At 66.0% G+C, this 224,369-nt stretch carries 215 protein-coding genes, 2 tRNA genes, 3 pseudogenes and 1 riboswitch (2 of these 221 only partly in view); of the genes and pseudogenes, 88 read left to right on the top strand and 132 right to left on the bottom strand.

Going from position 1 to position 224,369, the window contains the following annotated elements; translation table 11 throughout:
• Positions 1-1,452 carry the 5' portion of an ABC transporter ATP-binding protein gene (locus AC3A6I_RS07760; protein ID WP_487543109.1) on the bottom strand. Its footprint begins 357 nt before the window's first position, so only the first 1,452 of its 1,809 coding nucleotides appear in the window; the start codon lies at positions 1,450-1,452; its stop codon lies beyond the left edge, outside the window.
• A gap of 247 nt (positions 1,453-1,699) precedes the next feature.
• On the opposite strand from AC3A6I_RS07760, the gene AC3A6I_RS07755 reads away from it, so the two are divergent.
• Together AC3A6I_RS07755 and AC3A6I_RS07750 are read left to right on the top strand one after the other, a co-directional pair.
• Positions 1,700-2,767: a four-carbon acid sugar kinase family protein gene (locus AC3A6I_RS07755; protein ID WP_487543108.1), complete on the top strand. Its 1,068-nt coding sequence runs from the start codon at positions 1,700-1,702 to the stop codon at positions 2,765-2,767.
• Complete coding sequence (locus tag AC3A6I_RS07750; RefSeq protein ID WP_487543107.1) at positions 2,764-3,510, top strand: FadR/GntR family transcriptional regulator; 747 nt, start codon at positions 2,764-2,766, stop codon at positions 3,508-3,510. The genes AC3A6I_RS07755 and AC3A6I_RS07750 overlap by 4 nt, the downstream gene beginning before the upstream one ends.
• Positions 3,511-3,547: 37 nt before the next feature.
• Here AC3A6I_RS07750 and AC3A6I_RS07745 read toward each other — a convergent pair whose 3' ends face one another.
• From AC3A6I_RS07745 to AC3A6I_RS07730, 4 genes are all read right to left on the bottom strand, one after another.
• Entirely contained in the window at positions 3,548-4,690 is a 1,143-nt protein-coding gene (locus AC3A6I_RS07745) for an iron-containing alcohol dehydrogenase (protein ID WP_487543106.1), read from the bottom strand.
• Positions 4,690-5,640: an ABC transporter permease gene (locus AC3A6I_RS07740; RefSeq protein WP_487543105.1), complete on the bottom strand. Its 951-nt coding sequence runs from the start codon at positions 5,638-5,640 to the stop codon at positions 4,690-4,692. The genes AC3A6I_RS07745 and AC3A6I_RS07740 overlap by 1 nt, the downstream gene beginning before the upstream one ends.
• A 3-nt stretch (positions 5,641-5,643) precedes the next feature.
• The gene (locus tag AC3A6I_RS07735; RefSeq protein WP_487543104.1) at positions 5,644-6,591 is read right to left on the bottom strand and encodes an ABC transporter permease; all 948 of its coding nucleotides are present in this window, start codon (positions 6,589-6,591) and stop codon (positions 5,644-5,646) included.
• Between the two features lie 66 nt (positions 6,592-6,657).
• Positions 6,658-8,280: an ABC transporter substrate-binding protein gene (locus AC3A6I_RS07730; protein WP_487543103.1), complete on the bottom strand. Its 1,623-nt coding sequence runs from the start codon at positions 8,278-8,280 to the stop codon at positions 6,658-6,660.
• A gap of 229 nt (positions 8,281-8,509) precedes the next feature.
• Here AC3A6I_RS07730 and AC3A6I_RS07725 point away from each other — a divergent pair, with 229 nt between their 5' ends.
• The 12 genes and pseudogenes from AC3A6I_RS07725 (at position 8,510) to AC3A6I_RS07670 (ending at position 23,448) form a co-directional block, all read left to right on the top strand.
• Complete coding sequence (locus tag AC3A6I_RS07725) at positions 8,510-9,625, top strand: sialidase family protein (protein WP_487543102.1); 1,116 nt, start codon at positions 8,510-8,512, stop codon at positions 9,623-9,625.
• Positions 9,626-9,635: 10 nt separating this feature from the next.
• A complete protein-coding gene (pdxA, locus tag AC3A6I_RS07720; RefSeq protein WP_487543101.1) occupies positions 9,636-10,622 on the top strand; it encodes a 4-hydroxythreonine-4-phosphate dehydrogenase PdxA in 987 nt (328 codons plus the stop codon).
• 16 nt (positions 10,623-10,638) lie between these two features.
• Entirely contained in the window at positions 10,639-11,553 is a 915-nt protein-coding gene (locus AC3A6I_RS07715) for a dihydrodipicolinate synthase family protein (protein ID WP_487543100.1), read from the top strand.
• Positions 11,550-13,586: an MGH1-like glycoside hydrolase domain-containing protein gene (locus tag AC3A6I_RS07710; RefSeq protein ID WP_487543099.1), complete on the top strand. Its 2,037-nt coding sequence runs from the start codon at positions 11,550-11,552 to the stop codon at positions 13,584-13,586. Before AC3A6I_RS07715 ends, AC3A6I_RS07710 begins: the two co-directional genes overlap by 4 nt.
• 108 nt (positions 13,587-13,694) lie before the next feature.
• On the top strand, positions 13,695-14,651 hold the full coding sequence (locus tag AC3A6I_RS07705) for a sugar-binding transcriptional regulator (RefSeq protein WP_487543098.1): 957 nt from the start codon (positions 13,695-13,697) through the stop codon (positions 14,649-14,651).
• 176 nt (positions 14,652-14,827) lie between these two features.
• Positions 14,828-16,135 carry an ABC transporter substrate-binding protein gene (locus AC3A6I_RS07700; RefSeq protein ID WP_487543097.1) on the top strand — a complete coding sequence of 436 codons (1,308 nt, stop codon included), beginning with the start codon at positions 14,828-14,830 and terminating at the stop codon, positions 16,133-16,135.
• A 295-nt stretch (positions 16,136-16,430) separates the two neighbouring features.
• The gene (locus AC3A6I_RS07695) at positions 16,431-17,303 is read left to right on the top strand and encodes a carbohydrate ABC transporter permease (protein ID WP_487543096.1); all 873 of its coding nucleotides are present in this window, start codon (positions 16,431-16,433) and stop codon (positions 17,301-17,303) included.
• 341 nt (positions 17,304-17,644) lie between these two features.
• On the top strand, positions 17,645-18,469 hold the full coding sequence (locus AC3A6I_RS07690; RefSeq protein ID WP_487543095.1) for a carbohydrate ABC transporter permease: 825 nt from the start codon (positions 17,645-17,647) through the stop codon (positions 18,467-18,469).
• Between the two features lie 13 nt (positions 18,470-18,482).
• The gene (locus tag AC3A6I_RS07685) at positions 18,483-19,484 is read left to right on the top strand and encodes an ABC transporter ATP-binding protein (protein ID WP_487543094.1); all 1,002 of its coding nucleotides are present in this window, start codon (positions 18,483-18,485) and stop codon (positions 19,482-19,484) included.
• 161 nt (positions 19,485-19,645) lie between these two features.
• The gene (locus tag AC3A6I_RS07680) at positions 19,646-21,124 is read left to right on the top strand and encodes a mannitol dehydrogenase family protein (RefSeq protein ID WP_487543093.1); all 1,479 of its coding nucleotides are present in this window, start codon (positions 19,646-19,648) and stop codon (positions 21,122-21,124) included.
• A gap of 53 nt (positions 21,125-21,177) precedes the next feature.
• Positions 21,178-21,801 (top strand): annotated as a pseudogene (locus AC3A6I_RS07675) (HAD family hydrolase); the annotation flags it as partial.
• 66 nt (positions 21,802-21,867) lie between these two features.
• Positions 21,868-23,448 (top strand): FGGY-family carbohydrate kinase, encoded by a 1,581-nt coding sequence (locus AC3A6I_RS07670; RefSeq protein ID WP_487545001.1) that lies wholly within the window; start codon positions 21,868-21,870, stop codon positions 23,446-23,448.
• Between the two features lie 39 nt (positions 23,449-23,487).
• Here AC3A6I_RS07670 and AC3A6I_RS07665 read toward each other — a convergent pair whose 3' ends face one another.
• The 7 genes from AC3A6I_RS07665 to AC3A6I_RS07635 all read right to left on the bottom strand — a co-directional run bounded on the left by AC3A6I_RS07665 (position 23,488) and on the right by AC3A6I_RS07635 (position 31,952).
• Positions 23,488-24,450, bottom strand: coding sequence for a hypothetical protein (locus AC3A6I_RS07665; protein WP_487543092.1), 963 nt, complete (start codon positions 24,448-24,450; stop codon positions 23,488-23,490).
• 88 nt (positions 24,451-24,538) lie between these two features.
• Positions 24,539-25,576 carry an ABC transporter ATP-binding protein gene (locus AC3A6I_RS07660; RefSeq protein ID WP_487543091.1) on the bottom strand — a complete coding sequence of 346 codons (1,038 nt, stop codon included), beginning with the start codon at positions 25,574-25,576 and terminating at the stop codon, positions 24,539-24,541.
• A gap of 8 nt (positions 25,577-25,584) precedes the next feature.
• Positions 25,585-26,619: an ABC transporter ATP-binding protein gene (locus AC3A6I_RS07655; RefSeq protein WP_487543090.1), complete on the bottom strand. Its 1,035-nt coding sequence runs from the start codon at positions 26,617-26,619 to the stop codon at positions 25,585-25,587.
• An 8-nt stretch (positions 26,620-26,627) separates the two neighbouring features.
• The gene (locus AC3A6I_RS07650) at positions 26,628-27,836 is read right to left on the bottom strand and encodes an ABC transporter permease (RefSeq protein WP_487543089.1); all 1,209 of its coding nucleotides are present in this window, start codon (positions 27,834-27,836) and stop codon (positions 26,628-26,630) included.
• Between the two features lie 4 nt (positions 27,837-27,840).
• The gene (locus AC3A6I_RS07645) at positions 27,841-28,824 is read right to left on the bottom strand and encodes an ABC transporter permease (protein WP_487543088.1); all 984 of its coding nucleotides are present in this window, start codon (positions 28,822-28,824) and stop codon (positions 27,841-27,843) included.
• 34 nt (positions 28,825-28,858) lie between these two features.
• Positions 28,859-29,959 (bottom strand): mandelate racemase/muconate lactonizing enzyme family protein, encoded by a 1,101-nt coding sequence (locus AC3A6I_RS07640; RefSeq protein ID WP_487543087.1) that lies wholly within the window; start codon positions 29,957-29,959, stop codon positions 28,859-28,861.
• A gap of 94 nt (positions 29,960-30,053) precedes the next feature.
• Positions 30,054-31,952, bottom strand: a complete 1,899-nt coding sequence (locus AC3A6I_RS07635; protein WP_487543086.1) for an ABC transporter substrate-binding protein — start codon at positions 31,950-31,952, stop codon at positions 30,054-30,056.
• Between the two features lie 155 nt (positions 31,953-32,107).
• Here AC3A6I_RS07635 and AC3A6I_RS07630 point away from each other — a divergent pair, with 155 nt between their 5' ends.
• The 4 genes from AC3A6I_RS07630 (at position 32,108) to AC3A6I_RS07615 (ending at position 35,466) form a co-directional block, all read left to right on the top strand.
• A complete protein-coding gene (locus AC3A6I_RS07630) occupies positions 32,108-33,043 on the top strand; it encodes a LysR family transcriptional regulator (protein WP_487543085.1) in 936 nt (311 codons plus the stop codon).
• 327 nt (positions 33,044-33,370) lie between these two features.
• A complete protein-coding gene (locus tag AC3A6I_RS07625) occupies positions 33,371-33,778 on the top strand; it encodes a low affinity iron permease family protein (RefSeq protein ID WP_487543084.1) in 408 nt (135 codons plus the stop codon).
• A 322-nt stretch (positions 33,779-34,100) separates the two neighbouring features.
• Positions 34,101-35,003, top strand: coding sequence for a hypothetical protein (locus AC3A6I_RS07620; protein WP_487543083.1), 903 nt, complete (start codon positions 34,101-34,103; stop codon positions 35,001-35,003).
• Between the two features lie 154 nt (positions 35,004-35,157).
• On the top strand, positions 35,158-35,466 hold the full coding sequence (locus tag AC3A6I_RS07615) for a hypothetical protein (protein ID WP_487543082.1): 309 nt from the start codon (positions 35,158-35,160) through the stop codon (positions 35,464-35,466).
• Here the strand turns inward: AC3A6I_RS07615 and AC3A6I_RS07610 are convergent.
• Complete coding sequence (locus AC3A6I_RS07610) at positions 35,463-35,828, bottom strand: hypothetical protein (protein WP_487543081.1); 366 nt, start codon at positions 35,826-35,828, stop codon at positions 35,463-35,465. The genes AC3A6I_RS07615 and AC3A6I_RS07610 overlap by 4 nt on opposite strands.
• A 363-nt stretch (positions 35,829-36,191) precedes the next feature.
• Between AC3A6I_RS07610 and AC3A6I_RS07605 the strand changes: the two genes are divergently transcribed.
• Positions 36,192-36,917 (top strand): SDR family NAD(P)-dependent oxidoreductase, encoded by a 726-nt coding sequence (locus AC3A6I_RS07605; RefSeq protein ID WP_487543080.1) that lies wholly within the window; start codon positions 36,192-36,194, stop codon positions 36,915-36,917.
• A 34-nt stretch (positions 36,918-36,951) separates the two neighbouring features.
• Here AC3A6I_RS07605 and AC3A6I_RS07600 read toward each other — a convergent pair whose 3' ends face one another.
• The 11 genes from AC3A6I_RS07600 to coaD form a co-directional block, all read right to left on the bottom strand.
• A complete protein-coding gene (locus AC3A6I_RS07600) occupies positions 36,952-37,398 on the bottom strand; it encodes a hypothetical protein (protein ID WP_487543079.1) in 447 nt (148 codons plus the stop codon).
• A 120-nt stretch (positions 37,399-37,518) separates the two neighbouring features.
• A complete protein-coding gene (map, locus tag AC3A6I_RS07595; protein ID WP_487543078.1) occupies positions 37,519-38,271 on the bottom strand; it encodes a type I methionyl aminopeptidase in 753 nt (250 codons plus the stop codon).
• Entirely contained in the window at positions 38,268-39,260 is a 993-nt protein-coding gene (locus tag AC3A6I_RS07590) for a phosphotransferase family protein (protein WP_487543077.1), read from the bottom strand. Before AC3A6I_RS07590 ends, map begins: the two co-directional genes overlap by 4 nt.
• Before the next feature lie 102 nt (positions 39,261-39,362).
• Positions 39,363-41,000: a glucose-6-phosphate isomerase gene (gene pgi / locus AC3A6I_RS07585; protein ID WP_487543076.1), complete on the bottom strand. Its 1,638-nt coding sequence runs from the start codon at positions 40,998-41,000 to the stop codon at positions 39,363-39,365.
• Between the two features lie 29 nt (positions 41,001-41,029).
• A complete protein-coding gene (gene tgt, locus AC3A6I_RS07580; protein ID WP_487543075.1) occupies positions 41,030-42,163 on the bottom strand; it encodes a tRNA guanosine(34) transglycosylase Tgt in 1,134 nt (377 codons plus the stop codon).
• 114 nt (positions 42,164-42,277) lie between these two features.
• Positions 42,278-42,832 (bottom strand): dihydrofolate reductase family protein, encoded by a 555-nt coding sequence (locus tag AC3A6I_RS07575; RefSeq protein WP_487543074.1) that lies wholly within the window; start codon positions 42,830-42,832, stop codon positions 42,278-42,280.
• Positions 42,833-43,055: 223 nt separating this feature from the next.
• Complete coding sequence (gene queA / locus AC3A6I_RS07570) at positions 43,056-44,108, bottom strand: tRNA preQ1(34) S-adenosylmethionine ribosyltransferase-isomerase QueA (RefSeq protein WP_487543073.1); 1,053 nt, start codon at positions 44,106-44,108, stop codon at positions 43,056-43,058.
• Positions 44,108-44,506, bottom strand: coding sequence for a hypothetical protein (locus AC3A6I_RS07565; protein ID WP_487543072.1), 399 nt, complete (start codon positions 44,504-44,506; stop codon positions 44,108-44,110). Before AC3A6I_RS07565 ends, queA begins: the two co-directional genes overlap by 1 nt.
• Positions 44,503-44,979 (bottom strand): peptidylprolyl isomerase, encoded by a 477-nt coding sequence (locus tag AC3A6I_RS07560; protein WP_487543071.1) that lies wholly within the window; start codon positions 44,977-44,979, stop codon positions 44,503-44,505. The genes AC3A6I_RS07565 and AC3A6I_RS07560 overlap by 4 nt, the downstream gene beginning before the upstream one ends.
• A gap of 14 nt (positions 44,980-44,993) precedes the next feature.
• Positions 44,994-45,560, bottom strand: coding sequence for a peptidylprolyl isomerase (locus AC3A6I_RS07555; RefSeq protein WP_487543070.1), 567 nt, complete (start codon positions 45,558-45,560; stop codon positions 44,994-44,996).
• A complete protein-coding gene (coaD, locus tag AC3A6I_RS07550; RefSeq protein WP_487543069.1) occupies positions 45,553-46,047 on the bottom strand; it encodes a pantetheine-phosphate adenylyltransferase in 495 nt (164 codons plus the stop codon). Before coaD ends, AC3A6I_RS07555 begins: the two co-directional genes overlap by 8 nt.
• Before the next feature lie 452 nt (positions 46,048-46,499).
• On the opposite strand from coaD, the gene AC3A6I_RS07545 reads away from it, so the two are divergent.
• From AC3A6I_RS07545 to AC3A6I_RS07520, 6 genes are all read left to right on the top strand, one after another.
• Complete coding sequence (locus tag AC3A6I_RS07545) at positions 46,500-48,008, top strand: carboxypeptidase M32 (RefSeq protein WP_487543068.1); 1,509 nt, start codon at positions 46,500-46,502, stop codon at positions 48,006-48,008.
• 145 nt (positions 48,009-48,153) lie between these two features.
• A complete protein-coding gene (locus AC3A6I_RS07540) occupies positions 48,154-49,785 on the top strand; it encodes an MFS transporter (RefSeq protein WP_487543067.1) in 1,632 nt (543 codons plus the stop codon).
• 271 nt (positions 49,786-50,056) lie between these two features.
• On the top strand, positions 50,057-51,640 hold the full coding sequence (locus AC3A6I_RS07535; protein ID WP_487543066.1) for an ABC-F family ATP-binding cassette domain-containing protein: 1,584 nt from the start codon (positions 50,057-50,059) through the stop codon (positions 51,638-51,640).
• Between the two features lie 96 nt (positions 51,641-51,736).
• Positions 51,737-52,714, top strand: coding sequence for an ABC transporter substrate-binding protein (locus tag AC3A6I_RS07530; RefSeq protein ID WP_487543065.1), 978 nt, complete (start codon positions 51,737-51,739; stop codon positions 52,712-52,714).
• Positions 52,715-52,893: 179 nt separating this feature from the next.
• Positions 52,894-54,024 (top strand): ABC transporter permease, encoded by a 1,131-nt coding sequence (locus AC3A6I_RS07525; RefSeq protein WP_487543064.1) that lies wholly within the window; start codon positions 52,894-52,896, stop codon positions 54,022-54,024.
• Entirely contained in the window at positions 54,021-54,788 is a 768-nt protein-coding gene (locus tag AC3A6I_RS07520) for an ATP-binding cassette domain-containing protein (protein ID WP_487543063.1), read from the top strand. Before AC3A6I_RS07525 ends, AC3A6I_RS07520 begins: the two co-directional genes overlap by 4 nt.
• Positions 54,789-54,879: 91 nt before the next feature.
• Here AC3A6I_RS07520 and dksA read toward each other — a convergent pair whose 3' ends face one another.
• Both dksA and AC3A6I_RS07510 read right to left on the bottom strand, forming a co-directional pair.
• Positions 54,880-55,293: an RNA polymerase-binding protein DksA gene (dksA, locus tag AC3A6I_RS07515; protein WP_487543062.1), complete on the bottom strand. Its 414-nt coding sequence runs from the start codon at positions 55,291-55,293 to the stop codon at positions 54,880-54,882.
• Positions 55,294-55,408: 115 nt separating this feature from the next.
• A complete protein-coding gene (locus AC3A6I_RS07510; protein WP_487543061.1) occupies positions 55,409-55,867 on the bottom strand; it encodes a flagellar assembly protein FliX in 459 nt (152 codons plus the stop codon).
• 238 nt (positions 55,868-56,105) lie between these two features.
• Between AC3A6I_RS07510 and AC3A6I_RS07505 the strand changes: the two genes are divergently transcribed.
• From AC3A6I_RS07505 to flaF, 8 genes are all read left to right on the top strand, one after another.
• Complete coding sequence (locus AC3A6I_RS07505; RefSeq protein ID WP_487545000.1) at positions 56,106-57,179, top strand: flagellar basal body P-ring protein FlgI; 1,074 nt, start codon at positions 56,106-56,108, stop codon at positions 57,177-57,179.
• Positions 57,179-57,505, top strand: coding sequence for a rod-binding protein (locus tag AC3A6I_RS07500; RefSeq protein WP_487543060.1), 327 nt, complete (start codon positions 57,179-57,181; stop codon positions 57,503-57,505). Before AC3A6I_RS07505 ends, AC3A6I_RS07500 begins: the two co-directional genes overlap by 1 nt.
• A gap of 1 nt (position 57,506) precedes the next feature.
• Positions 57,507-57,977 carry a hypothetical protein gene (locus tag AC3A6I_RS07495; RefSeq protein WP_487543059.1) on the top strand — a complete coding sequence of 157 codons (471 nt, stop codon included), beginning with the start codon at positions 57,507-57,509 and terminating at the stop codon, positions 57,975-57,977.
• Between the two features lie 226 nt (positions 57,978-58,203).
• The gene (locus AC3A6I_RS07490; RefSeq protein WP_487543058.1) at positions 58,204-58,386 is read left to right on the top strand and encodes a hypothetical protein; all 183 of its coding nucleotides are present in this window, start codon (positions 58,204-58,206) and stop codon (positions 58,384-58,386) included.
• Positions 58,387-58,628: 242 nt separating this feature from the next.
• Complete coding sequence (locus AC3A6I_RS07485; RefSeq protein ID WP_487543057.1) at positions 58,629-60,056, top strand: flagellin N-terminal helical domain-containing protein; 1,428 nt, start codon at positions 58,629-58,631, stop codon at positions 60,054-60,056.
• 222 nt (positions 60,057-60,278) lie between these two features.
• Positions 60,279-61,703, top strand: a complete 1,425-nt coding sequence (locus AC3A6I_RS07480; RefSeq protein WP_487543056.1) for a flagellin N-terminal helical domain-containing protein — start codon at positions 60,279-60,281, stop codon at positions 61,701-61,703.
• A 139-nt stretch (positions 61,704-61,842) separates the two neighbouring features.
• Complete coding sequence (flbT, locus tag AC3A6I_RS07475; protein WP_487543055.1) at positions 61,843-62,229, top strand: flagellar biosynthesis repressor FlbT; 387 nt, start codon at positions 61,843-61,845, stop codon at positions 62,227-62,229.
• Positions 62,219-62,587, top strand: a complete 369-nt coding sequence (gene flaF, locus AC3A6I_RS07470; RefSeq protein ID WP_487543054.1) for a flagellar biosynthesis regulator FlaF — start codon at positions 62,219-62,221, stop codon at positions 62,585-62,587. Before flbT ends, flaF begins: the two co-directional genes overlap by 11 nt.
• A gap of 81 nt (positions 62,588-62,668) precedes the next feature.
• On the opposite strand, the gene AC3A6I_RS07465 is transcribed toward flaF, so the two are convergent.
• The 3 genes from AC3A6I_RS07465 to AC3A6I_RS07455 all read right to left on the bottom strand — a co-directional run bounded on the left by AC3A6I_RS07465 (position 62,669) and on the right by AC3A6I_RS07455 (position 67,863).
• Complete coding sequence (locus AC3A6I_RS07465; protein WP_487543053.1) at positions 62,669-64,168, bottom strand: hypothetical protein; 1,500 nt, start codon at positions 64,166-64,168, stop codon at positions 62,669-62,671.
• Positions 64,169-64,180: 12 nt separating this feature from the next.
• Complete coding sequence (flgK, locus tag AC3A6I_RS07460; protein ID WP_487543052.1) at positions 64,181-66,031, bottom strand: flagellar hook-associated protein FlgK; 1,851 nt, start codon at positions 66,029-66,031, stop codon at positions 64,181-64,183.
• Positions 66,032-66,108: 77 nt separating this feature from the next.
• Positions 66,109-67,863, bottom strand: coding sequence for a flagellar hook protein FlgE (locus AC3A6I_RS07455; RefSeq protein WP_487543051.1), 1,755 nt, complete (start codon positions 67,861-67,863; stop codon positions 66,109-66,111).
• Positions 67,864-68,463: 600 nt separating this feature from the next.
• On the opposite strand from AC3A6I_RS07455, the gene AC3A6I_RS07450 reads away from it, so the two are divergent.
• The gene (locus AC3A6I_RS07450) at positions 68,464-69,330 is read left to right on the top strand and encodes an ATPase (protein WP_487543050.1); all 867 of its coding nucleotides are present in this window, start codon (positions 68,464-68,466) and stop codon (positions 69,328-69,330) included.
• Positions 69,331-69,391: 61 nt separating this feature from the next.
• Positions 69,392-70,303, top strand: a complete 912-nt coding sequence (locus AC3A6I_RS07445; protein ID WP_487543049.1) for a homoserine O-succinyltransferase — start codon at positions 69,392-69,394, stop codon at positions 70,301-70,303.
• 82 nt (positions 70,304-70,385) lie between these two features.
• Here the strand turns inward: AC3A6I_RS07445 and AC3A6I_RS07440 are convergent, their stop codons facing one another.
• Positions 70,386-72,365 carry a PhoX family protein gene (locus tag AC3A6I_RS07440; protein WP_487543048.1) on the bottom strand — a complete coding sequence of 660 codons (1,980 nt, stop codon included), beginning with the start codon at positions 72,363-72,365 and terminating at the stop codon, positions 70,386-70,388.
• Positions 72,366-72,545: 180 nt separating this feature from the next.
• Here AC3A6I_RS07440 and AC3A6I_RS07435 point away from each other — a divergent pair, with 180 nt between their 5' ends.
• Positions 72,546-73,997: a YcjX family GTP-binding protein gene (locus tag AC3A6I_RS07435; protein WP_487543047.1), complete on the top strand. Its 1,452-nt coding sequence runs from the start codon at positions 72,546-72,548 to the stop codon at positions 73,995-73,997.
• Positions 73,994-75,013: a YcjF family protein gene (locus AC3A6I_RS07430; RefSeq protein ID WP_487543046.1), complete on the top strand. Its 1,020-nt coding sequence runs from the start codon at positions 73,994-73,996 to the stop codon at positions 75,011-75,013. Before AC3A6I_RS07435 ends, AC3A6I_RS07430 begins: the two co-directional genes overlap by 4 nt.
• Positions 75,014-75,219: 206 nt before the next feature.
• On the opposite strand, the gene AC3A6I_RS07425 is transcribed toward AC3A6I_RS07430, so the two are convergent.
• The gene (locus AC3A6I_RS07425; protein ID WP_487543045.1) at positions 75,220-75,576 is read right to left on the bottom strand and encodes an endonuclease domain-containing protein; all 357 of its coding nucleotides are present in this window, start codon (positions 75,574-75,576) and stop codon (positions 75,220-75,222) included.
• 206 nt (positions 75,577-75,782) lie between these two features.
• On the opposite strand from AC3A6I_RS07425, the gene AC3A6I_RS07420 reads away from it, so the two are divergent.
• On the top strand, positions 75,783-76,373 hold the full coding sequence (locus AC3A6I_RS07420; RefSeq protein ID WP_487543044.1) for an NADPH-dependent FMN reductase: 591 nt from the start codon (positions 75,783-75,785) through the stop codon (positions 76,371-76,373).
• 170 nt (positions 76,374-76,543) lie between these two features.
• Here AC3A6I_RS07420 and AC3A6I_RS07415 read toward each other — a convergent pair whose 3' ends face one another.
• A complete protein-coding gene (locus AC3A6I_RS07415) occupies positions 76,544-77,338 on the bottom strand; it encodes a class I SAM-dependent methyltransferase (RefSeq protein ID WP_487543043.1) in 795 nt (264 codons plus the stop codon).
• Between the two features lie 377 nt (positions 77,339-77,715).
• A complete protein-coding gene (locus AC3A6I_RS07410) occupies positions 77,716-78,186 on the bottom strand; it encodes a winged helix-turn-helix transcriptional regulator (RefSeq protein ID WP_487543042.1) in 471 nt (156 codons plus the stop codon).
• 131 nt (positions 78,187-78,317) lie between these two features.
• Between AC3A6I_RS07410 and AC3A6I_RS07405 the strand changes: the two genes are divergently transcribed.
• Together AC3A6I_RS07405 and AC3A6I_RS07400 are read left to right on the top strand one after the other, a co-directional pair.
• Positions 78,318-78,914, top strand: coding sequence for an NADPH-dependent FMN reductase (locus AC3A6I_RS07405; RefSeq protein ID WP_487543041.1), 597 nt, complete (start codon positions 78,318-78,320; stop codon positions 78,912-78,914).
• Positions 78,915-79,100: 186 nt separating this feature from the next.
• Positions 79,101-79,619, top strand: a complete 519-nt coding sequence (locus AC3A6I_RS07400; protein WP_487543040.1) for an SH3 domain-containing protein — start codon at positions 79,101-79,103, stop codon at positions 79,617-79,619.
• 210 nt (positions 79,620-79,829) lie between these two features.
• On the opposite strand, the gene AC3A6I_RS07395 is transcribed toward AC3A6I_RS07400, so the two are convergent.
• The 10 genes from AC3A6I_RS07395 to AC3A6I_RS07350 form a co-directional block, all read right to left on the bottom strand.
• Positions 79,830-80,150, bottom strand: coding sequence for a 2Fe-2S iron-sulfur cluster-binding protein (locus AC3A6I_RS07395; RefSeq protein ID WP_487543039.1), 321 nt, complete (start codon positions 80,148-80,150; stop codon positions 79,830-79,832).
• Positions 80,151-80,322: 172 nt separating this feature from the next.
• On the bottom strand, positions 80,323-81,348 hold the full coding sequence (locus tag AC3A6I_RS07390; protein WP_487543038.1) for an NAD(P)/FAD-dependent oxidoreductase: 1,026 nt from the start codon (positions 81,346-81,348) through the stop codon (positions 80,323-80,325).
• A gap of 118 nt (positions 81,349-81,466) precedes the next feature.
• Entirely contained in the window at positions 81,467-82,747 is a 1,281-nt protein-coding gene (locus tag AC3A6I_RS07385) for a phosphoadenylyl-sulfate reductase (protein WP_487543037.1), read from the bottom strand.
• 155 nt (positions 82,748-82,902) lie between these two features.
• Positions 82,903-84,561, bottom strand: coding sequence for a nitrite/sulfite reductase (locus AC3A6I_RS07380; protein WP_487543036.1), 1,659 nt, complete (start codon positions 84,559-84,561; stop codon positions 82,903-82,905).
• Positions 84,548-84,853, bottom strand: a complete 306-nt coding sequence (locus tag AC3A6I_RS07375; protein WP_487543035.1) for a DUF2849 domain-containing protein — start codon at positions 84,851-84,853, stop codon at positions 84,548-84,550. Before AC3A6I_RS07375 ends, AC3A6I_RS07380 begins: the two co-directional genes overlap by 14 nt.
• A gap of 3 nt (positions 84,854-84,856) precedes the next feature.
• Positions 84,857-86,248 (bottom strand): siroheme synthase CysG, encoded by a 1,392-nt coding sequence (cysG, locus tag AC3A6I_RS07370; RefSeq protein ID WP_487543034.1) that lies wholly within the window; start codon positions 86,246-86,248, stop codon positions 84,857-84,859.
• Between the two features lie 186 nt (positions 86,249-86,434).
• Positions 86,435-86,815, bottom strand: coding sequence for a type II toxin-antitoxin system VapC family toxin (locus AC3A6I_RS07365; RefSeq protein ID WP_487543033.1), 381 nt, complete (start codon positions 86,813-86,815; stop codon positions 86,435-86,437).
• Positions 86,812-87,054 carry a type II toxin-antitoxin system Phd/YefM family antitoxin gene (locus AC3A6I_RS07360; protein WP_487543032.1) on the bottom strand — a complete coding sequence of 81 codons (243 nt, stop codon included), beginning with the start codon at positions 87,052-87,054 and terminating at the stop codon, positions 86,812-86,814. Before AC3A6I_RS07360 ends, AC3A6I_RS07365 begins: the two co-directional genes overlap by 4 nt.
• 58 nt (positions 87,055-87,112) lie before the next feature.
• Positions 87,113-87,433, bottom strand: coding sequence for a 2Fe-2S iron-sulfur cluster-binding protein (locus AC3A6I_RS07355; protein ID WP_487543031.1), 321 nt, complete (start codon positions 87,431-87,433; stop codon positions 87,113-87,115).
• A gap of 78 nt (positions 87,434-87,511) precedes the next feature.
• A complete protein-coding gene (locus AC3A6I_RS07350) occupies positions 87,512-87,898 on the bottom strand; it encodes an Hpt domain-containing protein (protein WP_487543030.1) in 387 nt (128 codons plus the stop codon).
• Between the two features lie 340 nt (positions 87,899-88,238).
• Here AC3A6I_RS07350 and AC3A6I_RS07345 point away from each other — a divergent pair, with 340 nt between their 5' ends.
• Complete coding sequence (locus tag AC3A6I_RS07345) at positions 88,239-93,539, top strand: apolipoprotein A-IV repeat region-like domain-containing protein (protein ID WP_487543029.1); 5,301 nt, start codon at positions 88,239-88,241, stop codon at positions 93,537-93,539.
• Positions 93,540-93,817: 278 nt separating this feature from the next.
• On the opposite strand, the gene AC3A6I_RS07340 is transcribed toward AC3A6I_RS07345, so the two are convergent.
• From AC3A6I_RS07340 to AC3A6I_RS07330, 3 genes are all read right to left on the bottom strand, one after another.
• The gene (locus AC3A6I_RS07340) at positions 93,818-95,023 is read right to left on the bottom strand and encodes an MFS transporter (RefSeq protein ID WP_487543028.1); all 1,206 of its coding nucleotides are present in this window, start codon (positions 95,021-95,023) and stop codon (positions 93,818-93,820) included.
• Positions 95,024-95,031: 8 nt separating this feature from the next.
• Positions 95,032-96,255, bottom strand: coding sequence for an MFS transporter (locus AC3A6I_RS07335; protein WP_487543026.1), 1,224 nt, complete (start codon positions 96,253-96,255; stop codon positions 95,032-95,034).
• A gap of 305 nt (positions 96,256-96,560) precedes the next feature.
• The gene (locus AC3A6I_RS07330; protein ID WP_487543024.1) at positions 96,561-97,601 is read right to left on the bottom strand and encodes a glycosyltransferase family 4 protein; all 1,041 of its coding nucleotides are present in this window, start codon (positions 97,599-97,601) and stop codon (positions 96,561-96,563) included.
• Positions 97,602-97,852: 251 nt separating this feature from the next.
• Here AC3A6I_RS07330 and AC3A6I_RS07325 point away from each other — a divergent pair, with 251 nt between their 5' ends.
• A complete protein-coding gene (locus AC3A6I_RS07325; RefSeq protein ID WP_487543022.1) occupies positions 97,853-98,041 on the top strand; it encodes a hypothetical protein in 189 nt (62 codons plus the stop codon).
• Between the two features lie 29 nt (positions 98,042-98,070).
• On the top strand, positions 98,071-99,069 hold the full coding sequence (locus tag AC3A6I_RS07320; protein WP_487544999.1) for a LuxR family transcriptional regulator: 999 nt from the start codon (positions 98,071-98,073) through the stop codon (positions 99,067-99,069).
• A 9-nt stretch (positions 99,070-99,078) separates the two neighbouring features.
• On the opposite strand, the gene AC3A6I_RS07315 is transcribed toward AC3A6I_RS07320, so the two are convergent.
• A complete protein-coding gene (locus tag AC3A6I_RS07315; protein WP_487543020.1) occupies positions 99,079-99,675 on the bottom strand; it encodes a TetR/AcrR family transcriptional regulator in 597 nt (198 codons plus the stop codon).
• Between the two features lie 77 nt (positions 99,676-99,752).
• Between AC3A6I_RS07315 and AC3A6I_RS07310 the strand changes: the two genes are divergently transcribed.
• On the top strand, positions 99,753-100,688 hold the full coding sequence (locus AC3A6I_RS07310) for an SDR family oxidoreductase (protein ID WP_487543018.1): 936 nt from the start codon (positions 99,753-99,755) through the stop codon (positions 100,686-100,688).
• A gap of 10 nt (positions 100,689-100,698) precedes the next feature.
• Here the strand turns inward: AC3A6I_RS07310 and AC3A6I_RS07305 are convergent, their stop codons facing one another.
• From AC3A6I_RS07305 to acs, 3 genes are all read right to left on the bottom strand, one after another.
• Positions 100,699-101,514, bottom strand: coding sequence for a UDP-2,3-diacylglucosamine diphosphatase (locus AC3A6I_RS07305; RefSeq protein ID WP_487543016.1), 816 nt, complete (start codon positions 101,512-101,514; stop codon positions 100,699-100,701).
• A gap of 446 nt (positions 101,515-101,960) precedes the next feature.
• Positions 101,961-103,040 (bottom strand): glycoside hydrolase family 3 N-terminal domain-containing protein, encoded by a 1,080-nt coding sequence (locus AC3A6I_RS07300; protein WP_487543014.1) that lies wholly within the window; start codon positions 103,038-103,040, stop codon positions 101,961-101,963.
• Between the two features lie 228 nt (positions 103,041-103,268).
• On the bottom strand, positions 103,269-105,212 hold the full coding sequence (acs, locus tag AC3A6I_RS07295; protein WP_487543012.1) for an acetate--CoA ligase: 1,944 nt from the start codon (positions 105,210-105,212) through the stop codon (positions 103,269-103,271).
• A gap of 155 nt (positions 105,213-105,367) precedes the next feature.
• On the opposite strand from acs, the gene AC3A6I_RS07290 reads away from it, so the two are divergent.
• Entirely contained in the window at positions 105,368-105,934 is a 567-nt protein-coding gene (locus AC3A6I_RS07290; RefSeq protein WP_487543010.1) for a hypothetical protein, read from the top strand.
• Between the two features lie 445 nt (positions 105,935-106,379).
• Here AC3A6I_RS07290 and AC3A6I_RS07285 read toward each other — a convergent pair whose 3' ends face one another.
• The 3 genes from AC3A6I_RS07285 to AC3A6I_RS07275 all read right to left on the bottom strand — a co-directional run bounded on the left by AC3A6I_RS07285 (position 106,380) and on the right by AC3A6I_RS07275 (position 108,175).
• A complete protein-coding gene (locus AC3A6I_RS07285; RefSeq protein WP_487543008.1) occupies positions 106,380-107,081 on the bottom strand; it encodes a YjbE family putative metal transport protein in 702 nt (233 codons plus the stop codon).
• A gap of 179 nt (positions 107,082-107,260) precedes the next feature.
• The gene (locus AC3A6I_RS07280; protein ID WP_487543006.1) at positions 107,261-107,908 is read right to left on the bottom strand and encodes a PEP-CTERM sorting domain-containing protein; all 648 of its coding nucleotides are present in this window, start codon (positions 107,906-107,908) and stop codon (positions 107,261-107,263) included.
• 191 nt (positions 107,909-108,099) lie between these two features.
• Positions 108,100-108,175, bottom strand: a tRNA-Lys gene (locus AC3A6I_RS07275).
• 124 nt (positions 108,176-108,299) lie between these two features.
• Here AC3A6I_RS07275 and AC3A6I_RS07270 point away from each other — a divergent pair.
• A complete protein-coding gene (locus AC3A6I_RS07270; RefSeq protein ID WP_487543004.1) occupies positions 108,300-109,169 on the top strand; it encodes a mechanosensitive ion channel family protein in 870 nt (289 codons plus the stop codon).
• A 58-nt stretch (positions 109,170-109,227) separates the two neighbouring features.
• The gene (locus AC3A6I_RS07265) at positions 109,228-110,049 is read left to right on the top strand and encodes a mechanosensitive ion channel family protein (RefSeq protein WP_487543002.1); all 822 of its coding nucleotides are present in this window, start codon (positions 109,228-109,230) and stop codon (positions 110,047-110,049) included.
• 133 nt (positions 110,050-110,182) lie between these two features.
• Here AC3A6I_RS07265 and msrA read toward each other — a convergent pair whose 3' ends face one another.
• Positions 110,183-110,827, bottom strand: coding sequence for a peptide-methionine (S)-S-oxide reductase MsrA (gene msrA / locus AC3A6I_RS07260; protein ID WP_487543000.1), 645 nt, complete (start codon positions 110,825-110,827; stop codon positions 110,183-110,185).
• Positions 110,828-110,980: 153 nt separating this feature from the next.
• Here msrA and AC3A6I_RS07255 point away from each other — a divergent pair.
• Positions 110,981-112,082, top strand: a pseudogene (locus AC3A6I_RS07255) (pyridoxal phosphate-dependent aminotransferase).
• 139 nt (positions 112,083-112,221) lie between these two features.
• Here the strand turns inward: AC3A6I_RS07255 and AC3A6I_RS07250 are convergent.
• The gene (locus tag AC3A6I_RS07250) at positions 112,222-112,671 is read right to left on the bottom strand and encodes an Lrp/AsnC family transcriptional regulator (RefSeq protein ID WP_487542998.1); all 450 of its coding nucleotides are present in this window, start codon (positions 112,669-112,671) and stop codon (positions 112,222-112,224) included.
• Between the two features lie 107 nt (positions 112,672-112,778).
• On the opposite strand from AC3A6I_RS07250, the gene rocF reads away from it, so the two are divergent.
• Positions 112,779-113,729: an arginase gene (gene rocF, locus AC3A6I_RS07245; protein ID WP_487542996.1), complete on the top strand. Its 951-nt coding sequence runs from the start codon at positions 112,779-112,781 to the stop codon at positions 113,727-113,729.
• Positions 113,730-113,774: 45 nt separating this feature from the next.
• Positions 113,775-114,824: an ornithine cyclodeaminase gene (locus AC3A6I_RS07240; protein ID WP_487542994.1), complete on the top strand. Its 1,050-nt coding sequence runs from the start codon at positions 113,775-113,777 to the stop codon at positions 114,822-114,824.
• On the opposite strand, the gene AC3A6I_RS07235 is transcribed toward AC3A6I_RS07240, so the two are convergent.
• From AC3A6I_RS07235 to AC3A6I_RS07200, 8 genes are all read right to left on the bottom strand, one after another.
• Positions 114,821-115,765, bottom strand: a complete 945-nt coding sequence (locus AC3A6I_RS07235) for an endonuclease/exonuclease/phosphatase family protein (protein WP_487542992.1) — start codon at positions 115,763-115,765, stop codon at positions 114,821-114,823. The two genes, AC3A6I_RS07240 and AC3A6I_RS07235, sit on opposite strands and share 4 nt — an antisense overlap.
• Positions 115,766-115,821: 56 nt before the next feature.
• A complete protein-coding gene (locus AC3A6I_RS07230) occupies positions 115,822-116,271 on the bottom strand; it encodes a GNAT family N-acetyltransferase (RefSeq protein ID WP_487542990.1) in 450 nt (149 codons plus the stop codon).
• 68 nt (positions 116,272-116,339) lie between these two features.
• Positions 116,340-117,905 (bottom strand): 2-isopropylmalate synthase, encoded by a 1,566-nt coding sequence (locus tag AC3A6I_RS07225; RefSeq protein WP_487542988.1) that lies wholly within the window; start codon positions 117,903-117,905, stop codon positions 116,340-116,342.
• A gap of 111 nt (positions 117,906-118,016) precedes the next feature.
• Positions 118,017-118,142 carry a hypothetical protein gene (locus tag AC3A6I_RS07220; RefSeq protein ID WP_487542986.1) on the bottom strand — a complete coding sequence of 42 codons (126 nt, stop codon included), beginning with the start codon at positions 118,140-118,142 and terminating at the stop codon, positions 118,017-118,019.
• Positions 118,143-118,487: 345 nt separating this feature from the next.
• Positions 118,488-118,847: a VOC family protein gene (locus AC3A6I_RS07215; RefSeq protein WP_487542984.1), complete on the bottom strand. Its 360-nt coding sequence runs from the start codon at positions 118,845-118,847 to the stop codon at positions 118,488-118,490.
• Positions 118,847-119,278 (bottom strand): CopD family protein, encoded by a 432-nt coding sequence (locus tag AC3A6I_RS07210; RefSeq protein WP_487542982.1) that lies wholly within the window; start codon positions 119,276-119,278, stop codon positions 118,847-118,849. Before AC3A6I_RS07210 ends, AC3A6I_RS07215 begins: the two co-directional genes overlap by 1 nt.
• An 82-nt stretch (positions 119,279-119,360) precedes the next feature.
• Positions 119,361-120,248, bottom strand: a complete 888-nt coding sequence (locus tag AC3A6I_RS07205; protein WP_487542980.1) for a PhzF family phenazine biosynthesis protein — start codon at positions 120,246-120,248, stop codon at positions 119,361-119,363.
• Positions 120,249-120,341: 93 nt separating this feature from the next.
• A complete protein-coding gene (locus tag AC3A6I_RS07200; RefSeq protein WP_487542978.1) occupies positions 120,342-120,839 on the bottom strand; it encodes a heme-degrading domain-containing protein in 498 nt (165 codons plus the stop codon).
• 318 nt (positions 120,840-121,157) lie between these two features.
• Here AC3A6I_RS07200 and AC3A6I_RS07195 point away from each other — a divergent pair, with 318 nt between their 5' ends.
• The gene (locus AC3A6I_RS07195) at positions 121,158-121,322 is read left to right on the top strand and encodes a YjiS-like domain-containing protein (RefSeq protein WP_487542976.1); all 165 of its coding nucleotides are present in this window, start codon (positions 121,158-121,160) and stop codon (positions 121,320-121,322) included.
• A 167-nt stretch (positions 121,323-121,489) separates the two neighbouring features.
• Entirely contained in the window at positions 121,490-122,461 is a 972-nt protein-coding gene (locus AC3A6I_RS07190) for a phosphotransferase family protein (RefSeq protein WP_487542974.1), read from the top strand.
• Positions 122,462-122,612: 151 nt separating this feature from the next.
• Here the strand turns inward: AC3A6I_RS07190 and ilvC are convergent, their stop codons facing one another.
• From ilvC to AC3A6I_RS07175, 3 genes are all read right to left on the bottom strand, one after another.
• Complete coding sequence (gene ilvC / locus AC3A6I_RS07185) at positions 122,613-123,632, bottom strand: ketol-acid reductoisomerase (protein WP_487542972.1); 1,020 nt, start codon at positions 123,630-123,632, stop codon at positions 122,613-122,615.
• A 60-nt stretch (positions 123,633-123,692) separates the two neighbouring features.
• Positions 123,693-124,319: a TetR/AcrR family transcriptional regulator C-terminal domain-containing protein gene (locus AC3A6I_RS07180; RefSeq protein ID WP_487542970.1), complete on the bottom strand. Its 627-nt coding sequence runs from the start codon at positions 124,317-124,319 to the stop codon at positions 123,693-123,695.
• A 385-nt stretch (positions 124,320-124,704) separates the two neighbouring features.
• Positions 124,705-125,043, bottom strand: a complete 339-nt coding sequence (locus AC3A6I_RS07175) for a hypothetical protein (RefSeq protein WP_487542969.1) — start codon at positions 125,041-125,043, stop codon at positions 124,705-124,707.
• A gap of 239 nt (positions 125,044-125,282) precedes the next feature.
• Here AC3A6I_RS07175 and AC3A6I_RS07170 point away from each other — a divergent pair, with 239 nt between their 5' ends.
• Positions 125,283-125,747 (top strand): NUDIX hydrolase, encoded by a 465-nt coding sequence (locus AC3A6I_RS07170; RefSeq protein WP_487542967.1) that lies wholly within the window; start codon positions 125,283-125,285, stop codon positions 125,745-125,747.
• A gap of 1 nt (position 125,748) precedes the next feature.
• Here the strand turns inward: AC3A6I_RS07170 and AC3A6I_RS07165 are convergent, their stop codons facing one another.
• The 5 genes from AC3A6I_RS07165 to AC3A6I_RS07145 are packed head-to-tail and all read right to left on the bottom strand — an operon-like array spanning position 125,749 to position 130,615.
• The gene (locus tag AC3A6I_RS07165; RefSeq protein ID WP_487542965.1) at positions 125,749-126,681 is read right to left on the bottom strand and encodes a dihydrodipicolinate synthase family protein; all 933 of its coding nucleotides are present in this window, start codon (positions 126,679-126,681) and stop codon (positions 125,749-125,751) included.
• 59 nt (positions 126,682-126,740) lie between these two features.
• Entirely contained in the window at positions 126,741-127,565 is an 825-nt protein-coding gene (locus AC3A6I_RS07160; RefSeq protein WP_487542963.1) for an ABC transporter ATP-binding protein, read from the bottom strand.
• Between the two features lie 14 nt (positions 127,566-127,579).
• Entirely contained in the window at positions 127,580-128,635 is a 1,056-nt protein-coding gene (locus AC3A6I_RS07155; protein ID WP_487542961.1) for a FecCD family ABC transporter permease, read from the bottom strand.
• On the bottom strand, positions 128,632-129,660 hold the full coding sequence (locus AC3A6I_RS07150; RefSeq protein ID WP_487542959.1) for a FecCD family ABC transporter permease: 1,029 nt from the start codon (positions 129,658-129,660) through the stop codon (positions 128,632-128,634). Before AC3A6I_RS07150 ends, AC3A6I_RS07155 begins: the two co-directional genes overlap by 4 nt.
• A 1-nt stretch (position 129,661) precedes the next feature.
• Positions 129,662-130,615, bottom strand: a complete 954-nt coding sequence (locus tag AC3A6I_RS07145) for an ABC transporter substrate-binding protein (RefSeq protein WP_487542957.1) — start codon at positions 130,613-130,615, stop codon at positions 129,662-129,664.
• A 134-nt stretch (positions 130,616-130,749) separates the two neighbouring features.
• Between AC3A6I_RS07145 and AC3A6I_RS07140 the strand changes: the two genes are divergently transcribed.
• Positions 130,750-131,139 carry a hypothetical protein gene (locus AC3A6I_RS07140; protein ID WP_487542955.1) on the top strand — a complete coding sequence of 130 codons (390 nt, stop codon included), beginning with the start codon at positions 130,750-130,752 and terminating at the stop codon, positions 131,137-131,139.
• 155 nt (positions 131,140-131,294) lie between these two features.
• Here the strand turns inward: AC3A6I_RS07140 and AC3A6I_RS07135 are convergent, their stop codons facing one another.
• From AC3A6I_RS07135 to recJ, 3 genes are all read right to left on the bottom strand, one after another.
• Positions 131,295-131,573 (bottom strand): hypothetical protein, encoded by a 279-nt coding sequence (locus tag AC3A6I_RS07135; RefSeq protein WP_487542954.1) that lies wholly within the window; start codon positions 131,571-131,573, stop codon positions 131,295-131,297.
• Positions 131,574-131,743: 170 nt separating this feature from the next.
• Positions 131,744-132,979 carry a class I SAM-dependent methyltransferase gene (locus AC3A6I_RS07130; RefSeq protein WP_487542952.1) on the bottom strand — a complete coding sequence of 412 codons (1,236 nt, stop codon included), beginning with the start codon at positions 132,977-132,979 and terminating at the stop codon, positions 131,744-131,746.
• 129 nt (positions 132,980-133,108) lie between these two features.
• On the bottom strand, positions 133,109-134,899 hold the full coding sequence (recJ, locus tag AC3A6I_RS07125) for a single-stranded-DNA-specific exonuclease RecJ (protein WP_487542950.1): 1,791 nt from the start codon (positions 134,897-134,899) through the stop codon (positions 133,109-133,111).
• A gap of 270 nt (positions 134,900-135,169) precedes the next feature.
• On the opposite strand from recJ, the gene AC3A6I_RS07120 reads away from it, so the two are divergent.
• Entirely contained in the window at positions 135,170-136,117 is a 948-nt protein-coding gene (locus tag AC3A6I_RS07120) for a TIM44-like domain-containing protein (protein WP_487542948.1), read from the top strand.
• 175 nt (positions 136,118-136,292) lie between these two features.
• On the opposite strand, the gene glpX is transcribed toward AC3A6I_RS07120, so the two are convergent.
• The 3 genes from glpX to AC3A6I_RS07105 all read right to left on the bottom strand — a co-directional run bounded on the left by glpX (position 136,293) and on the right by AC3A6I_RS07105 (position 139,864).
• Positions 136,293-137,273: a class II fructose-bisphosphatase gene (glpX, locus tag AC3A6I_RS07115; protein ID WP_487542947.1), complete on the bottom strand. Its 981-nt coding sequence runs from the start codon at positions 137,271-137,273 to the stop codon at positions 136,293-136,295.
• Positions 137,274-137,311: 38 nt separating this feature from the next.
• A complete protein-coding gene (locus tag AC3A6I_RS07110; protein WP_487544998.1) occupies positions 137,312-138,652 on the bottom strand; it encodes a homoserine dehydrogenase in 1,341 nt (446 codons plus the stop codon).
• A 246-nt stretch (positions 138,653-138,898) separates the two neighbouring features.
• Positions 138,899-139,864 (bottom strand): iron-siderophore ABC transporter substrate-binding protein, encoded by a 966-nt coding sequence (locus AC3A6I_RS07105; RefSeq protein ID WP_487542945.1) that lies wholly within the window; start codon positions 139,862-139,864, stop codon positions 138,899-138,901.
• 149 nt (positions 139,865-140,013) lie between these two features.
• Here AC3A6I_RS07105 and AC3A6I_RS07100 point away from each other — a divergent pair, with 149 nt between their 5' ends.
• The gene (locus AC3A6I_RS07100) at positions 140,014-140,268 is read left to right on the top strand and encodes a type II toxin-antitoxin system ParD family antitoxin (RefSeq protein ID WP_487542943.1); all 255 of its coding nucleotides are present in this window, start codon (positions 140,014-140,016) and stop codon (positions 140,266-140,268) included.
• Positions 140,265-140,570, top strand: coding sequence for a type II toxin-antitoxin system RelE/ParE family toxin (locus tag AC3A6I_RS07095; protein WP_487542941.1), 306 nt, complete (start codon positions 140,265-140,267; stop codon positions 140,568-140,570). The genes AC3A6I_RS07100 and AC3A6I_RS07095 overlap by 4 nt, the downstream gene beginning before the upstream one ends.
• On the opposite strand, the gene AC3A6I_RS07090 is transcribed toward AC3A6I_RS07095, so the two are convergent.
• The 5 genes from AC3A6I_RS07090 to AC3A6I_RS07070 all read right to left on the bottom strand — a co-directional run bounded on the left by AC3A6I_RS07090 (position 140,571) and on the right by AC3A6I_RS07070 (position 145,731).
• Positions 140,571-141,785: an LL-diaminopimelate aminotransferase gene (locus tag AC3A6I_RS07090; RefSeq protein ID WP_487542939.1), complete on the bottom strand. Its 1,215-nt coding sequence runs from the start codon at positions 141,783-141,785 to the stop codon at positions 140,571-140,573.
• 308 nt (positions 141,786-142,093) lie between these two features.
• A complete protein-coding gene (locus AC3A6I_RS07085; RefSeq protein WP_487542937.1) occupies positions 142,094-143,116 on the bottom strand; it encodes a glycosyltransferase family 4 protein in 1,023 nt (340 codons plus the stop codon).
• A 309-nt stretch (positions 143,117-143,425) separates the two neighbouring features.
• The gene (rpsI, locus tag AC3A6I_RS07080; protein ID WP_487542935.1) at positions 143,426-143,911 is read right to left on the bottom strand and encodes a 30S ribosomal protein S9; all 486 of its coding nucleotides are present in this window, start codon (positions 143,909-143,911) and stop codon (positions 143,426-143,428) included.
• Positions 143,911-144,375, bottom strand: coding sequence for a 50S ribosomal protein L13 (rplM, locus tag AC3A6I_RS07075; protein ID WP_487542933.1), 465 nt, complete (start codon positions 144,373-144,375; stop codon positions 143,911-143,913). The genes rpsI and rplM overlap by 1 nt, the downstream gene beginning before the upstream one ends.
• 306 nt (positions 144,376-144,681) lie before the next feature.
• Entirely contained in the window at positions 144,682-145,731 is a 1,050-nt protein-coding gene (locus AC3A6I_RS07070) for a COX15/CtaA family protein (RefSeq protein WP_487542932.1), read from the bottom strand.
• Between the two features lie 91 nt (positions 145,732-145,822).
• Here AC3A6I_RS07070 and AC3A6I_RS07065 point away from each other — a divergent pair, with 91 nt between their 5' ends.
• Positions 145,823-146,029 (top strand): DUF2842 domain-containing protein, encoded by a 207-nt coding sequence (locus AC3A6I_RS07065; protein WP_487542930.1) that lies wholly within the window; start codon positions 145,823-145,825, stop codon positions 146,027-146,029.
• Positions 146,030-146,186: 157 nt separating this feature from the next.
• Here AC3A6I_RS07065 and AC3A6I_RS07060 read toward each other — a convergent pair whose 3' ends face one another.
• Genes AC3A6I_RS07060 through AC3A6I_RS07050 form a run of 3 tightly spaced genes read right to left on the bottom strand, consistent with a single transcriptional unit; the run spans position 146,187 to position 150,681 of the window.
• Positions 146,187-147,473 (bottom strand): UDP-N-acetylglucosamine 1-carboxyvinyltransferase, encoded by a 1,287-nt coding sequence (locus AC3A6I_RS07060; RefSeq protein WP_487542928.1) that lies wholly within the window; start codon positions 147,471-147,473, stop codon positions 146,187-146,189.
• Positions 147,474-147,508: 35 nt separating this feature from the next.
• Positions 147,509-148,543: a polysaccharide deacetylase family protein gene (locus AC3A6I_RS07055; RefSeq protein ID WP_487542926.1), complete on the bottom strand. Its 1,035-nt coding sequence runs from the start codon at positions 148,541-148,543 to the stop codon at positions 147,509-147,511.
• A 5-nt stretch (positions 148,544-148,548) separates the two neighbouring features.
• Positions 148,549-150,681, bottom strand: a complete 2,133-nt coding sequence (locus AC3A6I_RS07050; RefSeq protein ID WP_487542924.1) for a GumC family protein — start codon at positions 150,679-150,681, stop codon at positions 148,549-148,551.
• A 160-nt stretch (positions 150,682-150,841) separates the two neighbouring features.
• Here AC3A6I_RS07050 and AC3A6I_RS07045 point away from each other — a divergent pair, with 160 nt between their 5' ends.
• Positions 150,842-151,402: a polysaccharide biosynthesis/export family protein gene (locus tag AC3A6I_RS07045; RefSeq protein ID WP_487542922.1), complete on the top strand. Its 561-nt coding sequence runs from the start codon at positions 150,842-150,844 to the stop codon at positions 151,400-151,402.
• Between the two features lie 85 nt (positions 151,403-151,487).
• Positions 151,488-151,994, top strand: coding sequence for a Crp/Fnr family transcriptional regulator (locus AC3A6I_RS07040; RefSeq protein WP_487542921.1), 507 nt, complete (start codon positions 151,488-151,490; stop codon positions 151,992-151,994).
• Positions 151,995-152,013: 19 nt separating this feature from the next.
• Here AC3A6I_RS07040 and AC3A6I_RS07035 read toward each other — a convergent pair whose 3' ends face one another.
• The 6 genes from AC3A6I_RS07035 to AC3A6I_RS07010 form a co-directional block, all read right to left on the bottom strand.
• Positions 152,014-152,787, bottom strand: coding sequence for a metallophosphoesterase family protein (locus AC3A6I_RS07035; RefSeq protein ID WP_487542919.1), 774 nt, complete (start codon positions 152,785-152,787; stop codon positions 152,014-152,016).
• Between the two features lie 19 nt (positions 152,788-152,806).
• Positions 152,807-153,784, bottom strand: a complete 978-nt coding sequence (locus AC3A6I_RS07030) for a phosphotransferase enzyme family protein (RefSeq protein ID WP_487542917.1) — start codon at positions 153,782-153,784, stop codon at positions 152,807-152,809.
• Positions 153,785-153,813: 29 nt separating this feature from the next.
• Positions 153,814-153,890 (bottom strand) — tRNA-Pro (locus AC3A6I_RS07025).
• Between the two features lie 119 nt (positions 153,891-154,009).
• Positions 154,010-154,483 (bottom strand): Cys-tRNA(Pro) deacylase, encoded by a 474-nt coding sequence (gene ybaK / locus AC3A6I_RS07020; protein ID WP_487542915.1) that lies wholly within the window; start codon positions 154,481-154,483, stop codon positions 154,010-154,012.
• 50 nt (positions 154,484-154,533) lie between these two features.
• Complete coding sequence (locus tag AC3A6I_RS07015; protein ID WP_487542913.1) at positions 154,534-155,076, bottom strand: MerR family transcriptional regulator; 543 nt, start codon at positions 155,074-155,076, stop codon at positions 154,534-154,536.
• A gap of 26 nt (positions 155,077-155,102) precedes the next feature.
• Positions 155,103-155,414, bottom strand: coding sequence for an integration host factor subunit alpha (locus AC3A6I_RS07010; protein ID WP_487542911.1), 312 nt, complete (start codon positions 155,412-155,414; stop codon positions 155,103-155,105).
• Between the two features lie 197 nt (positions 155,415-155,611).
• Here AC3A6I_RS07010 and AC3A6I_RS07005 point away from each other — a divergent pair, with 197 nt between their 5' ends.
• The gene (locus AC3A6I_RS07005; RefSeq protein ID WP_487544997.1) at positions 155,612-155,857 is read left to right on the top strand and encodes a BrnT family toxin; all 246 of its coding nucleotides are present in this window, start codon (positions 155,612-155,614) and stop codon (positions 155,855-155,857) included.
• Positions 155,854-156,156, top strand: a complete 303-nt coding sequence (locus AC3A6I_RS07000; protein WP_487542909.1) for a BrnA antitoxin family protein — start codon at positions 155,854-155,856, stop codon at positions 156,154-156,156. Before AC3A6I_RS07005 ends, AC3A6I_RS07000 begins: the two co-directional genes overlap by 4 nt.
• A gap of 9 nt (positions 156,157-156,165) precedes the next feature.
• Here AC3A6I_RS07000 and AC3A6I_RS06995 read toward each other — a convergent pair whose 3' ends face one another.
• The 4 genes from AC3A6I_RS06995 to AC3A6I_RS06980 form a co-directional block, all read right to left on the bottom strand.
• Positions 156,166-157,134: a beta-ketoacyl-ACP synthase III gene (locus tag AC3A6I_RS06995; protein WP_487542907.1), complete on the bottom strand. Its 969-nt coding sequence runs from the start codon at positions 157,132-157,134 to the stop codon at positions 156,166-156,168.
• Positions 157,131-158,219 (bottom strand): phosphate acyltransferase PlsX, encoded by a 1,089-nt coding sequence (plsX, locus tag AC3A6I_RS06990; protein ID WP_487542905.1) that lies wholly within the window; start codon positions 158,217-158,219, stop codon positions 157,131-157,133. Before plsX ends, AC3A6I_RS06995 begins: the two co-directional genes overlap by 4 nt.
• Before the next feature lie 86 nt (positions 158,220-158,305).
• The gene (locus AC3A6I_RS06985) at positions 158,306-158,851 is read right to left on the bottom strand and encodes a YceD family protein (protein WP_487542903.1); all 546 of its coding nucleotides are present in this window, start codon (positions 158,849-158,851) and stop codon (positions 158,306-158,308) included.
• Positions 158,848-159,375 carry a ubiquinol-cytochrome C chaperone family protein gene (locus tag AC3A6I_RS06980; protein ID WP_487542901.1) on the bottom strand — a complete coding sequence of 176 codons (528 nt, stop codon included), beginning with the start codon at positions 159,373-159,375 and terminating at the stop codon, positions 158,848-158,850. Before AC3A6I_RS06980 ends, AC3A6I_RS06985 begins: the two co-directional genes overlap by 4 nt.
• Before the next feature lie 161 nt (positions 159,376-159,536).
• Between AC3A6I_RS06980 and AC3A6I_RS06975 the strand changes: the two genes are divergently transcribed.
• The gene (locus AC3A6I_RS06975) at positions 159,537-159,986 is read left to right on the top strand and encodes an outer membrane protein assembly factor BamE (RefSeq protein WP_487542899.1); all 450 of its coding nucleotides are present in this window, start codon (positions 159,537-159,539) and stop codon (positions 159,984-159,986) included.
• A gap of 169 nt (positions 159,987-160,155) precedes the next feature.
• Here AC3A6I_RS06975 and AC3A6I_RS06970 read toward each other — a convergent pair whose 3' ends face one another.
• The 4 genes from AC3A6I_RS06970 to glyA all read right to left on the bottom strand — a co-directional run bounded on the left by AC3A6I_RS06970 (position 160,156) and on the right by glyA (position 163,893).
• Positions 160,156-161,370, bottom strand: a complete 1,215-nt coding sequence (locus AC3A6I_RS06970) for an MFS transporter (RefSeq protein WP_487542897.1) — start codon at positions 161,368-161,370, stop codon at positions 160,156-160,158.
• A 6-nt stretch (positions 161,371-161,376) separates the two neighbouring features.
• The gene (gene nusB, locus AC3A6I_RS06965; RefSeq protein WP_487542895.1) at positions 161,377-161,877 is read right to left on the bottom strand and encodes a transcription antitermination factor NusB; all 501 of its coding nucleotides are present in this window, start codon (positions 161,875-161,877) and stop codon (positions 161,377-161,379) included.
• A gap of 74 nt (positions 161,878-161,951) precedes the next feature.
• Positions 161,952-162,431: a transcriptional regulator NrdR gene (gene nrdR, locus AC3A6I_RS06960; RefSeq protein ID WP_487542893.1), complete on the bottom strand. Its 480-nt coding sequence runs from the start codon at positions 162,429-162,431 to the stop codon at positions 161,952-161,954.
• A gap of 160 nt (positions 162,432-162,591) precedes the next feature.
• Positions 162,592-163,893 carry a serine hydroxymethyltransferase gene (gene glyA, locus AC3A6I_RS06955; protein ID WP_487542891.1) on the bottom strand — a complete coding sequence of 434 codons (1,302 nt, stop codon included), beginning with the start codon at positions 163,891-163,893 and terminating at the stop codon, positions 162,592-162,594.
• 139 nt (positions 163,894-164,032) lie between these two features.
• Positions 164,033-164,115: riboswitch (ZMP/ZTP riboswitch) on the bottom strand.
• 165 nt (positions 164,116-164,280) lie between these two features.
• On the opposite strand from glyA, the gene AC3A6I_RS06950 reads away from it, so the two are divergent.
• Positions 164,281-164,694 (top strand): BA14K family protein, encoded by a 414-nt coding sequence (locus tag AC3A6I_RS06950; protein ID WP_487542889.1) that lies wholly within the window; start codon positions 164,281-164,283, stop codon positions 164,692-164,694.
• A 27-nt stretch (positions 164,695-164,721) separates the two neighbouring features.
• Here AC3A6I_RS06950 and AC3A6I_RS06945 read toward each other — a convergent pair whose 3' ends face one another.
• Entirely contained in the window at positions 164,722-165,204 is a 483-nt protein-coding gene (locus AC3A6I_RS06945; RefSeq protein WP_487542887.1) for a SixA phosphatase family protein, read from the bottom strand.
• A gap of 429 nt (positions 165,205-165,633) precedes the next feature.
• Between AC3A6I_RS06945 and parC the strand changes: the two genes are divergently transcribed.
• Complete coding sequence (gene parC / locus AC3A6I_RS06940) at positions 165,634-167,901, top strand: DNA topoisomerase IV subunit A (RefSeq protein ID WP_487542885.1); 2,268 nt, start codon at positions 165,634-165,636, stop codon at positions 167,899-167,901.
• Positions 167,894-168,802: a hypothetical protein gene (locus AC3A6I_RS06935; protein WP_487542883.1), complete on the top strand. Its 909-nt coding sequence runs from the start codon at positions 167,894-167,896 to the stop codon at positions 168,800-168,802. The genes parC and AC3A6I_RS06935 overlap by 8 nt, the downstream gene beginning before the upstream one ends.
• Positions 168,803-168,845: 43 nt before the next feature.
• Here AC3A6I_RS06935 and AC3A6I_RS06930 read toward each other — a convergent pair whose 3' ends face one another.
• Both AC3A6I_RS06930 and AC3A6I_RS06925 read right to left on the bottom strand, forming a co-directional pair.
• Positions 168,846-169,574 (bottom strand): arginyltransferase, encoded by a 729-nt coding sequence (locus AC3A6I_RS06930; RefSeq protein ID WP_487542881.1) that lies wholly within the window; start codon positions 169,572-169,574, stop codon positions 168,846-168,848.
• 79 nt (positions 169,575-169,653) lie between these two features.
• Positions 169,654-170,142 carry an RDD family protein gene (locus AC3A6I_RS06925; RefSeq protein ID WP_487542880.1) on the bottom strand — a complete coding sequence of 163 codons (489 nt, stop codon included), beginning with the start codon at positions 170,140-170,142 and terminating at the stop codon, positions 169,654-169,656.
• Positions 170,143-170,296: 154 nt separating this feature from the next.
• Between AC3A6I_RS06925 and AC3A6I_RS06920 the strand changes: the two genes are divergently transcribed.
• Entirely contained in the window at positions 170,297-170,974 is a 678-nt protein-coding gene (locus AC3A6I_RS06920) for an isochorismatase family protein (protein ID WP_487542878.1), read from the top strand.
• A 325-nt stretch (positions 170,975-171,299) separates the two neighbouring features.
• Here the strand turns inward: AC3A6I_RS06920 and hemB are convergent, their stop codons facing one another.
• Positions 171,300-172,310 (bottom strand): porphobilinogen synthase, encoded by a 1,011-nt coding sequence (gene hemB, locus AC3A6I_RS06915; RefSeq protein ID WP_487542876.1) that lies wholly within the window; start codon positions 172,308-172,310, stop codon positions 171,300-171,302.
• A 300-nt stretch (positions 172,311-172,610) separates the two neighbouring features.
• Here hemB and AC3A6I_RS06910 point away from each other — a divergent pair, with 300 nt between their 5' ends.
• The 4 genes from AC3A6I_RS06910 to AC3A6I_RS06895 all read left to right on the top strand — a co-directional run bounded on the left by AC3A6I_RS06910 (position 172,611) and on the right by AC3A6I_RS06895 (position 175,710).
• Complete coding sequence (locus AC3A6I_RS06910; protein WP_487542874.1) at positions 172,611-172,994, top strand: DUF6163 family protein; 384 nt, start codon at positions 172,611-172,613, stop codon at positions 172,992-172,994.
• 386 nt (positions 172,995-173,380) lie between these two features.
• A complete protein-coding gene (gene ldtR, locus AC3A6I_RS06905) occupies positions 173,381-173,890 on the top strand; it encodes a transcriptional regulator LdtR (RefSeq protein WP_487542872.1) in 510 nt (169 codons plus the stop codon).
• A 352-nt stretch (positions 173,891-174,242) separates the two neighbouring features.
• Complete coding sequence (locus AC3A6I_RS06900) at positions 174,243-175,469, top strand: L,D-transpeptidase family protein (RefSeq protein ID WP_487542870.1); 1,227 nt, start codon at positions 174,243-174,245, stop codon at positions 175,467-175,469.
• A gap of 4 nt (positions 175,470-175,473) precedes the next feature.
• Positions 175,474-175,710, top strand: a complete 237-nt coding sequence (locus AC3A6I_RS06895) for a DUF6898 family protein (RefSeq protein WP_487542868.1) — start codon at positions 175,474-175,476, stop codon at positions 175,708-175,710.
• A gap of 194 nt (positions 175,711-175,904) precedes the next feature.
• Here the strand turns inward: AC3A6I_RS06895 and recO are convergent, their stop codons facing one another.
• From recO to rpoZ, 9 genes and pseudogenes are all read right to left on the bottom strand, one after another.
• Positions 175,905-176,615 carry a DNA repair protein RecO gene (recO, locus tag AC3A6I_RS06890; RefSeq protein ID WP_487542866.1) on the bottom strand — a complete coding sequence of 237 codons (711 nt, stop codon included), beginning with the start codon at positions 176,613-176,615 and terminating at the stop codon, positions 175,905-175,907.
• Positions 176,616-176,622: 7 nt separating this feature from the next.
• A complete protein-coding gene (locus tag AC3A6I_RS06885; RefSeq protein ID WP_487542865.1) occupies positions 176,623-177,249 on the bottom strand; it encodes a Pr6Pr family membrane protein in 627 nt (208 codons plus the stop codon).
• The gene (era, locus tag AC3A6I_RS06880; RefSeq protein ID WP_487542863.1) at positions 177,246-178,190 is read right to left on the bottom strand and encodes a GTPase Era; all 945 of its coding nucleotides are present in this window, start codon (positions 178,188-178,190) and stop codon (positions 177,246-177,248) included. The genes AC3A6I_RS06885 and era overlap by 4 nt, the downstream gene beginning before the upstream one ends.
• Entirely contained in the window at positions 178,187-178,891 is a 705-nt protein-coding gene (rnc, locus tag AC3A6I_RS06875) for a ribonuclease III (RefSeq protein WP_487542861.1), read from the bottom strand. The genes era and rnc overlap by 4 nt, the downstream gene beginning before the upstream one ends.
• A complete protein-coding gene (gene lepB / locus AC3A6I_RS06870; protein WP_487542859.1) occupies positions 178,891-179,655 on the bottom strand; it encodes a signal peptidase I in 765 nt (254 codons plus the stop codon). Before lepB ends, rnc begins: the two co-directional genes overlap by 1 nt.
• Before the next feature lie 30 nt (positions 179,656-179,685).
• Positions 179,686-180,105, bottom strand: coding sequence for a holo-ACP synthase (acpS, locus tag AC3A6I_RS06865; RefSeq protein ID WP_487542857.1), 420 nt, complete (start codon positions 180,103-180,105; stop codon positions 179,686-179,688).
• Between the two features lie 148 nt (positions 180,106-180,253).
• Positions 180,254-180,376: pseudogene (locus AC3A6I_RS06860) on the bottom strand (orotate phosphoribosyltransferase); the annotation flags it as partial.
• On the bottom strand, positions 180,373-182,646 hold the full coding sequence (locus AC3A6I_RS06855) for a RelA/SpoT family protein (protein ID WP_487542855.1): 2,274 nt from the start codon (positions 182,644-182,646) through the stop codon (positions 180,373-180,375). The pseudogene AC3A6I_RS06860 and the gene AC3A6I_RS06855, both read right to left, overlap by 4 nt.
• 236 nt (positions 182,647-182,882) lie before the next feature.
• Positions 182,883-183,251: a DNA-directed RNA polymerase subunit omega gene (gene rpoZ, locus AC3A6I_RS06850; protein WP_487542853.1), complete on the bottom strand. Its 369-nt coding sequence runs from the start codon at positions 183,249-183,251 to the stop codon at positions 182,883-182,885.
• Between the two features lie 351 nt (positions 183,252-183,602).
• Between rpoZ and AC3A6I_RS06845 the strand changes: the two genes are divergently transcribed.
• Positions 183,603-184,208, top strand: a complete 606-nt coding sequence (locus AC3A6I_RS06845; RefSeq protein WP_487542851.1) for a LabA-like NYN domain-containing protein — start codon at positions 183,603-183,605, stop codon at positions 184,206-184,208.
• Between the two features lie 73 nt (positions 184,209-184,281).
• Positions 184,282-184,917, top strand: a complete 636-nt coding sequence (locus AC3A6I_RS06840) for a uracil-DNA glycosylase (RefSeq protein WP_487542849.1) — start codon at positions 184,282-184,284, stop codon at positions 184,915-184,917.
• A gap of 6 nt (positions 184,918-184,923) precedes the next feature.
• Here AC3A6I_RS06840 and AC3A6I_RS06835 read toward each other — a convergent pair whose 3' ends face one another.
• Genes AC3A6I_RS06835 through dapA form a run of 3 tightly spaced genes read right to left on the bottom strand, consistent with a single transcriptional unit; the run spans position 184,924 to position 186,549 of the window.
• Complete coding sequence (locus tag AC3A6I_RS06835; RefSeq protein WP_487542847.1) at positions 184,924-185,133, bottom strand: hypothetical protein; 210 nt, start codon at positions 185,131-185,133, stop codon at positions 184,924-184,926.
• Positions 185,134-185,141: 8 nt separating this feature from the next.
• Positions 185,142-185,624 (bottom strand): SsrA-binding protein SmpB, encoded by a 483-nt coding sequence (gene smpB, locus AC3A6I_RS06830; protein WP_487542845.1) that lies wholly within the window; start codon positions 185,622-185,624, stop codon positions 185,142-185,144.
• 46 nt (positions 185,625-185,670) lie between these two features.
• Positions 185,671-186,549 (bottom strand): 4-hydroxy-tetrahydrodipicolinate synthase, encoded by an 879-nt coding sequence (dapA, locus tag AC3A6I_RS06825; protein ID WP_487542843.1) that lies wholly within the window; start codon positions 186,547-186,549, stop codon positions 185,671-185,673.
• Between the two features lie 348 nt (positions 186,550-186,897).
• Here dapA and AC3A6I_RS06820 point away from each other — a divergent pair, with 348 nt between their 5' ends.
• Both AC3A6I_RS06820 and AC3A6I_RS06815 read left to right on the top strand, forming a co-directional pair.
• Positions 186,898-189,084, top strand: a complete 2,187-nt coding sequence (locus AC3A6I_RS06820; protein WP_487542841.1) for a lytic transglycosylase domain-containing protein — start codon at positions 186,898-186,900, stop codon at positions 189,082-189,084.
• A gap of 38 nt (positions 189,085-189,122) precedes the next feature.
• A complete protein-coding gene (locus tag AC3A6I_RS06815; protein ID WP_487544996.1) occupies positions 189,123-190,064 on the top strand; it encodes an alpha/beta fold hydrolase in 942 nt (313 codons plus the stop codon).
• On the opposite strand, the gene AC3A6I_RS06810 is transcribed toward AC3A6I_RS06815, so the two are convergent.
• The 3 genes from AC3A6I_RS06810 to AC3A6I_RS06800 all read right to left on the bottom strand — a co-directional run bounded on the left by AC3A6I_RS06810 (position 190,065) and on the right by AC3A6I_RS06800 (position 196,105).
• The gene (locus AC3A6I_RS06810; protein ID WP_487542839.1) at positions 190,065-191,144 is read right to left on the bottom strand and encodes a hypothetical protein; all 1,080 of its coding nucleotides are present in this window, start codon (positions 191,142-191,144) and stop codon (positions 190,065-190,067) included. It lies immediately after the preceding gene.
• Between the two features lie 115 nt (positions 191,145-191,259).
• A complete protein-coding gene (locus AC3A6I_RS06805; RefSeq protein ID WP_487542837.1) occupies positions 191,260-194,529 on the bottom strand; it encodes an OmpA family protein in 3,270 nt (1,089 codons plus the stop codon).
• A 232-nt stretch (positions 194,530-194,761) separates the two neighbouring features.
• The gene (locus AC3A6I_RS06800; protein ID WP_487542835.1) at positions 194,762-196,105 is read right to left on the bottom strand and encodes a hypothetical protein; all 1,344 of its coding nucleotides are present in this window, start codon (positions 196,103-196,105) and stop codon (positions 194,762-194,764) included.
• A gap of 396 nt (positions 196,106-196,501) precedes the next feature.
• Between AC3A6I_RS06800 and AC3A6I_RS06795 the strand changes: the two genes are divergently transcribed.
• Positions 196,502-197,245 (top strand): SDR family oxidoreductase, encoded by a 744-nt coding sequence (locus tag AC3A6I_RS06795; protein WP_487542833.1) that lies wholly within the window; start codon positions 196,502-196,504, stop codon positions 197,243-197,245.
• Between the two features lie 222 nt (positions 197,246-197,467).
• On the opposite strand, the gene nagA is transcribed toward AC3A6I_RS06795, so the two are convergent.
• From nagA to AC3A6I_RS06775, 4 genes are all read right to left on the bottom strand, one after another.
• Entirely contained in the window at positions 197,468-198,616 is a 1,149-nt protein-coding gene (nagA, locus tag AC3A6I_RS06790; protein WP_487542831.1) for an N-acetylglucosamine-6-phosphate deacetylase, read from the bottom strand.
• Positions 198,617-198,719: 103 nt separating this feature from the next.
• A complete protein-coding gene (locus tag AC3A6I_RS06785; RefSeq protein WP_487542829.1) occupies positions 198,720-199,754 on the bottom strand; it encodes an SIS domain-containing protein in 1,035 nt (344 codons plus the stop codon).
• Complete coding sequence (locus AC3A6I_RS06780; protein WP_487542827.1) at positions 199,751-200,524, bottom strand: GntR family transcriptional regulator; 774 nt, start codon at positions 200,522-200,524, stop codon at positions 199,751-199,753. The genes AC3A6I_RS06785 and AC3A6I_RS06780 overlap by 4 nt, the downstream gene beginning before the upstream one ends.
• A 15-nt stretch (positions 200,525-200,539) precedes the next feature.
• Positions 200,540-200,788: a hypothetical protein gene (locus AC3A6I_RS06775; protein ID WP_487542825.1), complete on the bottom strand. Its 249-nt coding sequence runs from the start codon at positions 200,786-200,788 to the stop codon at positions 200,540-200,542.
• Between the two features lie 90 nt (positions 200,789-200,878).
• On the opposite strand from AC3A6I_RS06775, the gene AC3A6I_RS06770 reads away from it, so the two are divergent.
• The 5 genes from AC3A6I_RS06770 to AC3A6I_RS06750 all read left to right on the top strand — a co-directional run bounded on the left by AC3A6I_RS06770 (position 200,879) and on the right by AC3A6I_RS06750 (position 205,277).
• Positions 200,879-201,778: an N-acetylmuramic acid 6-phosphate etherase gene (locus AC3A6I_RS06770; protein WP_487542823.1), complete on the top strand. Its 900-nt coding sequence runs from the start codon at positions 200,879-200,881 to the stop codon at positions 201,776-201,778.
• 58 nt (positions 201,779-201,836) lie between these two features.
• Entirely contained in the window at positions 201,837-202,658 is an 822-nt protein-coding gene (locus AC3A6I_RS06765; protein ID WP_487542821.1) for an amidohydrolase family protein, read from the top strand.
• 375 nt (positions 202,659-203,033) lie between these two features.
• Positions 203,034-204,575: a tryptophan halogenase family protein gene (locus AC3A6I_RS06760; protein WP_487542819.1), complete on the top strand. Its 1,542-nt coding sequence runs from the start codon at positions 203,034-203,036 to the stop codon at positions 204,573-204,575.
• 46 nt (positions 204,576-204,621) lie between these two features.
• Positions 204,622-204,873 (top strand): AbrB/MazE/SpoVT family DNA-binding domain-containing protein, encoded by a 252-nt coding sequence (locus AC3A6I_RS06755; protein WP_487542817.1) that lies wholly within the window; start codon positions 204,622-204,624, stop codon positions 204,871-204,873.
• Complete coding sequence (locus tag AC3A6I_RS06750; protein WP_487542816.1) at positions 204,870-205,277, top strand: type II toxin-antitoxin system VapC family toxin; 408 nt, start codon at positions 204,870-204,872, stop codon at positions 205,275-205,277. Before AC3A6I_RS06755 ends, AC3A6I_RS06750 begins: the two co-directional genes overlap by 4 nt.
• Positions 205,278-205,282: 5 nt before the next feature.
• Here the strand turns inward: AC3A6I_RS06750 and AC3A6I_RS06745 are convergent, their stop codons facing one another.
• The 7 genes from AC3A6I_RS06745 to AC3A6I_RS06715 form a co-directional block, all read right to left on the bottom strand.
• Positions 205,283-205,711 carry a CBS domain-containing protein gene (locus tag AC3A6I_RS06745; RefSeq protein WP_487542814.1) on the bottom strand — a complete coding sequence of 143 codons (429 nt, stop codon included), beginning with the start codon at positions 205,709-205,711 and terminating at the stop codon, positions 205,283-205,285.
• Positions 205,712-205,816: 105 nt separating this feature from the next.
• Complete coding sequence (locus tag AC3A6I_RS06740; protein ID WP_487542812.1) at positions 205,817-206,653, bottom strand: aminoglycoside phosphotransferase family protein; 837 nt, start codon at positions 206,651-206,653, stop codon at positions 205,817-205,819.
• Positions 206,654-206,817: 164 nt separating this feature from the next.
• Complete coding sequence (gene melA / locus AC3A6I_RS06735) at positions 206,818-208,185, bottom strand: alpha-galactosidase (RefSeq protein WP_487542810.1); 1,368 nt, start codon at positions 208,183-208,185, stop codon at positions 206,818-206,820.
• Between the two features lie 33 nt (positions 208,186-208,218).
• Positions 208,219-209,877, bottom strand: coding sequence for an ABC transporter ATP-binding protein (locus AC3A6I_RS06730; protein WP_487542808.1), 1,659 nt, complete (start codon positions 209,875-209,877; stop codon positions 208,219-208,221).
• Positions 209,878-209,884: 7 nt separating this feature from the next.
• The gene (locus AC3A6I_RS06725) at positions 209,885-211,072 is read right to left on the bottom strand and encodes an ABC transporter permease (RefSeq protein WP_487542806.1); all 1,188 of its coding nucleotides are present in this window, start codon (positions 211,070-211,072) and stop codon (positions 209,885-209,887) included.
• Positions 211,069-212,076: an ABC transporter permease gene (locus AC3A6I_RS06720; protein ID WP_487542805.1), complete on the bottom strand. Its 1,008-nt coding sequence runs from the start codon at positions 212,074-212,076 to the stop codon at positions 211,069-211,071. The genes AC3A6I_RS06725 and AC3A6I_RS06720 overlap by 4 nt, the downstream gene beginning before the upstream one ends.
• 74 nt (positions 212,077-212,150) lie before the next feature.
• Complete coding sequence (locus AC3A6I_RS06715) at positions 212,151-214,187, bottom strand: ABC transporter substrate-binding protein (RefSeq protein WP_487544995.1); 2,037 nt, start codon at positions 214,185-214,187, stop codon at positions 212,151-212,153.
• 200 nt (positions 214,188-214,387) lie between these two features.
• On the opposite strand from AC3A6I_RS06715, the gene AC3A6I_RS06710 reads away from it, so the two are divergent.
• The 7 genes from AC3A6I_RS06710 to AC3A6I_RS06680 all read left to right on the top strand — a co-directional run bounded on the left by AC3A6I_RS06710 (position 214,388) and on the right by AC3A6I_RS06680 (position 221,202).
• On the top strand, positions 214,388-215,314 hold the full coding sequence (locus AC3A6I_RS06710; RefSeq protein ID WP_487542803.1) for a helix-turn-helix domain-containing protein: 927 nt from the start codon (positions 214,388-214,390) through the stop codon (positions 215,312-215,314).
• Between the two features lie 202 nt (positions 215,315-215,516).
• Complete coding sequence (locus tag AC3A6I_RS06705; RefSeq protein WP_487542801.1) at positions 215,517-216,089, top strand: LysE family translocator; 573 nt, start codon at positions 215,517-215,519, stop codon at positions 216,087-216,089.
• Between the two features lie 238 nt (positions 216,090-216,327).
• Complete coding sequence (locus AC3A6I_RS06700; protein ID WP_487542799.1) at positions 216,328-217,482, top strand: extracellular solute-binding protein; 1,155 nt, start codon at positions 216,328-216,330, stop codon at positions 217,480-217,482.
• Positions 217,479-218,354 carry an ABC transporter permease gene (locus AC3A6I_RS06695; protein ID WP_487542797.1) on the top strand — a complete coding sequence of 292 codons (876 nt, stop codon included), beginning with the start codon at positions 217,479-217,481 and terminating at the stop codon, positions 218,352-218,354. The genes AC3A6I_RS06700 and AC3A6I_RS06695 overlap by 4 nt, the downstream gene beginning before the upstream one ends.
• A 1-nt stretch (position 218,355) precedes the next feature.
• On the top strand, positions 218,356-219,177 hold the full coding sequence (locus tag AC3A6I_RS06690; protein ID WP_487542795.1) for an ABC transporter permease: 822 nt from the start codon (positions 218,356-218,358) through the stop codon (positions 219,175-219,177).
• A gap of 145 nt (positions 219,178-219,322) precedes the next feature.
• Entirely contained in the window at positions 219,323-220,357 is a 1,035-nt protein-coding gene (locus AC3A6I_RS06685; protein WP_487542793.1) for an ABC transporter ATP-binding protein, read from the top strand.
• Positions 220,358-220,368: 11 nt separating this feature from the next.
• Entirely contained in the window at positions 220,369-221,202 is an 834-nt protein-coding gene (locus AC3A6I_RS06680) for a glycerophosphodiester phosphodiesterase (protein WP_487542791.1), read from the top strand.
• Between the two features lie 250 nt (positions 221,203-221,452).
• Here AC3A6I_RS06680 and AC3A6I_RS06675 read toward each other — a convergent pair whose 3' ends face one another.
• The 3 genes in view from AC3A6I_RS06675 to AC3A6I_RS06665 are tightly spaced (at most 60 nt apart) and all read right to left on the bottom strand, a layout consistent with a single transcriptional unit that may run on beyond the window.
• On the bottom strand, positions 221,453-222,265 hold the full coding sequence (locus tag AC3A6I_RS06675; protein WP_487542789.1) for an inositol monophosphatase family protein: 813 nt from the start codon (positions 222,263-222,265) through the stop codon (positions 221,453-221,455).
• Positions 222,266-222,325: 60 nt separating this feature from the next.
• The gene (gene galU / locus AC3A6I_RS06670; RefSeq protein WP_487542787.1) at positions 222,326-223,228 is read right to left on the bottom strand and encodes a UTP--glucose-1-phosphate uridylyltransferase GalU; all 903 of its coding nucleotides are present in this window, start codon (positions 223,226-223,228) and stop codon (positions 222,326-222,328) included.
• A gap of 39 nt (positions 223,229-223,267) precedes the next feature.
• Positions 223,268-224,369, bottom strand: partial view of a UDP-glucose dehydrogenase family protein gene (locus AC3A6I_RS06665; RefSeq protein ID WP_487542785.1) — the 3' portion only. Its footprint extends 290 nt past the window's final position; the window shows 1,102 of its 1,392 coding nt (coding positions 291-1,392); its start codon lies off the right edge, out of view; it ends in the stop codon at positions 223,268-223,270.

Raw genomic sequence — 224,369 nt, 5'->3', positions numbered from 1 at the left:
GACGTCGAGGGCCGAAACGCTTTCGTCGGCGACGATGACGCTGGGCTTCACCGCGAGCGCACGGGCGATACAAACGCGCTGGCGCTGGCCGCCCGAGAGCTGGTGTGGGTAGCGGTTGGCCATCGCCGGCGATAGGCCGACGCGCTCGAGCAGTTCGGCGACGCGCTGGGGCGCTTCCTTGGGATCGGCCATGCGGTGCAGAAGAATCGGTTCGGCAATGGCGCCGCCGACCGTCATGCGCGGATTGAGGCTAGCAAACGGATCCTGGAAGATCATCTGCATGCGCTTGCGTCGCGAGCGCAGCTGGTCTTCCGACAGGCCGACGATCTCCTCGCCATCGAGCTTCACCGAACCGCCGGTGGGTTTTACCAGTTGGAGGATGGAGAGGCCGGTCGAGGACTTGCCGCAACCGCTCTCCCCCACCAGCGACAGCGTTTCGCCCGGCTGCAGCGAGAAGCTGACTTTCTCGACCGCATGCACCCTGCCCTTCACCCGGCCCATGAGGCCCGAGCGGATGGTGAAGCGTGTCGTGAGATCCTTCACCTCGAGCACTGGCGCGGCATCCTGGCTGACGGTGTCGGCGCTGGCGGCGGCCTCTCCGAGCTTGCCCGTCTCAGGATCGGCGATGGCGAATTTGCGCGGACGCGGTTCGTCGGCCATCGCGCCGAGCTTGGGTACGGCCGAAAGCAGCGCCTTGGTATAGGGCTGTTGCGGCGAGGCGAAGATATCCACCGTCGACCGGTCCTCGACCACGAGGCCGCGGCGCATGACCACGGTGCGGTCGGCGATCTCGGCAACCACACCCATGTCGTGCGTGATGAACAGGACGGACATGTCCTCCTCGTCCTGCAAGGCCTTGATGAGCTCGATGATCTGGGCCTGGATGGTGACGTCGAGCGCAGTGGTCGGCTCGTCCGCGATCAGCAGGCGCGGGCTGCAGGCCAGGGCCATGGCAATCATCACCCGCTGGCGCATGCCGCCCGAGAACTGATGCGCATGCTCGCCGGCGCGGGTCCTGGCGTCGGGGATGCGGACGCGGTCAAGCTGGCGGATCGCCTCGGCCTTCGCTTCGGCGTGCGACACGGCCTTGTGCGCCATGATCGCCTCGGCGATCTGCTCGCCGACCGGCATGACCGGGTTGAGGCTGGTCATCGGCTCCTGGAAGATCATGCCGATGCGCTTGCCGCGCACGGCGTTCATCGCCGTATTGGGGAGGCCCAGCAACTCCTGGCCCTCGAGCAGGATCGAGCCCTCGACATGCGTGTTGCCCGGATTGTGTAGCTGCATGACCGACATGGCGGTAACCGACTTGCCCGAACCGCTCTCGCCCACCAGCGCCACCGTCTCGCGCTTGCCCACCGCGAAGCTGACGCCATGCACCACTTCGATCCACTTGTTGCGGTTGCGGAACGAGGTCTTGAGCCCGTTGACAGACAGCACAGGGTTGGACACGGCATACTCCTCCGGCAAGCGCGGCTTCGAATGCCGGCATTGGTCGCATCTAGCGGCGATGTTAGCAAATTGTCAAGTTATCACTCACTTGTAAACGCGATTGGCATTGCGCAGAAATCTCGCTGTATTTCAGTTCGTTAGGTGGTCTTGTGCCGCATCCATCACGAGCCACATCCTGCGACAATATTGACATGTTCACATAGACCTTTACAAGCAACATGCCCTCGTGGGTGGAGGAGACGGCAAGGTGCGGCTGGCCATTGTTGCGGATGATCTGACGGGGGCGCTCGATGTCAGCGCGCCTATCGCCGCGCGCGGGCTGCGGGTCACGGTGGCGATCGGCCCCCGGGCCACGACAGAGGCCGTCGGCTCGGGGGCCGACGTTGTCGTGGTGAACACGGCGAGCCGCGAAGGCACGGCCGAGACGGCGCGAGACACAGTCACCTCCGTATCGCAAGAGCTTGCGGCATCGCGGCCCGAATGGGCGCTGAAAAAGGTCGATTCCCGGCTCAAGGGCCATGTCGCGGTGGAAGTTGCCGCGATGATGGCAGCGTTCGGGCGCACACGGGCGCTGGTGGCGCCTGCGGTCCCGAGCCAGGGGCGTATCGTGCGGGGCGGGCACGTGGTCGGCCATGGCGTGCCGGACCCGATCGCCATTGCGCCACTATTCGGCGCGCTTCCCCATCTGGCCCCTGACACCCCGGATGCCTCGGCCATTTCGAGGCTGGTGCGCGATGCCGCGAGCGACGCGCTGCTGGTCGGCGCGAACGGGCTCGGCTTGGCGCTCGCCGAGCTCCTCGGTCATCGCCCGGCTTCAATGACACGGCGGCTGCCCGGTTCACTGCTGGTGGCAATCGGCTCGCGCGACCCGATCACGCTCGAACAGGTCGAGCTGGCACGTGCGGGCTTGGCTTTCAATCACATCGTCTCGCGCGACGGGGCGATCGGCGCAATGACAGGCGGACCAACGCTGGTGCAGGCTGTGGTGGCGCACGACCACAGGTTCAGCTCAGCAATGGCGCGGTTCGGCCGCTCCGTCGCCGACCTGCTACGTGACGGCGCCTTCGGTACTGTGTTGCTGACCGGCGGGGAAACCGCGCAGTCGGTGCTGGGAGCGCTCGGAATCGGCTGCCTCGAGGTGCTTGGCGAAGTATTGCCGGGCATTCCGGTGACCCGTGCAACGCTTGGGGATCGGAGCCTCACAATATTGACGAAGTCCGGCGGCTTCGGCACACCTCAGGACATCCTGCGGCTTGCGAGCTTTTCACAAGACGCCACGCCGGTTGCTGGCGACGCATTTGCAGGAGGGCAATGATGAGCGATGTCAAACAGGCCGGCGCGGGGTTCGACGACGAGCCACGGCATCGCACGCTCTTTGCCGACCGGGTCTACCAGCTGCTGCTGACCCGCATCTCGAACGGTGAATACGCGCCCGACCACAAGCTGCCCAGCGAGAAGGAGTTGTCGGACCAGTTCGACGTCAGCCGCCCGATCGTGCGCGAGGCGCTGGAGCGGCTGCGCAAGGAAGGCCTGATCTATTCGCGACAGGGTGCCGGCAGTTTCGTGCGGCTGCGCAGCGAGCCGCGTTCGCTGGGCTTCCCTCCGGTCGAAACCATCGCCGATATCCAGCGCTGCTACGAATTCCGCCTGACGATCGAGCCCGAGGCGGCGTTCTTTGCAGCCCGGCGGCGCAATGCGGCGGCGATCGGTTCGATCGGCCAGGTCGTCGATCTGCTGAGCACCGCTACCGACCAGCACCGGCATCGGGAAGACGCGGACTTCGCGTTCCACCTGGCGATCGCGGACGCCTCGAACAACCACTATTACAGTTCGGCGATGCAGGCTCTGCGCACTCATATCGCGGTGGGCATGAAGCTGCACGGGCTGGCGCTGATGGGCCCGGGGCGCGGACTCGAAAAGGTACTGGACGAGCACCGGGCGATCTTCGAGGCGATCCGCGACGGCGAGGCCGGGACGGCGCGCGACCTGATGCGGCAGCATCTCGAAGGGTCGAGGGACCGGCTGTTCGAGGGCCGGATGCTGGACCTGTCGCTGTAGTCCCCTACCTGCCGCTGCGGAGCGGCAGGGCCCCGCCTCAGTACGCTGCCTGATAGAGGCCGAGTATCTCTGCGGGGGTCATGTCACGCGGGTTGAAATCCAGCAAGCGTCTGATCCCGTGAGCCTCTTCCGCCATCGACGGCAGGTCATCGGCCGGTACGCCCAGCCTGGACATGTGCATCTCGATGCCAAGGTCGGCGCAGTATCGATAGGCGCTTTCAAGCAGGTCGTCCGAGAAACCCATCAGCGCCGAAATCTCACTCGTCTTGTCCGCCTGCGCTGCGGCGTTGAAGGCCAGCGTGTGCGGGAAGATCACGGCGTTGGCGAGGCCATGGGCGATGCCGTAGCGGGTGCCCAGCGGATAGGACAGCGCGTGGCCGGCGGTGGTGTTGACCGGGCCGAGGCACAGGCCACCATAGAGCGCCGCCATAGCCAGGCCGGCACGGGCCTCGACATCGTTGCCATCGGTCACCGCGCGCTTCAGGTACTGGCCGACTAGCGTGATGCCGGCGCGGGCGTAGATATCCACCAGCGGGTGCGAGCGCTTGCTGGTGAAGCTTTCGACGCAATGGGCCAGCGCGTCCACCCCGGTCGCCGCGGTGACTGCAGCGGGGAGCGACAGCGTCAGGTCGGGATCGACAATGGCAAGGTCGGCGACCATGTGACGGCTGTCGGCGGCAGATTTGCTCTGGCTCGCGGGATCGGTGACCAGCGCCCGGGCGCCGACTTCGCTGCCAGTGCCGGCGGTGGTGGGAATGGCGATCAGCGCGCAGTTGCGCGGATCGGCCTTGCCGACCCCGACGATATCGCGAAAGGCCTTGCCGCTATCCATCAGCACCGCAACGAGCTTGGCCAGGTCCATGGCGCTGCCGCCGCCGAAGCTGACGATCACGTCCGGACTGAAGCCGCGCGCCTCATCGAGGGCCTGCTCGAGGTTGGGCAGGTCCGGCTCCGGCTTCACGCGGGAAAAGACGTGGTGCTGCTCGGGCAGGCCGAGCATTTCGACGCGGCTGGCGTTGAAGGCGTCGGCGACGATCATCACGCGCTTGCCCTGCCAGCCCGGCACGAACTCGCCCAACGTCCGAGCCTTGCCCGGACCGTACTCGATCCGGGGCGGCTGGACGAAGGACACCGGGCGCAGCAACGCACTCGCCGCCGCAGCAGAAGAAGCCGATGACATTACTTGGCACCTTTGGGGTTGAGGGCGTCGTTGAGGCCATCGCCAATGAAACTGAAGGCGACCGACGCGACGGCGAGCGCGATAGCGGGCGCCGCCAGCAGATGTGGGTATTGCTGCCAGGTGCGCAGGCCATCCGAGATCATCAGGCCCCAGCTCGGGGTCGGGGGCTGCACGCCCACGCCCAGGAAACTGAAGGCGCTCTCGAGCACCATGGCGCCCCCGAGCCCGGCCGAAACCGCGACGATCAGCGGGCCGAGCGAGTTGGGGATCAGGTAACGCAGGATAATCTGCCGGCTTGTGAGGCCGAGCGACTTCGCGGCGAGCACATAGGGCTGGCTGCGAACGGTGAGGATTTGTGCGCGGACCGTACGGGCATAGGGCGGCCACATCACCAGCGCGATGGTGCCGAAGACCATGAGGAAGTCGACGATCACCGTGTTGCGGAACATGGTGTTGCCGGTCGCCAGATAGAGCGAGTCCATCCAGCGGCCCAACGGAGGCTTCAGCGAGGTGTTGATGACGATGACCAGCAGCAGGTTGGGCACCGACATGAAGATGTCGGTAAACCACATGATCGTGGCGTCGACCTTGCCGCCGAAGTAACCGGCAATGGCGCCCAGCGCCGAGCCGATGACCACCGAGATGGCCGTCACCACGATGGCGACGAAGAAGGCTGTACGCGTGCCGTAGATGACGCGGCTCGCGACGTCGCGGCCAAGTTCGTCAGTGCCGAGCCAATGCGCGGCGGACGGCGGCAGGTTGCGGCTGTCGAGGCTCTGCGTGAGGAAATCGTAGGGCGTCAGCATCGGCCCGAAGATGGCAATAAGGATCAGAAGCACGATCGCTCCCAGTCCCACCATGGCGATCTTGTTGGCGGCGAGGCGAGCCCAGGCATCGGACCAGAGGCCGGCCGGCTTTTCCTCGAGCTTGGCGGTGTCGATCGTGGTCATGGCTTACTTCCTCTCGGCGGCGCGCGGATCGAGCAGCGGATAGGCCAGGTCGATCACGAGGTTGGAGACCATCACGAGAGCGGAGGCGATAAGCGTCACGGCAAGGATCACCGGGTAGTCGGAATTGAGCAGCGACTGGATGGCGAGGCGGCCAAGCCCCGGAAGGCCGAACACCAGCTCGACAAACACCGCGCCGTTGACGAGCGTGATCATGATCAGCCCGAGCTGCGTCAGCACCGGCGTCAGGATCGGCCTGAGAATATGGCGGGTGACGATCTTGCTCGCGGGCAGGCCCTTAGCGCGGGCGGTGCGGACGAAATCCTCGCTTAGCACCTCGATCACCGCCGAACGGGTCTGGCGGACGATGAGCGCGATCGGATGCATGGACAGCACGATCAGCGGCAGGATTACCCGCACATCGAACAGCCCGCCCCAGCCGTACGGCACCGAGCCCCCGGGCAGTACGAGGATCAGCAGCACCATCAGGATGGGGCCTGCGACATAGGCGGGGATGGCGTAGAAGAACAACGCTGAACCGAGGATGGCGTAGTCGATCGCGCGGTTCTGGTTGAGCGCAGCAATCACGCCGAGCGGAATGGCGACGATGGCAGTCAGCGCAATCGCCAGCAGGCCCAGCTGGATGGACACCGGCGCGGCGGCAGCAATGGTGCGCGCCACCGAGCGGCCAGAGGTCAGCGAGTTGCCGAAATCGAAGTGCAGCACGCGCCAGACATAGTCACCGAACTGGGCCAGGAATGGCCGATCGAGCCCCGCCGCCTCACGAATGGCGGCAAGCCGCTCCGGCGAGAACGCGATGCCTCCGGGCTCGCGCAGGAAGATGAGCTTGATGGGATCGCCGGCGCCATAGAAGGCCAACGCGTAAACCGCGAGCAGCACTAGCAGTACCGACGGGATCCATAGCAGCAGGCGCTTGAGGGCATATGTGAGCATCGGCAAACCTCGGCTGTTGAGGCCGCACCCGCGGCGCGGCCCCCTACTCTACTCGCAGTGGCGAGATCAGGTGATCTCGATGTTCCAGGGCGCGAACACCTGCCAGTCGAGGTTCTTTTCCATGCCGGCAATGTTGGGCAGGGCCCAGCGCGACATGGCTTCGATGTACCAGGGCAGCAGCTGGTAATCCTCGCGGAAAACGCGCTGCGCCTCCTGGGCCAGTTCGTCACGCTTCGGATCGTCCACCGGCAACGGCGCCGCCTCGTCGAGCAGCTTGTCGACTTCCGGGTTGGAGTATCCGTTCATCTTCTCCCGGGCGACACGCGATGTCGAATGGATGGCGGTGCGGAGAAACTCCGTCGCATCCGGAACGCGCGAGCCGGCGTCATCGCGTACGATGTGCACGTCGGCGGGCGCGAAATTGTCGAGCGTGGGCTTCAGCTCGATCGCGGTGATGCCGAGATTCTGGCGCCACTGCTCGATGGCGAACTGTGCCGCCGCCTGCTCGGCCGGCGCGATGATGCCGGCAAAGATGATGCGCGGCAGCTTGTCGGGCGAACCGTATTTCGAGGCAGCGAGGGCGGCCTTGGCGGCTTCCGGATCGTAGGGATACGGCTCCCAGTTCTGGTCGACGCCCTTGACGCCCACCAGGATCTGCTCGGCCTGCCTGTGCGGCCCTTTGGGGAAGGACGCACGCATCATTTCCGCGCGGTCGACGGCGAGGATTAGCGCCTTGCGGACGTTGACGTCGTCGAACGGAGCAGTCTTCGAGTTGAAGTAGAAGTGCTGGCCGTTCGGAATCTCGGTGCCCTTGGAGAAGTCCACGCCGAGGTCGTCGACGATAGTGGGGGTCACGAGCGCGGTGTGGGCATGGGCCTCACCGCTCTTCAGGAGCGCGGTCGCCGCTACCGAGTCCTCGATGACGCGCAGCTCGATGCGGCTGAGCTTCACCTTGGGGCCGAAAAAGTTCTCGTTGGGCTCCCAGGCGACGGTGCCCTCGTCGAGGTTCATCGCCACGAGCTTGAACGGGCCGGAACTGACCACGCCGCCCTCGGGAGTGTACCAGTCGGGGTTCTGGTTACCGTCGGCGCCGCGCGACTGCGACACTTTCGAGATCGGCACCAGGTGGTTGGCGAGGCGCATGTAGAAGATCGGGTCGGGCGCCTTGAGCGTGACCTGGATGGTCGCGTCATCGACAACCACAACGCCCGCCAGTTCGGTACCGGTCCCGGCCGAGAGCTCGTCATAGCCCTGCACGCCCGCCAGCACCAGCGGCACGCGCTGGCTGGCAGTAAGCGGCATAGCACCCATTTCCCACGAGCCCTTCACGTCGGCCGGGGTGATGGGCGAGCCATCCGAGAACACCGCCTTGGGGTCCAGCTTGAATGTCCACTGGGTCCAGTCGGCGTTGGGCTCCCAGCTGGCGAAGATGTAGGGCTGAACTTCGCCCTTGTCGTCGAAATACATCGGCCCCGCCCACCACAGCGAGTGCCAGCGCAACGCCGCACCGCCACCACGATAGGGCGACCAGTTCATGTCGAACGACGGATGAATGATCTTGAAGACCTGCTGCTGCTGAGCCATCGCCCCGCTGCCGAGCAGACCGAAGGCAGTCATGCTGACGACCACACCAGCACCGCCCCGAAGCACGTCGCGGCGCGACAGGCCGCCAGTCGATTTTTCGACCATGAAATCCTCCCATTAGGTCACCGCACCCTCCGGCGTTTGGCCGCTTGCGGTGATGGCGGCCGGATGATGTCACAGGTTATGATCATGTCAACATGTATCTTTCATATCCCCTGCGACAATCTCGCATTGTTCAGTATCTAACTGATTTTGCATAATAAAATATGCATTTGCGCATGCAAAACTCCCATGATAATGACTTTACAAGTTAGCAAAGCAGGGAGCGAGAGCCATGTCGCGGGCCACCATCGACGCCGACGGAACCATCCGCATAGCCGCAGGCGACGCCCATCGCGAGGAGACGTTTCTGCCCACCCATGTGGCGCAGGTGCATGCCTCATTCCTATTGGCGCTGAGCAATGGCGACCTCGCATGCACCTGGTTCGGCGGCGAGGGCGAGGGCAAGCCCGACGGTTCGATCTATTTCACCCGCCTGCCGGCCGGCTCGAACCAGTGGACGCCCGAAATCAAGGTCTCGGACGACCCCGAGCGCTCTGAACAAAACCCCGTCCTGTTCCAGGCACCCGATGGCGACCTTTGGCTGCTATGGACTGGGCAGTTGTTCGGCAATCAGGCCACCGCGGTCGTTCGCCGCCGCATCTCCAGGGATGGTGGCAAGAGTTGGGGCGAGATCGACACGCTGTTCGACGAAGTGGGCACCTTCATCCGTCAGCCCATGCTGGTGCTGAACAACGGCGACTGGATCCTGCCGATCTTCCACTGCCTGCCCGTCGAAGGCGAGGAGTGGCACGGCCAGAACGACGTCAGCGCCGTGAAGATCAGCTCCGACCGGGGCGGGACGTGGTCCGAACATCCGGTGCCCGAGAGCAAGGGCGCCGTGCATATGAACATCGTGCAGCGCCAGGACGGCTCGCTTGCCGCCTTCTTCCGCAGCCGCTACGCCGACAACATCATGGCCGCGACCTCGACCGACAATGGCCGTACGTGGAGCAAGCCCGTCGCGACGGCGCTTCCCAACAACAACTCGTCGATCCAGGTCCGCGACCTTGGCGACGGTCGTTGGGGCCTCGTCTTCAATAACATCGCTGCCGAAGCCGATATCCGCGCCAACGCCAAGGGCGCGCCGATCTGGGGCGTGCCGCGTACCCCGCTGTCTCTGGCCCTGTCCTACGACGAAGGGCGCAGCTGGCCGGAAATCCGCGACATCGAGCTTGCGCCCGAGGCTCCGCCTGCGCTCAATCTCGACAAGCCCGACCGCCGCGCCCGCGAACTGTCCTATCCGACGGTGACGGCCGACTCGCAGGGCCGGATCAATGTGGCCTTCACCTACTTCCGCCGGGCCATCAAGTTCGTGCGCGTTCGCCCCGACTGGGTGAAGGGCGCCTGAGGAGACCATCATGGCCACGGCCAGCAAACCCATCGCCATTACCATGGGCGATCCGGCCGGCGTCGGCGCCGAAGTGATCGTCAAGGCCGCGGCCGAACTACCTGAGACCATACGCGACCAGATCGTCGTCGTCGGTTCGGCCGAGACGCTGGAGAAGGCCATCGCCGTCACGGGTGCCGGCCTCAAGCTCGGCCCCGCCGATGCGCCCGCCGCCGGCAACCTGCTCCGCCTCGAGCATGTGCAGGTCGACGGCATGCCCCTGCCCTTCGGCAAGCTTGATCCGGTCGGCGGCGAGGCGAGCTACCGCTACATCGCTCGCGCCGTCGAGCTGACAACATCGGGCTCGGCCGCCGGCATCGTCACCGCGCCGATCAACAAGGAAGCCCTGAACCTCGCCGGCCACCATTTCGACGGGCACACTGGCATGTTGGCCCATCTCACCGGGTCGCGCTCGAGCTTCATGTTGCTCGCGTCCGAGAAGCTTAAGGTCATCCACGTTTCGACCCACGTGTCGCTCAAGGATGCCATCGGCCGCGCCACGCCGCAGCGCATCCTCGAGACGGTGCGGGTCGGGTACAACCACCTGAGGCGCATCGGCTACGACAACCCGCGTATCGCGGTCGCCGGCATCAACCCGCATTGCGGCGAGAACGGCCTGTTCGGCCGCGAGGACGACGATCAGGTCGCCCCCGGCGTTGCCCTCGCGCGTGCCGAGGGCATCGACGTCGTCGGCCCGATCTCGGCCGACACCCTCTATTACCGGGCCTATTCCGGCGCCTTCGACCTCGTCGTGGCGCAATACCACGACCAAGGCCATATCCCGATCAAGCTCGTCGCCTTCGATACAGCGGTGAATGTCTCGCTCGGCCTTCCCATCGACCGCACCTCGGTCGACCACGGCACCGCCTTCGACCTCGCCGGCACCGGCAAGGCCAAGCACGTCAACATGCTCGCGGCCATCGATTACGCCCGCAAGCTGGCCGCCTCGCGCGCCTGAACCGAAAGCTCCTTTCATGTCATCGATCAAAGGCGTGTTCAGTGCCGCCGCCACGCCGGTCAATGCCGACCTTTCGCCCGACCACGGCGCGCTTGTTGCCCACAGCAAACAGCTCCTCGCCGATGGTCTTCACGGCGTCGCCCTGCTCGGCTCGACGGGCGAGGCCAATTCGTTCTCGCTGGCCGAGCGGATGGCCATGCTCGAGGCGGTGGTGAAGGGCGGCATCCCCGCCGACGCGCTGATGCCTGGCACCGGCCTATGCGCCCTGCCCGAGACCATCGCGCTGACCAAGCACGCGCTTGATCTGGGCGTCAGCAAGGTCGTGATGCTCCCGCCCTTCTACTACAAGGGCGTTTCCGACCCGGGCCTCTACGATGCCTACAGCCACGTGCTCGACAGCATTGCCGACGACCGGCTGCAGGTCGTGCTCTACCACATCCCGCCGATCTCCCAGATTCCGCTCAGCCTCGATCTCATTGGCCGCCTGATCGAGAAATATCCGCGCACCATCGCCGGGGTGAAGGATTCGGGCGGCCAGCTCGACAACATGATCGCCATGGTGAAGCGTTTCCCGACGCTGTCGGTGCTTGCGGGCGCCGATCCATTGCTCCTGCCCCTCCTGCAGCAGGGTGGCGCGGGCTGTATCACCGCCACCTCCAACCTCGCCGGCAAGCAGCTCCGCACGGTGTTCGACAAGCTCGCCGACCCGTCCGCTGCAGCAGAGGTCGAAGCCGCGCAGAAGCGCATCGTCGCCCTGCGCGAAGCATCGAACAGCTTCCCGCAGATCCCGACCATCAAGGCCATGGTCGCCCGCCGCTACGGCGTTTCGAGCTGGACCAATACCCGCCCGCCCCTAGTTCGTCTCGCTGAAGAGCAGATCGGCAAGCTTGGCCCGATCCTCGACAAAGTCGACGCGGACTTTCCGGCATGAAGATCGACGAGCTCCTGAAGACCGGTCGTCGCGGCCTCCGCACCAAGCCGGGCACCCTGCTGCTTGGCTCTACCGGCGCACGGTTCTGGGCCGACTATCTCGACGATGCCCCCGGCTTTTCCGGAGCCCTCGACTTCATCCACAAGATCAACATGCCGCTGCTGTTCACGGTTGAGCACGCCGGCACGCCCACGCTTCCCTCCGAGGTCGAGTGGCGGCCCAGCCATCTGACGGCGCGGACCCAGTTCGGTACAGTCACGCTCGAGGAGCGCAAGTACATCACCTGGGAAGACGAGGCCGTCTCGCTGCAACGCTGGCACAATGCTGGCGACACGCCCGTCACCCTGCAGCTGAAGATCGATCCCGAGTGGGTCCATCTCGACGGCGCCATCGCTCGCGGTGAGCGAGCCATCGAAACCCATGGCTTCACCCTCCGGGCCATCATCGCGGCGAGCGCTCCCAACCTGTGGACCGGCCTCACCCTCGCCCCCGACGCCACCGCGGAGTTCGTCGTCGCCGCCGCCGTTGGCATTGCCGAGTCGGACGAATGGGCGACCCTCACAGAGAACGCCAAGAAGGCCGCCGCCACCGGTGGCGCCACCCTCCTCGTCAACCAGCAGGCCGCTTACCAATCCTTCTTCGACCAGGTCCCGCACTTTTCGAGCAGTAGCCCGGTGCTCGACCGGCTCTATGCCTATCGCTGGTACCTGCTGCGCCATAACCTCGCGCGTCCCGGCCTCGCCCCGCTCGATGGCTCGTTCTTCTACGAGGGACGCTCACACAAGATGAGCAAGACCCCGTGGTCGCCGGTGGGTTGGGAGTTCTCGAAACTCATTCCGCTGTCGACCCCCATGCACCTGATCGAGGCGCGCTGGCACCATGATCCGCACCTCATCGACGGGCTGTTCCACGTTCTTGCCGGTACACAGCGCGAAGACGGCCAGTTCGACGCGCGCACCCTCAGCAAGACCATCCACCCCTACGCCAACTTCATGGGCTGGGGTACCTACCAGTACGCGCTCGCCAAGGGCCTCGACGACAATACCCGCGCCGCCCTGCCTCTGCTGAAGACCCAGGTGCGCGGTGAGTCGAAATTTCTCGCCACCGGCGGCGACAATCTGCCGATCCAGCAGCGGCACCAGCTCACCGGCAAGGAGTACCAGCCCAGCTACTGGTACTTCCACGGTTTCCCCAACGACCCGTTCGACCAGTCGACCTACACGCCGCTGAAGCGCGTCGACCGCGCCATCTACCAATATCTCAACGCTCGTGGCACCGCCGCCCTTTGCCGCCTCGCCGGCGATGGAGACGCTGCCGAGTTCGACGCGCTCGCCGAGGCAATCGCGGCCGATGTCCTCAGCAAGCAGTGGGACGCTGATACCGCCTTCTTCTACGACCTTCACCATCAGACCGACGAGAAGGCGATGGTCCGCAACATCGTTGGCTTCTATCCCTGGTGGGCAGAAATCGCCGGCCCCCAGCATCTCGATGGCCTGCTCGCCGCGCTCGGCCCCGACGAGTTCGACACCGGCAACCCGTTCCCCTCCGTTTCGCCGAAATGCGAAGTCTTCCAGCCCGGCGGCTCGTGGAAGGGTCAGTTCTTCAAGGGCCGCAACGGCTGCATGTGGGATGGCCCGACCTGGCCCTACACCAACTCCGTCGTCCTCGACGCCATCGGCAAGGTCTCCCGCCAAAACGCCCACGCGCAGGACGAGCTCTTCAGTCACTTCTTCTGGCAATACGCCCTGCTCCACTTCCAGCAGCGCGACGGCGTCACGCCGTACCTCGTCGAGCACTATGACAGTATGAGCGGCGAGCCGATCAGCGACGAGGTGGACTACAACCACTCCTATCTGATCGACATCATCATCCGCCACGTCGCCGGTCTGCAGATTGCAGAGGATGGCAGCATCAATGTCGATCCAGTGGACGTCGGACTCGACCATTTCACCCTCAGCAATGTGAAGCTGGGAAGTCGCAATGTGACGATCCGGTTCGACCGCATCTCCGGGACTCAGCTCGCAATCGATTGAGGCGGGTGGCCATCCCGCCGCCGCACTCGGTCACGCTGCATCGAAATATGTCCTTGCGATAACTGGCCTATTCGATGAGTATCCGCCCACCCGGAGGGCAGAAACGTCATGGCGCAGCGTCAGGAAACAGCGGTCACTCGCCTGGATGACGCGGCGCGGGCGGGGTGGCTTTATTATGTGGCAGGGAACAACCAGGAGCAGATTGCGCGCAAGCTCGGGGTGTCGCGGCAGACGGCGCAGCGGCTGGTATCGTTGTCGGTGAGCGAGGGACTGGTGCGGGTGCGGCTCGACCATCCGATCGGGCGGTGCATGGAGCTGGCGGAGCAGTTGCGGACCAGGTACGCGCTCGACTTCACCGAGGTGGTGCCGACCGATCCGGATGCGCCGGGATCGATCCACGGGGTGGCGATCGCGGCGGCGGCGCAGATCGAGCGCTGGCTCAGGAACGACAAGCCGGTGGTGATGGCGATCGGCACGGGCCGGACGCTCAAGGCGGCGATCGAGCAGCTGACGCCGATGGAGGCGCCACAGCACAAGATCGTGTCGTTGACAGGCTCGATCGCGCCGGACGGCTCGGCGGCGTTCTACAACGTGATTTTCAATATCGCAGAAGCAGTTAAGGCCCGCGCCTTCCCTATGCCTCTGCCCGTCATCGCGTCCTCGGCGGCCGAGCGCGACATGCTGCTGAGCCAGCCGATGATCAGGGAAACGCACGCCCTGGCGCAGGAGGCGAATGTCACCTTCGTCGGTATCGGCGACTTGGGACCGGATGCTCCGCTGGTGCAGGACGGCTTCATCTCGCCGACCGAGTTGAAGCATCTGCAGAAGGCCGGGGCAGTCGGCGAGATCGTCGGCTGGGCGTTCGACGCGCAGGGCAAGTTCATCGACGGACTGACCAACGACCGCGTAGCCTCGGCCCCCCTGCCGTCTCGAGAGAACTCGACCGTGGTGGCAATCGCCGTGGGCGAGCGAAAAACACCGGGGATCCGCGCCGCCCTCAACCGCCGGCTGGTCAACGGACTGATCACCGACGAAGGCACCGCCGAGGCCATACTGGCGGCCTAAAGACCGGCATCTGGCCACCGATAGTCCAGCGTTAGTACACGAACTTCTGCCAGCACATCGGCGCTGGGGTGCCGTTGCTCGCCGTGAGGAACACCCTCGCGACCGCTTGACATCATCCTAAAGTTGGTGAGTAATTGCCCATCAGCGAGACAAATGCTCGCTATGGGAGGACATTGATGAGACTGCTTCCGCTTCTTTCGGGCGTGCTCGTGGCTGCGCTCGGCTCCACCGCCTATGCGCAGACGACGCTGACCATCGCCACGGTGAACAATGGCGACATGGTGCGCATGCAGGGCCTCACCGACGATTTCACGGCCAAGAACCCCGACATCCAGCTGCAATGGGTGACGCTCGAGGAAAACATCCTGCGTGAGCGCGTCACCACCGACATCGCCACCAAGGGCGGCCAGTTCGACGTGATGACCATCGGCACCTACGAAGTGCCGATCTGGGCCAAGAATGGATGGCTGCTGCCGCTCGACAATCTCGGCGACGCCTATGACGTCGACGACCTGCTGCCCGCCATCCGCGGCGGCCTCAGCGCGGATGGCAAGCTCTACGCCGCCCCGTTCTACGGCGAGTCGAGCTTCATCATGTATCGCACCGACCTGATGGAGAAGGCCGGGCTGACCATGCCCGACGCCCCGACCTGGGACTTCATCGCCGACGCGGCGCGCAAGATGACCGACCGCGCCAACGACATCAACGGCATCTGCCTGCGCGGCAAGGCCGGCTGGGGCGAGAACATGGCGTTCCTGACGGCGATGTCGAACTCGTTCGGCGCGCGCTGGTTCGACGAGAGCTGGAAGCCGCAGTTCGACCAGCCGGAGTGGAAGAACACGCTGCAGTTCTACGTCGACCTGATGAAGGATGCCGGCCCGGTCGGCGCTTCGTCGAACGGCTTCAACGAGAACCTGACGCTGTTCCAGCAGGGCAAGTGCGGGATGTGGATCGACGCCACCGTCGCCGCCTCGTTCGTGACCAACGCGGCCGAGAGCCAGGTCGCCGACAAGGTCGGCTTCGCGCTGGCGCCCGATACGGGCCTGGGCAAGCGCGGCAACTGGCTGTGGGCCTGGTCGCTCGCGGTTCCGGCCGGCTCGCAGAAGGCTGAAGCGGCCGAGAAGTTCATCTCCTGGGCAACCAGCAAGGACTACCTGGCGCTCGTCGCGGCCAAGGAAGGCTGGGCCAACGTGCCTCCGGGCACCCGCACCTCGCTCTACGAGAATGCCGAGTACCAGGCGGCGGCGCCCTTCGCCAAGATGACGCTCGACTCGATCAACGCGGCCGACCCGACCGCGCCGACGGTGAAGCCCGTGCCCTATACCGGCGTGCAGTTCGTCGCCATCCCCGAGTTCGCCGGCATGGCGACCACGGTGGGCCAGCTGTTCTCGGCGGCCCTTGCCGGCTCGACCAGCGTCGATGACGCCTTGAGCCAGGCGCAGCAGACCGTCGACCGCGAGATGAGCGCGGCCGGGTATTACTGAGTCCTCCTCCAAGGGCGACTGCCCGGCGGCTTCGGCTGCCGGGCTTCTTCTCCAAAGAACATGAGATGGCGGCCAACGAAGTAAGCGGACCATTTGGTCCACCGGCGCTTCCCGCCGCCCCCTCCACCGCCTTCGGCGGTCCCCCTCCCCCGCTTCGCAGGGGAGGATCGAGGAGAGGCCGGGGCACGCCGCCGGCGGACTAGCCTACACCCGGTGGGTGGGGCGACGGTGGCACGAGCGGCCGCGATTATGACCAAGCCGGTGGGGACCCGGCGTACGAGGGGGGACGACATAAATGGCCACCAAGCAGACCCATCGCCTGGCGCGGCTGATGATGGCGCCTTCGGTGTTCGTGCTGCTGATCTGGATGGTCGTGCCGCTGGCGCTCACCATCTGGTTCGCGTTCCAGCGCTACCGGCTCACCAACCCGGCCATTTCCGGCTTTGCCGGTTTCAGCAACTTCACCTTCTTCGTCACCGACCCGGCGTTCTGGCCGGCCATCCTCAACACCCTGCTGATCGTCGTCGGCGTGCTGGTGATCACCGTCGGGCTGGGCATCCTGCTGGCGCTGATGCTCGACCAGCCGATCTGGGGCCAGGGCATCGTCCGCATCCTGATGATCTCGCCGTTCTTCGTCATGCCGCCAGTGGCGGCGGTGATCTGGAAGCACGAGCTGATGAACCCGACCTGGGGCGTGTTCGCCGCGATATCGAGATTCTTCGGGCAGGAGCCGGTCAACTGGCTCGGCAATTATCCGCTGCTGTCGATCATCCTGATCGTCGCCTGGCAGTGGCTGCCGTTCGCGACGCTGATCCTGCTGACGGCGATGCAATCGCTGAGCGAAGAGCAGAAGGAAGCCGCTGAGATGGACGGCGCCAACGCGCTGCGCCGCTTCTGGTACATCATCCTGCCGCACCTCGCACGGGCGATCACGGTCGTGATCCTGATCCAGACCATCTACCTGCTCGGCGTCTATGCCGAGATCCAGATCACCACGGGCGGCGGCCCGGGCTTTGCCAGCACCAACCTGCCCTTCCTCATCTACAACACGGGCGTTTTGGGCGGGAATATCGGCGCCGGCGCGGCGGGCGGACTGGTGGCGGTGGTGCTGGCGAACATTGTCGCGATCTTCCTGATGCGGGCGGTGGGGAGGAATTTGGATGCTTGAGGTGCTCGATCTCTCCGTCATCCTCCCCTGCGCAGCGGGGGAGGGGGACCGCCGCAGGCGGTGGAGGGGGCGCCCCCAAACACCGGCTCGCTTTGCCGCCCCCTCCACCAGCTTCGCTGGTCCCCCTCCCCCGCTTCGCAGGGGAGGATCAGGGAGAGGCCGGTGCGCTTGAACACCTCATCCGGCGCTGCGCGCCACCTTCTCCCCGACGGGGAGAAGAATACCGAGGGGCCGGCGGCTACCACCATTCCTCTCCCCGTCGGGGAGAGGGTGGATCGGCAGAAGGCCGAGACGGGTGAGGGGTCTTGGCCCCTTGCCGCAACATTCGAGGGAGACCACTAATGGCCCGGGCCGTATCCACGCGCCGCAAACTCACCATGACGATCCTCGTCTGGCTGGTGGCGCTGATCGTGTTCTTTCCGATCCTTTACACCATCATCACCAGCATGAAGACCGAGGGCGAGGCGGCGGCGGGGTTTTCGATGATCCCGTCCTTCACCTTCGAGAGCTACTCGATGGTGCTGGACCAGCAGGATTACTTCCGGCCGTTCTTCAACTCGGTGATCATCTCGATCGGCTCGACGCTGGTGGCGCTGCTGATCGCGGTGCCGGCGTCCTGGGCGATGGCGTTCACGCCGACGCCCAGGACGCGCGATGTGCTGATGTGGATGCTGTCGACCAAGATGATGCCGGCGGCAGGCGTCTTGGTGCCGATGTACCTGATCTTCCTCAATACCGGGCTGCTCGACACCCTGCTCGGACTCACCATCATCCTGACGCTGGTAAACCTGCCGATCGTGGTGTGGATGCTCTACACCTACTTCAAGGAAATCCCGGTCGACATCCTCGAGGCGGCGCGCATGGACGGCGCGACGCTGGGCAAGGAGCTGGTCTACGTGCTGCTGCCGATGGCGGTGCCGGGGATCGCCTCGACCTTGCTGCTCAACGTCATCCTCGCCTGGAACGAGGCGTTCTGGACGCTGCGGCTCTCCACCGACGACGCGGCGCCGCTGACCGCGTTCATCGCGTCCTTCTCGTCACCGCAAGGCCAGTTCCTGGCCAAGCTTTCCGCCGCATCGGTGCTGGCCATCCTGCCGATCCTGCTGCTGGGCTGGTTCAGCCAGAAGCAGCTGGTGCGTGGCCTCACCTTCGGCGCCGTGAAATAGGGGAATTCGGACCATGGGCTCGATCACGCTCGAACACGTCAACAAGACCTTTGGCGGCCATCAGGTCATTCCCGATGTTTCGCTCGAAATCGAGGACGGCGAATTCGTCGTCTTCGTCGGACCCTCGGGGTGCGGCAAGTCGACTCTCCTCCGACTGATTGCCGGCCTCGAGGACACGACCTCGGGCACCATCAAGCTCGACAACGTCGATGTGACCGACAAGGGACCGGCGCATCGCGGGCTTGCCATGGTGTTCCAGTCCTACGCGCTCTACCCGCACATGACGGTGCGCCAGAACATCAACTTCCCGCTCAAGATGGCCAATATCGACAAGGCCATTGCCGACCAGAAGGTGGAAGACGCGGCGCGAGTGCTGAACCTCACCGACTACCTCGACCGCAAGCCCCGGCAGCTGTCGGGCGGGCAGCGCCAGCGCGTCGCCATCGGCCGCGCCATCGTGCGCCAGCCCAAGGCCTTCCTGTTCGACGAACCGCTGTCGAACCTCGATGCGGCCTTGCGCGTGAACATGCGCATCGAGATCACCGAACTGCACCAGCAGCTCAAGACAACCATGGTCTACGTGACGCACGACCAGGTGGAGGCCATGACCATGGCCGACCGGATCGTGGTGCTGAATGCCGGCCGGGTGGAACAGTTCGGCACGCCGCTCGAGCTCTACAAGAGCCCGGCCAACCGCTTCGTTGCCGGCTTTATCGGCTCGCCCAAGATGAACTTCCTCGAGGGCGGCGCGGCCGGCAAGTACCAGGCGCACGCCATCGGCGTCCGGCCCGAGCATATCCGCATCGCCCGCGATGCCGGCGAGTGGAGCGGCCGGGTGGGCGTGGCCGAGCACCTGGGCTCCGACACATTTCTACATGTGCATGTCGACGGCGCCGGGCTACAGACGGTGCGCACAGAAGGCGAGAACAACTACCATCCCGGCGAAGGGGTCTGGCTGTCGCCCGACCCGGCCCGCATCTACCGCTTCGACCAGGCCGGCCAGGCGCTGCGCTGAACGGGCACCGCAGTGTTCCTGCGAAAGAGGCACCTGGTGGGACGCAGCGGAAGCCGGCGGCGGTGAACAGATCGACTGGATTCCCGCTTTCGCGGGAATGACGTCGGTGAGTGAGGCTGCGCCTCGCCCGACAATGAACCGTTAGACCAAGGACTAGAGCCATGCCGATCGAACTCTCCGCCGCCCACCTGCCGGAGATTGCCAAAAAGGCCAGCGTGCCGAACTACCAGCGCAGCGACCTTTCGGCCGGCATCGTGCATTTCGGCGTGGGCAATTTCCATCGCGCCCACCAGGCCGTGTATCTCGACCAGCTGTTCAACCTCGGGCTCGACCATGACTGGGCGCTGATCGGCGCCGGCGTGCGCGCCAATGACGCCGATATGCGCACAAAGCTTGGCGCGCAGGATTACCTCACCACGGTCGTGGAGCAGGAAGCAGGCCACACCGGGGCGCGGGTGACCGGTGCGATGATCGACTTCCTGCCGGTGGGTGACCTCGCCGCCATCAGCGAGGCGCTGGCCGACCCCAAGGTTCGCATCGTGTCGCTGACGGTGACCGAAGGCGGGTACTATATCGATCCGGCCTCGCAGCGCTTCGCCGCCGACCACCCCGACATCGTCGCCGACAGCGTGAACCCGGAGGCGCCCCGCACGGTGTTCGGCCTGATCCTGCTCGGCCTGCAGCTCAGGAAGGAGCGCGGCATCGCGCCCTTCACGGTGATGAGCTGCGACAACATTCCCGGCAACGGCCATGTGGCACAGAACGCGGTGGCGGGGCTCGCCGAGCTGATCAACCCTGAACTCGGCCGCTGGGTGCGCGAGGCGGTGGCTTTTCCCAACGGCATGGTCGACCGTATCACCCCGGCGACCAGCCAGCGCGAGCGCGAGGCGCTGGAGCGCGAGTTCGGGATTGCCGATGCCTGGCCGGTGTTCTGCGAAGAGTTCAAGCAGTGGGTGCTGGAGGATAATTTCCCCGCCGGCCGGCCCGCGCTCGAACAGGTGGGCGTGCAGTTCGTGCCCGATGTCGCGCCGTTCGAGCACATGAAGATTCGCATCCTCAATGGCGGGCACGCCATCATCGCCTACCCGGCGGGGCTGCTCGACATCCATTTCGTGCACGAGGCGATGGAACATCGGCTGATCCGCGCCTTCCTCGAAAAGGTCGAGCGCGAGGAGATCATCCCGGTCGTGCCGCCGGTGCCGGATACGGACCTCGGCGAGTATTACGCGCTGATCGAACGGCGGTTCTCGAACCCCAAGATCGGCGACACCATCCAGCGGCTGTGCCTCGATGGCTCCAACCGCCAGCCCAAGTTCATCCTGCCCTCGGCGGCGGACCGGCTGGCGGCGGGCAAGGGCGTTACCGGGCTGGCGCTCGTTTCGGCGCTGTGGGCCCGCTACTGCTATGGCGAGAGCGACAGCGGCAAGGCCATCCCGCCCAACGATCCGAGCTGGGACCGGCTGACGGCGCTGGCCAAGGTGGCCAAGGCCGATCCGGTGGCGTGGCTGTCGATGGCGGACATTTTCGGGCCGCTCGCGACCGACCCGGCCTATGTCACGGCCTTCACCACGGCGCTTGCGAGCCTGTGGTCGCGGGGGACGACGGCGACGCTCGAGGCTTATCTCGGCAACACGCTGTGACCGCCTTGCCGAAGCGGACGCCGCCCGGCTACCGATAGGGCCGGGAGGACTTCATGGCGCCGATCAAGCTCGTCATCTTCGATTGCGACGGCGTGCTGGTGGACAGCGAGCCGCTGGCGATGCGCGTGCTGCTCGAGCTGATCGGCGAGCAGGGCATCGCGCTCGAGCCGGGCCTGGCGTTCCGCTCGTATCTGGGGCGGTCGCTGGCCTCGATTTCGGAGAGCCTGAACCAGAGCCACGGCGCGCATTTGAGCGATGCGTCGCTGAGCGGGATGCGCGATCGGCTCTATGCGCTCTACCGGCAGGAGCTGAAGCCGACGGCGTGGATCGGCGAGGTGCTGGCGGGGCTGGAGCTGCCGTTCTGCGTGGCTTCGTCGAGCGGGGTCGAGCGGATCCGGTTGAGCCTCGAGCTCACGGGGCTGCTGGAGCGGTTTGAGGGGCGGATCTACTCGGCGAGCATGGTCACGAACGGCAAGCCGGCGCCGGACCTGTTTTTGCATGCGGCGCGCGAGATGGGCGTTTTGCCGGAGAACTGCCTCGTTATCGAGGATTCGCCGGCCGGCATCAGCGCGGCGCGGGCAGCGGGGATGCGGGTGTTCGCCTATGCCGGCGGGGGGCATATCGGGCCGAGCGGATTGCGGCCGGAGGTCGAGGCGCTGGAGCCGGACGCGATCATCGAGGACATGCGGTCGCTGCCCGGGCTGCTGGAACTGCAGGCGGCGCGGGAGGCGGGCAAGGCCGCGATGCTGGTGGCGGTGGATGTGGGGACGGCGAGCGCGCGGGCGGGCGTGGTGACGCCGTCGGGGCGGATGGTCGGGCGGGCGGAACATGCGTTGGCGCTCCACCGGGTCGGTCCGGACATCGCCGAGTATGATTCCGAGCAGATCTGGGAGGCGGTCGGGCAATCGGTGCGCGAGGTTATGCGGCTCGCGGGGGTGCGGCCGGAGGAGGCGGCGGGGATCAGCTTCGATGCGACCTGCTCGCTGGTGATGCGGGATGGCGCGGGCGGGCAGCTGCCGGTCAGTTCCGGGGGCGAGGCGCGCTGGGATACGGTCGCCTGGTTCGATCACCGGGCGCAGGCGGAGGCGGAGGCGTGCACGGCGGGCGGGCACCGGGTGCTCGACTTCATCGGGGGCACGATGTCGCCGGAGATGCAGGTGCCCAAGCTGATGTGGCTGAAGCGCCATGTGCCCGACAGCTGGAACCGCGCCGGACATCTGTTCGACCTCGTCGACTTCCTCACCTGGAAGGCGTCGGGATCGACGGCGCGGTCGGAGTGCACGCTGACGTGCAAGTGGACCTATCTGGGCCATGAGAGCCCGGGCTGGCAGCCGGATTTCCTGGCCGCCGTGGGGCTGGACGACCTGCTCGGCCGCGCGGGTCTGCCCGAGGCGGCGAGCCATATCGGGCAACCGCTGGGGCCGTTGACGGCGGCGGCGGCGGAAAAGCTCGGGCTGTCGACGCGCTGCGTGGTCGGGGTGGGCCTGATCGATGCACATGCGGGTGCGCTCGGAGCGCTCGGGAGCTTCGCGGCGGATGCCCCGAACATGCACCGGCACCTGGCGCTGATCGCGGGGACCTCGAGCTGCGTCATGGCGCTGTCGGATCGGCCGTTGCCGGTGCCGGGGGTGTGGGGCCCCTATTACGGCGCGGTGCTGCCGGGCGTCTGGCTCAACGAGGCCGGGCAATCGGCGACCGGTGCGCTGCTCGACCACATGCTGCGAGTGCATGCGGCGGGAGGCGAGCCGACGCCGGAGCTGCATCGTCGCGTCATCGACCGGGTGAGCGAATTACGGGCCAGCGAGGGGCCCGACCTCGCGCCGCAGCTGCATGTCCTGCCCGATTTCCATGGCAACCGCTCGCCCCTTGCCGACCCACGGGCGCTCGGCGTCATGTCGGGCCTGTCGCTGGACAGCAGCTTTGACAGCCTGTGCCGCCTGTACTGGCGCACGGCCGTGGCGATCGCCGTGCAGGTGCGGCATATCCTCGATACGCTGAACGCGCGCGGCTACGCGATCGAGACGCTGCATGTCACGGGCGGGCACACCCACAACCCGCTACTGATGGAGCTCTACGCCGATGTCCTCGGCTGCGCGGTGGTGGAACCGGCGGCGCAGGACCCTACCCTGCTGGGCGTGGCCATGGTGGCGGCGACCGCCACCGGCCTCTATCCCGACCTGCCGTCGGCGTGCACGGGGATGGCCCAGCCCGTCACCCAGCTGGCGCCGCGGCCCGAGGCACGGGAGCGACTGGAGCGCGACTATCGCATCCAACTCGCCATGCAGCGCCATCGCGCCGAGATCGACAGCCTGAACGGCCGCTGAGGGAGGGAGGCGGCGTGGCCATACCACGCCGCGCTGCCCTCAGGCCTGCGCCGCGGGCTTTTCGAACCAGACCGGCTGGTAGGCGAGAGGAGCCACCAGCTTTTCGGCCCGGCCGTGCCACAGGTCGGTGGCGTTGTGCAGGTAGCGCATGCTGAGCTCCAGCCCCTGCCCGTACATGGACTGGTTGATGCCGTCGGCCGTCGCACTTTCGATGGCCGACTGCGACACGCTCTTGCCCTGGTGCAGCGCGCGAGCGACTTCGATGACCGGATCGCTGTCGAGGTAGAACTTCGTCTCGATGGCATAGCGCTGCATCAGCGCCGGATCGGGGTTGTTGAACGCCTTCACCCAGATCGAGGTATCGAGGTAGAGCGGCTGCACATATTCCATCAGATGGTCGAACCAGGCGAGGAAGGCCTCGTCGGTGTGCGGCTGCGGCGGCTTGAAGGTGTGGGCCGACAGCAGCGCGCGCTGGAACATGGTGCCGATGAAGCTCTCGAAGGCCTTGCCGGCCGCGCCCAGGTCGCCAAGGAACAGCCGGGTGAACGGGGTCTCGTCGCCGGACAGGTAGACCTTGCGGAACACGTGGACGTCGCAATAGGCCGAGCAGGTCATCACTTCGACCGCGTCGACCTCGTGCTCGCGACCGCGCGCCTTGGGCGAGCCCATCAGTACGTCGTGGGTGAGGTTCCACTCCGACCCGGCATGCATCGACAGGTACGGCTTGGCGACGGTGTCGCAGGCCTGGTGGGTGATGCCGCCGACGGCCCAGGCGAGCTTCTTGTCGATCTCGGGATGCGCATCGGCATCGTCCCAGCGCCTGATCGACTCGGCGAGCAGCGGATGCATCCACTTGCCGCCGCCGCGCGTGCAGGCGCCGAGCCGCACCACCTGCGGCTGGCGTTCGCAGGCCTCGGTGAACGCAGGTTCGACCCGCGCGTCGGCCTTCATCAGTCTCAAACTATCGTCACAGATCGCCCAATGGGTCAGCATGTCCGACATGGCGGTACCCTTTCCAAAAATATCCAATGATCGTTGTGTTCGGTCCGTCCGCCGGACCGCTAGGGAGGTCGTCTGAGGGATCGCGCGCTCATGCCGGAATCCCCGCCAGTTCGAGCTGTTCGGCGTGATGGCACGCCACCTGGCGGCCGCCCGCCATGGTGCGGAGCGGCGGCACGTCCTTGCGGCAGGCCTCAGTGGCGAAGGCGCAGCGCGGATGGAACAGGCACCCCGGCGGCGGCCTGGAGGGATCGGGGATTTCGCCCGTCAGCTCGGGGCGCACCCGGCTGCGCAGGTTGGGCGAGGATACCGGAATGGCCCCGATCAGCGCCGCCGTGTACGGATGCAGGGGGCGCGCAAAAATCTGGGCGCTCGGCGCGAACTCGACGACCCGCCCCACATACATCACCGCCACGTGGTCGGAGACGTGCTTCACCACCGAGAGGTCGTGGCTGATGAACAGGTAGGTGAGGTTGAACTCGTCCTGCAGGTCCTGCAGCAGGTTGAGGGTCTGCGCGCGTACCGACACGTCGAGCGCCGACACGGCCTCGTCGGCGACGACGAGATGCGGCTCGACCACGAGGGCGCGAGCAATGACGATGCGCTGGCGTTCGCCGCCCGAGAAGGCGTGCGGATAGCGCGACATGTATTCGGGCCGAAGCCCGACCTTGCCCATGATCGTCGCGACACGGTCGCGCACCTCGGACCGGGCGACGCCGCGAGCGAGGAGCGGCTGGCCGATGGCCTCGAGCACGGTCTGGCGCGCATTCAACGACGTGAACGGATCCTGGAAGATCATGCGGATGTCGTGCCGCAGATCCATCAGCGTCTTGGGCGGGGCTCTGGTCAGGTCGATCCAGTCGCCGGTGCCGCGCTTGCGGTAGCGGATCTCGCCCTCGGTCGGCTCGTAGACGCGCAGGATGGCGCGGCCGAGGGTCGACTTGCCGCAACCGGATTCGCCCACGAGCCCGACGGTCTCGCCATCGGCCACGGTGAGGTCGACGCCATCGACGGCCTTCACCACGCCGGTCTTCTGCTTGAAGAAGCCGCCGATCTGGCCGAAGTGCATCTTGAGGTTGCGGACCTCGAGGCAGGGTTCGGAGGTCTTTGCCTTCACGGGAGTTTGCATCACCTCGCTCACGCCATCACCTCATCGCCCTGGACCCAGGCCGCGGCATGGGCGGGATCATGCTGGAAGCAGCGCGACGTGCTGTCGCCGACGCGGTAGAGACCCGGTTCCTCCTTTTCGCACAGGCCGAGCCGCCGTTCCGGGCAACGCGTGACGAAGGGGCAGCCCTTGGGGCGCGCGAACGGGCTGGGCACCATGCCGCGGATCTGCGTCAGGCGCTCGCCGCGCTGAAGATCGAGCCGGGGCACCGAGCCGAGCAGCGCGCGCGTGTAGGGATGCTGCGGCTTGTTGAACAGGTCGAACACGTTGGTCTGTTCCATGGTGCGGCCCAGATACATGACCGTGACGTCGTCGGCGACCTCGGCGACCACACCCAGGTCATGGGTGATCAGCATGATCGAGATGCCGGACTCGCGCTGGATCTCACGCATCAGGTTGAGCACGTTGGACTGCGTGGTGACATCGAGCGCCGTGGTGGGCTCGTCGGCGATCACCAGCTCGGGCCGGCAGGCCAGCGCCATGGCGATCATGGCGCGCTGCCGCATGCCGCCCGACAGCTGGAACGGATAGGACGAGAAGCGTGCCGCCGCGTTGGGAATGCGCACCCGGCTCAGCAGCTCGATGGTGCGAGCCTTGGCCTCGGCTTTCGACACATCCTCGTGGACAAGGATCATCTCGCTGATCTGGCTGCCGATGGTGTGAACCGGCGACATCGAGGTCATCGGTTCCTGGAAGATCATCGAGATGTATTTGCCGCGGATCGCCCGCATCTGCTTGCTGTTGGGATCGAGCCTGGCGATGTCGACGGTACGGCCATCCTTGAAGTGGTAGATCATCTCGCCCGAGACGATCCGTCCCGGCTTCTTGAGGATCTGCAGGATCGACGAGGCCGTCATCGACTTGCCTGAACCGCTCTCGCCGACCACGCACATGGTGTGGTTGCGGCGCAGCGTGAGGTCGAGCCCGTCGACCGCCTTCACGACGCCCGAGCGCGTCTCGAAGTGGGTGGAGAGGTTCCTGATCTCGAGGAGGATATCGGACATGACGACCCCTAGTTGTGCGAGTAGGGATCGGCCGCATCGCGCAGGCCGTCGCCAAGGAAGTTGAGGGCAAGCACCGCGATCACCACGGCGACACCGGGCAGGATAAGCCATGGCGCCGTCGCCACGGTGTTGACGTTCTGCGCTTCCTGCAGCAGCACGCCCCAGCTGACCACCGGGGCCCGGAGGCCGATGCCGAGGAAGGACAGCGCCGTTTCGGCGAGGATCATCTCGGGGATGGCAAGCGTCGTCACCGCGATGATGTGGCTCATGAAGGCCGGCAGGAGCTGGCGCGTGATGATGCGGAACTCGCTGACGCCGTCCAGCCGCGCCGCGGTGACGAAATCCTCGTTCTTGAGCGACATCACCTTGCCGCGGGTCTCGCGGGCGAGCGAGGTCCAGCCAATCAGCGAGAGCAGCACCGTGATCACGAAATAGACCGCGAGCGGGTCCCAGGTCAGCGGGATGGCCGCAGCCAGGCCCATCCAGAGCGGGATGGTGGGCATCGAGCGCAGGAACTCGATGGTGCGCTGGATCCACTGGTCGACGCGACCGCCGTAGTAGCCGGAGATGCCGCCCAGAACGAGGCCGATGACGAGACTGAGGGCAACGCCGACGAGGCCGATCGACATCGACACACGCGTGCCATGGACGATGCGGGAGAAGTTGTCGCGCCCGAGCCGGTCGGTGCCGAGCAGGAAGAAGGGATCGCGCGGGTTGACCGGGCCGATCAGGTGGACATCCCACTCGAACAGCCCCCAGAAGCGATACTTGTCGCCACGCACGAAGAAGCCGACCGGGATCGGCTTGTCCGGGTCAGCCACGAAGGACTTGCGGAAGGTGCGCGGGTCGGTCTCGAAGCTGTAGTCGTTGACGTACAGGAAAAAGCCCGAGCCATCAGCGGCCATCAGGTGCAGCGCCTGCGGCGGCGCGTATTGGTGCCGGCCGGAGGTGCGGTTCGGATCCAGCGGCGCGATGATTTCGGCGAAGGCGCCGACGAAGTAGATGAAGCCGACGACCCACAGGCAGATCACGGCCGCCTTGTGGCGCGAGAACTTCCAGCGCATGAGCTGCCACTGGCTGGCAACGTCCACCACGGTGCCGAGATCCGACGTCTCGATGTCGTCGGCCACGGAATTGCGGGCGCCGGAGGTCGGCAGCGTGTCGCCCCTGGTGCGGGGGTGCGTCTCGGGGACGGCATTGGGGATATCGGTGGTCATCGCCCTACTCCAGCCGGATGCGTGGATCGAGGATGGCGAGCAGGATGTCCGAGATGATCGTGCCCACCAGGGTGAGGACCGACAGCAACAGGATGAATCCTCCCGCCAGGTACATGTCCTGGCTCTGCAGCGAGCTTAGCAGCAGCGGTCCCACCGTCGGCAGGTTGAGTACCACCGAGACGATCACCGCGCCGGAAACGAGGCTGGGCAGCACCCAGCCGACGGTCGAGACGAAAGGGTTGAGCGCGATGCGGATCGGATACTTGAAGATGAGCCGCATCTCCGACAGCCCCTTGGCGCGCGCCGTGGTGACGTAGGGCTTGTTCAGCTCGTCGAGCAGGTTGGCGCGCATGATGCGGATCAGCTCGGCGGTGCGCGCCGCGCCGATCACGATCATCGGGATCCACAGGTGGCTCATGAGGTCCCAGACCTTGGCCCAGGACCACGGCGCCGTACGGAATTCGGGCGAGAACAGGCCGCCCACCGACTGCCCGAAATAGCGGAAGCCGATATACATGAGCACCAGCGCGAGCAGGAAGTTCGGGATAGCGAGCCCGATAAAGCCGATGAAGGTGACGATGTAGTCGCCGATCGAGTACTGCTTGACCGCCGAGTAGGCGCCGATCGGGAACGAGATGGCCCAGGCGAACAGCAGCGTGGCGAGCGAGAGCAGCATGGTGAAGCCGAGCTGGTCCCAGATCAGTTCCGCTACCGGGCGCTTCCACTGGAACGAGTAGCCGAAATCGCCCTCGAACAGGATGCCGCTGATCCAGCGCCAGTACTGGACGTAGAGCGGCTGATCGAGCCCGAAGCGCCGCGTGAGGAAGGCGATCTGCTCCTGGCTGACGTCGCTGCCCTGCTGCATGCTGGCGACCAGCGTAGTGAGGAAGTCGCCGGGCGGAAGCTGGATGATGACAAAGGCGGCGATGGAGATGACGAACATCATCACCACCATCGCGAGGAGCCGTTTGGCGATGAAGCGGATCATCTGCCGGCCTCCGGGCCGCTGACGCGCCGGCCCGTCATGCGAGGCGTTCCACCTTCTTGAGGAAGTCGGGATTGGGGTCGAGCGCCATGCCCGGAACGTCAGGGCAGGTCACGGTGCCGTCGGCGTTCACCGGGGCGGTGTGGAGGAAGATGTCCGGCTTGTTCTCGGGCTTGGGGTAGTATTCCAGCATGCGCGCGTTCGGGATGGCGGCGAGCAGGTTGAGGTGCGCGAGCTGCTCGCCGTGCGGGCAGATGTCGAGGCCGTTGGCATCGGCCATTGCCGCGATCTTGAGGAACTCGGTGACGCCGCCGGTATAGCGGGCATCGGGCTGCAGGATCGAGATCGCGCCGGTGGCGATCAGGTCGCGGAAGCCGTGCTTGGTGTACTCGTTCTCGCCGGTGGCGATGGTGACGCCGGTCGCCTCGAACAGCCGGCGGAAGCCGTCATAGTCGTCGGGCTGCACCGGCTCCTCGAACCAGAAGATGTCCTGGTCCTCGACGCGGCGGGCGAGCGAGATGGCGTCATAGGCGCGGTAGGCGCAGTTGGCGTCGATCATCACCTTGATGTCGGGGCCGACGGCCTTGCGGACGGCGCGGATGCGCTCGACATCCTCGGTGATCGAGACGGCGCCGACCTTCATCTTGACGGCGCGGGCGCCCATCTCGACGAAGCCGACCATTTCCTGGGCGAGTTCCTTCAGCCCCTTGCCAGGGGCGTAGTAGCCGCCAGCGGTGTAGATCGGGATATCGGTGCGATAGCCGCCGACGAGCTTGTAGAGCGGCAGGCCGGCGACCTTGCCCTTGATGTCCCACAGCGCGGTGTCGATCGAGGACAGGGCACGCGTCTCCATGCCCTTGCGGCCGTAGAGCTTGGGCGACCACAGCTCCTTCCAGATCGCTTCGGTCATCAGCGGGTCGCGGCCGATCAGCTTTTTCGCGAACTGCTCGCGGAAGGCGCGCTCGGCGGGACGCGGGCGGCCGATGCCGTAGCCGGTGATGCCGGCATTGGTCTGCACCTCGACGAAGCTGATCTCGTGGTTGGTGTAGGTGTGGAGCCCGTTGCTGATGGGAACGTCGCGCTCCCACTTGTACTCCTTGACGTCGATGGCGGTGATCTTGAGGCCGGAGGCAGTCATCGGGTGTCCTGGAAAATGGAATGATGAAACGGTGGCGGTCGGCGCCCGCATGGCGGGAGTGCGCGGCGGCGCACTCCCGTGGTTCAAGGCAGGCTTACTGCGCGCCGGCGGCGTATTGCTCGACCTGGGTCGGCCCGGGGAACAGGGGGGCGGAGCTGGCGTAGGCGACGGCGGGCACGTTCTGCAGGCGGTGGACGCCGATGCCGTTCACCGGCAGGCCGAGGCCCAGGATGTTGAACTGCTCCTTGTGGACCTTGAGAATCTGCCGGTAGAGCTCGGCCTGCTTTTCGAGGTCGGGCTCGACCTGCATCTGCTCGTAGAGCGCGATCACGCCCTTCATCCACTCGGGCGGCTCCTGCGGATCGGCGCCGCCGATCGCGTTGTGCACCCAGCCGGTCATCCACGCGCTGTCGCCGTTGAGCGGCACATAGGCGCGGGGGAACACATAGGTGTTCATCGAGGCGCCGTCGCCGTCGTCGACCAGCACGTGGTGCTCGTTGGCATTGCGCATCACGTCCTTGGCGGCCTTCTCGAGCGAGCGGAACTGCACGTTGAAGCCGATGGCGCGCCAGTCCTCCTCCATGAAGGGCAGCATGTCGACATAGGGCTGGCGGTCGGCGCGCGTGGTGATCACGAAGTTGATCGGCTGGCCGTCCGGCGACAGACGCCACCCGTTCCCATCCCGCTTGTCGTAGCCGGCCGCATCGAGCAGCTGGTTGGCCATGTCGGGATCGTACTGGGTGAACTGGGTGCCCATCTCCTCGTCGTAGAACTGCACTTCCTCGGGACGCGGGGAGATCTGGTGCGGCGTGCCCTGCCCCGCATAGATGATGTCGATGATCTCCTGGCGGTCGAGCGCGACGCTGAGCGCGATGCGGACGTCGCGGTTCGAGAACAGCTCCTTGAGCACCGGATCCCTGGCCGTCTGGTTCAGGTGGATCTGCACCGGCGAGGCGGCCGGGTTGACGATGTCGAAGAACTTGAGGCCGGCCTTGGCCTCATTGTCGAACATCACGGCGCGGTTGTTCGGCGTATTGATGTAGCGGGCGTTGTAGTCGACCTCGCCGTTCAGGACCTTGAGCAGCATGACTTCGAAGTCCTTGACGACTTCGATGGTCGAGCCGTCGAGATAGGGCAGCTGGTTCCCCTGGTCGTCGATCTTCCAGTAGTAGGGGTTGCGCTCCATGGTGATGAGCTCGGTGTCGTCGGCGCGGCGGGTGTACACCCACGGCGTGATCACCGGCTTTTCGAGGTTGTTGTAGATGCTGTGGCGCTCGACGAAGCGCTCTTCCCAGGTCGTGAAGCCCGCCGCCTTGGCTTCGGCTTCGGCGTTGGGGTTAAAGTCGGGATGGAACTGTTCCATGTAGTGGCGCGGATAGGTGGCGAGCCAGACGCCGCTATTGGTGGCCAGCTGGAACGGCAGCATCGACTTCGGACGGCCGAAGGTGAACTTCACCGTATAGTCGTCGATCGCTTCGACCTTCAGCTCGTCGGCAGCAGTGAGAAAGCCCGCCCGGACGAGCGGGTCGATATTGTCGTTGAACTGCACATGCTCTGCCCAGAACACGATATCAGCGGCCGTGAACGGTTCGCCGTCCGACCACTTCATGCCCTCGCGCAGATCGAAGATGTATTCAGTGGCATCGGCGTTGACCTCGTAGCCCTCGGCGACGTTGGGCACCACGCCGCTCATCTCGTTGTTCCAACGCATGAACGGCTCGTAGTGGTAGAAGGTCAGCAGCCAGGACTCGTCGCCGGCGCCCTGGTAGACCTGCCGCATGTTGCCGCCATAGGTGCGGACCCCATCAACGGGCGTGACGATCATCGGCTCGCTGCCGACGCGCTCGGCGACCGGCGGCAGCTCCATGGCATCGAGCATGGGCGCCTGTGCGGTGGCCGTCTGGGCCAGCGCGGCGGGCGCGATGAAAGCAGAACTCAGCAGTCCGGCCAGGACCGCAGGCAAAAAGGTATTGCGGCGCGTGAAGCGTCTCAAGGTATCCCCTCCCTAAATGCGCGGCGATCATTTTTCGATCGTCCGCACCTCCCGGGAAGATCCTCCGTCTTCCCACCTATGACTCATAGGCAGGGCCGGGACATGTCGTCTAATCATCATAAATTAGCAGCCAATGACCTGAGGTTATCGCCGCGTTGTCGCGCTACTCCAGCCGTATCAGCCTGCGTGAGATGGAGATGATCCGCTCGATCCTGACGCATGGAACGATGGCGAAGGCAGCGCAGATGATCAACGTGTCGCAGCCGGCGATCAGCCGCATGGTCAAGCAGGCCGAGGACCGGACAGGCCTGCAGCTGTTCGAACGGCGCGGTTCCAAGCTCATCCCTACACCCGACCTGACGGCGCTGAGCCGCGAATTCGAAAAGGTCTTCGCCAGCGTCGACCGCGTGCAGGCGCTGACCCTGGCGCTCGGTGCCGGCCTCGGTCGCCCCGTGCACGTTTCGGCGATGTCGGTTCTGGCCGAGACCATGCTCACTCCCGCGCTTATCGATGTGCGCCGGCGGCATCCGCAAACGCCGGTTGCCGTCAGGCTCAATCATCGCCCCGGCGTCGAGCAGGAGGTGGTCCGGGAAGAGTCGGACCTCGGCCTCGTGCACGGCATCGCGCAGCACGACGCGCTGACCGCGATCAGCCTGTGCAGCGCCCGCGTGGTGTGCCTGATGCACCGGGACCACCCTCTGGCGTCGCGACATGAACTGGGGCCGCTCGACCTCGCCGAGGAGCCGCTGATCTCGATGGGCCGGCTCTCGCCGCTGAGCCAGCAGGTCATCGACGCCTTCGACGCCGCCGGCGTGGCCCGCCGGATCAGTATCCAGATCGCGGATTCCGGCCTTGCCGCGCATTTCTGCGCCAACGGCCTCGGCCTCGCCCTACTCGATCCGTTCTTCCTCAGCGCCGGCCTGCCGCCTGACCTGGTGATGCGGCCCTTCGTGCCCAACATCCAGATCGAGTGCTTCGCCATCCACTCCAACCATCGGGTGTTGCCCGAGCTGGAAGCCGACCTCCTCGACAGCCTCCGTGCAGCGGGCGCGAAGTGGGAACGGAATTTCCGCGAGCAGCTGGCAAACTGAGGCAAGGTCCGCCCACCGTGCCAGTCCCGCGAAGGCGGAACGCTGTCGGGGCACCGCACATGCGGCCACTGGGTCCTCGCCTTCGCGGGGATGACGCCGGAGTTGTGGACGCTTCGAACGTGAAACGCTCCATTCGCCCGCCAGGTCATCCCGCGAGGGGAGCTTGGTTTGACTGCGCGCACCGAAAACAGAGGTTCCCGCTTTCGCGGGAATGACTCCGAGCGGAATGGCCTCTCTCCGGCAAAGCGCGGCGGTACCGTCAATGCGTCCGCTGGAACCCGCCTCACTGCGCCGATGTTTATCTCCGGCCAAATTGAAGGTGCAACGATGGCCAGCGGTTTGTTCGACAAGTTTGCCAACCTGGTGGCACGGGGCTCCGGGCAGCCGGCCACCTTCGTCATCGCCGTCGCGCTGATCGCCGCGTGGGCGGTCACCGGGCCAATCTTCGGGTTCTCGGAAACCTGGCAGCTGGTGGTGAACACGGCGACGACGATCATCACCTTCCTGATGGTGTTCGTGCTGCAGCACACGCAGAACCGCGACGGCGAGGCGGTGCAGGCCAAGCTCGACGACCTGATCCTTGCGCTCAAGCGGGCCGACAACCGGCTCATCGGCGCCGAGGAACTGTCGGGCAAGGAGTTGCACAAGCTGCGCCAGATGATTTCCGATCGCGTGGCGCGCGACCAGGGTGTGCTCGAAGAAATCGACCGCAAGGTCGGCCGCGAGCGGACCTAAGGCGTTCCAGTTCGAAGCGGCCCGAAAACTCCGGCGGCATCCCGTGCAGGCGGGATCCGGTGGCCGCACGCTCGATGACCGACTGGGTTCCCGTCCGCGCAGGAATGACATTGCGGGTGGGGGCCGCCCCGATCCAATCGTCAAGTGCGCTGGATTATTTACCGTCAGCGCGCAACCAAACCGGGATTATTGCACTTCTCCGTGACCAGACTATAGCGTCAACGGAGAACAAGAAAAATGAACGGTGTCATCTACCTGGTCGGCCTCGTGGTCGTGATCATGGCCATCCTGTCCTTCTTCGGCCTGCGTTGAGGGCCGTCCCATGAGCTTCGCTAACGAAACCGACGTCGTCGTCGCGCCTGTTCCCGTGGCCGACGAAAAGGGCTCCTACGTCGATTGGCCGGCGATCATCGCCGGCATCGTCATCGCCTCGGCCATCTCGCTGGTGCTGCTGAGCTTCGGCTCCGCCATCGGGCTCAGCTTCGTCGACTTCCGCGCCGCCGACGACGTACTGCCGGTCTGGATTGCGATCGCGGCCGGCACCTGGCTGCTGTGGGTGCAGGTATCGAGCTTCATGGCCGGCGCCTATGTCACCGGCCGGCTGCGCAAGCGGCACGGCGATGCCAATGAGGACGAGAGCGATATGCGCGACGGCGCCCATGGCCTGCTCGTGTGGGGTGGCGCGCTGGTCGTCGGCGCCATCATTGCGGTGGGCGGCATCTCGGCCGCGGCCAGTGCCGTAGGCTCGGCGGCAGCGACCGTCACCAACGCGGCGGCTACCGTGGCGGACGACGCCGGTGCGGCCCTCGATCCGAACGCCTACTTCGTCGACACGCTGTTCCGGCCGGCCCCAGGCGCCCCGGCGCCGACCGCCGACACCACGGCCATCCGCGCCGAAGCGGCCCGGATCGTGGCGCAGGGTGCCATCGACGGCACGGTGAACGAGGCGGATCGCGCCTATCTCGCCCAGATCGTCGCCGCCAATACGGGCATTCCGCCCGAGGAAGCGACTACGCGGGTCGAGCAGACCATGACCGCCATCGACAATGCCCGCAAGGCCGCGGCCGATGCCGCAGAAAAGACGCGCAAGACCGGCGTGATTGCCGCGTTCCTCACGGCGGCAGCATTGCTGGTGAGCGCGGTGGGGGCGTTCTGGGCGGCGCAGGTGGGCGGCAACCACCGCGACAACAACACCTACTTCCGCACCTTCTTCCGCCGGACCTAGAGGAGATAAACTATGTTGAGAGGCCTCGGCCTGTGGCTCCTGGGTGTGCCGATCTGGCTCATCATCATCATCGTGCTGTTCATCCGCTGAGGATGAGCGCAGCATGGAGGCGGGCGAAGGCCCGCCTCTTTCATTTCCTGGGAGAGTTTCTTCGATGAATACCGCCAACCTGCAGCTCGAGGGGCTGTATCTCGCCATTGCGGCGATGCACGAGACGCTGATCAACAAGGGGCTCGTCACCCGGCAGGAGGTCGACGACGCGATGCGCGAGGCCGAGCAGACCGCGATCAACGACGACCGCAGCATCGAGAACCTGCGGCCGGCCGAGCGCGACGCCCTCGCCTTTCCGGCCCGCCTGCTGCGCATGGCCAACGCCACCGCGTCGGACAACGGCATGCAGTCGTTCAGCGCCCTCGCCCGGCGCGTGGGGACGGCAAAGGAGCCCTACAACGACCAGCGCTAGCTGCGGCCTGCCGCCATACGCTGCGCTACGGTGAGGGGCGCGAACAGCCGGGCGATACGCGCGGCGCTGACATCCTCGTCGAGCCGGCCGAAGGCGGCGATCAGACCGCGATCGGGACCCGCCTCCATGGCGAGTTCGCGGCGCGGCACGCGGGTTTCGGCCTGGTGCCAGGTCCGCACCTGATCGAGGGTGAAGGCGGCGCGGATGATCAGATCATCGTCGGGACCACCTTCGATCAGGCGAACGAGGAGGTGGGTGCAGCGCGCGGCATTGCGGGTGATGAACAGCGCCTTTTCGCGCTCGATGGCGGCAGTGGTGGAATCTGCGAGGGCCGACCGGGCCTCGGTGGTCTCAATGGACATCGGATTGTCCCCGAAGTTGCGGCTTAGGGTCGGGCGGACGCTAGAGGGCCAGTGTGTCCCGCGAAGGACAGCAATGCGGCCGAAAGGCGATGCAGAACCCCGCCCGGCCGGCGCAACCGGGAGGCACCGGCGACGTTGGTTCATCAGCGATGGCCGGCGTGCCAACCGGACATGATGGAGAAGAGGAACGGGACGATTTTTCCGGTTTCCCGTCCCGGCCAACGAAACGGCAGACGAGCCTCTCACCCGTCCGCGGCTATCGCTACCTCGCCGGTGTTCGATTTTTTACCAGCAAATGCTAGACCTTAGCCCCAGAACAGGAGCTCGGGGACGATCTCGGACATACCAAGCGCAAAGCTGCGCGTGCTCATCCTGGGCGCGACATCCGGCATTGCCGCGGCCACGGCGCGCATCTACGCGGCCGAGGGCGCGAGCCTGGTGCTGGTCGGACGCGACCAAGCGCGGCTCGCCGCCATGAGCGCCGAACTCCTGGCTGCCGGCGCGTCGCATTGCCGCGCCGAGCGCCTCGATCTCGCGGCCCGCCCGTCAGCCGAGGCATTGGCGAGGCTGGTCGAGCCGGCCGGTGGCGTCGACCATATCCTCATCGCCTATGCCGTCATGCCGGGCCAGGCCGAGGCGGCGGCCGATCTCTCGCTGGCACACCGCATGATCGAGACCAACTATGTCTCGACCGCGCTGTGGGCGCTGGCGGCGGCCAACCTGCTGGAGCGGCAGGGGCATGGGGCGCTGGTGGTGCTGGGGTCGGTTGCGGGCGACCGCGGGCGGCGCAAGAATTTCATCTACGCCTCGACCAAAGCCGGCGTCGAGACGCTGGTCGAAGGCATCGCGCATCGCTTTGCCGGCACGCCGCTGCGGGCCGTGGTGGTGAAGCCGGGGCCGACGGCGACGGCGATGACCGCCGACAGCCCGCCCGGCCGCCATCTCGTTCCGGCGGACAGCGTGGCGCGGGTGGTCCGGTCGGCGGCGGAGCGCGGCGGACCGGTGCAATACGCGCCGCGCTACTGGTGGTGGATCATGCTGGTGGTGCGGGCGCTGCCCTGGTGGCTGTTCCGCCGCATCGACATCTGATCGGGGCAGGTCGCCCTGCCCCGATCACTGCAGGTCAGTTCTTCTTGTTCCACGGACCCCAGTCGTCGTCATCGTAGTCGTCGTCTTCCCACACGGGGTAGAGCCGCTTGATGCGGTCGACGACGCCGCTGCAGCGGTGGATGCGCATCGAGTAAACCCAGTCGTCCCACACCGCTTCGACGCGGACGCGGTTCTTGTTCAGGTGATCGACGATCTGGACGTCGTCGAAGCCGTAGTGGCGCAGTCCGCGGCGGATCTGCTTGTCGGTGAGGCACCAGTTGAAGAAGTCGTTGGGGCCAAAGTCCTTCTTCTTGAACTGCTTGAGGGTATTCGCGTCGCCCTGCGGCTGCACGTCGAGCGAGAAACCCTGCAGCGGGGGAGCGGCCTGCGCCGGGGCGGCCGCGCCCAGCGCGGTGCCGGCGAGAACGAGCGCGAGCACCGCCGCGCGGCTGGTCTGCCTGAAGAGATCGAGGGAGGTCATTTCGAGGGGGCCTTCTTGGTTCAGTTGGCTGCCGGGTGCAGCGTTGAAGCCAATCTAGGGCCCTGTATTTGAATGCGATTGGAACCGGCCGCTCAGAAACCGTTCAGCGCGGCGCCATGCTCACGCCGCAGTCACCACAATGGCGCCACGGCGCGTCGCGACCACGGTGTGCTCGTACTGCACGCAGGGCGCCGGCGGATTGGCGACCAGCGTCCAGTCGTCGTCGCGGCTCTTCTGCTCGGCCAGTTGGCCGCCCAGCGACAGGAAGGGCTCGACGGTGAACACCAGCCCATCGGCAATGGTGCGGCGTTCCGAGCGATCCGGCCAGGTCGGGATTTCGCCCGGCTCGTCGTGCAGGCTGTCTCCGACGCCGTGGCTCGCGAGATTCTCGATCAGCGTGTAGCGGTTCTTCCTGGCGAAGCGCCCGATGGCGTTGCCGATGTCGCCCAACGGCGCACCGGAGCGCACCGCGCGGATGCCTTCCCACATGGCGCGCTTGCCATCGCGGCAGAGCGCCACCAGCCGCGGATCGGCCTCGGGCACGACGAAGGACGCACCGGTATCGGCAAACACGCCGTCGAGTTCGGCCGACACATCGATATTGACGAGATCGCCGGCCCGGATCACCCGGGCGCCCGGAATGCCGTGCGCGATCTCTTCGTTGACCGAGATGCAGGTTGCACCGGGAAAGTCGTAGGTGATCTCGGGCGCCGAGCGGGCGCCATGATCGTCGAGGATTTTCCGGCCGATGTCGTCGAGCTCGAGCGTGGTGATCCCGGGCCGTAGTGCCGCAGCCATGGCGTCGCGCGCCACGGCGCAGATGCGGCCGATGGCCTTGAGCTTTTCGAGATCGGCGTCGGAGGTGATGGTCAAGTCGCGTAAGTCCCGGCTTCCGCCATGTGTGTGAGGTCGTCGATCAGCGGGTTGTGCTCGCCCTCGCGGATGAAGCCGGAATGCCGCAGCCACATCCACATGGTGACGCGGTGGACCAATGTGTAGATCCAGAGCGCCGCGTCGGGATCCGAATGATCGATCGGGCCGTAGCCTTCGCGGATGTACGCGGTCGAGCCCGGCGCGTCGTGCTCGCAGCAGAACAGCGCCTTGGCGAGGTCGCATACGGCGTCCGAGGCCTGGGCATTGCCATAGTCGAGCAGCCCGGTCAGTTGCAACCGCCGCGCTGCATCACGCTCGCCCAGCACGTTGTGGGGTTGGAAATCGTCGTGGGCGAAGACGGCGCCGCGGCTTTCGGCAATGACATCGGCATGGGCTGCAAAGATCGCTTCCAGCCGTTGCGCCAGCGCTTCGCCGCCGCCGAAGTGGCGGAACCGGCCGATGCTGTAGGCAAAACGGCGGTTGACGTATTCGCTGTTGGTCGACGACGGGTCGACCACGCCCTCTTCGCCGATGGCGCCATAGCCGCCCGGCACCGGCACGGAGTGCAGCTTACGCAGCATCGAGCCCATTTGCCGGTAGAGGTCGCCAACGTCCGGCTCGTCCTTGAACTGCATCACCTGCAGGCCCGGCAGATAATTGGCAATGGTGAAACGGAACGGCAGGCGCGTCCGGCTCTCGTCGGAAGCGAGGAACCGCGTCATGGGAACATCGAGGTCTCGCAGCAGCTGCGAGGCATAGATTTCCTTGCCGGTCGCGTAGGGAAACGCGTCCTTGAACGCCTTGAGCACCAGCGGCGCGCCGTCGGCCCGGTCGATGCGGAACGAGCGGGCCCCGCCGCCGACAAGCTCAGTCACCGCCGTCGGCACTCCGAGACCAAGCTCGCCGAACAGTGCAGCGAGCGTCGCGATGTCCACGTCGACCGGCGGCGCCTTGTAGCTCCGCTCCGCCACCGCCTCGGTTAGCGCCATTCCCCCACCCTAGCTTCGCTGGCAGATATTTTGGGCAAGCTACGCGACCCTCCCTGCAAGGGAAAGGACGAAAGCGGGTGGGCGTACAGGCGAGTTACGGCGTCAGCCCTTCATCTTCAGATAGGCGTCGACCAGGCCCCTGGTCGAGCTGTCGTGGCCGTCGGCCCTGGCCTTGCCTTCGACCTTGGGCAGCAGCGCCTTAGCCAGTTGCTTGCCGAGCTCGACGCCCCACTGGTCGTAGGAGTTCACGCCCCAGATGGTGCCCTGCACGAACACCTTGTGCTCGTAGAGCGCGACGAGGCTGCCCAGCCGCTCCGGCGTCAGCTTTGGGTACATCAGCACGTTGGACGGCCGGTTGCCCGGGAACATCTTGTGCGGGGTCAGTTCCTTGATCTTGGCCTTGGGCATGCCCTGGGCCGTCAGTTCGGCGACGACTTCGTCCTTGGTCTTGCCCAGCATCAGCGCCTCGGCCTGCGCCAGGACGTTGGCGACCAGCTTGTCGTGGTGCGGCGGCAGGTGCTCATGCGGCTGGGCGGCGACGAGGAAATCGGCCGGGATAACGTCGGTGCCCTGGTGGATCAGCTGGTAGAAGGCGTGCTGGCCATTGGTGCCCGGTTCGCCCCAGACGATCGGGCCGGTGGAATAGTCGACCGGCTTGCCCTTCAAATCCACCGACTTGCCGTTCGACTCCATGTCCTGCTGCTGCAGGTACGCGGCGAAGCGGGAAAGCCGCTGATCGTAAGGCAGCACGGCGTGGGTCGAGAAACCCCAGGCATTGCGGTACCAGACGCCGAGCAGGCCCATGATGACCGGCAGGTTCTTTTCGAGCTTGGTCTTCAAAAAATGCTGGTCCATCTCGTAGGCGCCACGCAGGAACGCCTCGAAGTTCTCGTAACCCACGGCAATCGCCACCGGCAGGCCGATAGCCGACCACACCGAGTAGCGCCCGCCAACCCAGTCCCAGAACCCGAAGATGCGGTCGGACTTGATGCCGAACGCCGCGCAGGCCTCCAGATTGGTCGAGAGCGCCGCGAAGTGATCCGACACCGCCGCGTCGCCGAGTGCCTCGGCGATCCACTTCCGCGCCGAGCCGGCATTGGTCATGGTCTCGTCGGTGGTGAAGGTCTTCGACGCCACGATGAACAGCGTGCGCTTGGGATCGAGCCCCTGCAGCGTGTCGTGGATATGGGCGCCGTCGACGTTCGACACGTAGTGCGCGCGAAGGTCAGGCCGAGTGTAGGGCGCCAGCGCCAGCGTCACCATGGCCGGACCGAGATCGGAGCCGCCAATGCCGATATTGACGACGTCGGTAAAGGTCTCGCCGGTCGCGCCCTTGATCGAGCCGTCGCGGATCTGGTCCGAGAACACCTTCATCGCGGCCAGCACGGCGCGCACGTCGGGCATCACGTCCTTGCCGTCGACCACGACCTTCTTGTCGCCGAAGTAGCGCAGCGCCATGTGCTCGACGGCGCGGTCTTCGGTGGTGTTGATGTGCTCGCCCTTCCACATCGCGGCACGGCGCTCTTCGAGGCCGGCCTCGCGGGCGATGGCGAACAGGGTATCCAGCGCCTTGTCGTCGATGCGGTTCTTGGAATAGTCGAGCAGCAGGTCGCCGGCCTTGGCCGAGTAGGTCTTGAAGCGGTTGGCATCGGCCGCGAACAGCGCGCGCATCGTCGTGTCGGCGAGGCGCTTGCGGTGCTTCATCAGCGGATTGAGGAGGGACTTGCGGCTCGACGCCATGACGCTTGCTCTCTCTTGGTTCGGACGCGCTAGACCAGCGCGGGGATATCGCCCGCCGCCCATGTCGCATGGGTTTGTGCCGCATAATCGGCGAAGGTTCCAGCCTCGATCGCGGCGCGCGCGCCGATGCAGAGCTGGGCGTAGTAGTGCAGGTTGATCTGGCTCAGGATCATGGCGCCGAGGATTTCTTCGGTTCTCACCAGGTGGTGCAGGTAGGCCCGGCTGAAGCGCCGGCAGTTCGGATTGGGCGAGTCCTCGTCCAGCGGCCGCCCATCGTCCTTATGGCGCGCATTCTTCAGGTTGATGACGCCGAAGCGCGTATAGGCGTGCCCGTGCCGCCCGGCCCGCGTCGGATGCACGCAGTCGAACATGTCGACGCCGCGCTCGATGCCGCCGAGAATGTCGTCGGGCTTGCCCACGCCCATCAGGTAGCGCGGCTTGTCCGTCGGCAATTCGGGCGTGATCTCGCCGAGGACGCGGAACATCGTCTCCTGCGGCTCGCCCACGGCCAGCCCGCCGATCGAATAGCCGGAAAAGCCGATCGACTTCAGTCCGGCCGCCGAGCGGGCCCTGAGCTCGGCATTGTCGCCGCCCTGCACGATGCCATGCAGCGCCCGGTGCGGCTGGTGACCGAAGGCATCCTTGCTGCGCTGAGCCCAACGGAGCGACAGCTCCATGGCCCGCTCCATCTCCTTGTATTCGGAGGGCAACGGGATGCACTCGTCGAGCTGCATGATGATGTCGCTGTCGAGCAGCGTCTGGATCTCGATCGAGCGCTCGGGCGTCAGCTCATAGGCAGCGCCGTCGATATGGCTGCGGAAGGTGACGCCTTTCTCGTTCAGCTTCCTGAGCTTGGCCAGCGACATCACCTGGAAGCCGCCGGAGTCAGTGAGGATCGGCCGCTGCCAGTCCATGAAGTCGTGCAGCCCGCCCAACGCCGCGACGCGCTCGGCGCCCGGCCGCAGCATCAGGTGGTAGGTGTTGCCGAGCAGGATATCCGCGCCGGTGTCGCGCACCTGCTCGGGATACATCGCCTTGACGGTGCCCACGGTCCCCACCGGCATGAAGGCGGGTGTCTGCACGTCCCCGCGCCACGTGTCGATGCGGCCACGACGCGCCATGCCGTCGGTGGCGAGGAGGGTGAATGCGTAATCGGATTTCATGGGCCGGGTCTTATCCGGCCCATGACGTCCTGTCATCCCTGCCGGTTCAAGCGACGCCCTCTCCAGCTTCGCCCACCCACCGGGTCGAGATGACGCCGGTGCAAATGCCGCCGATCAGGCTGCCTTGATCCCGTACATCAGCAGCAGGCCGCCATTCTCGAGGGCCTTGGACGATTTCAGCTCGAGCCCGGTCTGCGCGTCGGAAGTCTTGAAAAGCGGGGTGCCCTTGCCGAGCAGCACCGGCGCAATGCACAGCCGATACTCGTCGACGAGGCCGTAGGCGAGCAGGCTCGCCAGCAGCTCGGCGCTGCCGAACACGTAGATCGGCCCGCCCGTCTCTGCCTTCAGCCCGCGCACCAGCTCCACCGCATCGCCCTTGAGCAGCCAGGTGTTGTTCCAGTCGGCGCTCGTGAGCGTGTTCGAGATCACGGCCTTGAGTACGGCGTTCATCGCCGCCGCCTCGCTTTCGGGCGCGCTCGGCCAGTACTGGGCCATGCCCTCGTAGGTCTTGCGGCCGAACAGGATCAGCCCGGCTTCGGCGAGCTGCTCGTCGCTCAGTTCCTGCAGGTCCTTGCCGAACACGAGGCTATGGAAGTCGATCGACCACGGCTCCGGCCCCTCGAAATAGCCGTCCAGCGTCATCACGTTCCAGGCGATCAACTTGCGCATCTGCGCTCTCCATCACTTATGTGTTGGCTTAAGTATCGTGGCGCGCGAATGATTGTCAAGTGTGCGCTTAACTATCAGCGGGTCCCTGCTCCCTCCTACCTACCGGCTGTCATCCCTGCGAAAGCAGGGATCCAACCCTCCACCGGCGCGGGCTGCGAAATGGATCCCTGCTTTCGCAGGGATGACACCGAGTTTTGCCGATGCGCCCTGCGCTACCGATCACTCAGGCCCGGAACAGCAGCGACGAGTCGCCGTAGGAGTAGAACCGGTACCCGTCGGCGATGGCGTGCGCATAAGCGGCCCGCATCGTGTCCAGCCCGGCAAAAGCGCTGACCAGCATGAACAGGGTCGAGCGCGGCAGGTGGAAATTGGTCATCAGCACGTCCACCGCGTTGAAGCGGTAGCCGGGGGTGATGAAGATGTCGGTATCGCCAACGAACGGCTGCAGCGTCCCCGTCGCCCGCGCCGCCGTCTCCAGCAGCCGCAAGCTCGTCGTGCCCACCGCGATCACCCGGCCGCCCTTGGCCTTGGCGGCAAGGATGCGCTCGACCACGGCGGCGGGGATGTCGCCCCATTCGGCGTGCATGACGTGGTCGTCGGTGTCGTCGACCTTCACCGGCAGGAAGGTCCCTGCCCCGACATGCAGCGTCAAGCGCTCGACGGTTACCCCGATGTCCGCGAGCTTTTGCAGCAAACCCTCGGTGAAATGCAGCCCCGCCGTGGGTGCGGCAACGGCGCCGTCGCGGGCGGCGTAGACCGTCTGGTAGTCGGTCTTGTCGCGTTCCTCGGTATGGCGCTTGGCCTCGATATAGGGGGGCAGCGGCATGGCGCCATGCGCCTTGATGGCCTCGTCGAGCTCGGCGCCCGAGAGGTCGAAGGCGAGCGTGATCTCGCCCGTATCGCCCTTCCCGGCGACGGTAGCGGTGATCGAGCCGTTATCGCCCAACTCCAGCCGGTCGAGCACGTGCAGTTTCTTCGCCGGCCGGGCAAAGGCGCGCCAGGTCGAGGCATCGACACGCTTGTGCAGGTTGAAGCTCACATTGGCCCGCAGCTCGCCGCGGATGCGCTGACCGGTCAGCTCGGCCGGCAGCACGCGGGTATCGTTGACCACCAGCACGTCCCCGGCGCGCAGCACGCGCAGCAGGTCGGTGACATGCGCGTCCTCGAGCGGCTCGCCCGGACGGACGAGCAGCATGCGGGCGGAGTCGCGCGGCTCGGCGGGGTGGAGCGCGATGCTCTCGGGCGGCAGGTCGAAATCGAAGTCGTCGACGCGCATCAGGGGCCGGAGCAGCTCACGGCCCAGGCGCCATGCCCGGCGATGCGCAGCGTGCCGCCATAAGCGAAGGCATCGCCTTCGGTCGTCTTGAACAGGCGCAGTTCCGCGATCCTGGCGTTCATCGCCTCGTCCATGGCGTCGATCAGGATCTTCTCGCCATCCTCGAAGGCCTGGCCGACCACAACCGGATCGCCGGGACCGTAGGCGGCGCTGTTGGCCCAGACCTGCTCGCCGACCGAGATGTTCATGCCGACGATCGACAGCACGTCGAGCGCGCCGGCGAGGAAATCGAATGTCGCAGCGCCGTCGGGCGCCGCGCAATTCACCCACTCTGTGGAAAGAGCGGGCGTAGCAAGGCCGCCAAGGCCGAGAGCGACGATGGCGGCCCTGAGGATCATTCTGCGATATCCGCCGCGACCTTCACCGACACCATCTGGTCGGGATCGCGCACCGGCTCGCCGCGCTTGATCTTGTCGACGTTCTCCATGCCCTCGATCACCTTGCCCCACACCGTGTACTGGCGGTCGAGGAAACGGGCGTCGTCGAAGACGATGAAGAACTGGCTGTTGGCGCTGTCCGGGTTCTGCGAGCGGGCCATCGAGGCGACACCACGGGTGTGCGGCTCGGCGTTGAATTCCTGCTTCAGGTTCGGGTACTTCGAGCCGCCCATGCCGGTGCCGGTCGGATCGCCGGTCTGCGCCATGAAGCCGTCGATCACGCGGTGGAACACCACGCCGTCATAAAAACCTTCGCGCGCCAGCTTCTTGATGTGCGCGACATGGTTGGGAGCGAGGTCGGGACGCATCTCGATCACCACCGTGCCCTTGGTGGTCTCGATGACGAGGGTGTTTTCCGGATCCTTGTAAGCCATCGGTTCGGCCTTTCTTATTTGTATTCGATCTTGGCGGAGACGATCTTGTCGGGGTTCGCCGGGGGCTCGCCGCGGGTGATCTTGTCGACCGCTTCCATGCCCGAAACGACGCGGCCGAACACGGTGTACTGGCCGTTGAGGAAGGTGCAGTCGGCAAAGCAGATGAAGAACTGCGAATTGAACGTGTTGGGGTCGTTTGTGCGAGCCGCGCCGACCGCGCCGCGATCGAACGATTCCGCGTTGAACTCGGCAACGACGTCGGGCTTGTCCGAGCCGCCGGTGCCGGTGCCCGTCGGGTCACCCGACTGGGCCATGAAGCCCTCGATCACGCGGTGCCAGACGATGCCGTCGTAAAAGCCCGCATTGGTCAGCTCGACGATGCGCTCGACATGCTTGGGCGCCACGTTGGGCAGCAGCTCGATGTCGACCGGGCCGTCCTTGAGCTCGATGATCCAGTGCGGCGTGGCGGACGGAGTGTCCTGAGCGCGCGCGGGACCGGCGAAGGAGAAGGCGAAGAGACCGGCGACGAGGGCGGCAAGCAGCCCCAGGATAATGCCGGCGCGTTTGATGGGATCAGCCATTGTTCTTGAGGGCCTTGAGAACGGTGGGCGGGACAAAGGCGCTGATATCGCCTCCGAGTTCGGCGATCTGACGTACGAGCGTGGCCGAGATGTGGCGGACATGCGGGCTCGACGGCAGGAACACGGTCTGCAGGTCGGGCGCCATCTGGGCGTTCATGCCGACCATCTGCATCTCGAAATTGTAGTCGGTGGTGTCGCGCAGGCCCCGGATCACGAGCTTGGCGCCGGCGGCACGGGCGGCAGTGACCATCAGGCCGGAGAAATCGACGAATTCGAACTCGGTTTCGGTGCGCTTGCCGACCGGCTCGAGCACGGCCTTGAGCAGCGCCAGTCGATCCTCATGGGAGAACATCGGCTTTTTGGAATGGTGCGTGCCGATAGCGATCACCAGCTTGTCGACCAGCTTGCAGGCACGCTCGATCACATCGAGATGGCCGTTGGTGAGCGGATCGAACGAACCGGGATAGAAGCCGACCAGTCTCGCCATATGGAGCGCCCTGCCCTGTTTTGTTGGCGCGGGTTGTGTCACGAGGCGGCGAATATGGCAAGGCGGCGGGGCGCTTGGGCGGTTTTGCCGCTGCCATTGCCTCGATCCCTCCCACCCACCGGGTCGGCGCAGTGGTGGCACGCTCAATGCCTCCCAACCCCCTCTCTGCTGCGACTAACTCGCTTACGCTCGTAAGTCTCGCGTCTCCCCCGCCAAGGGGGAGAGGGAGCGTTGCTGCGAGCGCTTATGCTGATGGAAGGCTTCTCCCCCTTGGCGGGGGAGAAAGCGAAAACTTGGGCTTAGCGCAGCCAAGTCCTTAGTTTTCGCAAGAGAGGGGGTCGGAGGCCCCAGCCCGCCAGATGTTCACTCGGCCTCAACCCTCTCCGCTCGCAGGGATGACAGCGCCCGCCGTTTGACGCTACGTGTTCCCGCAACTCGCCAAGGAGTCTCCCATGTCCGCCAATTCCGCCTTCCTCAAGCTCGACGCACTGGCCCGCCGGCTCGAGGCCATCGAGCATGCGCAATCCATGCTCGGCGTCGACGAGGCGGTGATGATGCCGGTCGGCGGCGGCGAGAAGCGCGCCGAGACCATGGGCGTGCTCGCCGGCATGTACCACGAGATGGCGACGGCGTCGGAAGTCGGCGACTGGCTCGGCGACGCCGAAGCCGAGCCGCTCGACGAGATGCAGGCGCTCGCCATCCGCGAGTTCCGCCGCGTCTACACCAACATGACCTGCCTCTCGTCCGAGTTCGTGCGCAAGCAGGTCAACGCCCGCATCCGGGCCGAGCAGCTGTGGCGCGAGCTGCGCCCGACCGGCGACTGGGGGACGTTCCTGCCGGCGTTCGAGGGCCTCGTCGCCAGCGCCCGCGAGGAAGCGCAGCTGCGCGCCGACGTGCTGGGGCTCGCGCCCTACGACGCGATGATGGAGCAATACGACCCGGGTAACCGGATGGCCGACATCACCCCGGTGTTCACCGAGCTCAAGACCTTCCTCAAGGATTTCGTGCCGGCCGCGCTGGCGAAGCAGGAGGAGAAGCTGGCCAAGCGCCCGCTGAAGCCGCTCAACGCGCCCTTCCCGATCGAAAAGCAGAAGGCGCTCGGGCTGGTGATGATGGAGGCGGTCGGCTTCGATTTCGACCACGGCCGGCTCGATATCTCGACCCACCCGTTCTGCGGCGGCGTGCCGACCGATATCCGCATGACCACGCGCTATATCGAAAGCGACTTCCTGCCCGCCCTGATGGGCATCATGCATGAGACCGGGCACGGGCTTTACGAGCAGAACCTGCCGCATGAGTGGACGCACTGGCCGGTCGGCCGGGCCCGCGGCATGGCCATGCACGAGAGCCAGAGCCTGTTCGTCGAAAAGGAAATCGCCCGCTCGCCGGAGTTCTGGGCCTGGGCCATGCCGCATGTGCGGGAAAAGCTCGGCGACGATGCGGTGGCCGGCTGGGATGTCGAGGACGTGCTGGCGCATGTGCATTTCATCAAGCGCGGCCTGATCCGCGTCGATGCCGACGAGGCCACCTACCCGCTGCATGTGATCCTGCGCTACGAGCTCGAGCAGGGCCTGATCGACGGCTCGCTCGCGCCAAAAGATGTGCCCGAAGCCTGGGACGCCAAGATGCGCGAGTATCTGGGGCTCTCGACCATCGACAACATGAAGGACGGCCCGATGCAGGACGTGCACTGGCCCTCCGGCGCCATCGGCTATTTCCCCAGCTACACCCAGGGCGCACTGATCGCGGCGCAGCTGTGGTCGGCGATCGAGCGCGACATCCCCAACGTGCGCAACGACATGGCCAATGGCCGCTTCGTCGCCATCAACGACTGGCGGCGGGAGAAAATCTGGAACGAGGCGAGCAAGGCCTCGATGCCCGAGATCATCCAGCGTGCCACGGGCGAAAAATTGTCGGCGCGGCATTTCCAGGACCACCTGACCCAGCGCTACCTGAGCTGATGCTACGATGACGAAGTCATTGCCGCCCACCCACCGTGTCATTCCCGCGAAAGCGGGAATCCCTGTTTACGGAACGAAACGGAGATCCCCGCTTTCGCGGGGATGACCCGGTGAATATCTGAACGGTCGAGGAGGACCTCATCTCATGGCCAGTGCCCGGCCATCGATACTGTTGCCGCTGCAGCAGAACGCGACGTTCCGGAACATCTGGATCGCCAACCTGGTGTCGAGCTTCGGCGGCTTGATACAGGGCGTCGGCGCGGCGTGGATGATGACGGCGCTCACGAGCTCGGTCGATCTCGTGGCGCTGGTCCAGGCCTCGACCACGCTGCCGATCATGATGTTCTCGCTGCTCGGCGGCGCCATCGCCGACAATTTCCCGCGCCGCCGGGTCATGCTGATCGCGCAGTTCTTCATGCTGACGATCTCGGCGCTGCTGGCGGTTACGGCCTATTTCGGCCTGATCACGCCTTGGCTGCTGCTGACCTTCACCTTCCTGATCGGCTGCGGCGTGGCGCTCAACAATCCGTCCTGGCAGGCCTCCGTGGGCGACATGGTGCCCCGATCGAGCGTCGGCTCGGCGGTGGCGCTCAACTCGATCGGCTTCAACCTGTCGCGCAGCCTCGGCCCGGCGGTCGGCGGCGTGATCGTCGCCTTTGCCGGGGCGGCGGCCGCCTTCGCGGTGAACGCCTTCACCTATCTCGCCATGATCACGGCACTGATCGGCTGGAAGCCACCGCCGGCGCCGACCGGACTGCCGCGCGAATCCGTCACCGGCGCCATGCTGGCCGGCGTGCGCTATATCGCGCTGTCGCCGCAGCTTGGCAGGGTGCTGGTGCGCGCCTTCCTGTTCGGCTTTTCGGCGGTCGGAGTAATGGCGCTGCTGCCGGTGGTGGCGGCCAATTTCCGCGATGGCGGCCCGCTGGTCTATGGCCTGCTGCTCGGCTGCTTCGGCATCGGCGCGGTCGGCGGCGCGCTGATCAGCTCACGCCTCGCCGAGCGCTTCTCCAGCGAAGGCATCGTCCGCATCGCCTTCATCGGCTTTGCCATCTGCGCTGCCGTTACGGCCCTCAGCCCGAGCCCATGGCTCGCCGCCCCCGCCCTCGCCATCGGCGGGGCGTGCTGGGTGCTGGCACTGACCCTGTTCAACGTGACGGTGCAGCTCTCGACGCCGCGCTGGGTGGTGGGCCGAGCGCTTTCGCTCTACCAGACCTGCACCTTTGGCGGCATGGCAGCGGGCAGCTGGATTTGGGGCCTCGCCGGTGAGGAGTTCGGCGTGTCGGCCGCCCTGCTCGGTGCGGCTGGGGTGATGCTGTTCGGCGCTGCGATCGGTCTCGTCATCTCGGTTCCGCCGCGCACGATGCAGGATCTCGACCCAGCCAACCGCTGGCAGGAGCCGCAGATCACGCTCCCCATTGAGCCGCGTTCGGGCCCGATCGTCATCTCGATCGAATACCGCATCCGCCCGCAAGACGTGCGCCAGTTCCTCAAGGTTATGGCCGACCGCCGCCGCATCCGCATCCGCGACGGCGCCCGCGAATGGACGCTGAAGCGTGACCTCGCCGAGACCGACCGCTGGATCGAGAGCTACAAGAGCCCGACCTGGACCGAATATGCCCGGCACAACCAGCGCCTTACCCACGCCGACGAAGCCATCGGCGACCAGCTGCGCGAACTGCACCAGGGCCCCGAACGCCCGGTCGTCCGCCGCATGATCGAACGCCCGCCGAACTGGTTCGCGGCGATTGCGGCGAACCGCACGATCGATCCGCCTTAAGAGTGGTGCTCTCCATGCACTTCCACCTCTCCGGAGGGAGTTCCGCTGCCTGTGGCAGTGGTGAGACCTCAGGATGGGCCCCGGCCTGCGCCGGGATGACCCGGTGGAGGGAGCGGCATCGAGCGTGAGCAACGAGTTGGCGAGGCGCCCAAAGGTTGACATCGCGGGTTCGATCCCTATGTTCCGGGCATCCGCAGCACCAACCGGCAGGTATTCATGGATTTCCGCCTGACAGATCAGTTCGTCCCGATCCGTCACCCGGAGATTTCCCATGCCCGGTTCCATCACGCTCAAAGCGGTTTCCTACACCACGCCTGACAGCGTCCCGCTCTTCTCCAATCTCGATCTTTCCTTCGGTCCCGTCCGTACCGGCCTGATCGGCCGCAACGGCGTCGGCAAGAGCACGCTCTTGCGCCTCGTCACCGGAGAAATCCCCCCGACCTCCGGCAGTGTTAGCATCGCCGGGTCGATCGGCATGTTGCGCCAGGTGGTGCAACACGAAGGGGTTTTGGTGGTGGAGGCTTTAGGGCAGACCGAAGCGGTTGCCCGGCTCGACCGGATGATGGCCGGCGAAGGCACCGTGGACGATGCCGCCGAAGCCGACTGGACGCTGCAGTCGCGGATCGAGTCCGCACTGGCCGAGGTCGGCCTGCCCGCCCTCGAGCTCGATCGCCCCATCTCCACCCTCAGCGGCGGGCAGCGTACCCGCCTGTCGCTCGCCGCGCTGCTGGTGCAGCAGCCGGACATGCTGCTGCTCGACGAGCCGACCAATAATCTCGACGCCGATGGACGCGAAGCCGTGGCGGCGCTGCTGCGCGGCTGGAAGGGCGGAGCCATCGTCGTCAGCCACGACCGCACGCTGCTCGTCGAGATGGACCAGATCGTCGAGCTCACGACGATCGGCGCCAATGTCTATGGGGGCGGCTGGGCGCTCTACCAGGAGCGCAAGGCGCTGGAGCTGGCGGCGGCCGAACAAGGGCTGGCCCACGCGGAGAAGACGCTCGACGAGATCGACCGCAAGACGCAGCAGATGCGGGAGCGCAAGGAGAAGCGCAACGCCGCCGGCGCGCGTAAGGCGGCGCGCGGCGACCTGCCGCGGATCATCCTGGGCGGCATGAAGATGGCGGCCGAGGTCAGCACCGGCGAACTCAACAAGCTGGGCGAGAAGCGGCGCGCTTCGGCCACCGCCTCGCTGCTGGAGGCGAAAGCCGAGATCGAGGTGCTGCAGCCGCTGGCGGTGAAGCTCGAACCGAGCGGCCTCGCCAACGGCACCACCGTGCTGCAGCTCGACCGGCTGACCGGTGGCCCTGTGCCGGACAAGCCAATCATCCGCGAGCTCAGCCTCACGATCACCGGCCCGGAGCGCGTGGCAATCACCGGCCCGAACGGTTCGGGCAAGACCACGCTGCTGCGGCTGATCACCGGCGATCTCGCGCCCGCCTCCGGGGCCGTGCGGATCACGCCGCGCCACGCCCTGCTCGACCAGCAGGTCGGCCTGCTCGATCCCAGCGAGACGATCCGCGAGAACTACCTGCGGCTCAACCCGGGCGACAACGAGAACGCGGCCCGCGCGGCGCTGGCGCGCTTCATGTTCCGCAACGATGCCGCGCTGAAACCGGTCGGCCAGCTCAGCGGCGGCGAGATGCTGCGCGCCGGGCTCGCCTGCACCATCGGCTGCGGACGCCCGCCGGAACTGCTGATCCTCGACGAGCCGACCAACCATCTCGACATCCACGCCATCGAGGCGGTGGAAGCGGGGCTGCGTGCCTATGAAGGCGCGCTGCTGGTCGTCAGTCACGACCGGGCCTTTCTCGAAGCCATCGGCGTTGAACGCGAAGTGGAGCTAAGTAACTAGCGAGCCCCGTTTACTTTTCGCGGGCCGCGGGCCATCGTGAACTGTCCGGCCGGAGGACTCTTTGGAGGGTCGGGCAAACAACCGAGGGAGGGGACGATGCGCAAAGCATCGACGATGACTGCTGCCCTGCTGGGCACGATACTTCTGTCGAGCACTGCCGTTTATGCCGTCGACATCAAGATCGGCTTTCTGCCGGGCGTGGTCGATCCGTTCTACCAGGTGATGCAGCTGGGCGTCGAAGCCGCGGCCAAGGACCTCGGCATCGAGGTCGTCACGCAGGTACCGCCGACCTGGGGCGTCGAGGCGCAGACGCCGATCCTCGATGCGCTGATCGCGCGCGGCGATCTCGACTACATCATCACCGCCCCGGTCGAGAAGGACCAGATGGTGACGCCGCTGCAGCACGCGGTGGACGCGGGCATCAAGGTGATCACCGTCGACACGTTCCTCGGCGATGGCGACTATGCCAACGGCCCGGTGACCTTCCCGATCGCCTATATCGGCTCAGACAATGTCGAGGGCGGCCGCATCTCGGCCCGCGGCCTCGCGGAAGCCATTGGCGGCAAGGGCACGGTCTACATCAACTCAACCAACCCCAACGTCTCGTCGGTCGAAGGCCGCGAGCAGGGGTTCAAGGAAGTGATGGCCAACGAGTTCCCGGACATCAAGGTGCTTGGGCCCGACTACAATCTCGACGACCAGAACAAGGCGGCGCAGCAGACTGCCGCGGTGATCGAGCAGAACGAGGATCTGGTCGGCGTCTTCGGCACCAACGTGTTCTCGGCCGGCGGCGCCGGCAATGCCGTGGTCAATGCGGGCCTCGGCGGCGCCGTGCAGGTGGTCGCCTATGACGCCACGGCTGAAGCCATCGAGCTGATGGGCAAGGGTGTGGTCAGCCTCGTGCTGGCCCAAAAGCCCTACGACATGGGCTACATGGCGGTGCAGTTCGCCGCTGCCGACGCTTCCGGTGTCACCAGCCTGCCGCGCCGCGTCGAAACGGGCTTCGCCATCCTCGACAAGGATAATGTCGACGATCCCGAGTTCTCGCGCTTCATCTATAAGACCGGGAACTGAGCGATCCGACAAGACAGGGTCGGGGATACGCCCCGGCCTTGTACTGACCACCGGGTCATCCCCGCGAAAGCAGGGATCTCCGTTTGGTTCGTACCCTCAAACAGAGGTTCCCGCTTTCGCGGGAATGACACCGTGGCTGTTGAACGATCCATAGCAAGGCTCCAAACATCGGGGGTCGCGTGACCGACACGACAACAGTGCTAGGTGCGGCGGAGCCGTCGCTCTCGACCGGCCGCCGGTTCGTCCTGCTGATGAGCCGGGCGTGGGCCTGGGTGTTCCTCGGCGCCATGATCCTGTTCTTCGTCGTCGCCGTACCGTTCTTCGGCGGTGCGACGTTCCTTTCCGTGCGCAACAGCCAGAACATCCTGATGGCCATCGTGCCGGTGCTGCTGCTCGGGCTTGGTCAGACCTTCGTCATCATCGCGGCGGGCATCGATCTCAGCGTCGGCTGGGTGATGAGCCTCTCGTCGGTGTTGTCGGCGCATGCCATCCGCGCCTCCTACAATGCCGGCGTGCCGCTGTTCTTCGCCGTCGTGCTCGGCTTTCTCGCCGGCGTCGGCAGTGCCGGCGTGGTTGGGCTGGTCAATGGGCTGATCATCGCCAAGCTCAAGGTGCCGGCCTTCATCGTCACCCTCGGCACCTCGTTCATCGTGCGCGGGCTGTCACTGCTGTTCTCGGAAAACACCACGGTGATCGGCCTGCCCGAGGGCATTCGCAACTATGGCAACGAGTCGCTGTTCTACCTGGTGCGTGGCGAAGGCGGCGGCTTCTACGTGCTCGACCGACCCGAGGTGACGGGCGCCCTGCTCCGCTCCATGGACCGCATCCTCGCCTGGCCGGTGGTCATCACCGCGGTGGTGGTGATCCTCTGCATCTTCCTGCTCAAGCGCACCCAGTTCGGCCGGCACACCTACGCCATCGGCGGCTCCATGCAGGCGGCGCTGCGCACCGGCATCCCGGTCGATCGCCATATCATCAAGCTCTACATGCTGAGCTCGGCCACCGCCGGCGTCGCTGGCGTACTGTCGACGCTGCGCTTTACCGCGGGCTCCGCGGTGATCGGCGACCCGCTGCTGCTGAGCTCGATCGCGGCGGTCATCATCGGCGGGGTGAGCCTGTTCGGCGGCGCCGGCTCGATCGTGGGCACGGTGATCGGCTCGCTGATCATCGCCGTACTGACCACCGGGCTCGTGATGCTCAACGTGCAGGCGTTCTGGCAATTCATCGTCGTCGGCGCGGTGGTGATCATCGCGGTGCTGATCGACCAGTCACGCGACCTGATCCTCGGCCGGCGCGGGAGGGGCGCATGAGCGACCCGGTCCTCTCGATCCGCAACATGGTCAAGCGCTTCGGCGGCCTCGTCGCGGTCAACGATGTCAGCCTCGATATTCGTCCGGGCGAGGTGGTGGCGCTGCTCGGCGACAACGGCGCCGGCAAGTCGACGCTGATCAAGTGCGTCTCGGGCGTCCACCACGCCGACGAGGGCGAGATCCGCTTCGAGGGCAAGCCGGTGCGCTTCGACAAGCCGATCGACGCCCGCAGCGCCGGCATCGAGACGATCTACCAGGACCTGGCGCTGGCCAATAATCTCGACGTGCCGGCCAACATCTTCCTCGGGCGCGAGATGAAGAACCGCTACCTGGGCGGGCTGGTGAAGACGCTCAACGACCGCCAGATGCTGAAGGAAGCGGCGCAGAGCCTTGCCGCGCTCGACATTGTCTTTCCCACCCTGACCCAGCCGATCGAGAGCCTGTCAGGAGGACAGCGGCAGGCGGTGGCCATCGCGCGGGCCATCTACTGGAAGGCGCGGATGATGATCATGGACGAGCCGACGAACAATCTGGGCGTCCCCGAGCAGCACAAGGTGCTCGAACTGATCCGCAAGCTGCGTGACCAGGGCGTGCCGGTAATCCTCATCACCCACACCATGCCCGACGTGTTCGCGGTCGCCGACCGGATCATCGTCATGCACCGCGGCCGCAAGGTCACCGAGAAGCGGACAGCCGACACCGACGCAGCCGAGTTGGTGCAATACATGGTCGGCGCGCTCGACGACACGAGCGAGCCGGCCTGAGGCGACCATGCTCGCCACTTATCCTCCCCGCTGCTGCGGGTCGGTATAAGAGCCAAAAACGACAAGGCCCGCATCGCTGCGGGCCCTTGTCTTACTCGTCGCGGTACACCTTCTCGCGGCGCTCGTGCATTTCCTGGGCCTCCAGGGAGAGCGTGGCGATGGGCCGGGCATCGAGGCGGGCGATGCCGATCGGATCGCCGGTCTCCTCGCAATACCCGTAGGTGCCATCCTCGATCCGCTTGAGCGCCGCATCGATCTTGCTGATCAGCTTGCGCTGGCGGTCGCGGGTGCGAAGCTCGAGAGCCCGGTCACTTTCGGACGAGGCGCGATCGGCCATGTCCGGGTGGTTCTGGCTTTCTTCCTGGAGGTTTTCGAGAGTTTCGCGGCTCTCGCGGAGGATATCCTCCTTCCAGCGCTCCAGCTTCTGCCGGAAGTACTCCCGCTGGCGCGGGTTCATGAAAGGCTCGTCCGCACTAGGACGATAATCAAGAACTTCAGTCGACATTCTGACTCGATTCCAAGACGCCCCTAATGGCGGGCCTTATAGTGGCGAGGGCTAGCACTCGGCAAGCCTTGAAAATCTTAGTCATTAACGTGTGAAGAGCCTGCGGCGATTCCCGTCAGGCCGGAAACATCCCGCGTTTGGCCAGCTCGACCCGGGCCCGGAGCTCGATGTCGTCGAGCAGGCGATCGAGGCCGGGGTCGGATTTCTCCCGCGCCTGCGACATGACCGCCATGAGCTGGTTGAGGCGCCCTTCGGACATCTGGCCGGCGAGCAGGTCGGTCTTCAACGCGTCGAGCGCATCGAGCAATTGGGTGCCGCGGCGCACCGTCTTGCGTTTCTTGAGCAGCGGATCTTCGACGGCCTGCAGGGCCAGCAGCGCATCGAGGGAAGTCGACGCGGCAACATTGGCCACCGGACGCGACTGCGGCGCCTCGGAACCCTGCCCGAGCTCGAACACGCCGCCCGGCTGGGTGCGCCCGGCCGATGGCCGTCCGCCTACATTGCCTACCCGGGAATTGTTGTCGATCCGCACCGGACTCACCTGCTGCCGCCCACCGGCAAATTCTGCCGCCACCGGTTAATCTCCGGTTAACCAACCCGGCAGGACTTGCCTGCTCGCCACCCCGGATGGCGAAAATCTAGCGCTGCCGCTTGAAAAATCAAAGACTTACGGCGTCGGCGGCGAGTTGGCACGGATTTCGCAACTGCTCTGGTGATCATGGCGCATGGGGATGCGTAGGACCACCGGGGACTGCCAGATGGGCAAATTCAACATTGGACGCGCACTGTTCGGCCTCGTCGCTGCCGTGCTGATGCTGCAGCCGGCGACGACGCCGGCTTATGCCGCCGCAGCGCGCATCAAGGACATCGTCAATATCGAGGGTGTGCGCGACAACCAACTGGTCGGCTATGGCCTCGTGGTCGGCCTCAACGGCACCGGCGACGGGCTCAACAACTCGCCCTTCACCAAGCAGAGCCTGCAGGCCATGCTCGAGCGGCTGGGCGTCAACACCCGCGGCGAGAACATGCGGACGGCCAACGTCGCCGCCGTCATGGTGACCGCCAACCTGCCGCCCTTCGCCACCCAGGGCTCCCGGCTCGATGTCAGCGTCGCCGCCATCGGCGATGCCAAGAGCCTGCAGGGCGGCACGCTGCTGGTGACCCCGTTGCTCGGCGCCGACGGCGAGGCCTACGCCATCGCGCAGGGTTCGGTGACGATCAACGGGTTTTCGGCCCAAGGCGACGCGGCCTCGATCGTCTCCGGCGTGCCGACCACCGGCCGCATTTCCTCGGGTGCGCTGATCGAACGCGAGATCGGCTTCGTGCTCGGCGCGCAGCGCACCCTGCGGCTGGCGCTGCGCAACCCGGACCTGACCACCTCGCGGCGGGTGGCCCTCGCCATCAACGATTTCATCGGTATCCCGTGCGCTACGCCCGAGGATCCGGCGACGATCCGGCTCAACCTGCCGCGCAACTTCAACGGCAACATCGTCGACCTGTTGACCGATATCGAGCAGCTCGTGGTCGAAACCGACCTGCCGGCCAAGATCGTCATCGACGAGAATTCCGGCATCATCGTCATGGGCAAGGATGTCCGCGTCTCCACCGTCGCGGTGGCGCAATCCAACCTCACGGTGACCATCGCCGAGAGCCCGACGGTCGTGCAGCCCAACCCGTTGAGCCTCGGGCAGACGGCGGTCGAGCCCCGCACCGAGATCAATGTCGACTCGGCCGGCAGCAACCTCGCCATGGTCAACGAGTCCGTCAGCCTGCAGGAACTGGTCGACGGGCTCAACGCGCTGGGCATCGCGCCGCGCGACCTGATCGCGATCCTACAGGCCATCAAGGCCGCCGGGGCGCTGCAGGCCGAGATCGAGGTGCTGTGATGTCCGGCTTCGCCCCCGTCGCCTCAGCCACTCCCGCGGCATCGATCAGCCCGGCCAAGATGCTCCAGCTTCACCAGCAGGCCGAAGACCTTGAGGGCATTTTCCTCAACACCCTGTTGAAGGAAATGTTCGCCTCGCTGAAGAGCGAAAACAGCTCGGAAGGCGGCGGTTTTGCCGAGGAGACCTGGCGCGGCATGCAGGCCGAACAGATGGCCAACTCGATTGCCCAGGGCGGCGGCATCGGCCTTGCCGAAGCGCTGCTGCCCGACCTCATCGCGGCCCAGGAGGCCGCCCAGAACGCGACCGCATCACGAGGAGCGATGTAAAATGTCCAATGCCGCCGAACGGCTCGCCGCCATCGATGCCATTCCCGCCGCCGAGCTCTGCTCGAGCGCCCTCGACACGCTGCAGCGGCTGGTCGTGGTGATGAACGAGGAAACCGTGCTGCTGCGCAGCGGCAAGCCCAAAGCGGCCGGCGAGCTCACCGCCGAGAAGACCCGGCTGGCACAGGACTATATGAGCCTCGCCCGTTCGGTGCAGCGCCAGGCCAAGCGGCTGAAGGCCGAAGCACCCGAACTGGTCGAGCAACTGCTGGCCGGTCACGAGACACTGGCGACACAGATGGCCGAGAACCTCAAGGTCATCGCCACGGCCCGCGCCGTTACCGAGGATCTGTTGACCGATTTCGCTTCGACGGTCGCAGCCAGGGCGCGGCTCAAGACCTACGGCGCGGATGGCGCGCTGGGCGGCGCGAAGACGCCGGTGGCGAGTGGCGTCTCGGTGAACCGGGCGCTCTAGCCGCCCGGCATTTGCCTCAAACTGTCCCGAGCGCAGCAAGCGCCGGGCAAGGGTGCGACGGGCATCTTCGCCAGTGTTGGCAAGGGGATGCGGGATGCGCGCCAGGATAGCGCCCGAACCGATCAGCACCGGATTGGCTACCGTGGGGGACCAGCGGTCCCGCAGGGCGGCAGCGCGTGTGCGCGCCAAAGCCGCGGCGTCTCTCCCCCTCGGTCCCGAGAGCGAGTTGCCCCGGGCACCGCTCCAGCCGGAAGCCGATCCGATCTCGGCGACGTCCACCTTCGCGGCAGCGCTGCTTTCGAGCACGCATGAGACACCCGCCGAGGCCAAGCGCGAGCAGGCCCGAAAGCTCCGGCGCGCCGCCCTGCCCGCCCAGGGTTCGCTGGCCCTGACGGACCGCCGCGTATAGCCAGCGATTCCTTACCCGCCGCAGCGAAAACCCTATCCGGCAAGCTTTGCCGGTGCCGGGCAGGTTTTGCCTGCCAGTCGATTACCTATTTAATTTCAACGACGTACATCGATACCATCGACGCTCGTAGTCAGAAAATTAACTGCACCGGGCAGCATCTCGTTAACCAATCCTAAGCCGGCCTTGGCTACCATCAGCCCAATCTCAGAACGAGATGCGTTATAGCCAGAAGGAATTCACCAATGCCGGATATCAATCTGTCCAAGGCGGTTCGCTCGAACCTCTTGAGCCTTCAGTCCACCGCCGCTCAGATGGCCAAGACGCAGGAGCGTCTGGCGACTGGCCTCAAGGTGAACACCGCGCTCGATAACCCCACCAACTTCTTCACGGCCGCCTCGCTGAACAGCCGCGCGGGCGACATGGCCAACCTGCTGGACTCGATGTCCAACGGCATCAAGACGATCGAAGCCGCCGACAATGGCCTGAGCTCGATCGTGAAGACGGTGGAATCGATGCAGTCCTCGCTGCGTCAGGCCCGCCAGGACAAGTCGTTCAAGACCGAGTCCTACACTGTCACCGACACCGTAACCTCGGGCAACATTTCCTTCTCGGGCGGCTCGGTCGGCGACACCGCGGTGGACGTCTCGCTGGTCAAGAGCACTGCCAATACCGCCGGCGCCATCTCGCCCGTGGCCAACGCCGACGACGGCAAGCAGTTCACCATCACCGATGGCACGACGGCCACCGCCGACATCACGCTCGATGAAGACGATACCGTCGACGACATCGTCACCAAGATCAACGCGGCTACCGAGACGGCCGGCAACGGCATCGTCGCCTCGAACGTCAACGGCAGCATCCGGCTGACCAGCCTGGCCGGTTCGACCATCACCGTCGCCGAGGGCACCACCACGGGTGGCGCCGCCGTGCTCGGCTTCGGCGCCAGCGCGGCGACCGCCAAGACGACCGACGAGCTCGTTGCCGAGATCAACAATACCGCCACGCTGAAGGATCGCATCCGCGCCTCCAACGACAGCGGCAAGCTGCGCATCGAGAACCTCTCGACCTCGAACCTCAATGTCGATGGCGTCAGCGCTTCGGGTGCAACCGACGGCACCTCGACGAACGTGGGCGAGGTGCGCGGCAACACGGTACGCCGCAACCTCGTCACGCAGTTCAACGACCTGCGCGACCAGCTGGACAAGTTCGCCGACGACGCCTCGTTCAACGGCATCAACCTGCTGCGCGGCGACAAGCTGAAGCTGACCTTCAACGAGACCGGTTCGTCGACCATCGACATCCAGGCCAAGAACGAGGACGGCGATCCGATCTCGGTCAACAATGGCAGCCTGGGCATCGACTTCGTCGAGGACGCCGATTTCGACAGCGACGCGACGATCGACGAGAAGCTCGACGTGCTGGCGAGCGCCCTGCTCTCGCTCCGCTCGCTGGCGTCGTCCTTCGGCTCGAACCTGTCGATCGTCGAGAACCGTACCGACTTCACCAAGAAGATGATCAACACGCTGGAGACCGGTGCGGCGAACCTGACCCTCGCCGACACCAACGAGGAAGCGGCCAACCTGCTCGCCCTGCAGACCCGCCAGCAGCTCAGCTCCACGGCACTGTCGATGGCCTCGCAGGCCGACCAGGCCGTGCTGCGCCTGTTCTAAGAGCAGCGATCACCGTGAATACGGAAAGGCGGGCCTCGGCCCGCCTTTTTCGTTTCGGCCCAGAGTAAACTCAGCATTAACCGTGTTTTCGAGCGCTCACGGAAAGTTCAAACGCCAAATCGAACTTAAGACTTCTTTCGACTCTCGCGGCGATGATCCCGGCACGTCTCAGGAGAGACGGCGTTAGTAACTGAGTAACGGACCCAGAAAGGGCCTATCGAAATGGCTGATGTCAATCTGTCAAAGGCAGTTCGCTCGAACCTGCTGAGCCTGCAGTCCACCGCTGCCAACATGGCCAAGACGCAGGAGCGTCTGGCGACTGGCCTCAAGGTGAACTCGGCGCTCGATAACCCGACCAATTTCTTCACCGCCGCCTCGCTGAACAGCCGTGCCGGCGACATGGCCAACCTGCTCGACTCCATGTCCAGCGGTATCAAGACCATCGAAGCTGCCGACAATGGCCTGAGCTCGATCACCAAAACCGTCGAGTCGATGCAGTCGACCCTGCGTCAGGCGCGCCAGGACAAGTCGTTCAAGACCGAGTCCTACACTGTCACCGACACCGTAACCTCCGGCAATATCTCCTTCTCGGACGGTTCCGTCGGCTCCACCGCCGTCGACGTTTCGCTGGTCAAGAGCGAAGCCGTGACCGGCGCCGCGGTCTCGCCCGTGGCCAATGCCGATGACGGCAAGCAGTTCACCATCACCGACGGCACCACGGCCACCGCCGACATCACGCTCGAGGAAGACGATACCGTCGACGACATCGTCACCAAGATCAATGCGGCTACCGAGACGGCCGGCAACGGTATCGTCGCCTCGAACGTCAACGGCAGCATCAAGCTGACCAGCCTGGCCGGTGCGACCATTACCGTTGCCGAAGGCACCACCACGGGTGGCGCCGCCGTGCTCGACTTCGACGCCAGCGCGGCCGTCGCCAAGACGACCGACGAACTCGTCTCGGAGATCAACAACACCGACGCTCTGGCCGGCAAGGTGCTGGCTTCGAATGACAGCGGCAAGCTGCGCATTCAGAACCTGTCCTCGGACGAACTGACCGTCGGCGGCGTTTCGACCTCGGGTGCCACCGATGGCACCTCGAGCGGCTCGACCGTGGGCGGCAACACTGTCCGCAAGAACCTGACCAAGCAGTTCAACGACCTGCGCGATCAGCTGGACAAGTTCGCCGACGACGCCTCGTTCAACGGCATCAACCTGCTGCGCGGCGACAAGCTGAAGCTGACCTTCAACGAAACCGGCACCTCGACCATCGACATCCAGGCCAAGGATGCCGACGGCGACGCCACCTCGGTGAACAACGGCACGCTGGGCATCACCTCCGCGACCGATACCGACTTCGATAGCGACGCCGCCATCGACGCCCGTCTCGCAACGCTCTCGGATGCGCTCGGCCAGCTCCGTTCGCTGTCGTCGTCCTTCGGTTCCAACCTGTCGATCGTGCAGAACCGCCAGGACTTCACCAACAAGATGATCAACACCCTCGAGACCGGTGCGGCGAACCTGACGCTCGCCGACACGAACGAGGAAGCGGCGAACCTGCTCGCCCTGCAGACCCGGCAGCAGCTGTCTTCGACGGCGCTGTCGATGGCCTCGCAGTCCGACCAGGCCGTGCTGCGCCTGTTCTAAGACCGGCGATCATGACGAAATGCGGAAAGGCGGGCTTCGGCCCGCCTTTTTCATGCCCGCAGCGATGCGCTGCCGGTAGCGTTTTGGTTAGGGACGGCATGCACTATGCTCGCCACGGAATCACGGGTGAGTACGCATAATGTCCCTCAAGGTCGAGCTGAAGCCGGGCGAGAAGCTGATCGTCGGCAATTGCGTCATCACCAACTCGGACCAGCGCACGCGCCTGTTCATCGACGGCAAGGCGCCGATCCTGCGCGAGAAAGATATCCTCACGCTGGATACTGCCGACAGCCCGGCCAAGCGGATCTATTTCGCGGTACAGCTGATGTACATCCATGAGGACGTGCAGCGACTCACCAATGATTATTTCGGCCTTGTCAACGAGATCGTCACGGCGGCGCCATCAACGGTTCGCATTGTTGACGAAATCAATAACGAGATATTAACCGGCAATCTGTACAAGGCACTCAAGGCTGCAAAAAAGCTGATCCAGTACGAGCAGGAACTTCTGGCAAATGCAAAATAATGCGGCGCTAGCCTACCAGCAGGTAGGCAGGCAGACGATCAATCCGCGTCTTCTCGAAGCCAACCTGCTTTCCCGTGCTGCCGGCCAGCTCCAGCGAATCCGGGACGATTGGGACAACGAGCTGCATGAACTCGGCCCTGCCCTGGCCTTCAACCGCAAGCTGTGGACGGTGTTCCTGGGCTCGGTGACGGGTGAGGAAAGCCAGCTGCCCAAGGGGTTGCGCGAGAATATCGCGAACCTGGGACTGTTCGTGATGAAGCACACGATGACCATCCAAGCGGAGCCGGCGGCAGGCAAGCTCACAGTATTGATAAATATAAACCGCGAGCTGGCGATGGGGCTGCGCGGGCAGCCTTAGGCCGAAAACGGCAAGTTGGTATGGGAAAAACCCGCGCTTGGCGCGGGTTTTGTCGTTCGTAGTCCATGAACTTCTGCCAGGCTAACGCAGGTAGTTCACCAAAGAGAGCTGGCTGAGCAGCGAGGTGGTCTGGTAGCTCGCCTCGAGGCGGGTCTTCAGCGCCAGCAGCTCCATGGCGATCTGCTCGGTCGGCGCCTCCTCGATCTGCTCGAGCATGTTGCCGAGCTGGGCCGAGTGCGCGGTGTGACGCTCGCCGACGGCGCCGGTGGTCGAGAGCGCCAGCCCCAGTTCTACCGAGATGGCGGCGAGGGATCCGGCATTGTTGTCGCGGGTATCGGCGAGGCGCTCGGCCTGGCGCGACATGACGGCGGTGTAGCGCTGCTCCGAGGTCGGGTCGGCGTCGGGGAAATCCTGCACGGCGAGAGCCGCGAGCGAACGAACGAGGTCGACCAAGCCCATCTCGTTGGCCTGGACGCCATAGCCGACGGTGGTGCCCTCCCCGACGCGGGCGGTGACGGTGTTGCGCGGGTCGGCGCTGTCCTCGCCCCGGTACCATAGCACTGTATTGGCCGAGGTGCCGGCGACATAGCCGGTGGCGCTGTCGAAGGGCGGGCCGTCGACCCGCTGCACCGGCTGGCCCTGGCCGTTGAAGAAGTTCTCGGCGGCGGCATAGGCGGAGGCCGAGACCATGGAGGTTTCGGCGAGCTGCTTGACCGAGCCACCGAGTGCGGCGGCGAAGTTGGCGGCGGTCGTGTCGGCGTCGGCGCCGATCTGGAACTCGCCGGGCCCGGCCGTGCCGGTGGTGGCGACGAGGGTGATCTGCTCCTCGGTACCGTCGGGCAAGGTGAAGCTCAGCTGCACCTTGTCGCCGGCGACGGGGAGGGTCGCGCCGAACTGCACGGTCAACGATTGCGGCGCGCCGGTCGGTGCGGTGACCGAGATATTGGACGAGGTGGTGGTGATGCCCGAGAGCTTCATGCCGAAGACGGTGTTCTCCTCGGCCAGCGTGACGGTGTCGGCCACAGCGGTGATGTCGAGCCGGCCCTGATGATCGGCGCCGAGATCGGCGAGCTTGCGCTCACCGGCGACCTGCTTGAAGCCGGCGCGGCCCCCTACTCCGTTCATCACCTCGGACGGCAGGGCCACGGGCTTCTGGTCGGTGAGGTTGCCGCCGAACATGTAGCGACCGGCGATATCGGTATTGAGCAGCGTCAGCACCTCGTCGAGGCGGGACATAGCGAGGGTCGGCGCGGTCTGGAAGTTGATGCCGGAGGTACCGCCGCCGCCCGAGAGTGCCGCGGCGCGCGCGTCGCTCTCGATGGCGTCGAGACGGGTCAGCGTGGAATCCAGCACCTCGAGGCGCAGGTTCACCGTGGAGATGGTGTCCTTGTAGCCCTCGATGCGCGACATGCGCTGGCGCAAAGCCAGGTCGAAATAGCGGGTCGAACCCATCTCGGCGAGGTTCGAAGCCTTCTCGCCGGTCGCCATCTGGAGCTGAAGCTTGTCGTAGCGCTCCTTCATGGCGGTGATGTTCCTGATGCCGTTGGCGAGCGGGAACATCGTCTTGCTGACCGTGGTCATGAGCTAGTGCCCCTAGAAGAGTTGCATCACGGCGTCCATCAACTCCTGGACGACCGACATCACCCGCGCATTGGCGGCAAAGGCATTCTGCAGTTCCATGAGGCGCGCCATCTCCTCGTCGACGTCGACGCCATACTCGGCGTCGAGCCGCTGATTGAGCGCGTCGAGCGTCAGCTCCTGGGTGTCGGCGTCGGCGATCGCGGTGGCGGCGGCATTGCCCTGGAAGTTGAGCGTCTGCGAGATCATGTCGGCAACGGTGCCGCCAAGACGGAAGCTTGCCTGCGAGCCGCTGACGCCCTTGCCGCCGGCAAAGCGCAGGTCATCGAGATTGTCGATCAGCCGGTTGAGGCGATCCTGGTCGCCGAGCGGAGTGGTCGAGATGTACTGGACGAGCAGCTTGTTGTCGGTCAGCAAATCCTGATTGATGCTGATGCGGCCGGCAAAGCCGAGCTTCTGGCCAACACCGTCGAGGTAGTTGGTATAGTCGGCATTGTTGCTGTCGACGAAGAGCGACAGCCCGAGGCCTCCATCCTGCGGACCGGTGGACGTGGTGCGGGTCGAAAGCGACAGCATGTCGGTGGTGCCGGCGGCGCCATCGTCCATGATGCGCAGGGTCGAGCCCGCAGGATTACCGACGACGAGATTGCCGCCCAACTTCTGCTGCAGCTGCGCCGCGACCGAGGCGGGGCCGTCCGAGAAATCGAGGCCGATGACGCGGGCGCCGTTGGCATCGACATAGTCCATCGGCAGCTTGCTGGTGTCATCGACGCGCAGCACGCGGACGGTCTTCTGGCCGCCGCCCTGCACGTAGGTGAAGCTCAGCTCGTTGCCGTTACGGATCCCCCCGATGTCGACCTCGTAGCCGTTGGCCGGGCCGGCCGTCACCTGCGTGCCCTGGGTCACGTTGGTGGACATGGCCAGCGCCAGCGACGAAGCGATCTCGTCGAGCTGGTCCTGCGCCTCGACCAGCGACTTGTCGCGCAGCTCGATCAGGCCGGCGAGCTCGCCCGAGGAGAGGACGTTCTGCTTGACGAGATCGATCTCCAGCCCGGCGGGCGTCATCAGCTTGAGCTTGCCCACGCCGCTCAGCGCATCGTCGGGGCTGAAGCGGGAGGCGGCCGACAGGGCGCCGGCACTCTGATACTGGAAGACCGAAGCCTTGACGTCGAGGATGCCGACGCCCGAGCGGGTCATCAGCGCCACGGTGCCGTCGCCGCGATAGCTGACGCGCAGGTCCATCTGCTGCGACAGGCCCTCGACGAGACGATCGCGCTGATCCATCAGGGTAGCACGCGAGGTGGGATCTATACCCTGGTCGGCGAGGCGGTTGTTGATCCGCTCGAGCGACTGCAGCTGGTTGTTGATGCCGTCAACGCTGTTGGAGAGCTGAGCCTCGATCTCCTGACGCAGCGACTGGATGTCGCCGGTCAGCCGGTTGAGCGTGCCGGCAAGCGCCTGCGCCTTGGAGATGAGCTCGGCGCGGCTGGCATAGGTATCAGGACTGGTGGCGGCCGCCGCGAGCGCGCTCTCGAATGCGGTATAGGCGCTGTCGATCGAACCGGTGGTGCCGGGCTTGCCGAACAGGGTCTGCACGCGATCGAGGTAGCCGGCCTTGACGCTCGAGAAGCCGGACTCGGCGGTGGCGCGGGTATAGTGGGCCTGCAGACTGAGGTTGAAGGCGCGGGTGAGCTCGCCCTCGCGGGCATAGGTCGAGTTGACGCCGAGCGCGTCGATGACGCTGAGCGAGCGACGGTGATAGCCGGGCGTGCCGGCATTGGCGACGTTGTTGGAGAGCGTGTCGAGCGCGCTCTGGCCCACCTTCATGCCGGAGAGCGCATTGCTGAGGGTAACGGAAAGCCCCATGTCCTAACCTGCTCCGACGCTCCGAGTGCGGGATGACCGGCGCGAGAAGCCCGCGCCAGCCAGGTTCAGTGTCCGCCTCAGCGGATCATGTTCAGAGATTCCTGCAGCATCTGGTCGGCCGCAGAGACGATGCGGGTGCCGGCCGCGTAGGCCTGCTGGGTGACGATGAGCTTGGTGAACTCCTCGGAGATATCGGTGTTGGAGGCCTCGACCGCCGAACCGATGACGCCGTCGGTGCCGAGCAGCGGCTCGCCCGATTCCGAGGTGGCCGCGAACACGCCGCCATCCATGCGCTTGAGCGCATTCACGGCGTTGAAGGTGGCGGTGACCACCTCGGCGACTTCGATCTGCTGGCCGTTGGTGTAGGACACGACAACCCGGCCGTTGTCGTTCACCGAGGCGGAGACGAACTCGCCGGCGGCGTAGCCGTTCTGGGTCTGCGTGGTCACCTCGGCGCGGCCGTTCGGGTCGGCAAACTGGGTCAGGCCGCCAGTGCCGTATTGCAGCCGGATGTTGCCGATGTCGACGCCGTTGACGTTGAGGTCGTTGAGTTCGGTGTACTCGATCGGCGGGTTTGGTGCGCCGTCGGTGCCGAAGGTGAAGTCGTTGCCGACCCGGGTCCAGGCGTCGCCCGTGCCGGTGGCCGAAGCGTTGGTGAGGACGAACAGATTCCAGCGCTCGGCGCCACCATTGGCGGTCGAGTTGACCTTGGCCCAGCGCATCTGCACGCTCGCCGGGGCGCCATTGTCGGAATAGACGGTGATGGCACCGCCCGAGATCGACTGGGCGATGAAGTCCTTGGAATCGTCGGCACTGATGGTGTTGACGCGCTGAGTCAGGGCATAGGCATCGGAGACGGTGGGATCGTAGTCGCCATCGGCAAGGCCGAAGCCGGCGCCGCCCGAACCCGTGGTGCCATCGGCAATGCTGATCACGTCATCGTCGTCGGCAGCACCGACGGTGATGACGCCGCCGACGAGCCCGATCGTGGTGCCGGCCGGTAGCTGGCTCTGGATATGAGCGAGCATGCCGGAAATGGTGTTGGTGGTGGGGTCGTTGATGTCGATGGTGGTCAGGCTGGTGCCACCGGTGTCGGTGAAGGTGAAGTCCACGGGCGCACCGTTCACTTCGATGGTCAGCGTATCGCCGTCGGCCGCGATGGTGGAGGACGGATTGGAGCCGGTCACGGTCGCACCGGTGGCCGTGGCGGGCGTATCGGCCGTCAGGTTGAGGAAGTCACGGGCATCGAGCAGCTCGCTGCCGGGCGTCAGCGCGTCCTGGTAGGCCGTGGTCTTGGGCAGCTGCGGCAGGTTCAGCTCGTAGTTGATGCGGGTCGTCGGCTGGGCCGGCAGGAAGGCGCCCGAGACGCGCAGGACCTGCGGTGCCGAGCCGGACGTATTGCCGGTGGCGGGGTCGATCGGCAGGCCCTTGAGATAGTAGCCCGAGCCGTTGACGATGTAGCCGTTCTTGTCGAGCTCGAAGTCGCCGCGGCGCGTGTAGTAGTTGGAGCCGGCGAACAGGGTATCCCCATCCGACATGCCGATGGCCGGCTCGACGACGAAGAAGCCATTGCCGTTGATGGCCATGTTGGTTTCGGTCGTCGTGCCCTTGATGTCGCCCTGCAGATTGTTGGTCGAGCGCGAATAGGCCAGCACCGACCCCGCCGTCTGACGGCGCTGGGCGGCGTCGGGGATCATATCCACGAAGTCGGTATCGATGCGCTTGAAGCCGGTGGTCTGGCTGTTGGCGATGTTGCCCGAGATGTTCTCGAGCGCGAAGGACTGGGCGCGAAGCCCGGTAACTGCGGTGGAAAGAGCGCCGTAGATGCCCATTTTGTCTCCATAACCCCATTTGCGCGCGAGACACGCCGGTTCGGCACAGACGATGCAAGGGTGATGCCAGAGTGGGATGGTGTTGATTTTGCTTGCGTTTCTTCCTGGCCGGTAACGGATGAGGCGGGAATGGGGCAAAAGAGTCCGGCTTGGGCGGCAGGATTTGCCGGGCGTTGGGCGCGGGTTCGGTGGGAGGATGCGGGTGGCGGGAGAGCCGAGACATCTCGGAATGGGCCCCGGCCTGCGCCGGGGTGACATCATGGTTGTGTACACGGTTGGTGCCCCACGCACCGGCTGTCATCCCTGCGAAAGCAGGGATCCATCTCTCCGCCAGCGCGGGCTGTGAGGTGGACCCCAGCTTTCGCTGGGGTGACACCGTGGGTGGGATACGCTGGTGACCACCACAGCCGCCGTAACCCCCGGGCTTGACCCGGGCACCCATGCATGGCTACGGCCCGTCCATGGGTCCGCGGGTCAAGCCCGCGGATGACGACTAAGAGGGCGGTGCGCGGGCTGTCCGTTCCGCGGCATTGCCCCCTGCCCTTGTCCCCTGCCCCGGCATCGTCTAAATGCCTGCGGCTCACCGGATTTTCTCGTCACATGCTGTTTTCGACGCCAGAGGAATTTCTGAACGCGCCGCGTCATGCGGTGACGGTGTTCGGCATGGCCGGCGTCGGCAAGACCTGGCTGGCGTCGCTGTTGCGCAAGCACCAGTGGTTCCACTACTCGGCCGACTACCGCATCGGCACGCGCTACATGGGCGAGTATATCGTCGACAACTTCAAGGCCGAGGCCATGAAGCTGCCGTTCCTGCGCGACCTCTTGCGTTCGGACTCGATCAAGATCGAGAGCAACATCACGTTCTCGAACCTCGATCCGCTCTCGACCTATCTGGGCCGGCCGGGGAACACGAAGAAGGGCGGGCTGGCGCTCGACGAATACCAGCGCCGGCAGGAGCAGCACCGGGTGGCCGAGATCGCGGCGCTGCGGGACGTGCCCTATTTCATCGAGCGGGCCGCGCGGCTCTACGACTATTCCAACTTCATCGCCGATACGGGCGGCTCGCTGATCGAGGTCATCGATCCGAGCAACGCCGAGGATCCGGTGATCGAGGCGCTGACCGGCAGCACGCTGCTGCTCTATATCCGCGGGACCGCAGCGGACACGGCCGAGCTGGTCCGGCGGTTCACGTCGAGCCCCAAGCCGATGTATTACCAGCCGCCCTTCCTCGTGCAGAAGTGGGCGGAGTTCAAGGCGCTGAACGGGATCGACAAGGACGAGAGTGTCGATCCGGACGCATTCGGGGCCTGGGGGTTCGAGGCGCTGCTGACCGATCGGCTGCCGCGCTACCAGCAGCTGGCGGACAATTTCGGCTATACGGTCGAGGCATCGGACCTCGCGACGGTGCGCGACGGCGACGAATTCCTCGACCTCGTCGCGGGGGCGATCGGCCAGCGAATGCGATAGCGCCGGTCTTATCGGCGCCGCTTCCGCTCACCCGTTCGCATTCCCATTTTTCGAGGCTGCCATGCCCATTCGCATTCCCGACCACCTGCCTGCCCGCGAAACGCTCGAACAAGAGGGCGTCGTGGTGATGGATTCGACCCGCGCGGCGCGCCAGGACATCCGGCCGCTGCAGATCGGCCTGCTCAACCTGATGCCCAACAAGCAGCGTACCGAGACGCAGTTCGCGCGCCTGATCGGCTCGACGCCGCTGCAGATCGACATGACGCTGGTGCGCATCACCGAGCATCAGAGCAAGCACACGTCGGAGGACTATCTCAAGACGTTCTACTCGACCTGGGCCGAGGTGAAGGAGCGCAAGTTCGACGGCTTCATCGTCACCGGCGCGCCGATCGCGCATATCCCGTTCGAGGAGGTGCGCTACTGGTCCGAAATGCTGGAGATCATGGCGTGGACCGAGACCAACGTGCACCAGACGATGTTTATCTGCTGGGGCGCGCAAGCGGCGCTGCACCATTTCCACAAGGCGCGCCGCTTCCGCATGGAGCACAAGGCGTTCGGCGTGTTCCGGCACAAGCTGGTGGGCGGGCCGACGCCGTGGCTGCGCGGGTTCTCGGACAGCCCGATGATCCCCGTGAGCCGGTATAACGACATCGACAAGGCGAGCCTCGGGCCGGACCTCGACGTGCTGATCGACAATGACGAGATCGGGGTGTGCATGCTGGCCGACAGGGCGCGGCGTGCGCTCTACATGCTCAACCACCTCGAATACGACAACCGCTCGCTGGCGGACGAGTACGAGCGCGACGTGAAGGCGGGGCTGGAGACGGCGCCGCCGACCAACCTCTATCCCAACGGGGATACGTCGGCGGTGCCGGAGAACCGGTGGCGCAGCCATGCGCACCTGCTGTTCCAGAACTGGATCAACGAGATCTACCAGACGACGCCGTACGAGGTGGAGCAGATCGGGCAGTGAGATGCGAGGGGGCGGGTCGCAGTTGCGTCCGCCCCCTCGCGAAGTCCGGTGGAGTCGGCCGACGCCGGCTCCAGTGTCAACGTCAGACCGCGATCTTGCCGCCGCCCTGCCTGGTGATCACGACCACGGACGGGCGGACCGGCATGGCGTCGTCGAAGTCGGGCCAGCGGGTCGACAGGTCCTCGTAGTACGAGGCGCGGCCGAAGCCTTCCCAGTCATCGCCGCCATCGGCCGGATGCTGCACGGCGACGAACGCCGTCTCGTCGTCCGGCGTGAACAACGGGCCGCACATTTCGGCGCCGACCGGCACGCGGAAGAACAGCTTCGAGGTCGCGCGCGCGGCGCCTTCGGTATCGACTGCCCACAGGCCATCGGTACGGCCGGTGCCCTTGGGGCTGTTGCCGTCGGTGGAGACCCACAGGCGGCCCATCGAGTCGACGGCGCAGTTGTCCGGCATGCCGAACCAGCCGTTGACCGTGGTGTCGGTCGAGAAGGTGGCGCCGACTTCGGCAACCGCCGGGTCGCCGCACTTGAGCAGGATTTCCCACTTGCCGGTGGTGGCGGCAAAATCGCCGTCGGTTTCGGCGATCTCGATGATGTGGCCGAAGGCGTTCTTGGCGCGCGGGTTGGCCGCATCGGCCTCCTTGCGCGAGTTGTTGTTGGTCAGCATCACGTAGACCTTGCCGTTGACGCCATTGGGCTGGATGTCCTCGGGACGATCCATCTTGGTGGCGCCGAGCAGGTCGCCGGCACGGCGAGTTTCGATCAGTACGTCGGCCTGGCTGTTGAAGCCGTTCTCGGCGGTCAGCGGGCCCTCGCCAAACACGACCGGCAGCCACTCCATCGCGCCATCCTCGGAGAACCTGGCGACGTAGAGCGTGCCGTCGTCGAGCAGGTCCATGTTGGCGGCGCGATCGTTGGGGTTGAACGTGCCGGCGGTGACGAACTTGTAGACGTAGTCGAAGGCCTGGTCGTCGCCGAGGTAGAAGACCACGCGACCATCCTTGTTGACGATCGACTCCGCGCCTTCGTGGCGGAAGCGGCCAAGAGCGGTGCGCTTCTTGGGGACCGAGGTGGGATCCTGCACGTCGACCTCGACGATCCAGCCGAAGCGGTTGGGCTCGTTCGGCTCCTTGGAGATATCGAAGCGGTCGTAGTGCCTGGCCCACTCGTAGGACGCGTCCGGCACGCCGAAACGCTCGTAATTGGCTGCCTCCGGGTGCCCTTCCGGCAGGGCACCGTCGAAGTAACCGTGCACGTTCTCTTCGGCCATGATGTAGGTGCCCCAGGGGGTCACGCCACCAGCGCAGTTGTTGATGGTGCCGAACACCCTGGTGCCGGTGGCGTCGGCATTGGTCTTGAGACGGTCGTGGCCGGCGGCCGGACCGGCGATCTGCATCTCCGTGTTGGCGGTGATGCGGCGGTTGAGCGCGCCGTCCTTGACCACGGCCCACTTGCCGTCGACCTTCCGGATTTCGACGATGGAGCCGCCATGGGCTGCCATCTCGACATCGACCTGCTCCTTGCTGAGCGGGCCCTGCTCGATCTCGCCGGCAGTGAGGGTGACGAGACCGGGGAACATCAGGTGCGGGTTGGTGTATTCGTGGTTGACCACCAGCAGGCCGTGCTGGCTCGAGCCGTCGAGGGGGATGTAGCCGACATAGTCGTTATTGTAGCCGAACTGCCTGGACTGGGCTTCGGCGGTCTGCGCGGCGGGATCGAACTCGGGAGCGTCGGCGAGGACGGCGTCGCCCCAGCGCAGCAGGATATCGGCGTCATAGCCTTCGGCCACGTGGTGGGTCTGGTCGATGCCAGCCTCGACTTCCTTGAACGAGAAGGCCGAACCGGTGCCCTGGGCCTTGGCATCCTCGGCGGTGAGGAGCGCCAGCGGGCTCACGGTCGCGGCGATGGCGGACACGGCCAGCGACCCGCGCAGGAAATCGCGGCGCGAGAAACGGGCGCTGATGATTTCACCCATGGTCTTGTTATTGCTGAGATTCCGCGGCTCGCCGTCGGCCGCCTCGAGCTGCGACGTCCGGAAAATCGGGGTCTGGTCGTTCATTGGAATGCTCCTCGATGGTATGGGGAGGCCCTCAATCCTTAGAGCCATTCCAAACTGTAGGAAGCGCGCGTCACAGCTGGATGACGACGACATGACCATGCGGCAACGATTAGCTAAGCGCCTGCCATGCTTGAAAAAAGCCCCGCCGCTGGCAACATAGGGCGAGATAGGAGACCCGGCTTGGCGACGCGCCCTACCACCGTTACGGACGAGCTCGGCATCGCGCTCTCCAACCTCGCCGATGCAGCGACGGCGCCGTTCACGCCGACGCTGCGGCTTGGGGTGACCGGGTTAAGTCGTTCCGGCAAAACGGTTTTTATCACCGCGCTGATCCATAACCTGCTGACTGGCGGGCGGCTGCCGGGGTTTGCGGCGCTGACCGAGGGGCGGTTCATCGGGGCGCGGCTGGCCGAGAGCCCGGATGCGGGGGTGCCGCGCTTTGCCTACGAGCAGCACCTCGCGGCGCTGACCGGGAAGGATCCGCACTGGCCGGAATCGACGCGTCGAATCAGCCAGTTGCGGCTCAGTCTTAAGTTTCAGTCGAAGCGCTTCGTGTCCGGCATGTTCGGGCCGACGGTGCTCAATCTCGACATTGTCGACTATCCGGGCGAGTGGCTGCTCGACCTGCCGCTGCTGTCGCTAAGCTATGCCGAGTGGAGCGCGCAGGCGATTGGGCGAGCATCGCTGACCCATACCAGGGCCGAAGCTGAACCGTTCATTAACGAAATCCAACAGACCGATCCGCTGAAAGAGGCCTCGGACGCCGATGCCGAGCGGCTGGCGGCGGCGTTCACCGAGTATCTCAGGCGCAGCCGTGAGGATGGGCGGGCGATGAGCACGCTGCCGCCGGGGCGCTTCCTGATGCCGGGCGACCTCGAGGGCAGCCCTGCCCTCACCTTCGCGCCGCTGCCGGCGCCGCATGCGCCCGTGCGCTCCAGCTCGCTCTACGCCATGCTCGAGCGGCGCTACGAGGCCTACAAGGCGATCGTGGTGCGGCCATTCTTTCGCGACCATTTTGCCCGGCTCGACCGGCAGGTCGTGCTGGTCGATACGCTGCGGGCGCTGAATGCCGGGCCGGCGGCGGTGGCCGATCTCGAGACGGCGCTGACAGATATACTCCAGTGCTTCCGGCAGGGGGATAACAACGTGCTGACCCGGCTGGTGGCGCGGCGGATCGACCGAATCCTGTTCGCGGCGACCAAGGCGGATCATATCCACTCGTCCAGCCATGACCGGCTCGAAGCGGTGATGAACCGGCTGGTGGCCGATGCAGCGCGCAAGGCGCGCTTTGCCGGGGCGGAGACGAAATCGATGGCCATCGCCTCGGTGCGGGCGACGCGGGAAAGCGTGATCGAGGATGGCGGCAAGCACGAGGTGATCGTGGGGACGCCCGAGGCCGGCGAGGTGCTGGACGGCACGCGCTATGACGGGGCGACCGAGATCGCGCTGTTCCCCGGCGACCTGCCGGCGCACCCGGATGCGCTGTTCGAGGACGGGCGGCCGGTGGGGCTCAACTTCCTGCGCTTCGAGCCGCCCAAGCGGCTGGAAAAGAACGCCGAGGGCAACGTGGTGCTGCCGCATATCCGCTTCGACCGGGCGCTCGACTACCTGATCGGGGATTGGCTGAAATGAAGGCGCCATTCGCACGCGAGGTGCCAGGCGGTACGGCAGCTGAGGAAGCAGCACGGAAGCCGCGGGCGTTCGAAGCGGCGCAGGTGCCGGCTTTGCCCGAGGCGATCGAGCCGCTGACCGAGGCGGACGTGGTCGAGGCCGAGTTGCGGCCGCCGCGGCTGCTGAGCTGGCTGGGGCGGGTGGCGTGGATCGCGGGCGGGCTGCTGGTGTCGCTGGCGCTGGGGCTGGCGGCGGAACGGCTGATCGCCGACCTGTTCACGACGCAGCCCTGGCTGGGCTGGGTGGGCATCGCCATTCTCGTCGTGCTGGTGGTGGCGCTGGTCGCCATCGTCATCCGCGAGGTGGCCTCGCTGATGCGGCTGCGCCAGCTCGACCGGCTGCGGCGGCGGGCGGTGGCGACGCTCGAGAGCGACCTCAACAAGGACGGCGCGGCGATTTCGCGCGAGCTGCTCGATGTCTATGCGCGACGGCCGGACCTGGCGCGCGGGCGCGACGAGCTCGAGAGCAATGCGCGGCACGTGTTCGATGGCGCCGAGCATATCCGGCTGAGCGAGCGGCTGCTGATGGCGCCGCTCGATGCGCGGGCGCGGGCGCTGACGGCCGCTTCGGCGCGGCGGGTGGCGCTGGTGACGACGGTGTCGCCGCGGGCGCTGATCGACATCGCCTTCGTGATCTTCGAGAGCGTGCGGCTGGGCGGCGACATTGCCCGGCTCTATGGGGCGCGGCCGGGTATCATGGGCACGTGGCGGCTGATCGGCGCGATCCTCGCGCACCTGGCGGTGACCGGCGGGCTGGTGCTGACCGACGGCGTGGTGGAGCAGCTGGTCGGCCAGGGGCTCGCGGCAAAGCTGTCGGCGCGGCTCGGCGAGGGCGTGGTCAACGGGTTGATGACGGTGCGCGTCGGGATTGCGGCGATGCGGGTGGTACGGCCCCTGCCGTTCGCGGCGGTGAAGCAGCCGGTGGTGAAGGATTTTATTCCGGAGCTGGCGAATGTGCTGGGGGAGAAGAAGGGGTAGGTGGCGCTGTCGTGCCTTCCACGACCCCCTCTCTGCTGCGACTAACTCGCTGGCGCTCGTAAGTCTCGCGTCTCCCCCGCCGAGGGGGAGAGGGTGCGTTGCTGCGAGACTCGGTGTTTGTGGAAGGCTTCTCCCCCTTGGCGGGGGAGAAAACGAAAACTTGGATCTTAGCGCAGCTAAGTCCTTAGTTTTCGCAAGAGAGGGGGTCAACGGGCCTCGCCATTGGCAATGGCGGTGAGGCGGGCGTAGATGCCTTCGATGTTGCTCAGGACGTCGTTGTTCCAGAAGCGGATGGTGCGGAAGCCGGCGGTGCGGAAGTGGGCATCGCGCAAGCGATCAGCTTCGGAGCCGGCGTGCTGGCCGCCGTCGAGTTCGACGATGAGCTTGTGCTCGAAGCAGACGAAATCGAGGATGTAGCCGTCGATGGGGACCTGGCGCTTGAACTTCAGGCCGGCGAGACGGCCGCCGCGGAGCAGAGACCAAAGTTTTCGCTCGGCGTCGGTGCTGTTGCCGCGCAGGGACTTGGCGAAGTTGCGGTTTTGCTCCGGGACTTTCGTGCGCACAACAACCCCCTCTCTTGCGATTTCTAAGGCTTAGCCAAACGGCTAAACCTAAGAAATCGCTTTCTCTCCCGCCAAGGGGGAGAAGCCGACTGCTGCATCCGGGCTGAACACTGCGTTCGCCGGTTACACCCATGTGCCGTCTTGCACAGAGCGTGGCGTAGGAACATATCAGCACCCAGTCACATTTTGTTACCGAGGATACGGAAATGTTCCGGGTTGCTGTTCTGGTGGGATCGCCGCGGGCGAGCTCGTCCAACCTGAAGCTGGCCAAGGCGCTGGAGAAGCTCGCGGCCGGGAAGCTCGAATTCCGCTACGTGCGGATCGACAACCTGCCCTTCTATGACGAGACGCTGTGGGAGAATCCGCCGGCCGAAGTGCTGCGGCTGAAGCGCGAGATCGGCGAGGCGGATGGCGTGCTGTTCGTGACGCCGGAATATAACCGGTCGATCCCCGGGATCTTGAAGAACGCCATCGACTGGCCGTCGCGGCCGTTCGGCGACAGCGTGTGGGCGGGCAAGCCCGCTGCGATCGCCGGGGCGACCGGAGGGGTCAGCGGAACGGCGGCGGCACAGTCGCATCTGCGCTCGATCCTGCCGATGACCGGCGCGGCGCTGATGGGGACGCCCGAGGTGTATTTCCAGTCTCGGCCGGGGGCGATCGACGAGGACGGGAATTTTACCGAGGAACGGATCCGGACGAATCTGACGATCTGGGTGGAACGGTTCGCGGAGTGGATCGGGCGGTTTGCGCCGGCGCGGGAGGTGGAGGAAGACGTGGCTGAGCGGAAGACGGCCTAGGTCCGAGGGTTTGGTCGCCCCCTCCACCAGCTTCGCTGGTCCCCCTCCCCCGCCACGCGGGGGAGGATGATGGAGAGGCCGGTGCTTGTGGCCGCCCTACCCACCGGCTTGCCGGTCCCCCCTCCCTTCGCGGGATGACACCGGGGATAGGTAAGGCCGCGGCCTGCCCGTCAGGCCTTGCGGGCGCGGAAGAGACCCATGCGTTTTTCGGCCTCGAGGACGCCCTGGCCCTTGGCGAAGGCGTCGGCGATGCGCTGGCGGAAGGCGGCGAGTTGATCGGCGGGGGCGCCGTCGCCGGGGGGATAGGAGGTGAGGGCCATGAACACGTCCTCGGCCTCGGTGATGCGGAGACGGCCGGGGTTCACGTGGCGTTCGACATTGCCGAAGCGGGTGGCGAGCAGCTGTTCGGCGCGGGTAAAGCCGAAGGCGGCGCCGGCGGGCTCGGTGCCATCGGTGCCGAACACGGTGGTGAGCTGCATCAGCGCCGAGAGATTGTCGCGGTCGTTGGTGGTGGCGCCGAGGATGCCGCCGGGCTTCAGCACGCGGTGCATCTCGGCGATGGCCGCTTCCTGATCGCGTACGTGGTAGAGCATGTGCATGGCGATGACGCGGTCGAAGCTGGCGTCCGGGAAGGGCAGCGCGACGGCATCGGTGACGACGCTGTCGATGGAGGCAAAGTTCAGGCCGCTGCAGCGGTTGGTGGCTTCCTCGACCATACCGGGGGAGAGATCGGCCAGCGTGAGGTGGAGGCCGGCGGGCACGGCAGCGCCGGCGCCGACCCAGAACCAGCCGGGGCCGCAGCCGATATCGAGGACGCGCTGGCCCGGCTCGAGCGCCATGGTGCTGGCGACCCAGGGGAACCAGGGATTGTCGTCGTGCGAATAGGCCTGATGCAGGCGGGCGCGGGCGGCGAGCTTTTCGCTTGTGCCGTATTGGCGCGCGTTGCCCTCGGTGATGGATGACATAGCGCCCTCCCCGCGCATCTGGCTCCGGTGCGGGGGAGTAGCATGGCGGGTGCGGGGGGACAATCTGGGGGGGTGAACGGAGTGTGGGGCTCCAGCCCACCGAGCTGCGCTAGTTCGTTGACGCTCTCAAGCTGCGCTTGCCTCCCCCATCAAGGGGGAGTGTTCACTTCGGGCGCAATTGCCACCGGGTCATCCCCGCGAAAGCGGGGACCTCCGTTTGCCGCGCGCACCGAAAACAGAGCTTCCCGCTTTCGCGGGAATGACTCCGCGCGAGAACCAACCTTCCATGCAACGGTCCAACCTCAATACTCCCATCTACCAGCTTCGCTGGTCCCCCTCCCCCGCCACGCGGGGGAGGATCGTGGAGAGGCCGGTGGTTACCAGGAGAGGCGTTTGGCTTCGGCTTCGCGTTCGGCGAAGCGCTCGCGGGCTTCTTCGACGCGGTGGCGGTTGGCGTGGGCCCAGTTGCCGATGATGCGCAGCGGCTCCTGCAACTCCTTGCCCATCTCGGTCAGCTCGTAGTCGACGCGCGGGGGGATGGTGGGCGTCACCGTGCGGGTGACGAAGCCGTCCTTTTCGAGGTCGCGCAGGGTGGCGGTCAGCATCTTCTGCGACACCCCCTCGATCTGCCGCTTGATCTGGCTGAAGCGCCGGGGGCCGGCGGAGAGGTAGCGCACGACGAGGATGGTCCACTTGCCGCTGATCTGGGCCAGCACCTCATGCACCGGCAGCATGGCGCGCTGGCAGGCCTCGTGGCTGACGCCGTCGGGGCCGACGTGGCTGTCGAAGGCCGTGCCGACCGCATCGACCGCGGGGGCCGGTTCCGTGTGGGTGACCAAGTCGTCCATGGGTGACTCCGTGTAAAATTGGTGCCGTCTTGCGGCGTTCTCCCATGGGCACATACTTAGCGTCAGTTACTAACGGTGACTAGGTCTCCGTCGGTGGCCATATCTCAATCTTTCGTCATAGGCAGCAGAACATGACCAAGCCCAAGATCGGCATCATCCTTTCCACCACGCGCGAAACCCGGTTCGCGGACCGGCCGGCGCAGTGGGTCCTCGAAATCGCGAAGGCCCGCGGCGACGCGGACTACGAGATCGTCGACCTGCGGGACCATCCCCTGCCCTTCTTCGACGCCGTGGGCTCGCCGCGCTACGTGCCCCTCACCAACGAGGCGCAGTTGCGCTTCGTGCGCAAGATCGGCGAGTTCGACGGCTATATCTTCGTCACGGCGGAGTACAACCACACCGTGCCGGGCGTGCTCAGCAACGCGCTCACCTACATCTTCAACGAGATGGAGCGGAAGCCGGCGGCGTTCGTGGGCTACGGCGCGGTGGGCGGATCGCGGGCGGTGGAGCACCTGCGGGCGCTGGTGGTCGAGCTCTCGACGGTGCCGACGCGCTTCGCCGTCCACATCAACATGGAGCCGCTGCTCGGCATGCTGCGGGGCGGCAAGGATTTTGCCGACTACGACTACCTGGCGCCGACGGTGACGACCATGCTGGACGAGCTCGCCTGGTACACGCGCACGCTCAAGGCCGGCCGCGAGGCCCAGGAGCTCGAAGCGGCCGCCTGACCGGTCCGGGCCGATCACGGACAACGGGGCGTTAACTCTCCGCTATGTGATCGGCCCGATCTGGTGGAACCGGGGGCGGCAACACTACATTATGAAAGGGACGCGAGGTGCCTCCGTGTCCGGCCACAGGAGGGCCAGTCCGTTACCGGCTGGAGGCGGCGCTCTACGAACTATGAGGAGCGGAAGATGGCCATTCCCTTCAAAGGCCTAGCAGTATTTGCCGGCGTGCTGACGGCAGCCGGCCTGTTCACCGCCTCAAGCCTGTCGATGACGGCGGGCATGGTCTCGGCCGCGGCGGTCGAGGCACCCGTGGCGAGCAAGCCGCTCAAGCCCAGCTATGTCGCGCGCATGCCGGTTGCCGGCGCCGCGGCACTCGACATCGCCAAATCCGTGCCGGTGAAGCCGGCCATGCCCGCGGTGCCGGTGCTGCCGCCCGCCGCGACCACCGCCGTCGCGAGCGTGCAGGTGGAAGCAACCCCGACCTATTCGCACCAGGTGTCGGCGACCGGCGCCAATGTGCGCACCGGCCCCAGGAAGAGTTTTCCGGCGGCGTTCACGCTGCGTAACGGCAGCTGGGTGAGTGTTTCCGACAATGTCCGCGGCTGGGTCAAGGTGACCGACGAGGACGGCCGCGAAGGCTGGGTCTATGGCAGCCTGCTGACGCCGGACGCGACGACGTTCGAGGTTGCGGGGACGGTGGAATAGGCCCGGGGGGTGGTTCCCCTTGAGGGGAAAGGTTCGCTTCGAGCGCCGGCCCACCGGGTCATCCCCGCGAAAGCGGGGATCTCCGTTTAACGGCAGGCACCGAAACAGAGGTTCCCGCTTTCGCGGGAATGACTCCGAGCAAGATGGCATCGCCCGAGAGCAGTCCAACCTGAACGGAGCCCCTCGCGGGGGAGCATCAGGAGAGGCGGCTCAGTCCTTGGCGGCGCTCTGGGCTAGCGTGACCTTCAGGCCGTCCAGTTCGTCCGACAGCAGGATCTGGCAGCTGAGGCGGCTGTTGGGCTTCTTGTCGAGGGTCGAATAGAGCAGGTCTTCCTCGTCGTCGCTGGGCGGCGGGAGTCTTTCGAACCAGCCATCCTCGACATAGACGTGGCAGGTGGCGCAGGAACAGGCGCCGCCGCACTCGGCCTTGATGTTGAGTCCCCAGTCGCGGATCACTTCCATGGTGCGCCAGCCATCGAGCCCTTCGAGCTCGTGTTCGACGCCGGACTGATCGGTGACGTGGATTTTCATCGGCGGAAATGCGTCCGTTGGAAGAGTTGCCCTATTAGCACAGGGTCATTCCCGCGAAAGCGGGAATCTCGGTTTGGTTTGCGCCGGTGGATGTGGTCGCCCCCTCCACCAGCTTCGCTGGTCCCCCTCCCCCGCTGCGCGGGGGAGGATCACCGAGGGGTCGGTGCGAGCGTTAGGCTACGCCCAGTTTCTTCTGCAGTTTGGTGCTGCTGGTCGTGTACTGGAACACGACGCGCTCGCCGGGGGAGACGATGGCCTTGGCGGCCTGGGCCATCAGGGCGCCTTCGTGGAAGCCCGAGAGGATGAGCTTGAGCTTGCCCGGGTAGTGGTTGATGTCGCCGATGGCGAAGACGCCGGGGACGGAGCTTTCGAACTTCTCGGTATCGACAGTGATCAGGTTGTCGTTGAGCTCGAGGCCCCAGTCGGCGACGGGCCCGAGCTTCATGGTGAGGCCGAAGAAGGGGAGCAGGCGCGTCGCCGGGAGCGGGGTGTCGCCGGAATCCATGGCGATGTGGACGTGGTCGATCTGGCCGTCCTTGCCCTCGAGCTTGCCGATCTGGCCCATGAGGAAGTTGATCTTCCCCTCCATGACCAGCTCCTTCATCTTGTTCACCGAGGCCGGGGCGGCCTTGAAGGCGTCGCGGCGGTGGACGAGGGTCAGCGAGCGTACGATGGGCTGGAGGTTGAGGGTCCAGTCGAGGGCGCTGTCACCGCCGCCGACGATGACCACGTCCTGGTCGCGGAAATCGTCCATCTTGCGCACGGCATAGAAGACCGACTTGTTCTCGTAGGCTTCGATGCCTTCGACCGGCGGGCGCTTGGGCTGGAACGAGCCGCCGCCGGCAGCGATGACGACGACCTTGCAGAGGAAGGTCTCGTCGGCATCGGTCTCGAGGCGGAACGAGCCGTCCTCGAGCTTTTCGAGCCTGGTCACCATGCGGTTGAAGTGAAACTGCGGCCCGAAGGGTGCAATCTGCTGCATCAGGTTGTCGGTGAGCCCCTGCCCGGTGATCATCGGGAAGGCCGGGATGTCGTAGATCGGCTTTTCCGGATAGAGCTCGGCGCACTGGCCGCCGGGGCGATCGAGGATATCGATGAGGTGGCATTTGACGTCGAGCAGCCCGAGCTCGAAGACGGCAAACAGGCCTACGGGGCCGGCGCCGATGATGACCACGTCAGTGACGATTTCGTTCGACATTCAATTCTCGCGTGCAGGAGGGCATGACGGCCCTCCGGGTCTCAAGTTACGCGCCGCCTGTCACGCTAGGCGCGGGCGAAAGCGAGCCCGTGCTGGCGGGCTCGCGGGTTAGTTGCTGCTAGGCGATCTCCACCGCGCGGCGGCGGAGGAAGGGACGGGTGCCGACCGGCACCTCGGTCTTGCCGACCGGCTGGTAGAACCTCTCGACGGTGGCGAGCTTGCCCTCGGCCAGCGCCTTCCGGGTCGGCTCGTGCTTCACCACCAAGGCAGTGATGCCGCAGCGATACATGTGCGAGACCTGGTCGTGCAGCACGTCGCCGACGGCGCGGAGTTCGCCCTGGTAATTGTAGCGCTCGGCCAAGAGGCGCGCCGACGAGTAGCCGCGGCCATCGGTGAAGGCCGGGAAGTTGATGGCGATGGAGGCGAAGCGCCCAAGATCGGCAGCAACATCCTCGACGCGGTCGCCGGGAGAGACCAGCAGGCCAACCGGATGGGGGTTGGCGAGCACGGCCTCGCGGTTCTCGAGGAAGACGGGCAGCGGGATGTGGGTGTAGCGCACCGAAGCCGGGTCATCGCCCTCGGCCCAGGCCCGGAACGGGTCCTCGATGAACTTGCCGTCTTTCCACAGGTTCAGGTCCTGAGCGGCCATGGGTTTGGCGATGGCTCCGTTGAAATCGAAATGGATGCCGCACTCTTTCTTGTTGAGCCCGCGCCAGCGGCCGGCGCGCGGATCTTCGCCCTCGGCCACCACGCTCGTGCAGGGGGCGCAGCCGATCGACTTGTAGCCCTTGGCATAGAGCGGATGCTCGGGCAACTCATACTTGAGCTTGTAGGTCGTGATATCGGCATCGGAGAAATAGGCCAGCGGATTGACCTTGATGCGGTCATCGCTGGTCAGCTCGAAATGCGGCAGCACGCCGCGCTCGGCGGTCTGGTAGCGCTTGCGGCCGGTGACCCAGCCGCCAAAGCCGGAGACTGTGGCATCGAGCGGCTCGGTCTTGCGGATATGGCAGCAGGAATCCGGGTCGGTCTCCCAAAGGTCGCCCTTGGGATCGAAGCGGGCGATGTCCTTGCTGTCGGGATGAAGCGCGATGACGTTGGTGAGGCCGAGCCGGCGCTTCAGCGTCTCGACGTAGTCGAGCGTCTCGGGGAAGTGCTTGCCGGTCTCGAGGAAATAGACCGGCAGGTTCCTGTCGACCTCGGAGACCATGTGCAGCAGCACGGCGCTATCGGCACCGAAGGAGGAGACGATGGCGAGATCGCCGGGGAGCAGGTCCTCGACGGCCTGGCGCAGCACGCCGACGCCATCCATCTCGTCGAACATGCCGTTGAGCGACATGATGCCGAGCTGGCGCAGCTTGTCGGGTTTGTGGGTGCGGGTTGGGGCGAGATCAAGCATTCTGAACCTCGGAGATTCTGCCCTTCGCCACGCCGACGTCCACAGGGTCATTCCCGCGAAAGCGGGAACCTCTGTTCTGGAAGGCACCATCGCAAACGGAGATCCCCGCTTTCGCGGGGATGACCCGGTGGGTAGGACGAGCTTGCAGGCCGACTTCAAACATTGCCGTACAGCGCCTCCTTGAAGGGCTGCTTGCCGAGGCGGCGGAAGGCGGCGATGAAGGGTTCGCTGGGGCTTTCGCGGCGGGCGATGTAGGTGTCGACCAGGCGCTCGATGGCATCGGGCACTTCCTCGACGACGAAGCCGTGACCGAGGATGTCGCCGATCGCCGCCTGCTCGGTGGCATCGCCGCCGACGGTGATCTGGTAGAGCTCGGTGCCCTTCTTCTCGACGCCCAGGATGCCGATGTGGCCGACATGGTGGTGGCCGCAGGCATTGATGCAGCCCGAGATCTTGATCTTGAGGTCGCCGATCTCGGCCTGCCGCTCGGGGCTCTGGAATTTCCGCGTCAGTTCCTGCGCCAGCGGGATGGAGCGGGCGTTGGCCAGCGCGCAGAAATCGAGGCCGGGGCAGCAGATGATGTCGGTGATCTGGCCGGCATTGCCTTCGGCGAGGCCGTGCTCGACGAGGATGCCGAAGACCGCCGGCAGGTCGGTGACCTTGACGTGCGGCAGGACGATGTTCTGCTCGTGGCTGACGCGCAACTCGTTGTGCGAGTAGCGCTCGGCAAGGTCGGCGATCACGTCCATCTGCTTGTCGGTGGCGTCGCCGGGGGCGCCGCCGACCGGCTTCAGCGAGATGGTGACCGAGGCATAGCCGGGCTGGCGATGGCCGTTGAGGTTACGCTCGAGCCAGCGGGCATAAGGCGGGTTGAGGATCTTTTCGCGCGGGATGTCGACGCTGGTCTCGTTGACCAGCTCGTAGTCGGGCTCGGCGAAGTACTTCGTGATGCGGTCAAGCTCGTCCTGCGGCAGGTGCAGGACGCCGCCCTTCACGTGGGAGAATTCCTCCTCCACCTGCGAACGGATCGACTCGATGCCTTCCTCGTGGACGAGGATCTTTATGCGCGCCTTGAACTTGTTGTCGCGGCGCCCGTAGCGGTTGTAGACACGCAGGATGCTCTCGAGATAGGCGAGCAGATGCTCGTGCGGCACGAACTCGCTGATCTGCTTGGCGATCATCGGGGTGCGGCCGAGGCCGCCACCGACCCAGACTTCCCAGCCGATCTCGCCCTCGGCACTGGTCGTTGCCTGGAGGCCGATATCGTGGAAGCGGATGGCGGCGCGGTCGTGCGTGGCGCCCGACATGGCGATCTTGAACTTGCGCGGGAGGTAGCTGAACTCGGGGTGCAGGCTCGACCACTGGCGCAGGATCTCGGCGACCGGACGCGGATCGATGATCTCGTCCGACGCGGCACCGGCGAACTGGTCGGTGGTGATGTTGCGGATGCAGTTGCCCGAGGTCTGGATGGCGTGCATCTCGACCGAGGCGAGATCCTCGAGGATCTTGGGGATATCGCGCAGCTTGGGCCAGTTGAACTGGATGTTCTGGCGCGTGGTGAAGTGGCCATAGCCGCGATCATAGGTGCGCGCGATATGGGCCAGCATGCGCATCTGGTTGCTGTTCATGGTGCCGTAGGGCACGGCGATGCGCAGCATGTAGGCGTGCAGTTGCAGATAGAGGCCGTTCATCAGCCGCAGCGGGCGGAACTGGTCCTCGTTGAGCTCGCCGGTCAGGCGACGGGCCACCTGGTCGGAAAACTGCGCCGTGCGTTCCTTCACGAACGCGGCGTCGAACTCGTCATATCGATACATGGCCGTCCTCGTCGAGATGCTGGCGGTCGAAGCGCGGGGCGGTCGGGCCCTCGGCGCGGATGCGCTCGCGGATGCGGTCGGGGTGGATGACCCCGTCCACGAGCTTCACGGTTTCGACCTCAAGGGAAACAATGCGCCCGGTCTTCCTGGTGGCGGCGAGCGCGGCTTCGCGGGCCTCGAGCTCGTCCTTGCCGAACAGGCGCGCCTGCTGCAGTTCTTCGACCCATTTGCCGTCGGCGCTCAGATAGACCGCGGCGCCGCTCATCAGCTCATTGCCGGTGAGGATATCCATTCGTCATGCCACCTTGAATTCGGTTTGGGCGAACGCGATTGCGTCGCTCCAGTCGCCGTGCGCGATTGCCTCGCCCACGAAAATGATTGCCGGGCCATCCTCGAGCGCGACCTGGCCGCCGGCCAGCGTGCCGAGCGTGCCGCGATAGAGCATCCGGTCCTTGCGCCCTGCCCTGACGACGACGCCGACGGGAATCGTCGCGGCGGCGCCTTCGGCGATGAGGCGGGCGGCGGTTTCGGCGGCGACGGACTTGCCCATGTAGAGCGCCAGCGTCAGCCCGGCCGAGGCCAGCGAGGCCCAGTGATGCAGTTCCTCGGACTCGGCACCATGCGCGGTGGCGATGACAAAGCCGGTCGAGACCTTGCGTAGCGTCACCGGGGTCGCGGTGTCGGCGGCGGCGGCGAGCGCGGCGGTGACGCCGGGCACGATGTGATAGGCGATGCCCTCGGCCTTGAGCGCCTCGATCTCCTCGCCGGCGCGGCCGAAGATCATCGGGTCGCCGCCCTTGAGACGGGCGACGCGCTTGCCCTGCTTGGCGAGGCGAACGATGAGGCCGTTGATCTCGGCCTGGGTGAAGGAGTGATGGCCCTTGCGCTTGCCGACGAGGATGCGCTCGGCATCGCGGCGGCCCATCTCGACGGCGGCGGCGGGGACGAGGTGATCGTGAACGATCACATCGGCCTGCTGCAGCAGGCGCTGGGCGCGCAAAGTGAGCAAGTCCTCGGAACCGGGGCCGGCGCCGATCAGCCAGACGACGCCGGGGCTCTCGCCCTCGGCCGCATGCTCGGCCAGCAGGGTTTCGGCCTTTTCGGCGCCCTTGCCGCGCAGCATGGCGGCTTCGACTTCGGGCGAGGTCACCAGCTCTTCGTAGTAGCGGCGGGCACGGGCGCCGGGGAGGAGCGCGGCGACCTTCTCGCGCATGGCGCCGGCGAGGCGGGCGAGCGTGCCGAGATTGGGCGACAGCCCCGCTTCGATGCGGGCGCGGATCAGCCGGGCCAGCACCGGCGCATCGCCTTCGGAGGCGACGGCGATGGTGACGGGGGCACGGTCGATGATCGCCGGGGTGTAGAAATCGCACTCGTCGGGCTGGTCGACGACGTTCAGCGGGATGCGGGCGGCGCGGGCCGCGAGCTTGGCGGCTTCGCCATCGGGGCCGTGGTCGGCGACGAAAACCAATGCCGCATCAACGAGATCGGCGGCTTCGAAGGGGCGCGCGAGAACGGTCACCGGCAGATCGGCGAAGTCGGCTTCGAGGTGATTTGAGACAATGACGACCGATGCAGTCGTCTTAACAACCAGTCGGGCCTTGTTGAGGGCTTCTTCTCCACCGCCGACGATGACGATGCGCTGACCCTCGACTTTGTAGCTGACAGGAAATGTTGTCAGTTCACCCATTGGCGGCCTTTTCGGATGGCGCGATACATACTCACTTCCAAGCAACGGAGCAAGCTATTGAAATTCAATAGCTTTAATGTTTCCCGGCGGCGGGATGGATTGGAATTCAGTTGGGGCGGAATAGCGCAGGCCGGGAAAAGAATCCACGGCGTTGCTGCGGCGTGGAATGATGGGGGCGGCGGAGTGCTAGATGACGCTGGCGATGTCGGTCTGGGAGAAATCGTTGCCGGTGAAGAGAAGCGGTAGCCGCTCCTGCTTTGCCGTGACGTATGAGAAGCAGTCGCCGAAGTTGAGTGCGGCGGGATGCAAGCCCTTGCCCCACTGCCGGTAAGCCAGTTGGGCGTCGTATGCCGTTTCCGCGGTGACGGGAACGATCTGCGGCGCCAGCAGCTCGATGAGCCGGCGCATCTCGCCGCCGACCCCTTTCCACTCTGAGGTGACGAAGCACTCGACGAGCGTTCCCGCCGACATGCAGGTGCGGTTCTCGTCGAGCGCATTGATACACGCATCGCGCGCCGGCTCATGCTTGATGATGGCGACCAACGCCGAAGTGTCGACGACGATCACTTGGGCAGACCTGCCTCGTCATACATGTCGTCCCAGTCGCCGGGCTTCATCTTGGCCAGCGCCTGCCGCGTAAGCTCGTCGATCAGCGCCCGATCCAGCTTGCGGGGAGCTGGCTCCTCCACTGGCACCATCTTGACGGCTGGTTTGCCGTGGCGGGTCAGGACGATGGTTTCGCCCCGCTCGGCGCGGCGGACGAGATCGGTGAGTTGTGCCTTGGCTTCGGTGATGGGGACGTTCATGGCAACCTGGTCCAACATTCTAGACCAGAAATATGGACCATTATCTGGTCCATTTCAATCACCCCTGGCGTGACGGGACGTGGACGACCAGGCCGTCGAGCTCGTCCTTGACCTTGATCTGGCAGGACAGGCGCGAGTTCGGCTTGGGCTCAAAGGCGAAATCGAGCATGTCTTCCTCCATCATGGAGGGGCCGCCGACGGTCTCGGTCCAGGCGTCGTCGACATAGACGTGGCAGGTGGCGCATGTGCAGGCACCGCCGCACTCGGCGATGATGCCGACAACGCCGTTCATGATGGCGGTTTCCATCACGGTCGAGCCGACCTCGCCCTCGGTTTCGCGCCGTGTGCCGTCGGGTTCGATATAGGTGATGCGGGGCATGTCAGGTCTTCATGGAGATAACCTGCCGGGTATAGGCGCGGCCCCTGCCCCGCGCAAGCCGCGTCGCCGGCGGTGCGGCTATTCGGCTCCGACCAGGTCGCGGATGAAGTCCTGGCACTCGGCGACGGCGCTGGCGATGGCGAGCAGGAGCGCCGGATCGATCGGCTGGCCGGCCCGCAGCATGTCCTCGGCCTCCCTGGCGCGATCGCGCACCACGGTGGCGCCGATGCCGGAGGCGGCGCTCTTGAGGGTGTGCAGGTGCTCGATCAGCTTTTCGGTGTCGACGCTGGATTCGATGCGGGAGAGATAGACGCCGGACATGTTGGCGTAGAGGCGCAGCACCTCCTCGCGCAGGCCGGGATCGCCCATGGTCTGGTGGTCGAGATGGTCCATGTCGATCGGGCTCGGCTTGTCCACCGCGCTCGACGCACCGCGCCCCGCTTTGACCACATTGCTACGTGCCATTGCCCGACCTTCCCGCTACGACGCGCCCTGCAGCGGGCGCTTTCGAGAACGGTAGCGAGGGGGGATGAAGGCGAGGCCAAGCGAATGGATACAAGTTTAGCCACGCCTTTAACGGGCCGCATTCCCACGGGAAATTAACCTTCCGTTAAGAATGCATTCGGTTTGGCTCAAATTGTATGTAAGTTTGAGCCTACCTAGCGTGCGGCGGCGCGGGGGCGACGGGTCAATTGCGGCATTTTGAATCGCATTTTACCCAATTTGGACGGCATACCGGAACCCGGGTCCTGTCCAATGCCAGCTCTAGTGCCGCCCGAGTGCCGATGCGAGAGTTGTAAAGAGTATGGCAAAGAAGAGCTCAGCCCCCCAGAACGACCCCGCGACCCTGGCATTTTCGGCCGTCGAGGACGCGCTGAAGGATTCGGTGTTCGCCAATCTGGACAAGCCGGAGGCCGAAGAGGCCCCCGCCGTGGCCGAGAAGCCCGCGCCGCGGCCGATGCCGCGCGACAACTCGGCGCGTTCCGAGCGCCAGCGTGCGGCCGACAAGTTCGCGGCGCAGACCGGCTCGGTGGCCAATGACGACCGCTTCCCCTCGTCCAAGATTCTCTACGGCCTGCAGTCGCGTTCCTCGAACACGCCGACCATGGTCGCAGGGCTCATCGCCGCCGGCTGGGTGGTGGCGATCATCCTCGTGGCGCTGATCCGCAACGGCGGCGAGCTGGGCGATCCGCGGTTCTGGGGCTCGAACGACTTCATCGGCCTTGTGGCGCTGGCCGTGGTGCCGGTGCTGGGCATTTTTGCCATCGCCACCCTCGTCCGGCGCGCGCAGGACCTGCGCAACGCGGCGACGGCGGTGACGCAGGCGGCGATCCGGCTTGCCGAACCCGAGACCACGGCGTCCGAGAAGGTCGCCTCGGTCGGCCAGGCCGTGCGCCGCGAAGTGAACGCGCTCGGCGATGGGCTGGAGCGCGCGCTGTCGCGCGCCGGCGAGCTCGAGGTGATGATCCACAACGAGGTCACCGCGCTCGAACGCACCTATTCGGACAATGAATCCCGCATGCGCGCGCTGATCCAGGAACTGGCCAGCCAGCGTGAAGCGGTCATCACCAATACCGAGCGCGTGCGCGAAGCGATCACCGAGAGCCACACGGGCCTGGTGTTCGACCTCGACATGATTTCGCAGCGCATTGCCGGCACGATCGTGGAATCGGGCGGCAACCTGACCAAGGCGCTCGAAACCGCCGGCAACTCGCTGAACGGCGCGTTCGGCGAGCGGACCGAGAGCTTCGTGTCGCTGATCGACCAGCGCACCAGCCACCTGCTGGTGGCGCTCGACGATTCCGCCTCGCGCCTCAACATCACGCTCGAGGACCGTGCCGGCACGATCTCGGGCGCGTTCGAGAACCGCACGCAGGAGCTCAGCAACGTCATCGACACGCGCCTGTCCTCGCTGACCGAGGCGCTGGACAGCCGCGCCGTGACGCTGTCGGACGCGATCGACAACCGCACCTCGTCGCTGGCGAAGCTCCTGAGCCAGGGCGGCATCACGCTGCTCGACCAGCTGCGTGACCGTGGCCATGAAGTGTCGAGCGCGCTCGACATGATCGGTACCCGCATCGCGTCGGACATCACCGGCCGCGCCCGCGAGGCCGAGCAGCTGCTTTCGGGTCTTTCGCATCAGCTCGACGAGCAGGTGCAGATCCAGGTCAACTCGATGGAGAGCCGGCTGCAATCGGCGATGATCGAGCTTTCCGGCGCCCTCGACGACACCACCGAACGGGCCCGCGTGACCCTGACCGGCGCCGGTTCGCAGAACCTCGCGCAGTTCGACAGCCGCCTCGACGAAATCGCCAGTGCCATCGACGGGCGCCTCGCCTCGCTCGACGGCGTGATCGGCGACAAGGGCGAGCGGCTGATCGCGGCGCTCGACAAGAACAATGCCAGCTTCGCCGCCCGGGCCAACGTGCTCGAGATGGCGCTCGACGAAAAGAGCGAGCAGTTCAACGAGGTGGTGACGCAGCGCACCCGTGAGATGACCGAGACGCTGGGCCAGCGCACCAAGCAGATCACCGAGGCGATCGCCAGCCGCAGCCAGGAAATCGCATCGGCGCTCGAGGGCCACACCCAGATCATCGCCGATGCCTTCGACGGCCGCACCGAGCTGCTCAACGACACGCTGCGCAGCCGCCACGACGAGCTGAACGCTTCGTTCGACAGCCGCGCGCAGCTGATCGACGAGACGCTGCGCGGCCGCCACGGCGAGCTGAGCGCGGCGCTGACCGAGCATGTGAAGGCGTTCGACGCGACCATTGCGGGCCACGCCCGGCAGATGGACACCAACATCATCACCCATGCGCAGGCCGTCGACGTGGCGCTGGGCAACCGGGTCGACCAGTTCGACCGCATCCTCACCGACCGCACCAAGGAATTCGCGGACGCGGTGGCGACCCGCACGCAGGAGCTGGACCAGTCGGTCACCACCCGCACGCAGGAACTCGACCAGGCCGTCGCCGCCCGTGCCCAGGAGCTCGACCAGACCATTGCGACCCGCACCCGCGAGTTCGAGCAATCGGCGCTCAGCCGGACGGATGCGCTCGACCAGTCGGTGGCGACCCGCACCCAGGCACTGGACCTGGCGCTGCAGCAGCATGCCCAGCAGATCGGGGACAGCCTCGACACCCGCACCCGCACCATCGATGCGGTGCTACAGCAGCATGCCCAGCAGATCGGCGACAATCTCGACACCCGCACGCAGGCGCTGGCGACGACGGTTTCGGCCCGCACCGCCGAACTCTCCGAGGCACTCAACACCCGGACGCAGGAGCTGGCCAGTACGCTGGGCACGCACACCGCCGGGCTGGCTGCCGCGATCGGCGACCGCACGACGGAGCTGGCCAACACCATCGAGAGCCAGGCCGCTTCGGCGCGCGACCGCATCGACAGCAGCGTACGCAATGTGTCCGACGTGATGTCGGAACGCGCCGGCGCCGTGGCGTCGCTGTTCGAAACCAAGACCTCCGAGATTAGCGAAGGGCTGAACCGCGGCCTCGACGCAGCCATCCTCAAGATCGCCGATGCCGAGACCGGCGTCACCACCCGGATCGATGCGGCTTCGGCCACCGTGGGCGACAGCGCACGCCGCGCCGCCGACATCATCGAGACCGGCGTCAACTCCGCTCGCAAGGCGATCACCGACCTCGTCGACCAGCGCCTGGGCACCCTGCCCGAGGCGATCACGGCGCGCGCCGACATCACGGCCGAGCGGCTCGCTTCGCTCAACACCGCGATCAACACCGCGCTGGTGCAGTCGATGACCGACCTCGAGGCCGGTGCCGACCGGATCGAGGAGACCATCTCGCGCCGCATCGTCGATGCGACCTCGGCGATCACCGAGGACGTGACGGCGACGGCCGACCGCATGGATGTGGCGGTGCGCAACGCGCTCGAGCAGATCCAGCGCGCCTCGGGCAATATCGACGAGCTGATCTCGATCAAGGCCGTGGCCGCAGCCGACGCGATCGGCGGCAAGGTGGCCGAGATCAACCGCGTGGTGAGCGAGCAGACCGACGCCTTCTCGGCGCTGGTTTCGGACCGCACGGCGCAGCTCGAGATGAGCCTCGCCAACCACGGCAACGTGCTGCAGCAGGCGCTGATCACCAATGCCTCGCAGGCCGAAGACCTGATGAGCATTTCGACCTCGCGCATCCTCACCGACGTGACGGCGGCGCTGGGCAAGCTCAACGACTCCAACATCCTGCTGCAGAAGGTGCTCGACGCCTCGACGGCGAACCTCGCCAACCTCGAGACCAGCGTTTCGGCGCAGACCGCCAGCTACTCCAATACCGTGCGCGAGGCGATCGGCTCGACCGAAGAGGCCGGCCGCATGGTGACCGAGCATGTGACGGCGCTGCAGACCTCGATCCGCACCATGGTGGGCGAGTTCGGTTCGATGCTGGGCAATCTCGATGCCGAGGCGCGCAGCCTCGATACGGCGGCGCAGAACCTCAGCGCCACCGGCGCGACGACGCTCACCAATCTCGACGAGCGCCGCGCGGCGATGGACGAACTGGCGCAGGCCTTCGTGTCGCGCGCCGACGAGATCGACATGCGCATGCGCGGCTTCGCCCACTCGATCTCGGAGACGGTGGAAGAGACCGAGCAGCGCCTGGTTTCGGCGCGCGAGTCGATGGAGCAGCTGCTCGCCTCGACCACCTCGGGTGTTGCCGAAACGCTGGAAAGCGCGTCGGGCACCATCCATGCCGCCATGAGCGACACCACCGGCCAGCTGCAGAGCGTGCTCTCGAGCAATGCCGAGCAGGTGCAGGCCGCCCTGTCGGAGAGCACCGGGCAGCTGCAGAGCGTGCTCACCGAGACCGCCGAGCGCGTGCAGAGCTCGCTCGCCGAGACCACCGGCCAGCTGGAAAGCGTGCTGGCGAGCACGGCCGAAAAGGTACAGGGTTCGCTGGCCGAGACCACCGGCCGCCTCGAGGACGTGCTGACCGGCACGACCGAGAAGGTGCAGGGTGCGCTCTCGACCGCGACGACCGAGATGCAGAGCGTGCTCGGCAAGAGCACCAATCTGCTCGAAGAGGCGCTGGAAGGCACCTCGCGCCGGGTGGCGACCCAACTCGGCTCGTTCACGGACACCGCGTCCAACGAGAGCCAGCGCGCCGCCGATGCCCTGCGCCAGACGCAGGCGACGATGATCCTCGAAATGCAGCAGGCCCTCGAAGCCGCGACGCAGCGCTTCAACGAGACGGCGAGCGCCATGCGCGCCACTGCCAAGGAAGTGGGCGCCGAGCTCGAGAACACGCGCTCCGAACTGGCGCGCGGCGTGATGGAGCTGCCCGAGGAGACCAAATCGAGCGCAGCAGCGATGCGCCGCGTGGTGGCCGAGCAGATCGAGGCCCTGGCCGAGCTCAACGCCATCGTGCGGGCCCAGCCGGCCACGCACGACCTCAACGACCGCCGCCCGGCGGCGCCGACCCGCGCTTCGATCGTGCGCGAGGAGGCCCCGGCTCCGTCGCGGCCCGAGCCGCGCCCGGAACCGGCGCGTGCGCCCGAGCCCCGCAACACGCCGCGCTACGACATTCCGGTGAGCACGGTTGCGAGCGCACCGCGCCCGCAGCCCGCGGCGGAACGGCCTGCGCCATTGCCGACCCCGGCCCCGGCCGCGCGTAGCGAAGAAGGCGGCGGCTGGCTGCGCGACGTGCTGCGCAATGCATCGGGCCCGAAGGAAGCGGCTCCGGCTGCTTCGGCGCCCGCCGCTGCTCCGGCCCCTGCCCCTGCACCGTCCGCCCCACAGCCGCAGAACCTGTCGACGCTGACCGAGGAGATCGCCCATGCGATCGAGCCGGGCCCGCTGGCGGATGCCTGGCAGCGGTACCAGGCCGGCGAGCAGAACGTGTTCTCGCGCCGCATCTACACGCTGGGCGGCCAGGCCACCTATGACGAGGTCCGCCGCCGCCTGCAGCGCGACGCCGATTTCGCCCGCACGGCAGCCACTTACATGGCGGAGTTCGAGCAGTTGCTGAAGCGCGCCGCTGCCGGCTCCAACCCGGCAGGCGAGAGCCGCGAGTACCTGCTGAGCGACCGCGGCCGGGTGTACACGATGCTGGCGCATGCGAGCGGCCGGCTGGGGTAAGCCCGCCAGCGATGAAATGAACAAGGCCCTCGCGAGCGATCGCGGGGGCCTTGTGGTTTGGGGGGACGAGTTGGTGCAGGGCTCACCCTAGCCCTCGAGCTCGGCGTGGGGGCGCCAGCCGATGCGCCACGAAGTAGATGGTGGTTGCGACACCATGGCGGGAAGTTGCCCAACTTTGCACGCCCGGCCGCACCTCAGGATGGGCCCCGGCCTGCGCCGGGGTGACACGGTGGTAGTGAAAGCGGGCGGGCCAACACCCACGGACAGGTTCGTCCGCCCTAGCCCAGCCGCGCCTCTCCCGGCTGTTTCGGGCTTTGCATTCTGATCGACAGCCAGATCAGGGCAGCGCCGAGCGCGGCGAAGGCGGCGGCGATGAAGTAGGCCTGGGCGCCGATGAGGCCCATGAGCCAGCCGAAGGCGATGAGGCAGACGACCACCATGGCTTGCTGCAGCATCTGGAAGAAGCCCTGGACCTCGGCGGCGATGTGGTCGGAGGTCCAGTTGGCGATGAAGTGCATGCAGCCGAGATAGCCGAGCGCGAAGGTGATGGCGTTGAGGGCCTGGAGCGGGATCAGCCAGATCAGATCGGGCTGCAGGGCCATGCAGGTCCAGCGGAACACGGCGGTCACGGCGGAGGCGAGGATCAGCGTGCGGGCGGAGAAGCGGCGGGCGAAGCGGGCGAAGACGAACATCAGGCCGGCCTCGGAGAGCGCGCCGACGGCGAGCAGCGGGCCGATGATATCCTCGGGAAAGCCCTGCTCCTTCCACAGCAGGCCCTGGAAGGCGTTGAGGATGATGTGGGTGCCGAAGACCATGGCGAAGCCGACCAGCGGCAGGATGAAGAAGGGCTTCATCACTTCGCGCAGGTGGCGGGCGCCGTGATCGGCGGGCGCGGCGGGCTCGCCGGCAGTGGTGGCCCGAAAGCGCGGCAGGCCGAAGGCGGCGAATGTGCGCAGCAGCGACAGGCCGATGAACAGCGGCAGGAAGATGCCGCCGCCGAGCCAGGCGATGATGAAGCCGGTGAGCGTCAACATCAGCATGTAGCCGACCGTGCCCCAGGCGCGGATGGGGCCGAACTGGGTGCCGCGGCGGCGCGTGAGGCGCAGGGTGGCGGCGTCGACGACCGGGCCGACGAGGCCGCTGGGCAGCGTCAGCAGCGTCCAGACGAGCAGGATGCTCCAGAAATCGTGGGCGAGGTAGAGCGCGAAGGGCGTGATGCCGGCGATGACGGCGCCGATGACGATGACCTGCTTCCAGTCGGGCGCGCGATCGGCGATGCGGCCGACGACGACGTTGAGCAGCAGGATCAGCAGCACCGGGGCGGCGTTGATGATGCCGATCTGATCCGGTGTCAGCCCTCGCCCGGCGAACCAGATACCGGAATAGACGGTGACCACCGCGGCCGACATGTATTGGATGAAATAGTAGACGGTGGCCTTGAACTCGGGCGTGAGGCGCGGTTCGGCGGCAGCGGCGGCGGTCATTGCTGGACTCAGGGAGCGGGGTCGGCGGCGACGAGCTGGTCGGATTGGACGGGATGGGCGGCCCTGGGCTGGAGGCGCAGCGACGCCAGGACGCAGAGCGCGCCGATGAGCGCGAAGCCGGCGGCGAGCAGCCAGGCACCGTGGCCGAAGGCAGCGACGCACCAGCCCATGCCAAGAATCAGCGCCACGGTGACGGCCTGCTGCAGCACATAGGAGAAGCCCTGCGCCTCGGCGGCGATATCGTCGGCGGTCCAGTTGGCGATGAAATAGACGCCGCCCAGGTAGCCGACCGCGAAGGTGATCGAGTGCAGCATCTGCAGCAGGAACAGCACCCAGAGCGGCGGCGCGAAGGCCATCGCCACCCAGCGCAGGACGCCGACGAGACAGGCGAAGATGATGATGTGGCGGGCGGATAGCTTCAGCTTCAGCCGGTTCCACACGAACATGGTGGCGGCCTCGGAGGCGGCCATGACGGCGATGAGCACGCCGATGAGGCCGGGCGAGATGCCCTGCCCGGTCCACAGCAGCGCACCATAGGCGCCGAGGCCGCCGTGGGTGGAATAGAGCAGCGCGACGCCGAGCAGGGTGAGTACGAACCACGGCTTCAGTACCTGGCGGAAGCGAGTGGCACCGTGCTTCGGGGCGGCAGCGGAGCGATCCTCGCCGTCGCGGAAGCGCGGCAGCTGGAAGGCGAGCAGCAGGCGCAGCAGCGCGAGGGCGACGAAGAGCGGCACGAAGGCGGCATCGCCCAGCCAGCCGATCAGCGGACCGGCGGCGAGGCACACCACCATGTAACCGACGGTGCCCCAGGCGCGCACCGAGGAGAAGCTGGTGCCGCGCCGCTGCGTCATGCGCAGGGTGGCGGCATCGATGATGGGAACGAGCGCGAGGCTGGCGCTCATGCACATGGTGTAGACGAGCAGGATGCCCCAGAAGCCCGAGAGGAAGAACAGGCCGATGGGGGCGACGCCGGCGATGAGCGAGAGCACGATGATGACGCCGCGCCAATCGGGCGCGCGATCGGCGATGCGGCCGATCAGCTGGTTGACCAGCAGCATCAAGAGCGGCGGGGCGGCATTGATGATGCCGATCTCATCGGGGCTGATGCCGCGATTGGCGAGCCAGATGCCGAGATAGACCGAGGCCACGCCGGTGGCGCCGAAAACGGTGAAATGGTACAGCGCCGCTCGCAGCTCGGGCGAAAGCCCGCGCGTGGCCAATGTCGACGACATCCGGATGTGCTCCCGGGGTGGGGAGAATCCCACCGCACGAACCGCACATGCCCATGACGCGGGGAAATAATCAACGGTGGCGGCAGGGCTGTAGCGTTATGCCGCTGGGGGTGTGGCAGGGGCGCTGGGGCGGGTCACTAGCTCCTGCGCGCGTGGTCGCCCCCTCCACCAGCTTCTCGGGCCTTTCGAGCATAGCTCTCAAGGCCTTCTCACCTAAAATCGCTCCACTGGAGCGATTTTGCCTTCGGCACGGCTCGAAGCCCCTCCCCCGCCACGCGGGGGAGGATCAGGGAGAGGCCGGTGGATCAGGCCGCGGCGGCCGGTACCACGTTACCAGTGGCGTGGCGGACGGGGACCAGGGTGTCGAGGAAGATGTCGGCGCAGCGGGACCAGGTGAAGGTCATGGCGTGGGCGCGGGCGGCGGCGCGGTCGAGCGTCAGGGCGCGGAGCACGGCGGTGGCGAGATCGGCGTCCATGGCGGCGGCCGCGGGATCGGTCAGGATGTCGCGCGGACCGGTCACCGGATAGGCGGCGACGGGGACGCCGGAGGCGAGGGCCTCGAGCATGACGTTGCCAAAGGTGTCGGTGCGGCTGGGAAAGACGAAGACATCGGCGGAGCGATAGAGCGCGGAAAGCTCGGGCCCGGTGCGGAGACCGAGGAATTTTGCGGCCGGATAGTTTGCCTTCAGCTCGGCGCGGGCCGGGCCGTCGCCGACGACGATCTTGGTGCCGGGGACGTCGAGGGCGAGGAAGGCTTCGACGTTCTTTTCGACCGACACGCGGCCGACATAGAGCAGATGCGGGCCGGGCAGATCGGTGAACTCGGTTTTCGGGCCGGGGGCGAAACCGGAGTGGTCGACGCCGCGGGTCCACAGCCGGACATGGCCGAAATGGCGGGCCGACAGCTCGTCCTGCAGCGAGGCGGTGGGCACCAGCGTCGCCTCGGCCGGCTCGTGGAACCAGCGCAGGAAACCATAGGTCCAGTCAGTAGGGATGGGCATGCGCGCGGCGACATATTCGGGGAAGCGCGTGTGATAGGAAGTGGTGAAGCGTAGGCCCTGCTCGAGGCAGACCAGCCGGGCGAGGAGTCCGAGCGGCCCTTCGGTGGCGATGTGGATGTGGTCGGGAGCCTCGCGCGAGATGGCATCGGCAATGGTCATGGGCATGACCAGCGACAGCCGTATCTCGGGATAGGTGGGCAGGGGAAAGGTCCAGAAGCCTTCCGGGGCGAGGTAGCTCACGTGGTGGCCGCGACTTCGCAGTTCCTGGCCGACCATCTCGAGGCAGCGCACCACCCCATTGGTCTGGGGCCGCCAGGCATCGGTGACGATCAGTACCTTACGCATCGGGCCCTGCCCTTCACGAGGAATGGCGCGGGTTTACGAGAGTCGCGTGACGCGGCGGTGAAGGGGCTGTGACGCTCCGATGACGGCGGCGGGCATTTATGACAACGGGCGAATAGAGCGTTAGGGCGATCGGCGGGGGCGGCTGGGCCGTCTAAACGGGACGACTATCGTGCCGCTGTCGTCCGCGCGCATGACAGGCGGGCGATCCGGTCCGTGTCACGGTGCTTGCAGAGCGAGCCCCGGAGGACAGCATGGACATTCACACTCTCGTCGCCGCGCATTTCGGACCCGACCCCCATCCGGCGCCGATGGATGCCAAGGCGGAAGACCGCTACTACGCGGAACAGTTCGAGATCCCGGAGCTGCGCCCGAGGCTTTGGGGACCTATCGTGCTGGCGGCCGGCGCGATGCTGTTTCTCGTCGCCCTCGTTCCTGGTTGAGTACGATGCTGGACGAAATCGGCCGTGCTATGGTGCGACCGGGGAAGGCCGTAGACGGCGGGATGGAGATGGGCGACGCCGACAAGGCCGCGATCATGGCGGTGATCCGCGCCGAGACCGAGGCGTGGCTGCAGCGCGATTTCGAAGCACTGGCGAGCCACTGGGTGCAATCGCCGCAGACCCGGCGGATGGAGGCTTTCACCTCGCTGGGGGTGCGAGTGGATGAAGGCTGGGACACGATTGCCGCCCGGCTGAAAAAGATTGTCGAGCGGTTCCCGGAGAAGCAGGATTTCGACGGACGCGTGCGCTGGGAAAAGGTCAACATCGTCATCGATGGCAACGTCGCCTGGATGACCTACGACCAGATCGGCAGCGACACCGGGGAGGACCGCAAGCGCCAGCTGCGCATCCTCCACCGCATCGAAGGGGCCTGGAAGATCGGGTGCCTGGTGATGATGGAGAGCAGCGTCGAGGAGGCGAACTGCCCGCTGATCGAGGTCGATATCGGGGCGCGCATCCTGTGGACGAACCGGCTGGCGCGGGAGCGGATCGGCGGGCATGCCGGACTGGTGGCGGATGCCGGCCGGCTGCGGGCCCGGCACCGCGAGCGCGACGCGGTGCTGCGCGATACGGTGCGGCTGGCGTTCGACGAATTGCAGAGCCAGAGGCCGCTGGCCGTGGCGCGCAAGCAGGCCTGGGCCGTCGCGCTGGGCGAGGACGAGGAAGGCACGCCGCTGCATTGCTGGGTGCTGCTCGAAGACGGCAAGACGCTGGTGTCGTTCGACGATGCAGCCACCCTCGCTCGGCGGATCGGTGGCGCGCAGGAGGTCTACGGGCTGTCCCCGGCCCAGATCAGGCTCGCTCGGCTGATCGTCGACGGTCACGACCTTGCGGCCGCCGCAGGCATCCTCGCAGTCAGCGTCAATACGGTGCGCACGCAGTTGCAGCGCATCTTCGACAAGACGGGCGTGCGCAGCCAGTCCGCGCTGGTCCGATCGCTGCTCAGCATCGACGCGCCGAACACGTAGAGCGGGATCTCAGGATTTCGGGGTCCGGGCCAAAGCCTCGAGCGCCGCATAGGATTCGCGCAGCAGCTCGGCGATGGGGCGCTGGCCATTGGCGCGGTTGAAGGCTTCGAGGGAGAGGCGCATGGCGCCGATGGTGAGGAGCGCGATGAGGCGGAGCTCGGGCTCGGGGGCGGGCCAGCGTTCGGCGAGGGCGGCGTAGAGCATGTGCTCGGCCTGCACGTAGGTCGCCTGCTTGCGGGCCTGGACGGCCTCGCTCGAACGCATCAGGCGATCGATGGCGAGCAGCTCTTCGGGCGGATAGGGCGCGGAGAGGCTCAGCAGGGCGTCGCGGGTGGCCTCGAGCGGCGGCTTGGTGGAGGGCTGCTGCGCCAGGGCAGCAACCAGCATCTCACCCATGCCCTGCTGCATGGAGAGCAGAATGTCGTCCTTGGACTTGAAATAGTGAAAGAAGGTGCGGCGCGAGATGCCGGCAGCCGCCGCGATAGCATCGAGCGTGGTGGCTTCGTAGCTCTGCTCGCCGAACAGCCGGATGGCGGCGTCGGTAATGCGCTGCAGCGTCTCGCGGCGCTTGCGCTCCCTTGCCCCCTCTCCCGCCAGCCCGCTCAATTCATCCCTCTTGAAATTCCTGCACTCAGTGCACTATTTAGATTGCACTCAGTGCAATATATGGAGAGGCAAGAGCGATGGCAAAGTGGACGGCGGCGGAAATTCCGGACCAGAGCGGACGGTTGGCGGTGGTGACGGGCACGGGCGGACTTGGGTTCGAGGATGCGCTGGCGTTGGCCAAAGCCGGCGGCGAAGTCATCATTGCCGGGCGCAATCCCGGCAAGGGGGCCGAGGCGGTGGCGCGCATACGGGCCGAGGTGCCGGCGGCGCGGGTGCGGTTCGAGCCGCTCGACCTGGCGCGCCTCAGATCGGTACGCGACTTCGCCGAGCGGCTGCGCCGGCAGGAGGAGCGGCTGGACCTGCTGGTCAACAATGCCGGGGTGATGGTACCGCCCCAGCGACAGGAGACGGCGGATGGATTCGAGCTGCAATTCGGCACCAATTATCTGGGGCATTTCGCCCTGACGGCGCAGCTTATGCCATTGCTGCGCAAAGGAAAGCAGGCCCGCGTGGTGACGCTGTCGAGCGTGGCGGCGCGGGCCGGGAGCATCGACTTCGACGACCTGCAGGCGGAGCGCGCCTACCGGCCGATGCCGGTCTACAGCCAATCCAAGCTTGCCTGCCTGATGTTCGCGTTCGAACTGCAACGGCGGAGCCTCGCGGAGGGGTGGGGTATCAGCAGCATCGCAGCGCATCCGGGGGTGTCGCGCACAGACCTGCTCCATAATGCGCCGGGCCGCGGCAGCGTCACCGGGGCGATGCGATCGCTGCTGTGGTTCCTGTTCCAGCCGGCCTGGCAAGGGGCGCTGCCGACGCTGTTCGCTGCGACCTCACCCGAAGCGGTGCGTGGCGGGTATTACGGGCCACATGCGCTGGGCGAAACGCGCGGCTATCCGGTGGCCGCAAAAGTGCCGCCGCAGGCCGAGGACAGGCAGGTGGCGGAGCGGCTGTGGCAGGTGTCGGAGCAGCTGGCGGGAGTGCGGTTCGAGGACGAGGTGGCGCGGGCGGGATAGGTCCCTGCCCTTACTGTTCCGGCGCCACAGGGGCGCGGCGAAGCCGCAGGCGGCGGGGCTTTCTCGGCTGGGGCGTTTCGGTCCAGTGGATGAGCTCGAGCACGCCGTCGAAGGTCTCGCACACGGCGGTGCAGCTTTCGACCCAATCGCCGGTATTGACGTAGTGGATGCCGAGCCGCTCGTGCATATCGGCGTAGTGGATGTGGCCGCAGATGACGCCATCGGCGCCGGAATCGCGGGCTTCGAGGGTGAGCGCTTCCTCGAAGCGGCCGATGACCGAGACGGCGTTCTTGACCTTGTGCTTGGCCCAGGCCGAGAGCGACCAATAGGTCAGGCCGAGACGGCGGCGGACCCAGTTGACGACGATGTTGATGCGGAGCGCGGCGCGATAGGCCCAATCGCCGACATGGGCGAGCCACTTGGCATGGGCGACGACGACGTCGAACTGGTCGCCGTGGATGACGACATAGGTCTTGCCCTGGGCCGTGGTGTGGATGGCGCGATCGACGAACTCGACCTCGCCGAAATAGGTGCCGAGATACTCGCGCAGGAACTCGTCGTGGTTGCCGGGGAGGACCACCACCCGGGTGCCGCTGAGCGCCTTGTCGAGGAAGATCTCGACGAGCTGGTGATATTCGGCCGGCCAGTGCCAGGTCTTGGCGAGGCGCCAGCCATCGACGATGTCGCCGACGAGATAAATGGTTTCGGCATCGTGCCAGCGCAGGAAATCGATGAGCTGGTTGATGCGCGTGGGCCGCATGCCCAGGTGCACATCGGAGATGAACAGCGCACGGACGCGCCGCGCCTCCCTCACCTCATCGTTCATGCTGCCGTCCTTGTCTGCCTGCGGTTCGCGGAGTTTATCCGCTCACCGCCGCCGGGTGGAGCAGTTTTGCGACTCCGCGCGGCTGAGGTGGGGAAAACGTGGGGCGAGCAATGATATGGAAATGCGACGGGGTGGTGACGGGGGCTGGTGAGCTGGTGCGCGGCATCGACCCCCTCTCTTGCGAAAACTAAGGCTTAGCGAAGGGCTAAACCTAAGTTTTCGCTTTCTCCCCCGCCAAGGGGGAGAAGCCTTCCACAAGCACCGAGTCCCGCAGCAATGCACCCTCTCCCCCCCTGGCGGGGGAGAGGCGAGACTTGCGAGCGTCAGCGAGTTAGTCGCAGCAGAGAGGGGCCTGAGAGGCACAGAGTTTGGGGTCGCCCCCTCCACCAGCTTCGCTGGTCCCCCTCCCCCGTGAACGGGGGAGGGATCACGGGGAGACCGGTGGATCAGTCGCCGATGCGCTTCTTCAGCTCGGCGATGCGGGCGTAGCTTTGCTCGATGCGGGCCTTGAAGGCCGGGTCGGCTTCGGCGTGCGCGACGAGGATGGCGCGGACTTCGTCGGCGAGGCTGGCGCGCGGCTTGGCGGTGTTCGAGAACAGCAGCACGTCGACGCCGGCTTCGACGGCGCGGACGACGGTCTGCTCGAGGGTGTAATGCTCGCGGATGGCGCCCATCTCGAGATCGTCGGTGATGACGACGCCCGTAAAGCCGAGCTCGCCGCGCAGGCGCTCCTCGATCCAGACGCGGGAGAAGCTGGAGGGAACGCCCGAGGGATCGACGGCGGTGTCGATCAGGTGGCCGACCATGACGAAGTCGCTATAGCCGCCCGCGATGAGGCCGCGATAGGGCGCGAGTTCGGCGTCGGTCCAGCTGTCGGTGATGTCGACATAGCCCTCGTGGCTATCGGCGGTGGACGAGCCGTGACCGGGAAAGTGCTTCAGCGAGGTGAGGAGCCCGGCCTGATGATGGGCGGCGATCACCTGCTCGGCATAGGCGGTGACCGTGTCGGCGTCCTTGCCGAAGGCGCGGCCGAATTTGGCGATCACCTGGTTGTTCGGGTTGACGGCGAGATCGGCGACGGGGGCGAAATTGACCGAAAAGCCCCAATCGGCGATGGCGTCGGCCTGGGCGGCGTAGAGCGGGCCGACCTTGTCGGCAGGCGTGGTTTTCGCGACCGTCTGGGCGTTGGGGATTTCCTTGAACCCCACCGCCTCGGTGAGGCGCTCGACCGAGCCGCCTTCCTGATCGAGGGTGATGAAGGGTGGCAGGCCGGCGGGCGCCGCGGCGCGGAAGGCCTCGTTCATGGCCTCGACATTGGTGCGGTTGGCGACGTTGGTCTTGAGGAACATCACGCCGCCGATGCCACCGGAGGCGATTTCCTCGCGGGCGGCGGCGACGCCCTTGTCATTCACCGAGTCCCCGGCAAAGCCGACGACGATCATCTGGCCGGCCATCTGCTCGAGCGATTGCGCGTAGGCGGGCGCGGACAGGGAAAGGATCGTCGCGAGGATCGTGGCGAGGCGCATGAAGTTGGGTCTCGGGGGAATCGGATGGTGGCATTGTGCATGGGAATGCGGCGAAGTGGTGGGGTGGGTGCTGACTGAGAGGGACGGCCCCCTCCCGGCCTCCCCCATGAAGGGGGAGGTGAAGGGGTGGATGGGGGCACCATCGTGCTTGGGGTCGCCCCCTCCACCAGCTTCGCTGGTCCCCCTCCCCCGTTGCACGGGGGAGGATCACGGAGAAGCCGGTGGTCGCTAGCGGTTCTGCCGGTTCTCGACCAGGTCGGTCACCACGCCGGGATCGGCGAGCGTGCTGGTGTCGCCCAGCGCGCCGTAGTCGTTTTCGGCGATCTTGCGCAGGATGCGGCGCATGATCTTGCCGGAGCGGGTCTTGGGCAGGCCGGGGGCGAACTGGATGAGGTCGGGGCTGGCGATGGGGCCGATTTCCTTGCGGACCCAGTTGCGCAGCTCGGTCTTGAGTTCGTCGCTCGCCGCTTCGCCGGCCATCAGCGTGACGTAGCAGTAGATGCCCTGCCCCTTGAGATCGTGCGGGTAGCCGACGACGGCGGCCTCGGCCACCTTGGGATGCGCGACCAGCGCGCTTTCGACCTCGGCGGTGCCGATGCGGTGGCCGGAGACGTTCAGCACGTCGTCGACGCGGCCGGTGATCCAGTAATAGCCGTCCTCGTCGCGGCGGCAGCCGTCCCCGGAGAAATAGTAGCCCTTGTAGGTCTCGAAGTATGTCGAGACGAAGCGGGCGTGGTCGCCGTAGACGCTGCGCATCTGGCCCGGCCAGCTGTCGGCGATGCAGAGCACGCCTTCGGCCTTGGTCTGCTCCTGCAGGCGGCCTTCGGGCGAGAGGACGATCGGCTTGACGCCGAAGAATGGCTTTGCGGCCGAGCCGGGCTTGGCCGGGATGGCGCCCGGCAGCGGGGTGATCATGTGGCCGCCGGTCTCGGTCTGCCACCAGGTGTCGACGATGGCGCAGCGCTCCTTGCCGACATGCTTGTGGTACCAGAGCCAGGCTTCCGGGTTGATCGGCTCGCCGACCGAGCCGAGGGTCCGCAGCGAGGGCATGTCGTACTTGTCGACGAAATCGGCGCCGGCGCCCATCAGCGCGCGGATGGCGGTGGGGGCGGTGTAGAAGATGTTGACCTGGTGCTTTTCCACCACCTGCCAGAAGCGCGAGGCATCGGGGTAGCTCGGAATACCCTCGAACATCAGGGTGGTGGCGCCGTTGGCGAGCGGGCCGTAGACAATATAGCTGTGGCCGGTGACCCAGCCGACATCGGCGGTGCACCAGTAGATGTCGCCATCCCGATAATCGAAGACACGCTCGTGGGTGAGCGCGGCCCACAGAAGGTAGCCGCCGGTGGTGTGGAGCACGCCCTTGGGCTTGCCGGTGGAGCCCGAGGTATAGAGGATGAACAGCGGATCCTCGGCGTTCATCGGCTCGGGGGCGCAGTCGGCTGGGACCGTCGCTTCCTCGTCGTGGTACCAGACGTCGCGGCCGGGCTTCATCTCCACCGGGTTGCCGGTGACCTTGACGACGATGACCCTGTCGACACCGGGGGTCTTCAGCAGGGCTTCGTCGACGTTCTTCTTCAGCGCGATGGTCTTGCCGCCGCGGCGGCCTTCGTCGGTGGTGATGACGATGCGGCTGTCGCAATCGTTGATGCGGCCGGCGATCGAGTCGGGCGAGAAACCGCCGAAGATCACCGAGTGCACGGCGCCGATGCGGGCGCAGGCCAGCATGGCGATGGCGGTGTCGATGACCATCGGCATGTAGATGGTGACGCGGTCGCCCTTCCTGACGCCGTTGGCCTTGAGCACATTGGCGAATTTGCAGAGGCGCTGGTGCAGCTCGCGATAGGTGACGCGGCCGTCGGTGCCGGGGATATCGCCTTCCCAGATGATGGCGGTCTGGTCGCCGCGGGTGGCGAGGTGCCGATCGACGCAGTTGGCCGAGATGTTGAGCACCCCGTCCTCGAACCATTTGATCGAGACGTCGGGATACTCGAAGCTGGTGTTCTTGATGATGGTGGGCGGCTTGATCCAGTCGAGACGCTGGCTCTGTTCCTTCCAGAAGCCGTCCGGATCGGCGAGCGAGCGCGCGTAGAGTTCCTCGTACTGCGCGGCCGTGGTCCGGGTCCGGGCAAGGGCCTCGGGGTTCGGCTGGAACACCAGGTCTTGGCTCATTGTTGCTTCTCCCTTTGGCGTTGTTTCTAGCCAAGGGGGATGGGCCGGGCAAGCTGACCACTTGTCGGCTTTAGGCCGATGGAAACCTTAGCGATAAACGCTTTCGCGGGCCTTTGGCGGCATAGTGCGGGCAATACCAATTGCTGGGGGCGAACATGCCGGAGCTTGGCTACCACGCCGCACGAGCGGACGAACTGGACCTGATCCACCGCGAGCTGATGGCGGTGATCGACGAGTCGCCGCACTACAACGAGCTGTTCAAGGCGCATGAGAAGGGCCGACTGACCAAGGGGTACCTGCGCGCGCTGCAGCGGGTCGACCCGTTCCACGTCATCATCCTGACGGTCGATGGGGTGGCCGGCGGCGGGCTGATCTCGGGGCCGGAATGCGGCTCGATCTTCCGCTACTGGAGCTGGATCTTCCCCTCGCACCGGCAGACCCGGCTCGGGCTGCACGGCATGCGGATCTTCGACGAGCACTGGGACAACGGCAAGTTCCACAAGGCCTTCACCTGGGTGCGGCCGGAGAACGAAGTCGCCCTCGCCCTGCTCCGCCGCTACGGCTACGAGCAGTCGGCACTGCTGCGCCAGCAGCTGTTCGGGCAGGACTACGTGGTGATGGAGAAATTCTACACCAAGGTCACCGACGGGTATGACCAGGGCATGAGCATGGGGCGGATCGCACGGTTCAGGGCGCGGGTGGATATGCTGCTGGGGCGGTGAGGTGGGCGGGCGGCATCGACGTGCCCTCCACAGACCCCCTCTCTTCTCGAAAACTAAGGACTTAGCTTCGCTAAGGTCCAAGTTTTCGCTTTCTCCCCCGCCTAGGGGGAGAAGCCTTCCACAGGCATCAGTGGTTGCAACGACGCACCCTCTCCCCCCTGGCGGGGGAGACGCGAGACTTGCGAGCGCCAGCGAGTTAGTCGCAGCAGAGAGGGGGTGCGGTGGCGCGCCGGTGGCTCCCACGACCCCCTCTCTTGCGAAAACTAAGGACTAGCTGTGCTAAGCCCAAGTTTTTCGCTTTCTCCCCCGCCTAGGGGGAGAGGGGCATCGAGGGTGCGGCGGCGCTTAGTGCGCTGCTGCGGGCGCCTCAAACGGAGATCCCCGCTTTCGCGGGGATGACACCGTGGGTAGGGAAGCGGCGGAGGCCGCTTCGGGCCGGTAACGCTTAGTGCGCCACCGCCGCCGCGACGGTCGTGTCCTTCAGCAGCGGGATGTACGGCAGGGTGTGGTCGAGCAGCTGGTCGGCGCCGTGGTAGAGCATGCGCACGGCGACGAACAGGATGACGGCGAGGCCGATCCAGGCGATCCAGCGATAGCGATGCAGCAGGCCGGCAACGAGGCTGGCTGCGACGCCCATCAGCACCACGGACAGGCCGAGGCCGAAGATCAGGGCGATCTCGTGATGCTGCGCGGCGCCGGCAACGGCCAGCACGTTGTCGAGCGACATCGAGACGTCGGCGATGATGATCTGCCAGACGGCCGCCCTGAGTGTCTTCTTGGGGCTCTTGGCGACGGTGCCATCGGCGTTGAGGTCGGTATCCGTCAGCGCCTCGGTGGCCTCATGCTCCTCCTCGTGGCTGACCGACAGCTCGCGGTACATCTTCCAGCACACCCACAGCAGCAGCAGACCGCCGGCGATGAGCAGGCCACCGCCGAGGGAAAGCAACTGGGTCGTGATGAGCGCAAAGCAAATGCGGAGCACGGTCGCCGCGATGATGCCGATCAGGATTGCCTTGCGGCGCACATCTGCCGGCAGGCCGGCGGCGGCGAGACCGATGACGACGGCATTGTCGCCCGCCAGCACCAGGTCGATCATGATGACGTTCACAAATGCCCAAAGTGCCGAGGGATCGAGGCCGAAGGGCATTTTGCGGGGTCACTCCGAGGAAGGGTTGCTGGCGGCTATGTAGAGGCCCGTGACGGACTTGTGAAGGCAGTCATTCCGCCAATACGCACATGTGGGGGATCGCTCCGCGCCGGGCTCGCCATATAACAAGAGGGGCAGGCTAGGCGGCCTGCCCCTCTTTCCATCCGATTGCCGACAGATCAGGCGGCGGCAGCAGCGCGCTTCTTGCGCCAGCCCACGAGGCCGAGCGCGGCGAGACCGGCGCCGAGCAGCGGCAGGGCCGCGGGTACCGGGACGGCGGCGAGGGAGCCCCCGTAGATTGCGGAAAAGCCGGTTCCTTCCTCCTGGATGAAGATCTGCACCCAGGACTGGCCGAAAGCACTCAGGATCGGCGTGACGAGATCGTCCGACGTCAGCGCCGCCCCAGTGGTGTCGGTGAGAAGCACCAGCAGTTGCACAGAGAATGCACCCAGCCCGGCGATCTCAATCGTTTTGGACGCAAGCATCTTGAAGGTGTCGGTAGCGTCGTTCACCAGATCGGTCTGAACAACTCCGCCCATGAGGTCCAAAGTGTAGCCGGCAGCACTGATGGTCGCGCCGAAGGCCGGGCCGAACGAGTCGTACCAGCCGACGAAATCAGTGAAGCTCGCGATGTCGACGGCTGTCTCATCGAACGAGAATGATGCGGAGAATGGCTCATTGACCAACTCCGGAAATCCGTCGTCGCCGCTGATGAAGCTGAGCGTGCCATCGAGCGGCACGGTCGTGATCGCCAGCGCCGGCGCTGAAGATCCGAAAATCACGGCGGCAGCGGCGACGCCGATCAGCCGTCCAATACCCCCAAACATCCGTTAACCCCTTCCCCAAGCGAGATATCAGCAAGTATCCATCGGCAATTACTGTCATTGTCAACGACTTATTGTTGATATCGATAGTCATGAGATAAACGTAGCCGGCGCCGGGGCGCACGACGACTGGCCCTGCCGGCGCCCCAAGCGGGCAACGGTTTGATGGGATCAGGTCTGTAGGGGGATCGGCTTGGTGGGTGCGCACGGACTCGAACCGTGGACCCGCTGATTAAGAGTCAGCTGCTCTACCATCTGAGCTACGCACCCTGGGCCGAGGCGGGTGACTATCAGGGTGATCCCGGCTTGTCCAGCACCGATTGCCAACTTTCCTGCGATGGCCGGAATGCATAGATTGGCGCGGCAAAGCCAGGGCAGGGTCAACGCAAATCCCATGAACGACGCCGTCAGCGAATCCGTCGACTTCTTCAACGACCTCTGGCTATGGGCGCTGACCAATTCGGGCGGCGTGGTGGCGGCGGTCGCCGTGCTCGCCATCGGCTGGTATCTGTCGCGCGTGCTGTCGCGGCTGGTGCGCTCGCAACTGCCACGGGCGCAAGGGGTCGACCGCAACTTCGCACCGCTGCTGAGCCAGGTGACGCGCTACGGCATCCTGATCTTTTCCATCGTGACGGCGCTGAGCTTCATCGGGGTTTCGAGCACGTCGATCTATGCGGTGCTGGGTGCGGCGGGCCTCGCCATCGCGCTGGCCTTGCAGAGCACGCTCTCCAACATCGCGGCCGGGATCATGCTGATCTGGCAACGGCCGGTCGCCATCGGCGAATATGTGGTGGGCAATGGCGTTGCGGGCGTGGTGGTGGAAATCGGGCTGTTCGGCACCCGGCTGCGCTCGACCAGCGGGCTCTACATCTTCGTGCCCAACCAGACCCTGTGGTCGAGCGCGATCACCAACCACAGCCGGGAGCCGCGCCGGCGCATCGATGTGAATATCACCGTGCCCGACACCATCAATGTCGGGGTCGCGCGCAAGACGATGCTGAAGATCGCCACCTCGGACAAGCGGGTGCAGGTCGACCCGCCGCCGACGGTGCACGTGGACAGCTTTGCCGGCGACAAGATCGTGCTGCAGATGCGGGCCTGGGTGCCGACGCCGGACTATCTCAACGCCCTGCGCGACATTACCGAGAAGGGCAAGCTCGCCATCAACAGGATGCTCGTCGGCGACGAGGAGCAGGCGCAAGTGGAACTCGCCGCCGACCCGCACACGCAAAGCGCGGCCGAACAAACGCCCGACCTGTCATAGAGCAACCGCATTTGCCGGTAAGGCCTTGGCCGGGCTCGTCGACGCAGGAACAAGGCACATGGAATATTCACAGCTGCTCAGCTTTTCGACCGTCTGGATCGCCGACAACGTCACGCGCGTCCTGACGGCGCTGCTCATCCTGCTCGCCGGCTTCTGGCTGGCGAAGGCGCTGGCGCGGCAGGTGCGGAGCCTGCTGCCGCGTACGCGTCGGGTCGACACGACGCTCGCCCCGCTCGTGTCGCAGATCCTGCGCTACGGCATCATGATCATCACCGTGGTGATCGCGCTCAGCCAGTTCGGCATCCAGACGACATCGATCCTCGCGGTGCTCGGCGCCGCCGGTCTCGCTATCGCGCTGGCGTTGCAGGGGACGCTGAGCAATATCGCCTCGGGGGTGATGCTGATCTGGCTCAGGCCGTTCAGTGTCGGCGACTTTATCGATGCCGAGGGAATCACCGGCAACGTGCTCGAGGTCGGCCTGTTCGCGACCGAACTGCGCACTTACGACGGAGTGTTCATCTTCGTTCCCAATTCGCGGCTGTGGAACGCCAAGATCATGAACTACTCGCGCGAGCCCAACCGCATGGTCGAGATCAAGATCGGCATCGGCTACGAGGCCGACATGGGCAAGGCGCGCGACGTGCTGCTCGACATCGCGCGCAAGGACGAGCGCGTGCTGATCGACCCCAAGCCGACCGTGCACGTGGGCACGCTCGGCGCCATCTCGGTGGAAGCGGTGCTGCGCGCCTGGACGAAGAACTCGGACTGGTGGGGCACCAAGATCGAGCTGACCGAGAAGGGCAAGGCGGCGCTCGAGGCGGAGGGCATCCGAATCCCCTCCTACGCGCAGGCGGACGTGGTGGCGCCGCGACCGGCCTGACGGGGTAACCGATGTCCATCCATCGGCCCCGTGCCCTCCACGCCCCCCTCTTGCGAAAACTAAGGACTTGGCTGCGCCAAGCCCAGGTTTTCGCTTTCTCCCCGCCTAGGGCGACGACTGAGAGGCCGAGTTCCTAGGCGTGCCCGTCGAGGCCGCGGAACGCTTGATCGCCCCAGATCGCTTCGACCATGCGGTTCTTGCCGCAACCGACGCGATAGCGGGCATAGTGCTCGGCGCGGGTGACGCCGTTCATCAGCATCTCGGAACCCTGCCAGAAATTCTGGTGGTAGTCCTCGGCCGGGTAGAAGGTCGGGGCCATCTCGACGAGGGTGGCGACGGGCTTGCCGAGGGCGGCGGCGGTCGCCTCCTTGCCGGATTCGGCGAGCTTCAGCTCGTCGGCGTTCCCGGCATAGATGGCGGTCGTGTAGCTCTCGCCGAAATCGCAGAACTGGCCGCGCGTCTCGACCGGATCGATGAGGTGGAAGAAGGTATCGACCAGCTTTTCGTAGCTGGTCACGGCCGGATCGTATTCGACGCGCACCGCTTCGCGGTGGCCGGTGGTTTCGGTGACCACCTGCTCGTAGGTCGGGTTGGCGACGTGGCCGCCGATATAGCCCGAGGTGGTGGAGAGGACGCCGGGGGCGTGGTCGAAATCGCTTTCGACCGACCAGAAGCAGCCGCCGGCGAAGATGGCGACCGCGGTTTCGGCGCCCTGCGCACCGGTCATGCCCAGCGCTCCGATGATTGCCGCCGCTACGGCGAGGCTAGTCTTGCGCATATTGATGATCCTCAGTGAGTTGCCGAATAGGTGGACCGCGCAGGGCTCGCGCGCAACACAATCATCTGTGCGGCAAGGCCGTGAAACTTTTCCGGCGACCCATGCGAACTGAGGCCATTGCGGCCGGCGCGGGTCGCGATATGGTCGCGCGCCATGCGCCCCATCCTCACGCCCCTCGCCCAATCCCTCCCGTCCACAGTACCGTTCACCGGCCCCGAAGCGCTGGAACGACGCACCGGAGTGCCATTTCGCGCCCGGGTGGGAGCGAACGAGAGCGGATTCGGGCCGTCGCCGAGGGTGATCGCTCCGATGGCCGCGGCGGCGTTCGAGGCGTGGAAATATGGCGATCCGGAACTGTTCGAGCTCAAGGCGGCGCTGAGCGCGCATCTGGGAGTGCCGGCGGCCAATGTCGCGGTGGGCGAAGGGATTGACGGGCTGCACTGCCTGATCGCGCGGCTGATCATTGCGCCGGGCGATGTGGCGGTGACCTCGCTCGGGGCCTATCCGACGTTCAACTACCATGTCGCGGGGTTTGGCGGGCGCGTAGTGGCGGTGCCCTATGCGCAGAACCGCGAAAATCTCGGCGGATTGCTCGAGGCGGCGCGGCGCGAGCGGGCCAAGGTGATCTACCTCTCCAACCCGGACAACCCGATGGGGACGTGGTGGGATGCGGGCGAGCTGGAGCGGTTCATCGCGGCGGTGCCGGAGGAGACGCTGGTGCTGCTCGACGAGGCCTATTGCGAGACGGCACCGGCGGGCACCCTGCCCGCGCTCGACATCTCGCGGCCGAACCTGATTCGGACGCGGACCTTCTCCAAGGCCTATGGGCTGGCGGGGATGCGGGTCGGCTACGCGATCGGCGAGGCGGAGTTCATCCGGGCCTTCGACAAGGTGCGCAACCATTTTGGGGTGACGCGGCTGGGACAGGTCGCGGCGATCGCGGCGCTGGGCGACCAGGAGTGGCTGCAGGCGGTGATCGCGCGGGTCGCGGCGGGACGGGCGCGGCTTTACACGATTGCGGCGGAGAACGGGTTGAGCGCTGTGACTTCGGCGACGAATTTCGTCGCGGTGGATTGCGGGCGGGATGGCGACTTCGCCATGCGCGTGCTGAAGGCGCTGGAGCGGCGGCGTGTTCGTGCGCAAGCCCATGGTGCCGGGGCTGGATCGGCATATCCGGATCAGCGTCGGGCCCGAGGCGGAGATGGATGTGGTGGCGGCGGAGCTGCCGGGGGCGTTGCGGGAGGCGGGCCACTGAGGTCCGCTCCCCTCCCCCTTGAGGGGAGGGGCTGGGGGTGGGGGTCCATCAATGGATCACCGGACCACCCCCTCCCTCTGTCCCTCCCCGCAAGGGGGAGGGAGGCGATCAATGAGGAATCTTGGCAGTCCGACCCGCCCTAACCCAGCTCCTTGCGCGCCGTCAGCAGGATGCTTGTCTCGGTGTTCGCGATGCCGTCGATCTGGCGGATCTTGCGGAGGAGTTCGTCGAACTCGCGCAGGTTGGGGGTTTCGACTTCGGCGACGACGTCCCAGCGGCCGTTGGTGGTGTAGAGGGTGCGGATTTCGGGGAAGCCGGTGAGGCGGCGAATGACGGCTTCGGAGTTCTTGCCGTCGATTTCGACCATGGTGATGGCGCGCACAGCGTCGGAGCGGGCGGAGGTGCGCAGCATCACGGTGTAACCGGCAATGGCGCCGGTCTTGACCAGCCGCTCCATGCGGGCGGTGACGGTGGCGCGGGAGACGCCGAGTTCCGCCGCGAGTTTGGCCACCGGCAGGCGGCCGTCGGAGCGCAGCAGCGCGATCAGGCGATGATCGAGATCATCGAGGTTGGATGCGCCATTTGCCATCTGATGCCGTCACTTTGCGAAGTTGAATGCGCAAAGCTAGCACTATTCCGACTTTTCGCCAGCAGGTTTTGCTCCCCACATTGAGGCGTTCTCGAAGAGGAACCCCGATGCTGCACGACGCTCGCGCCCGCCGCCCTTCCCTGACCCGCAGGATCGACCTGATCGGGCTGCCGACCGATGTCGGCGCTTCGTGCCGGGGTGCCTATCTCGGGCCGGACGCGCTGCGCGCTGCGGGCCTGCCCGAGCGGCTCGCCGATATCGGCTTTGCGGTGGCGGACCTCGGTGATGTGAATGTCGGCCGCAAGCCGTCGGCAGCGGCGGAGATCGATGCGCTGGCGATCGCGGCGAGCGAGGCCGGCTATCGCAGCCTCGAGAACGGGGCGCGGCCGGTGTTTCTGGGCGGCGACCACTCGATTTCGATGGGCTCGGTGGCGGGCGTGGCGCGGCATTGCGCCGAGATTGGCCAGCCGCTGTTCGTGCTGTGGTTCGATGCGCATGGCGATTTCAACACCTGGGCGACGACCGAAACCGGCAATATTCACGGCATGTCGCTGGCGCGCCTCTGTGGCGAGCCGGGCTTTACCAATTCGCCCAGTTGGTTTGCCCCGGTCGACCCCGCGAACGTGATGATTCTCGGGGCTCGCGCGCTCGATTGCGAGGAGGCGCAGCTGATCGATGCGCGGGGCGTGCAGGTGGTTGACATGGATGCGATCCGTGTCGCCGGCGTGGCACCGCTGCTCGGGCATTTCCTCGATCGGGTGGAGGCGGCTAACGGGCATTTGCACCTGTCGCTCGATGTCGATGCGATGGACCCGAGCCTTGCACCGGGCGTTGGCACGACGGTGGCCGGCGGGCTGTCGCTGAGCGACGGGCAGCTGGTCATGGACATGCTGCACCGGAGCGGCCGGGTCGGCTCGCTCGACCTCGTCGAGCTCAATCCGCTGCTCGACCGGGGCGCGATGAGCGCCGAGCTGATGATCGATCTCACGGCTCGCCTGCTCGGCGGGCACACGCAAACCGTCCGCGCAACAGCGATGGCGGACCATATCGCGGCCTGACCGCACTACCCGAGCCTGACTGCTCCAGCAAAGTAAGAGGCGAACATGACCCAGTTCATCGGCACCGGCGACATCCGGACCCTGCTCCGCCAGACCGGCATCGAGCGGTTCCTGGTTGGGCTCGCCGGCTATATCGAGGCCGATTTCCGGCGCTGGGAGCTGTTCGAGAAATCGGCGAGGCTGGCGAGCCACTCGCGCGACGGGGTGATCGAGCTGATGCCGGCTTCGGACGGGGCGCTCTATGCGATGAAGTTCGTCAACGGGCATCCGAAGAATACGGCCGAAGGCAAGCTGACGGTTACCGCGTTCGGGGCGCTGGCCGATGTGGCGACGGGCTATCCGCTGCTGATCTCGGAAATGACGATCCTCACCGCGCTGCGGACGGCGGCGACCTCGGCCGTGGCGGCGCGGGCGCTGGCGCGACCGGGTTCGCGGGTGATGGCGATGATCGGGGCCGGGGCGCAGTCGGAATTCCAGGCGCTGGCGTTCAAGGCGCTGCTCGGCATCGAGGAAGTTCGGGTGTTCGATATAGATCCCGAGGCGGTGGACAAGTTCTGCGCCAACCTGGCCGGCAGCGGGCTGCGCATCGTGCGCGCCGCATCGGCGGCCGAGGCCGTGCGCGGGGCCGACATCGTGACCACCGCCACGGCGGACAAGGCGCGGGCGGCCGTGCTGACGCCGGAGATGGTGGCGCCGGGGATGCATCTCAACGCGATCGGCGGCGATTGTCCGGGCAAGACCGAGCTGCATCGCGATATCGTCGCGGGTGCATCCGTGTTCGTGGAATACACCCCGCAGACGCGCATCGAAGGCGAGATCCAGCAGATGGGGCCGGATTTTGCGGTCACCGAGCTGTGGCAGGTGCTGGCCGGCAAGGCGCCGGGGCGCACCAGCGCCGATGAGGTGACGCTGTTCGACTCGGTCGGTTTTGCCGTCGAGGATTTTTCGGCGCTGCGCTATGTGCGCGACCTGACGGTGGCGCGTCAGCACGATATCGACCTGGTCCCGGCGCTCGATGATCCCAAGGATCTGTTCGGAACCATCCGCCCCGCCGCGCGGGCGGCGTCGGAGGATAGTGCCGCCCTGTCCGCCTAGCTTGCCTTGGCGATGGCGATTTCGCTGATCAGACCGAAGTGGTTGGAGCCGAGGGAATCGTCCATGGCGCGGACGCTCTCGATCACGAGCGGGGCGCGGGCGAGGACGTTGTCGATGGGCACGCCGAGCGGGCCGAGCTCCACCGGCCAGGTGGCGGGATAGCCGGGCCCCGGCGCCAGCTTTTCGCGACGCGCGAGGCGCACGATGTTATCGGACCAGGCGGCAGCGTTGAAATCACCGGCGAGCAGCACCGGACCATCCAGACCGCGGATGAAATAGGCGATGCGGGCTGCCTCCTCGGCGGCGACCACGTCGAAATAGGGCTTGCTCATATGGGCGAGCACGAGGTTGACCTTGGTGCCGTCGATATCGGCGACCGCCGTGACGAGACGCTTGCGATAATACTGGCTGAGATCGCGCGTGTTGATCTCGGTGAGCGGCCACTTGGACAGGATGGTGGTCGAGCAGCCAGAGAAATCGATGCAGCCCAGATTGTAGGGATAGGCGGCAAAGACCTTGTCGCGCTGGTGGCTGAGCGGGCCGCCTTCCATGACCATGACGATGTCGGCGCCGGAGTTGACGATGTAGTCGGCGATGGCGGCGCCGTTCTTGTTGTCGTTCAGCAGGTTGAAGCTCAGCAGCCGGAACAGCGGGGTCGTGCCCGCGGCGGCGTTGGCCTGGCGCAGTTGCTGCTGGTCGTGGATGATGCCGGCGCCCTGGCCGACGCTCGCCAACAGCGGAAGAAGCGGGATCACGGCGCGCCACCAGGCACCGCCGGCCAGCAGCAAGACGATGAGGCAGAACAGCAGCGCCGCGATGTGGAAGCGCAGCGAGGTCAGCAGTTCCTGGCCAGGAATGCCCAGATCGAAGCTGACGAGGGCGAGGACGGCACAGACGACCAGCGCCAGCGCCGTGATGGCTCCCCTCAGTTCGCGCAGCATGTGGCCTCCGGCCGTTTAGAGTCGGGCGGCAGCCTAGCCGCGTTGCGCCGCCTCGGTTAGAGCGGCTTGGTCATCTGCACGCAGTTGCGGGCAAAAGTGGCAAGTTCTTGTTCGTCCCAGATTTCAGGCGTCCAGCCGAGCCTGTCGTAGAAGCCGACGGACTCCTTCGCCGCGTTCAGCCAGAGCCGGGTCATGCCGCGGTTGCGGGCGTGCTCGACAAGCAGGCGCTCCATCGTCGAACCGTGGCCCTGGCGCTGGCGGTCCCTCACGATGCCAACGAGGCGGACGATGCCGCCCTGCCCGCGCGGATCGAGCCGGGTAGTGCCAATAGGCGTGCCGTCGAGCAGCAACAGGAATTTGGTGTGTGCCGGATCGGTGTCGTGCGGATGGGCACGGTCATAGACGGTGCCGGGATGGCGCTCGGGGGTGAACAGCACCTCGAGGCGGATGGCGTGCATCGCCTCCCAGTCCTCGGGTGTCGCCACCGCTCGCAATTCGTGAGCCAAGATTGTCCTCCTCAAATGAAAAGAGCCGCCCCGTGGGGGGCGGCTCCGATGGCTGGGTTGTGGCGAGATCAGCTCGCCACGGCCTCGGTCGCCCCCTGTGCCGCCGCGCCGCGTTCGAGCAGCAGGCGGTTATAGGCATTGATGTAGGCGCGGGCGGAGGCCACCAGCGTGTCGGGTTCGGCCGCGTTGCCCGAAACGATGCGGCCGTTCATTTCGAGACGCACGTGCGCGCTGGCCTGCGCATCCGTGCCACCGGTGACGCCGTCGATGGCGTAGAGCACCAGATGCGGATCCTTGCCCACGGCCTGTTTGATGGCATTGAAGATGGCATCGACCGAGCCGGTGCCGTCGAAGCTGGCCGAGACCTCGGCACCGTCGATGGTCATGGTGATGTCGCAGTGGTGGATGCCGCCGGTCTTGCTGACGACCTGCATGTCGACCAGCTTGATGCGGTCGTCGACCGAGCCGGCTTCGTCATCGACCAGCGCGACGATATCGGCGTCGTAGACGTGCTTCTTGCGATCAGCGAGATCCTTGAAGCGCTGGAAGGCTTCCTGGAAGGCATTGTCGCCCAGCTCGTAGCCCAGTTCCTTCAACTTGTCCTTGAAGGCGGCGCGGCCGGAATGCTTGCCCATCACCAGGGTGGTTTCCTTGATGCCGACGCTCTCGGGCGTCATGATCTCATAGGTCTGGGCGTTCTTCAGCATGCCATCCTGATGGATGCCGCTCTCATGGGCGAAGGCATTCTTGCCGACGATGGCCTTGTTGTACTGGACGGGGAAGTTCGCCGCGGCCGAGACGATCTTGCTGGCGCGGCTCAGGTGCGTCGACTCGATGCCGGTATCGTAGGGCATGGCGTCGCCGCGGGTGCGCAGCGCCATCACCACTTCCTCGAGCGCGGCATTGCCGGCGCGTTCGCCGATGCCATTGATGGTGCACTCGATCTGGCGGGCGCCACCGCGGACGGCGGCCAGCGAGTTGGCGACGGCGAGGCCCAGGTCGTTGTGGCAATGGGCCGAGAAGATGACCTTGTCGGCGCCGGGGACGCGCTCGATGATGGAGCGGAACATCGCCTCGTGCTCGGCCGGAACGGCATAGCCGACGGTATCGGGCAGGTTGATGGTGGTGGCGCCGGCCTTGATGGCGAGCTCGACGCAGCGGGCCAGATAGTCGATCGGGGTGCGGGTGGCGTCCATGGCCGACCACTCGACGTTGTCGACGAGGTTGCGGGCCTGGGCGACGGTGGCCGAGATGATCTCCAGCACCTGCTCCTCGGTCTTGCGCATCTGGTGCGCCAGATGGATGGGCGAGGTGGAGACGAAGGTGTGGATGCGGCCCTGCCTCGCGTGACGTACCGCCTCGCCGGCGCGGGCGATGTCGGCGGGAATTGCGCGGGCGAGGCCGGCGACGACCGAGTTCTTCACCTGCTTGGCGACGGCGACGACGGCCTCGAAATCGCCGTTCGAAGCGATGGGGAAGCCGGCCTCGATGATGTCGACGCCCATTTCGTCGAGCACTTCGGCGACCTGGATCTTTTCTTCCAGCGTCATGGTGGCGCCGGGGCTCTGCTCGCCGTCGCGCAAGGTGGTATCGAAGATGAAGACGCGGTCTTTGTTCGATTGCGTCGAGGTCATTTGCCTATTCCTATCAAACGGCCGGGGTCAAAACCCTCACGACCGGACAATTGCTGTTCGGTTGTTGCACGCATCCCCTGACCACCCGCTCGCTTGCCGAGCCGTCGGTTATCAGGGGCTGATAAGAAGGAGAAGAAGCGCGGCCGGCAGCAGCAGCAACGACGCAGCAATGATCAGCCGGCTCTGGCGAGCCTTCTGTTCGGCGGCGGCGATGGCAATGGCGCGAGAGCGCTGCATGGCGAAATTCCGTTAGTGACCGAAATATTGCGGGAAATCGGGCGGCTTGGCAAGGCGGATAACGGTCGAGGCGTTCGGCTGAATAACGGAACGTTAGCGCGCGCGGCCACCCTCTCCACCAGCTTCGCCGGTCCCCCTCCCCCGCTGCCCCCATCGGAGCAGTGTTCATTCAGGACTTGGGCGCGTTTGTCGGGAACAGCCACGGAGTCATTCCCGCGAAAGCGGGAACCTCTGTTTTCGGTGCGTACAGCCAAACGGAGGTCCCCGCTTTCGCGGGGATGACCCGGTGGATGGCAGAGTCCGAAGCAAACACTGCCCCGCCCGCGGGGGAGGATAAATGGTGCGCTACCGCCGGTGCTGCACTTCGACACGAATGCCTTCCGGGCCTTCGACGAAGAACTGGCCGATGCCGGTCTCGGGGATGCCGGAGAGCTTGTAGGGGTAGCCGGTCGATTCGATGCGGGTCTTGGCCGTCTCGTAGTCGTACACGCCGAAGGCGATATGGTTGATCATGCCCTGCGGATAGTCTTCGGGGCGCTCAATCACGGTGAGGTGAATGGCGGGCTGGCCGCCGACATAAACCCAGTGACCGGGAAAATCGAAGGGTGGCCGGAAGCCTTCTTCGGCTTCCAGCACGGTTTCCAGGAACTTCACCATGCGCGGCCCGTCGACCACGTGGATATTGATGTGGTCGAGGATGGGCATCAGTTGAACGAGAAGACGGCAGCGATCACGACGACGAGGAAGGAGATGCCGGTCAACTGGCCGAACATCTGCGAGCGCCTTGCGGCCTCGCGGTCGCCGGCCCTGGCCTTCTTGAAGCTGCGCTCGTTGTTGACGATGAACACGATCATGGCGACGACGCCGGCCATCTTGATCCAGAACCAGATGGCGTTGGGCGGGATCCAGTCCCACTTGAGCCACAGCGTCAGGATGCCGGTGACCAGCAGCGTGCCCATGGCGATCTTTCCGACCTTGGACAGCTTTTCGGCGATGTCGAAGAGGTGCTCGCGCGTATCGGGCGAGGCGGTAGCGAGCTTGGGACCCAGGATCGGCATGACAACGCCGTTGGCGCTGCCCGCCGCAAAGGCGAGGATGTGGATGACAAACAGCAGCAATGCAATGACGTACACCATAGCGCCCTCCGTAGCCTATCGCGGCAGAAACTAACCCAGGCGCGGCCGAGTCTCCAACCTCGGCGGCCGGGCGAGGCCGATGTCAATCGCTGAGATTGAGCGTCCCCTCGCCGACGATCACGGCGTGGCCGCCAATGCCACCATGGGTGAGTTCGTCATTCTCCTTGCGAAGCTGGACGCTGATCAGGCTGGGGCGGCCCATTTCGTGGCCCTGGCGCAGGCGGTATTCGTGCTGGCCGTTGCCCTCGTGCCTGGCGAGGAGGCCGATCAGCGCCGCGGCCGCCGACCCGGTCGCCGGATCTTCGCCCAGCCCCATGCCGGGCCCAAACATGCGGGCGGCGAGATCGTTGCCGCGCTCCTCGGGGGTCCGGGTGAAGACATAGATGTTGCCGCGGCCGATGGGGAAATTCTCGTCCCAACCGCGACGCTCGAGCCTGATGCGCTTCAGCGCGTCGGCGCTGGCGACGGGGATGAGGTAAAACGGATTGCCGGCGGAATAGACGGCCGGCTCGTAGGGGCCGCAGCCGATCTCGTCGAGATCGAGCCCGAGCGTGGCTGCGATTGCCGACTTGCCGGGCGCTTTGCCGATTTCCTCGGGCAGTTTGGGCAGCGCGAAGCGGGCGTGCCCGGTCTCCTTGTCCACCCGCTCGATGACGCAGATGATGGTGCCGACCTTTTCCTCGAGCCGGACGGCAGTGGAGCGGTTCTGCAGGCCCAGCACCACGGCTGCACCGACCGTGGGATGGCCGGCGAAGGGCAGTTCGACGCGGGGCGTGAAGATGCGCACGGCCGCCGAGTGGCGCTCGGACTGCGGCTTCTGGATGAACACGGTCTCCGAGAGATTGAACTCGGCGGCGATGGCCTGCATCTGGTCGTCGAGCAGGCCATCGGCCTTGAGGACGACAGCGAGCGGGTTGCCCTTCAACCGCTCGGTTGTGAAGACGTCCAGGAGGACGTAGTTCAGTTTCATCGCATGCTCCCGGGAGACCGGGCGCGGTGGCGGCGCCCGTTACCCCAGATCTAGCAGGCCAACGTAGCAGAAGTCTTACCGATGCTTACGATGTCACTCGGCCGGCAGGGCCAGTTCCCCGGGCGCGATGCCGAGATGGAGGCAGATCGCCTTGACCACATAGGAGTGGTCGTCGCGCTGCGGCAGACCTGAAGCAGTGATGGAGCCGACGACGCCAACCCCTTCGATGCGAATCGGAAATGCGCCGCCATGGACGGCGTACTCGGTGGGGTCGACATTGTGGTCGGGCTGGCTGACGCGGTTATCGCGCTTCCAGCGCAGGGCGGTGTGGTAGGAGGCGCGATCCCAGCGGCGCACGCAATTGCCTTTGCGGCGCAGCCAGTCGGGATTGTCGGCGCTGGTGCCCTTCATCGCCGCATAGAACAGCGGGCGATTGAACAGACGGATGTCGATGGCCACGGCGACGCCAGCCTCGGCCGCGAGGCGGCGGATGGTCGAGCCGATCTCGAAGGCGGTGTCCTCGTCGAACCGGGTGAAGGTCAGCCGCTGTTCCTGCTCGACCAGCCTGGCGATATCGCTTTCTACGCTCATCAATCTCTCCCTGAATATGGCTGGCTCTTAGCATGGCCCACCGGCTCTGATGCAACGGGAGTGTCGGCCACGGATGCGATTTTCCCGCCGGGTCACTCCCGCGGAAGCGGATCTCCGTTGGGCGATGCGCCAAAAACAGAGGTTCCCGCCTTCGCGGGAATGACTCCGTGCACAATTGCCACCGCCCGGGCTGGACGGTCGTATTGGTTCTCGTCTCTGAATTATTCGGTTCAAGCGCAGCGCGTCATCCACCCGCCGGTTCATTGCCGGTTCATCCGCTCGGACGGATAAGCCGCCCGCCAACCAGGGAGAAACACGTTGGGCTATATTTCGAACCTGTTCCGCAACGCGGAACGCAAGCGGGTCCTTGGGGACCTGATGATGTTCGATGATCGCATGCTGCGCGACATCGGACTGACCCGCACCGACATCGCGTTGATGCGGTCCAAGCGCGTGCCGACACCAGGCCGCGGCCATGAATGATCCCCTTGCCGCCAGCGAAGGGAACAGCTGAAGGGCTCCGGGCGACAGTGCGGAGCCCTTCGTGTTTCCGGGCCGGCAGGCGTCGTGGGCACCGATGGCCCGGCGCGACACTTGATTGCGAGGCGCGGTTGAGGCTAGCTCTGCGCCTCGTCCAGCGGAGGACCGTCATGCCTGCACACATCAACAGCCTTGGTGGTGAGCAAGCGATGCAACCGAGCCCCGAAGACCTGGCGCCAATCCTCGCCGAGCTCGACCTTGCTCCGGTACGGGAGATTACCCGCTTCCAGGGCGGCAGCGCGGCGGTATATCGGCTCGACCTGGCGGACGATACGCGACTGGTGCTGAAAACCTTCGACGGCGACCATCTGCTGCCGCGCAAAGACCAGTACGCGGCCGGGTTGCTGGAAAATCTAGACGTCGTCGCAACGCGCTATCTGAAGGTCGACGAGACCCTCACACGCCTGCCCGTCCGCTATGCACTGTCCACCTATGTCGAAGGCGAGCGCGCGCAGCTGTTCGCCACGCACCCGGACTACCAGAGCGTGATGCGGCAGCTCGGGGCGCTGGCGAAGAAGCTGCACGGCATCACTTTGCCGGCCTTCGGTGGGATCCCGGCCGAGGGTGGCGCGGCGCAGCACGCAGACAATGTCGTCTACATGCGCGGCTATGTGGACGGGACTTTCGAGCGGTTCGTCGAACATGGCGGCGATCCGGCAATGGCCGGAACACTGCGTCGGCTGGTCGAGCGCGATTTCGACGCCGTGGTGCCGCAGAGCGGGCCGCCGGTGTTTGCGCATAGCGACCTGCAACCGCACAATGTCCTCGTGATCGAGCGCGATGGAAAGCTGCAGCTCAGCGGGCTGATCGATTTCGGCAACATGCGGGCCGAAAGTGCGGTGATGGATCTGGCAAAATGCATCTTCTGCACCGAGCACGACACGCCCGGCAGCACGGCGGCCATCCTCGCGGGCTACGGCCCGATCAATCATCCGGAGCCGGCCAAGGCGCTCGCCTTCTACACGACGCTGCACCGCCTTACGATGTGGTTCTGGCTGCGCAAGTTCGGCACGCTGCCAACACCGGATGCGCCAAGCGACATCGTCGATGCGTTGCGGGCGACGGTGGCGGAAGCGGCGTAGGCCAGCCGTCGGAGAATAGCCGCGCGACCTCGGGATGGGCCCCGGCCTTCGCCGGATGACTCCGCGGGGGTGATGGGACGGCGCTCCACCTCCTGGAGAAATGCAGAAGGGCCCCGTGGGGCCCTTCTCTGGGTTCGACTTCGAACCGGGATCAGTTCTTGGTCTTGTCGACCAGGGCGCCGGCCTTGATCCAGGGCATCATGCCGCGCAGCTTTTCGCCGACTTCCTCGATCTGGTGCTCGTCGGCGAGGCGACGGGTGGCCTTGAAGCGCGAGGCGCCGCCCTTGTATTCCTGCATCCACTCGGAGGTGAACTTGCCCGACTGGATGTCGTGCAGCACGCGCTTCATCTCGGCCTTGGTTTCCGAGGTGATGATGCGCGGGCCCGACACGTACTCGCCCCACTCGGCGGTGTTGGAGATCGAGTAGTTCATGTTGGCAATGCCGCCCTGGTAGATCAGGTCGACGATCAGCTTCACTTCGTGCAGGCACTCGAAATAGGCCATTTCCGGAGCGTAACCGGCTTCCACCAGCGTCTCGAAGCCGGCGCGGATGAGCTCGACGAGGCCGCCGCAGAGCACGACCTGCTCACCGAACAGATCGGTCTCGCATTCCTCGCGGAAATTGGTCTCGATGATGCCCGAGCGGCCGCCGCCGACGCCCGAGGCGTAGGCGAGCGCGATGTCCTGGGCATTGCCCGAGGCGTCCTGGTGGACGGCGATCAGGCACGGCACACCGCCGCCCTTCTGGTATTCGCCGCGCACGGTGTGGCCCGGGCCCTTGGGCGCGATCATGATCACGTCCACGGTCTTCTTGGGCTCGATGAGGTTGAAGTGGACGTTGAGGCCGTGCGCGAAGGCGATGGCGGCGCCGTCACGGATATTGGCCTCGATCTCGTTCTTGTAGATGTCGGCCTGCAGCTCGTCCGGGGTCAGCATCATGATGACGTCGGCCCACTTGGCGGCCTCGGCGACGGACATGACCTTGAGGCCTTCACCCTCGGCCTTCTTGGCCGAAGCGGAGCCGGGACGCAGGGCGACGACGATATTCGTAACGCCCGAGTCGCGCAGGTTCAGCGTGTGGGCGTGGCCCTGCGAACCGTAGCCGACGATCGCGACCTTCTTGGACTTGATGATGTTGAGATCGGCATCCCGATCGTAATAGACGCGCATGGTGGTCTCCCTTTTCGTGCGTTCTGGCCCGGCGGGGCCAATAGGTGGCGGGTTGGGGATTTAGGTCCCGGCCCCGTAGATCTTCAGGAACTGGTCGGTCGCCCGGGCCGCATCCTTGCTCACCTCGCCTTCGGACGAAGCGTGGACCTCCCCCAGCAGCAGGCGGATCTGGACGTCGCGGACGACGAGGCCGAAGAAGCTGCGATAGGCCTCCTCGGAACTGTCGAAGCGCAGGAGGCGGGCCTCGCGGCCGGCCTCGAGCACCGGTTTCAGGCGCTTGCGGATGGCGAGCGGACCGTTTTCCAGCACGATCTCGCCCAGCCCGTGCTTCTCAGCGCCGGCATGGCCGATGGCCAGGCGGTTCAGCGTCACCGAAACCTCGCCGCTGATGGTGCCGAGCAGGTCGCGGGCGAACTGCTCGATGCTCTGGCGCAGCGAGGTTGCATCGAGCCGCCAGCGATCGACCTGCGGCGCCTTCACCTTGGCGGCCTGCCACTGCACAGTGGCGGTGAGCAGCCCGTCGCGATCGCCGAACCACTTGTATAGTGTTTCCTTCGAGCACGAGGCGCGGCGAGCCACCGAGGTCATGGTCAGCCGGTCGCCCTGCTCGACCAGGAGATCGAGCGCAGCGGTCAGCACCTGCTGCTGGCGCGGCGTGAAAGTTTCTTCGCTGGCGATGACCGACAAGGCTGGTCCCCTGCTCCCCGCGGACCCTCACGGTCCATCTTCGGCAATTGCGTACCGTACCGTACGGTTCGGCGCAAGAGGGAATGTGAGCTGGAACCTCGGCGGCACCGAGGGACGCAGGTGTCCGTACTCAACAGGTGTGTCAGGCGCGGAGGTTCAGGCCCGCGCCGCCTCTCCCCGCGGGGATGGCGCGCGCTAGCGGAGCCAAGGTAACGCTGCCCTACAATTGCCTCGCACCAGTTGCGGCCAGGCGATGGCCGGCAAAGGCCCCCTCACCTCAGCTGCGCCAAGTCGCTGGCGCTCCCAAGCTGCGCTATCCTCTCCCCGACGGGGCGAGGCGGCGGGCAACCTCGACATGTGTGTGCTGCGCCATTGAGTATGAACCTTAGCGCAACGCCTGCAGCGTCTGCGACAGCGCGGATACCGCCCTGACCGCGTCCTGATACTGGCTGACGGCAATAACCTCCGGCGGCAATGTCGCCGACTGCTCGGTGAGTATGCGCTGGAGCTCTTCGAGCTCGCTCAGGAGATCCGCTGCCTCGCGCGAGACATCGCCCTCGTCCGTGTCACGGTAGCGCAGTTGCCTGCCGCGCAGCCGCGCCGCCCGCTCGTTGAGATCGGCAAGCCGGCCATGCACAGGCCGTACTGCCGCTAGGGCACGTCGCGCCAAGCCGACACCGAGACGCTCGGCTCGGCGCCGGATGGGATTGGGATCGATGGTCACTGCTGCTCCTTGGTCGTCAAGGCGGCAGTCTGGACGCTGAGGAGCCGGGGCACATTAACTTTGGGTAGGGTGGGATGCTTTTCTTTCGGAGGGGTTGGACCGGGCAGACCAATTTCATACCACAATCCACTGATACCTTGTCGCTTGGGCTTGAACCAAAGGCGAAACACAACATTTGGTATGGATTGGCCGGTCGCAATGGCGCCTCATTGCAGCGGTGAGTCGAGGATTAGCGAGACGTGAAGGTCGCAGCCGATATCGAGGAAGCGCGGGGGCGCCAGGTGGCAGTACTGCCCTGGCGGCTGGAGCGAGATGGTACGATTTCGGTGCTGATGATCACCTCGCGCACCAATGCCAAATGGATGCTGCCCAAGGGCTGGCCGATGGCGGACCGCTCGGATGCCGCGGCGGCCAAGCAGGAGGCGCTGGAGGAGGCCGGCATCGAAGGCGAGGTGGATGAGGCGCCGATCGGCTCGTACCACTATATCAAGCTGTTCGACGACGGCTCGACCAAGCCGTCGCAGGCTATCGTCTTCTCGATGCGCGTAACCGCCGAACTGAAGAAGTGGGACGAAAAGCACGAGCGCAAACGCAAGTGGTTCGGCATCGAGAAGGCGACGCAGGTCGTGTTCGAGCCGGATCTGGCCCGCTTTCTCGGCAATGTCGCCAGCGGACGGATCGTGCTCGGCGCGTTGGCGCCCTGAACTAGGCTCCGAGTTCGGCGAGGCGCCGTTCCTGCGCGGCGAGCAGGCGTTCGACATCGGCAATATCCAGGGCGGATAGCACCGGACGCGGCTTGCGCAGTGCTGCTGAGCCAATCACGCCGCGCTTGGCCAGCACATATTTGCGAACGGCGAGGCCGATGCCTTGCTGCTGCTCGTAACGGGCCAGCGGCAGGTAGGCGGCGAAAATCTCGTTGGCGCGCTCGATATTGCCGGCGGCGTATTCGCGCACGACGCCGACCATCATTTCGGGGTAGCAGAAGCCGGTCATGGCGCCATCGGCGCCGCGACCCATCTCCTCGGGCAGGAACAGCCCACCGTTGCCGCACAGGATCGAGATGCGGCGCGTCTCGGCCTTGTCGCTGGACGCACGGAGGGCGGTGATCTTGCCGAGGCCCGGCCAGTCCTCGTGCTTGAGCATGACGCAGTTGGGCACGTCGCGGATGATCCGGTCGATCACCTTGGGCGCGATGGTGACGTTGGTGGTGAGCGGATAGTCCTGCAGCACGAAGGGTGTGTCGCCGAGCGCCTCGCCGACCGACTGGTAGAAGGCATGGACCTGATCGTCGGTCTTCAGCGTCCAGGGCGGCGCGACCATGACGCCGGCCGCGCCCTCGCCCATCACGGCGGTCGCGAGCTCCTGCATCGGCGCCAGGCCGGGCGCGGAGACGCCGACGACGACCGGCAGGCGGCCATCGAGGCGCTTCAGCACGCGCTCGACGACGCGCTTCGATTCTTCCGAGGTGAGCTTAGGCGCTTCGCCGAGCTGGCCGAGGACGGTCAGGCCATCGACGCCGGCCGCTTCGTAGAAATCGACCATGCGGTCGACGCTGTCGAGATCGAGCGCACCGTCATCGGCGAACGGGGTCACGGCGATCACATATACGCCGCGGGCTGCTTCGGTCAGTCTGGTCATCGCTGTCTCCGGATCACGGGCGTCGCCTTAGCAGGCAGCCGGGTGCGAAGCCAACCGGGCTATTCGGCTGCCAGTCTCCGGCGCTGCTGGATGCGGTGGCGGCCGATGGGGACGATCATCGGCGAGTGCGAGACCGGGTCGGTAGCAACCTCGGCATCCATGCCGAACACGTCCTTCACCAGCCCCGCGGTGACGACGGCGCCGGGTGCGCCGGCGGCGGCGACCTTGCCGGCGCGCATGGCGACGATGTGGTCGGCGTAGCGGCAGGCGAGGTTCAGGTCGTGCAGCACGGCGACGACGGTGCGACCGCGCTGCTGCACGAGGTCGGTGAGCAGGTCCAGCACTTCGACCTGGTGGTTGATGTCGAGGAAGGTGGTGGGCTCATCGAGCAGCAGCAGTTCGGTTTCCTGGGCCAGCGCCATGGCGATCCAGACGCGCTGGCGCTGGCCGCCCGACAGCTCGTCGACGGCGCGGCCGGCGAGATCGAGCGTGTCGGTGGCCTGGAGCGCGGTCGCGACAGCCGCATCGTCGGCGGCGGTCCATTGGCGGAACCAGCCCTGGTGCGGGTAGCGGCCGCGGCCGACGAGATCGGCGACGGTGATCCCGTCGGGCGCGATCGGGGTCTGCGGCAGGACGCCGAGCCGGGTCGCGACTTCGCGGGTCGGCATGTCGCGGATGGCCTTGCCGTCGAGATAGACGCAGCCGGCGCGTGGGGTCAGCAGGCGGGCGAGGCCGCGCAGCAGGGTAGACTTGCCGCAAGCATTGGCGCCGACGATCACGGTGAACTGGGCCGGCGGGATTTCCAGCGACAGGTCCTCGACGATCACCCGGTCGGCATAGCCGAGCGTCAGGTCCGTGGCGGAAAGCTGGTGGTTGGCGGACATCGCAGGCCTCCGGGTCAACCGCCCTGCCCCGAACGATGGGCAGCGGCGAGCAGGTAGATAAGGAAGACGGCGCCGAGCGCGCCGGTGACGACGCCGACAGGCAACTGATTGCGGCCGAGCATGTGCTGGGCGACGAAATCGGCGGCGACGGTGACCAGCGCGCCGACCAGGGCGGAGGGCAGCAACGCGTTGCCGGCCGGGCCGAGCAGGCGGCGGGCGATCGGGCCGGCGACAAAGGCGACGAAGGCGATCGGACCGACGGCCGAGGTCGCGACGGCGGCGAGCAGCACGGCGACGAGGATGAGGCCGAGACGACTCCATTCCACGCGGGTGCCGAGCGCGGTGGCGGTGTCGTCGCCCAGCTGCAGGGTGCGCAGCGAACGCGACAGCCAGGCGGCCAGCGGGCAGAGCACCAGCATGGCGAGCGCGAGCGGGGTGATGGCTTCGAAGGTCGCGCCGTTGAGGCTGCCGATCAGCCAGGACAGCGCCTCCTGCACTTCCATGATGCGGGCGCGGGTGAACAGGAACGAGACGATGGCGCCGGCCATGGCCGAGATGCCGATGCCGATCAGCACCAGGCGGTATGGGGTGACGCCGCTGTTCCAGGCGAGGCCGTAAATCAGCAGCGCGGCAAGGATGGCCCCGCCGCAGGCGCTCAGCGACAGGGCGAAGCCGCTCCACTTGAACAGGATGATCGCCGCCACTGCGGCCGCGCTCGCGCCCATGGTGATGCCGACGATATCGGGACTGGCGAGCGGGTTGCGCAGGATGGTCTGGAAGATGACGCCGGACAGCCCGAAGGCGGCGCCGGCGAGGATACCGGCCATCAGGCGCGGCAGGCGCACGCCGAGCACGATGAAATCGCCGGCCGGATCGGTGACACCGGTGAAGGGCGAGAGCAGCGAGCGCAGCACGTCCTCGGGCGGCAGCGGATAGTCGCCGACGGCAATGGAGATCGATGCGACGACGATCATCAGCAGCACGAGGCCGCCGAGCACGATCGCGCCGCGGCCGCTCAGGCGCTTGCGGGCGGCGACGACCTCGCCGACGGGAGCGAAGGCGGTGCTCATAGCTCGGCCAGCTTCCTGCGCCGCACCAGCGCGATGAAGAAGGGCGCGCCGAGGGCGGCGGTGACGATGCCGACCTGCAGCTCACCCGGCGGCACGACCACGCGGCCGACAATATCGGCGCCGAGGAGCATGATCGGCGCGATCAGCATCGAGTAGGGCAGGATCCAGCGATAATTCGGGCCGGTGAAGACGCGCGCCACGTGCGGCACGGTGAGGCCGACGAAGGCGATGGGACCGGCGGCGGCGGTGGCGGCTCCGGCAAGGATCACCGCGGCGATACCCACGAGTGCGCGCGAACGCTGCACCTTCATGCCGAGGCCGCGGGCGACGTCGTCGCCCAGCGCGAGGCCATCGAGGATGCGCGAGGTGGCGAGCGCGAGCACGATGCCGGCGAGGATGAAGGGCGTCACCTGGATCAGGATGTCCATGGTGCGGCCGGTCAGCGCGCCGACCTGCCAGAAGCGGATCTGGTCGAGGGTCTCGACATTGGTGATGAGGATGGCGCTGGTGACCGAGGTGATGGCGGCGGTGACCGCGGCACCGGCCAACGCCAGCTTCACCGGCGTGGCACCCTCGCGGCCGAGCGAGGCGATGACGTAGACCACCACCATGGCGAGGCCGGCGCCGAGGAAGGCGAGCCAGACATAGCCTGACAGCTGGGGGATGCCGAATACGGAGATGCCGAGGACGACGCAGAGCGTCGCGCCGGCCTCGATGCCGAGGATGCCGGGATCGGCCAGGGGATTGCGGGTCGCGCCCTGGAGGATTGCGCCGGAAAGGCCGAGCGCAGCGCCGACCAGCAGGCCGACCAGCGTGCGCGGCAGGCGCAGGTCCATGATGATGCGGTGCGTCGTCTGGGTGGGATCGAAAGCGAAGAGCGCGTTCCAGATGTCACCCAGCGCGATCGGGCGGGCGCCAACGGTGATCGAGAAGAACAGCACGCCCACCAGCAGGCCGGCGAGCAGGACAAAGCCGCCAGCGCGGGTCGCCGGCGCGAGGCCCTGCGCTGCCTGGGCGGCCGGCACGTCAGTCGCCGACGTTAGGGTCGGCAGCGTCGATGGCGACGGTCAGCTTGTCGAGCGCACCGGCATAAGCGGCATAGTTGCGCAGCCAGAAGGCGGGCCAATCGGTCATCTGGTCGGCCGCGGCGGCGCGGATGGTGGTCCAGGTCGCCTGAGCCTTCGCCGTCGCCATGGTCGACGCCTGACGATCATCGACCATGACCAGGTCGGGCTGATACTTGTCGGCGTTCTCCCAGCTTACAGTCTCCCAGTAGCCGCGATCGTCGGCGACTTCGGGATCGATCAGCTTGAGGCCCCAGGAGGCGAAGTCGATGAGCTCGGCCGAACCGGCGGTGGCGGCGACGTAGAGCGCATCCGTGCCGGCCCAGACGGCGAGAGCCGTGAGATCGGGCTTGGCCGCGACGGCTGCCTTGAACCTTTCGCGCGATGCCGCGAACGCGGCCTTGTCGGCGGCGACCCGCGGGGCAGACAGGTCGGCGCCGAGGCTGGACGCCAGCGTCTCGTAGTCCTCGATCAGGGTGACGATCGAGTCGCCCTGGGTCGGGCCGGTGATCGGGGCGATCGGCTTCAGCGCGGCAACGAGGTCGTCACCGCCGCTCCAGGTTTTGTCGAGCGGCCAGTATTCGGCAATGATCAGGTCGGGCTTGAGCGCCGCCGCCTTCTCGATATTGGCCTCGCCCCAGGCTTCGCCGATGATCTCGATGCCGGTGAGGTCGAGCCCCTGGAGCGCCTTGGCCTCGGTGACGGTGCTATCGGCATAGATGCCGACGGGGCGGATGCCGAGCGGGATGAGGCCTGCTGCCGCATCCTGGCTGGCAATGATGCGCTCGGGAACGTGGTCGAGCGTTACGGTCTGGCCGGTGCTGTCGGTGTAGCTCCACTCCACGCCGAACGCCGTTCCGGCGAGCAGGCCCGAGACGGCGATGCTGGCAACGATGACGGCGGTGCGGAGAAACATGGCAACGGCCCGGATAGTTGAGAATTGCGGTCACCTATCGACGCCGAATGTTGAATAGTCAAGTCATGTTTGGGAGTCACACGGCCTTAGCCAATCGGCGCTATTCTGGATCTGCAACGCGAGACCGAGGCCACGTGATCGAGCTGCCCCAGATCATCGAGGAGTACTGGTACGCCCTCGATTGGGACGTCGAGGCGCTGTGGGCGCTCGACCTGCCGGCGGAGCTGTTTCCGATCGACAAGCTGCTGTGGCATCTCGATGTGCCGCTGTGGCCGCTCGAGGACGAGCGCTACGTATTGACGCCACGCCAGGTGCTGCGCTCGCCCTATCGCTACGACAAGGAATATCGCCGCGTGCGACTTGCGAGCCTGGTGTTTCCCATCGAGATCACCCGCCACCGCGGCCGCTGGCTGATCCTCGACGGCGTGCACCGGCTCACGCGGGCGCATGAAGACGGGAGCGACACGATCTACGTGCGCAAGGTGCCGGGACGGTATCTCAGGCGGCGGGATGAAACGCCCTAGGTGGGACCTGCAAATCGGCCGAGCCACAGGGTGTCACCCCTGCGGAAGCAGCGGGCCAACGCGCAGCCCGAGCTGCAGGAGAGGTGGATCCCTGCTTTCGCAGGGATGACAGCTGGTGGGGTTGGAACGGTCCGAGCCCGAAAGCGACCCTCGCCCTAGGCCGCGCTCGCAGCCGTTGCCGCGCCGACCCGGTAAGGCGTGAAGCTGCGGCCTGCGCCGGCGTCATGGAGGCTGGACCAGATGACCCAGTAGCGGCCCTGCTCGTCGGGCACCAGCACCTCGGCCTCGCGGTCGGTATGAGCCTTGAAGCGGCCCATGGACCGCGCCTCGAGCGCCGCGCTCTCGCGGGAGTCGAAGGGGCCCTGGGCCGCGCCTTCGAAATCGACCCACCAGTTGTCGCGACTCCGGATCACCAGAAACAGAGCTTTTGCCATGCCGACCGCCCCCGACCGCACCACGCTGCAAATATTGCAGATTCTTGGTACATGTCTCGCAACTGAAGCGAATTTCAACAGACATTCGGTCGCAGCGATAGCGAAGCAACACGAAGTCTATTGAAACAAAAGCGACATAATCGTTGCTTCGGCACGATCGCCGACCACGACTACTCCGGACGGCGGTACTGGTAGATGCCGACGTCGATGGAGCCTTCGGCGAAGCCCGCCTCGCAATAGCTGAGGTAATACACCCACTTGCGGCGGAAGTCCTCGGTGTAGCCGAGCTTCTTGATTTCGTTCCAGCGCTCGAGGAAGCGTTCGCGCCACAGCGCCAGCGTCCTCGCGTAGCTGAGCCGGAAGGTCTCGACCTGCTCGAGGATGAGGCCGACCCGGTCGCCCTGCTCCTGCATGGCGGTCTTGGTCAGCAGCATGCCGCCGGGGAAGATGAAGCGCTGGATGAAATCGGGGCGCGACTTGTAGTCCTCGAAATCCCGCTCGCTGATGGTGATCGCCTGGATCGAGGCGGTGCCGCCGGGCTTCAGCCGGTCATGCACGGTCTTGAAGTAGCTGGGCCAATGCTCCTCGCCCACCGCTTCGATCATCTCGATGGAAGCGACGTGGTCGAACTGGCCCTGCGTGTCGCGATAATCCTCGAAATGCATTCTGGCGAGGCCATCGAGGCCCTGCCGCTGCAGGCGCTCGTTGGCGTATTTCAGCTGCTCGGCCGAGAGCGTGATGCCGTAGACCTCGGCGCCAAAATCCTTGCTGGCGATCTCGGCGAAACCGCCCCAGCCGCAGCCGATCTCCAGGATGCGATGGCCGGACTTGACGCCCGCCATCTCGGCGACCTTGCGATACTTGGCGTGCTGCGCGTCCGTGAGGCTCTGATCGTCGGCGGTGAAATAGGCCGAGGAATAGGTCATCGAGGGGTCGAGCCACTCGGAATAGAAGTCATTGCCGAGGTCGTAGTGCTCGGAAATGTTCTTCTTGCTGCCTTCCCTCGAATTATGCCGGCTCAGGTGATAGCTGATGTCCTGGGCGGCGCGGCCGTACCAGGAATTCTCGCCGCTATCGAGCACGTCGCGGTTCTGCAGGAAATAGCGGAACAGCGCGGTCAGATCGTCGATCTCGACGTCGCCGTCGATATAGGCCTGCGCGAAGCCGACGGTGCCGCGCTTCAGCGTCTTGCCGAGCACCTTGAAGTTGTGCAGCACGAGCCGGGGGTGCTCGCCGGTGCCGGGCTGGCCGAAGGTGCGTATCGAACCGTCGGGGAAGGTGATGGTCACAGCCCCATGCCTGGGGCGGCCAATCAGTCGTCTGCCGACCCAGGCGGCGCCAGTCGAGGCGAGCCGGGTCCAGAGCGTGGGGGCACTTGCCTGGGTGTTCGGTGCAAGCTGATCCATTACGCGCAATCCAGATAATCGGCGCCGCGGCAGTCGGACCATGCGGCCCGCGTCATGATCAGCGACGCTCTTGAAAGAGCGTGCACTTTAGCCGCGAAACGTCGATATGCAAGCATGAGTTGAAGCGCTTCAGCCCGGCCTCGCGAGATCGGTGACGCGGAATTGCACCTCCTCGCGGCCCTGCCAATGATCGATATTGAGCGTGCCGGCGAGATGCAGCGGGGCGTCATTTCCCGCGCTCAGCAGAGCTTCGCCGATGGCATTGGCGGCGGCGCGGAAGGCGATGGCCTTGAGCCGGCCGCCATCGTCGGAGGTCAGCGTGAACTTCACATGCCCCGCCCCGCCGACCACCTCGGCGAACCTGGCCTTGTGGGCAGGAAACGCGAAAACCGGCTGCGGACTGGCCGAGCCGAAGGGCCCTGCCCGCTCGACCTCGCGCACAAATTGGGGTGTTGCGCCACGGGCAGTGAGTGCCGCATCGATGGGCAAGGCAGTGATCGCGCGGGCCGCAGCGACGTAGTCGCCCAGCCGCTCCGTTATATGGGCACGGAACGGGCCGAGCTGGCCGGGCGTCAGCGTCACGCCGGCCGCCATGGCGTGGCCGCCGCCCTTGGTGGCGAGCCCCTGCTCCACCGCCTCGATGACGGCCGAGCCGAGATCGACGCCGGGCATGGAGCGGCCCGAGCCGGTGCCGGTGCCGTCGGGACCAAGGGCGATGGCGAAGGTGGGACGCTCGAAGCGCTCGCGCAGGCGCGCCGCGATCAGGCCGACGATGCCGGGGTGCCAGTTGGCCGAGGCCAGCACCAACACGGGCGGGCCGTCGCCGCTGCCGATCTCGGCCTCGGCAGCGCGGCTCGCCTCCTCCACCGCCTCGATCTCGATGCGCTGGCGCTCGGCGTTCAGTTCGTTGAGCTGGGCGGCGATGATCATGGCCTGCTGCTCGTCGTCGAGGGTGAGCAGGCGCGTCCCCAGCGCGGCGTCGCCGATACGGCCGCCGGCATTGATGCGCGGGCCGATGAGGAAGCCGAGATGGTAGGTATTCATCGGTCCCGACAGGCGGGCCGCGAGGGCTAGCGCGCCGATGCCCTTGTTGGAGCCGGTGCGCGCGATCTCGAGGCCGCGGGCGACAAAGGCGCGATTGAGGCCGGTGAGTGGGACGATGTCGCAGACGGTGGCGAGCGCGACGAGGTCGATCATCGCCATCAGGTCGGGCAACCCGCTGTCGCCGCGCTGGCGCAGCAGGCGATTGACGGCGACCAGCACCATGAAGGTGACGCCGGCGGCGCAGAGATAGCCGAGGCCGGAGATATCGTCAGGCCGGTTGGGGTTCACCAGCGCGGTGGCGGGCGGCAGCTCGTCGTCGGAGAGGTGATGATCGACCACCAGCACGTCGAGACCGCGCTCAAGCGCATGGGCGATCGGCTTATCGCTGGTGGTGCCGCAGTCGAGCGTGACCAGCAGCTGCGCGCCGCCGGCGATCAGCTTGTCGATGGCGCCGGTATTGGGGCCATAGCCCTCGAAGATGCGGTCGGGGATGTGGACCTGAGGTTTCAGGCCGAAATGGCGGAGATAGCGCACCATCAGCGCCACCGAACAGGCGCCGTCGACGTCGTAATCACCGAACAGGGCGATCTGCTCGTTGTCGGTGATGGCCTTGACCAGCCGTTCGGCGAGCTTGTCCATGTCCGCCAGCGTCGACGGGTCGGGCATCAGCTCGCGCACGGTCGGCTGCAGGTAGCGCTCGGCGTGGTCGACATCGACACCGCGCGCCGCGACGATACGCGAGAGGATGTCGGAAAGCTCGGTGCGCTGGCCGATGGCGGCGGCCATGCGGGCGGCCGCCGGATCCAGCCGATCCACCCAGGACCGCCCGGTGGCGGAGCTCGAGACACCGAGGAAATAGCGGAGCGGCTCGTCCATATGTTCGGGAGGTAAGCCGTGTTGACGACATAGTCGAGAGGTGTTGGCGGTTATCCTCGCCCGCTTAGCCAAACTCGATGTCATCCCAGCGAAAGCCGGGATCTATTTGTCCTCCCGCGCGTGGGGTGAGTTGGATCCCAGCTTTCGCTGGGATGACAGCCGGTGGAGGATTGGCCATCAGGGCGAAATCGGACGCTGCGGCCTTGCGGCCTCTAAACTTCTGCGGCGGGCATCCCCATATAGCGAACATCGTTTTCAATGGGGACCACAATGTTCGCCAAGTCTGGCTTCCGATCCACCGCTCTCCTCGCCACCCTCGTGATGGCGTTGTCGCTGGTTGCGGTCGATACGGCCGAGGCGCGGCGCGGCGGCAGCTTCGGCAGCCGCGGCATCCGCACCGAGCGCTCGATCCCAGCCACCAACGTTTCGCCCAACGCCACCACGCCGGTGCAGCGCACCATGACCAATGGCCAGCAGAACACCGTCGGCAACGCCACCACTGCGGCCCGGCCGGGCCTGTTCGGCGGCTTTGGCGGCGCGCTATTGGGCGGCCTGCTGTTCTCGGGCCTGTTCGGCATGCTGTTCGGGTTCGGCTTTGGCGGCTTTGGCGGCATGCTCGCCTTGCTCGCGCAGGTCGTGATCATCGCCCTCATCGTCGGCTTTTTCCTCCGCCGTCGGCACCCGGCCATGGCGGGCGGCGGCAACACTAACGGCTATCGCTTCGAAGCGCCGCGCGGGCAGAGCTATGGTGGCGGTGGCCGTCCGGCGAATGCGGCGCCGCGCTCGAGCGCCTCGCAGCGGGCCGGCGGGCGGGACGAGATCGGCGTCGGCGATGCGGACCTGTCCGTGTTCGAGCAGCGCCTGAACCAGCTGCAGGACGCCTACTCGCGCGAGGACTATACAGCGCTGCGCCGGATTTCGACCGCCGAGGTGATGAGCTATCTCGCCGAGGAACTGGGCGAGAACGCCAGCAAGGGCCTGCGCAACGAGGTCTATGACGTGCGTCTGCTCGAAGGCGATATCGCCGAGGCCTGGCGCGAGGGCGGCACGGAGTTCGCCACGGTGGCGCTGCGCTACGAGTCGCGCGACATCACCCGCAACCGCGCCACCGGCGAGATCGTCAGCGGCGAGGACGACGTGACCGAGACCACCGAGGTGTGGACCTTCACCCGCCGCAATGGCAGCGAGTGGCTGGTGAGCGCGATCCAGGAGGCGTAAGCCCCGGGTTACTGAATGAGAAAGGGCCGCCCGGTGGGCGGCCCTTTTGTTTTTGATGCACACCAGCATATCGCTCCCCTCCCCCTTGCGGGGAGGGGCGGGGGGCCATCGGCGATCGCCGCACGACCCCCACCCTCAATCCCTCCCCGCAAGGGGGAGGGGAGCCCGACCAGCCCTACCGGTGATGTTCCGCCGTGATCCAGCGGACAGTCTGGCTCCAGGAGCGCATGACGACCGTGTTCGTCCGCACCGTGCTCTTGCCGAACCGCACGCCCGACAGCAGCGAGCCATCCGTCACGCCGGTGGCGGCGAAGAAGACATCGCCAGAGGCGAGCTCGTCGGTGCGGTACTTCTTGTTGGGGTCGGCGACGCCCATCTTGCGAGCGCGCTCGCGCTTGTCCTCGCTGTCGAGGATCAGCCGGCCCTGCATCTGGCCGCCGATGCAGCGCAGCGCCGCCGCCGCCAGCACGCCTTCGGGGGCACCACCGGAGCCGAGATAGATGTCGATGCCGGTATCCTCGGTGTTCACCGCGTGGATGATGCCGGCGACGTCGCCGTCCGAGATCAGCTTGATGGCGACGCCGGCCGAGCGCAGGTCGTCGATCAGCGCGGCATGGCGCGGCCGGTCGAGCACGCAGGCAGTGATTTCGTTGACCGGCACGCCCTTTGCGCGCGCCAGCGCAGTGACGTTTTCCTTCGGCGAGGCATCGAGATCGACGAGGCCATCGGCATAGCCGGCGCCGATGGCGATCTTGTGCATGTAGACGTCCGGGGCGTTGAGCAGCTTGCCGCGCTCGGCCATGGCCAGCACGCAGATCGAATCCGGCTGGTTCTTGGCGCACAGCGTCGTGCCTTCGAGCGGATCAACGGCGATATCGACCTCGGGGCCATCGCCAGCGCCGACTTCCTCGCCGATGAACAGCATCGGCGCTTCGTCGCGCTCGCCTTCACCGATGACGATGCGACCCTCGATATGGACATTGCCCATCTCGCGGCGCATGGCCTCGACGGCGGCTGCGTCGGCCGCCTTCTCGTCGCCCTTGCCGCGCCATGCCGAAGAGGCAATGGCCGCCGCTTCGGTGACGCGCACCAGTTCGAGGGTGAGCGAACGGTCGATGGCTGCCTGCCGGTCAGCATCCGTCTTGTTGAGCTTCATGGGCACTCCCTGCCCCGCCGCAGGGGGCGTCAGTGGTACTAAAGTTGCTCGATCCGGATCATCTGCGGATCGCCGAGGATGAAGCCGTCGGACTTGATGCGCGCAAGCGCGTCACGCACCGACTGCTCCAGCGTGGACTGCGTCAGGAGCACGACGGTGCGCACCTCCGATTCCACAACGCCGGGCTCGCTAACACGCAAATCCGGACGCTGGATGACACTCTCGAGCGAGATGCCGGCTTCACCCATGCGGGTAGCAATAGCGGCAAACGCGCCGGCTACGTCCCTGACATTTAGTCGGATGTAGTAACCGCCCTCATGCGCGCGCATCGGCGCCTGCCGGTAGGGCGTGAGCTCGGCCGAGGCGACACCGAGCGGCGGCACCTTGGTGCCGCGGGCGATATCGAGGATGTCGCTGAGCACCGACGAGGCGGTCGGCGGGCCACCGGCGCCCGGGCCGGCGAGCAGCAACTCGTGCACATGGTCGGTTTCCAGCGCCACCGCGTTCAGCACGCCATCCACCCCGGCAATGGCCGAGGTTTTCGGCACGAGCGTGGGGTGCACGCGCTGGTCGATGCCGTCATTGGAGCGCTGGGCGATGCCGAGCAGCTTGATCTTGTAGCCGAGGTCGCTCGCTACCTTGATGTCAGCCTCGCTGATGGTGGTGATGCCCTCGACGAAAATCTCGTCGGGCGCGATCTCGCAGCCGAAGCAGAGCGAGGCGAGAATGGCGAGCTTGTGGGCAGTATCGAAACCCTCGACGTCGAAGGCCGGATCGGCCTCGGCATAGCCGAGCTTCTGCGCATCGGCGAGGCAATCGGCAAAGCTGATGCCCTCGTTGCCCATGCGCGAGAGGATGTAGTTGCAGGTGCCATTCATGATCCCGTAGACGCGGGCGATGCGGGCCGAGCCGAGGCCCTCGCGCAGCGTCTTGATCACCGGGATGCCGCCGGCCACCGCGGCCTCGAAACCGAGCTGCGCGCCCGACTCCTCGGCCACCTTGGCGAGCGTTACGCCATGGCGGGCGAGCAGCGCCTTGTTGGCGGTGACCACTGGTCGACCAACCTCGAGCGCCGCCTTCACAGCGGCCAGCGCCGGGCCGTCTTCACCGCCGATCAGCTCGACGAACAGGTCGATGCTGTCGGATTTCGCCAGCGCCACGGGATCGTCGAACCATTCGAGCTCGCGGGTATCGATGCCGCGGTCGCGGCTGCGCGAGCGGGCACAAACAGCGGTGACGGCGATCTTGCGGCCGAGTTTTCGGGTCAGCTCCTCACCATCCTTCTGGATGATGCGCACCAGCGTGGCGCCGACATTGCCGAGCCCGGCGACGCCGATGCGTAACGGCGCTTCCAGCGCCTCATCGGCCTGCTCCTGCATGGCCTTGAGGATACGGGCTCGCGTGTCCGAACGCGGTTCGCGGCCCTCGCGCAGGTCGAACACGAACAGCGGATCGCCCGCGATGGTCCGGCCAAAGCGCGTCGGCGTCCACCCGCGCGCAGCGATAAAGGCTTCAACGGACTGGCGGAATGACTGGATATCGGACATGGCTAGGCTCTGGACTAGAGAGGTCCGAGCTATGGATAGGAAAGGGCCTATCCGTCAATAGGATTGATGGAAATAGCCCTACTTCCCCAGCTTTCGCGCTGCTTCTGCGATCAGCTCGAAATAGCGCGGGATGCCCCATTCGATCGACAGCGCGCTCGAGGAAATGACGGACATGTTGAGCATGCGGTCGTCCATCAGCGCGTAGGCGCCCGTGGCGATCTGCGGGGCCGACTGTACGTAGCTGCGGCCCAGCCACTCGGCACCGGCCTCGCTGGTGGAGAAGAACGGGATCAGCACATCGGCCGGAATCCGGTCGAAATTCTCGTAACTGAGCGGATACCAGAAGCCTTCCGTTGTGCCGGCCGCTTCGGGCTTTTCCGGGATGGTAAGGCCGGCCAGCGCCAGCAGCTTGGCGCGCGCATCGTCGGCCGAGTGGATGGCTGCCGCGCCATTGTAGTCGAGCAGCGTCACAGCGCTCAGCCCAGCCATCTCGGGGTGCCTGGCGGCTTCGTCCCTGATGAACTGCTCGAGCTCGGCGACCAGCGCCCTGCCCTCGTCAGGCTTGCCCATGGCCTTGCCCGCGATGGTGATCACCTCCTGCCACGAGGCAGTCCACGGCGTCGTCGGATAGGCGACGACCGGGGCGAGCTGGCTCAGCAGCTTGTACTCGTCGCCGGTGATGCCGGAATAGACGGCGAGGATCAGGTCGGGCTTCAGCGCGGCGATCTTCTCGATCGGCGCGCCGCCGGTGTCGTCGAAGGCCTCAGGCAACGGCGCGCCCATGGCGGTGACGGCCTCCTCGATCCACGGCGTGTAGTCGCTGTCCCAGCCTTCCGAGCGGAAGCTCGGCATGCCCACGGGCACGGTGCCGAGGGCGATGGCGGCGTCGGTCGAGGACCAGCCGAGCGTCACGATGCGCTTGGGCTCGGCCGGGATCGTGGTCTCGCCGAGCGCGTGTTCTATGATGACAGGAAAGGATTGCGCGGCAGCCGGCGCGATCGCGACGACCAGCAGTGCAGCGGCAGCGATGAAGCGGCGGAACATGATATGGCCCTCGGTTGAAACCGAAAGCTGATAATCACAGTCATCTTATTTGGGCAAGTGTGAACCGCTGCGCTGTGTCCGATCAGCACCCTGGCTTGATGTCAATCTTTGCGCAGTTTATGTTATTTTGAGCTGTGCGGGAGAGCGTCATGAACGTATCCATAGGCGAGCACTGGGAAGCCTTTGTGGACGAATTGGTACGGAGCGGCCGGTTCGGTTCGGCCAGCGAGGTGATCCGTCATGGTTTGCGGCGGGTCGAGGCGGAAGAGGCGCAGCTTCAGGCGCTGAAGAACAGCCTGGCGGCGACCATCGCCGAGGATGTCTGGTACTCCGCTGACGAGGTCGTAGACTACGCGAACAGCACGTTGCACGAAGACGCGCCCGATTTCACGCCGAAGAAGTGAGCGCGGTTCGCTTCAGCGGTCGTGCCCGGGCACAAGTCCGTGCCATTGCGCGCTACCTCTACCAGCGGACGGGTGATGATCGCGCCGGAGAGCAGTTCGTCCGCGAGCTTGAGGCCCGCATGCTTAAGTTTGCTGGACTTCCCGGCACGCTCGGACGACCGCGCCCCGAACTCGGCGATGGCCTCCGCAGCTTGCCGCACCACGCCTACGTGATCATCTTCCGCTATGGAAGCGACACAGTCGACGTGGTGCAAGTGCTACACGCCCGCCGCCGCACGGGCGCAGCGTCTGGAGACGGCTGACTACTTCGCCGAAGTGAGCGGCACCACATTCCCGTGGGTCGGCTGGCCGGCGAGGAATTTCTTGATGTTGCGGGCGGCCTGGCGGATGCGCTGCTCGTTCTCGACCAGCGCGAGGCGGACATACTGGTCACCATACTCGCCGAAGCCGACGCCAGGGGCGACGCCGACGCCGGTCTCCGAGATCAGGAGCTTGGCGAACTCGAGCGAGCCCATATGGGCGAACTGGTCGGGGATCGGAGTCCAGGCGAACATGGTCGCCTTGGGCGACGGGATGTGCCAGCCGGCGCGGGCGAAGCTCTCGACCATCACGTCGCGGCGGTCGCGATAAATGGTGCGGACCTCTTCGATGACCTTGTCGTCGCCGTTGAGCGCGGTGGCCGCCGCGACCTGGATCGGGGTGAAGGCGCCGTAGTCGAGATACGATTTTACCCGCGCCAGCGCCGCGATCAGCCGCTCGTTGCCGACGGCGAAGCCGACGCGCCAGCCCGGCATCGAGTAGGTCTTGCTCATCGAGGTGAACTCGACGCTGATATCGATGGCGCCGGGTACTTCGAGCACCGACGGCGGCACGTCTTCGTCGAAATAGATCTCGGCATAGGCCAGATCGGAGAGGATGAAGATGTCGTGCTCTTTGCAGTACTTTACGACCTCTTTGTAGAAGTCGAGCGTGGCGGTGTAGGCGGTCGGGTTGGCCGGGTAGTTCAGCACCAGCGCGATCGGCTTGGGAATCGAGTGGCGAACCGCCCGATCCAGCGCGCGCATGAAATCCTCGTTCGGATCGGCGGGCATGGAGCGGACGACGCCGCCGGACATGATGAAGCCGAAGGAATGGATCGGATAGGTCGGGTTGGGCACCAGCACCACATCGCCCGGCGCGGTGATCGCCTGCGCCATGTTGGCAAAACCTTCCTTGGATCCGAGCGTCGCGACCACCTGCGTGTTGGGGTCGAGCTTCACGCCGAAGCGACGGCCATAGTAGCTCGCCTGGGCCTTGCGCAGGCCGGGGATGCCGCGCGAGGTGGAGTAGCGGTGGGTGCGCGGGTCCTTCACCGTCTCCTTGAGCTTGTCGACGATGGCCTGCGGCGTCGGCAGGTCCGGGTTGCCCATGCCGAGGTCGATGATATCGACGCCGTTGGCACGCAGCCGCGCCTTGATCGGGTTGATGTGGTCGAAGACGTAAGGCGGCAGGCGGCGGATACGGTGAAAGTCGTTCATTGGAACCTCTGGACCCGCGACGCACGCTAGCGGGGTGCACGCAACCCTCTCATGGGATGCCGATTATCGCGGAATTATGGTTTTGACTCGGTTAAGCGGCGGCTACGCCACTTGGCTCGTTTGGTTCCGCTCTCCCCGGCCGCCCGGCGGCCATCGGGGAGAGCTAGCGAGCGGGGGCCTTAGCGCGCGCGAGCACTCCGGCTGCAAAGCCGGCCGCTGCGATTGGCGCTGCTACTCCCTGAGTCATCGACCCGTCCTTGGCGAGGTATCCTCTGGCTTTAGGGGCGGATTGGGGCTTGGTCAAGGCATCACGCCCTGTCGCGCGTCGGCAGATAGCTCAAGAACTGGTCGGCGCTGGCGGCCCAGGAGAAATTCTCGGCATAGGCGCGGCATTCCTCGCGCGAGACGTCGAGGGCCTTCAGCGCGGCGGTACGGAGGTCCGCGTCGAGCACGCCCACGGGAGCGTCTCCGATCACATCGATCGGGCCGGTGACCGGGTAGGCGGCGACGGGCGTACCGCTGGCCAGCGCCTCGAGCAGTACGAGCCCGAAGGTGTCGGTCCTCGAGGGGAATACGAAGACATCAGCAGAGGCGAAGAGCGCTGCCAGTTCCTCGCCCTGCTTGGGGCCGAGGAAGGTGACATCGGCATACTCGGCCTTCAGCCGCTCGAGGCTGGGGCCGCCGCCGACCACGAGCTTGGTGCCGGGCAGGTCGAGGCCGAGAAAGGCCTCGATGTTCTTTTCCACCGCCACACGGCCGACATAGAGGAAAACCGGACCCGGATAAGGCAGCGTGCTGCGCCTCGCCGGGTTGAACAGCGCGGTGTCGACGCCCTTCTGCCAGATCACCGCATTGGAGAAGCCGCGATTCTCGAGCAGCGTCTTGAGGTGCGGCGTGCCGACGAGGCAGTATTTCGCGGCGCCGTGGAACCAGCGCAGGAAGCGATAGCTCCAGCGCAGCGGCACCGGCAGGCGGGCGCGCAGATATTCCGGGAACTGCGTGTGATAAGCGGTCGAGAACGGCACCTTGTTCCGCCGGCACCAGCGCCGGGCGATGATGCCGAGCGGGCCTTCGGTGGCGATGTGGATGGCGTCGGCCCCGGCTTCCTCGATCTTCGCGTAGACCGGCTTCATCAGCGTGCGGCTCAGCCGGATCTCGCCGTAGCCGGGCATGGGAAAGGTCTTGAACGCGTTGGGCGTCAGCATCTTGACGGTGATGCCGCGCTTTTCCATCTCGGCCGCCACCAGTTCGATCGAGCGCACCACCCCGTTGATCTGCGGGTGCCAGGCGTCGGTGACGATGAGAACGGTGCGAGGCGTTGGCTGCGGCATTGGCTGCTCTGTTATTCGTGCCGCCATCGGTACCGTGGGGCCAAGCAGGCCGCAAGGCGGCGCACCGGCGCAGGCACGCGCCGGGCTTATTACGTGCGGGCTGGGCTGCTGTGGAGATCAATTTTGCGCGGGTCATTCCCGCGCAAGCGGGAATCTCTGTTTTCCGTACGCGCAGCCAAACGGAGGTCCCCGCTTTCGCGGGGATGACCCGGCGGGCAATTGCGTCCTTCCGTGTGAAGCGAGAGCTGCGCCCAAAAGCAAAGGGGCCGGATCGCTCCGGCCCCTCGTGCAAAACTGAAATCTCGAGACTTAGCGCTTCGAGAACTGGAAGGAACGACGGGCCTTGGCCTTGCCGTACTTCTTACGCTCGACCACGCGGCTGTCGCGGGTCAGGAAGCCACCCTTCTTGAGCACGGCGCGCAGTTCGGGCTCGTAGTGGGTCAGCGCCTGGCTGATGCCGTGGCGAACCGCACCGGCCTGGCCGCTGAGACCGCCGCCCGAAACGGTGGCGATCACGTCGTACTGGTCGACGCGCGAGGCGGCGACGATCGGCTGCTGCAGGATCATCTGGAGCACCGGGCGGGCGAAGAAGGCGTTGAACTCCTTGCCGTTGACGGTGATCTTGCCGGCACCCGGCTTGATCCAGACGCGGGCGATGGCGTTCTTGCGCTTGCCGGTGGCGTAGGCGCGACCTTCCTTGTCCAGCTTCTGGACGTGGACGGGAGCCTCGTTGACGACTGTAGCAGCGACGTTGGCGGTGCCCAGGTCTTCGAGCGAATTGATGGTCTCGGCCATTACTTGGCCCTCACATTCTTGGAGTTGAACGAGCCGACGTCGAGCTTCACCGGCGACTGGGCCTCGTGCGGGTGGGCCTCACCGGCATAGACGCGCAGGTTGCCGTACTGCTTGCGGCCGAGCGGACCCTCGGGGATCATGCGGCGCACGGCGTTCTGGAGCACGCGCTCGGGGAAACGGCCCTCGAGCAGCTGGCGCTGGGTGCGGTCCTTGATGCCGCCCGGGTGGCCGGTGTGCCAGAAGAAGCGGCGCTGGTCGAGCTTCTTGCCGGTCAGCTTCACCTTGTCGGCGTTGATGACGATGACGTTGTCGCCCATGTCCATATGCGGGGTGTAGGTCGGCAGATGCTTGCCACGCAGGCGCATCGCGATGATCGAGGCGAGACGGCCGACGACCAGATCCTTGGCGTCGATCAGGACCCACTTCTTGTCGATCTCGCTCGGCTTTACCGAGAAGGTGCTCATTGTTGTTTTCCTTGAGGAAGGCGGCGGACAGGTGACCCATGCCACGGATTTCGTGGCGCGGATATACGGGCGAGATGGATGGACGTCAAGCGGGAAGATTTTTACGCGTGATTTCAATGGCTTGCGTGATGGGTATTATTATACCACATGCTAAGCCCTTGATTTCATTTGATCTCTCCTCCTCCACGGAGTCACCCCGGCGCAGGCCGGGGCCCATCCTGAGGTCGAAACTATATCTACCGACTGCAGAGGCATCTCAGGATGGATCCCGGCCTGCGCCGGGATGACATCGAGTGGGAGGCGAACTCAGCTCCGCCGCGGCGTGGCGTCCGCGAGATAGGCGATCACCGCGCCCGCCAGCATGAACGCGAGCGCCTGGTGGCCCAGCGCCAGCGAGATCGGGACCATGGCGAGGAGCGTGGCGATGCCGAGCACGACCTGCAGCGCCACCAGCGCGCCGATGCGCGGCAGCCAGCCATTCACCCCACCGAAACCGCCGCGCCGGCCTTGCCGCCACAACAGCCAGCCGACATAGACGACGACGACATAGGCGATCATGCGGTGGATGAACTGCACCGTCAGCGCGTTCTCGAACAGGTTGCGCCACAGCGGATCGATGGCGTCGAGCCCCTGCGGGATCAGCGCCCCGTCCATCAGCGGCCAGGTGTTGTATCCCATGCCGGCATCGATGCCCGCGACGAAGGCGCCGGCGACGATCTGTAGCTCGATGAGCAGCAGCAGGCCCCAGCCGGCCCAGCCAGGACTGGACGCGACCTTCACGGGCTCGAGCCGCCGCGCCACCCAGATCAGCGCGAGGAACAGCAGCGAGGCGGCGAAGAGGTGCGCGGCCAGCCGATATTGCGACACCGAGGTCAGTTCGGTGAGGCCGGACGACACCATCCACCAGCCGAGCACGCCCTGGAAGCCGCCGAGCAGGAACAGGCCGGCCAGCGGCCAGGCGAGGTCGCGGGTGAAGCGGCGCTGGACGAGGAAGATCACGAAGGGAACGGCGAAGGCGAAGCCGAGGAAGCGGCCGAGGAAGCGGTGCGCCCATTCCCACCAGAAGATGAACTTGAAGTCCTCTATCCCCATCCAGCTGTTCTGGACGCCCTGCGGGATCTGCTTGTAGGCCTCGAACTCGGCCTGCCAGTCGGCATCCGACAGCGGCGGGATGGTGCCCGAGATCGGCCTCCACGAGGTGATCGACAGTCCGGATTCGGTCAGCCGGGTGGCGCCGCCGACCACGACCATGGCGAGCACGAGCAGCGCCATGACATAGAGCCAGACGCGCACCGGCTTCAGCCGGTCGCCGGTTGCGGGGGATGTGGCGGTTTGAGCGGTTGCGCTGATGGTCAACTTGGCATTCCTTTGTGCCCGCCCTACTCCCGGCCGGGCTGCAAGACAATGGCCGCCTTTGCCGCATCCATCACATTACCCCGATGAGCAGATGACCCAGTCGACCCGCAAGCTCCTTGGCCTGTTCCTGATCCTCGGCTCGCTGATCGTCTGGTCGGTGCTGGGCATGTGGATCTACATGAGCTTCCTCACCGCGGCCGCCTGGTGGCTGCTGATCGGCGTTCTCGCCGCCATAGGCATGGGCTGGTTCTTCCCGGCGACGTGGATCATCCGCTGGATGGCCAAGCCGGACAAGTAGAGGCTCACGATCCCTCCCCGCCACAGGGTCACCCCGGCGCAGGCCGGGGGCCCATCCTGAGGTCTTTCAACCTTTGTCGATGGCAGCGACTACCTCAGGATGGATTCCGGCCGGCGCCGGAATGACACCGAGTTTTTGGCACAGACACTGACCGCCCCTACTCCCAGCGCACGCCCGCCCCGAGGGCGCTCAGCTTTTCCACGAAATGCGGATAGGCCCGCCGGATCGGGTCGGCATTCTTGATGCGCGACTCGCCGGGGATCTGGATCGCCGCCAGCAGCAGCGCCACCACCACGCGGATGATGTAGGGCGCCTCGACCGTGGCGGGGCGCAGCCGGTTGCCGCCGAACACGATCAACCGGTGCGGGTCGGACAGGTGCACGCGCGCCCCGAATTTCAGCAGCTCGGCGCTCCAGCCCAGCGCCCCCTCGTAGACCTTGTTCCAGAACATGATGTCGCCGGTGCAGCCAACCGCGATGCCCACCGCATGCGGCAGCAGGTCGGCGGGGAAATAGGGCCACGGCGCCGCTTCGATCTTGGGCAGCATCTCGGCGGTGTAGGGTTCGGTGATCTCGCGCGTCCAGCCGGTGGCGGTGATCCGCCCCTCCTCGACCTCGAACTGGAGGCCGAGCTTGCCGAGCTGGCGCAGGATCAGCGTCATGTGCGGACCCATGTCGGTCTCCACCGTCAGCCGGCCGCCGGTGACCGCGCCGATGGCGAGGAAGGTCGCGACCTCGTGGTGGTCGTCCGGCACGCGCGCCACGGTGCCGCTGAGCCGCCCGACGCCACGGATGGTCAGCTTGGAGGTGCCGATGCCGTCGATGTCGGCGCCCATGGACGCGAGCATCTCGCACAGCGCCTGCACATGCGGCTCGGAGGCGGCATTGTTGAGATGCGAGGTGCCCTTGGCCAGCACCGCAATCATGGCGAAGGTTTCGGTGGCGGTGACCGAAGCGTAGTCCGGCCACAAGTCGGCGCCGCGAATCTCGTTGCGCCGCTCGATGCGATAGGGATGGGTGCCGGCGATCACGCCGCCGAAGCGCTCGAGGATTTCGAGATGCGGGTCGATCTCGCGTACGCCAAGCGCACAGCCCTTGGCCTCGGTGTCGAAGATCAGGAAGTCGGAGCGCAGCAGCACCGGCGCCAAGAGCAGCACGGCGGCGCGGATGCCTACCGGCAGCTCGGCGTCGGAGGCGGCGAAGGCGGCGAAATCGTGCTTGATGGTCAGCGTCTGCGCGCTGAGGTCGCGCGACACAGCCGAGCCCTTGGAGCGGAAATACTCGACCAGCTTGTCGATATCGCTGATCTCGGGGACGTTGGTGAGCGTCACCTCCTCGTCGGTGAGCAGCGTCGCGCACAGCATGGGCAGCACGGCATTCTTGTTGCCGGAGGGGCGGATGGTGCCGGAAATGGGCCGCGCACCGTCAACGATCAGATCAGACATCGATCACCTGGAACAAAGGGGATAGCTTCCATAGCCTAGCGACGCAGCAGCGAAAACACGCCGGGCGTGGCATAGACGTCGGCATAGCGCTTCGCCTGCCGCGCGCCATTCAATCGCACCCGCGGCAGAGCATGGAGTGCGTGGCGATCGGCGGCGTAGATACCGCCGGGCCGAGTGGTCACCGCGGTGTGCAGGCCCAGTTCGCGGGCTATGGCGAATTCACGCGGACCGGCCGAATCCTTCTCGCCGAATGGATAACTCAGGTGCAGCGGCGTCTTGCCGAACTGCGCCCTGAGGATGCGGAGCGATTGCTCCATCTCGTTGCGCGCATCGGCGGGCGCGAGCTTGCTCAGCTCATAGCCGTGCACCGTGCCGGCGCCGATGGTGCAGAGCGGCTCGGCGGCGAAGCTGCGCAGGTCGGACCAGTCCAGCACCAGCTCGCGGCAGTGGCGGGAAAGGTCGAAGCCATACTGAATGGCAAGATCTCGGATCAGCTTGACCCGATCCGCCTCGGGCATCGCGCGCATGCGCCGATAGAGGCTGCGATAGGCGCGCCGCTTCTCGTCTGTGGTCGCGGTGGCGAAATACTCGGTTTCCCCGCCACTCATCACGGCGAGCGCATTCTGACCGGCAACGATCTCCTCGAGCGCCAGCCACCAGACCTCGCCGACGCCATCGACCAGTGCTGTGGGCACGAACAGCGTGAACGGGGTTTGCAACCGCCTCAGGATGGGCAGCGCGTAGTGCTGCGTGTCGCGCCAGGCGCCCTCGAAGGTCAGCACCGCGAAGCGTTTGGTCGGATCGTCGTTTTCGGTTCGGCGCGCCGCCTCGTCGAGATCGACGATATCGAGCCCCAGTTCGCGGAGGCGGAGGATCAGCTGATGCAGGAACTCGGGCTTGACCTGCATGGCCGCGTTCGGAGCGAAATCGGCGGGATCATCGGGCAGCACGCGATCGAGGCGAAGGATGATGCCCTTGGCCTTCGATTGCCGGCGGATGAGGCGCGTGAGCTGGCTCGCCCAGAGCAGATCGAAGGCGGCGCCGACCAAGCTGTCCTTGAGTTCCGCCATCCGGCCTATGCCACGTCCGCCTGCACGGTCGGCAGTGTTACGACGCGGCCCAGGGTGAAGCCAAGTGCACCGATGGCGCGGCGGGCGCGGCCGATGGCGACCGGGCCGGCGTCGTCACCCGCGACCAGCACGACCGTGGCGCGCGCGCCGGAGAAAAGCGGCAGGCTCGATTCGGCGTCGGCGCCACCGGTATCGACGATCACCACATGGTAGATGTCGGCCAATGCCTCGATCAGGGTGAGGGGGCGGGAAGAGTGCGTGTCGAGCGCGGGCAGCCGGCCCCACTGCACCTCGGCGAGGTTCTCGGCAGCGCGCTGCACGACCTCGCCATAGTCAGCGCGGCCAGCCGCGAGATCGGTGAGGCCGGCGGCAGACGAGACTTCGCCGCTGGCAGCATCCACGACCACGGCGCTGAGGTCGGCGATGATGGTTTCCGCGAGCAGCCGTTCGACCACGGGGACGACACCCATGCCGCTGCCGACCGTAGCAAGCAGCACGGTGCGCAACTGCTGCGTCGTCACGGCCGCAGCGAGCGCGGTGAGCTCGTCGGAGACCACAGGCGTCGAAGCCGGCTCGGGGGCGGCGGCGAAAGGCTCGAACCCTTCACCGGCCTCGTCTTCAGCCGCGAACGCCGCTTCGATGTCGAGTTCCTCGACCGCTACGTCATCGATATCTTCCCCGTCGAACAGGATGTCCTGCGCAGCCCACTCGAGGCGGGCATCGTCCTCGGCCTCGAGATCGCTCGCGGTGCTCCCGGGCACAGCCCGGGGCCTTGCGGAGGCGTCCCCAACCGGCTCGGTCGGGGCTATCCGCGGCGGAGCCAGGTCGCCGAGCATGGCGGCGCCGACCTGCAGCACCAGCGCGGCGAGACCAACGGCAGCCAGGGTGAGCGGAACGTTCGGGGAAGCCGGCTCGGCGGCCGGCGTGGCCTCCGACACCAGGCGGACATCGGCCGGTGCGGTGGAGCCGCCGCGCGACACGCCGTCGGCGTAGCGGGCGAGGTAGCTGTCGAGCAGGTCGCGCTGCGCCTGGGCTTCGCGCTCGAGACCGACCAGCGTGACGCCGTTCGCCGCCGCATCGCCGGCCGTGAGCCTGGCGCGCTCGAGCTCGCCGCGCAGGCGCTGTTCGAGATCGGCCTCGACCTTGGCCTCGGCGTCGAGCGCGGCAGCGACCTTGGCGCCCTCGGTGGCGATCTGGCTGTCGACCGCGGCGATCTGGCTCCGCAGCGCCTTGATGGTGGGGTGGTTGGCGAGCAGCGTCGTCGACTTCTGCGCCAGCTCGGCCGACAGTCCGGCCTTGGTCTGGAGCAGCCCCTGCACCACGCCCGACTTCTGCACGTCGGCGACGCCATCGAGCGGCTGGCCCGCCGCGATGAGGTCGCGGACCACCTTGGCGCGCGCCTCGGCGGAATTGCGGCGCGCCTGCGCCTCGGCGATCTGCGACGAGACGGTGGTGACCTCGCTGTCGCCCTGCCCGCTCAGCAGCAGGCCGTGCTCGGAGCGATAGTCGGCGACGGCGGCCTCGGCCGTGCGCAGCTTGCCGCGCTGCTTCTCGATTTCCTGCTGCAGCCAGGCGCTGGCGTCCGCCGCCTCGGCGAGCGCCTGCGTGGCGCGGCGGTTCACATAGCCGCGGGCCACGGCATTGGCGATGCGGGCGGATAGCGCTGGGTCGCCGGAACGCGCGACCACCGACAGCAGTGCCGAATCACGCTCGCGCACCACGCTCACGCGATCGGCGAGATTGGCGAGAACGGTTTCGTCGAGCGAGCGGGCATCGCCGCCCTGCCCCATGAGCCGCATCAGCAGCGACACCGGCGCAAAGCCTGTATCGGTGAACTCGCGCTCGGAGCGCAGGTTCTCGGCATCGACCACCTCGAGCAGCAGGTCGCGTGAGGTAATGAGCTCGGCCCGGCTCGACATCACGGCGTCAAAATCGGCGGCGCCTGCCTCGCCCTGCGCGGCAACCAACAGGCTGGCCGTCGACTCGTAGCTCCTGGGCACCAGCATCAGCACAGTGGTCGTGACAGCCAGCGCCAGCGCGGTCACCAACGCAATGCGCAGGATGCGGGCCAGCGAAAAGCGCCGCACAGCGGCGGTTTCGGTCGACTGGCCAGCGGCGCTCTCGACATCGGGATTCAAGGGCAACCCTCGCAAATGACCCTGCGAGCTATGACCCCATCGTGGTCAACATTCGGTTAAGTCGGTGCAATTTGCAAAACGGTCCGGCGCCGGTAAGCGGAATGTTAACCATAAGCGCCCGATGCTCAGGACACTGATCAGAGTGTTTTTGGGTTAGGCCATGCGCTGGCTGCGATTGATTTTCCTGCTGCTCGTCGTCCCCCTGTCCGCCTGCGCGGTGAGCCCGAGGGCGTCGACCTATCTGGTCGAGGTGAAGGGTCCCTACCTGCTCGATACGGGCGATGTCGTGCGCGTGTCGGTCTATGGCGAGGCGGAGCTGACCAAGAGCTATTCGGTCGATGATGCCGGCGCCCTGTCGCTGCCGCTGGTCGGCCCGGTGCCGGTGCGCGGCAAGACCACCCAGGCGACTGCCAAGGCGATCACCGCCGCGCTGGCGCAGGGCTATATTCGCGAGCCAAGTGTCGCAGTCGAAATCGAGACTTATCGGCCGTTCTTCATCCAGGGCGAAGTCGATAATGCCGGCCAGTTCGCCTATGTCTACGGCATGACGGTGCGCGCCGCGATCAGCACGGCCGGCGGCTATACCGACGATGCGAGCGAGAAGAACGCCTATGTCTATCGCCGCCAGGGCAACCAGATGGTGCGCGGCGCGGTCGACCTCGATTTCCCGATCTATCCGGGCGACACCATCGTCGTGCCGAAGCGGGCGCTGGCGCAGTAACGCTGCCGCATATCTGGTTATCGCTACGCGCGAATTGCGTGCGTCGGGCTTCCGGCGCATGATCGATTTGTGACGGGGGGCGATGATGGACGCACAGGATACCTCCTTGCAGGCCGTGCTGGCCCATACCAAGGAACTCAGCACCACCCGCTACGACACCGGTGACCTGCTCATCACCGAGGGGCCGACCTCCGGCCTGCTGTTCATCCTCGTCGAGGGCGCCGTGGAAGTGCTGCGCGGCGATGTGCGTGTGTCGCTGGTCGATGAGCCGGGTGCAGTGTTCGGCGAAATCTCCGCCCTGCTCGGCCGGCCGCACAGCGCCACGGTGCGCGCCATCGAGCCGGTGATCGTCCACCGCATCGAGGACGCCGAATCGTTCCTGCAGATGCGACCCGAGATCGTGTTCCACGTCGCCCGCATCCTCGCGCGACGCCTGATCGACGCCACCACCTACCTCGCCGACGTGAAGGCGCAGTTCGCCGACCGCACCGACCATCTCGGCATGGTCGACGAGGTGCTGGAGGCGCTGGTCAACCAGCAGCAGAGCGCGGCACCAGCAGGTTCGGCGCTGAAGTCGGATCCGCGGCTGTAGCTCGCAGCGGCCGCCGCCCCTACCCCACCGGCACCCAGTCGGGCAGTTCCTCCATTTCCCGCGGCGCGGCATCCAGCGCCAGATCCACCACCCCTGCCCCCTCGAAGGAGAACCAGGCCGCCGCGTTGCGCTCGGTATCGACGACAATGTGCGTCGGCATGTCGCCGACCTGCCGGCCGGGATTGAACACCCAGGTCCCACCCAGCCGCGAGGCCCACGAGCCGTTGCGTACGAAGGGCGCCTCATGCACGTGGCCGCCGAACACGATGTCAGGCCGGTGTTCGGCGATCCAGCGTGCCAGTTCCGCATCGCCATAGGAGCGGCTGCCCGACCAGCTCACCGCCGCATCGGTGGGCGGGGCGTGATAGACCCAGAACCAGCGCGCGGCGCGCTTCAGTGCCGCTTCGCCCAGTTGCCGGCCGATCTTGCCCTTGGCGATGTCACCATCCCACCATGGGCAGATGGTGAAGCTCACGCCATCGAGTTCCAGCGTGTCATTGTCGGTATGCGCCCGGGCGCTCCGGGCATAGGGCACCCAGCGGGCATAGCGCTCGCCGCTCGAATAGGCGGAGTTGAGGTCGTGGTTGCCCGAGCAGACCAGCAGCGGCGTCAGCTCGCGCAGCCGCTCGAGATACTTCAGCACCACCACCATCTGCGCGCTGGTGGTGACGAAGGATGCGCCGTCGAGCAGATCGCCGGCAATGATGACGAGGTCATAGTGCCGCGCCGCTCGCAGCAACCAGTCGAACTGGGGCAGCGCATAATGGAGGTCGGCGACAGCGAGTATCCGCACGGCGTCCCCTTCGGCCCGCCTATCCGCGGCTCAGATACTTCCGTGCAAGAGTTGCCGTGTCCAGTGCAAACCGCTCGGCATGCACCTGCGCCAGCGCGGTTTCGGCGTGCGAGCCGATCCAGGCGAGCAGCGCCATGCGCCGCAGCAGGATCAGCGCATCGATCATCCGGATGTCGTCGGCGGTCAGCGGCCGGATTTCCATGTAGGCGGCGAGCCAGGCGCGGATCAGCGCCGGCACCTGCGGCGAGGTCTCGATGAACGAGAGGCTCGCCGCGAGGTCGTAGAGGAACCAGCCGAAGCCGCAATCGTCGAAATCGAGCAGCACGGTCTCTTCGCCGTCGACCAGCAGGTTGGCGAGCCGCATGTCGGCGTGGATCAGCCCGAACCGCCCGATATCGGTGCCGTAAGCGGCAAGGTCCGTACGCAGGGCCGCATCGAGCGCCGCCAGCGTCTCGAGCGTCTCGCCCTGGACATGCGGAGCCTTGCGCCAGTCGCCCCACAGGCCCGATGGCTCGAGGATGCCGACCGCGTCCCAGATCGGGCGTACGAAGCCTTCCGGCTGCGACCAACCCAGGCTGTGATTGTGCAAGGTCGCCGCGTAGCGCCCCAGCGTTGCGAATAGCGGCACGAGATCGGCATCCGGCTGTGGCTCGCTGCCGCGCTCGAAGGCGAACACGGCGGCGAAGCGCTCGGGCGCCACCTCCTGCACGATCTGCCCGTCGGCGCCGGGAATCGGGCGCGGCACCGGAATCTCGGTCTCGTCGGTGATGGCCTCGAGCCAGCTCAGTTCGCTACCGATCGAGGCGCGCGACTGGTAGCGCGGCCGATGCAGGCGCAGCACATGCCGGCCGCCGCCCTGCCCGTCGACGCGAAAGGTATGGTTTTCGGAGAGATTGACGAGAGTCGGCTGCCCGCCGGCGGCAATCGGCCAGCGCTCGAGCGCCGCGATCACCAGGGACATCTCGTCAGCCGGCGGATCGCTTATCGCTTCATCCAAACCGCTAACCTCTGAACTTGGGGGGAGAATGGTCGGAGTGGCCGGATTTGAACCGACGACCCTTTGTCCCCCAGACAAATGCGCTACCAGGCTGCGCTACACCCCGACACTGCGGCATGCCCTACAAAATCAACGGTAGCGAGGCAAGCGGCAATTTGAGGGCCAGCGCTGCGCACGTGGGGCGATGGTGGCCTCCGGACAGGATTTGTGCCGGATCGCCCGCTGTCACGCCATGAGGTCGATAAGCTTCATCTCGGCCGCCCGCGCCGCGTCCGACGGCGCAAGACCGATCAGCAGGCCGCGCCGTCCGCCGTTGATCAGCACTTCGTCGAACAACTCGGCAGTTTCGTCCATGGCGGTCGGCACCTTCCGGCGCTGGCCGAAGGGGCTGATGCCGCCAACCTTGAAGCCGGTCAGCCGCTCGGCATCGGCCGGCTTCATCATGTTGGCCGACTTGCCACCGAAAGCGGCGGCGAGCTTTTTCATGCTCACCTCGCCATCCGAGGGTACGACGACGCATACGGGCTTGCCGTCCACCTCGGCCATCAGGGTCTTGAACACCTGCTCCGGCGCACGCCCGAGCGCCTCGGCAGCCTGCAGCCCGATGCGGGGCGCATCCGCATCGTACTCGTAGGGAAACAGCGTGAAAGCGACACCAGCCTTGGCAAGAGCCAGCGTCGCGGCAGTGGTCCTGGACATGGCAGAGGCTTAGCGACTGCCGGCCCCGAGGTCCAGCCGAGCCGATATGGTCAGCCCTCGCGAGCCCGCTCCAGCAGGCGCTTGCAATCGAGCAGTTCGCGCAGCACGTCCGACAGCTTGTCGCGGTCGGCGCCGGTAAGCCCGGCGGGCTTGGGCTGCGGACGGAAGCTCGGCAGCTTCAGGCGTGCTGGCGCCGGCTGCGGCGCTTCACCGGCCACGGCCTCCACCTCGGGCATGACGGCGGACTCCGAGGTGAAGTCCTCGTCGAACTCCGGCTCGCCTTCCGGCATGGCGGTGGGTTCGGGCAGCGCCTCGACCGGCCGGCCCTCGCCGATGCCGATGACATAACGCACGCCCTGATCCTTGAGGATCTTCTGCACGCCCTTGATGGTAAAACCCTGGTCGTAGAGCAGGTGCCGGATGCCCTTGAGCAGCAGCACATCCTCCGGCCGGTAATAGCGCCGGCCGCCGCCACGCTTGAGCGGCTTGATGGTGGAGAAGCGGGTTTCCCAAAAGCGCAGCACATGCTGCGGCAGATCGAGCTCGTCGGCCGCTTCCGAGATGGTCCTAAAGGCGTCCGGAGACTTCTCCAACGCGACTCACCCGTGCTGAAAAGCGCTTATTTTCCAGCCCGAACCATAGATTTATTGATCTTCGATTTCAACACGTTGCTGGGTTTGAACACCAGAACCTGCCGCGGCAGGATCGGGACTTCCTCGCCGGTCTTGGGATTGCGGCCGATGCGCTCGTTCTTGGAGCGCACGTGGAAGGAGCCGAATGAGCTCAGCTTGACGTTCTCGCCCTCGACCAGCGCATCGCCGATCAGGTCCAGCACGCGTTCGACCAGCTCCGCCGATTCGGTGCGGGACAAGCCCACCGCTTCGTAGACCGCCTCGGCAAGGTCCGCGCGCGTCACCGTCCTCTGAACCATTTCCGCCCCTCTGTTATTTCCATCGCGGTAGGTTCCGCCAGGCGCCCCCACCTACGGATTATGTCGAAACCTTAACGCGCCCCCGCCCGAGTGGCAATCTGGCTTAGGGATCAATGGTGTGACTGTCGCATGAATGGGGATTCGGGGCATCATTGGCCTCGGATTGAACCCAAACCATTTTACGTGTACGGATAATGATCAGGATTATCTGGGACGAGCCCAAGCGGCTGAGCAACCTCGAGCGTCGCGGCCTTGATTTCGCGGCGCTGGATATCGAGTTCTTCGAGGCAGCGACAATCATGCCGACCAAGCTCGGGCGGCTGAAGGCGGTCGGCTATTTCAGCGAGCAGAAAATCGCCGTGATCTTCAAGCCACTCGGTGCCGAGGCCCTTTCGATCATCTCGATGCGTCGCGCGAGCCGCAAAGAACGGAGTCAGCTGTGAGCAATCGCAAAATACATGGCCTTACCGACGAGGAAGAGGCCGAAATCCAGGCTCAGATCGCCGAAGACCCGGATGATTTCGATGCCACCGACGAGGAACTAGCTCAAGCCAAGCCGTTCCGCGAAGTATTCCCCGAGATGTACGAGGCTATCCAGCGCGGCCGCGGCCGGCCGAAGCTGCCAAATGCCAAGGAAGCCGTCACGCTACGTCTGGCGCCGGACACCGTGGAGAAATTCCGCGCCACCGGCCCGGATTGGCGGCAGCGGATGGCAGAAGCCATCGAAAAGGCAAAACCCTAGCCCGCCTAGCTACCACCGGATCAATGAGGCGCCCCAGGTGAAGCCGCCGCCCATGGCTTCGATCATCACCAGGTCGCCGCGCTTGATGCGGCCGTCGGAGACGGCCGTGTGCAGCGCCAGCGGAACAGAAGCCGCCGACGTGTTGGCGTGGCGATCGACCGTCACCACCACCTTTTCCGGCGGCAGGCCGAGTTTTACGCCGGCGCCGTCGATGATGCGCTTGTTGGCCTGGTGCGGCACGAACCAGTCGAGATCCTCGATGGTGTGGCCGGTGTCCTCGAGCACCTTGTAGACGACGTCGGTAATCATCCCGACCGCGTGCTTGAACACCTCGCGGCCTTCCATGCGGACATGGCCCATGGACTGGGTCGAGGACACCCCGCCATCGGTATAGAGCTTGTTCCAGTGGTGCCCGTCCGAGCGGAGCGCGGTTGAAAGCACGCCGCGCTCGTCGCCGGCCTTGCCCAATTCCATCACCACCGCCCCTGCCCCGTCGCCGAACAGCACGCAGGTGGTGCGGTCGGTCCAGTCGAGGATGCGGGTGGCGGTCTCGGCGCCGATGACCAGCGCGCGCTTGCCCAGCCCGTTCTTGAGGTACGAGTCGCCGGTCGCAACCGCGTAGACGAAGCCCGAGCATACGGCCTGGATGTCGAAGGCGGCGCCGTGGTGCATGCCGAGCTTCTGCTGCACCACCGCTGCGGTCGCCGGAAAGGTCATGTCGGGCGTCGTGGTCGCGACGATGATCAGGTCGATGTCGCCGATTTCGAGACCGGCATTTTCCAGCGCCTTCCTGCCGGCGGCGGCGGCGAGGTCCGAGGTGAGTTCGCCTTCGGCGGCGATGTGGCGCTGCTTGATCCCCGTGCGCTGCTGGATCCATTCGTCGGAGGTATTGACGGTCCTGGCCAGTTCGTCATTGCTCATGACCCGCGCCGGCAAGTAGGCGCCGACGCTGCGGATGATGGTCTTCTTGTCGGTCACGCGGATTTGGCCTCGGGTTCGGTAACGGGCGCCAGCTCGGCGGCGGGCACCGAGGTAGCGTTGAGGGTGGGGAAGCGGCGCATGCCCTCGGCGATCTTGTCCATCACCCGGTTGCGGGCGATCTCGTAGCCCAGCCCGAGCGCGCCCTTGAAGCCGATCTCGTCGGTGCCGCCATGCGACTTGATCACCGGCCCGTTGAGACCGAGGAACACGCCGCCATTGATGTTGCGCGGGTCGAGCTTGCGGCGCAGCGCATCGAGCGCCTGCCCGGCAATGGCGGCGCCGAGCATCGAGACGATGTCGGCCCTCAGCGCATTGCGGATATAGGTGCCGACCTGCCGGGCGGTGCCCTCGGCGGTCTTGAGCGCAATATTGCCGGCAAAGCCCTCGGTCACCACCACGTCGACGGTACCCTTGCCGATATCATCGCCCTCGACGAAACCGTGGTAGAGGAAGCCCTCGCCCGAAGCGGCCTGGAGGATGCGGGCCGCATCCTTGACCTCGTCATGGCCCTTCATTTCCTCGGTGCCGACATTGAGCAGGCCTACGGTGGGCTGCTCCTGGTCGAACAGGGCGCGGGCAAGCGCGGCGCCGAGAATCGAGAAGTCGGTGAGCTGCTTGGCATCGCCGCCGACCGTCGCGCCGACATCGAGCACGATGATGTCGGTCCTGAGCGTCGGCCAGATAGCGGCGATGGCCGGGCGGGAAATGCCCTCGATGGGCCGCAGGCAGAAGGTGGCCATGGCCATCAGCGCGCCGGTATTGCCGCCCGAGATCGCGACATCCGCCTCGCCATCCTTTACCGACTGGATGGCGTTCCACATCGAGGAGGTGCCGCGGCCCTTGCGCAGGGCCTGGCTCGGCTTTTCCTCCATCGAGATCACCACCTCGGCCGGAGCGATTCGCGAGATCTTCCCGAGTTCGGGGAACTGCGCGATCAGCGGCGCGATATCGGCCTCGCGGCCATGGAAAATGTAGCTCACGTTCTTGCGCTCGCGCCAGAACAGGTAGGCGCCTTCGACGGCGACGCGGGGGCCCTTGTCGCCACCCATGGCGTCGACGGAAATGCGGATCGATTCGCTCATCGCGGGTACTGTCCGTCGTCCCCTCGCGGGAACGGTGCTCTCAACGTTCAAACGCTTACCTCACCCGGATGGGTGGGAGAAGCGGCTTATTCCTTGTCGCCCTTGAGCACCTTCAACCCGGCAAAAGGAAGGTCGGCTTCCGTGTCGCCGTCATCGGGCAGCTCGCCGACCGTCTCGTCGGGCAGGCGCGGATAGGGGTCGAGCGCCAGCGCCAGAGTCTCGACGATCAGGCTCGATAGGTCGGCCTCGTTGCCCTCGAAATGGTCGGGCATGTCGTCGCCTTCAAGGTCGACGAAAATTTCGGCGTCGGCGGGCCCGGCATAGGCTTTCTCGCCGCCGGGCAGGAAGATGCGGTCGATCGGCTCGACGATTTCCTGGGTCACCGGTTCGAGCGAGACGACGGATGGCTGCACGGCGGTGGCCCAGAGCCGGCCCGTGACGCGGATGCCACCCTTGAAGCGTACGGCATGGAGCTTCACCTCGAGCTTTTCGACGGCGGTGATGTCCAGCTGGCCGGCGATGGCCAGCCGATCCTCGGCGCCCACCACCAGGTCGAGATCGCGGCCGTTGGTGGGCATCGAATCAAGTCGGATGCCGGCATCGGCCAGCCGGAACGGCGCCGGACCGCTCATGCCGCCACCGCCATGTCGAGTTGGCCGCCCGTAATGGCGTCGAGCGGCTGGGCTGCGAGCGCCGCATGCTGCTTCATCAAATAGGCCGCGAGCGCAGCGGCATCACCGTCGGCGGTCTCAGCAAGGACATTGCGGGTCAGCACAGCTTCGACGCCCGGCTGGTCGCCGCGTTCGATCGCCTCGTTGGTGCCGGTCATCAACGCATAGAAGAGCTCGGTCATCTTGCGCACCTTCTTGGGTACGGCAAGGTCCCCTGCCCCCATCTCGCGCAGCGAGCGGTCCATGTCCTTGAAGAACAGATCGAAAAGCGCCTGGCCGAACTCGGCGGCCTTGCCGCCCTCGCCCCTCAGGCGATGAAAAACCAGGCCCATATGCAGCGAGATCATGTCGAAACGGCCGGTCACCGTGTCCGGAACACCCCACTCGGCGTAGAACACAGGCTGCCGGGATTGCGCCACAATGGCTCGGTAGACCGCGTACACGGCGTCAGTCGCCGGGTTTTTCCTGAACAAGTTCAATATCATCCGTCGCGTCCGCTAGTTCAGGGGTAGTCAGGTTTACCGGTGTGGAAGGGTTTTGGGCCAAGGATGCTGCCAGCTTGCCAGCCAGCGCCTTTGACAGCTAAACAGTCCCGCCCGGCCAAGGCCGTGCTATTAGTGGACAGCGATCGGGAAAGTCAAATTTGATGCCTCTGCGCACCGTCAATACCCGCCTCCTCCCGATCACTGCCGCGGTGGTGCTTGGCCTCACGCTTTCGGCCTGCTCGAGCGGCATGAGCGTCACCCAGCAGCGCCAGCGCGGCTATTCGATCTCCGAGGATGCCGTAGCGCAGATTCGCGTCGGCCAGAGCGCACAGCTGGTCACCGCCGTGCTGGGCTCGCCGCAGATCACCAACAGCTTCGCCACCGAGACCGCCTGGTACTATCTGGGCGAGAAGGTGCAGCAGACCGCGTTCGGCATGGAACTGAGCAAGGACCGCACCCTGCTCGTCATCTACTTCGACAAGAACAACAAGGTCGTCGATACCGAGCGGCTGGGCGTCAAGGACGGCAAGATGTTCACCATCGAGAGCCGCCGCACCCCATCCTTCGGCCAGGACCGCACCTTCCTCGATTCGATCCTCGATTCGATCTAGGGGCCTCGGGCTCTTCCCACGCACGATGTCACCCCTGCGAAAGCAGGGGTCCAACTCTCAGCCCGCACTTGCTGCGCCATGGATCCCTGCTTTCGCAGGGATGACAATCGCGTTTGACTCGACGGCAGGGTCGGTCAGAACCCGTTCATCGTCGTTCAGAAGCCGTTCATCACCGTGGCAAGCCGGCGGCGCCAGCGGGGCGCAGCGCCACAAAGGCCAGCGCCAGGATTGCCGCGCCGGCCACGGGAATCGCCAGCAGGTTGATCGCCTGCCAGCCCACCAGTTGCAGCAGCAGGCCGGAGCCGATCGAGGCAATGGCCATAACGCCGAACACCACCTGCTCATTGGCCGCCTGTACCTTGGCCGCCTCCTCGGGCCGGTAGGCGGTCGAGAGCATCGCGGTTGAGGCGATGAATCCGAAATTCCAGCCAACACCCAGCAGGATCAGCGAAATATCGAAGTGCAGCACGCTGGTGCCGTGCAGGTTCGTACCGGCCGCGCATAGAATCAGCAACAGCCCGATAGCCGCCGTCAGCCGCGCCCCGATCCTGGAAATGATCCAGCCGGTGACGAAGCTGGGCGCGAACATCGCGATGATGTGCCACTGGATGGCGAAAGCCGCCTCCTCCGTGGTGTGCCCGCAGACATAGACCATGGCCAGCGGCGCCGCGACCATCACCAGCACCATCAGCGAATAGCTGATCGCGGCGACCAGCATCGGCACCCAGATGCTTGTATCTCTTAGCAAAACCGGCATCGGCCGGCCGCCTTTGCGGTCCTCGGCGCGCTTCACGGTCGGCGCCAGCCGGGTCCGGCTGATCACCGCGATGGCGACCAGCGCCAGGAGGCCCATGATCAGGTAAGTGGCCGCAAACTCGTGCCCGGGCAGCCAGTTACGGGTATTGGCGGCGATCTGGGGCCCCAGAAATCCGGCCACCACACCGCCGAACAGCACCCACGAGATCGCCCGCGACTTGAGATTGGGCGGCACGCTGTCGGCCGCGGCGAAGCGATACTGGTTGCCGAAGGCAGCCGGGATGCCGAGCACCGCTAGCGCCAGGCAGAACAGCCAGAACTGGCCGAGCCAGGCCGCCAGTGCCGCGAGCAGTCCACCAGGAATCGCAAGCGCGGCCCCCAGCATCAGGCCTTCGCGGCGGCCGAGCGAGTGGATCAGCAGCGCCGCCGGGCCGGTGGCGACCGCGGTGCCGATGATCATCAGCGTCACCGGAATGGTGGCAAAGCCCTTGTCGGCCACCATCGTCGCGGCCGTCAGCGCCGCGATCGACATGATGATCGCCTGGTTGGAGCCGAGGATCGCCTGCGCCACGGCGAGCAGGCCGATATTGCGGACGGGCGAGCCTACGGGGTGCGTCTGCTCGTCCATCTCATCCTACCTTGGCTTGGTCGGCTCGTTGTCGCGCCCGGCGGTCTTGGCCATCTGGTCGAGCACGGCGTTGACCATCCTGGAGGCGTCGTCCTCGTGAAAAGCCTTAGCAACATCAACGTACTCGGTGATGACGACGCGGACCGGGATGTCCTTGCGGCGCAGCAGCTCGAAGGCGGCTGCGCGGAGGATGGCGCGCAGGGTCGCATCGATGCGGGCGACCGGCCATTTGTCGACCAGCGCGTTGTCGACGGCGGGGTCGAGCTCGAGCTGGTGCTTGATAACCCCTTGAACGATCTGGCGGAAAAAGTCGGCGTCGGCGGGGAGATATTCCTCGCCCTCGACCTCGCGGCCGGCGTGGATGGCGCTGAACTGGCTCAGCGTATCCTCGAGCGACACGCGGCCGACATCCATCTGGTAGAGCGCCTGCACGGCGGCGAGGCGGGCGGCGCCGCGCTGGTTGGCGGCACGCGGCTGCGCTGGATCTCGGGGTTTTGGTTGGGCCATGGTCCGGGGAAAGTCTGGTGTTAGTCTATGAACTTCTGCCATCCGAATACGCTTCGCCCGGCAAAGCCGCAAACTCAATCGTCGCGGCTGGGCCGGTTGCGCTCGTCGTCGCCCAGTTCGGTGAGGAAGGAGCGGAAGTCGTCGGGGGTGGAGAAGTTCTTGTACACCGACGCAAAGCGCACGAAGGCGACGTCGTCGAGACCCTTGAGCCCCTCCATGACGAACTCGCCGATCTGGTCGGAGGTGACCTCGGCCTCGCCGAGACTCTCGAGCTGACGCACCACGCCCGAGATCATGCGCTCGACGCGCTCGGGCTCGACGTCGCGCTTCCTGAGCGCGGTGTTCACCGAGCGGGAGAGCTTGTCGCGGTCGAACGGCACCTTGCGGCCGGATTTCTTGATCACCAGAAGCTCGCGCAGCTGCACGCGCTCGAAGGTGGTGAAGCGGCCGCCGCAGGCATTGCAGATCCTGCGACGGCGGATGGCGTTGGAATCCTCGGTCGGCCGGCTGTCCTTGACCTGCGTGTCATCGTTTCCGCAATAGGGACAGCGCATCAGAATATCCTCGGCAAGCGGCGACGCTCCCCTCCCCCTTGCGGGGAGGGGCTGGGGGTAGGGGTCCATCGGTTATCTACCGCATCACCCCCACCCTCGTTCCCTCCCCGCAAGGGGGAGGGAGGCGCCGGCTTCGAGTTAAGGGCTGACCGGAGCAGCATCACGAATAGATCGGGAAACGGCCGGTGAGGGCCATGACCTTTTCGCGCACGGCGGCTTCGACGGCGGCGTTGCCCTCGTCGGAATTCGCCTCACGCAAGCCGTCGAGCACTTCGACGATCAGCTGGCCGATCTCGCGGAACTCGGCTTCGCCGAAGCCGCGGGTGGTGCCGGCCGGGGTGCCGAGACGGATGCCCGAGGTGACGAAGGGCTTCTCCGGATCGAACGGGATGCCGTTCTTGTTGCAGGTGATGTAGGCGCGGCCCAGCCCCTGCTCCGCCCGCTTGCCGGTGGCGTTCTTCTTGCGCAGGTCGACCAGCATCAGGTGGTTGTCGGTGCCGCCCGAAACGACATCGAGACCGTTCTCGATCAGCGTCGCGGCGAGCGCGCGGGCGTTGGCGACGACCTGGCGGGCGTAGGCCTTGAACTCGGGCTGCAGCGCTTCCTTGAAGGCCACGGCCTTGGCGGCGATGACATGCATCAGCGGCCCACCCTGCAGGCCCGGGAACACCGCCGAGTTGATCTTCTTGGCGATGTCCTCGTCATTCGAGAGGATCATGCCGCCACGCGGGCCGCGCAGGCTCTTGTGCGTGGTGGTGGTCACCACATGGGCATGCGGCACCGGCGAGGGATGCACGCCACCGGCGACTAGGCCGGCAATGTGGGCCATGTCGACCATCAGGTAGGCACCGATCTCGTCGGCGATCTCGCGGAACCTGGCCCAGTCCCAGACGCGGGAATAGGCGGTGCCGCCGGCGAGGATGAGCTTGGGCTTGTGCTCGCGGGCGAGGCGGGCGACCTCGTCCATGTCGAGCAGGTGATCGTCCTTGCGCACGCCGTAGCTGACGACGTTGAACCACTTGCCGCTCATGTTGACCGGCGAGCCGTGCGTCAGGTGGCCGCCCGAGTTGAGGTCGAGCCCCATGAAGGTGTCGCCCGGCTGCAGCAGCGCCAGGAAGACCGCCTGGTTCATCTGCGAGCCGGAATTGGGCTGCACGTTGGCGAAGTTGGCGCCGAACAGCTGCTTGGCGCGCTCGATGGCGAGGTTCTCGGCGATATCCACATACTGGCAGCCGCCATAGTAGCGCTTGCCCGGATAGCCCTCGGCATACTTGTTGGTCATGATCGAGCCCTGGGCCTCGAGCACGGCCCTGGACACGATGTTTTCGGACGCGATCAGCTCGATCTCATGCTGCTGGCGGCCGAGCTCGAGCTGGATGGCCTCGGCGATCTCGGGATCGGTCTCGGCCAGCGTGTTGGTGAAAAAGCGCGGAAAGAGCGGAAGGTTCGTGACGGCGCTCATTGGCGTCTCCCGAGGCAGAGGGGATGGTGCATGTTCGATTGGCTCGCGTGTAGCACGCAGGCTGCGACGATTCCAAGGCTGGCGACAGCCTCGCGAGGTCGAGAAAAACCAGGATTCATATGGGCTCCCGTGACGGTTCGAGGGGTGCCCAGGCGAGCGGCGGCATCACGTTCGCGTTCCCCGATGGTGCCCCATCTGATCTCGCCAGTCGCGCGAACAGCGACGTTATCGCAAAATTCGAGGCGCAGGAAAAGCCTCAGTTCCGGCCCCATGCCTCCATAAAACGTTACCGTTCGCCCTCATGATCGCGCAACCTTATGCATGTCAATGGGTTAGAAATGGGCGCGGGAGCAGCCAAGCTCCCCAGAGATTTTATGGAGTGTTCCAATGAACAAGAAGATTATTTCTGCTGTGCTCGGCACCGTGCTTGCCGGTACGATGATGTTGCCTGCTCCGGCCGCTGCGCAGTCGCTCCGCAGCCAGGAGCGTTTCGTTTCCGAGCGCTGCCTGCAGCATCCGAACTGGCGCGGCTGCCGCGACTGGCGTGAAAACCGGCACCGCTGGGGCCGCAATGACTACCGTCAGTGGTACCGCTGGAACCAGCGCAACGTCGGCTCGTCGATCGCGGCCGGCATCTTCGGCTTGGCCATCGGCGCCGCGATTGCAGGCAGCGCAGCCCGCTCGGGCGGCAGCAGCTGGGACAACCATGTCGCCCGTTGCGAGGCCCGCTACCGCTCGTACAACCCGCGGACCGACATGTTCCTCGGTTACGACGGCCAGTATCACCGCTGCAATCTCTGATCTCAGCAGGGCGTCCCTCGGGACGCCCTAGCCTCTCGGAGGCCGCCGGAACGCCTCGACGCGACCAGTCCCTTTCCTGAGTTCCGACCAGTCGCCGATGTCGAAATCGAGCACCGCGATCGCCCCGGTCGGATAACCGCCGAAATCGGTATCGTCCCCGGCCAGCAGCGTGGCCGTCCGCTCCATCGCCGTATTGTGCCCAACCAGCGCCAGCACGCGCGCCGGGCCGCCTTTCGTGCGGATGAGGTCGATGAAATCGGCGTCGCGCAGGTCATAGACCTGAGGGGCGTAGGTCACCCCGGCCGTGATCCCGGCCAGGTCCAGTGTCTGCCGCGTCCGTACCGCCGTCGAGCACAGCACCGCATCGGGCAGCCAGCCTTCCGCGCGGAGCGTCTGCCCGATCCAGGCCGCGGCCTCACATCCGCGCGGCGCAAGCGGACGGTCGTGGTCGGCCTGTTCGGGATCGTCCCAGGCGGACTTGGCGTGGCGGATGAGGATCAAGCGGCGCATGGCAATTGTCTCGGCTAGTACTCGATCGGCGTCCAACATACCGGGTCACCCCGGCGAAGGCCGGGGCCTATCCTGAGATGTAGCGATGTCCCGCCGTTCGCCCGTCGACTCGGGATGGAGATCGCGCCAATCCGGATTGCTGGTCATGCCGACATACAGCGTGTCGTTGTTTCGGTTTGCGATGATGTAGACGATAAAGAGCGCGCTCATGAGTGGAGTGAAGCATGGCTGTGAGTGCCGCACCAGCTACGCGGCCGCGCTATCTCAGGATGGGCCCCGGCCTGCGCCGGGGTGACCCGGTGGGTGGGGATGGTGGGTGCCCGGTGGATGGTCGTCAGGACCAAGCATGGCCGCAGCGCAGCCTCCGGCCTCTAACACGCCACACCCGGGGTATAGTGCGCTCATGATTCGCACCTGCCCGGTTACCAAATGAGCGACGATACCTCCCTGCCCCCGGAAGACGAGGACAACCGGATCGTCGATCTGAAGCGCGCCCTCGAGGAGCGCTACCTTTCCTATGCGCTCTCCACCATCACCCAGCGCGCCCTGCCCGATGCCCGCGACGGGCTGAAGCCGGTGCATCGGCGCATCCTGCACGCGATGCGGCTGCTGCGGCTCGATCCGGATGGGGCGTACAAGAAATCGGCCAAGGTCGTGGGCGACGTGATCGGCGGGTTCCACCCGCATGGCGACCAGTCGATCTATGACGCCATGGTGCGCCTCGCGCAGGATTTTGCCATGCGCTACACCCTGGTCGACGGCCAGGGCAACTTCGGCAACATCGACGGCGACGGCGCGGCGGCCTACCGCTACACCGAAGCGCGCATGACCGAGGTGGCGCAGCGGCTGCTCGAGGGCATCACCGAGAACGCCGTCGACTTCAAGCCGACCTATGACGGGGCCACCGAAGAGCCGGTGGTGCTGCCGGCGAACTTCCCCAACCTGCTCGCCAACGGCAGCCAGGGCATCGCCGTGGGCATGGCGACCTCGATCCCGCCGCACAACGTGGCCGAGATCTGCGACGCGGCGCTGCACCTGATCATGAACCCGTCGGCCACCACGGCCGAGCTGATGCAATTCATTCCCGGCCCGGATTTCCCGACCGGCGGCATCCTGGTCGAGACGCCGGCGTCGATCCTCAATTCCTACGAGACCGGCCGCGGCGCCTTCCGCCTGCGCGCGCGCTGGGAGCGCGAGGACAAGGGGCGCGGCGTCTACCAGATCGTCGTCACCGAGATCCCCTACGGCGTCCAGAAGTCCAAGCTGGTCGAAAAGATCGCCGAGCTGCTGCTCAACAAGAAGCTGCCGCTGCTGAAAGATATCCGCGACGAGAGCGCCGACGACATCCGCCTCGTCATCGAGCCGCGTGCCGGCACGGTGGATCCGGCCATCCTGATGGAGCAGCTGTTCAAGCTCAGCGACCTCGAGCAGCGCATCAGCCTCAACATGAACGTGCTCGACAAGGGCGTCGTCCCGCGTGTCATGGGGCTCAAGGACGCTATCGTCGCCTGGCTCGAGCACCGCAAGGACGTGTTCGTCCGCCGCACGCAGAACCGGCTGGCCGACATCGCCCGCCGGCTCGAAGTGCTCGACGGCTACATTATTGCCTACCTCAACCTCGACGAGGTGATCCGCATCATCCGCGAGGAGGACGACGCCAAGGCCTCGCTGATCGCGACCTTCAACCTGACCGACGTGCAGGCCGAAGCGATCCTCAACATGCGGCTGCGCTCGTTGCGCAAGCTCGAGGAGATCGAGCTCAGGACCGAGCACAAGACCCTCACCGAGGAGCAGGCGCACCTCAACGGCCTGCTAGCGTCGGACCGCAAGCAGTGGGGCGAAATCAGCAAGCAGATCGCCGACCTCAAGAAGGCCTACAACAAGGTCGACAAGAATGGCGCGCCGCACCCGCAATGGCGGCGCAAGACCGACCTTGGCGAGGCCACCGAGATCGACCACGACGAGGTCGCTACTCAGATGATCGAGCGCGAGCCGATCACGGTGATCCTGTCCGAAAAGGGCTGGATCCGCGCCATGCGCGGGCACACCTCGGACATCGACGAGAAGGGCTTCAAGACCGGCGACCGGCTGAAACTGTTCATCCACGCCCAGACGACCGACAAGCTGCTGCTGCTTTCGACCGGCGGCAAGGTGTTCACGCTCAGCGGCGACCGGCTGCCCGGCGGTCGTAGCCAGGGCGAGCCGGTGCGGCTGATGGTGGACATGGAGGAAGGCCAGGACATCGTCGAGCTGTTCGTCTACCGCCCTGGGCGCAAGCGCGTCATCGCCTCGCGCAAGGGCGACGGCTTCGTCGTTGCCGAGGACGAGCTGATCGCCAACACGCGCAAGGGCAAGCAGGTGCTCAACCTGACGGGCAATGAGGAAGCGCGGCTGATCGTGCCGGTCGACGGCGACGTGGTCGCGGTGATCGGCGACAACCGCAAGATGGTGGTGTTCCCGCTCGAGCAACTGCCCGAGATGGCGCGCGGCAAGGGCGTGCGGCTGCAGAAATACAAGGATGGCGGGCTGAGCGACCTCAAGACCTTCCCTGCTGCAACCGGCCTTACCTGGACCGATTCCTCGGGCCGCACCTACACCAAGACCATGGCCGATCTCGGCGAATGGCTCGGCAACCGCGCCGACGCCGGCCGTCAGCCACCAACGGGCTTCCCGCGGAACAACCGGTTCGTTGGCTAGCTCTTCCGGCAAGCGGGATTGCGTGATCTTCGTCACGCACCGATGGAGCGCGTCGGTCGCGGCGCACTACCAGCGGCTGCGGCGCGAGGCCGGGCCGGTGCTCGACGTGTTCCTGGCCTACCAGCCGTATGGGCCCGACGATCCGGGGCTTGCGAAGGCGGCGGCCGATATCGTCGTACGGCGAGAGGATGTGACCGGCGCCTTTCCGCGCCGGACCGCCGACTGTGCCGACTGGCTGTTCAGCTGCACCGACCTGATCTGGCTGGTCGCCGCCCGCTCCGCGCCGGTGGCAGGATATGAGCGCGTGTGGGCCATCGAGTATGATGTCGACTATTCGGGCAACTGGGCCGATTTCTTCAGCCCGGCCGCGGCCTATGACGGCGACCTGCTCGGCACCGAGCTGCGCCGGCGCAGCGCCGATCCGAACTGGGGAAATCTCCACGATTATGCCGGACCGGCCGATGGACCGGCCGACCCGCTGATCGGGTTCTTTCCGCTGGTGCGGGCGAGCCGCGCGCTGATCGAGAGCTACTTCGCCCGGCTCGAGCCCGAGGGATGGCGCGGGCATTTCGAGATCGTGCTGCCGTCCTTCGCCGAAGCGCACGGGCTGAGCGTCAGCGAGATCGGCGCGGACGGTCCGTTGACGCCGCCGGAGCGGCGGGGCCGGCACTATTCGACCCGCCTGAGCGGGCCCAGGCACGAAGCGACCTTCGCCTTCCGGCCGCCGCGCGCCTACCGGTACTACGAGGAGGCGCCGGGGCCGTTCCGGCAGCCCGACCGCCTCTATCATCCGATCAAGACCGACCTGCCGGCGGACGAACTGCGCCGGGCCATGCGCACGCGCCGCTGGCTGGCCATGCGCGACTGGGTCACCGGTCGCAGCCGCGGGGGCAAGTCCTAGCGTCGGTGATCGGGCGTCATCGGCCCCGCCCAGAGACGATCTGCTACTCCAGCCGCTTCCAGCCGAGCGGGCCGCGCTGGACTTCGAGAGGGCGGAAGCGGCCCTTATAGGCCATCTTGGGCGAGTCCTTCACCCAGTAGCCGAGATAGACGTAGCTGAGGCCGGCGAGCTTCACCTGCTCGATGTGATCGAGGATCAGCAGGTTGCCGAGGCCGCGCTTGTCGAGGGCGGGGTCGTAGAAGCTGTAGACCATGCTGAGACCGTCGGGCATCACGTCGGTGAGCGCCACGGCGACGAGCGGGCGATCGGGGCGGGTCTTGATCCGGTATTCGACCGCGACGGTCTGCACCGGGGTGTCCTCGACCATGTACTCGTAGTCGACAAAGCTCATCTGGGTCATGCCGCCGCCGGCGTGGCGGGCTTCGAGGTAGCGCTTGAACAGCGCGTATTGCTCGGCCGTGGCGCGCGGCTGGCAGACTTCGACGGCAATGTCGGCGTTGGCCTTGAGCACGCGGCGATAGCGCGCGGTGGGCTCGAATTCCTGCGCCACGATGCGGACCGACTGGCAGGCCGAGCAGCCGTCGCAGGCCGGGCGATAGATCAGGTTCTGGCTGCGGCGGAAGCCGTTATCGCTCAGCAGGTGATGGAGCGCGGCGGCGCGGCGGCCGGTCAGGTGGGTGAACAGCTTTCGCTCCGACCGGCCCGGCAGGTAGGGGCACGGCATCGCAGCCGTGAGGAAGAGCTGGGTGTTCTCGGGCGTCTGATCGGTCATGGGGGCCTTCGCGCGATCCGGTCAGGATAGTCGCGTGGGCCGGGCCTAGCAATGGCCGATGCTTGCCGCTCTACAGCGCTCAGGCCGAACGCATGGCGCCGGATCGCCAGAAACGCTCCATGGGCGAGCGGCGCAGCATCAGGGTGCCGGTGACGAGATCGTGCAGCATCTGCCGGCGCGGCGTGAACAGCGGCAGCAGGATGCCCACCCAGGCGATCCAGATCGTCGCCCAGAAGATGATCGGGTGGATGAGGATGGCCCAGCCGTCGAGCGGCTTGCCGCGCGCCGGGGTCAGCACCAGGTCGAACATGCGCATGCCGACGGTCGAGCGCGCCGGCGAGCCGAGCGTTGCCGCGTAGTAGGCAAGGATGGCGAAGGGGATGATGAAGGGCAGCGTGATCAGCCCGACGCCGAGCGTGACAACGCCGATGATCAGCCCAACCACCAGCATGGCCATAGCGATGGCGAAGATGATGACTGTATCGACCAGCCACGCCATTACGCGGCGCGACAGCACGCCATCGAACAATTCCGGTGCAGTGGCCGGATCGGGAAGGTGGTCGCTCATCTGTGTTGTCCCATTCATGGGTCACAAGATGGGTACCGCTGGCCCTCACACAAGTGCTTGGGAGCGCGAGGTGCCGATTTTGTCTCACGCCACGGCTTCACAGGTCTGCCACATATCGGTATCCCATCGGTACGCCGAAACCCAAAGGTGACTCATGCATACCGTGGCTCTCCCGGCCGACCTCGTCAGCGGCGTGCTGCAGCGGACCGGCAAGGTGCATCCGTTCGACCGGATCGATCCCCAGCGGACGGCCCTGCTCGTGGTGGACATGCAGAACTATTTTTGCGCGCCGGGCTATATGGGCGAGGTACCGATGGCCCGCGCGATCGTGCCGACGATCAACCGGCTGGCCGGCACGGTGCGGGAGCGCGGCGGGCATGTGGTGTGGATCAAGGGCAGCAGCGCGGGCAGCGCCGAGACCTGGTCGGTGTTCAACACCTACCTGATGACGCCCGAGCGGCTGAAGACGCGGCTCGAGACGCTGGCCGAAGGGCATGAGGGGCACGAGATCTACACCGGCCTCGAGGTGCAGCCCGAGGATGGGCAGATCGCGAAGACGCGGTTCAGCGCGTTCGTGCCGGGCTCGTCGGGGCTGGACGCGTACCTGCGGGCACGCGGCATCGACACCGTGCTGGTGGCAGGGACGACGACCGATGTGTGCTGCGACAGCACGGCGCGGGATGCGAGCATGCTGAACTACAAGAGCATCATGGTGTCGGATGCCAACGCAACCTACACGGACGCGGCGCACCTGGCGTCGCTGATGGCGTTCTATCGCGTGTTCGGGGATGTGCAGACGGTGGACGAGGTGGTGAGGTTTATGGGTCGGTAGGTTGAGGCGAGACCGCACCCCCTCTCTGCTGCGACTAACTCGCTGACGCTCGTAAGTCTCGCGTCTCCCCCGCCAGGGGGGAGAGGGTGCGTTGCTGCAGGACTCGGTGTTCGTGGAAGGCTTCTCCCCCCTGGCGGGGGAGAAAGCGATTTCTTGGGCTTAGTCCTTACTAAGCCTTAGAAATCGCAAGAGAGGGGGGCGTGGGAGGCACGGTGCGCCATCGCACCCCCTCTCTGCTGCGACTAACTCGCTGACGCTCGTAAGTCTCGCGTCTCCCCCGCCAAGGGGGAGAGGTGCGTTGCTGCAGGCACAGTTGGCCTAGCCGTTACCTGTTCAGCAATCGCGCCGCTTCCAGCGCGAAATAGGTCAGCACGCCGTCGCAGCCGGCGCGCTTGAAGGACATCAGGCTTTCGAGCATGGCGCCCTCGCCGTTGATGGCGCCGGCTTCGGCGGCGAAGCGGATCATCGCGTACTCACCGCTGACCTGGTAGGCGAAGAGCGGGACGTCGAAGGCGTCGTGCACGCGCTGGACGATATCAAGATAAGGCAGGCCGGGCTTCACCATCACCATGTCGGCGCCCTCGGCGATGTCCTGCGCCACTTCGCGCATGGCCTCGTCGGAATTGGCGTAGTCGAGCTGGTAGGTGCGCTTGTCGCCGACGAGCCGGCTGCCCGAGCCCACCGCCTCGCGGAACGGGCCGTAATAGACCGAGGCGAACTTGGCCGAGTAGGCCATGATGGCGACCTGGTCGAAGCCTTCGTCGTCGAGGGCGCGGCGGATGGCGGCGACGCGGCCGTCCATCATGTCGGAGGGGGCGATGATGTCGGCGCCGGCCCTGGCCTGCATCAGCGCGGCCCTGACCATGGCCTCGACGGTCTCGTCGTTGAGGATTTCGCCGTCCCGGACCAGCCCGTCCTGGCCGTCGGAGGAATATTCGTCGAGTGCCACATCGGTGATCAGCCCGATGTCGATGCCGGCGTCCTTGATGGCGCGCAGTGCCTGGCCGGTGAGGTTGTCGGGGTTCCAGGCCTCGCTACCATCTGCATTGCGACGGTCGTCCTGGGTGTTGGGGAACAGCGCCAGGGCCGGAATGCCTTCGGCGGCGGCTTGCCGGGCGGCCTCCACGGCGAGATCGACACTCAGGCGCTCGACGCCGGGCAGCGTGCGGATGGCGGTGCGCTCGTTCTGGCCCTCGATGAGGAAGAGCGGCCAGATGAAATCGTGCGGGGTGAGCACGGTCTCGCGCACCATGTTGCGCATCCAGCCGGTGCGGCGCATGCGGCGCTGACGGCGGCCGCCGAGGAAGCTCATGTCGTGCTTTGGCCAGTTGCTCATCGTCAGCTCCGTTCGTCCGTGGGGGGTTCTAGAGCAGTTGGTCGCATCGCGGAAGCGGCTGGGGCGTCGCACCATCCCACCCACGGTGTCATCCCGGCGCAGGCCGGGATCCATCCTGAGGTCGACGCGACATCCTACTATGGGGGAAGCATCTCAGGATGGGCCCCGGCCTGCGCCGGGGTGACCCGGTGGTTGTGGAGGGTACGGTGGGTGGAGCGGTGACCCGGTGGGTAGGGTGGCTGCGAAGGGCGGCCCTACCCCGCGCTTGTCGCATCGGTGGGTTGCCGTTAAACCTCGCGCATGGATCTGAAGAGCGAAATCGCCGGCCGGTATCTGCGGATCATCGCCATCATCGCGCTACTGCTGGGGCTGGCCGATGCGGCGCGGCTGCTTGGCGTCTCCACCGGGGCGCAGAGCCCGATCATCCAGCTCGGGCCGATGGGCTTTTCCTATCTCGCCGTGTTCTCGATCGCCCGGCTGTTCGCGGCGGTGGGACTGTGGATCCGCGCCAGCTGGGGTGCTGTGCTGCTCGTCATCGCCACTGTGGTCGAGCTCGCGATGTATTTTGCCGGCTCGCCCGACGTGCGGATCGATGCCGTCGGCTTTGCCATCCGCCTGCTGCTGGTGGGCAGCGTCGCGGTGCTGTTCTTCCTCAATTTCCGGCTGCGTCGGGCGCGCGACTAGCTCGGATGTCGGCAACCGCCACGGTGTCATTCCCGCGAAAGCGGGAAGCTCTGTTTGCGGTGGTTGCGACCAAACGGAGATCCCCGCTTTCGCGGGGATGACACCGTGATGAACTGCGCGGCGCTGCGGTTGGGGTCGCCCCCTCCACCAGCTTCGCTGGTCCCCCCTCCCCCGCTGCGCAGGGGAGGATCAAAGGCCGTATACGAAACATTCAGGTTACAATTTTCTGACCTGTGGTTACGTCTCGTAAAGCCAAATTCCTGAACTTTTTCCGTAAGATAGTTTTAAGTCTACGGCTTAGGGCAATCTTATTTGGGGGGCCGTAGTTTGGGTCGCATGAGACGCGAAGAAATCGCGCACATCGACGACAGGACAGTGAGGCACAAATGGCTATCAAATCCAACGCCGCAGAGGCGATGGTTCCGGAAGAAGCAGCAGGGCTGAAGCCGCTCTACCTCGAAGCCGTCAGCCGCGTCGAGCGGTTGCACCGCCGGCTCCTCGACCTGATCAAGGACGAGTTCGACCGGATGGGCTGGGACGACATCAACCCGGTGCAGGCGCTGCTGATGTTCAACATCGGCGATGCCGAGATGACCGCCGGCGAGCTGCGCTCCCGCGGCTACTACCTGGGCTCGAACGTCTCGTACAATCTCAAGAAGCTGGTCGAGACGGGCTATATCTTCCAGGAGCGCTCGCGTTCGGACCGCCGTTCGGTCCGCATCCGGCTGACGCCGAAGGGTGAGGAAGTGGCCGAGGTGATCGACGAGCTCTACGATCGCCACCTCAAGTCGATCGAGAAGGTCGGCGGGCTGAGCCAGGACTCGTTCTCGGACCTCAACAAGGCGCTGGGCCGCCTGGAGCGCTTCTGGGTGGACCAGATCCTCTACAAGCTCTGATATCCGGAGCGGGGAAACGGGGATTCCCGCTTTCGCGGGAATGACGGCGGTGGTCGCCGCGATTTGCGATCAATTTTCTGTGGTTTTGCCGCCACAACCGACCTGAAGAGCGCCGGCCTTAAGCCGGCGTTTCTTATTTATGCCCAAAACCTAGCTATGCATCGCGACAATTGCAGGCCGGCCCCTCGGTGACTGCAAGCTCCATGTGTACGTGTGTAACACGGGTTGGGCGGTTCACAGCTGTTTGACCTGATTGGTTGCATGCCGGAGCCGATGTATTGAGGGGCAGACCCCTGAGATGCTGACTTCTGGTGACTTGATGCGGCTTACGAGACGAAATCTCCTGACCTCCATGGCAACGGTCGGCGCCGGGCTGGCCATGCCGTCCATCGTGCGCGCCCAAGGTTTCTGGGACAACTGGAACAAGGAAAAGGCGCTCAACAGCGTCGATCGCGACGGCAACACCAATGCCGCCAAGGCCCTGGTCGACACGATCGAGCCGATCCTGAGCTACGACACCTCGTATAACCTGCAGCTCGCGATCCAGAATTACGAGGCCTTCGTCGCCGCCAATGGCAGCTGGGAGATGCCGACCCGCGAAACCTTCGGGCTGCAGCTGGGCGACTCGCGCCGCGCCGTGGCGCTGCTCAAGCGCCGGCTGATGATCAACGGCGACATGCCGCTCGAAAAGAAGGTCGACGACGAGTTCGATGCGGCGCTCGATGCCGCCGTGCGCCTGTTCCAGGCGCGCCACGGCCTCGTTATCCACGGCAAGGTCGACGAAGCGACCTTCTACGCGCTGTCGGTGCCGGCGGATTACCGGCTCAACCAGCTCCGCCTCAATGCCCAGCGCATCGAGCAGTGGGCCTCGGCCCTGTCGGACCGCTATGTGGTCGTGAACATCCCGGCGGCGACGGTCGAGGCGGTCGAGGGTGCACAGGTGGTGCAGCGCCACAACTCGGTGGTCGGCAAGGTCGACCGCGCGACGCCGATCCTCAACTCCAAGATCTTCCAGGTGAAGTTCAATCCTTACTGGACGGTGCCCAAGAGCATCATCGAGAAGGACATGATCAAGTACATGAACGAGGATCCCGAGTACCTGACCAAGTTCAACATCCGGATTTTCGACGGCAAGGGCAACGAGATCCCGCCCTCGTCGATCAACTGGCAGACCACGGAAGCGGTGAAATACACCTTCCGGCAGGACCCGGGAGGCGAGAACTCGATGGGCCACTGCAAGATCGACTTCTACAACAAGTACGACGTGTACATGCACGACACGCCGCAGAAGGCGCTGTTCGGCGAGAATGCCCGCTTCCATTCCTCGGGCTGCATGCGCTGCGAGAATATCGAGGAACTGGTGGCCTGGCTGCTGCGCGACAATGGCGGCGGCTGGACCCCGCAGAGCGTGCTGGACGCCTGGGCCCAGGGCATGCGCGAGGACATCAAGCTCGACGTGCAGGTACCGATCCACACGACCTACATCACGGCCTGGGCCAACCGGCAGGGCACGGTGAGCTTCCGCGACGACGTCTATCAGTTCGACGCGGCGGGCACGGTCACCTTCGCCGAGGGCTGATGCGATGGCCGGACACGACGACAAAAGTCAGTCCGGCCGCATCTTTTTCGAATTCACCCAGGTCGGCCAGCAGATGCGGGTCGCCGCGATCGACGAGGCGACCGGCACCGAAGTGGTGGCCATCGCCCCGCTGAGCGCGACACCACAGCAGATGCAGCAACTGGCGCTGGGCAAGTTGCGGCGGAAGCTCGGGGTGGAAGAGCCGGTGATCAAGCCGCCGGTGGTGGGAAAGTGGGCGTAGGAGCCTTGGCTCCGGATGTGTGTTGCCACCCCCACCCACCCGCTTCGCGGGTCCCCCCTCCCCACAAGGGGGAGGGAGGCCCGACTGATGGCTTCGGTTCTTGCGCGATTTCCCTCCCCTTGATGGGGAGGGTAGTGCAGCTTGGCAGCTTGCTGCCTAGCGGAGCTGGGTGGGGTGGGCCAAGTGCTCCGACCCTAACCCACCAAACCAACGAACATCTCCCTCACCGCCGGCGGATCGATCTGGCGCGGCATCCAGACGTGCAGGTCGAGGAAGTGGCCGGTGAGCCGGAAGGCATCGGCGACATCGTCGGGGCTGGCTTCGGCGTCGGCGATGAGGAAGGCCGGCAGGCGCAGCAGGCGGGAGAGATAGGGCTCGGCGGCGGCGCGGCTCACCGCCCGGCCCGTCTTGGGCGAGACGTGGGTGAGGTCGGTGGTCGTGCCAGTGGCGGCGCAGGTGGTGAGGTCGAGGCCGAAGCCGAGTTCCTCGAGCAGCGACAGCTCGAAGCGGGCGACGGCGACGGCCAGGTCGAGCTGGCCGCCGTCGAAATCGAGGATGCGCTCGGCCAGCGCCAGCAGCCGGTCGTGCGGATCGCGTTCGGGCAGCAGGCGCAGGTGCTCGTTGACCAGTTGGCTGGCGTAGAGCTTGCCGCGGTCGGCCATCAGCGCGGCGGCGCGGCCCTCGAGCAGTTCGAGCATGAAGGTGCCGAGGTGATCCTCGAGGCGGGCGCGCCAGGTCACCTGCACGGTGTTGCCGGGCTGGAGCGTCGCGGCGAGCTTGGTGCTGCGACCGCCGCGGATCAGCCCGAGCTGGCGGCCACGGCCGGCGACCATCACCTCGGCGATGACGCTGGTCTCGCCATGCCGGCGCACGCCGATGATCAGGCCCTCACCGCTCCACTGCATCGTCGCCTCAGCGCGCGCCCAGGCGGCGATCGAGCCAGACCAACGCGGCGCCGACGGCGAGAAAGCCGATGGCGATGAGCACGACGTTGATCGTCACCTGCAGCGCGCCGAGCTTGCCCAAGTCGATGAACGGATAGGCGTAGCGGGCCTCGATGCCTCCGCGCACCAGTGCGTAGACGAGGTAGGCCACCGGGAACGCCGCCCAGAGCAGCGGATCGGTGTAGCGCAGCCGGCCCTTGGGCGTGAACAGCAGCCAGAAGATCGGTGCGGCGATCGGGGTGACCTGGTGCAGCAGGACGTTGGCGATGGCCGAGCCGGAGGTGAGATCGACGAGGCCGCGCAGCAGCAGCTCGTAGACCACGCCGACCAGCACGATGGCGAGCACCGTGCCGGCGACGAAGCGCGGCTTGATGTTCGCCCCCAGCGCGATCAGCCCGAAGACCACCGCCACCAGCACGTTGCAGAGGATGGTGAAATAGCCGGCCAGCGCCCAGATCGACTGGGGGAGCGAGCCGCTGGTGCTCAGGTTGGCCTCGAGGAAGAGCCAGATGCCCGCCACTGCGACGAGCGCGATCAGGCCGGCAAACACCCGGGCGATGGCGGTCGAGGGTCGGTCAACCGCCAGGGAGCTCATTTGGTCCACTCCAGTCCCATTTCGCGGTAGCGCTCGGGGTCATCGCCCCATTTCTCGCGCACTTTGACGAACAGGAACAGGTGGACGGGCACCTCGAAGATCTCCATCAGCTCCTTGCGGCTGTCGGCGCCGATCGCCTTGATGGTCTGGCCCCCGGCGCCGAGGATGATCTTCTTGTGCGTGTCGCGCGTGACGTAGATCACCTGGTCGATGCGGTAGGAGCCATCCTTGTTGATGGTGAACTTCTCGCCCTCGACGGTGGCGTTGTAGGGGATTTCGTCGTGGATGCGCAGGAACAGCTTTTCGCGCGTCACCTCGGCGGCGGTGAGCTGCAGCGTCAGGTCGGTGAGCTGGTCCTCGGGGAAGTGCCAGGGGCCGAGCGGGATGCGTTCGAGGGCCCAGTCGAGGAAGTCCTGCACACCGCTGCCGGTCGAGGCGGAGACCATGAAGGTCTGCTCGAACTTCAGCCGGGCGTTGAGGTCCTCGGCCAGCGCCAGCAGCTTTTCGCGCTTGATCAGATCGATCTTGTTGAGCACCAGCACCTTGGGATGCGGCACCTTGTCGAGACCATCGAGCAGCGCCTCGATCTCCGGGGTCACGCCCTTTTCGGCATCGATGATGAAAGCGACGAGGTCGGCGTCCCCTGCCCCGGTCCAGGCGGCTTCGACCATGGCGCGGTCGAGCCGGCGCTTGGGCGCGAAGATGCCGGGGGTGTCGATGAAGACGATCTGCCCGTCGCCCTCGGTGACGACGCCGCGGATCATGGCGCGGGTGGTCTGCGCCTTGTGGGTGACGATCGACACCTTGGTGCCGACCAGCGCGTTGAGCAAAGTCGACTTGCCGGCATTGGGCGCCCCAACGATGGCGACGAAACCGCAGCGGGTGTTCTCGTTCGGCACCGGCAGCTCGGCTGCCTCGGGCATCTCGTTCTTGTCGCTCATAGCGTTTGCCGCCAGACTTTCTCGCGGATGAGGAAGGCCTCCGCCGCCTTGTGCTCGGCCAGCTTCTTGGAGGGGCCCGAGGCGGTGATCGTCTCGAAGGCGCCGAGCTGGACGGCGATGGTGAATTGGGGGGCATGATCGGGGCCGGTGCGCTCGATCTCGGCATAGACGGGCGGTTCGAGCCCCCTGCCCTGCGCCCATTCCTGCAGCGTGGTCTTGGGGTCGGCGCGGGTGGTGCCGGACTGGTCGAGATGCTCGCTGAACAGCCGCTCGACGATCTCGTAGGCCTTGCCGAGCCCGCCATCGCAGAAGATGGCGCCGATCACCGCCTCGGTGACGTCGCCCAGGATGGCGTCCTTGTTGGCGCCGCCGGTGCGGGCTTCGCTCTCGCCCAGGTTCATCTCCGAGCCGATATCGAGCTCGCGGGCGATGGCGGCGCAGGTTTCCTTGCGCACCAGGGTGTTGAGCGAGCGGGACAGCTCGCCCTCGTTGGCCTTGGGGAAGCGGCGGTAAAGCATGTCGGCGACCACGAGCCCGAGCACGCGATCGCCGAGGAATTCGAGGCGCTGGTAGGAGCGCTCCACCCGCTTGCCGGGCGAGACAGCGCTTGAGTGCGTCAGGGCGCGGTCGAGCAGGTCGGGGTCGGCGAAATGATACCCCAACCGGGCCTGCAGCTTTTCGTGTCCGCGCCGCCCAACCATCAGTTCACGAACTGGAACATGCGGTCCCAGCGCACGTTGGCGGGCCATTCCCACAGCTGCCAGGGCGGCAGGTTGTTCTTGATCGAGAAGAAGCGCACCTCGGCCTTGCCGATCAGCTGGTCGTTGGAGACGTAGCCCACCTGGGTCAGCACGCGGCTGTCGGCCGAGCGGTCACGGTTGTCGCCCATCATGAAATAGTGGCCGGCCGGCACGGTGTAGACGGCCGTGTTGTCGAGCTGCTGGTCGTCGCTGATCTCCTGGATCACGTGCTTGACCCCGTTGGGCAGCGTCTCCTCGTAAACGGTTACCGGCACGGTGTTCATGGAACTGTCGGTGTCCTGCGCGGTGCCGATCTGCACGCGCTCGACCATCTGATCGTTGATGTAGAGCCGGCCCGCCTTCATCTGGATGCGGTCGCCCGGCATGCCGATGACGCGCTTGATATAGTCCTCGTTGGTGATGTTGTGGAACACCGCCACATCGCCGCGCTGCGGCTCGCCGATGGCGAGGAAGCGGCCGTTGAACGGCAGCTCCACCGGGAAGGAGTGGCGCGAGAAGCCCCAGGCCCACTTGTTGGCGAGGAAATAGTCGCCGATCATCAGCGTCTGCTGCATCGAGCCGGTCGGGATCGAGAAGGGCTGGTAGAGGAAGGTACGGAAGAGCAAGGCAATGATCAGCGCCTCGATGATGACGACGATCGTCTCGAGCAGCTCGTTCTTCTTCTTGCCGGCTTTGGCCTCGGCCTTGGACATCGATTGGCTCATTGGGTTGCCTTCAGGGGCGCGGGGCCACGGTTACGAAAGGGCGGCGGGCTGGTCAACCGGCAGCGCCTCGATGATGACAAAGGCCTGGGCCATGCCGCCATCGTCGGTGATGGTGAGGTGGATATGAGGCTTCATCCCGGCCGGGACAAGGCGCTCCAGCACCCGGGCCGCACCATTGGTGAGTTTCATCGTCGGCTTGCCCGAGGGGAGATTCACCACGCCCATGTCGCGCCAATAAACGCCGAAACTAAGGCCGGTTCCGAGGGCCTTGCTACACGCTTCCTTGGCCGCGAAACGCTTGGCGTAAGAGGCGGCGCGCTGCGCTCGGCGGTCGGATTTCGCCCGCTCGATCTCGGTGAAGCAGCGATGGGTGAAGCGCTCGCCGTATTTATCGAGCACCTGCTGCACGCGGGAGATGTCGCACAAGTCGTTGCCGAGGCCGATGATCATGATGCGCGCTCCGGCCTCTCCATGATCCTCCCATGCTTCGCAGGGTCCCCCTCCCCCGCTGCGCAGGGGAGGATCACCGCCAGCTCCGTGCCCACCATTATTGCACCCCCCGCAAGCCCATGTGGCGCACCGCCTCATAGCCGGGCTCTTCGGCCTTTTCGGGATACATGAACACCCGGGCCTTCGGCGAGCGCAGGCCCGACGACAGGAAATGGCCTTCGCGCAGCGCGCCGCTGTCGCGGAACAGGTCCAGTACCTCTTCGGTGGTCACGCGGGTTCCTCTTCTTTGGCGGGCGCGGTCCATTCGAGCCGATCGAGGGCCCGCGCCTCGGCGATCGTCGCACGCTGCACGTCCGAGATGCCGGTCGCGAGCTTCAATGAATTGAGCACATCGGTGAGCTGCGCCAGGTCCCGCACTTCGATCTGGAAGATGAAGCGGTGGAAGTCCGGCGATTCCATACGCATCACCAGATTATGGATGTTGGCCTCGCAGGCGGCAATGACGGTGGAGATCTGCGCCAGCGAGCCGGGCTTGTTCTGCGCGTGCATCGAGATCACGCACATATGCTCGCGATCCTCGCGTCCCACGATGTCCCAGCGCACATCGACCCAGGCAACATCGGTATCGTAGAGCGAAACCAGCGCCTCTGAGTGGATCGGATAGATTCGGATCGGCCTGTCCGGCTCGAGGATGCCGACCAGCCGGTCGCCGGGCACCACGCCTTCGGGAGAGACTTCCACCGCGGTGTTGAAATCGAGCTGCGCCTGCGCCGCCCGGGCGCGCGGGCCGGAGCGCGGATTGCCGGGCACGCGGAAGCGGAACAGGTCCGTAGCGCGCAGCGCGAACCAGCCCTCGGCCTTGTCGGGCACGGGCAGGTCGAGCTTCTTGCGCCGCCGCTTGATGCCTTTGACGTCGAGCACGGCGACATCGAGATCCTCGGAGGAGATGCGCCCCTCGCCCAGCGACACCATCAGCTCGCGCTTGCCCGGCTGGCTCAGGGCCTCGGCCAGCTGCTTGAACTCGGCATCATCGAGCAGCACGCCCTCGCGCTCGAGCAGCATGGACAGCATGTGCTCGCCGAGCGCATGCGCCCGCTGCTGCTGCTGCTGTCGCACGGCGCGGCGGATGGCAGAGCGCGCCTTGCCGGTGGCCGCGATGGTCTCCCAGTTGGACGGCGGCAGGTGGTTCTGGTCGCGGATGATCTCGACTTCGTCGCCCGAGCGGAGCTGGGTCACCAGCGGCACGATCTGGCCGTTGATCTTGGCGCCCACCGCGGTGTCGCCGATGTCGGTATGCAGCGCATAGGCGAAATCGATCGGCGTGGCGCCACGCGGCAGCGCGATCAGTCGGCCGCGCGGGGTGAAGCAGAATACCTGGTCCTGGAACAGCTCGAGCTTGGTGTATTCGAGGAAGTCCGAATTGGACGAACCCTCGGTCAGGTGCTCGATGGTCGAGCGCAGCCAGACAAAGGCCTTGGATTCGTTCTCGATCTTGTGGATGTCGGTCGCGCCCTCCTTGTAGAGCGCGTGGGCGGCGATGCCGAGCTCGGCGACGCGGTGCATATCCTCGGTGCGGATCTGCAGCTCGGCGCGCTGCCGCCCTACCCCCACGATGGTGGTGTGGATCGAGCGATAGTCGTTGTGCTTGGGGACCGAGATATAGTCCTTGAACCGCCCCGGCACGACCTTCCAGTTGGTGTGCACGATGCCGAGCGCCCGATAGCAATCGGGGATGGATGCGACGATGACGCGGAAGCCGATCATGTCGGACAGCTGCTCGAGCGCGATCTGCTTGCGCTCGATCTTGGTGAAGATCGACCAGGGCGATTTCACCCGCGCGGTCACGCGCGCCTCGATGCCCTCGCCCTTCAGCTTCTCGGCCAGCTCGGTCTTGATCGTCGCGATGGTGTCGGCGAACTCGGCCTTCATCTCGCCGAGACGCTCGGTGATGGCCTTGTAGTGCTCGGGCTGCAGGTGCTTGAAGGCGAGATCCTCGAGCTCCTGGCGCATGCCCTGCATGCCCATGCGGCCGGCGAGCGGCGCATAGATGTCCATGGTCTCGGTGGCGATGCGCTTACGCTTGTCCTCGCGCATGAAATCGAGGGTGCGCATGTTGTGCAGGCGGTCGGCCAGCTTGACCAGCAGCACCCGCACATCGGCGGAAATGGCGAGCAGCAGCTTGCGCAGGTTTTCGGCCTGCGCTTCCTCGCGCGTCACCAGCTGCAGGCGATCGATCTTGGTCAGCCCATCGACGATCGAGCCGATCTCGGGCCCGAACATCTGGTCGATCTCGGCACGGGTGGCGTCAGTGTCCTCGATGGTGTCGTGCAGCAGCGCCACCGCGATCGAGGCGTCGTCGAGCTTCAGCTCGGTGAGGATGGCCGCCACTTCGAGCGGATGGGCGAAGTACGGGTCGCCGGAGGCGCGCTTCTGCGTGCCATGCTTCTGCATGGCATAGACATAGGCCTTGTTGAGCAGCGCCTCGTCGGTATGCGGGTTGTAGGCCTGCACCCGCTCGACGAGTTCGTACTGACGCATCATAGGGTTGCCGCACTCCCGGGCGGCGCTCGCAAGCCGGATTTTCCGCAAACGAAAAGGCGCCGAACGAGATGCCCGACGCCTTTGAACAATATATGCGAGATGCGGAGTGGCGCAATCGCGCCAAACCGCTCATGTCGCTCGTCGCTACACTTCGAACGCGCAGGCTGTCGTCTGCGAACCCCTCATCCAGCGCTTCGCGCCACCTTCTCCCGCAAGGGCAGAAGGAAAAGAGGGCATCAGTCGTCGCGGCGCTCGGGCGGAGCCAGGCTCTCGATGCCGCGCAGCAGCTCGTCTTCGGTCATGGTGTCGAAGGTGTCGCTGTCCTCGTCGGCATTGGCGTCGAGCAGCGGAGCGGCGTGCTTTTCGGGCTCGTCGACTTCGACATATTTCTGCATCGAGTGGATCAGGTCCTCGTGCAGGTCTTCGGGGGAGATGGCGCCGTCGCCAATCTCGCGCAGCGCGACAACGGGGTTCTTGTCGTTGTCGCGGCTCACGGTGATCGACGAGCCGGCGGCGATCATGCGGGCGCGATGAGCGGCCATCAGGATCAGGTCAAAACGATTGTTGACCTTCTCAATACAGTCTTCGACGGTGACGCGGGCCACGTACGTCTCCAGCTTGTGGTGGGATCAAGCGGCCCGCATACAGCAGATGGTGCGCCGGTGCAAGGATTTCGGTCCTTCGCCGCACGGGCTGCAGAATTTGTCACAGCTCGATGACAGTGCGCAACTGCCGGTTCTCCATTGGGAAACAAGGCCTTGGATGCCGAAATTCGCTATCGCCGAGCTCCGGGGCGCAAAAAATGGTGATTGCAATTCTTGCCGATTAAGCGCGTATTCCGAACTTAGATGGTGCGAACGCCATAAATCGGCTGCCGGGGCACGCTAGCGGTCACCACTTCGGATTTTGATGCCGGGCAGCCTGAGAGGCCGGCCGCTCCGGTCAGGAGAACAACCATGTCCATCGATCCGCGCGAAAAGGTCGTATTGTTTATCGACGGCGCGAATCTCTATGCGACCAGCAAGGCGATCGGCATCGACATCGATTACCGCCGGCTGCTCGCGGAGTTTCAGGCCAAGGCCTACCTGCTGCGTGCCTATTACTACACGGCGCTCGTCGAGGACCAGGAATACTCGTCCATCCGGCCGCTGATCGACTGGCTCGACTATAATGGCTTCACCGTGGTCACCAAACCGGCCAAGGAGTTCACCGACGCGGCCGGCCGGCGCAAGATCAAGGGCAACATGGACATCGAGCTCACCGTCGATGCCCTCGAGATGAGCCAGTATTACGATCATTTCGTGCTGTTCTCGGGCGACGGCGATTTCACCGCGCTGGTCGCGGCGCTGCAGCGCAAGGGCAAGCGCGTCACCGTGGTTTCGACGCTGACCACCGCGACCCCGATGATCTCGGACGAATTGCGCCGGCAGGCCGACTTCTTCCTCGATGTCGCCGAGCTCGCCAAGACCGTGGGCCGTATCCCGCCGGTCGATCGCAGCCATGCGGGCGAGCGCGTGGCGGTGGAGCGGCCGATGGCCACGGCGGAGCCCAAGGGCAGCTGACGCCCCTTGAGCATTCGGCCTTTGCCTGAAACAAGGGGACTCATCCTCCCCTTTCGTCGCGCTTCGGTTCACATTGCTCGAGACCAATCCCCCGCACGATTGCCCGCGTTGTCCGCGGCTGGTCGGCTTCCGCCACGACAACCAGCGCGCCTATCCGGATTTCTTCAACGCCCCCGTCCCCAACTGGGGCGATGCCGAGCCGGGGCTGATGATCGTCGGGCTGGCGCCCGGGCTCAAGGGCGCCAACCGCACCGGCCGGCCGTTCACCGGCGACTATGCTGGCGACCTGCTCTACGCCACGCTGGAGAAATTCGGCCTTGCCACCGGGCACTACAAACAGCGGCCGGATGACGGGCTCGAACTGCAGGGCGTGCTGATCGCCAACGCCGTACGCTGCGTGCCGCCGCAGAACAAACCGACGCCCGAGGAGATCAAGACCTGCCGGGTGTTTCTCGCCAACTCGATCGCCGTGCACAAGCCGCGCGCTTTCCTCGCGCTCGGACGGATCGCGCATGACTCGCTGCTGACGACGCTGGGCGAGCGCAAGGTGAGCTTCCCGTTCGTGCATGGCGCCGAGCATCGGCTCACCGGCGGCGCGACGCTGTTCGATAGCTACCACTGCTCGCGCTACAACACGAATACGGGCGTGCTGACGACGGCGATGTTCGAGGATGTGGTCGGGCGGGCGGCCGAGGCGATCGGGCGGTAGCCTTGCCTATCGAGGGGCCTCGACCTCGGCCTGCTGCAGCTCGGCGGCGAGGCCGCGGACAGCCTTGACGGCTTCTGCGTCGACGGCGTCCAGAGCGGTGCCATAGGGCACTTCAAGGCCCAGGCGCTTGGTCGGATCGTCGGACCAGACGTAGGAGACGAAGGACTTCTTCGCCTGCAGGTCGTGGGACAGATTAGTTACAACCAGCTTTGCCATGGCATTCCCTACCCGTGTTTCAGCAGCCGCGACTTCTCGCGGTTCCAATCGCGGTTCTTCTCGGTTTCGCGCTTGTCGAAGCTCTTCTTGCCCTTGCCGACGCCGATCAGGAGCTTGGCCCTGCCCTGCTCGTTGAAATAGAGCTTCAGCGGCACGATGGTATTGCCGGCGCGCTCGACATCCTGGCTCAGCTTGGCGAGCTGCTTCTTGTTGACCAGCAGCTTGCGTGGCCGCTTCTCCTCGTGGTTGAAGCGGTTGGCCTGCAGGTATTCCGGGATGTGGGCGTTGATGAGCCACAGCTCGCCGCGCTCGGGCGAGGCGTAGCTCTCGGTGATCTGGGCCTTGCCCTGGCGCAGCGACTTGACCTCGGTGCCGGTCAGCATGATGCCGGCCTCGAGGGTGTCGAGGATCTCGTAGTCGAAACGGGCCCGGCGGTTTTCCGCTACGGGCCCGACCGAAATGGTCGCGGGCTTTCCAGGTGCTTTTGCCATGGCTGTTACTTAGTGGCAGTACGCCCCAAACGCAAAGCTCCGCGGCTCAGTTCAACAGGCCGGCATGCTTGAGGGCGAAATCGATCGCTTCCTCGTTCGCCTTGCTGATCGGCACGACCGGCAGGCGGAACTCGTTGCGGCAGCGGCCGAGGCGCGACACCGCGTATTTGATGCCGCCCGGATTGTTCTCGAGGAACAGGCTCTTGTGCAGATGCACGAGCTTGTCCTGCAGCTCCAGCGCTTCGGCATAATTGCCCTGCTGGCAGGCATTCTGGAACAGGGCGCAGAGGCGCGGGGCGACGTTCGAGGTCACCGAGATGCAGCCATGGCCGCCATGGGCGTTAAAGCCGAGCGCCGTCATGTCCTCGCCCGAGAGGAGGATGAACTCGGCGCCGAGCCGGGCGCGCTGCATCGAGGCGCGCTCCATGTTGGCGGTGGCATCCTTGACGCCGGCGATGTTGGGATGCGCCTCGCGCAGCCGGACGATGGTATCGACGGTGAGGTCGACCACGGTACGGCCCGGCACCGAATAGAGGATGATGGGCAGGCTGGTCGCCGCGGCCACGGCGGAGAAGTGCTGAAACATCCCCTCCTGGGTCGGCTTGTTGTAGTAGGGCACGACCGACAGCACGGCGTCAGCGCCGACCTGTTCGGCAAAACGGGCGAGCGACACGGCCTCGGCGGTGGAGTTCGAGCCGGCGCCGGCGATGATCGGCACGCGCTTGCTGGCCACCTCGACCGCGATCTCGATGACGCGGCGATGCTCCTCGTGCGTCACGGTCGGGCTTTCGCCAGTGGTGCCGACGGGGACCAGTCCGTGCGAGCCCTCGTTGATCTGCCAATCCACGAACTGCTCGAAGCCTTTCTCGTCCAGCGCGCCGTTCGCGAACGGAGTGATGAGCGCTGTGATCGAGCCTCGCAACATTTCGGGGAGTTCCTCTGGACGAAAATGCCGCCCTGCGGGCGGTCGCTGTTGGGTCTTGCCGGGCCTGCAGCCCGAATGTGGCCACAACCGGTTCATCGGCTCGCCACAGTCGCGCACCATAGTTTTTCTCGTGCGACGCGACAAGCAAGCTGTCGAGCGAGGGCGCGGCGCACACCCACAAGGACCGCGTGGCTAACCAAACATTCACGGGCGTCGTGCATTTTTGGTTAGCGGCAAGGGGTGGGGGCACCTTGTTGGACTGTGCGAAGCAGCTCGCATGAGCTGCTTCATTCTCTGCGTATCGCGCTTCCCGGGCGGAAGCGCCCTGGGACCAACAGGACGTTAGCCATGGTTGTTGTGCGAGGCCGCCGCGGCCTAGCCATCGGCGCTGTCGCCATCGCAGCGGTCGCCGCCGTTCCGTTGTCGGGATTGTTCGACCGCGCCCATGACGAGCCCACCACTGCCGTGGTGAGCAAGCCGGCAGTTGCGGCGACACCAGCCGCGCCGGCGGCCGTGCGCCCGCCGGTTGCCCCGGCCCAGAGCTCGCTGACCGCCGTGCAGGCGATCACCGCCGCCATCGATCCGCTGACCACCGCCTCGGTCGAAACCTCGGCCTATGCGGAGGGCACGGACCGCACCCTGAGCCTCGAGCCGGCCAAGGGCTCGGCTGCGTTCAAGGCGGCGCTGCAGCTGCTCGACGGTGGCGACCAGGCCGCCGCCTATGAAGCCGCCCGCAACATTCCCGACCCGGTCGAACGCCGTGCCATCCAGTGGGCCGCGATCTGGTTCGGCAACGGCGCCGTCCCCGCCGCATCGGTGCGGCGCTACATTGCCGACGCCCCCGATTTCGCCAAGGACACCGTGTTCAAGACCCGCCTCGAACAGGCGCTGGTGAAGGAGAAGGCTCCGGGCGCCACCGTCATCGAGACGCTGGGCGGGGCGATGCCCAACACCATCGGTGCACAGATGGCATTGGCCGATGCCTACATCGCCGATGGCCAGGCCGAGCGCGCCAGCGCGATCGTGCGCGCCATCTGGACGGAGAATTTCCTCGACCGGGCGACCGAGTCCCGCATGCTCGACAAATATGGCGAGCTGCTCGACCGCGCGGCGCATTGGGATCGTGCCGTGCACCTGATGATGCATGATCGCGCGCAGGGCGTCGAACGGCTGATGAAATATCTGTCGCCGGCGCAGAAATCGCTGGCGATCGCCCGCAACGCCACCTCGCGCAACGCCAAGGACGCCAAGAAGCTGCTGGACGAGGTCGATCCGTCGATGAGGTCGAACCCGGTCTACCTGTTCAGCCGGGCCCAGCGTGCCCGCCAGTTCGAGCTCTGGGACGACGCCATTGCCTGGCTCGACAAGGCCAAGGGCGACGTGCCCGATGCCGCCGAATTTGGCTATGAGCGCCGGGCGTTGACGCGCCAGCTGCTGGCGCAGGGCGAAGCGAAGCGTGCCTATGCCACCTCCGCCGGCTACACCGAAGGCTCCGAAGGCCGGGTGGTGGAGGCGCAGTTCCACGCCGGCTGGATCGCGCTTGCCTTCCTCGACGATGCCAAGGCGGCGGCGGCGCATTTCGAGCTGATGGCGCAGCACTCCACCCTGCCCGACACGATCACGCAGTCCAGTTTCTGGCTTGGCCGCACGCGCGAGGCGCTCGGCGACGAGGCCGGCGCCAAGCTCGCCTACGAGAAGGCCGCCAAGTTCGGCACCGTCTACTATGGCCAACTCGCCCGCGCCGCGCTCGGCATGAAATCGGTCGAGCTGCGCGAAATGCCCGAGTGGGAGACGAGCGCATCGATCTTCGAGGCACGCGAGCCCATCAGGGCCATCCGCCTGCTGGCCGACAACGGCCACAAGGATCTGGCTCTCCCCCTGCTCCGCAGCTTCGCGCCGCAGCTGACCGAGGGCGCCGACATGCTGCAGGCCTCGCAACTGGCGGATACGCTGGGATCGCACCAGCTCGCCATCTCGATCGCCGAGACGGCGGAGCGCCGCGGCGTGCCACTCGATCCGCTGAGCTTTCCGAGCGACAGCCTGCCGACGACGAAACTCGCCGCGATGGACCACGCCGCAATCTTTGCCATCAGCCGGCAGGAGAGCCGCTTCCAGCTCGACGCCGTCTCCTCGGCCGGCGCGCGCGGCCTGATGCAGCTGATGCCCGGCACCGCCAAGGAAACCGCCGGCAAGCTGGGCCTCGACTATTCCAAGTCGCGCCTGACGACCGATGCCGAGTATAATGCGCTGCTCGGCTCGACCTATCTCAAGGCCCAGCTCGAACGCTTCGATGGCTCGCTGGTGCTCGCGGCGGCCGCCTACAATGCCGGCGCCGGCAATGCCAACAAGTGGATCCGGGCCTTCGGAGATCCGCGCTCGGACAAGATCGACCCGGTGGTGTGGATCGAGCTGATCCCGGTGCAGGAAACCCGCACCTATGTGAAGCGGGTGCTCGGCAACTATCTCGTCTATCGCGCCCGGCTCGGACAGGACGATCTCAGCATCACCGATGCGCTGAGGAAGATCCCGGTCTAGCGGTTGGCCGCGACCGGGTGGCCTGCTATCGCTTGGGCATGCTGTCCGCCGCGCGCACCGTCCCCGACGATTATCCGAGCTTTCGGAACCTGCCGGTTCGCCGCTTTGCGGTTGGTCCCGCCGACGAGCTGATGGCCGTCCACGTGTCGGGGCGGCTCGGTGCCGGCCGCCTGCCGCTGGTCTGCATTCCCGGCTACCAGCGCAACATGTCGGACTTTTCCGATTTCGCGAACCATTTCCACCGCAGCTTTGGCGACGACTGGCCGATCCTGCTGATCGACCTCAAGGGCCGGGGCCGTTCCTCGGACCGGCGCGACAAGGCACGCTATGTCTCGACCGTCGATGCGGCGGACGTCGTCCAGTGCCTCGCCGCCGTGGCTGCGGAAGGCGGCATCTTCATCGGCCAGGGTTATGGCGGCCAGGTCGCCATGGCGATCGCGGCCGAATGGCCGAACCTCGTGATGGGCACGGTGCTGGTCGATGCCGGCCCGGTCTCCGATCCGCGCGGGCTGGTTCGCCTGCGCAACAATCTCAACGCGCTCGAGGGCGGCCGCTCCGAGGCCGGCTTCCGTACCATGCTGCGCCGCATGCTCGCCAACGACTATCCGGCCGCCACCGAAGGCCTGCTCGATGTGCTCGGCGCCCGCACCCACTTCCTCGACAAGCGCGGCCGGGTCCGCACCCTGTTCGATCCGCACCTGAGCAAGATGCTCGAGGCGTTCGAGCATGACGATATCCTCGCGCCGCAATGGCCGTTCTACGATGCGTTGGCGTCGGCGCCGCTGTTGCTGCTGCGCACGCAATTGACCGAACAGCTGCGGCGGGAAACATTCGAGGAGATGCTGCGGCGCCGGCGCGATGCCGAGGGTTACGCCATCGAGGGGCAGGCCTCCCCTGCCCTGCTCAACACGCCCGAGGATGTCGAGCCGATCGCGGCCTTCGTGCGCAAGCTGCTCAAGAGCCGCGCCCGCGCCGCCTGACTACTGCTGGCCTGCCGCCTTTGCGGCCTGGCTTATCGCCAAGGCGAGTTCGCGCGCCTGTTCCCGCCAGTGCTCGCGGCCGATGCGCCCCTCGATGCCGAGATGGGCCTCGAGCCAGCCAACATTCTCGTCGGTAAAGCCGGCAAGCTGATCGAAATGGTAGACGCCGATGCTGTTGAGCGCGGTCTCAATGATCGGCAACACGCCGATCACATGGGTCAGGTCATCCTTGCCCCCTGCCCGCGGCGCCTCGAGGCCGACCGGCTTGCCGGGCAGTTCTACGGGCGGGGGCGGAAGCGGGGCAGTGGCTGCAGCCGTCGCCGGTTCAGCCCGCTTGGCGGGCTGGCGGCGGCGCGGCGACCAATTGCCCTCGATCGCCCGCATGGCGGCAGTCTCGTCGGCTTCGGCCGGCTTCCCGCTGGCGGGCTCTACCTGCTCCGGCGCTGCGACGACCGGCTGCTCGACCACCGGCTCCGGCGCCGCAGTCGGTTCGATCGGCTGCGCAGGCTCGGGCGCAGCGGCCGATTCGAGCTCCGCAGCAGCAACTGGTGGCGCAGCCGGCTCGTCTACGACAACGGCCTCGAGCTTGTCGGTGCTGGCGCGACTCGAGGGGAACGGGATCACCTCCGCGGTGGGCTGCCCCGATGCGGCGATGGCGGGCCTTGGCTCGTCGTGGATGGGAGCCGGCACCAGCTTGCCGGATGTCGTCTGGCCGGCAACCCGCGCCGGGGCCATTGCCGCCCCCATCGCAACAGGGGCAACCGGCGCCGGTCGTGGCCCGGCGCTTTCCGGGGCGGTGGCGGGGGTTATCAGTTCGGCGAAATCGGGCGCCGGGACATCTGCCGGAACAACCGGCGCCGCCGGCTTCGGCAGGGGTTCGATCGTCGGGGCAGTCACCAGCGCAGGCGCTTCAGCGGCAGGCGGCTCGGGCACAGTCGCTGCCTCGGGGAGCACGACCACGACCGGCGTGCGCTGGGGGCGGCGCAGGGCGAGGCGCGCCAGCGTGCCCACCGTCGCGCCGATGAGGAAGGCGGCGAGGATGAGGAGCGCGGTTTCGAGCACATGCGCCGCATTGAGCATGGAGGTCAGCCCTTGCGCGCCGGAACGGTGAGCCAGCCGGTGACGAGGCCGATCACGGCCGCACCGACGAGGAACGGCCAGTAGATCTCCACCAGATAGGTGAGCGAATCGAGGTTCATTGCTGGTCGCTCAGGTTGAAGCCGATGCGGCGGTTGGCCTGCTTGCCGGCGCGCGTCTCGTTGCTGTCGATCGGCAGGCTCTCGCCATAACCGATGGCATAGAGCCGCTCCGGCCCAACGCCGCGCAGGATCAGCGCATCGACCACCGACTCGGCACGCGAGACCGAGAGCGCGAGGTTCGCCTCCTCGTCGCCATCGGAATCGGTGTGCCCCTCGACCTCGATGGTCACCTCCGGGCACAAGGCCAGGTAACCGGCGAGTTCGTCGATGGCCGGCTGCGAGGCGTCGGCGATATGGGCACTGCCCGAATCGAACAGGATGGCATTGCGGGTGGCGAAGGCGCCGACCTTTTCGCTGCACACCTCGAGCGGCGGCAGCAGGGTGACATCGGTCTGCCACTGCGCGATGCCGGGCGCGCCGGCAATCTCGGCCAGCGCCGCCTCGCGGGCCACTTCGGTTTCGGCGCGGCCGGCGAGCACCCAGGTGTCGCCATCGAGACCGAGCGTGCCGTCGGCCAGCCTGGCCAGCGCGCGGCTGCCCGCCTCTGCGCTCGGGATGAAGGTGGTGGGCAGCCCATCGCCGATGGCGAGGCCGGCGGAGGGCTCGCCGCCGGTGATCACTGCGAGGTAGCGCCGCATCGGTTCGGCCGGGACGATGCCGGCGAATTCGACGGGGCCACCCACGGCCTTGGTGGCCGAGAAAACGAAATCGCGCTCGGCCAGCGGAACGGCAGCCGTGGGCTCGACGGCGGCCACCTGCGCCGGCGCCTCGGGCTCGGCGGCTTCCGGGGTGTCGGTCGCCGGTTCGGCCGGAACTGCGGCAACCTCCGGTTCGACGGGAGGTGCAACCTCTGGCTCGGTTGCTGGCTCGACCGCCGCGGGCGGCTCGGCCAGCGCGATCGACCACTGCGCTTCGGGCAGCGACTCGCGGACGACAGCTGCATCCGCCTCCGTGGCAGGCTGGCCGCTGATGGACCAGCTCTGGCCATCGAACCTGGCCTCGCCGCTCTGCAGGCTGGCGAGCACGGCCACTCCCGCCGTAGCCGACGAGGCGAAGTCGCGCGGCTCGCCCGAGCCGACCAGCGTCCGGTCGTTGACGGTGGTGCCTGCGGCGGCCGCGAGTTCGGCGCGAAGCGCCTCTGTCGGCACGTAGCCGGTGAAGGCGATGCGGCCGTCGTCGGACTTCGTGGCTGTCCAGGTGAAGGGGGTCACCACCGGCGCGGCGTCGGCCGCCTGGATCGCAACATGCCAGCCGCCGGCGTCAGTGGCGGCGTGCAGCCTCGCCTCGAGGTCATGGCGGGCCTCGGTCGTGGCCACCTTGCCGGTCAGCGTCCAGTTGTTGCCGGCGAGGCTGATCGTTCCCTCGTCCAGCGCCATGAGCGCATCGAGCCCGGCAACGGTGCCGCCGACAAAGCCATCCGGTGCACCGCCGCCGAGCGCGGTGCTGTCCACCGCGGTCTTGCCGGCATGCCCGACGAGGTAGCGCTTCAGCGGCTCGGTCGGCACGAAGCCGGTGAAGGCGATGCTGCCATTGGCGGCCTTCTGCGCCCGCCAGCTATAGGGCTCGACCATGGGCAGAGCGGCTGCCTGCGCGGGCGGCGGCAGTTCGACCGAGTAGGCCCAGCCGGCGGCCCGAAGCCCGGTATCGGCGAACGCGGCCTGCGCCGCGAACGCCTGCTGCGGCGTATCGACGGCGCCCGACAGCGACCAGGCCGAGCCGTCATAGCTGACCGCGCCACTGTCGAGCAGGGCAAGCACGGACATCGCCTTGATCGCGGCACCCTCGAAATCGGCGGGATTGCCATCGGCGATGGTCGTGGTGTCGGACGGCGTGTCGGGAAGCGCTCCGAGGAGGCGCTCGCGGGCCTGCTCGCTGGGCACATGGCCGGTGAGCGCAAACTTGCCGTCGGCAGATTTCGAGGCGCCGAACGTGAAGGGCGTCGCCATCGGCGGCTTCACTGTCGCACTCGCCAGCAGCAAGCCCTGCGGAGCGCCGAGCTTCAGCGTCTCGTTGAGCGCGGTGTAGTCGGCCAGCGTTGCGGCGCGGCCTTCGATGGTGACGACATTGCCGCGGATTTCGGCCTGCCCCTCGCTCATGCGGCGCAGGGTGGTGACCACGAGGTCGACGGCAGAACTGAAGCGCTCGGGGGCGCCGCGACCAAGCTCGAGGCTTCCGGCATCGACCTGGTCCATTGCCTCCAGCCGGTCGCGGAAGGCCGCATCGGGCACGAAACCATCGAGGATGATGTTGCCATCCTTGCGTGTAGCGCTGAACCAGTACTCGGCGACATTGGGGGCATCGAGGTCCACGACCGTACCGGTGGGCCTCATGGCCACGAGCACGGATTCGACCACGGCGGGGTTGGCCGGCACACCGGTCAAAGTTGATGCGGTATCCGAGATCGTCGCGATACCGCTTTGCAGCTTAAGAAGATTTTCGAGCAGCAGCGTTGCCGATTTCTCGAACCCCGCCGGCGCGCCGGACGCGAGGACGAGGCTGGTCGACAGCTCGACTCCGGCCGGCGTCCGCGTGCCGAGCTCGGCGATCAGCGGCTCGGAGGGCACGGCGCCGGACAGGTTGAGCTGGCGGCCGTCATATTCGGCGCGCCACTCGTACGGCGACTGCAGGGCCGGCTGGACTTCGCGATAGGCGAGGCTGGCGCCGGCCGGTGCGCCCTGTTCCAGCAGCCGGCCGAGTTCGTCATAGGCCTCGGCGTTGCGGGCTCGGCCGGACACGGTGACGTCGAGGTCGGAAAGTGCGACCTCGCCCTCATCCAGCTGCCGGGCGACATCGATGGCATAGCGCGCCGTGGCGATCCACGCCTCGCGCTCCGGTGCGCCGGACATCGGCCGGGTGGTGTCGACGAGGTCCGGGGCGGCCTCGGCCAGTATGGCCGTATGCGCTGATTGATCGGGGAAACCGCCCGCCAGCTTCAGCGCGCCGGCTTCGACGGTGACCACCAGGGGGAACGGGCTGGCATGCTCGGCCACCATGGCCTGCGACGTGACGGAGCGGACGCCATGGACCGCGGCGACCCTGCTGACGATGGCGTCGACGGCGTCCTGGCTCGGCGCCGTGCCGCTGACCACTGCGTCGCGCATGTCAAACTGGACGGAGGCCCAGCTATCCGCGGGTCCGGCGATGACGGTCCTCGCGCGTTCCGCAAGGCCGGCGGGAATGGTGGATGCGGTGGTCGCGAGTGCGGCGGCGGTGCCGCCGACTACCGTGATGAACGCCGGAACGCCCCAGCGAAGGAATATGCTCATACCGTCCCCGGACCAGATCTGGCGCCACTCGGCATCCCGTACCGAGGAATAGCTGCAATCACTGAATCGGAGAAGTGCGCCAACTCTTTGTCCGATGAGGATTTTCAGCCGCTGCGATCACGAGTTGACGACTAGAGGGCGCGACCTGAATTGCAGCTGAACATTGCGGCACTGCCTAACAGAAAGGCCCGGCGCTGGGCCGGGCCTTTCCGAAGAAGCAAGTAAGCTAAGCTTACTTGAATTCCTTCTTGAAGGTCGTCTCGATCTTGTAGGCGTCTTCCGAGGTCACCGTGCCAGTGATGCCGGCTTCGTAGTTGCCACCCGGCTTCCAGGTCAGGCCAGCCGAACCGTAGAAGGCATCGGCCCAACCGTCGTCCAGGAAGCCAACCTTCGCAGTGGCTTCAAGGCTCTCGGTCACATCGGCGGTCACGCCAGCGGCAACCTCCCAAGCGCCATCACCCCAGTTGTCCCACTCGTCGGTCCAGCGACCACCGAGATTGAGAGCCACACCCTCGGTCACTTCGGCCGAGAGAGAACCGCTCACGCCAACCTGGGTATCGACGTCGTCGCCAGCAGCTTCAACCGCACCAGCAATGGTGAAGATGTCGAATGTTGCCGAGGCCGAAGCCAGCACGTTCCAGAACGTATCGCCCGAACCGTTGTCGTGGATGAAGGCACCGGCGGCAACAACCTTGAAGTTGTCGAACTCGCCAGCGAAGCCGGCATGGCCAGCCCACTCGCCCCAGTCGCCGAACTCACCGTCCAGGATCTCGATGGCGGCGACACTGACGTGAGCCGAGATGCCTTCACCCGAGTAAGACACGACACCAATGGCAACGCCTTCGTGGTCGTTAACGCCGTTGCCGTCGAGATCCTCGAGAGCGCCGCTGACTGCGAAGCCATTACCAAGGTCGTGCGTAACCTGGATGACAGCGCCACCACCAACCGAGTCGATGGTCGCATCGCCCCAGAAGTTCACACCCGGGTTGGAGTCGTCATCGTTGGCGTCGGAGATGAAGCCGCCCAGCCAATCCAGCGGTTCGTCGTCGCCCGAATTGAAGATCGAACCGGTCTTACCAGCGGTGATCACAGTGGTGTCGCCGATCGAGACGTAGGCCTCGTCGAACTGCAGGTGCTGACCAATGCCATAGCCGTCCTCGAACGGACCACCGTCGGCGCTGTCGTAGCCAGCCTGGTCATCTTCATTGGCGATCTTGATGACAGCCTTGGCCTTGCCGAAATCGGTGCTCGAGGTCGCGGCGAACTGGATCCAAGCGTCGAGCTCGCTCTCCCAGTCGTTCACGCCGTCGCCAGCGTCGACATCGGTGTCGTAACCGGTGAAGAAGAAGTCCGCGTCAGCGTCGCTGCCGTTGGTGTAGTCACCCCAGGTGAAGGTATACTCGACGCCGCCGGTGATGACGAGGCAGTTGTCTTCCGACGAGATGGTCAGGCCCGAGAGGCCGAGATCGTCGCAGATGTCAAACGAGGGCAGAACGCCCAGGTCGGCCGCAAAGGCACCGCCGGTCGAGAGACCCGCCGCAGCCACAGAACCCAGAAGAAGGCTCCTGATTTTCATTATTGACCTCCAAAGTCAGTCATTCGTTGTTGCCAGTTGCCCGGCGGTTTGTCGAAACGCGACCACACTCTCCAGTGTGTGTTGCCGTCGCGTTTGCGACCGACAAACGATCCCATGCATGGATTCGCATTGGCCACTCTACGCAGGAGTTGCCGAGGCGCAATCGCAGAATGGCTGAATTGGGGCAGCGCCAAGGCGGTTGCGGGGTGGCTGTTGCAGATTCAGCACAGCACCGGAAACGACCTGTTAACGATTGTCACCAGCGCGTTAAGCGGCGGCTGTTTCGCTGCCATTCGCGGCGCCGGCGGGACTGGTCGCATCAGACGCTAGTCTGCCTTGTCTATGCCGCAAGTTGCCGGACATATGGCGGCGCTTGACAGGGCGGGGACAACAAGAATGACCGAAGGCAAGGTTGCAGTCGTAAGCGGAGCAACGTCGGGGATCGGGCGCGCCGCCGCGATCGGACTGGGCGCCGCGGGATATCGCGTGGCGATTCTCGGGCGGCGCGAAACGGAGCTCGCCGAAACGGCGCGCCTCGCGGGCGCAGCCTATAGCGGGGTGTGCGACGTGAGCGATCCGGGTGCGGTGCACCGGTACTTCGCCGATCTCAAGGGCAAGCTCGGCCGTGTGGACGTGGTGTTCAACAATGCCGGGCGCTTTGCGACGCAGGCGAGCTTCGGCGATACCGACATCGCGACCTGGCAGGACATGGTCAACGTGAACCTCAACGGCGCGTTCTACGTGGCGCGCGAGGCGTTCCGGGCCATGCGCGACCAGAGCCCGCAGGGCGGCCGCATCATCAACAACGGCTCGATCTCGGCTTATGTGCCGCGGCCGGGCGCGGCGGCCTATACGGCGACCAAGCACGCCATCACCGGGCTGACCAAGGCGATCTCGCTGGATGGGCGAGCCTACAGCATCGCCTGCGGACAGATCGATATCGGCAATACCGCGACCGATATGACCGCCAAGATGACCACCGGATCGCTGCAGGCCAACGGCACGATGGAGCCAGAGCCGACCTTCGACGTGCGCCACGTGGTCGATGCGATTCTCTATATGGCGGGGCTGCCGCTCGAGGCGAATGTGCAGTTCATGACGGTGATGGCGACGAACATGCCCTATATCGGCCGCGGCTAGGCCAGGTTCGGCTCTTCTGCACGGAGTCATTCCGGCGAAGGCGGGAATCTCTGCTTTTTGGCATGTAAGCGAACGGAGGTCCCCGCTTTCGCGGGGATGACCCGGTGAGCAGTTGCGCCTCAAGCGAACGTTTCCCCATGCAGCCTGGGCAGACGCTGACCGATCCCCACCACGATATGCCCTTGCCTGCGCCGGGGTGATACCGCGGTGGTATCGGTCGGCTTAATGCACTCTCGTGCCACCGATATAGGTGGCGGCCACTTCGCGTTCTTTCGACAGCACGGCGAAGTCGGCGCGGGCACCCCGCTTCAGGTGGCCGCGTTCCGATCCAACGCCGACGGCAGTGGCGGGGTAGAGGCTGGCCATGCGCAGGGCTTCGTCGAAGGGGACGCCGATCGTCTCGTGCACGTAGCGGATGGCGGCGATCATGGTGAGGTCGGCGCCGGCGAGGGTGCCATCGGCGAGACGTAGGGCGCCATCGCGGCGATAGGCGGTCCGGCCGGTGAGCTCGAACTCGGTCCAGCCGGTGCCGGTGATCGACATGGCGTCGGTGACGAGGAATATCTGCCCGGGGCCGCGCTTGGCGCGAAGCGCCGTGCCGATGACGGCGGGATGGACATGGATGCCGTCGGCGATGAGGCCCGCATCCATGGCACCCAGATCGAGGACGGCGCCGACGAGGCCGGGCTCGCGGTTGCCAAGCTGGCTCTGGGCGTTGAACAGGTGGGTGGCCATGGAAGCGCCGGCCTCGGTCGCGGTTTTCACCTGGGCGTAGGTGGCATCGGAGTGGCCGATGCTGACGGTGATGCCGGCGGCGGCAAGGCGCGAAATCTGTTCGGGACCAACGGTTTCGGCGGCGACGGTAATCAAGAGATTCGGGAGATGCCGGCGCGCTTCGATGAGGCGCTGCAGGTCCGATTCGTCCATCGGGCGGATCAGGGCCGGATCGTGCGCGCCCTTGCGCGCGACGGAAAGGTGCGGGCCTTCGAGGTGGAGGCCGAGGAAGCCAGGCACGCCCTGCTCGGCGGCCGCGATGCCGGCGGCGATGGCGGCTTCGTTCTTCGCCACCGTGTCGGTGATGAGGGTGGGGAGGCACGCCGTGGTGCCGAACTGGGCGAAGGTGGCGCAGATGGTGCGGATGGCGTCGACCGTCGGGGTCTCGTTGAGCAGCGCGCCGCCGCCGCCGTTGACCTGCAGGTCGATGAAGCCGGGAACGATCATGGCGCCATTCGCCGGCACGCGGATGGCGTCGGTGGGGGAATCGGCGGCGACCAGGCCCTCGACCTTGCCGTCGGTGACGACCAGCGCCATGCGGTCATGCCATTCGGCGCCGTCGAAGATGCGGGCTCCGGTGAAGGCTTGCTTGGTCATCGGCTGATCCCGACCACCGAGACTCTGGCCGCCCCCTCCACCAGCTTCGCTGGTCCCCCTCCCCCGCCACGCGGGGGAGGATTGGCGAGGCCGTTGCACTTGGTCATATCGTCTCCGTCACCTTCTTGAGATGAGGCGGGCGGTCGGGGTCGAAGCCGCGTCGGCGGCTCAGGGCTTCGACGAAGCCGTAGAAGCTGACGATGAGCGCCAGCGCATCGGTGATCGGGTGGCCGGAGGCGGCGAAGGGCAGGCGTTCGGCGCTCCGGGCGTTGATCGAGGTGATGAAGGTGCGGGCGCCCTGCCCGGCCAGCCGCTCGGCGATTTCGGCGACGGCGGCTTCGGCGGCGTCGCGGGCGGCGAGCGCCAGCACCGGGAAATGGCGTTCGACGATGCGGGCCGGGCCGTGGATCACCTCGGCGGCGCTATAGGCCTCGGCGTGGATGCCGCAGGTTTCCTTGAACTTCAGGGCCGCTTCGTTGGCGATGGCGAAGGTGGGGCCCCGGCCGAGCACATAGAGCGACTGGTGGTTGTCGAGTGCGCCGAGCAGCGGGGCCCAATCGCAGTGCACCGCCTCCTCGAGCAGTTGCGGCAGTGAATCCAGAGCCGCCAGCAGGGCCTTGTCTTCCAACCAGTTTCCGACCAGCGCGAGCCCGGCGACGATCGAGGCGACGAAGGTCTTGGTGGCGGCGACCGACTTCTCCTCGCCCGAGCGCAGGAGAATCGCCTGATCGGCGGCGGCAGCCAGCAGCGAGGTCGGCGTGTTGGTGAGCGCGAAGGTGAGCGCACCGGACTTGCGGGCCGATGTGGTCATGGCCACGGTGTCGGGGCCCTGCCCCGATTGCGAGATGGCGATGGCGGCCATGCCACGGAGCTTGAGCTCGCGGCCATAGATCGAGGCCACCGATGGGCCGACCGACGCGACGGGCACGCCGGCCAGCAATTCGATGGCGTATTTGATGAAGGACGCCGCGTGGTCGGACGAGCCGCGCGCAATGGTGACGATGGTCGAGGGATTGCGATCGCGCAACGCGCGGCCGGCGCGGACGAGATCGTCGTGGCCTTCGCTCAGCAGGCGGGCAATGGCAGCCGGGGTCTCCTCGATTTCCTGGCGCATGTAGGTGGCGTTGGGCGCGGTCATTTGCGGCTTGCCTCCCCGACACGCAGCTCTGCGACGAAATCATAGGTGTCGCCGCGATAGACCGAGCGGGTGAACTCCACCACCTTGCCAGACGCAAGGTAGGCGATGCGCTCGATATAGAGTGCGGCGACGCCGGCCGGCACGTCGAGCAGCCCTGCATCCTCCTCGCCCAGATTGGCGGCGCGGATGCGCTGGATGGCGCGCACCGGGCGCTGGCCGCGCTTTTCGAGCAGGGCGTAGAGCGAGGCGCCGACGGCGGCAGGATCGGGCAGCGTCGACGAGGACAGCGAGGCACGCTCGATGGCGAGCGGCGTGTCGCCAGAGACGCGGAGGCGCGAGATGCGGGCCGTCTGTTCGCCCGGCGACAGGCCGAGCACCATGGTCTCTTCCGGCGAGGGGGCGTAGAGCCCGCGATCGAGCCAGACCGAGGTGACGGCCATGCCGCGGCGCGCCATGTCCTCGGTGAACGAGGTGAGCTGGCTCAGCGACTGCTCGACGCGGTGCTGCTGCGGGGCAACGAAGGTGCCAGAGCCGTGGCGCTGCACGAGGATGCCATCGCGCACGAGGTGCTGTACGGCCTTGCGCACGGTGACGCGGGAGACATCGACCTTCTGGGCCAGGTCGCGCTCGGAAGGCAGCGCGTCGCCGGGCTTGATGGCGCCCGAGGACACGGCGTCCTCGATCCAGCGCTTCAGCTGCAGGTAGAGCGGACCACCCTGGGAAAGATTGATGGTCCCGGCGCCGAAGAGCGCGTCTGGGGCGTCAGCCATTTGATTCCTGTGCCATCATATCCGTCGATGGCGCGCCGCTGCGGCATCGGACACGCCCTTCCCTCCAGCCGCCATAATACCAATAAAAGACCATTTATAAAGCGGAAAATCCAGGCGCTGCCCGAAAGGCAGAAGTCTTTGTGATATCTCGGCAATCGCCGCCATCACGGCCGCACAATACCGCTGCCGAAACGCTCCTGCCCCGCCCTTCTGGACAAGTGGTATTTTTTTGGCATTACTATTGCAAAAGCGCGCTGCGCCCATACCGATGCCCGTATTCCGCTGCAACTATGCGGACGGGCGCCGCCGGGCGCAACCGGAGCGCATGAGTTATCCTATGGAGGCCGGGCGCCGATGAGCTCCCCTATGGGCACCGAAACCGCCGACACCCGCTATGCCGGGCTCGACACCTGGGACGACCGGACGATCCTGTCGGCCCTGTTCGAGGGCCAGCGCCGGGCCCTGGCCGCGGTAGAGGCGGCGATCCCCGACCTGGCGCGGGCGGCGCAGGCGGCGGCAGACAAGCTCAAGGCGGGCGGGCGGCTGATCTATGTGGCGGCCGGCAGCCCCGCGCTGATGTCGCTGGCCGACGCGCTCGAGTTGCCGCAGACCTACGGCATCGCGCGTGACCGCGTGCTGCTGGTGCTGGCGGACGGCGAAAACATCGGCCAGCGGCTCAACGGGGCGCGCGAGGACGATAGTGAGGGCGCACGGGCCGACATGGCGGCCATCGGCGTGGGCGCGGACGACTGTGTGATCGCGACCTCGGCGAGCGGTGGGACGCCCTACACCGTCGCCGGGCTGACCGCGGCGCGCGAGGCGCGGGCGGCGACGGTCGGTATTGCCGGCAACGCGCAATCCAAGCTGCTGCAGGCGGCCGAGATTCCGGTGTTGATCGCGACCGGGCCCGAAGTGATCGCCGGTTCGACCCGCATGGGCGCCGGTACGGCGCAAAAGGCGGCGCTGAACATGCTGTCGACGCTGATGGGGGTGCATCTGGGGCATGTCCATGACGGTCTGATGGTCAACCTCGTTGCCGACAACGACAAGCTGCGGGCCCGCGCGGCGCTGATGGTGTGCCGGATTGCCGGGGTGGATGCCGACGTGGCAGCCCGGGCGCTGGATGCGGCCGGCGGCGCGGTGAAGCCGGCGGTGCTGATCGCAGCAGGAGCGGCTGGGATCGCCGAGGCGGAGCGGCTGCTGGCGGCGAGCGGCGGGAATTTGCGCGGGGCACTCGGGATGCTGCGGGGATGACAGGCCGGGCGCCGGCCTCTAGCATGTGGATCAAAATCCACTCCAAGCGGCTGATTTCATGCGCATTCTCGATACCCATCTGCATCTCGTCTATCCCGACAGGTTCTCCTATCCCTGGCTCGAGAATGCGCCCGCGCTGAACAAGCCGTGGAGCGTCGAGAGCTATTGGCGCGAGGCCGGGCCGCTGGGCATCGAAGCGGCGCTGCACATGGAAGTGGACGTCGCCGAGCCGCAGATGGCGGCCGAGAGCGAATTCGTGCTGGGGCTCGACCGGGTTGTCGGCGCCATTGCCGCCGGGCGGCCGGAGCATGCCGATTTCGAAAAGCATCTCGAAAAGATGCAGGCGCTGGGGCGGGTGAAGGGGATTCGCCGTTTGCTGCAGTTCCAGCCGGCCGAGCTCAGCCAGACGCAGACCTTCATCGACAATATCCGGCTGTTGCCGCGCTACGGCATGAGCTTCGATGTCTGCGTGAAATCGCACGAACTGATGCTGGCGCCGCCGCTGATCGAAGCGTGCCCTGAGACGCAGTTCGTGCTCGACCACTGCGGCAACCCCAAGATTGCCGAGGCGGAATGGGAGAGCTGGACAACGCGGCTGGAACGCGTGGCCGAGCTGCCCAACGTGGTGTGCAAGGTGTCGGGCATTCTCGCCAATGTCGACGCGACGTGGACGGTGGATACGCTCAAGCCCTATGTCGAGTTCGTCATCGAGACCTTCGGGTGGGATCGCGTGGTTTGGGGCAGCGACCATCCGGTGGTGACGCTGTTCGCGGATTTGACGAAGTGGGTGGAGGCCAGCCGGGAGATCGTCTCGGGCGCGAGCGTCGAGGAGCAGGAGAAGCTGTTCTTCCGGAATGCGGAGCGGGTTTATGGGGTGTGAGGCTACAGGCACGATGTCACCCCGGCGCAGGCCGGGTCCATCCTGAGTCTTTCCGCCCGCTGTGATGGCAGCGATATCTCAGAATCGATCCTGCCTGCGCCGGGATGACACCGTGGGGTGAGCAAGGCCGGGCGCGTGTGGCCGCCCCCTCCACCGCCTCCGGCGGTCCCCCTCCCCCGTAAACGGTGGAGGATCCGCTGTGGCACGATCTCGCCGTGATCCTCCCCTGCGCAGCGGGGGGACCAGCGAAGCTGGTGGAGGGGGCGGCCACACGCGCTGAATGCGTGCCTTAGCTTTCCGGACTTTCACTCCTCGTTTCCACCTTGCCGCCCTGCCCGACATCGCGTTTCCTTCCCCTGAGGGGAGAACAGCATCATGGCGGGGCAACCGCATTTTGTTATCGTGGGCGGCGGCACGGCGGGGTGGATCGCGGCTTTCATCATCCAGGACTCGATCCGGCGGCTGAAGCTCGATGCGAAGCTCAGCGTGGTGGAATCGTCGAAGATTCCGACCGTGGGGGTGGGTGAGGCGACGACGGCCGCGTTCCACGTGTTCCTCACGCATTTCGGCATCGATATCTTCGAGTTCTTTCGGAAGACCGAGGCGACCTACAAGCTGGGGATCCGGCACGAGGACTGGCGGCGCAAGGGCTTTACCTATTACGGGCCGATCGATGATCCGCACCGGGTGGTGCAGGCGCCGCCGGGGGCTCCGTCGGATTATCTCAACGTCTACGCGGTGTCGGTGAACGAGCCGGTTCAGGATATGCACATGTTCGGGCCGCTGCTGAAGCAGAAGAAGGCGCCGTGGGCGAAGCGGGCGGATGGTTCGCTGCAGCCGCTCGGGCCGTTCCTGCCGGCCTATCATTTCGACCAGTCGCTGGTGGGGAAATTCCTCAAGGAAAAGTCGCAGGGCGTCGAGATCGTCGACAACGTGCTGACCGGGGTGGAGCGCGATGGCGAGAGCGGGGATGTCACGGCGCTGGTGTTCGAGGATGGGCAGAGGCTCGAAGGCGATTTCTTCATTGATGCGACGGGGTTCCGGAAGCGGCTGATCGTCGGCGAGCTCAAGGCGCCGTGGATTTCATATGCGCATGAGTTGCCGGTGAACCGGGCCCTGCCCTTCTGGCTGCCGGTGGAGCCGGGCGAGGAGATCGCCAACTACACCCGCGCCTGGGCACAGGAAGCGGGCTGGATGTGGCAGATCCCGACGCAGTTCCGCTATGGCTGTGGCTATGTGTACTCGGACGAGTTCCGTACTCCGGACGAGGCGCATGCCGAGGTGGAGCGGGTGCTGGGCCGCAAGATCGAGGTGCGCGGCGATATCCAGTTCAAGATCGGGCGGCTCGAGCAGGCGTGGATCGGCAATGTCGTGGCGGTGGGGCTGAGCTCGAGCTTTCTCGAGCCGCTGGAATCGACCTCGATCCACGGCACGATCGTGCAGATGATGATGTTCGCGGGGCAGTATCTGCGCGATCCGGCGAAGATGACCACGGCGCTGCGGGACGACTACAACAAGCGTGTCGGGCGGCAGGTCGACGATTTCCGCACGTTCGTGAACACGCACTACATGACCGAGCGCGATGATACGCCGTTCTGGCGCGAGGTGCGGGCGCATCGGATCCATCCCGAGACCAGGGAGCGGCTGGCGCGGTGGAAAGCCGAGATGCCGCGGCGCGAGCATTTTGCCGACTACCTGTTCGGCCTGCCGCATGTGGAGACGCAACTGCACTATCCGGTGCTCGATGGCCTCGGCTTGCTCGATCCGGCGGTGGCGAAGGCGGAGATGGCGCGCGATCCGAAGCTCAGGAAGCATGCGCGCGAGACGCACGGGGCGCTGGTGAAGGAATACAAGCAGGCCGCACAGAAGGCGCTGGGGCATGCGGAGTTTCTCGAGATCGTGCGGGGCATGGGCTGAGGCTTGCAGGGAGAAGGTTGAAGTATTACCTTGTTGGATGAAGGTAATGCTCGAGGATGCCATGAGCACGACGGTGACAAGCAAGGGACAGGTGACGATCCCCAAGCCGGTCCGCGACCAGCTCGGACTCGAGGCGGGGAGCCAAGTCGAGTTTGTCATGGGCGAGAATGGCGAGATCGTCGTGCGCCGGGCGGACGGGGAGCGGCCGGAGAGCCGCTTTCTGCGGATGCGAAAGTATGCCAAGCCGCCCGAGATGAGCACCGACGAGCTGATGAAACTGCTCCGGGGCGACGATTGACGCTTGTCGACACCAACGTGTTGATCGACGTCACCGATCATACGCTGCACTGGTTCGATTGGGCTCAACGCGAACTCGAGGCCGCCGCGCTACGCGGTCCGGTCTGGATCAACGATATCGTCTACGCAGAGTATTCGGTGCGTTTCGCATCGCCGGAAGCCGTCGAGGCCGCCCTGGAAGAAGCGGGCATCAATGTTCTGGCTATCCCGAGGACTGCCTTGTTTCTGGCTGGCCAAGCATACTTCCAGTATCGGCGCGCCGGTGGCACTCGTACGGGCGTGTTGCCGGACTTCTCCATCGGCGCCCATGCCGCGGTAACGGGCATACCGCTGCTTACCCGGGATGCGGCACGTTATCGAACCTACTTCCCGACCGTTGAGCTCATCGTACCGGACGCGAACTAGCCGCCTCAGTGCTGGCTGTGCATGCCGCCGGGTTCGGAGATTTCGCGCAGGGCTTCGCCGCTGTCCTCGCTGTCGGCGAGCGAGATGTCGCCCAGCGAGACCATGCCGACGAGGCGCTTGTCGCGGTTGAGGACCGGCAGGCGACGAATCTTGTGCTCGGCCATCTGCTCGGCCACGTCGTCGAGATCCTCGTCCTCGTAACACCAGCGGATATTCTGGCTCATCACCTGGCGGACCGGCGTTTCCGGGCCCAGCCCCTCGCCGATGGCGCGGATGGCGATGTCGCGGTCGGTGATCATGCCGACGAGGCGGTCATTCTCGCCCACGGGCAAGGAGCCGGCGTCGATCTCGCGCATCATGCGCGCCACGCCGCGGATGGTATCGTCGGGGGTGCAGAGTTCCACGCCCTCGCTCATCACTTCGCTGACCTTCATGGCAACCTCCATTGCTTCGGGGGAGCCCGGGGGACGGGCCCCATGGCCGGACAACTCGGGATGGCCGCCGAGGGTTCACGGCCGGCGGTGAAACAGATTTGCGTTTCAGGCCGCTTCGTAGGCCGACAGCAGCAGGGGCAGCATGGCCGCCTGCTGGGTCGGCGGATTGCCGTCCTCGATGTCCCAGGCGCCGCTGAGGGCGGTGTGGGCGACGGCCCAGGCCAGCAGGTGCTTTCGGGCGACGCCGGTGCGCTCGGCGATGGCGGTGACGTGGCGGGCGACGCGGACGGCATCGATCACCATGGCGTCGGCACGCTCGGGGTTGAGAAAGCTGTTGGCATAGTCGTAGGCCGGGTCGCCGATCAGCCCCTTGGGGTCGATGACATACCAGGCCTCGCCGTCGCGCAGGATGTTGTCGTGATGCAGATCGCCGTGCAGCGGAATCGGCGCGATATCGCTGTCGAACTGGCGGTAGGCGATGCCGATGGCGCGCGGCAGCAGCTCGGCGGCAGGGCGCGGCCACAGGATGCGGCGGGTCGTGAACAGGCCGTCGAAGCGCTGGCGTAGCGGTGTGAGTTCGGGCAGCGCGCCGAGGCGCGGCGCGTGCAGCTTTTCGGCGACATCGCAGAAGATCCCGGTGGCCATGGCGTCGTGGCCGGAGCGGGCGAGGTCGCCGAGCGTGCCGCCGCCGAGCCAGCGCAACAGCACGGCATCGTCGTCCATGGCGTAGACGTCGGCGGCGCCGTGGCCGGCATACCAGGCGAGGAGCGCGCCGCCGCGGGCTTCGTCACCATTGGCCTGGGGCTTCAGGAGCTTCAGCGCGGCGACGAGGCCGTTGCCGCGCACGACGCGGAAGATGTGGCTGGTGGCGGTTTCGGCGACGGGCGACGGCGTGTGCAGCGACCAGCGCTCGAGGGCGCGGTTGAGCGAGTCGGAGGACATGGCTCATTGATGCCCGGTGCGGGGGGAAAAGAAAACCCGCGGGGTTGGCCGCGGGCTCAGTTGGGAGGTTCTGTGGTGGACGCCAGTGGTGGGGCCGCCCCCTCCACCAGCTTCGCTGGTCCCCCTCCCCCGTGAACGAGGGAGGATCATGGAGAGGCCGGTGGTCAGGCCGCGCGGGACTTCTTTTCCGGGCGGGCCCATTCGGGGATCCAGTCGCCGTGGGCGGCGAGGAGGTCGTCGACGAGGTGCCAGATCTGGTCGAGATCGAGCTCGGCGGCGGTGTGCGGGTCGAGCATGGCGGCGTGGTAGAGATGCTCCTTGTTCTCCGTCATCAGCGCGGCGACCGTGAGCTCCTGCACGTTGATATTGGTGCGGATCAAGCCGGTCAGCTGCGGCGGCAGGTCGCCGATATAGGTCGGCTGGATGCCCGAGCTGTCGACGAGGCACGGGACTTCGACGGCGGCGTTGTTGGGCAGCGAGGTGATGACGCCGTTATTGCGGACGTTGCCGTAGATGACGCCCGGCTCGCCGGTCCACACCGCGTTGACGATCTCGGAGGCATATTCCTTGGATTGCTTGACCTCGATGGTGTTGGCCTTGCGGTACTCTTCCGAGGTGTTCTTCCACTTGGCGATCTGCTCGATGCAGCGCTTGGGATATTCATCTAGCGGCACGCCGAACTTCTCGATCAGGTCCTCGCGGCCTTCCTTGATGAAGTAGGGCACATACTCGGCGAAGTGCTCGGAACTCTCGGTGACGAAATAGCCGAGCCGGGTGAGCATTTCGTAGCGCACCTTGTTGGGGCAGCGCGGGTTCCAGCCGGGCTTGGGCGCCCTGCCCTCGCGGTAGGCGCGGATCAGGTCCGGGTAGAGGTCGCGATAGCTGCCATCGGCCTGGCGATGCTCGAACTTGAGATAGAACGCCATGTGGTTGATGCCGGCCGAGCGGTAGCGGATCTCGGAGTACGGAATGTCGAGATCGTGGGCCAGCTCCATGGCGGTGCCCTGCACCGAGTGGCAGAGGCCGACCTGCTTGATGGTCGGGTATTTTTCGGCGATGGCCCAGGTGTTGATGGCCATCGGGTTGACGTACTGGAGCATCACCGCTTCGGGGGCGACTTCCAGCATGTCCTCGCAGATCGACCACAAATGCGGCACGGTGCGCAGGCCGCGCATGATGCCGCCGACGCCGAGCGTATCGGCAATCGTCTGGCGCAGGTTGTACTTCTTGGGCACATCGAAATCGACGACGGTCGAGGGCTCGTAGCCGCCGATCTGGAAGCAGACGACGACGAAATTGGTGCCGTCGAGCGCCTCGCGCTGATCGGAATAGGTCTTCACCGTCGCCGGCACGCCGAGCGTGTTCACCAGCTTGCCGGCGATGATGGCGCTGTCTTCGAGCCGCTGCGGGTTGATGTCCATCAGGCGGATCTCGGCGCCGCCGAGCGCCTCGCGCTGCAGGATGTCGCCGACGATGTTCTTCATGAACACCGACGAGCCGGCGCCGATGAAGGTGATCTTTGGGTTAGCCATAAGTCTCTCCGATAATATCCAGTCCAGCAGCCGTCAGGCCGCAATCTCGAATGCGGCTCGCACGAGCCGCCAGGTGTAGTCGGTCTGCGGGTTCTCGAGCACTTCGCTCACCGGACCCTCCTCGACGATCTTGCCGTATTGCATGACCATCACCCGGTGGCAGAGGGCTTTGACGACCTTGAGGTCGTGCGAGATGAACAGGTAGCTGAGCCCCTTTTCCGCCTGCAGCTTGCGCAATAGCTCAATGATCTGCGCCTGCACGGACAGGTCAAGCGCGGAAGTCGGCTCATCGAGCAGGATGAATTCAGGTTCGAGCGCAATGGCGCGGGCAATGGCCAAACGCTGGCGCTGGCCCCCCGAGAATTCGTGCGGAAAGCGGTTGAGAATGGTGTCCGGCATGCCGGCATCGCGCAAAGCCTGCCGCACCCGGTCGACGCGCTCGCGCGAGTTGGCGCCGATGCCGTTGACGATCAGGCCTTCCTCGATGATCTGGCGCACGCTCATGCGCGGGTTCAGCGAGGCGAACGGATCCTGGAACACGATCTGCATGCGGCTGCGTAGCGGCCGCATCTGCTTGCGGTCCTTATTGTGGATCGGCTCGCCATCGAAGTAGATCTGCCCGCCCTGGTTGGCGATCAGCCGGATCAACGCCTGCCCGAAGGTCGTCTTGCCCGAGCCGGATTCGCCGACGATGCCCAGCGTCTCATGGCGCAGCAGCCGGATGTCGAGATTGTCGACGGCCTTGAGCTCGAAAAAGCCCGGCTTGAACAGGCCGCCGCGCTTCAGCGTGAAGCTGACCTTCACCGCCTCGCCCTCCAGCACCACGTCCTGCGCGCCGTCCGCCAGCGGCTGCGCCGAGCCCTTGGGCTCGGAGGCGAGGAGATGCCGGGTGTAGGGGTGGGTCGGGTTGGCGAACAGCGCCTCGGTAGCGTTGTGCTCCTGCACGCGGCCGTTCTGCATCACGTAGACATAGTCGGAGAACTGGCGGACGACGGTCAGGTCGTGGGTGATCAGGATCACCGCCATGCCGTACTTGTCCTTGAGATCCTTGATCAGGTTGAGGATCTGCGCCTGCACGGTGACGTCGAGCGCCGTGGTCGGCTCGTCGGCAATCAGCACGTCGGGACGGTTGGCGAGCGCCATGGCGATCATCACGCGCTGGCGCTGCCCGCCCGACAGCTGGTGCGGATACTGGCGCAGGCGCGCCGCCGGCTCGGGGATCTGAACCTCGGCCAGCAGTTCCTCGGCCCGGGCCATGGCCTGGCGCTGGCCCATGCGGTTGTGCAGCTGGATGATCTCGCAGATCTGCTGGCCAACGGTATAGACCGGGTTCAGCGAGCTCATCGGCTCCTGGAAGATCATGGCGATGTCGTTGCCGCGCAGCTTGCGCATGTCGCGGTCGCTCATCTTCACAATGTCCTTGCCGGACAGGGCGATCCGCGTCTCGGGCAGGATGGTGGCGCGCTTGGTCAGCAGCTTCATCAGCGTGCGGGCCGTCACCGACTTGCCCGACCCGCTCTCGCCGACCAGCGCGATGGTCTCGCCCTTATGCAACTGGAACGAGACGTCGTGCACGGCATGCACGGTGCCGCCCTCTACGCGGAAGTCCACGCCGATATTGCGGGCGTCAAGGATCAGCTCGCGGCCGTGGCTGCCGTGATCGTGGCGGGTATCGGAAACCGGCTCGGTCATCATGGCCTCAATAGGGATCGACGGCGTCGCGCAGGCCGTCGCCCAGCGCGTTGAAGGCGAACACGGTGATCAGCACGAACACCACCGGCGACAGGATCCAGGGATACGACCCGATCACCGAGAAGGTGCCGGTATCCTGCAGCATCAGCCCCCACGAGATCAGCGGCGGCTTCACGGCGAAGCCGAGGAAGCCGAGAAAGCTCTCGAGCAGCACTACGCTCGGGATGGCGAGCGTGATGGCGACGATGATGTGGCTCATCACGTTGGGCAGGATGTGCCGGGTGATGATGCGGCCGTCGGTGGCGCCCACCGCGATGGCGGCGCGCACATACTCGATGCGGGCCAGGGACAGGGTTTTGGAGCGCACCTCGCGGCTCAGCTGGGCCCAGCCCAGCACCGCCATGACGAAGATGACGAAGGCGATGAACACGTTGGAGGGCGCCGTCACAGGGATCAGCGAGGTCAGCGCCAGGTAGAGCGGCAGCTGCGGGAAGGCGAGCACGAAGTCGACGAAGCGCTGCACCCAGTTGTCGAGCCGGCCACCGATATAGCCCGACGAGATGCCGACCAGCGTGCCGACGATGGTGGTGAGCGACACCACCGCCAGCGCGATCATCAGCGAGATGCGCGAGCCGACGATGCCGCGCGAGAGGATGTCGCGGCCGAACTTGTCGGTGCCGAGCAGATGGATCGGCCGGCCGTCGGTGGAGCCGAAGAAGTGCAGGTTCGACGGGATGACCCACAGCGTGTTGTAGCTGTAGCCGCTGACAAAGAAGCCAACCGGGGTCGGGTTGTCCTTGATCAGGCCGGTGAGCGGCTGGAAGGTGATGGGGTCGAACTCGCCGGTGTCGCCGATCGGGTAGATGTAGGGGATGAGGCTGAAATTGCCCTGCGGGTCCTCGAAGGCGATGACATCTGGCGGCGCGAACGGCAGGTGCGCGGCCTTGGGGTCCATGGGCGCGAAGAAATCGGCAAAGACCGAGATGACCAGCATGGCCGTGACCAGCACGAGGCCGATCATGCCCATGGGCGAGCGGCGGAAGCGGCGCCAGACCAGCGTCGCATAGCCCTCGTTGCCCGAGCCGAAGCGGGTGATCGCCGGCCTGGTGGGCGCGGCCTCCTCGGCCGGGGTCGGCGCGGGGCCGCCGGCATCGGGTGGCAGGGGAATGGAGGAGCGGGTGTTGACCTCGGTCATTCGCTGCCTCCCAGACGCACGCGCGGATCGAGCGCGACCAGCAGCATGTCGGAGATGATGTTGCCCACGATCAGCGTCGCGGCGAGCACCAGCATGAAGGTGGCGGTGACGTACACGTCGCCGACGCCCATCGAGCCGACGATGGCGGGTCCGACCGTCGCGAGGCCGAAGACGATGGCCACCTCGATCTCGCCGGTCAGCATGTAGGGCAGCGCGACGCCCTGGTAGGCGACGAGCGGATGGAGCGCGTTGGGCACGGCGTGCTTCATGATCACCGCGCCTTCCGGCAGGCCCTTGGCCCGCGCCGTCTCGACATACTGGCTGTTCAGTACGTCGAGCAGGTTCGCCCGCATGACGCGCATGTTGTAGGCGAGCCCGCCGAAGGTAGCGATGAACACCACCGGCCAGACGTGCTGGACGAGATTGACGAACTTGTCCCAGCTCCAAGGCGCGCCGCCATAGCGCGCCGAAAAGAACATGCCGACTTCGCTGACATTCAGCCGGAAGACGAGGACGTAGAGGATGATGATCGCCAGCAGGAAACGCGGGATGGTCATGCCGAGGAACGAGAAGATGCCCAGCAGCGTATCGACCCAGGAATACTGGCGCGTGGCGGCAAGGATGCCGAGCCCGATCCCCAGTCCCGAGGCCAGCAGGTGGCAGATGAGGGCCAGCGCAATGGTAGCCGGCAGCCGCTCGGCGACGACCTGTCCGACCTCCTTGTTGTAGTAGAGCGAGTGGCCGAAGTCGAAGCGGGTGACGATGCCGGTGATCCAGCGGAAATACTGGACGATCATCGGGTCGTTGAGGCCGTGCGTCTGCCGGTACATCTCGGCCTGCGCCTCGGCCTGCTCGGCCGTCGCGCCGCCCTGGTTCATCGCCATGGACCGGATGTAGTCGCCGTAGTCGCCGGGAGGCGCCTGGATGATGGCGAAGGTCACGATGCTGAGCAGGAACAGCAGCGGGATCGCGCCCAGGATCCTCATGGTCAGAAATCGCAGCATCGCTGCCTCACTATGTCTTCCGGCCCGTGCGTGGAGGTGGGGCGGCAGGCGTGCCGCCGCCCCGGGGTGTCAGGTCACATCGGGCCGGCCGAACCGGGCGCGCCGGGCAGCGTCTGCGGGTGCAGTTCGTAGTCGCCCTGCTTGTCGGCAGCGACGAAGACGCGCTCGCGGATGATGTTGTCCTCGGCCCAGTTGAACATGAAGATCGGAGCGCCCGCCGGGATGTTGGAGAAGCGCTTGTTGATGATCAGCGCGCCCGGGTACTGGGTCAGCCCCACCGAGTAGACGTTCTCGGTGAAGATCTTCTGGTAGGTCTTCATCAGCTCGGCGCGCTCGGCATTGTCGCTGGTGGTGATGAAGGCGTTCACGGTGTCGACCAGTTCCTGCTCGAAGGGCAGCAGGTCGAGCGTGCCATCGGTTCCGGCCTTGTGGAACGGATGGGTGCGCGGGCCGGTCGGGGCCAGCATCGTGGTGCTCTGCACGACCGCCACCATCTCGGCGCCCTGCCGTTCCACCGTCCAGTCGAACTGGCCGGACTGGGCCATGTCGTCGCGGGCGGTGCCGGTCTGGAAGTTGGCGATCACCCGGATGCCGAGCGGCTCCATCTGGGCGATGACGCCTTCGGCGAGGTTGGTGTCGGTGCTGTAGTCGGTGTTGGCGAGCAGCGTGATCTCCACGTCGCCGCCGCCATCCGGCAGGTTGCGCACGCCGTTGCCGTCGGTATCGGCGAGGCCGAGACCGTCGAGCAGCGCGTTGGCCGCGTCGATATTGTACGGATAGTACACGGTCGACGCCTTGTCGTAATAGGTCGTGCCGGCATAGAGGCCGCCCGGATAGATGGCGGTGAAGGGACCGCGCACCAGCGAGTCACCCAGCCGCTGGCGGTCCAGCGCCATGCTGACGGCCTTGCGGAAATCGAGCTCGCGATTGAGCTCACGGATGGCCTGGCCACGCGCGTCGGGCTCGCCCCAGCCATTGGCCGAGAAGTTCATGCGCAGCGCGTAACCGATGGTGCGGGCACCGAACTGCAGGCGGGCCGGAGCCGCCTCGTCGGCCGAGCGCCGCAGCGCCTCGACATAGCTTTCGGCCTGCTCGAGGTTCGAGAAGTCGCCGGCGCCGGACACGGCCTGCACGTCACGATCGGCCCAGGTCGAGAGCCGGTAATGCAGCTCGTTGAGATAGGGCAGCTGGTTGCCGTTCTCGTCGACCTTCCAGTAGTACGGGTTGCGGCGCATGACGATGATGTCATCCGGCCGGTACTCGACCGGGACCCAGGCGCCCATCACCGGAATATTCATGTATTCGGGCGGGAAGGCGTTCTTGTACTGCTCGTAGGTGTTGTCCGAGTATTTCGGATGCTGCGGCTTGAGGATGTGGCTCGGGCCGGGACAGAACGAGTCATAGGCCATCGCGTACAGATACTGCGTCGGCCGGACCTCCTTGAAGGTCCACTTGATGGTGTAGGGATCCAGCGCTTCCAGCTTGGTGTCGACGCCGAAACGTTCCGGCGTGCCGGTGCCAGAGGGCACGGCGCTGACATTGGGATCCTGGACATTGTCCTCCCAGTAGAACATGACGTCCTCGGCATCGAACGGATCGCCGTCCGACCACCTGGCGCCCTTGACGAGGTGCATGGTCAGCTCGTGCCCGTCCTCGGACCACTCCCAGCTCTTGGCCAGGTTGGGCAGCGGCTCGAGCTCGTCGGCCTTGACCATGAACAGCGGGCCGGTACGCGTCAGGCATTCGGACAGGCCGATATCGATGCCGCCCCAGCCCTGGCTCTGGCCGCCGATATAGTTCCAGCCTTCCGGCCGGCCGCCGATGACGTGGCGCAGCGTGTCGCCATAGACGCCGATGCCGTCGGGCATGTTGGCAGTCTTGTAGACCAGCGGCTCCTCGGGCAGACGCTCGGCGACGGGCGGCAGGGTGCCGGCGTCGACATATTTCGAGGTCACCCAGTCGGGCTCGTGGTACTCGGGCAGTGCCTTGTATTCCTGGATGTCGCCGACGCTGACGAAGTTCGGCTCGCTCTGCGCGGCGAATTCGGGCGGGTCGGGCAGTTGGCCCGTCAGATCCTGCGCGTGCACCGCGAGCAGTGAAACGCTCAGCATCAGGCTTGCCCCGCCGAGGGCATGTAGATGTCTACGCAATCTTTCCTCCCTAGAGGTCGGACCGGCGCAAATGCGCCCGGAAACGGGTCCTCCACCCGCCGCCGTTCGTCCCAACGGTGAAAATCGTAGACCTTGCCATGCGGCGAACAATCCCGTTATCTGAATGGGTATTTCCGGTTTTTAAAGATCGCGATGGCGGCATGAACGAGGTCCCGCAGCACTTCTCGCCCGGCAAACCGCGGGAGAAAGCCACCGCGCCGGTGCCCCGGCCGGACCGGCGTTTCTACGCCCAGACCCAGGCCTTCGGGCGCTTCGGCATCCGCTGGTTCGACCCGCAGATCATGCCCCGGGAGCATTCGCACGGCCATATCGAGCTCAACTGGCTGACCGCCGGCAGCATGGACTACGTGATGGACGGCCGCCCGGTGCGAATCCCGTCGGAGCGGCTGGTGCTGTTCTGGGCCGGCATCCCGCACCAGACCACCGCGCTCGATACCGGCCCCAACGCCGACAGCCGGCAATGCAACGTCTACCTGCCGCTCGACACGTTCCTGCACATGCCCAATCTCGGCACGCTCACCGAGACGATGATGGGCGGCGGGCTGGTGATGCTGCCGCCCGAAACCATCGGCGAGGTGACGCTGCGCCGCTGGTTCCAGGACTATCGCACCGGCGACGCCGAGCGCACCGACATCCTCAAGGAGGAGATCGCGCTGATGTTGCGGCGCGCCGCCGTTACCGGCTGGGACGTGCTGATGGAGCCGTGGATCGAGAGCGCCGGCTCGTCCACACGCGCGGCCACGCCGCTGCGCTACGTGGTGGCGATGATCCGGCACATCCTCGAGAATCTCGCTGAGCCGCTGCGGGCCGAGGACGTAGCCAAGGTGGTGGGGCTCCACCCGAACTATGCGCTCAACCTGTTCTCGGACGTGATGCGGGTGCCGATGCACAAGTTCGTCGTGCGCATGCGGCTGATCCGGGCCCGCTCGCTGCTGTTCGAGGGGAACCTGTCGATCGAGAACGTGGCGTTCGAGAGCGGCTTTACCGCGCTCAGCCAGTTCTACGTGCAATTCCGCAACGCTTATGGCCTGACGCCGCGGCAGATGCGGGCGCATTATCTGCGGTGAGATGCGAATGTCGGCCCTGCTCCCGTCCCCCTTGCGGGGAGGGGCTGGGGGTGGGGGTCCATCGACGACCAACCCGCACCACCCCCACCCTCGATCCCTCCCCGCAAGGGGGAGGGAGGCGAATAGCCGAAGCTCTTCGATACCCCTTGCGTGCACCGCCTTCGCCCGGTTCACTCGCGTGCGTAGAGGGCGCCGCGACGACATGACTGACCCGATCCTGTTCATCCTGGCGGTGCTGACCCTGCTCGGGACGCCCGGCCCGACCAACACCTTGCTCGCGACCTCCGGCGCAACCGCGGGCGTCCGGCGTTCGCTGATGCTGCTCGCCGGCGAGCTCGGCGGGTACCTTCTCGCCCTCGCGGCGATCCGCATCGTGCTCGGACCGGTGATCCACGTCTGGCCGCTGGTCGGTATCGCCCTCAAGGTGGCGGTGGTCGCCTATCTCGTCGTGATCGCGGTGCGGCTGTGGCGGCATGGCAATAGCCTCACCGAGGAGAAGGCGCGGATCGACGTGCAGGCGGTGTTCGTCACCACCCTGCTCAACCCCAAGGCGCTGATCTTCGCGCTCTCGATCATCCCGGCCGAGCGCCCTACCCTCTGGGCCTATGTCGCCGCCTTCGCCATCGCGGTCCCCGTTGTCGGCTTCTGCTGGATCCTTCTCGGGCGCGCCGTGGGTGCGGCGGCGGGCGATCAGCATGTCGGCATCGTGCGCAAGATCGCATCCGTCGCGCTGGTCGGATTCGCCGGCATCATCGCCGCGTCCGTGCTCGGCTGAAACGGCCCGCATAGCAGCGTTTCCACAGCGTGACATCGTCGTCACGCAACTGTCACGTCGCGCGCCTAAAGCGGGGCGTCGGGCGGAACGCTTCGTTCGCACGACTGTCACAATGGAATTTTCATTCCATTTTTCCACTTGCCAGCGGGCCGTTCCGGGGTAGTCTCGCCCTCGGAAGGCCAGCGTAGATTGGCCTGCCGCAGGGAACTGCAAGGCGAACAATGGGGAGATTTTAGCGATGAAACGTCGTGCGTTTATGCTGTCCGTCGGCGGTACCGCCGCGGGCATGGTGCTGCTTCCGCGTATGGCCTTCGCCGAGGCCGGCCGCATCGACTGGTACACCTCGTCGGACCAGAACATCCTCGATTTCTGGACCAATTTCGTGAAGCCGGGCTTCGAGGCCGCCAACCCGGGCATCACGCTGAACCTCGTGGACGCCGGTGACGCCGCCGGGCAGACCGCGATCGCCGAGCGCGCCCTCGCCGCGCTGCCGACCGGCGCCGACCCGCAGGCCGACTATTTCGAATCCGCCGATCCGCGCCTGCCGGCCGGCGGCATCGATGCCGGGCTGTACGTGAACCTCAAGGAAGCCGGGCTTTCCAACTATTCCAAGGTCAACCCGCTGGCCATCGACAACGACTTCTCGGTGCCCTATCGCGGCAGCCAGGTGCTGCTCGCCTACGATACCGCCAAGCTCGACCCGGCCAATGTGCCCAAGACCTGGCCCGATCTCGTGGCCTGGATCAAGGCGAACCCCGGCCAGTTCATCTATAACCGTCCCGACAAGGGCGGCTCGGGCGGCAACTTCGTGCGCCGCGCCATCTACGAGGCCAACGGCAAGGACCCGGCGGCGTTCACCGTCGACAACTTCACCGCCGAAGCCGGCGAGAAGGCCCTGGCCCCGGCCTGGGCGATCCTGCAGGACATCGCACCGGCGCTGTTCGACAACGGCGCCTATACCTCGGGCAACACCCAGTCGGTGCAGCTGCTCGGCCAGTCGGCCGTGACCATGATCCCGGTCTGGTCGGACCAGGCCATCCAGGCGATCAACACCGGCGTGCTGCCGGAGACGACCGGCCTCGTACAGCTCAGCGATCTCGCCCTGCCGGGCGGCTTCTCGCGGTCTGCAGTGCTGGCCAACGGCGTCAACCGCGATGCGGCGATCAAGCTGGTCGACTACGTGCTGTCGGAGGAAGTGCAATCGTCGGTGCTGAGCGAGCTCGGCGGCTTCCCGGGCGTCTCCTGGGACTATGTCAGCCAGGACCTGCGCGAAAAATATGCCGACGTGATCCCGACCACCATCCCGTCCTTCCCGGGCGGCGACTGGGAGAAAGCGATCAACGACGGCTGGTACCGCAACGTTGCGCCCAACGTGGACCGTAACGCCGCATGAGCCTGACGCCGGCGAACGACATCGTCGGCAAGAAACCCGGCAGGGGGCTCACGGGCCTCCTGCTCGTTGCCTTGCCGGTTCTGCTGGTCTGCTGGATGATCATCTGGCCGATCATCTCGGCGGTCGGGCGGACGATCTGGCTGCCGGACGCGGCCGGCGGGCGGCATTTTTCGCTCGAGACCTACCAGTTCTTCTTTTCCGACCAGTACAGCCTCAACAACCTCACGGTGACGCTGTGGACGACCGGCGTGTGCGCCGTCTTCCTGGTGCTGATCTGCCTGCCCATCTCGCTCTACCTGCGCTTCGCCAAGGGGCGGCTCGCCGCCTATGTGCAGGGACTGGCGATCTTTCCAATGTTCGTGCCCTCGATCATCCTGAGCTACGCGTTCATCCGCGTGCTCGGGCCGAACGGCACGGTGGACCTGCTCGCCAATGCGGTGGGCCTGCCCAAGATTCGCTCGCCCTACCTCACGCCGTGGGGACCAGTGATCGGGCTGGTGTGGGACAATATCCCGCTCACCGTTCTCATCATGCTGTCGGGGCTGGGGAACGTTTCCAACCAGTCGATCGAGGCGGCGCGCGATGTCGGCGCCGGGCGGCTGGCGGTGCTGTGGCACATCATCCTGCCGCGCATCTCCAACTCCATCCTCGTCGCGGTGAGCTTCACGGTGCTGGGCATCTTCTCGTCCTTCACCCTGCCCTATGTACTGGGCCCGGCGGCACCCGAGATGATGGGGCCGTTCATGCAACGCACCTTCCGCGACCTGAATGACCCCACCAACGCCATCACCCAGGCGGTGATCGCCTTCTGCTTCTGCATCGTGTTCGGGCTGTTCTACGTCCGCTCCGTCGCCAAGAACCGGACTCCCTGACATGGCGAGCGTGCTGACGGAGAAGCGGATCGACTGGACCGGGGTGTTCTTCGCCGTGGTGCTGACGCTGGTGATCGTGTTCCCGCTCGTGGTGGTGGGCACCTGGGCCTTCGCCAATGTGTGGCGCTACCCGTCGGTCATCCCGCAGGAGTTCGGCCTGCGCTACTGGGGCATGACGCTGGCGCGGCCCGACGTGTGGAGCTCGATCACCATCAGCCTGACGCTGTCGACGGTGGTGACACTGCTTTCCGCCGCGATCTGCCTGCCGGCGGCCTACGCCTTCGCGCGGCTGGAGTTTCCGGGGCGGAACATCCTGTTCTTCTCCTTCCTCGCCGGGCAGGCCTTCCCGAAATTCGGCCTGCTCGTCGCCATCGCCGGCATCTTCCTCAGCCTCAACCTCATCGGCACGTTCTGGGGCGTGGTGCTGATCCAGCTGGTGGGCACGCTGCTGTTCATGATCTGGATCCCGGTGGCGGCTTTTCAGGCGGTGGACCGGCGCATGGAGGAAGCAGCGCGCGATGTCGGCGCTTCGCCTCTTCGGGTATTCTGGTCGATCACCCTGCCCCAGGCCGGGCCGACCATCGCGGCAGCAATCCTGCTCAGCTTCGTCGGCACCTTCTACGAAACCGAGGGCGCCTGGCTGATCGGCGCTCCGCAAATCCGCACCCTGCCGGTGCTGATGATCAGCTTCATCAACAACCAGCCCGTAATCCAGTTCGGCGCCGTGCTCTCGGTGCTGCTGTGGATTCCGAGCTTCATCGCGCTGCTGTTCGCGCGCCGCGTCATCAGCTCGGGCAGCTTTGCCCGCGGTTTTGGGGGCTAGCATGACTGGTGCAATCATCGCCTCCCTCCCCCCTGAGGGGAGGGATCGAGGGTGGGGGTCCATCGGTGATCACCGCACTACCCCCACCCCCAGCCCCTCCCCGCAAGGGGGAGGCAAGCTCCGCCGCAGAGAGGTTTTCGCCTGAATGTCCGTCCTCGATATCAAGAACACCACCAAGGTCTTCTCGACCACGACGGCGGTCGATGCGTTCAACCTGACGGTCGGCGATGGCGAGCTCGTGTGCCTGCTCGGGCCGTCGGGCTCGGGTAAATCCACGCTGCTGCGTATGATCGGCGGGTTCGAGACGCCCAGCTCGGGCGTGATCGCCATCGATGGCGAGGATGTGACGCGGGTGCCGCCGGAGCGCCGGCCCACCGGCATGGTGTTCCAGAGCCACGCGCTGTGGACGCATATGAACGTGTTCAAGAACCTCGCCTTCGGCCTGAAACTGCGCCGGCTGCCGGCCGGCGAGATCAAGGACAAGGTCGAGGCCGTGCTCGAACTGGTCGGCCTCGCCGGTTACGGCACGCGTGCGACCACCCAGCTGTCGGGCGGGCAGCAGCAGCGCGTGGCGCTGGCGCGCTCGCTGGTGCTGGAGCCAAAGATCCTGCTGCTCGACGAGCCTTTCGCGAGTCTGGACCAGCACTTGCGCGAGCGTCTTCGCGAAGAGGTTCGGGACATCCAGCAGCGGCTGAAGATCACCACGCTGTTCGTGACGCATGGACAGGACGAAGCGCTGGCGCTGGCCGACCGGATCGTGGTGATGCGCGACGGGCGCACCGAGCAGATCGCGCCGCCAGACGCGGTCTATCGCGAGCCGCAGACGCCGTTCGTCGCCGGCTTTATCGGGACGATGAACCTCGTCGAGGGGACTGTCGCGGGCGGTACGTTCACCCATTCGGGCTTTGCCGTGCCGCTACCGGTGGCCGACGGGCCGGCGACGCTGGCGGTGCGGCCGGAGGCGCTGGAGATTGTGCCGGCGGCCGATGGCGCGGCGAAAATCCACCGCGTCACCGACTATGGCACGCATGCCATCGTCGATATCGAGCTGCCACAGGGGGCGCGGCTCAAGGCCATGGTGCCCGACGCGCGCGCCTGGCAGGCGAGCCAGCCCATCGAGCTTCGCCCGCGCGCCTTTGCCGCCTATCGCGACAACGCCGCCATTTTCCGCAGCACCTGAGATTTTCCACCATGGCCGACGCAATCTCGGTGACCCGCAACGGGCACCAGACCTTTTTCAAATGGCACCGCGGCCGGCGTACGGCTTCCGATCCGGTGTTCACCGGGCGGCGCATCATCGAGGGCATGCAGCTGGGCGCGAGCGTCGAAGTGGACCTCGTGATCCACGGCGATAACGGCATGGCGGTGCTGCACAACCTGTCGCTGGAGCGCGAGACCACGGGGTCCGGGCTGGTGCGCGAGACGTCCGCCGCGACGCTGCGCGAGCTCAATCTGCGCGACAACTCGGGCCAGCCGATCGCCGACAAGGTGATGCTGCTCGAGGATCTCGCGGCGCTGATCGCGCGGGACGGGGCGCATCCGGACGGACTGCTGCAGCTCGATTTCAAGGAAGACGCGGCGGCGCTGAACCCGGCGGTGATCGCCAATTTCGCGGAAGCGCTCGGCCCGGTGGCGCGGCATTTCATCCTGTCGTCGGGCGATGCGGAGGCGGTACGGCTGCTGAGCGAGAACGTACCGGAACTGCGCATCGGCTACGACCCCTGCCATAAGGGCGCGATGGACCGGCTGCTCGCGACCCGCGACTATGCGAGCTTCGTGGCGGACGCCGTGGCCTCCTCGCCCAGCGCCGAGATGCAGTATCTCGAATATCGCATGGTGCTGGAGGCCGACCGCGACGGCTTCGACCTCATCGGCGCCTTCCACGCCGGCGGCAAGCGCATCGACGCCTACACCGTCCGCCGCTCCGACGATGACGGCATGGCGGTGATCGAACGACTGCTCGAGCTCAAGGTGGATCAGATCACGACGGATGATCCGGAAGGCGTGGCGGCGCGGCTGGGTTGAGGCCATCGATCCGTTCAGACGCTCTTAATGAGCTGTCAGAATCGGTGTGTCGGCAGGCCAGATATGCTGACCTATCGTCGTCGTCGTAGCGCGGACAGAGCTGGCCCTTGACCGCTGGAGCCCGCAGCGGACGGGCCATGCGCCAAACTTGTCCCCGTCCCTCGGCCGGATGCGACAATGCTCGCAGGTGATGGCTAGCGGTGGAGAAAATCGATGACCGTGCAGATTGAACGAATCCGGGCCGAAGCGTTCAGCGCGGGTCCTTCTTCGGCACGTCCTTCAGCTGCTCCAGCAGGAAGGCGTGCGTCGCTTCATTGGCGACGATCATCGCTCCCGTCTTCTCGTAGAACTCGGGGCCTCTGCCCCACCAGTCGGTGACGATGCCGCCGGCTTCCTGGACGAACAGGATGCCTGAGGCGGTGTCGACGAAGCCGGTTTCCTCGAAATAACCGGTGAGGCGGCCCATCGCTACGTAAGCGCATGAATTTGCTGCGCTTCCGACGATGCGGACGGCGCCGACGGGCGCGCGGATGGCGTCGAGCCGGGCATAAGCGCCGGGATAGAGCGAAAGGCCGGGCGTGGGCAGGCCGGTGCCGATATTCATCAGGCCGATGTCGGCCTGCGCCGAGACCTTGAGGCGCTCGTCGTTCATGTAGGCGCCCTGCCCCGGCAGCGCGGTGAACATCTCGTCGGCGGGCGGATTGTAGAGCACGCCGGCCACGGTCTCGTTGCCGCGCCGGAGCGCGATCGAGATGGTGTAGTGCATGCCGTTGATGAAATTGGTAGTGCCGTCGATGGGGTCGACGAGCCAGCGATATTCCTGGTCTTCCTTGTCGACGGGGGGGAATTCCTCGCCGGTAAAGCTCCAGTCCGGATAGCGGCCGAACAGCTCCCTGCGGATCAGCAGCTCGGACTGCTTGTCGGCTTCGGAGACGAAATCGGCCGGCCCCTTGATGCCGATCTCGATGTCGCGGAAGTGCTTGAAATGGCTCTGCGTTATCTCGCCGGCCGCGCGCGCGACGGCGACCATGTGCTCAAGGATGGCGTCGTGGGAAATGGACATGATTCACTCGCTTCGACTCTGGGCAAGACCCTAGCCGAAGCGAGCGAGGAAGTCGCGCAGCTAGGCCAGTTCAGGCGCCGCCGCGTGGCCGAGCAGACCCAGCTTCTCGATCTCCTTGCGGAAATCGTCGGCGAGGTCGGGCCGGTCGAGGGCGAAGACGAGGTTGGCGGTGAGGAAGCCGAGTTTCGAACCGCAGTCGAACACCTTGCCCTGGTATTTCACTCCGTAGAAATCCTGGGTGCGGATGAGAATCTGCATGGCATCGGTGAGCTGGATTTCGCCGCCGGCGCCGCGGGTCTGCTCGCTCAGCAGGGTGAAGATCTCGGGCTGCAGGATGTAGCGCCCGGCGATGAACAGGTTCGAAGGGGCGTCGGCCGGCTTGGGCTTTTCGACCATGGCGGTGATCCTGAAGCCGGTGTCGGGGCCATCGCCGCGCGCCACGATGCCGTAGCTCGAGACATCGCGGGGATCGACTTCCTCGACGCCGATGAGGTTGCCGCCGCGCTCCTCGTAGGTCTGCATCATCTGCTTGAGGACGCCCGGCTTGGCCTGGAACACCATGTCGGGCAGCAGTAATGCGAAGGGCTGGTCGCCGACCAGCTCGCGCGCGCACCAGACGGCATGGCCGAGGCCAAGGGGCTCCTGCTGGCGGGTGAAGCTCGACCGGCCGGCCGACGGCAGGTCCTTCTGCAGCTCGGCGAGGGCTTCGGTCTTGCCGCGGATCTCGAGGGTGTGCTCGAGCTCGTACTGGCGATCGAAATGATCCTCGATGACGCCCTTGTTGCGCCCGGTGACGAAGACGAAATGCTCGATGCCGGCCTCGCGCGCCTCATCCACCGCATACTGGATCAGCGGCCGGTCGACGACGGTCAGCATCTCCTTGGGCATGGCCTTGGTGGCCGGCAGGAACCGGGTGCCCAGGCCTGCAACGGGAAAGACAGCTGTGCGAACGCGCTTCGGCAAGGCGGAACTCCTCAAATGCTCGCAGCCGTAAAGGCTGCCTCAGCCGACCTGCCGCCGGCCGATCGGGAAGTAGGCAAGGCCAGCTTCCTCAACGGCGGACGGCTCATACATGTTGCGACCATCGAAGATCGCCTTTTTGGACAATGTGCCAGCAAGCGCACGAAAATCGGGCGCCCGGAAGATTTTCCATTCGGTAAGGATAACCAGCGCGTCGGCGCCCGCCAGCGCCTGCTCCGGCGTTTCGGCGAAGGTCACCCGGTCGAACGCGCCATCCAGGTCGTTGGCCAGCACGCGGCGCGCCTCCGGCATGGCCACAGGATCGAACAGGCGGACCGCTGCACCGCGCTTGACCAGGTCGGCGATCACGACCCGGCTCGGCGCATCGCGCATGTCGTCGGTGTTGGGCTTGAAGGCGAGGCCCCAGACAGCGAAGGTCATGTCCTTGAGATCGTCGCCGAAGCGCTCGCGGATCTTGCCCGCCAGCACTTCCTTCTGCGCCTCGTTGGCCGCTTCCACCGCCTCGAGGATACGCAATGCGCGGCCCTTCTCAGCAGCGGAGCGGCGCAGCGCGCTCACGTCCTTGGGGAAGCAGCTGCCGCCATAGCCGGTACCGGCATAGAGGAAGCTGTAGCCGATGCGCGGATCCGAGCCGATGCCGCGGCGGACCAGCTCGATATCGGCGCCCAGGTCCTCGGCGAGGTTGGCGAGCTCGTTCATGAACGAGATGCGGGTCGCCAGCATGGCGTTGGCGGCATACTTGGTGAGCTCGGCCGAGCGCACGTCCATCACCAGGGTACGATCGTGGTTGAGCGTGAAGGGCGCGTAGAGATAGCGCATGATCTCAAGCCCGCGGCGGCCCGAGGTGGTGTTGTCGGCGCCGACGACAATGCGGTCGGGGCGGCTGAAATCGGCGACGGCGGCGCCTTCCTTCAGGAATTCCGGGTTCGAGACGACGGTGAAATCGGGCTGGCCGAGGCGGATCCGCTCGTCCGGCGCTGCAGCATAGCCGCGCTTCACCAGCTCGTCGGTAATGGCGGCGGCGACGAGATCGCCGGTCCCGACGGGAACGGTCGACTTGTCGGCGATTACCTTGAATCCCGTGAGGTTTTCGCCGATCGAGCGGGCGACGGCGAGCACGTAT

Source organism: Devosia sp. Soil_C_22 (genome assembly GCF_057657195.1).
This window is presented reverse-complemented; position numbering and strand designations above follow the sequence as displayed.

What these genes read in the sequence shown, in the direction of transcription:
- AC3A6I_RS06885 (WP_487542865.1), bottom strand. Translation starts at nt 177,249, where the DNA reads ATGAGCTCCCTGGCGGTTGACCGACCCTCGACCGCCATCGCCCGGGTG.
- AC3A6I_RS07690 (WP_487543095.1), top strand. Translation starts at nt 17,645, where the DNA reads ATGGCCCGGGCCGTATCCACGCGCCGCAAACTCACCATGACGATCCTC.
- AC3A6I_RS07465 (WP_487543053.1), bottom strand. Translation starts at nt 64,168, where the DNA reads ATGACCACGGTCAGCAAGACGATGTTCCCGCTCGCCAACGGCATCAGG.
- AC3A6I_RS06975 (WP_487542899.1), top strand. Translation starts at nt 159,537, where the DNA reads ATGCCTCTGCGCACCGTCAATACCCGCCTCCTCCCGATCACTGCCGCG.
- AC3A6I_RS07450 (WP_487543050.1), top strand. Translation starts at nt 68,464, where the DNA reads ATGCTGTTTTCGACGCCAGAGGAATTTCTGAACGCGCCGCGTCATGCG.
- rocF (WP_487542996.1), top strand. Translation starts at nt 112,779, where the DNA reads ATGCTGCACGACGCTCGCGCCCGCCGCCCTTCCCTGACCCGCAGGATC.
- AC3A6I_RS07655 (WP_487543090.1), bottom strand. Translation starts at nt 26,619, where the DNA reads ATGTCCGATATCCTCCTCGAGATCAGGAACCTCTCCACCCACTTCGAG.
- flaF (WP_487543054.1), top strand. Translation starts at nt 62,219, where the DNA reads ATGCAAAATAATGCGGCGCTAGCCTACCAGCAGGTAGGCAGGCAGACG.
- AC3A6I_RS07215 (WP_487542984.1), bottom strand. Translation starts at nt 118,847, where the DNA reads ATGCCCATCCTCGACCACATCAATATCCACGTGGTCGACGGGCCGCGC.
- ybaK (WP_487542915.1), bottom strand. Translation starts at nt 154,483, where the DNA reads ATGTCCAGGACCACTGCCGCGACGCTGGCTCTTGCCAAGGCTGGTGTC.
- nagA (WP_487542831.1), bottom strand. Translation starts at nt 198,616, where the DNA reads ATGACCAAGCAAGCCTTCACCGGAGCCCGCATCTTCGACGGCGCCGAA.
- ilvC (WP_487542972.1), bottom strand. Translation starts at nt 123,632, where the DNA reads ATGCGCGTCTATTACGATCGGGATGCCGATCTCAACATCATCAAGTCC.
- AC3A6I_RS06980 (WP_487542901.1), bottom strand. Translation starts at nt 159,375, where the DNA reads ATGATATTGAACTTGTTCAGGAAAAACCCGGCGACTGACGCCGTGTAC.
- AC3A6I_RS06855 (WP_487542855.1), bottom strand. Translation starts at nt 182,646, where the DNA reads ATGATGCGTCAGTACGAACTCGTCGAGCGGGTGCAGGCCTACAACCCG.
- AC3A6I_RS07040 (WP_487542921.1), top strand. Translation starts at nt 151,488, where the DNA reads ATGGACGCACAGGATACCTCCTTGCAGGCCGTGCTGGCCCATACCAAG.
- AC3A6I_RS07330 (WP_487543024.1), bottom strand. Translation starts at nt 97,601, where the DNA reads ATGCGTAAGGTACTGATCGTCACCGATGCCTGGCGGCCCCAGACCAAT.
- AC3A6I_RS07055 (WP_487542926.1), bottom strand. Translation starts at nt 148,543, where the DNA reads ATGGCGGAACTCAAGGACAGCTTGGTCGGCGCCGCCTTCGATCTGCTC.
- AC3A6I_RS07645 (WP_487543088.1), bottom strand. Translation starts at nt 28,824, where the DNA reads ATGATCCGCTTCATCGCCAAACGGCTCCTCGCGATGGTGGTGATGATG.
- AC3A6I_RS06700 (WP_487542799.1), top strand. Translation starts at nt 216,328, where the DNA reads ATGAAACGTCGTGCGTTTATGCTGTCCGTCGGCGGTACCGCCGCGGGC.
- rplM (WP_487542933.1), bottom strand. Translation starts at nt 144,375, where the DNA reads ATGAGCACCTTCTCGGTAAAGCCGAGCGAGATCGACAAGAAGTGGGTC.
- AC3A6I_RS06910 (WP_487542874.1), top strand. Translation starts at nt 172,611, where the DNA reads ATGGATCTGAAGAGCGAAATCGCCGGCCGGTATCTGCGGATCATCGCC.
- AC3A6I_RS07535 (WP_487543066.1), top strand. Translation starts at nt 50,057, where the DNA reads ATGCCCGGTTCCATCACGCTCAAAGCGGTTTCCTACACCACGCCTGAC.
- tgt (WP_487543075.1), bottom strand. Translation starts at nt 42,163, where the DNA reads ATGAAATCCGATTACGCATTCACCCTCCTCGCCACCGACGGCATGGCG.
- AC3A6I_RS06925 (WP_487542880.1), bottom strand. Translation starts at nt 170,142, where the DNA reads ATGAGCGACCACCTTCCCGATCCGGCCACTGCACCGGAATTGTTCGAT.
- AC3A6I_RS07085 (WP_487542937.1), bottom strand. Translation starts at nt 143,116, where the DNA reads ATGCCGCAGCCAACGCCTCGCACCGTTCTCATCGTCACCGACGCCTGG.
- AC3A6I_RS07440 (WP_487543048.1), bottom strand. Translation starts at nt 72,365, where the DNA reads ATGAACGACCAGACCCCGATTTTCCGGACGTCGCAGCTCGAGGCGGCC.
- AC3A6I_RS07485 (WP_487543057.1), top strand. Translation starts at nt 58,629, where the DNA reads ATGCCGGATATCAATCTGTCCAAGGCGGTTCGCTCGAACCTCTTGAGC.
- AC3A6I_RS07105 (WP_487542945.1), bottom strand. Translation starts at nt 139,864, where the DNA reads ATGTTCCGCCGCTTCATCGCTGCCGCTGCACTGCTGGTCGTCGCGATC.
- AC3A6I_RS06715 (WP_487544995.1), bottom strand. Translation starts at nt 214,187, where the DNA reads ATGCTGAGCGTTTCACTGCTCGCGGTGCACGCGCAGGATCTGACGGGC.
- AC3A6I_RS07745 (WP_487543106.1), bottom strand. Translation starts at nt 4,690, where the DNA reads ATGTCATCGGCTTCTTCTGCTGCGGCGGCGAGTGCGTTGCTGCGCCCG.
- AC3A6I_RS07565 (WP_487543072.1), bottom strand. Translation starts at nt 44,506, where the DNA reads ATGATCCTCAGGGCCGCCATCGTCGCTCTCGGCCTTGGCGGCCTTGCT.
- AC3A6I_RS06845 (WP_487542851.1), top strand. Translation starts at nt 183,603, where the DNA reads ATGTCCATCGATCCGCGCGAAAAGGTCGTATTGTTTATCGACGGCGCG.
- AC3A6I_RS06800 (WP_487542835.1), bottom strand. Translation starts at nt 196,105, where the DNA reads ATGAAAATCAGGAGCCTTCTTCTGGGTTCTGTGGCTGCGGCGGGTCTC.
- AC3A6I_RS07395 (WP_487543039.1), bottom strand. Translation starts at nt 80,150, where the DNA reads ATGAAAATCCACGTCACCGATCAGTCCGGCGTCGAACACGAGCTCGAA.
- AC3A6I_RS07540 (WP_487543067.1), top strand. Translation starts at nt 48,154, where the DNA reads ATGGCCAGTGCCCGGCCATCGATACTGTTGCCGCTGCAGCAGAACGCG.
- AC3A6I_RS07335 (WP_487543026.1), bottom strand. Translation starts at nt 96,255, where the DNA reads ATGTCGTCGACATTGGCCACGCGCGGGCTTTCGCCCGAGCTGCGAGCG.
- recJ (WP_487542950.1), bottom strand. Translation starts at nt 134,899, where the DNA reads ATGGACGAGCCGCTCCGCTATTTCCTCGGTGTCTCGAGCTCCGCCACC.
- AC3A6I_RS07305 (WP_487543016.1), bottom strand. Translation starts at nt 101,514, where the DNA reads ATGAACGATGAGGTGAGGGAGGCGCGGCGCGTCCGTGCGCTGTTCATC.
- AC3A6I_RS07400 (WP_487543040.1), top strand. Translation starts at nt 79,101, where the DNA reads ATGGCCATTCCCTTCAAAGGCCTAGCAGTATTTGCCGGCGTGCTGACG.
- AC3A6I_RS07445 (WP_487543049.1), top strand. Translation starts at nt 69,392, where the DNA reads ATGCCCATTCGCATTCCCGACCACCTGCCTGCCCGCGAAACGCTCGAA.
- AC3A6I_RS06740 (WP_487542812.1), bottom strand. Translation starts at nt 206,653, where the DNA reads ATGTCCTCCGACTCGCTCAACCGCGCCCTCGAGCGCTGGTCGCTGCAC.
- AC3A6I_RS06770 (WP_487542823.1), top strand. Translation starts at nt 200,879, where the DNA reads ATGAGCTCCCCTATGGGCACCGAAACCGCCGACACCCGCTATGCCGGG.
- AC3A6I_RS07065 (WP_487542930.1), top strand. Translation starts at nt 145,823, where the DNA reads ATGACCCAGTCGACCCGCAAGCTCCTTGGCCTGTTCCTGATCCTCGGC.
- AC3A6I_RS07320 (WP_487544999.1), top strand. Translation starts at nt 98,071, where the DNA reads ATGGTGCGACCGGGGAAGGCCGTAGACGGCGGGATGGAGATGGGCGAC.
- AC3A6I_RS07495 (WP_487543059.1), top strand. Translation starts at nt 57,507, where the DNA reads ATGTCCAATGCCGCCGAACGGCTCGCCGCCATCGATGCCATTCCCGCC.
- AC3A6I_RS06755 (WP_487542817.1), top strand. Translation starts at nt 204,622, where the DNA reads ATGCTCGAGGATGCCATGAGCACGACGGTGACAAGCAAGGGACAGGTG.
- AC3A6I_RS06835 (WP_487542847.1), bottom strand. Translation starts at nt 185,133, where the DNA reads ATGGCAAAGCTGGTTGTAACTAATCTGTCCCACGACCTGCAGGCGAAG.
- AC3A6I_RS06685 (WP_487542793.1), top strand. Translation starts at nt 219,323, where the DNA reads ATGTCCGTCCTCGATATCAAGAACACCACCAAGGTCTTCTCGACCACG.
- AC3A6I_RS06970 (WP_487542897.1), bottom strand. Translation starts at nt 161,370, where the DNA reads ATGGACGAGCAGACGCACCCCGTAGGCTCGCCCGTCCGCAATATCGGC.
- pdxA (WP_487543101.1), top strand. Translation starts at nt 9,636, where the DNA reads ATGGCCACGGCCAGCAAACCCATCGCCATTACCATGGGCGATCCGGCC.
- AC3A6I_RS07250 (WP_487542998.1), bottom strand. Translation starts at nt 112,671, where the DNA reads ATGGCAAATGGCGCATCCAACCTCGATGATCTCGATCATCGCCTGATC.
- AC3A6I_RS07560 (WP_487543071.1), bottom strand. Translation starts at nt 44,979, where the DNA reads ATGGCTTACAAGGATCCGGAAAACACCCTCGTCATCGAGACCACCAAG.
- AC3A6I_RS07455 (WP_487543051.1), bottom strand. Translation starts at nt 67,863, where the DNA reads ATGGGCATCTACGGCGCTCTTTCCACCGCAGTTACCGGGCTTCGCGCC.
- AC3A6I_RS07340 (WP_487543028.1), bottom strand. Translation starts at nt 95,023, where the DNA reads ATGACCGCCGCCGCTGCCGCCGAACCGCGCCTCACGCCCGAGTTCAAG.
- plsX (WP_487542905.1), bottom strand. Translation starts at nt 158,219, where the DNA reads ATGAGCGAATCGATCCGCATTTCCGTCGACGCCATGGGTGGCGACAAG.
- AC3A6I_RS07240 (WP_487542994.1), top strand. Translation starts at nt 113,775, where the DNA reads ATGACCCAGTTCATCGGCACCGGCGACATCCGGACCCTGCTCCGCCAG.
- AC3A6I_RS07735 (WP_487543104.1), bottom strand. Translation starts at nt 6,591, where the DNA reads ATGCTCACATATGCCCTCAAGCGCCTGCTGCTATGGATCCCGTCGGTA.
- AC3A6I_RS06895 (WP_487542868.1), top strand. Translation starts at nt 175,474, where the DNA reads ATGGCCGGACACGACGACAAAAGTCAGTCCGGCCGCATCTTTTTCGAA.
- AC3A6I_RS07410 (WP_487543042.1), bottom strand. Translation starts at nt 78,186, where the DNA reads ATGGACGACTTGGTCACCCACACGGAACCGGCCCCCGCGGTCGATGCG.
- AC3A6I_RS07200 (WP_487542978.1), bottom strand. Translation starts at nt 120,839, where the DNA reads ATGAGCGTAGAAAGCGATATCGCCAGGCTGGTCGAGCAGGAACAGCGG.
- AC3A6I_RS07695 (WP_487543096.1), top strand. Translation starts at nt 16,431, where the DNA reads ATGGCCACCAAGCAGACCCATCGCCTGGCGCGGCTGATGATGGCGCCT.
- AC3A6I_RS06705 (WP_487542801.1), top strand. Translation starts at nt 215,517, where the DNA reads ATGACTGACCCGATCCTGTTCATCCTGGCGGTGCTGACCCTGCTCGGG.
- AC3A6I_RS07530 (WP_487543065.1), top strand. Translation starts at nt 51,737, where the DNA reads ATGCGCAAAGCATCGACGATGACTGCTGCCCTGCTGGGCACGATACTT.
- ldtR (WP_487542872.1), top strand. Translation starts at nt 173,381, where the DNA reads ATGGCTATCAAATCCAACGCCGCAGAGGCGATGGTTCCGGAAGAAGCA.
- AC3A6I_RS07280 (WP_487543006.1), bottom strand. Translation starts at nt 107,908, where the DNA reads ATGTTTGGGGGTATTGGACGGCTGATCGGCGTCGCCGCTGCCGCCGTG.
- AC3A6I_RS07130 (WP_487542952.1), bottom strand. Translation starts at nt 132,979, where the DNA reads ATGGATCAGCTTGCACCGAACACCCAGGCAAGTGCCCCCACGCTCTGG.
- AC3A6I_RS07545 (WP_487543068.1), top strand. Translation starts at nt 46,500, where the DNA reads ATGTCCGCCAATTCCGCCTTCCTCAAGCTCGACGCACTGGCCCGCCGG.
- dapA (WP_487542843.1), bottom strand. Translation starts at nt 186,549, where the DNA reads ATGTTGCGAGGCTCGATCACAGCGCTCATCACTCCGTTCGCGAACGGC.
- acs (WP_487543012.1), bottom strand. Translation starts at nt 105,212, where the DNA reads ATGAGCCAAGACCTGGTGTTCCAGCCGAACCCCGAGGCCCTTGCCCGG.
- AC3A6I_RS06730 (WP_487542808.1), bottom strand. Translation starts at nt 209,877, where the DNA reads ATGACCGAGCCGGTTTCCGATACCCGCCACGATCACGGCAGCCACGGC.
- cysG (WP_487543034.1), bottom strand. Translation starts at nt 86,248, where the DNA reads ATGGGTGAACTGACAACATTTCCTGTCAGCTACAAAGTCGAGGGTCAG.
- AC3A6I_RS07615 (WP_487543082.1), top strand. Translation starts at nt 35,158, where the DNA reads ATGAATACCGCCAACCTGCAGCTCGAGGGGCTGTATCTCGCCATTGCG.
- AC3A6I_RS07670 (WP_487545001.1), top strand. Translation starts at nt 21,868, where the DNA reads ATGCTGGTGGCGGTGGATGTGGGGACGGCGAGCGCGCGGGCGGGCGTG.
- AC3A6I_RS07225 (WP_487542988.1), bottom strand. Translation starts at nt 117,905, where the DNA reads ATGACCTCGACGCAATCGAACAAAGACCGCGTCTTCATCTTCGATACC.
- AC3A6I_RS07505 (WP_487545000.1), top strand. Translation starts at nt 56,106, where the DNA reads ATGCTGCAGCCGGCGACGACGCCGGCTTATGCCGCCGCAGCGCGCATC.
- AC3A6I_RS06725 (WP_487542806.1), bottom strand. Translation starts at nt 211,072, where the DNA reads ATGACCGAGGTCAACACCCGCTCCTCCATTCCCCTGCCACCCGATGCC.
- AC3A6I_RS07385 (WP_487543037.1), bottom strand. Translation starts at nt 82,747, where the DNA reads ATGCTTGATCTCGCCCCAACCCGCACCCACAAACCCGACAAGCTGCGC.
- AC3A6I_RS06815 (WP_487544996.1), top strand. Translation starts at nt 189,123, where the DNA reads ATGCTGTCCGCCGCGCGCACCGTCCCCGACGATTATCCGAGCTTTCGG.
- AC3A6I_RS07705 (WP_487543098.1), top strand. Translation starts at nt 13,695, where the DNA reads ATGGCGCAGCGTCAGGAAACAGCGGTCACTCGCCTGGATGACGCGGCG.
- AC3A6I_RS07375 (WP_487543035.1), bottom strand. Translation starts at nt 84,853, where the DNA reads ATGGATATCCTCACCGGCAATGAGCTGATGAGCGGCGCCGCGGTCTAT.
- AC3A6I_RS07285 (WP_487543008.1), bottom strand. Translation starts at nt 107,081, where the DNA reads ATGCCCTTCGGCCTCGATCCCTCGGCACTTTGGGCATTTGTGAACGTC.
- queA (WP_487543073.1), bottom strand. Translation starts at nt 44,108, where the DNA reads ATGCGCGTCGACGACTTCGATTTCGACCTGCCGCCCGAGAGCATCGCG.
- AC3A6I_RS06805 (WP_487542837.1), bottom strand. Translation starts at nt 194,529, where the DNA reads ATGAGCATATTCCTTCGCTGGGGCGTTCCGGCGTTCATCACGGTAGTC.
- AC3A6I_RS06920 (WP_487542878.1), top strand. Translation starts at nt 170,297, where the DNA reads ATGCATACCGTGGCTCTCCCGGCCGACCTCGTCAGCGGCGTGCTGCAG.
- melA (WP_487542810.1), bottom strand. Translation starts at nt 208,185, where the DNA reads ATGGCTAACCCAAAGATCACCTTCATCGGCGCCGGCTCGTCGGTGTTC.
- AC3A6I_RS07520 (WP_487543063.1), top strand. Translation starts at nt 54,021, where the DNA reads ATGAGCGACCCGGTCCTCTCGATCCGCAACATGGTCAAGCGCTTCGGC.
- AC3A6I_RS07620 (WP_487543083.1), top strand. Translation starts at nt 34,101, where the DNA reads ATGAGCTTCGCTAACGAAACCGACGTCGTCGTCGCGCCTGTTCCCGTG.
- AC3A6I_RS06720 (WP_487542805.1), bottom strand. Translation starts at nt 212,076, where the DNA reads ATGCTGCGATTTCTGACCATGAGGATCCTGGGCGCGATCCCGCTGCTG.
- AC3A6I_RS07300 (WP_487543014.1), bottom strand. Translation starts at nt 103,040, where the DNA reads ATGCGCCTCGCCACGATCCTCGCGACGATCCTTTCCCTGTCCGCGCCC.
- AC3A6I_RS07610 (WP_487543081.1), bottom strand. Translation starts at nt 35,828, where the DNA reads ATGTCCATTGAGACCACCGAGGCCCGGTCGGCCCTCGCAGATTCCACC.
- nusB (WP_487542895.1), bottom strand. Translation starts at nt 161,877, where the DNA reads ATGGCCCAACCAAAACCCCGAGATCCAGCGCAGCCGCGTGCCGCCAAC.
- AC3A6I_RS07205 (WP_487542980.1), bottom strand. Translation starts at nt 120,248, where the DNA reads ATGAAACTGAACTACGTCCTCCTGGACGTCTTCACAACCGAGCGGTTG.
- AC3A6I_RS07665 (WP_487543092.1), bottom strand. Translation starts at nt 24,450, where the DNA reads ATGTCGGACATGCTGACCCATTGGGCGATCTGTGACGATAGTTTGAGA.
- AC3A6I_RS07740 (WP_487543105.1), bottom strand. Translation starts at nt 5,640, where the DNA reads ATGACCACGATCGACACCGCCAAGCTCGAGGAAAAGCCGGCCGGCCTC.
- AC3A6I_RS07650 (WP_487543089.1), bottom strand. Translation starts at nt 27,836, where the DNA reads ATGACCACCGATATCCCCAATGCCGTCCCCGAGACGCACCCCCGCACC.
- hemB (WP_487542876.1), bottom strand. Translation starts at nt 172,310, where the DNA reads ATGAGCAACTGGCCAAAGCACGACATGAGCTTCCTCGGCGGCCGCCGT.
- glpX (WP_487542947.1), bottom strand. Translation starts at nt 137,273, where the DNA reads ATGAAGCTCAACAAGACGGATGCTGACCGGCAGGCAGCCATCGACCGT.
- AC3A6I_RS07715 (WP_487543100.1), top strand. Translation starts at nt 10,639, where the DNA reads ATGTCATCGATCAAAGGCGTGTTCAGTGCCGCCGCCACGCCGGTCAAT.
- AC3A6I_RS07325 (WP_487543022.1), top strand. Translation starts at nt 97,853, where the DNA reads ATGGACATTCACACTCTCGTCGCCGCGCATTTCGGACCCGACCCCCAT.
- AC3A6I_RS07145 (WP_487542957.1), bottom strand. Translation starts at nt 130,615, where the DNA reads ATGTTTCTCCGCACCGCCGTCATCGTTGCCAGCATCGCCGTCTCGGGC.
- AC3A6I_RS06985 (WP_487542903.1), bottom strand. Translation starts at nt 158,851, where the DNA reads ATGAGCGGTCCGGCGCCGTTCCGGCTGGCCGATGCCGGCATCCGACTT.
- recO (WP_487542866.1), bottom strand. Translation starts at nt 176,615, where the DNA reads ATGCAGTGGAGCGGTGAGGGCCTGATCATCGGCGTGCGCCGGCATGGC.
- AC3A6I_RS07390 (WP_487543038.1), bottom strand. Translation starts at nt 81,348, where the DNA reads ATGTCGAACGAAATCGTCACTGACGTGGTCATCATCGGCGCCGGCCCC.
- AC3A6I_RS07120 (WP_487542948.1), top strand. Translation starts at nt 135,170, where the DNA reads ATGTTCGCCAAGTCTGGCTTCCGATCCACCGCTCTCCTCGCCACCCTC.
- AC3A6I_RS07060 (WP_487542928.1), bottom strand. Translation starts at nt 147,473, where the DNA reads ATGTCTGATCTGATCGTTGACGGTGCGCGGCCCATTTCCGGCACCATC.
- AC3A6I_RS07290 (WP_487543010.1), top strand. Translation starts at nt 105,368, where the DNA reads ATGCCGGAGCTTGGCTACCACGCCGCACGAGCGGACGAACTGGACCTG.
- lepB (WP_487542859.1), bottom strand. Translation starts at nt 179,655, where the DNA reads ATGAGCCAATCGATGTCCAAGGCCGAGGCCAAAGCCGGCAAGAAGAAG.
- era (WP_487542863.1), bottom strand. Translation starts at nt 178,190, where the DNA reads ATGAGCGACAAGAACGAGATGCCCGAGGCAGCCGAGCTGCCGGTGCCG.
- AC3A6I_RS07160 (WP_487542963.1), bottom strand. Translation starts at nt 127,565, where the DNA reads ATGTCCGCCAACCACCAGCTTTCCGCCACGGACCTGACGCTCGGCTAT.
- AC3A6I_RS07110 (WP_487544998.1), bottom strand. Translation starts at nt 138,652, where the DNA reads ATGCAGGAGCAGGCCGATGAGGCGCTGGAAGCGCCGTTACGCATCGGC.
- rnc (WP_487542861.1), bottom strand. Translation starts at nt 178,891, where the DNA reads ATGGTTGGGCGGCGCGGACACGAAAAGCTGCAGGCCCGGTTGGGGTAT.
- AC3A6I_RS07210 (WP_487542982.1), bottom strand. Translation starts at nt 119,278, where the DNA reads ATGGTGTACGTCATTGCATTGCTGCTGTTTGTCATCCACATCCTCGCC.
- AC3A6I_RS07090 (WP_487542939.1), bottom strand. Translation starts at nt 141,785, where the DNA reads ATGAACGACTTTCACCGTATCCGCCGCCTGCCGCCTTACGTCTTCGAC.
- AC3A6I_RS06675 (WP_487542789.1), bottom strand. Translation starts at nt 222,265, where the DNA reads ATGTCCATTTCCCACGACGCCATCCTTGAGCACATGGTCGCCGTCGCG.
- AC3A6I_RS07405 (WP_487543041.1), top strand. Translation starts at nt 78,318, where the DNA reads ATGACCAAGCCCAAGATCGGCATCATCCTTTCCACCACGCGCGAAACC.
- AC3A6I_RS06695 (WP_487542797.1), top strand. Translation starts at nt 217,479, where the DNA reads ATGAGCCTGACGCCGGCGAACGACATCGTCGGCAAGAAACCCGGCAGG.
- nrdR (WP_487542893.1), bottom strand. Translation starts at nt 162,431, where the DNA reads ATGCGCTGTCCCTATTGCGGAAACGATGACACGCAGGTCAAGGACAGC.
- AC3A6I_RS07680 (WP_487543093.1), top strand. Translation starts at nt 19,646, where the DNA reads ATGCCGATCGAACTCTCCGCCGCCCACCTGCCGGAGATTGCCAAAAAG.
- AC3A6I_RS07600 (WP_487543079.1), bottom strand. Translation starts at nt 37,398, where the DNA reads ATGACCTCCCTCGATCTCTTCAGGCAGACCAGCCGCGCGGCGGTGCTC.
- flgK (WP_487543052.1), bottom strand. Translation starts at nt 66,031, where the DNA reads ATGGGGCTTTCCGTTACCCTCAGCAATGCGCTCTCCGGCATGAAGGTG.
- AC3A6I_RS07415 (WP_487543043.1), bottom strand. Translation starts at nt 77,338, where the DNA reads ATGTCATCCATCACCGAGGGCAACGCGCGCCAATACGGCACAAGCGAA.
- AC3A6I_RS07575 (WP_487543074.1), bottom strand. Translation starts at nt 42,832, where the DNA reads ATGCGCAAGTTGATCGCCTGGAACGTGATGACGCTGGACGGCTATTTC.
- AC3A6I_RS07345 (WP_487543029.1), top strand. Translation starts at nt 88,239, where the DNA reads ATGGCAAAGAAGAGCTCAGCCCCCCAGAACGACCCCGCGACCCTGGCA.
- AC3A6I_RS07725 (WP_487543102.1), top strand. Translation starts at nt 8,510, where the DNA reads ATGTCGCGGGCCACCATCGACGCCGACGGAACCATCCGCATAGCCGCA.
- AC3A6I_RS07190 (WP_487542974.1), top strand. Translation starts at nt 121,490, where the DNA reads ATGCCTGCACACATCAACAGCCTTGGTGGTGAGCAAGCGATGCAACCG.
- AC3A6I_RS07555 (WP_487543070.1), bottom strand. Translation starts at nt 45,560, where the DNA reads ATGGCTGATCCCATCAAACGCGCCGGCATTATCCTGGGGCTGCTTGCC.
- AC3A6I_RS07045 (WP_487542922.1), top strand. Translation starts at nt 150,842, where the DNA reads ATGCGCTGGCTGCGATTGATTTTCCTGCTGCTCGTCGTCCCCCTGTCC.
- AC3A6I_RS06775 (WP_487542825.1), bottom strand. Translation starts at nt 200,788, where the DNA reads ATGGGCGCAGCGCGCTTTTGCAATAGTAATGCCAAAAAAATACCACTT.
- msrA (WP_487543000.1), bottom strand. Translation starts at nt 110,827, where the DNA reads ATGCGCAAGACTAGCCTCGCCGTAGCGGCGGCAATCATCGGAGCGCTG.
- pgi (WP_487543076.1), bottom strand. Translation starts at nt 41,000, where the DNA reads ATGGCGTCGAGCCGCAAGTCCCTCCTCAATCCGCTGATGAAGCACCGC.
- AC3A6I_RS07165 (WP_487542965.1), bottom strand. Translation starts at nt 126,681, where the DNA reads ATGACCAGACTGACCGAAGCAGCCCGCGGCGTATATGTGATCGCCGTG.
- AC3A6I_RS07480 (WP_487543056.1), top strand. Translation starts at nt 60,279, where the DNA reads ATGGCTGATGTCAATCTGTCAAAGGCAGTTCGCTCGAACCTGCTGAGC.
- AC3A6I_RS06765 (WP_487542821.1), top strand. Translation starts at nt 201,837, where the DNA reads ATGCGCATTCTCGATACCCATCTGCATCTCGTCTATCCCGACAGGTTC.
- AC3A6I_RS07265 (WP_487543002.1), top strand. Translation starts at nt 109,228, where the DNA reads ATGGAATATTCACAGCTGCTCAGCTTTTCGACCGTCTGGATCGCCGAC.
- AC3A6I_RS07685 (WP_487543094.1), top strand. Translation starts at nt 18,483, where the DNA reads ATGGGCTCGATCACGCTCGAACACGTCAACAAGACCTTTGGCGGCCAT.
- AC3A6I_RS06900 (WP_487542870.1), top strand. Translation starts at nt 174,243, where the DNA reads ATGGCAACGGTCGGCGCCGGGCTGGCCATGCCGTCCATCGTGCGCGCC.
- AC3A6I_RS07500 (WP_487543060.1), top strand. Translation starts at nt 57,179, where the DNA reads ATGTCCGGCTTCGCCCCCGTCGCCTCAGCCACTCCCGCGGCATCGATC.
- coaD (WP_487543069.1), bottom strand. Translation starts at nt 46,047, where the DNA reads ATGGCGAGACTGGTCGGCTTCTATCCCGGTTCGTTCGATCCGCTCACC.
- AC3A6I_RS06710 (WP_487542803.1), top strand. Translation starts at nt 214,388, where the DNA reads ATGAACGAGGTCCCGCAGCACTTCTCGCCCGGCAAACCGCGGGAGAAA.
- AC3A6I_RS07220 (WP_487542986.1), bottom strand. Translation starts at nt 118,142, where the DNA reads ATGCAGCGCTCTCGCGCCATTGCCATCGCCGCCGCCGAACAGAAGGCT.
- smpB (WP_487542845.1), bottom strand. Translation starts at nt 185,624, where the DNA reads ATGGCAAAAGCACCTGGAAAGCCCGCGACCATTTCGGTCGGGCCCGTA.
- dksA (WP_487543062.1), bottom strand. Translation starts at nt 55,293, where the DNA reads ATGTCGACTGAAGTTCTTGATTATCGTCCTAGTGCGGACGAGCCTTTC.
- AC3A6I_RS07640 (WP_487543087.1), bottom strand. Translation starts at nt 29,959, where the DNA reads ATGACTGCCTCCGGCCTCAAGATCACCGCCATCGACGTCAAGGAGTAC.
- AC3A6I_RS07135 (WP_487542954.1), bottom strand. Translation starts at nt 131,573, where the DNA reads ATGGCAAAAGCTCTGTTTCTGGTGATCCGGAGTCGCGACAACTGGTGG.
- AC3A6I_RS07430 (WP_487543046.1), top strand. Translation starts at nt 73,994, where the DNA reads ATGAAGGCGCCATTCGCACGCGAGGTGCCAGGCGGTACGGCAGCTGAG.
- AC3A6I_RS07750 (WP_487543107.1), top strand. Translation starts at nt 2,764, where the DNA reads ATGATGAGCGATGTCAAACAGGCCGGCGCGGGGTTCGACGACGAGCCA.
- AC3A6I_RS06930 (WP_487542881.1), bottom strand. Translation starts at nt 169,574, where the DNA reads ATGACCGATCAGACGCCCGAGAACACCCAGCTCTTCCTCACGGCTGCG.
- AC3A6I_RS07360 (WP_487543032.1), bottom strand. Translation starts at nt 87,054, where the DNA reads ATGAACGTCCCCATCACCGAAGCCAAGGCACAACTCACCGATCTCGTC.
- AC3A6I_RS07420 (WP_487543044.1), top strand. Translation starts at nt 75,783, where the DNA reads ATGTTCCGGGTTGCTGTTCTGGTGGGATCGCCGCGGGCGAGCTCGTCC.
- AC3A6I_RS07380 (WP_487543036.1), bottom strand. Translation starts at nt 84,561, where the DNA reads ATGTATCGATATGACGAGTTCGACGCCGCGTTCGTGAAGGAACGCACG.
- AC3A6I_RS07350 (WP_487543030.1), bottom strand. Translation starts at nt 87,898, where the DNA reads ATGGCACGTAGCAATGTGGTCAAAGCGGGGCGCGGTGCGTCGAGCGCG.
- AC3A6I_RS06785 (WP_487542829.1), bottom strand. Translation starts at nt 199,754, where the DNA reads ATGACCGCGCCCAACGCCACCTACATGCGCCAGGAAATCGAGGAGACC.
- AC3A6I_RS07355 (WP_487543031.1), bottom strand. Translation starts at nt 87,433, where the DNA reads ATGCCCCGCATCACCTATATCGAACCCGACGGCACACGGCGCGAAACC.
- AC3A6I_RS06820 (WP_487542841.1), top strand. Translation starts at nt 186,898, where the DNA reads ATGGTTGTTGTGCGAGGCCGCCGCGGCCTAGCCATCGGCGCTGTCGCC.
- acpS (WP_487542857.1), bottom strand. Translation starts at nt 180,105, where the DNA reads ATGATCATCGGCCTCGGCAACGACTTGTGCGACATCTCCCGCGTGCAG.
- flbT (WP_487543055.1), top strand. Translation starts at nt 61,843, where the DNA reads ATGTCCCTCAAGGTCGAGCTGAAGCCGGGCGAGAAGCTGATCGTCGGC.
- AC3A6I_RS07155 (WP_487542961.1), bottom strand. Translation starts at nt 128,635, where the DNA reads ATGAGCACCGCCTTCGCTCCCGTCGGCGAGGTCGTCGCCGCCCGCAAG.
- AC3A6I_RS07010 (WP_487542911.1), bottom strand. Translation starts at nt 155,414, where the DNA reads ATGGTTCAGAGGACGGTGACGCGCGCGGACCTTGCCGAGGCGGTCTAC.
- rpsI (WP_487542935.1), bottom strand. Translation starts at nt 143,911, where the DNA reads ATGGCCGAGACCATCAATTCGCTCGAAGACCTGGGCACCGCCAACGTC.
- AC3A6I_RS07660 (WP_487543091.1), bottom strand. Translation starts at nt 25,576, where the DNA reads ATGCAAACTCCCGTGAAGGCAAAGACCTCCGAACCCTGCCTCGAGGTC.
- AC3A6I_RS06780 (WP_487542827.1), bottom strand. Translation starts at nt 200,524, where the DNA reads ATGGCTGACGCCCCAGACGCGCTCTTCGGCGCCGGGACCATCAATCTT.
- parC (WP_487542885.1), top strand. Translation starts at nt 165,634, where the DNA reads ATGAGCGACGATACCTCCCTGCCCCCGGAAGACGAGGACAACCGGATC.
- AC3A6I_RS07235 (WP_487542992.1), bottom strand. Translation starts at nt 115,765, where the DNA reads ATGCTGCGCGAACTGAGGGGAGCCATCACGGCGCTGGCGCTGGTCGTC.
- AC3A6I_RS07100 (WP_487542943.1), top strand. Translation starts at nt 140,014, where the DNA reads ATGAACGTATCCATAGGCGAGCACTGGGAAGCCTTTGTGGACGAATTG.
- AC3A6I_RS06680 (WP_487542791.1), top strand. Translation starts at nt 220,369, where the DNA reads ATGGCCGACGCAATCTCGGTGACCCGCAACGGGCACCAGACCTTTTTC.
- AC3A6I_RS07625 (WP_487543084.1), top strand. Translation starts at nt 33,371, where the DNA reads ATGGCCAGCGGTTTGTTCGACAAGTTTGCCAACCTGGTGGCACGGGGC.
- AC3A6I_RS07710 (WP_487543099.1), top strand. Translation starts at nt 11,550, where the DNA reads ATGAAGATCGACGAGCTCCTGAAGACCGGTCGTCGCGGCCTCCGCACC.
- AC3A6I_RS07700 (WP_487543097.1), top strand. Translation starts at nt 14,828, where the DNA reads ATGAGACTGCTTCCGCTTCTTTCGGGCGTGCTCGTGGCTGCGCTCGGC.
- glyA (WP_487542891.1), bottom strand. Translation starts at nt 163,893, where the DNA reads ATGAGCGCCGTCACGAACCTTCCGCTCTTTCCGCGCTTTTTCACCAAC.
- AC3A6I_RS07590 (WP_487543077.1), bottom strand. Translation starts at nt 39,260, where the DNA reads ATGGCGCTAACCGAGGCGGTGGCGGAGCGGAGCTACAAGGCGCCGCCG.
- AC3A6I_RS06945 (WP_487542887.1), bottom strand. Translation starts at nt 165,204, where the DNA reads ATGCGCCGCTTGATCCTCATCCGCCACGCCAAGTCCGCCTGGGACGAT.
- AC3A6I_RS06795 (WP_487542833.1), top strand. Translation starts at nt 196,502, where the DNA reads ATGACCGAAGGCAAGGTTGCAGTCGTAAGCGGAGCAACGTCGGGGATC.
- AC3A6I_RS07310 (WP_487543018.1), top strand. Translation starts at nt 99,753, where the DNA reads ATGGCAAAGTGGACGGCGGCGGAAATTCCGGACCAGAGCGGACGGTTG.
- AC3A6I_RS06760 (WP_487542819.1), top strand. Translation starts at nt 203,034, where the DNA reads ATGGCGGGGCAACCGCATTTTGTTATCGTGGGCGGCGGCACGGCGGGG.
- AC3A6I_RS06745 (WP_487542814.1), bottom strand. Translation starts at nt 205,711, where the DNA reads ATGAAGGTCAGCGAAGTGATGAGCGAGGGCGTGGAACTCTGCACCCCC.
- AC3A6I_RS07730 (WP_487543103.1), bottom strand. Translation starts at nt 8,280, where the DNA reads ATGGTCGAAAAATCGACTGGCGGCCTGTCGCGCCGCGACGTGCTTCGG.
- AC3A6I_RS06690 (WP_487542795.1), top strand. Translation starts at nt 218,356, where the DNA reads ATGGCGAGCGTGCTGACGGAGAAGCGGATCGACTGGACCGGGGTGTTC.
- AC3A6I_RS06810 (WP_487542839.1), bottom strand. Translation starts at nt 191,144, where the DNA reads ATGCTCAATGCGGCGCATGTGCTCGAAACCGCGCTCCTCATCCTCGCC.
- AC3A6I_RS06950 (WP_487542889.1), top strand. Translation starts at nt 164,281, where the DNA reads ATGAACAAGAAGATTATTTCTGCTGTGCTCGGCACCGTGCTTGCCGGT.
- AC3A6I_RS07270 (WP_487543004.1), top strand. Translation starts at nt 108,300, where the DNA reads ATGAACGACGCCGTCAGCGAATCCGTCGACTTCTTCAACGACCTCTGG.